This is a genomic window from Edaphobacter modestus, from assembly GCF_004217555.1.
GTDB lineage: Bacteria > Acidobacteriota > Terriglobia > Terriglobales > Acidobacteriaceae > Edaphobacter > Edaphobacter modestus.
In genome coordinates, this window is record NZ_SHKW01000002.1 from 115,344 (window position 1) to 346,029 (window position 230,686).

Consider the following 230,686-nt stretch of genomic DNA (forward strand, 5'->3'; position numbering starts at 1 on the left):
ACAAGAGCAAAAGGGCCCAACTCTGGGCGGGCATATCGGCTTCCTCCTCCCGCTGGTGACACACTCCGGAGGCCAGACCATCAACAATCTGACAGATCAGCTTGCGGTTGGATTTCCGACTGGAATTACCGTCAAGGGAAGCGGTCGCATGGCCTTCGACTTCGAATTTGTCCCACAGATAAATACGACGGGGACCCGGCTAACTACTCTCACCCTTCATCCCGGTCTTATATATAGTCTGGGACACGGCTGGGCAGCGGGAGGACGATTGGCCTTCGTCGTAGATAACGCGACATGGGGATTCACGCCCCTGGTTAACAAAAGCTGGCCCATCAAGCATAAGAACGGCCTGTTCAAGGCTTACTTCGTCGAGGCGGACTTGCCAGTCCGTTTCAGTCGGCCGGTAGGCGCGCCTGCGACGAACGCCGTCACATTCGCTATGCACACCGGAGTGTCTTTCTGAGGGCGCCGGGGTGCGCTTCCCCGAGTGCACCCCGGTGTGGTGCAAATAACTCCTTTTTGCAACGAATGCGAAGCAGGTGGAACGCAGTTCAGGCGCCCTGGATGAAGAGCCCGGCTCGGGGCAGGCAAGAGGATGGGAAGATGGGACCTGGTGAGCGACCCATGATTGAGAGAGGCTTTTAGGGTTTTGCACTCAGGAGCAAGGTCGCCGGGTAAGAAACGATTGAGGTAACCCACAGCGCCCGGATGCTGAAGATGGGGAGCAGTAGTGGATGCAAATAACGTGAGGCAAGGGGTGCTAATGCTGAGAATCGACCCGGGTATTTTCCAAGTAGCAGACGAGTTCTTATCAAATCCGATCGCAGCTCGAAAGCGTAAGGCCAGATCGAAGAGACTAGCGGCAGACAAACCGACGGTACTTGTAGTCGATGATCAGGAGATCATCGCGGATACGACAGCAGAGATTCTGAACAGATTTGGCTTCCGAGCCGTTCGCACCTACAACGCGCAAACGGCGCTGCAGATTGCCGCAAAGCTAACGCCGGATTTTTGCTCACTGATGTATCGATGCCAATTATGAATGGGGTGGAACTCGCCATCGAAATCACCAGGCTATTGCCCGCAACAAAAGATCCTGCTTATTTTCCGCTCAGGCGGGCACTTCAGATATTTTGCGCGAGGGAGAAGAAAAAGGGTTATGTATTCTCGTTGCCAAACCCATTTATCCCGAGAAACTGATGGAACATCTAAAAAGGAAAAAATAATTGCAACCATACACTCACCGAAGAGCAGCGAGTGATATGCCGGTGCTTTTGCCTCCAGCCAGTTCTCTGCCGCTTCCACCTCCAGCGACGAGGTCTCTGTCGTCCGCAACACCGCCCTCCCAATTCCCCCTGACGATTCCAACGCCTGCGGCATCGCTGCTAAGCCATCGCAAAAACATAATAAAGGACAATCCACATGAAGCTCATCGTTCGTACTGCCGTAGCCGCCCTCGTTATCACCGGTGCTTTCGCCTCCCGCCAGATCTCTGCCGCTTCTACCTCCAGCGCCAAGGTCGCCCGGAGCAGCGCCCTCCCAATTCCCATGTGCGCTCCTGACGATCCCAACGCCTGCGGCATCGCTGTCATAAGACGGTAGAAATCCAACCGGCGGCGGGCAAGCTTGGAGAGTGTTCCATTTCTATTGGTGCAGGAGCTACTTCGAACCCTGATCCTTTCATCAATCTCTAAGCTGCCGAATCCGGCTCCTATCGCAGTGCTTTGTGATCGAGAAGGCAGCTGTTTTTGATCATTGCTTGGTACCGGCCAAGAACAGTCTCTTCTCGACGGATGAAGGGAGATACCCCCATGGCCGTGTTAACACACGTTAGACAGGAACAATCTGTGGCAATACGGCCGAATCGTGTGGACATTTGCCTAATCGACACAAGCTCAGCCGTTCGCCATCTATGCTTCGACATGTTCTCGGAAATTGGATATGAAATATGCGTCTTTCACTCCTCAGAAACATTCATCCGTTCAGGCTCAGCCGCATCAGTCGACAGCTTAATACTCGGACATACGCGTATGTGTCTAGAAGAGAACGAGCCTCTTCGTTGGGTCGGAACGTACCGCCCCGAGATCAAACGATCGTGCTGGGGGATGGTCCAGTTCTCGTCCATCGACTCCCCGACCTATTCCATACGTCCTCAATCGCCGCTGTGTACGAAAAGTCCCTAGATCGTATCTTGAGACTCCCGCAAGCATTACGCATATTCTGCGATTCATGCACGAAAGTAAGATTTCTACCGAACGATCAGGTATAGAGCGTTCGCGGAGACCTGTGCCGATAGATCAACGTATATCGGTCAAAACTTTCTAGGTGTTTAGTCCCAGCATTTGATGGATGGGATCGAGAGTAAATCGACCCTCAGATTGTGGCCTCAGGGCAATTTGGCAATGAGCGATTGCAAAATCTCCGGCTCCGGCCAGGCCTCGGCCAAAGCGCGCATATAGCGGAGGTTTCGGGGACTGAAGCCTTCGACACCCGGGAACTCAGCCTGCAGGTCCCTCGCTGGCTCAGATCCCGGCCGATCGACCAATAGAGGAGAACCAACTCCCGGCTGACAGCAAGGCCTGTCACTTTCAGAATTATTTGGCGTAGTTTTTCAGAGCTATTTGTCGTAGTTTTCGGAGGTTCGTTGTGACAGTTGCCTGGGAGCTGTAAAGCCATGTGACTGCAAATGGCATGACGAGTCAAACACTTAGCTGCGCGTATAGCGTCTCTGGCCTGTGCTAACGAGCGTTCGTGCTGCCCAATGTTGTTAGTCGAGCCCAGCAGAAGCGCCATATAACGCTCAAACATTACGACAAATAGCGATCAAAGCTACAGCACGGGATAAGAAAAGTTTCCGCGGCCGTGGCGCGATTCTTTCTGGTCTTCGCATTAATGAGTAAGGCAGATGGAGTCGCAGCCACTGTCGCAAAGGAGAACGATCATGAACTTCCTATCACGTAAGTCCATCCTCACCCCCTCAGTCCTTGCCTTTGCCTTCGCTTTCAGTGCGTTCGCACCAGGCTCCCGCGCCATCGCTCAGAATTCCTCTGAGCATGTCGTAGCCATCGTCCCATTTGACTTCCGAACTGGCTCTGAGATCATGCCGGCCGGGAAGTACGACATTCGGACGCTGTCCGACCACGTTCTGCTTCTTCGCGGAGTTACTCAGAACCGATCGCAGATCCTGATGGCGATAGGATCTACAACGATGAAGCCGACCGACAAAGGCAGATTAGTATTTCACCGTTACGGAAACAAGTACTTCCTGCACCAGATTTGGTCTCCCGGTACAACGAACGGTTTCGAGCTTCCTAAGAGTCATGCGGAGAAAGAAACCATTCGGGCCGCAAATAGCCCGGTACCTACGAACACAGAACTTGCACTTAACATGCCTCACTGACACTGACGGCCGGCCGTAGATTTCTTCCATCGGCCGGCTGCCGTTTTCTTCTGGAGAACTGGCTCCCCTAACCTTCGACATCCCGGGAGGTGCGTGATGCTATACCCAAACCAACATCTCGACCAATCCTGCTCGCGGACCGAGTCGCTTCTGCATCGCATCATGGCTGAATGCGAAGGATTCGGCGCCCGTTACCAGTACTCCCCCCGAATGATGTTCGCCGGCGCGGTGTTCACCGCGATCCGACTGTCCAGATCCTCCTCTAATCGGTGATGGGATCCCTCCAACTTCTATAGCTCAGCGAATAGAGACCGTTTTTATCTTCTGCAGACAGTTCGGCCTTGTAGCCAACTGCACTGACCAAATACAGAAGCATCGCAAATTGCAGAAGTACATCTCTCCTACCCGATCCTTCAGGACGAAGGAAGGGTCAGGGACAGCGAGCATATCGTAGGAGCAGACTCGACGCTTCATTATCCGGCGTTCCTTCCACCAGGCCGCATCTTTGCAGAATCAATTCAAGTGCTTCAGGCCGCACCTACACAAATAGAGTCGCTCACCCATGAAAGCCTACAGTCCCAGGTTGTCGTTTACTGCGATTTCTATATCCTGCTCCGACCCCAGATAGCGTTCGGTTGTCTGGATGGAAGAGTGGCCGAGCAGGAACTTAATCTGTTCGAGATCTCCGCCGCTCTTGCGGCAGAGCTTGGCACAGGTTCGGCGCAAGTCGTGGGCGCCGAAGTGCTCAATCCCAATTTGCTTGGATGACTGTTCAACTACGGACCAGATCGCCCAATCGCCAAGTTCATCGCCTACAATTTTGCCGGACTTAGATAGCGGACGGAGTAGCCGGCCCTTATCAATCTTCGCCGCCTCTAGCCACGCTTCAATTCCCCGCTTCACCCAGATCGGGACTGCCACCGTGCGAATACGGCCACCCTTGCCGCAGAGATCGATGATGACCCACCTTCCTTCTCGGAGCTGAATATCTTCGATCTTCAATGAAGCGAGTTCCTGCCGGCGCAAAGCGCAGCCGACCAGAAGGGCAATGATGACATAATCTCGCTTCCCTTTGAGCTTCGAGCGGTCGGGGACCGATAGCAGGTCTTTTGCTTGCTCCCGAGTGAGCCAGTTTCCCTGTCGAGTTCCCTTTTGCCGTACATTCGGCACGTCGGTGAGACTCGCTGCCTCTTCGAGCCCGATCATTCCGTTGCCCCGCGCTTCGCCCACTAGCTTCCGTATCGCAGACAACCGTACGTTAATTGTTGACGGAGAGAGATGATCGATCGTCGCGCGGTATTCCATCAGCAGCGCGCGGGAGAGAGGTCGGCTGGCACAGAAGGCAAACAGATCGTCGAGAGCTTTCGCGTAGTTGCGCTTCGAGTGAATCGATTGCACAGAGTCCAAGACCATCTTGCGGAGGATCGTTTGAGCCTGGGTGAGCGCAAAGGGTGATTTTTCAGGCGGGAGGCTGACGGGAACGAGAGAGGTACTCATTGCCAATTAGCCTCTCTATGCGGCGAGCGGGGCCAATTGTGCAGCAAGCCGCTGCACAATTGGCGTGACAGCGTCACGACAATCCGATCTTGCGTAATCGGCGACACGACATTACTCATCCTGACGCTCCTGCCGCAGGAGATCCATCTCCGATCGGAGCTTTGTAACCACCTCTTGGAGATCTTCCACGCTCGGAAGCTCTTCGCGGATCGGAGCGGGCAGCTCTCGCGTCACACGATAGGTCGAAACACCGATGGGCTTCGCGATATTCTGGAGCGCATACTCAACGACTGCGGTGCTATGCGTTTCGCAGAGCAGAAGACCGATGGTAGGGGCATCCGGCCCGGAACGAAAGAGTCCGTCAACGGCTGAGAGATAGAAGTTGAGCTTGCCCGCCCACTCGGGTTTGAAGTTCCCTGTCTTCAACTCAAGAAATGCACGAAAGGGGCATGCCACCCGACAGCTCGTTTCAGCGGTTCAAGTTCCCGATAAGCCGCTTTCCGGGAACAATGGGATTACTTCCTATCAGCCGGTAAAGACATTGCGGCAAGTTTCACCTTTACGTAACCTCGCCTCAGAGGTGTTCTGATCTGGCTTGGAGGTCTGTAGCCTGGCAAAACTCGTCTATGCATTGAACCAGTCGCTGGACGGCTATGTCGACCACGACCACGAGAAATTTGTACCTCGCCCCGCGCTCTTTCGTCACTTCATCGAGGATGTGCGCGGACTTTCGGGCATGGTGTACGGTCGCCGCATGTACCAGATCATGCGTTATTGGGATGAAGAACATGCGAACTGGGGCGCGGAAGAACATGAATACGCGGCTGCATGGCGCAGTCAACCAAAGTGGGTTGTGTCGCGCTCGTTGAAGTCGGTCGGGCCCAATGCAACTCTTGTCGCCGATCACATTGACGTGCTGATACGAGGACTGAAGGCACAGCTCGTCGGGCAAATTGAAGTGGGAGGCCCGGACCTGGCTGGAGCACTCACCGATCTTGGTCTCATTGATGAATATCGACTCTACCTGCACCCCGTCGTACTTGGTAATGGCAAGTCGTTCTTTTCGGGCCCTCTCCCGTCGCTCCGCTTAGTTGCGAACGAACTGATCGCCGAAGACGTGATTCGGTTGACCTACGCTCCTGCTGCGCAAGTGCCCGACGGATACAGCAACGCTAAATAGGTCTTCATAAACGCGCGTCTGTTGCCTACGTCAGTCCAGCGTCTGGCTGAGTTCTCGAAAAGTCCGCTTTTGGGAAACTACGGCCTTATCGCTTCCCAAGCCCACTTTCAGGGAACGGCTGGTTCAGCTTCCTTTCAGCAACTCTTCCAAGATATTCAAACCGAGTTTCGGTTCCCCAATGCATTCGACTCTCGTTCTGTTTGTTTGTGACATAGCTTATGGAGCGATTCAGAGGAACTCATAAACCGTCGTTTTCGATGCGTTACCTAAACCAAGCAGCAGTCGAAGACATCGTGAAGAAAAACGCTGTTTATCCCCGGACATGGCGGAGCTAGGGACCTGTCATCCGTGCGGCGTATAACCAGCCAACGCACGTCGATTTTCGCGTAAAGACACATGAAACAAAGATCTAGTGCACGAGCGTGATGCAGCGGCGTGTGACTATCGTTCCCGAGGGTCTACAGACCTCCGTAACTACCGATTTACCGCCTGTTACAAGCGCAAGAACTATGATCGCTGTGCGGAAGGTTTGGTTCCTCTCCGCTTTCCCCAGCGTGTCCGTTCCTAGACACGGTACGACCACAACCTTCACCCCGAAAGGATCAGAGGCAATGGCATTTCCAACCGCTGTGAATGACGCCAAGTCTAAGTTCAATAGCACTCCCATTAGCGAGAGTGAGATCAACGAAGCTTTTAAAGCTTTGCAATCGAAAGATGCAGGCGGGAATGCAATAACTGTAGACGTTCTAGGAGCGTTCGTCCAATACACAGCACTTCAATTTGCCGGTCAAAAGATGTTCGATGTGAACAAAGTTGACGCGATGGCCAATCAAATACTTAGTTATCTACAGTCCTACGATGGAAACAACAAGAGGATTGTCATTCAATTGTTCGGCGGTGGCGAATTTATTGCGGACAACGTAGGAGCAGGACAAGGTGTTAGCGTCGGCTACGATATAGGCGCCCTTCCGGGGATAGGTAAGAATTGGGCAATCGTATGCTTCGCACTTTGGGACTGAACTGATTTGTCATAATCATGCCATGTCTATCGCCCATAGAAACTCGTCGTAAAAAAGAACGGGAGCCTCTCGGCTCCCGTCTTCGTTCCGTTGCCCCGGCCATGTGCCTTTCGGCAGGGATGGTTCCGGCAGCGTTCTCATAAAGAATATCGAACCAGAACAAAGGGCAAAGTTCGAAGATAAGCGATGGGGCATTCAAACCTGCGTAGGGCTGCTTCGGTGGCTTCCCTTCTTTCGGCCACTCATAGAACAAACTGGCCGGGACCAGGCAGCGACGTTTCTTCAACGGCTCGCGCCACCTCGGAGCCTTCGTGATTGTCTCCGCTCTAGCATTGATCGTCGAAAGCCCTTTGACGTCGTTCAGGTCTTTCGTGAAGAACGGCACAAGACCCCAACGTGCCAGGATCATTTCTCGCTCGCCGGTCCCACGACTTTGCCGGATGATGGGCTGATAGGTCGTCGGCGCGATGTTGTAATCCGCGTCAGGCATCGGCAGCTCGGCCGGTTCCGGCTTCGCGCGAAAGTGTTCTGCGATCTTCTGTTTGTCACTCCGTCGACAGTACCGACCGCACATGCGCTACTCCAAGGAGCTTTCTCACCCCACCATATTCACTAATCCTTGATCTGCGATATCTCGCCGCTAAACCAGTCCGAATCCGATGCTCCGTTTTGATACGAGCGGATACATCCGGCAATTTGACCGTTATTGTCGGGGTTGTTGAGTAAGTCAGCAATCGTTGAAAGGGCGCTCTGTATTCCAGACGGTAGCCCATCGAATAGAACGCCACTGCCACCTCCGTCACCGCTGATTGCGCCGGACGTGGTTAGAGGGTCGGTCTGCTTAGCATTGTTGAGAGTTGTACTCACGAACGAATCTCCTTTGTTGTGCTGACATGTCTGAATGTTGCTTTTAGATGGTGGAAAGTTTTTTGATAACGAAAACCGCCAAAATTTTGGGTTGGCGACGGTACTTGCGACATTGGTTCCGCCAATGCCGCAAGCCCTTGATGCTCAGAAGCTCTCGTTTATTTCATGCCTCACGATGTTGGAGAGGACCCAATCACCGTCAAGCTAATAGGTGATGCCCCTATGTATGCACATCAGCAGCTCTTTGGTACCCAGAGGATCCTGATACGCCGCCACAGCAGGCGAGTAAGAGGTTTTCGCATCTTCTTGGGTTACCTGGTCTGTACTCCAAGAATTCCCGTCGAACGTTGAGTAGTAAATGTACGTGTTTTCAGTGTCTCTTCCTTTGTGCACACAATAGAGCTTGTTTTGAAAAACAGCTAACGCTGGGGCGCTGTTGGAAAGAGCACCGTTACCCAATTGCAGGTCTGGACCCCAAGTACTCCCGTCGAACGCTGTGTAGTAAAGGTTCAGGTTGGCGCTGTCCCTTCCTTTGTGCACACAATAAAGCTTGTCTTGAAAAACGGCTAGCCCTGGACCCAAGTCGGAAAGAGCGCCGTTGCCCAATTGCAGGTCCGGACCCCAAGTATTCCCGTCGAACGCTGTGTAGTAAAGGTACAGGTTGGCGCCGTCCCTGCCTTTGTGCACACAATAGAGCTTGTTTTGAAAAACGGCTAGCCCCGGACCCATGTTGGAAAGAGCACCGTTGCCCAATTGCAGGTCTGGACCCCAAGTATTCCCGTCGAATGCTGTGTAGTAAAGGTACCGGTTGGCGCTGTTCATGCCTTTGTGCACACAATAAAGCTTGTCTTGAAAAACGGCTAGCCCTGGATAGGTGTCAGAACTAATACCGTTGCCTAATGGCAGGTCTTGACTCCAAGTTTTGTCGAAGGACGTGAACCAGAGTTTCGTGTCGCTGCCTGATCCTCGGTGCACACAATAAAACTTGTTTTGAAAAACGGCCACGGAGGGAGCGGATTCGGAAAAATCTGTAGCCATCTTCTGCTCCGCTACCCAGCCGTTCTGGCCGTCGGTGGTCGTCCAGCGTAATTGCGAGTCATCTACGTGTATAGAATCGTCCGATTCCGGCCACAGCAGGGTGGGCATACACCAGGGGGAAACAAGTTTCACTCCCGTTCCCTTATCTTTCGATTGGATGAATTCAACGTATAGCTCGATAACAGTAGCGATTGCAGCGGCAATCTTGGCACCTTGGTCATGGTCGCCGCCTTCGTCTCCGTTGTTAGATGCTGCGTCGGCATAGGCATCGGTTATCTTTTCGGCCCATTGGCTGACTTCACCCAGCAATTGCACAGCGGGTTCGTTGAGATGGAATTCAAACCCCCACCAATGAAAAGAAAAGTTGGTAATGATGTCATCGAACGTCCACTTTTCGGACTGCTGCTTAGCAGTTGTGAGAGATGTACTCATGAACGGATCTCCTTTTGTTGTGGTGACTTCTCTGGATGTCGTAAAGGCTTGCGTAGGGCAGATGCAGAGCGGCGAACTGAACCAGTATCAGTAGTTCCGCGCAATGATCATAGTGCTCGCGCTTGTGACAGGTAATAATTCAGACAGTTACGAAGGTTTGTAGACCTTGGGAACGCAGCATTCATCGCGACGGCCTTGTGGGCGTTAAAGAGGTGCCGTGAAACATTGCTATTTGCGACCAGCTGCATTAGCGATGTTACTGACATCCTAAAGTTCGTTTTTGAATTCGCTTTTTAGGGGCGCTCTTTTCGGCTCTGTTGCATTAACTCTGTTGGTCGCAGTTCGTCCGTTGCGCGGTTTGCATCAGGCAGCGATAACGAAGATGTCGAACAGCTTGTTTACGAAGCGCACCTCGTCTTTGACATGCGGCTTACACGTGAGGCAATGTCCTCGGCGGATCATCCGCATCACCTCGAACCCCTTCATCGTAGCGGCGGCCGTCTTCATTGTCTGAAAGCCTCGCGTGGGGCGAATGACTCGCTTCAATGCGCCGTGGTCCGCTTCAATGATGTTGTTCAGATACTTGCACGTGCGATGCTTGGTATTGCTTGATAGCTTGCCTTCTCGTTGCAGCCGGCTAATGGCTTTTGGATAAGAGCCGAGTTGGTCCGTGGTGATGGAGGACGGCGGCCAGTGGCGCATTGTCGTCAGCGCTTTTCCCAGGAAACGATGAGCCGCACGGGGGTTTCGCCGATCCATCAACATGAAATCGATCAACCGGCCATGCTTGTCGACGGCCCGGAACAGGTACTTCCAGTGGCCACCGACCTTCACATACGTCTCGTCCACTCGCCACGAGGTCGCACGGTACCCCTGGTACCAGCGGACCCGCTTCTCAAGCTCAGGCGCGTAGCGATGAACCCAGTGCATGATCGTGGTCGGATCCACGTCTACGCCGCGTTCCTGCATCATCTCCGCCAGATCCCGGTAGCTTATCCCATACTTGCAGTACCAGCGAACGCACACCAGGATGATATCCACAGGGAAACGACGGCGCTTGAACATGAACAAGGCTCCTCGGCGAACCACTCCAGACTACGACACCCCCGTTAATGCAACAGAGCCTTGGCTGCGGAATCCAGCAGGATCGCAAACCGGGTGTAATTGGGTTTACGGCATCGGTGTGTATATGCGAATCTCCGCAAACTGGGAATCATGCTCTATGTTGCCGTGAGGAAGCCTGCGTTCAGGCCAGCAAAGCGTGCTACAAGCAATAGTGGTTGAAGCCGTTTTTTCGATTTTCACCGCCGGGCTCGTCGGTGGGTTGCCGACGAAAAACGTGACTTGTCGAATTCCACTGAGGAGAAGCCCGTCCACGCTCCGCTGACTGTCTTGATTCGGCCAATTCGTCATAGTGGTCGGCATCCCACTGTTGGAACACCGAAATCCCGCCTTCGCTTCCGATGGCGTAGATCCGGCGACGCCGCTCATCGTAGAAGACATCGTCACAATCGCCGATGGTGGGCAGAGTCGCTAACCGGCCTACCGATTCTGGTGCGCTGTCTTGCAGCTGAAGGCGCCTGGTGCCGTGTCTCAGTCAACATGAAAACGGTCATATAGTGTGTGTGGAACAGCGAAGACAAAATCCAACACTATGCGCGGTAGACTACGAACGTCGTGCACGAGTGATGTGCTATCCGAGCCGCCAAGCAAAGCCCCATGCCGCATCGCGTACCAACTGCACGCCGAGGAGACCATGAGGGCAGGTAATCCCAAACCCACAACGGCTGCAGTCTCCCAAACCGGCTGTGAAGCCCGTAAGCGCTGGGAGACTGACTTTCCGTGGGCGAAAGCATGAAGTTCTGTCCGAGAGCCGGATGCGTTAGCAGCGCATGTCCGGTTCGATGAGCGGGATGTGAAAACGGAGCATGGTCCGGATAATGAGGCACCGGCTGACGAAAGGGCTGGATATAGATTGGCCGAACCTAAACCACCGCGTCACATCTTGACTCTACAGGTTTGGGGTAGTGACCCCCATTAGCGATTTAATGAGGGCTCGCCGGAATAATTGAGCCGGTTGAGGCCGTTCAGCGCGGCGACCTTGTAGCACTCGGCCAATGTAGGGTAGTTAAAAACCGTGTTTACAAAGGAGTCGATCGAGCCCTCGAAAGCTATGACGGTCTGTCCGATGTGAATGAGTTCGGTTGCGCCTTCGCCAACGATATGAACACCCAGCAGCTGGCGCGTTTCCCTGTGAAACAATATCTTCAGGAGCCCGGTAGTGTCGCTTAGGATCTGGCCTCGCGCTATTTCGCGGTAATGTGCGATGCCAATCTCGTATGAGACACCCGCTTCGGTCAGCTGTTCTTCTGTTTTGCCAACGAACGAAATCTCCGGAATTGAGTAGATGCCGTAGGGAAACAATTCGGGGACCGACACGACCGGTATACCGAAAGCGTGGCATACGGCCACGCGCCCCTGCTCCATCGCAACGGAGGATAGACTCGGGTAACCGATTACGTCGCCCGCGGCGTAGATGTGCGGTTGCGAAGTCTGGAAGTTGGTATTTACCTGAATCCGGCCGCGCGCATCGGCAGCGAGGCCACATGCCGCAAGATTCAACGAATCAGTGTTGGCCTGCCTTCCTACAGCATAAAGCAGAGCATCCGACCAGATCTGTTTTCCGCTCTTCAGCTTCGCGCCGACTTTGCCCTCAGAAGATTTCGTAACCTCCTCGACCTCCTCACCCAGACGAAAAGTGACGCCCTGGCTGCGCATGTGATAACTCAGCGCTTCAGCAATCTGCTGGTCGACGAAATCGAGTATGCGAGGGCGGCGTTCGATCACAGTCACGGGAATATCCAGAGCGGCGGCAATACAGGCATACTCAATACCGATCACGCCACCCCCAACAATGGTCAACACATGGTGCTCCGTTCGTAACCTGCGAATCGCGTCCGTATCGATAATGGAGACATCGTCCACGGGAATCGCGTCGTTGTGAGCCGGCCGCGAGCCAGCAGCGATCAACACGTGGTCCGCGTGGCAGAGGTGCTCTCCTTCTTGATTCGCAACCCGAATCGTGTGAGGTCCTGAAAAGGAAGCAGTGCCGATCAATACATCGATATCATTGCGGCGAAACTGATTCTCAAACACCCGAACTTCGTTGGACGCGACTTCCTCGATTCTCAGTGCCAAGTTTGAGGCCGAGATCCGGCGATCCGTGGACCCCGATCGGGTAGAACGCAGGACAGCCTCCCGAAGTGTCTTACTCGGAATCGTGCCGGTGTTGATACTGGCCCCACCAAGAGCTTTAGAGCGTTCAACCACCGCAACCTTCTTACCGAGTTTGGCGGCCTGAATTGCCCCGTGATGTCCGGCAGCGCCCGAGCCGATCACCACCATGTCGTAATGTTTTGCCGATCGATTAGTTTCGTTCATCCAACTTATTCTCCTGCACAAAATTGCTAACTGTTGCTATCCCTGCGTTCGTGCCAGTTCTGCTAGCGCGTCCGCTTCTTTCAAAGCCTCGCTTAAGATTCTTGCTTGTATCTGGTTGTCGGTAATGCAGGCCAACTCTCTACTTGTTGGCATCAGAAGTTCGATCTCACAGTAGCGGCCCCGATCTTTTTCATGATGCGCCTTGCGTTTCCAAAAGCTGACACAAGCGAGAAGCAATGAGATACCCGGGCAGAATGTCGACGACGCCGCATTCGAGCGCGTCCCACCAGAGTTCCGCCGTACTGAAAGAAGTCGTGAGTACAATCGGCACACAGATATCAATACCCCTCATCCGTTCGACGAGATCTCTCCAATTACCATCAGCCAGGGCGAGTTCCGTTACGATCACGGTCTTCTCGCGCGCCGAGTTGAGCAAATCAACTGCCGCTCTGATGCTGCGCGCCCACTGCACGGCCAGTCCGCGCGCTTTGATGTCCTGCGCGACGGTGGCGTCCGGGCTTCTGTTGGACACGAAAATTACTGTTCCTGCTCGTCTGTCGGTCTGCATCGATCCTCTAACACTGCTGGATTCCACTTTATGCCGGGTGGCCTCCGACTGGCCGTAAGCTGCCGTAAGCCGGCCGTAACACGACGAAGCTTCGGGAGCCTAAAATGATGTGGGGGTAACCAAATGTCAACTCTGCCCTCATCATCCGAAAAATCTCTCGCCAACTCTGCAGCCGACCCTGTGCCGGCGACGGCGGTTCGCGACCAATTGGCGCGCGTGGTGAATAGCCCCGGGTTCGTTTCGTCGGCCCGGCTATGCCGGTTTCTGACGCATATCGTGAATCGGACAATCGATGGAGATATCGATAGCCTCAAGGAGTTCTCGATTGCAATGGAGGTGTTCGACCGCACCTCTGAGTACGATCCGAACATCGACGCAATTGTTCGGGTCGAGGCTCGCCGCCTCAGAGCGAAATTGAAGGCCTATTACGAGGAAGGACAGGGCGCCGCCGCTGATCCGGTTCTGATTGGATTACGGCCGGGCAGTTATGTCCCGGTCTTCCGATGGCTTGACACTCAGCCGGCAAAGCATCGCGAAGAAAGTGGAGCTACTGGCCCCGGCCGTACATGCATTGCCGTGTTGCCGTTCGTGAATATGAGTCCGGAGCCGGAGCAGGATTACTTTTGCGATGGGATCAGTGAAGAGATCACGAGCTCGCTTACGCATCTATCAGGATTGAGCGTGATTGCGCGAACATCGGCCTTCCACTTCAAAGGCGCCAGCATCGATATCCGGGAAGTGGGCCAGCGCCTTGGCGCCGATCTCGTCATCGAAGGAAGCGTCAGGAAAGCCGGCGAACAGCTGAGGATCACTGCCCAGATGATTGAGACCGAATCTGGACATCACTTATGGTCGGAGACGTTCCGCCGTGAACTCAAAGATGTGTTTGCAATTCAGGAAGAGATCGCACAATCGGTTGCGGGCTTACTCCGACTCCGTGTGCCGGGAGTGCAGGGGTTAGTTCAGTCTTCCGCTCCTAACCTTGACGCTTATACGGCGTTCTTACAAGCTCGCTTCCTGATTCATCAGCAGTCGCCTGAAGCACTACAAGCTGCACTGAGGCAGCTACGAAAGCTGGTTGAGGTTTATCCCGACTACGCTCTCGCTTACAGTGACATGGCTGCAGCGAACGGTCTTCTTGCCCTTTTCGGGGCCGTGTCGGGCCGTGAGGTTTATTCCGAAGTGAAGGCAAACGCGGAGCGCGGCTATGCACTCGACCCTGAATCCGGAGAGACGTGCACGGTGCTGGCCGGAGTTCGTGCCTGGTTTGAAGGACTCCTGCACTTCCAGCAGCAAAATTACGATGCGGTCATACAGTCTCTCTCGCCGTCTGTTTCACCATTGGATACCTTCATACAATCGCGCTTCAGGATAGTCGCGATCCAGTTCGAAAGACTGCCGTAGATCATCTGCGGCTGAATCGTAATCCCCCTTTACATAATGAACATAAGCCATGCGCGCGCAATCGCTGGCAGAAAGCGGGTCCAGTTCAGCAGAGCGGCGGAGGCCTGCTTCTGCTGCCTCGATGTTTCCCTGGCACAACAACGCCATGGCACGAAACCTGTGAGCCCGCGCGTGGCTGGGTTGTAGTTTTAGAGCGCGGTCGTAGAGCCCGTTCGCTTCGTCCCAATCATATTTGGCCTGCTTGCCGCAGCCCATGCCAAGGAAGGCAGTTTTTCGCGAACCGAAGAGTGTATCGAAAGGCTTCATCAACTCGCATCCCGGCAATACGTCACTCCGTTGGCAGAAGGTTTCGCTGCAATCGGGATGGGAGATTTCGATCTGGCGTTCAAGTGCCTGGACGAAGCCATCAACCACAAGACAATCTTTATAAATCTATTAGCTGTCGAGCCGTTCTTTCAGCCTCTCCTTACCGACCGCACGTTTTCCAGGCTTCTGAAAAAGCTCAACTTGTCGCACTGAGCAGCCGTAAGTCGGCCGTAAGCTTACGACCGACTTACGGGTCATTACTCCCCCACGCCCAGCGTTCGAAGGCACCATCACTTCATGCAACGAAGCACTCGAACAGCTTGCTTGGCCTTAATATTCGGGAGGCTGGCTCTGGCTCTCTCTAAGAGATTGCCCCGAAAACAACCAAATTCTCCGGCTCAGAAGAGGCTGCTATTCGCCTCCCAAGAGTTTGCGATTTGCCTCGTCCTGGGGCTGTCCCCAAACGGAACTCATCGGACAATCCAAGAAGTCGCTGACAAGTTGGCAATCAAAGTGGGAGCTGCCAAATCGCTTCTGCTGCGGGCGCGACTGAAAATTCGGTCCGCCTTTGGAACAGAAACGCATTGCCATCGACGACGAGTTACTGATCTAAGCAGGACGCCGGGTGCTCCGATGAAGTGGAGGCTCCGTTGCCAACCCTGCCGGAATACTGGAGGACTCGACTATGAGCACTAAAGCCGCAGCAAAACGCCAGACATTACCGCATGCTGCAAAGCTCATCAGAACTCAATACGGAGTAGAGCCTCTTAGGGTTTTGTTCTTCGTAGGTCTATGCGGTCCAGTGCAGTTCGCGGGAACGGACGAAGGACTGTATGAACGGCACCTTCTGTTTGACAACGGCGTAGATCCGGCCGTAGCGACGGCACGCGACCGGTTTGAAGCGCTTGCTCGGTCAGCACGCGACATTCTATCTCAGCGCTGGCTATTAACACGGAAGTTCCTCATCGACCGCTCACTCGCAAACAAGGTTATGAATCTTCTGCTCCTTCCACTGGCGAACCGTTCAAGGCAGCATCGTTTTATGCAACGAAGCACTCGAACAGCCTGCCTGGCCTTCATATTGGGAATGCTCGGACTGCTGGCCCAAGGCCAGAATCTCGCACCTCTATCCCCTGCGCTCACGGATGAAGGGGCCGCAGGGTCAAGCTCTCCTGAATTGACGCTCGAAGAGGCAGTTGAACAAGCTGTTGCGAACAACAGCAGTCTGAAGACCGCCAGCCTCGAGATACTCCGGGCCGCCGACGATCTGGCTGCGAATAAGACAAGACGTTTTGCGAATACGCAGGTCACTGTGCTCGGCGCCCAACTGGTTACGAAGCCATCGGTTACTTACCCGGCGGGCTCGCTTGGGGTATACAGCGCGACCGGGCCGATTCCGGCGACGAATCAAAAGGTCGAGATTCCGCGAAAACCCGTAGGCATAGTGAATGTCCTGGTTGCCCAGCCGCTTTCGACGCAGTACCAGCTGCGTTTGCAATTGAAGGCTCTTGCGCTGGGCCTGGAAGGTACGCGCCAGGACCAGGTGAAAACGCGTCTGGAGGTGGTCGACCAGGTTCGACGTGCTTACTACGCGGTTGTCGAGGCACAGAGCGCTTTGGATAGCCTTCAGGCGTCACTCCCTTATTACCGGGAATCGCATCGTCTGGCATTCGTGAACCGCGGTAAAGAGACGATTCTCGAATCGGATTTGCTGAACGCCGATGCGCAGCTTTTGAAGACACAGAATGCCATCAGCGATGCGAGCGAAAGGGTCGCGTCGGCGAGCGAAAGATTGAACGATCTGATGGGCCGGGACGTACACACGCAGTTTCGGGTTGCGGCGATCGGCGATGCAGATACCGATCTCGCCACACTCGGAGCCATGGAAGCCCGCGCTCTTCAAAACCGGCCAGATGTGAAGAAGGCGAAGCTTCAGGTGGAGCAAGCCAATTACGACGCGCGGGCGAAGAAGGCGGAATATATCCCCGACGTGAGTCTGGCCTTCAGTTACTACACAACAGCGAATTTCCAGAATGTTTTTCCAAGCAACGTCGGGACAGTGGGCCTGTCGCTTCGGTGGGAACCGTGGGACTGGGGACGCAAGCACCATGAATACGACGAAAAGCGAACCAAGGAAGAGCAAGCCAAGGTTGGTGTCGGCGCTACGGAACGAGCCGTTCTTCTGGAGGTGAGAAATGCGTGCCGGCAGTTGGAGAACACCCGCCGACAACTGACCCTCAGCGATGCAAGCGAACGAGCGGCCCGGCAGAAGCTCAAAGAGTTGCAGGAGCAGGTAAAGCGCGAAGCGGCATTAGGCAGAGATTTGTTTCAAGCACAGTCGAATCTGGCTTCCGCCGACAGCCAGCAGCAACAGGCTCTGACTGCGTTTTGGAAGGCCAGGGCCGATTTGAAAAAGGCGATAGGAGAAGAATGATGCGTGTATATTTCGGAATTTTGAGTTTAGCTGTGCTTTCCGCTCTCACCGGCTGCGGGACAAAAAAGCAGAAGGCGGGGCCAGAGCCGGTTCCCGTTGTGGCGGAGATTGTGGCTACGCAGCAGGTCCAGCCCAGTTGGACTTACGCCGGCGAGATTCGTCCGGACACTGAGGTTCAACTGGCCTTCAAGGAACCCGGTTATATCGCCGCTCTGTATCGAGTGAAGGGCGTCGATGGTCGGATGCGTGATGTGCAGGTAGGCGACGAAATACCTGCCCGCGCCACACTGGCCCGACTGCGCAGCTCCGATTATGAAGCCTCGCTCAACTCCGCGGTCGGCCAGCAGCGCTCAGCGCAGGGTACGCTTGATGTTTCGCAAGCGGAACTCAACCGAGCAAAGGCCGATCAGGCAAAGGCAGATCTTGATTTTGAACGTGCACAAGCGCTCTATGCCGCCAAAGCAATGACTCGCCCGGATTACGATGCGGCGGTGAATCAGCACACCTCGGCGACCGCCAGTGTGGAAGCCGCCGTGCGTCAGATCGAGGCGCGGCACGGGCAGTTGAGCGCTGCATCGGCGCAGGCTGTCTACGCGCGGATCAATCTTGGCGATACGAGCCTGAACGCTCCCATGCCTGGAGTCATCGTCGAAAAGAGTGTGGAACCGGGCAGCCTGGTTGCTGCGGGGACAAGAGCGTTCACGCTCGACGATACGCGCGTGGTGAAGGTGAACTTCGGAGCTCCCGACAGCATGCTGGCACACCTCAAGCTAGGAGCACCGGTGCCTGTGCAACTTGATGCCTTGCAGGGCCGGACCTTCACAGGGCAAATTACGGGAATCTCCGCCTCCGCCAACCGTGAATCACGGGTTTTCAACATCGAGGTCACTCTCCCGAACCGGGATCGCTTGTTCAAGGTGGGCATGATCGCACGCATCCGTATAGAGCAAGCGAATACGCAAACTGTGCCTGTGGTACCACTGACTGCTTTGATGACCGCGGAATCCGGTTCGAATAACTATTCGGTCTTCACTGTAACGGAGCACGATGGAAAACAGTTTGCGCAATTGAAGAGTGTGAGGATTGGTGAAACCTTCGGCAAGTCGGTTGTCATCGACGAAGGCCTTACGCCCGGTGAACGAATCGTCGTCAACCGTACTAACCAGCTAAGCAACGGAAGCCTGATCCGGATGGTCAACTAGGAGACGCAGCAATGACACACGCACAGAATGAGCAGTCCACGAACAAGAAACAGAATCTCGCCCGCTTCTTCCTCGAACAGCGACACATCGCCTGGGTCTCGCTCGCGGTTGCGCTCCTCTGGGGAATCTACGGACTATTGAAGATGCCGCAACGGAAAGACCCGGACATTCCGGTACGCCAAGCGATGATTATCGTGCCTTGGCAGGGAACATCGTCCGAACAGGTAGAGCAACTGGTGACCAGGAAGATCGAGCAGGCTATTGCTTTGAATCAATGGGTGACGGAGATCAAGAGCGCCTCCAGAACCGGCTCGGCGATGGTCCAATTCGAACTGGCAGAAAAGGGAAAGTACGACAGGGACAAAGAACTTGACGACGTCAAGATCAGGCTGGACGCCATCCACGACCTTCCGCAGGGCGCCGGTCCGATTTTGTACATCAAGGACTTCGGGGATACGTCTGCATTGATGCTTACAGTAGCGAGCCCGCCGGCCGATCCAGCTCAGGTCAACTGGGTGAGCAAGCTGGTTGAGGCACAGATCCGGCAGGTTCGGAGTGGTTTGGATACGCATACTCAGCCGCGACGTTCCATTGTTGTGGTTTTTCCAAAGTCTATCGACAGCGACGAAGTCGAGCGCAAGTTGTCTTGGGTGACCCGAGACATGGCAACCCAACATCTTTGTTCCGATGTGCGCGCGTTTTCGGGAGCAGGGTTTACCGGGGTGGACCTGGCGACGAACCTCAGCACTCCTGATCTGAAATCGGCCTTGAGTAAGTTCGCAAATCAGAGCCTGCAAACCGACGAACTTCATCCCGATGCATGGGAACCTGCGATCATCGACGAGCCGGCAAACACCACCGCGGCGCTTCAGGCCGTGGCCGGTGACAAGTACACTTATCGCGACCTGGACGACTTTACCGATACCCTTCAGCGAAGCCTCAAAACGCTGTCGATCGTGGCGAAGGCAGAACGTTCCGGGGTACTGGACGAGAACGTATTTCTGAATTTCTCGCAGCAGCGCCTGGCGCAATACAAGCTAAGGCCGGCGGATCTTTCCAGCATCCTCGCGGCCCGGAATCTACCGGAGAGCGGCCAAACGCTCAATGCACGCGGACGGACGGTCAGCGTCAACACCACAGGCGAGTTCAAGAGCATCGACGATCTGCGGAATGTAGTGATAGGCACGTCACCGAACGGAACGCCGCTTTACCTGCGGGATCTCGTGGACATCGACAGGGGATATGAGAATCCCCCTTCGTTCCTGAACCGGTACACTCGTCGCGACGAAAACGGTAGATGGATCACGACACGCGCGATTACGCTCTCGGTCCAGATGAAGAAGGGAGAACAGATCGGTTCTTTTGGAAAACAGGTGGACGCCAATCTGGCGAGCGTCAGAAAAACATTGCCGGCCGATTTGGTCCTGGCCAGGACGTCAGACCAGCCATTGCAGGTACACGACAGCATCGAGCTCTTCAGCCACAGCTTGATCGAGGCGCTGGTGCTGGTGGTAGTTGTGGCTTTGATTGGCTTCTGGAGCTGGCGGACGGCCATTCTGATTGCGGTGTCCATGCCGATTACGCTCGCGATCACGTTTGGGGTCATCAGCACGCTCGGGATCGACCTGCAACAGGTCTCAATCGCTTCGCTGATCATCGCGCTGGGACTATTGGTCGATGTACCGGTGGTGTCCGGCGACGCGATTGTGCGCGAACTGGGTGCCGGGCAGCCACGGTCCGTCGCCGCGTGGCTGGGACCGACAAAGCTATTCAAAACGATGGCATATGCAACCGTCACGAATATCGTCTCCTATCTTCCATTTCTGCTGTTGCCCGGAGATACGGGGAAATTCCTGTACAGTCTGCCTATCGTCATTAGTTGTTCTTTGCTGGCGGCCCTGCTCGTCTCGATGACCTTTGTGCCGCTCATCAGTTCGTTTCTATTGGAAAGCAGGAGCGAAACTCCTATCGAGGAGAGGCGGCAGCGCGGGTTCACGGGTTGGTATTTTCGAACGGCAAAGAAGGCCATTGAACACAGGAAAGTCTGCCTGGCAGCATCGCTTGGCCTGCTGGTAGCGGGCGGCGTCGTGTTCTCCACGCTCAAGCCGCAGTTCTTTCCAAAAGACCTTCAATACTTTTCTTACATCGACGTGTGGCTGCCTGAAGACACTCCCGCGAGCGCGACCAGCGCGGTTACTCAGCAGGTGGAATCCATTACCCGCCGGGTAGCGGAAGAGTATGGTAGAAGCCATCCGGAGCACGGACATCCGAAGGATGTTCTGCAATCGATGACGACTTTTGTGGGCGGCGGCGGTCCTCGCTTCTGGAGCAGCGCCACACCCGAGGACAGGCAAACCAACTATGCTCAGGTGATTCTGCGAACGAAAGACAATCATGATACGACCCCACTGCTTGCCCTTTTGCAGGCAGAACTGGACAGGCAAATTCCTGGAGCAATCATCGATACGCGGACTCTCGAAACGGGCAAGCCGGTTGGAATTCCGATTCAGGTCAGAATTTCCGGCGAAGATCTGCCACGTCTCAGAGCGGAAGCCGAGCAGCTGAAGCAAATCTTTCGAGACATCCCCATCGCCGCCAGGGTTCGAGACGATTGGGGTGAGCCGAGTGCGAGAGCAGTGGTGCACGTCGATGCGGACCGGGCAAACCTGGCGCACGTCACAAACGCAGATGTTTCCGATTCCGTCGGTGCGGCTCTTCATGGCATTACGGCTGGAGTTTTGAGAGATGGCAACAAGCAGGTTCCGATTGTTGGACGCATGCAGATGGAGGAGCGGTCCCAACTCTCCGATCTGCGCAGTCTATACGTCTTCTCGCGGCAAGACACCCCTCCAGTGCCTCTCGATCAGGTGGCGACGACTGTCCTGAGTCCGGTAACGCCTAAAATCCGACGCTTCGATCAGTACCGGACCATTACCGTGCAGTGCTGGCCTACGCAGGGGCATTTACCTTCGGAGGTAATCGCAGCGGCTATGCCAAAGCTGGAGGCATTCCAGAAGCAGCTTCCCGACGGGTTTATATTCCGCTTCGCAGGCGAGCAAAAAGAGCAGGTCAGCGGCTTTGGTGAACTTACAACAGTGCTGCTCATTTGCGTATGCGCCATTTATCTGGCTCTGCTTGCGCAGTTCAAGCATGCGTTCAAGCCACTGATCGTCTTTGCCGCCATTCCGTACGGCGTTGTCGGTGCAATCTTTTCACTCGCCATTATGGGCCAGCCCTTTGGATTCATGGCATTCCTTGGGATCATCAGCCTCATCGGTGTCATTGTGAGCCACATCATTGTGCTGTTTGAATTTATCGAGGAGCGACGAGAAGAGGGTGAGGAATTGGAGTTGGCGCTGATCGATGCCGGCATCCTTCGTTTGCGGCCAGTGATGATCACGGTTGCGGCCACAGTGATTGCGCTATTTCCGTTGGCTGCACACGGCGGCCCGCTTTGGGAGCCTCTTTGCTATGCGCAGATTGGGGGACTGACGATCGCCACTTTCGTGACGCTTGGGCTCGTTCCCGTCCTCTATTCCTTCGTCGTGCTGGATCTGAAATTGATCCGTTGGGAACAAGAAGAGCAGCCTGGTTCTGCTGCTCCGGAGAAACCCTCAGCGATGCCTCTAACATCCGGGATACCTGGGTGACCACTATGAACTTTGGACACGCCATCCAATACGCGACATTGTTATCACTTCTGATGGGAGGTCTCGGTGTGGTTGTCGGGGTCTTAAATCACCGTGTGCAGGTGAAGACGCAGATCTTCCTGGCAATGTCTGCCCAGTATGACGAACTGTTGAAGAACTCTTCGGCGGCATTCTGGCTGAGTGTGCCAGTTGGCACGGAGCTTCCTGAGCGGAGGGACGATTTAACCATCTCGATGTTACGATTCTGCACTCTGGTTTCCTTGACCTATCTTCTATTTTGCGAACGCCGCATACCAAAACGAATGTGGGAGTTGATGCTCCGTTCCGCTGAGCGGAGGTTCCGCAGTCCCTTATTTGTGCGTGAGTGGGAGCATTTGAGGACTGAATTCGAATCATTCCCGGAGTTCGTCTCACTCGTTACCTCAGTGCATCGTATGTCGCCCCCAATTCCCTTGGCGCCTAGGTAACGCAGGACTGGAAGATTCGGCTCAGTGTCACATTTGCAAATGACTGGATACTGCCAGAGTCCTGTTGCCTGACTGCGAATTCAGAGTTGATGAATGGAGAATTGCTAGCCCGATGAATGGCGTAATACAGAAGGAGATACGATGAAAATCACGAAACAGTTGATATTGCCACTAGTCTTGTTGTTCATGCTCGCTTACGCCAGGGGACAGGACATTCACTACAACTATGACCGAGGCGCGAACTTTCAATCCTATCGGACCTACCAATGGGTCGACGTCCAGAGGGGTCCGGGTGGTCCGTCAGAAGCCGATGTCCCGACCGGTTTGCCAAATTTGCCGGTCGGCCCACCACCTATGAGCGCTAGCAATGTCCAAGATGATCAATTGCTCGATCAGGACATTAGACGTGCAGTCGATGCACAGCTAGCAGAGAAAGGTCTCACCAAGGTGGACAAAGGTGGGAACCTTTTTGTGGGCTACCAGGCCAACGTTCATGAGGAAAAGAGCATAAACCTGTCGGGCTCGGGAGGCTATGGCTGGTCGGGCGGAGGTCCATGGGGCGGCTTGAGCTCGTTTCAGGGCCAGACTTCTACCGTTCCCATTGGGACGCTGGTAGTGGGCCTATATGACCCCGCAAGAAAGCAGTTGATCTGGCGCGGAGATGCTAGCAAGACCGTCAACCTCAAGAAAGATCCGAATAAAAACTACGCGAACCTGCAAAAGGCGATGGTCAAGCTTTTCAAGAACTATCCGCCCCAGCCCGGTAAATAGGTGCGAGGGGCGAAAGAACAACGTCGCGCTATGCCAACTGGACCCGTCCGCCAAGACAGCCGGCGGTCCCTCAACGAAGAGGAGCAGAGCAATGGACTCACATTTTTGGGATATTTATCGAGATATTCGATCCCTCATCCAAAAACCAGACGAGGCAGTCTACATCCTTTACACATCGATTGGAGCGATTACTGTTCGCAAATTCGTCTACCGAGCCGAAGCAGGTTATGTCTTTTTGCAGGGTATCGACGAGAGCGGGAGGGATCGTATCGTAGGCTTTTCGGAACAACAGCTTTCCACATTTGCATTTGAGGTCCGGATGAAGTCAGCCGACAAGAGCGGCCAGATTAGATTCAATCAGAATCTAGCTGAGAATCTCTCTTGAGCTTAGAGCGAGAACCTGAGGAACTCACCGTCAGACGAGGACGCGATCTTGCCTTTAGCTGGACCGTCCTGCCCGTATAGAAAGAAGGACACTAGTCGCCATGCTGACATCCTCGGAATTGAAGAAGATACCAATCTTTTCGTGCTTGAACGACGCAAACCTTCTGTGGCTCTCGCAGCAGGCTGCCGATCTTCATCTGGAACCGGGTGAGTATCTCATTCACGAAGGGGAGCCCACGCCTTTTTTTGTAGTGATGGACGGAAGCACGGAAGTGTTCAAAGATGTGATGGGGCGTCGAACTGAAGTCTCAGAGCACAAGCCGGGCGATTTCTTTGGCGAATTGGCCATTCTCATGGCAACGTCAGCTCCCGCCTCCGTCCGCGCGAAGACAGCTTGCCACTTGGCACGGCTCGATCCTCAACACCTCCAGGAGTTGATTCGACGCTCGCCTGAGTTCAGCGCGTTGATCTTACAGACCCTTAACGAGCGGGTACAAGTCGTGCAGAAGTACATGCTGAATCTTCCCTCCAGCCGCGTACAGATCGTCGGATCGAAATTTGATGACGACTGCCGGGAGATTCGCACCTTCCTGAGCATGAATCGAATCCCTTATGAGTGGGCCGACCGCGATCGTAGCGCACATCTGGCTCCGACTGACCAGGCTTGCGAGGTTGCTGGCCTATCCGTCGTCGTGGATGGTTCGTTCTGCGTCAGCCATCCTCCTACGGTTCGTAAGGTAGCTGAAGCGCTCGGATTCCAAACAGCTCCCCATCGCCAAAGCTATGACGTGGTGATTATTGGCGGCGGCCCAGCGGGACTGGCGGCTGCCGTCTACGGAGCCTCGGAAGGGCTCAGCGTCTTGTTGGTCGAGCGCAAGGCTCCCGGCGGTCAGGCTGGCACATCTTCTCGCATCGAGAATTACCTCGGCTTCCCCAATGGCATCTCAGGAGATGACCTCAGTCAACGCGCGTTCCGGCAGGCAGTTAAGTTCGGAGCCGAAGTGGTTCTCACCCGAGAAGTCCAAGAGATCATTCCGCATCCCGATGGCGCATACACGATTGGACTCGATGGCAGCGATAGGGTTGCCACAAAGACGGTGATCTTGGCGACCGGAGTTGCTTGGCGCAGACTTGAGGCGGACGGCGTCGATCGCTTCATCGGACGTGGAGTCTTGTATGGGGCCGCACGTACGGAGGCCCCCACGGTGGCAGGAAAGCGCGTCTTTATCATCGGCGGCGGCAACTCTGCCGGCCAGGCTGCCCTGTTCTTCGCAGATTACGCTAGTTCCGTGACCATGCTGGTCCGCGGCGAAGATCTGAGGCGCAGCATGTCGCAATACTTGATCGATCAGATTGCTCTCGTGCCGGGCATTCGGGTGGAAACCGAGACTCAGGTGGTCTCTGCAGACGGCACGGAGTGTTTGAACGCAATAGACACACGGAAAAAGGGGGAGGCTGTCATCCGCCGGGCTGCAGATGCACTGTTTGTCATGATCGGCGCCGATGCAGTGACCAATTGGTTGCCACCTCAACTCCAACGGGAAAACGGCTATGTCCGAACGGGACGCGAGGTGAGCGACAAGCCAGGTTGGGCGGCAGATCGTGCCCCATTTCTGCTGGAAACAAATCTTCCGGGCTTCTTCTGTGTAGGTGACGTTCGATACAACTCGATCAAGCGCGTATCCAGCAGCGTAGGAGAAGGCAGCATGGCCATTGCTTTCGTGCATCAATATCTCTCGTTACCTTTTCAAATAGTTGCGGACGCCGGTTACTCCACTGCGAAGCGGAAGGCATGATCCCGCATATTCCTGTCATGCGCACGGTTAATAATCAAGACGATGGCAAACTATTCGGGCGCGAGGACTTCCGCTATGAACCTGATACTGATACGTAGGTCTGCCCTGGCAACAAGAGGCTGCTGCGCAAGAGCACCATCACAAAGATCGTTACACCATGTATAAAGCTTCGGCTGCCGACTGCGGCGCATGTTCACTGAAGCCACGCTGTACGCCGGCTCCGAGACGCGGCTTGGCTCAACACTTGTATGAAGAAGCGTTAAACCGGATGCAAAAGAGGATGACCCCAGAAGCGATGAGGCTACGGCGATCCACTGTCGAGCATCCGTTCGCAACGATCAAGTACAGGATCTTCGGACATCCACGTCTGTTGATGCGCGGACTGGCCGGTGCAAGGATTGAAATCGGCCTCGCGACGATGGCATACAACCTCAAGCGCATTACAAACGTGCTCGGCGCGGTCAAACTGACGCAAGCGCTCCATCACGCCTGATAGGCCCGGCGACGGAACGCACAATCCCAAAATCCTGAGTGTGTTGCCGAGAGCAATAGTGCCCTTCGACAATCTCCTGAACTGAGTTTTGTAACAACCTCGGAACGAGACTGTTACGAAACTCTTTGCTCGTACTGGCTTGCCCGATGTTTTGTACCAGTGAGGAGTTAGTGTAGCGCGTTTATTGAAGGGCCTAGTTTTCCTGTACCAAGAGCAGTGTTAGTCCCGGCCGGTTTAGGTTGCAGCCAGATCGCGGCTAGCCGCGATCTGGCTGGCGAACTCGCTTGGTGTCCTGTCATCGAGAGATGCGTGAGGACGGCTCTCATTATATTCCCGCCTCCAGGCTTCGATGAGCTTCCTTGCCTCTTTCAGATCCAGGAACCAGTGGGTGTCGAGGCACTCTGAGCGGAAGGTCCCATTGAAGCTCTCCACGAACGCGTTGTCAGTCGGTTTGCCCGGTCGGGAGAAGTCAATCTTCACACCATTCCGATAGGCCCATAGGTCCATCGCCTGGCTGGTGAACTCACTGCCGTTGTCACAGAACAGCACCTTTGGAACGGCGCGTTCGAGCTTCACTCGATTCAACACTCGTACCACATCGTCTCCTTTCAAGCTTTGTCCAGCTTCGATTGCCACCGCCTCTCTGGTATAGACATCGACGATGGTCAACGAGCGGAACTTTGTGCCATCCTGCAGCTGGTCGGCTACGAAGTCCATACTCCAGGCCTGATCCGGGCCGGTTGCCTTCAACCGTTCTTCGCGATGTCGCGCTGCTTTGCGCTTGCCGGCTGGCTTCATCCGCTTCAGAGTCAGGCCTTCTTCCACGTACAACCGATACACCACATACTTACCCACTTCCCAGCCTTCGCGGTTCAACAGTACGCGGATCTTACGGTATCCATAGCGCACTCTTGCCTGAGCGATCTCGCGGATACGCATCCGCAGCTCAGTTCGTGGATCGAGGCAGCTTCGATAGCGGTAGGTCGCTCTTGGAACGCACAGAACACGGTAGGCATGCCGCTCGCTCACCAGATAGCTTTCCACCAGACGCTCCACCATCGGTCCACGCCGCGAAGGCTTCACCATTTTTTTGAGAGAACATCCTGCAGCATCGTCTTATCCAGCGTCAGTTCCGCCACCAGCTGCTTCAGCCGCAGGTTCTCTTCCTGCAGCTGAGCCATTTGACGGACCTGGTCCACTTCCAGACCGGCATACTTCGCCTTCCAGCGGTAGAACGTCTGCTCGCTGATCCCTGCCTTGCGGATCACCTCCGCTACAGGCACTCCAACCTCCGCCTGCTTCAATACTCCGATCATCTGCTCCACACTGAATCGCTTCTTCCGCATCCAAATCCCTCCGCCTTCTCAGGCTAAATTTGAGCGGAAACTAACACCTGCTTTGGCTCAGAAATACCGGGGCCCATCAGACCGCCGAGGCTTCATGTGGTTTGCCACCCGGGACGGCCTTAATCGCTATGACGGCAACGCCTTCGTCGTATACAAAAACAGTCCCAACGACTCCGGCAGCTTGAGCTCCAACTTTTTGCAGGACCTGATGCAAGACGATCACGGCTATCTGTGGATTGCCACCAACACAGGGGCGAACAAATTCGACCCTGAAACCGAACGCTGTACCCGCTACGTCCATGATCCCGACAATCCCAATACTCTCGGTGGCGCCTCGGTCAAGAGCATCGCCCAGGACAATCGCGGTTCTTTTTGGTTTGGTACCGAAGACAGCGGCCTCGACAAAGTCGATCCAAGGACCGGAACATTTACTCATTATCGAAATGACAGCGATGGCCAGTTTGTCGGGAGGATCATTGAGTTGATCGAGGATACTCATCGCGAGATCTGGTTTGTTGGCGAGCGCGGTCTGTTTCATCTGAATCAACAGACGGGTCACTTCCCCTCCTGCAACCAGGATTGGCATCAGCGCAGACAGTGTGTATGAAGACGAAACCGGCAGCTTGTGGATGCTGGTCGATTCTCCGATCGTCGGGCTCGCGAAATACGATCGGGAGGCGGAGCGCCTCACGACATACCCGCTTGGCGGCCCGTGATGTCGGCGTTTTGGCATCGACGAGCAGCGGGGGGTCACTGAACGGCACTCTTTTGGCTGACGGCCAAAATGGATTATGGGTGCCATCCGGCAAGGTCTCTACTACTTCGACCGGCCGACAGAACGTTTCACGTATCGGTTTCAGCACGACGAAAGCAACCCGGATAGCCTTGACAGCAACGCCGTTTTCTCTGTCTATAGGGATTGGGGCGGCGTGCTGTGGGTAGGAACTGAGAATGCGGGACTCAACATACTCAATTTTCGGCAACAGCAATTCAACCCTTATAGGCATCGCCCCACCGACCCCAATAGCCTCTCACTCGGCAGAGTCAAGGCGATTTATCAGGATTTCGATGGCGTTGTGTGAATAGGTTTGTTTCCGCGCGCCCTCGATCGATTGGATCGAAAGACGGGAAAAGTCACCCACTATGTTCCCACCCCGGGCGACGAGAAGGGGTTCGGTGAAGGCACGAACATTGACTGCCATTTACAAAGATACAGCGGGTTATCTCTGGCTCGGTGACGGAGGCGCCGGTCTTGTGCGATTCGATCAACGCACGGGGCGTTTCAAGCATTACCGGCACAAACCCGATGATCCCAGCGGCTTGATTTCTGATAATGTCTACACCATCTTCGCAGACCGGAACGGTCACATGTGGGTAGGCCAAGAGGGCGGCCTAAGCCGCTTCGATCCAGCGAAGGACGGATTTACCAATTACCGGCCTGTTCCGGACCATCCGGCCAGTCTGGGAAATACCGTCTGGGTCATCGATCAGGATCGTTCCGGCACTTTCGGTAGACTGTGAGCGCAATGATCTGGAGAAGATGGAATGCGTTGCTGTGCGTCGTGCTTCAGGCAGCATTCATCATTCCCGCTCGCGGACAGGCGCACAGTATCGCTCCTCCGCCGCCGCCTGGAGCCAAAACACTCACCTGCAAAGGAAGGGTGATTCCGCAACTTGTGGATGTTACGAGCAAGTCGCGGATTCGATTCACACATCTCGCGGCCACCGAGAAAAAATACATTGTAGAGTCCATGGGCGGCGGCGTACTTATTCTGGACTACGATCGGGATGGCTGGCCGGATATCTATTTTACGAATGCCCCAACCGTCCAGATGACGCTACAAGGTCAAAAAGCATCGGGAGCCCTCTTTCACAACAATGACGATGGCACGTTTTCAGATATAACGGCCAAGGCCGGCATTGCGAATCCCGGCTTTGCCATGGGTGGAGCCTTAGGTGATTACAACAACGACGGATGGCCGGACATCTACGTGACGGCACTGGGAGGAAATGTACTTTACCGGAACAATGGAGATGGCACCTTTACCAACGTGACATCTAAGGCGGGGGTTGCGGACGGCCGCTGGTCGACGGGAGCGGCTTTCGGCGACTACGATGGCGACGGCTACGCCGATCTGATGGTGACTAACTACGTGGATTTCAAGCTCGGCGATCTGCCCGGCTTCGGCAGCAGCCCTACGTGCAAGTACCGCGGCATCGATGTTCAATGCGGACCTCGCGGCCTGAAAGGAGCGGGAGATGCTCTCTTTCATAACAATGGCAACGGAACATTCACGGATGTCAGTAAGCGTGCGGGAGTTGACGACCCCGGCGGCTACTATGGTCTGGGCGTAGTATGGAGCGACTTCGACAACGATGGGCTGCCGGACATCTACGTCGCCAACGACTCCACTCCAAACTTCCTCTATCACAACGAAGGAGAGGGCAAGTTTGCAGAAATCGGTCTGGAATCGGGAACAGCAGTCAGCGCAGATGGTTCCGAACAAGGCTCTATGGGACTGGCAATCGGCGACTATAACCACACGGGTCGTTTTTCCATCTATGTCACAAACTTTGCCGACGAATACAACACGCTTTATCGAAACGACGGCAAGCTCAATTTTCAGGATGTCTCCTACGACGCCGGCGTCGCACTTGCCTCCTTGCCGTGGCTCAAATGGGGAGATGCATTTTTCGACCTCGACAATGATGGGTGGCCCGATTTGATTGCAGTCAACGGTCAGGTCTATCCGCAGGTGGACTCACTGCCGTCAGGGGCGAGGTATCGGCAGCCCAAAAACCTCTTCATGAACGAGAGAAATGGGACCTTCTGCGATGCGAGTGCGCAGGCCGGAGCCGCGCTGGTCGAACCACGCGTCAGCCGCGGACTCGCAGTCTCGGATCTGGACAATGATGGCAATCTGGATGTTGTTGTCGAAGACCTGGACGGTTCACCCATGGTCCTGCATAACAACGGCAGCGCCGATGCTCATTGGGTAAGCTTCGAGTTGGCGGGCACCAAAAGCAATCGATTGGCGCTGGGAGTGCGCGTCACAGTGGTCGCCGGCGGCATGACGCAAACTGATGAAGTACGCAGCGGAGGCAGTTATCTTTCCCAAAGCGATTTGCGTGTGCACTTTGGACTTGCGAAGACAACAAAAATTGATTCAGTCGAGTTCCTCTGGCCATCAGGAAAGACAGAGAAGATAACAAACCTTGCAGTCGATCGCTTTTATTCCGTTCTGGAAGGATCCGGTCTGGTGGCGGCAAAGCGCATTCGGCCCCTCGCGCATAAATAACTGCTGGCTGCATCCATTCAGTGGTCAACCGGTGCGACGGTGGACTCGCGAACAATGAGTTCCGGTTGGAGCGTCAGGGCATTTGAATTCGGTCGAGCAGTACTTCTGCTCCCATCATTTCCAATTTGAGGAAGCGGTTCGGCTCGTCCCGTTTTAAACATTTCCCCTGATTAGCGAACAATGACCATCTTTACCCGTGATCCAGGAAAAGCATCTTGCAGGAAGCTCATCTGCAGCCAAAACCTCGGTAAATGATTTCCTCTAGGGTCGTATCCCCTTCAAAAAGGATGACTTAGATTTCCTACTTGACAGTTGCCCAGGAGGTGATGATTAATGCCTCGCTGTATTCCGACAGAAGCGCTTCTGCAGCGCTTTAATCAACGTCCAGCCGGGGCCTTCGGTGGAATGATCCCGAGCATGGATTGCAAGGAATTGTAACGTTTTGAGTAAGTCGGATCTGGGTACGGCATTTCAAAGCCACTACCAGTGTGGCGCTATGCAGAACACTGGAGGCAATGACAATGAAGAGGCGAGGTAATTGGTTCTTATTTCTGACAATGGTAATAACCATTCTTCTTACGGATCAAAGCTATGGCCAGGTAACTACAGGATCGATCAGCGGAACGGTCACAGATTCGTCTGGGGCGTCCGTGGCGAACGCAACGATTATCGTGAGGAGCCCCACTACTGGACTGAGCCGCACGGTATCCGCCAATAATGAGGGACAGTACTCAGTAGAAGAGTTGCCCCCTGGCGGTTACGAGGTGACCGTCAAGGTTCCAAACTACAAAGAAGCGATCGTAAAGGGGGTCAACGTTCAGGTAGCGACAAACGCCACTGTGAATGCTGAGCTTCAAATCGGGAGTGTATCCGAGACGGTCACGGTGGAGGCAGATGCGGTCCAGGTGCAGACCGAAAGCGGAGCGCTTGGAAATGTGATTGACGGTGGGCAGGTCAAACAACTTCCCCTTAATGGCCGCAGCTTCGTGCAACTGACCCAGTTGCAGCCCGGCGTCTCTGCTGCCAACAACTTTGACACAAAGAACAAGGGATTGCAGGGAGGCGTGGACATGTCCGTTAACGGCAACCCTACAACCAACAATCTATTCTTGATCGATGGCGTCAACAACAACGATACCGGCTCCAATCGCACCATTCTTATCTATCCGTCAAACGAAGCAATCGCAGAGTTCAAGTTCGCCACAAACTCGTATGGTGCGGAATACGGGCAGGCCTCTGGCGGTATTATCAGCATCGTTACTCGTAACGGAACGAATCAGTTTCATGGCAGCGTTTTTTACGGTGGCCGCAACGATGCCCTCTCCGCCTACACCTATTTCGCGCGTCAAAACGTTGGCAAGGGTCTTCCGCTGGATGGCAAAGATAAACTCCGCCGCAATGACTGGGGCTACTCGATCGGTGGACCGGTCTTGAGAGATAAGCTCTTCTTCTTCTGGAGCCAGGAGTGGAATCGCGAAATTCGCGGACGTACAGTGGGCGCCTGTGTTCCCAGTGCCGCCGAGCGTGCAGGTGACTTCACAAATCTTTCCTGCAGCGGCGCAGCGGCACCCAATATACCGGTCCAGTTTCAGGCAGCCGGAAACCCGCGTGCTTTAAACGCCGTCGATCCGTCTGCCGCCACCGTCCTCCAAGTGATGCCCTTACCCAATTTGAGCACGCTCAACAGTCAGGGGAGGAACTGGCAGGTATCGCTGCCCACGGCGCTCTCCTGGCGTGAGGAAAATGTCCGCGTCGACTATAACCTGACGCCTCGCAATGCGATCATGGGCCGCTACACACAGGACACCTGGAACAACCCTTCCTATAACGCGGGTTACTGGGGCGACGATCCATACCCGGCATTGGACAGCAGCTGGGCACAACCTTCAAAGTCGATCGTAGGACGCTGGACAGCCACCATCAGCAATACCTTTGTGAACGCGGTCTCCTTCCAGTATTCAAACAACCGTATCAGTATCACTCCTGGTGGTACCAATCCTGAGCTCCTGCCGCAGATATCTGCCGCTATTCAGCCCCTGTACTCGAACTCGATCAAGCGCTCGTCTGTTGGCGTCCCGCAGGTGAACCTCGGGGTCTATAGCGGCAGTGGTGGTGACACCATCCAGATGATCGCCCCCTGGCAGAACCAGCTAAACCTCTATACCCTCCAGGACAACGCGTCGAAGGTCTGGAAGCGTCATACCCTGAAATTCGGCATCTTGTTCGACTGGAACGGCAAAGATGAAGACACGGGGCCTGCCAGCTCAGAGCGTCCGATCGTGAACACCGCAGACACGAATGTCGCATCAACCGCGGGAGGATTCGCCACCGGAAACAACCTAGCCAATTTCCTTATTCCAAGGAACGTATTCAACATCAATGAGACCTCCACGAACGTACGTGCAGAGTTGCGCTGGCGTGACTACGAGTTTTATGTCATGGATAGCATCAAGCTCACACCACGCTTGACGCTGGAGGCCGGTGTCCGCTACTCCTACATGACGCCAACCTTCCAGCCGAATAATCAACTAACTAATTTCCAACCCTCGCTTTATGATCCGTCTAAGCCTGCCACTGATGCCTGCAACGGTCTTTGGATCGTGAAGGGCTCAGACCCCTGCGGAACGGCGAACTCGCAGTTTGGTACTGCGTTCAGCTCAGGCGTTGTTGGACCCAACAAGTATCTGGTCGACGTCAACAATCACCTTTTTGCGCCTCGCGTAGGCGTCGCTTGGGACGTATTTGGTGACGCACGCACAGCGGTAAGGTTCGGGGCAGGTCAGTTCTTCCAGCGCGAGCGCGTATCTCGCTATACGTTGGTGTCAAACGCTCCCTTCGCGCTGAACGCCAGCGCCATTCCGCGTACTCTCGACGGTGCTACCCCAGCGACTGTACAGGGCACAGCAAGTCCAGCCGGTGGCTTCGACCCTAGAGCTCTGATGCCAAATTCCTGGCAGTGGAACGCCACAGTTGAGCAGACACTGGCGAAGAACAGTGTCCTCTCCATCAGCTACGTCGGTAATCGCGGAATCCATCTCACATCAAGCTACGACATCAATCAGGTTCCACAACAAAACTGGCTGGCCGCGTCGTTCGCGAGTGGGAGTGACGTGAACGCATTCCGCCCCTACTCAAAGTACGGCACGCTGACATGGTGGGCACACGACGGCAACTCCAACTACAACGGCCTCCAGGTGATGCTCAGATCTCGGGTCAAAGACCTGCAATTATCGGCCGCTTATACCTGGTCGCACTCCATCGCCGATATCGTCTTGGATGACTCAAGCGGCGGACTCGGAGTTCAGACTCGCACCTACTTTCCCAATCCGCGGCTAGATCGCGGCAATGGAAATACCAATCGGCCGAACGTCTTTGTTGCCAATGCCATTTATTACCTGCCGCAGTTGAAAGGATCAAGCCGCCTGGTCCGAAACACCCTCGGCGGATGGGAACTGACTGGCATTACCACTGCCGCAAGTGGCAATTCATTTACGGTCTACCAGAGCACATCTCTATCTGAAAACACCGCAAATCTTGCCTTCCAGCCACTACCTGGACAGTCGCTCAGCTCAGTGACCCAAACCGGCTTTATCAATCCGTTGCGTCCGCTTACCACCGGGGAAAGCTGCACTGCCAATCAGAACGGCAGCCAGATCATTAACCCAAATGCTTTCACCATGGTTGGATATGTCATCGGGACCATACCGGCCAATACAGAGTCTCGCGGCTTCTGCGGTGGACCCAAGTTCGTGAACACAGACTTCTCCGTGAACAAGAACTGGAAGATCTTCAAGGAGCGGGCGACAATTCAATTCCGCATGGACTTTTTCGATATCTTCAACCATGCCAACTTCAACGCCAGCAACGGCAGTTTCTCTCCGTTCTCTCAGGTCAACTGCGGCGGGCGACTTGCAGGAGGATACGCCCCATGCAGCCCGACGAACAACGTAGTGACTTCCGCCCCCATACAAGCTGGCTTCGGGAACTCCAGCGCAACGATAGGCAACGCAGCACGCCAGCTGCAGTATGGGCTTCGCATCGACTTTTAACCTTTAACCGCTAGAACATTTCAAGCCGGCAGGGACTGCAAGATAGCAGCCCTGCCGTTTCCGTTCTTGTTCTCTAGAATAGAAACGCATCATGTATGGCCTGCATCTCTCTTCCATTCCGCTGTGAACATGCACGTCGCCACTTCTACCGCCCCACGTTGATGGCATCGGCAATAGCTGTCACACTTTGCCTTAATCCAGATTGGCATTTGGCAATAGCCCAAACACCGTCTGGTACCTCACAGAACCATCGATCAAGCGTAGCCGAGCATGACACTGCACAACTCGAACAACGGCAGGCAGCGCAACGGGCTGCGGTGCAATCTGGCGATCACCAGGCAATTGAAGATACGACCCGCGCTCTATCGGCATTCGCGCTGCATGCAATGGCCGACCTGCGTGCATCGGAGCACATGCTTCCCGAAGCCGTCGAACTCTACCACCGGGCGTTAGCCCTGCAGGATTCTCCCGAAACCCGCAGCCACCTGGCCGATGCGGAGCTCCTTCAAAAGAAAGCTACCTTTAAAAATGGCGCATCTCAGAGCAAAGCTGTATCTCCGGCACGCAGACGTATTGACCCAACCTCCAAGCCGACAACTTCTCAGCTCGCACATTTGAGCCCATCCAAGGCACACATGTTCACTGCCCTTGACACACAACTGCGTCAGATTCTCAGCAGTAGTTTCAACGACTGGGGAACACTCGAAGCCCGCCGGCAGCGATACCCGGAGGCTTTGATCTATTTTCATGAGGCCGAGGATTGGGAGGCCTCTACACCCGGCCTGCGGCGCAACATCGGGATTGCGGCGTTCCTCGACGGGCAGTATGAAGAAGCAGTGCGCGCTTTGCAATTAGCCGCCTTGCGCGAACCGCAAGACCAGCACACTTGCTTGATGCTGGCGATGTCCCAGTTTTCGCTGGACCGTTTTTCGGATGCAGCTCGCACCTTTGCGATGGTCGCTGACCTGGCGATGCGGGATCCTCGCGCAGCCTACGCCTGGGCACTCTCCCTCGCCCGCACGGACCAGCAGGCGAAGGCCAACGAGATCGTGGATAAGTTGAGCACCCAGACGCTTCCTTTGGACCAGCTCGCACTGGTCTGCAAAGTCTACGACGTAACGGCTAACTATGAACAAGCCGTCAAATGCTTCCGGCGAATATCCCAGCAGGACCCCACTTTCAAAGGCTCTCACCTGGAAACTGGAGCAGCACTCATCCGGCTGGACCGTCCAACAGAAGCCATTCCTGAACTACAGGCAGAGTCAAAGCTCAGTCCCGACAATCTCGACGCGCAATACTATCTCGCCTACGCATTTCTGCAGGTCTCACGCAAGGAGGAAGCTGCCACGCTGCTGAAGTCCATCATCACCGCAGACCCTGCATACGTGCAAGCGCAGTATCAGTTGGGAAGACTCCTGCTGGACGACGGGCAAACGGAACAGGCAATCCAGCACCTGGAAAGTGCCGCAAATGCTGATACAACGCATGACTACCTGCATTACCAGCTTCATGTGGCGTATCGACGGGCGGGCCGTACAGCCGATGCAAATCGGGAACTAAAGCTATATAAGGAAATTAAAGCCAGTCATCGCACAATAACATTCCCGCAGGATCATGAGAAGAACTAACGCCGACGATCGTCGCCCTTGGACCAAAAAAGGCCAACAGCCGATCCAGTATGTCTGTCATATGCGTGTCGCGCCGATTCCACGAGCTCTCGCCGCCTTCCAACATCGCGCGGTAGTATCGCTCGGCGTCCCGGACAAGCATGGCGTTCTGTTCCGCAGAAAATGCCTCGCGGCGGGCGTGAGGACCATCCCATGATTCCAGTTCGGCACTCCTGCGCTGCAGTTTCGTCACCTGCTCGATGACGGCAGTCTCGCAGCTTGCCGTCATACCGAAGTTGGCTGCGTACCCATCCGCCCGCTGACTACAAGACCACACAAAACATGGGTGGCACTCTGTATTTGCTGTTTGCGGCGCTTGCGATGCTCCTGATGATCGGCTGCAGCAATGTCTCGAGCTTGTTATTGGCTAGAGGCACGCCGCGGAGTGATTACGTGCTGCCGGTATGTGGGCAGCATGCGCTGACACTCGGTGGCAGCGTGGCATGGAGCGAGAGCGCTTACGGAGTGAGGTCAAAGCGTTAATTCTGAGATGTTTTCAGCGTCGCAGGCCAGTTAAGTATCACGGAGTATGATTCCAGATAGCCCTTTCGTGGCTGCAGTACCAGAAACTTGAGTCCGTCTGGCGTGACAGCATACTGATTGACCGTTGCATCTGGTACAAGTCCGGTATCGAATAGTTTTCGTGGAGCGCCTATCTTCACAAGCGAGCCGCGCTCCAACGTGACGGATATCATTTCTCCGTCGTTACTGATGTAGAAGAGTTCCCTGCCGTCCCCGCGCCATCGCGGCTGTGCGCCACCGGCCGGCGACACCTGCTTGATGTCTTCAAACGCAGGAAAGGATGCAACAAACACGTCCCATCTGCCGTCGCGCAGCTCATCATAGGCGATCAATCGTCCATCTGGAGACAGATGAAACTCATCTTTGAGGGAACTCGATGAATATACAGGTTGAGGTCTCCTGTCGCCCGTCAGGGGTAGTACCGAAAGTGTCCTGGTGTCGTGCGTCAGGAGAAATTTACCGTCCGGGGACCAGTCCTCCACCCAGTGCGTTCCGTTATCGCCATAAATCGGCTCCAGCTGCTGCTTGCCCACTTCGATCTTTGCTACCAGGAACGGCGGATCACTCCCGCCGTTCGGCATGAGATTGAAAGCAACGTAGCGAGAGTCTGGTGACCACACTGGATCGGACTGCGCGTGGGGATCAACCGTTAAGGGTGTGGTTGTATTTGTCCCAATATCAATCAGCCACAAACTGCCTGTAGCATGCTGTTGGAACGAGTTCAGTGCCAGGTGCTTACCATCGGGAGAAAGCGTGAACTGCTGATAATCGACCACCGGATCCACGCCGCCGACCGTTGCGCCATCTCGTGCATACCACCTGAGTTGATAGACCGGAAATCCCTCTGCGGTGCCGTAGATCAGCACTCCATTTTGCGACGCGGCGAATTCGGAACTGCCAAGGTACGCTGGCGACGCAGCGACGTTGCGAGCCACCAACAGAGGTTCCCCTATCCTTCGCAATGAGTTCCATTCCATCCGTTGTGCATAGAGATTCTGTTGCTGGATGAACAGCAAGTACTCATCGGCGACTACTGGCCTGTGCGGCGTGGTTACGATTTCAGTGGGAGCGTCGCCATCTAGTCGCTGAGCATACACCTTCGCGTGTGGATCATCCGCCGTCAGACTTGTCCGAGCTAGGTAGATAAACTGTTTGCCATCCGGCAGGAACTGAACCCACATTTGGCTGACTTGTCCCGGAAGCAACGACGTCACCGGAGTCGCTTTTGCGCCGTCACGAGAGACACGGAAGATTGGACTGTTTACGGTTCTGGCGAAGAGAATTGTTCCGTCGGGGCCCCATGTTCCTTGCGCGACCTCTGCAACGCTGAAGATCACTTCGGGAGTTCCACCCGATCGTCCTATTTTCTGCAGCTTGCCACTCGCCCAGAAGCCAATGAACCGTGAGTCTGGGGACCAGAACGGAAACAGCGCGCCCTCAGTCTGCTCCATTTTTCGCGGTTCTGAAGAACTCAACTCGCGGAACCACAACGAGCTTTGACCAGACGCATCACTCGCCGCAAAGGCCAGCATCTCGCCATCGGGAGAAAGGGCCATATATTCGAACGGGTGCCAGTTTCTGTGTAGCGTTATGCCGGGCGGCAGGCCCAGTGACAACCGTACCGCATTGGACTCGCGAGGCGGGTGACGTCGTGATGAAATCACGACAGAAACAGCGACAACCGCGATTGCCGCAAGGACCACAATCACTGATTTACGCCGCCGCTGGGACGGCGAGAGAGCTGCAGTCGAGGGCACCTCGTTGCGAACTGCGCCCACATCTTCGGGGGGCAGCCTGCCCGTTTTGTCGAATTGATGCCCTGTCGGCATGCGCCATATTACCCCTTAAATGGCAAGTAAGGGCACCGTTCCTTAAGCACTGAGGCTAGGCGCAACCGCGCCGGGATTAGGCGCGATATGGGGGGTTACAGCTCGATGATTCCTCGCTTCACGCCGATCGTTGCGGCGTGTGTTCGATCGTTAGCACCCAGCTTGGAAAGGATGGATTTAACTCGACTTTTGACGGTTTCTTCGGTGATCGAGAGTTGGTCGGCGATTTGCTTATTAGTGTTGCCAGCCGCGATCAAGCGAAGAACGTTGATTTCTGCCGGTGTCAGTGCATCGTCCGTCGCGTGCTCAGCCAACTCGTAAGAGGCTTCAGGAGAGAGCGCCTTCCTGCCGGCATGAACGGCTCGGATTGTCTCTACGAGCTCCTTGTGAAACGTGCTTTTGAGCAGGTATCCCTTTGCTCCCGCTTTGAGAGCGCGAAGAATCTGAACGTCACCCTTGTAGGTCGTCAGTACGACAATCTTCGCCTCGGGAAATTCCCCGCGGATCGCGACGATCGCATCGAAGCCGCTCATCTCCGGCATTTGCAGGTCCATCAGCGTGATGTCGGGGCGGTGGGTACGAAACTGTTGTATCGCCTCGGAGCCATTCGAGGCTTCGGCCACCAGGTTCATATCCGGCTGAGTGCCGACGAGGACCGCTATGCCCTCCCTTATCAGAGCATGATCGTCCGCAATAAGAATGCGAATTGGTTGCGACCCCTCACTGACGCTCGATGGTTTCATTCACATCACTTTCTGTTGCCGAGCGCTTCCCGAAGTACCAGAAACGCCGCGTTGGTTTCGTGTACGCTCGCGAGCCCGGAATGATCAGCTCGATTTCCGTTCCGCCATCGGCTTCACTCCAGATCGTTAGCTTCCCGCTCACGAGCGCGGCTCGTTCCTTCATGCCTCGTAAGCCGTAGTGCCCCTCACGTCCGTCTTGGCTGAGAACGTCCGAATCGATGCCCTTTCCGTCATCCCGAACGCGGAGCCGGAAGTACTTCTCGTCGTATCGAATCTCAACTTCTAAAGTTTGCGCCGCCGCATGCCGGAAGGCATTGCGCAGGGCCTCGGCAGTAAGTCGGTACACTTCATCTCGCAGAATCGGATGCAAATTGCGAGATGTCCCTTCCACGACCACGTCGAATCGGGGAGAGGATTGATTCGTCTCAGCAGAAGCCAACGCTTCCCCGAGTGTCCGAATGGCCTGTGCAAGGTCGTTCTGTTCCACGGCGGACACCCTCAAAGCTTGCACGGCATCCCTGCCCTCAGTAATCGCGTCCGAGGCCCGATCGACAGCTACTTCCAGTGTTTTGCGAGCGTCGACTGCGCCCTCCGGCAACTTGTAAATGACAGCTTGAAACAGTGGCAAAACTGCTTGAAAACTCTGAAGCAGGGTGTCGTGCAGGTCGCGGGCAATACGTGTGCGCTCGCTTACACGCTCTTCCAGGCCCAGGTTGAACTGGTACGCCAGTTGCCGGACACGCATCTGGTAAGCCGCCCACACCAGTGCCACGAATAAGGCCGCGCAGAGCGCACGAAACCAGTTCGTCTGGTACCACGTTGGCGGGATCACGAACCCCAGCGACGCGCCCTCATCGTTCCACACGCCGCTGTTATTGCACGCTTTCACGCGGAATTGGTACGCCCCGGGACCGAAGTTCGAATACTGCACCTCCCGATCATTCACCACCTCGCGCCAATCCGCGTCCACTCCCTCAAGTTTGTAACGGAAGCGCACCTTCTCCGGGATCACCAGGCTCAGCGCCGTGTAATGAATCGTTAGATAACGAATGCGCGCCGGCAGCCGCATCCCATTCCGCGCGTCGTACGGCTTCTCATCGGTGATCACCTGCTCGATGCGCACCGGTGGCGGCAGCTTGTTTTCTGCAAGATGATGCGGGTCGATGACACTAACCCCGTCGTACGCGGCAAACCATATTCTACCGTCGGAAGATTTGGTGACACCATGTACTTCTGAAGGATAGGAATGGCTCGGTACACCGTCAGAAATGTCGAACAGCGTAGTCTGGACTGATCTGGAACGATCGGCAATCCAAGCGTCCAATTCCGGCCGAAGAATTCGCACGAGGCCGCATGCCATGTAGAGCCAAAAGGAGCGATCGTTGTCCTCCATCGTCCAATGCACACTTTCACACGGCAACCCGTTCTTGCTCGTGAGAGTCGCGATGCGGCCATCCTTGATGCGGCTCAGCCCAGTTTCCGTTGCCGCCCAGAGCCCGCCGTTGGGTCCGAATCTAAGCTGGTTCACCCTGCCGCGTCCAAGCCCATCGGCGGCAGAGTAAGATTTATGGATTCGACCGTCAGCGAAGTAGGAGACTCCACCCTGGTTGAATCCTAGCCAGAGTCCGCGCTGCGAGCGGTCGGCCAGCAAAACACGGGCATGGTCCGTATGTCCTAGCGCAGCCCAGGATAGCTTTTGGACCACCCTGTCACCAACTAAATGAAACAGTCCCTTACTGTCATTCGCAACCCACAGATGCCCTTTCGGGAGTTCCGCCACCGAAACTGCCAATCCGCCGCCGAGATCGAGCACGGGAACAAATCGATCGCTGTCGAGATATCCGTATGCCGCGAGCGTCGACACCCAGATGCGTCCGCTGCTGTCCTGAAATACGGAATGAGTCGTTCCATCGCCACGGAGTACCACTGAGATCTGGCCGTTTTTCCACTTGTTCAGACCACTGTGGGTTCCGATCCAGACTTTGCCGTCGCTTGATGCCAAAATCGACAAGGTGTTGGTGTTAGAGAGACCCTGTTTGATACCGATGTTCGGAACGGCATACTCACGGAACCTGTCGATGCCGTTCGTAGTGACCACCCAAATATCGCCTTCTTGGTCCTGCAAAAGTCGGTTCACGGTGTCGCCGGAAAGGCCATCAGCCTCGGAAAAATTATCTGTCTTGCCCTGATGGAAGTGAATCAGGCCGCGGTCTGATGTCGCGACCCACACCGCTCCGTCACGATCGCGGAGCATCTGCGACGGCCTGAACCGCTGCGACGAGCGGACTGAGGCACCTCGCTGCACTTGCCGGGGAATGAGTGCTCGGCCTCCTTTATGACTGTCATTCACAAACGCGAAGTCTTCGTGCTCTAGAAGCGCCTGTTGCGCATGCTGGGGGTCCGATACTTCGCTTGATTGCGGTCGCCCCGACTTCCACTTCCGAGAGTCCTTATCAAAACCTACCCAAAAGTTTCCCTCGGCATCGGCATCGATCGCGCCGACGTTCTCCCCAAAAATGCGAGGTTCGCGGGTACCGACCCATACTGTGCCCTCGCCGTCCTCAAGTAATGCAGAGATCCGGCTGCCATTCAGCTCGGAATACGTGATGAATTTGCCTTCCTTCCAACTGGCGAGTCCATTGTAGGTGCCAATCCACAAAGCGCCGTCGCGCGTAACCAGCAGAGTTCCGATATCTTTGCCGGGCAGTTCCTGACCAGATGGCGGCTGCCAAGGCACGGCGCGCACGCCATCGAAGCGAAGCAAGCCGAATTCCGTGCCCAGCCAGATGTATCCGTCTGGTGTTTGTGCGATCGAGTATAGGAAGCCTTTAGCGAAGCCATCGCGCACCTTCCAAGCGGTATGCGCGTACTGGCTGATGTCGAGCGACGGGTCCAATGCCAACGCGCAAGCGCAGCATGCCAACATCAGGGCCAGGCAGATGATCACCTCTGCGCGCGCTTTTCTCATAACACCGACATCTTAGCCCAATCATGCAACTCTGTTGGCGGTTTTGCCATTAGCGGAACTCCGCCGCAGATTTACGTATCGAAACGTTCGCGAAGCCATCAGCTGATCAAATTGCAACGCTGGATGGCTGCTCTTCTTCGTGATCTGCAGACGAAAACGAGCAGGCACAATTCTTGTCCAGCGGCCAATGACTTGGTCTTCAGAACGCCGTCGGGGCAGCCAATCAACCCCGATTAACTCAGTTGACGATAACGCATTCGGCGCAGAAACCCGTTTCAATGAGGGATTTGCCCCGTTCTCAACACTTGACCGCCGTGTGCGATCTTGCAAATCTAAGGTTGTTTTCATTGAAGGATACCTAGCCGATGACAGACTGGTTCGCTCGCCCCGTCCTGCACGTGACCAACGTTGTGGCTTCGCTCCGCTTCTACTCAAATCCCGGACCGAAACTGATGCAAGGAAAGAGGATAGTGTCATCTTTGTACTTATCTCCCGGACAAGCTTCAGCAGAAACTTCGTCCGGGTTTTATGTGCAACAGTCCGGGATTATTTCAGTGCAGCGACAATGCACCTAAATCCCGGAACAGGATTGAAAACAAACAAGCGTGATTCCGGGATTTGAGTGCAGCGTGACACCCGATCAGTGGCGCTAATAAACAGAAAGAGATGCGAATGAAAATCACGAAACGGCTGATATTGCCATTAGCCTTGTTGTTCATGCTCGCTTGCGCCAGAGGGGCAGGACATTTACTACAACTATGACCGGGCCTCTAACTTTCAATCGTATCGGACCTATCAATGGGTCGACCCCAGAGGGGGTCCGGGCGGTCCGTCAAAGGCCGATGTCTCGACCGGTTTGCCAAATTTGCCGATCGGCCCACCACCTATGAGCGGTAGCGGTATCGAAGATGATCAGTTGCTCGATCAGGACATTAAACGGGCAGTCGATGCTTCCTGGTTGTCACGAAAGCTTGCCGGAAAAGTGAAGGTTTGCTTACCTCCAATCAGTGTGGCGCGTTCCCACAGACCAGGCAAGCCATAGCTTCAGGAGAGGTCATGAACGCCAGCATCTCGCCCGTTCGAATTCTCGCGGTCGATGACCATCCGATCGTCCGACAGGGGATTGCCGGTCTGATAAGCATTCAGCCGGATATGATCCTTGTGGGTGAAGCGTCCGACGGTCGCGAGGCTATCCAGCTATTCCGGATGCACCGTCCCGACGTTATGCTGATGGACCTGCAAATGCCAGGACTGAATGGCGTTGATGCACTCATTGCCATTCGAAATGAATTTCCTGACGCAAAAATTGTTGTGCTGACGACGTACGCCGGCGATGCGCAAATTATCCTTGCTATCAAGGCTGGCGCTCAAGCGTATCTATTAAAGAATGCGTTGCACAAGGAACTATTGGAGACGATTCGTGGGGTACACGCCGGGAAGAAGGCCTTTTCCCCGGAGGTCTCGTATGAAATCGCCACGCATGCCACCGATGACCCATTGACGCCGGCAGAAGTCAGCGTGCTGCGGTTGATCGCAGCCGTCTATGCAAACAAACAAATTGCGCACCAGCTCTCCATCACAGAGGAAACCGTTAAGAGTCGAGTCAAGTGCATTCTTTCAAAATTGGGTGCCGATGATCGAACGCAAGCCGCAATGATTGGGTTTAAACGAGGAATCATCGACCTCTAGGTTCCCTCCGGCTGATTCCTCGCCGTCAACCGAACTCTAAAGAGTGACTGATAATGACTCTCTTTAGGGTTTCGCTCCGTCTCTGCAAGGCACGAAACTAGTGGAGTGTAGAAGGGTGGGTTTTTGCGGCGTCTATATTCCACATTCGCTGGCGGTTGGCCTGGAATCGGTTTGCTTCTCATGCGTGTCGTTCTCGGCGCTTCACTGCTTCTGCGTGCGAACTCGGCGCTGTGGAGCAACCCTGATGTCAGTACAACGATAATTTCCGCATTTCTGACGGTATTCGGACTCCTTCTCATTCCCGGCCTATGGACGCCCCTCGTGGGAGCCTTGGTTGCGTTGCTGGAAATCTTGCAGATCATGACGATAGGCGGAGATCGATGGGTAACGGTTTTGCTCGGAACCATTGGCTGCGCTCTCGCCATGTTGGGACCGGGCCTATGGTCAGTCGATGCTCGCCTGTTTGGGTGGAAGCGCGTGCAACCTCCACCGCGCAAAATCAGAGCCAACTCCTGAAGGACTCCTTCATCAATCACCGAAATTTCTGGCTTGACGGAGGCTATTAATTTCCCTCCCCAGAGTTTGCGATTTGCCCCGTCGTGGGGCTGTTTGCAAACGGGATTCGATAGACAATTCACACATCGGAACTAGGAGGACGAACACATGACACGCACTGACCTTGAAATCAATCAGGAAGGCATGTGGAGAACATTGGTCTTCGAACAGAAAACTACCCTCACGCTCGCGGTTGAGATGCTTTTGCGTTGCCATCTATCTCCCGAAGAGATCCTGACCAAGACAGCGATGGCATTGAAAGGCTCACACCACGATTCGTGAGGTTTGCGAGGGCATGAAACCTTGATGGACGAAATTCGTTTTCAGCAAGGTTATATGCGCAAGAAATCTTTACGCCGGTCAAAGCACAAAAAGGAAATCAGCATGAAGCACAAACTTGCGAGTACAGCAGTCGCTATCGGGTTGCTTGCAGCGTGTGTCTCTACGCGGTTCATATGAATGCCACCTGAGGTCGAAGTCGCTATGTTTCATTTAGATTACCTCTCTTGCTTTCTCACCATACTGGCGACTGTCCTCCTCGGTCGGAAATCGTGGACGGGACTTCTAATATCAATTGTCAACAGCATGATCGTTTGCGTAATCGGCTTTCGCACGTCTCAGTTTGGCTTTATTCCAGCAAATCTGATTTGCATCTGTGTATACGCATTCAGCATCCGGTCTTGGGTCAAACAGACTCACACGCATCGGATCCACCAGAGACGGGGGTTGGGACCACGGAGACGACGATGGTCAACACTCCCTACTCTCCGATCATCTCGAAGCGAGGGTTTCTTGTGAAAAGAAGTTATCACATCATTGCGGCTACAAGTGAGGAACTATGAATCGTAATTCCATACCGTCCAGGCGGACACCCATGACTTCCTTTCAGGTTGGGCATGGATTAGCTTGCCTAACTATCCTGCTCTCATTAAGCGCAGCATCAATAGGCCAGAATCCGAGCGAAGCGCAGAGTCCGGTCCCAGGGTCGGCCATCCATGTCACGCAAGTCCTGGGATTTGAAGGTGCGAAGCATAACGCCACCGGAGAGTTGAAAATCCAGGGTGGCGTCATGCAATTTCAGCACGATGGAAGTACAGCCGCACAGGTGAGCATAAGCTCCATTCAAGACATCTTTGTCGAGAAAGGAGACAAGCAGGTAGGTGGCACGGCTATGACGCTGGGCAAAGCTGCAGCTCCATATGGTGGAGGCCGGGTGGTGAGCCTCTTCGCACATAAGAAATACGACTTCCTCACAGTTGAATATCTCGATAACAGCGGTGGTTTTCACGGTGCCATATTTCAATTGGAAAAAGGCCAAGGAGAAACTTTCAAGAAGGCCCTGGTAGCTAACGGCGCGCACATCACGCCGCCTGTAGGGCAAACCCCCACCCAAAGCACTCTCGAGGTCAAGAATGAAAACAAATAGAAAAACTTCCCTTGCCGCAATTAAGACCACGCTGGGCCTGTCCGGCTTCCACCGGCCAAACAAGCACTACGGACCACTTGCGGCTGTTATCCTGCTGCTCGGTGCGTTGCAGCTTCAGGTATTTGTCCCAACTGTGCTTGCGGAATCCTCCACAGATGGAAGAAGCGGAGGCGCCCGGCCATGGAGCATGCAGGTAGATAGAGTCGACCCCGGAGACGTCGACCTTGATCCATCCTTCGGAGCCGCCATCTACGAGAATCTGCTCGAAGAGCTAACCAAAACGGAGCAGTTCAAACAGGTGTTCCGTAACGGGGATCGTAACGCGAACGATGTTCCCGGCCTGCTCATTCTGAAGACAACGGTCCAAAAATATACGCCGGGTAGCGAGACTCGGCGGGCCGTCACTACCGTGAGTGGGGCGACCAAGTTGAACGTTCGCGTTCAGTTGGTCACACGAGAGGGCCAGGTAGTCCAGGAGCATCTTGTCGATGGCAATGTCCGGTTCATCGGTGGCAACCTGCGAGCGACCCACAACTTGGCACACAATGTGGCAGCTACTTTGAAAAAGTCACCCCTACCGGAGCAGGCCGCCGTGCTCCCCGAAAAGGAGACCGGAAATATGTCTAAGTAACCATTGCGTACACCAGGAGCAGTAAACACGAACGCTGCAGAGGTGAAATCATCATAAAGCTCAAGCTCAACTCCCGCTTGGTCATTGCCTTATGGCTGGGGGCGTCCCTTGCGGGGCCGATTCCTTGGAACTGAAGAATGGCAGCCTGATTAAGGGCAAGTTCATGGGTGGCACGGAGAGTGGGATCAGCTTCCAGGTCGGCTCCTCGGTGCAGAAGTACAACCTCGCTGACATCGTTTCGCTCAAGTTTGATTCCGAAAGGGCAGCAAGTAACCAACCGAATGTCGACGAGTTCGCTTCCCAGCGAACCGCAACGGGCAGAGCATGCCGTCATGAAGACACCGGCGTATGTCACGACCCCGGCAAGAACAGTATCTCCGTGCGTACCATCTATGCAATCGATTCCACGCAGAATCAGGTGGGCGATCCATTCCAGGCCCCCCTCGAAGAACCGCTGCGCGTGGACGGCAAGGAGATAGTCTCCAGGGATGCCGCTGTCGATGGTCGGCTGGCGGAGTCGAAATACTCCGGAACGTTCACCGGTAGATCGCAGCTACGGCTGGACCTAACGGCGCCGAACTTCGTTGGACGCGACTTCCTCGATTCTCTGTGCCATGTTTGAAGCCGGGATCCGATGATCCGTGCGCCCTGATCGGGTAGAAGGCAGGACAGCCTCCCGACGTGTCTTACTCGGAATCGTGCAGGTGTTAACACTGGCTCCGCCCTGTCGGACCGCGACTTCCGGGTTTTTGTTTGACACGAAAATTACACTTTGTGCTCATCTGAGGTTTGCATCGGTTCGCAAATTCTGCCTGATTTCAGACTAAGCCCCTCAGGCCTTCGATTGGCCGTAAGCCGTCGTAAGCTCGCCGTAACCTGGCTAGCTCGTGGAGCATAATTAATTGGGGGAGAGAAGGAAGTGTCAACGCCGCCCTTGTCATCCGGAGATCTCGCGACAACTCTGCACCTGACCGCATGCCGGCAACGAGTAAGTAGCTTATCGCACGGGCCATTCACGAGCGAAGCCCGCGCAATTCGTAAGTTAATTGTGCTGCGCAGAGAAGATCAAGGATGCTGATTGGAGGAACCTGACGGTGTAGAGTGAAGTGCATCAGGAACAGAGGTGAAACTGTGCGTTTCCTGGCGTCATCGGTTACACAACAGTTCGGAGAGATCCTGGTCGCATGACTTTGTGGGCAAGGCATGAACATGATTCTCCGAAATACGGCGCGGTGCTTGCGGGGAGCGAGTCGTATCTTGTTCTTTTGCATCATTCACGCGATATATGCCGCAGCAGCTCAACCCCACCCAGTTCAAAGCGACTCTGTCGTGGTAAGGGATCTCAGATTCACCCACCTCAATACGAACGATGGTCTCTCTCAAAGCTATGTCGTTGCCATTTTGCAAGATCGTCGGGGCTTCATGTGGTTTGCCACCAGGGACGGTCTTAATCGATACGACGGCAACTCCTTTGTCGTATACAAAAATAATCCCAACGACTTCGGCAGCTTGAGCTCCAATTTCTTGCAGGACCTGATGCAAGATGATCACGGCTATCTGTGGATTGCCACCAACACAGGGGTGAACAAATTCGATCCTGAAACCGAACGCTGTACCCGCTACCTCCACGATCCCGGCAATCCCAATAGTCTCGGTGGCGCCTCAGTCAAGAGCATCGCGCAGGACAGTCGCGGTTCTTTTTGGTTTGGCACCGAGGACAGCGGTCTCGACAAGCTCGATCCAAGGACCGGAAGATTTACGCATTATCGAAATGACGGCGATGGGCAGTTTGTTGGGAGGATTAGCCAGGTGATCGAGGATGCTCATCGTGACATCTGGTTTGTTGGCGAACGCGGTCTGTTTCACCTGAATCAACAGACGGGACAGATCACTCGCCCTTCTGCAGCCAGGAACGGCCTCAGCGCAGACAGTGTGTATGAAGACGAGATGGGCAGTTTTTGGATGCTGGTCGATTCCCCGGTCGTCGGGCTCGCGAAATACGATCCAAAGGCAGAGCGCCTCTCAACATTCCCGCTTGGCGCCCGTCACGTCGGTGTTATGGCGTCGACGAGCAGCGGGGGATCGCTGAATGGCACTCTTAGGGCCGACGGCCAAAATGGACTATGGGTGCCGTCCAGCCGAGGTCTTTACTATTTCGACCGGCCGACGGAACGTTTCACGTATCGGTTTCAGCACAACGAGAGCAACCCGGATAGCCTCGACAGCGACGCCGTTTTTTGTGCCTATCGGGATTGGGGCGGGGTGCTGTGGGTAGGAACTGAGAATGGCGGACTCAACATTCTCAATTTTCGGCAACAGCAATTCAACCTTTACAAGCACCGCTTCTCCGACTCCAATAGTCTCTCACCCGGCAGGGTCAAGGCGATTTATCAGAATCCCGATGGCATTGTGTGGGTAGGCTTGTTTCCGCGCGCCCTTGATCGATTGGACCGAAAGACGGGGAAGATCACCCACTATCTTCCCGCCCGGGGCGACGAGAAGGGGTTTGGCGAAGGCACGAACGTTAATTGCATTTACAAAGATACAGCGGGTTATCTATGGCTTGGTGGCGGAGGCTCTGGTCTTGTGCGATTCGATCAACGCACCGGGCGGTTCAAGCATTACCGCCACAACCCTGATGATCCCAACAGCTTGATTTCTGATAATGTCTACACCATCTTCGGAGACCGGAGCGGTCAAATGTGGGTGGGCCAGGAGGGAGGGTTCAGCCGCTTCGATTCAGCGAAGGACGGGTTTACCAATTACCGTCCTGTTCCAGACCATCCGGCTAGTCTCGAAAATACCGTCTGGGTCATCGATCAGGATCGTTCCGGCACCCTGTGGTTGGGGACATGGGGCGGCACACTGGTCCGTTTCGATGACAAGGCGAAGACCTTTATGAATTACACGCCCGGCCCGTATGACCCTCAAAAACTGAGCGGAGGCGGCGTCAACACCATCCACGAAGACCGGACTGGAACACTCTGGATAGGAGCGATGGACGGCCTATACCGGTACCAGCGGCAAAGTGGATTGTTCACCCGTTACACGGAAAGCCAGGGCCTTCCGAGCAGCACGACCCGGTGCATTCTGGAAGATGAAGCTGGCAGGCTTTGGCTCAGTACTCAGAAGGGCATATCTCGATTCGATCCTCAGAAGGAAACGTTTAGAAACTACGATGTGTCCGACGGCTTGCAGAGCAATGAGTTCAGTACGGGGTGTTATCACGGCCTGAATGGGGAGATGTTCTTTGGCGGAACCAATGGATTCAATGCATTTTTCCCTGAAAATACCCACGACAATCCCTACGTGCCGCCTGTAGTGATCACTAGCTTCAGAATCTTTAACAAACCTGCACCCATCGGCACTGAGTCCGTGCTGAAGAAAGCCATCCCATACGTCGATTCTCTAACTCTCCCCTACCGCGACAACGTTTTCTCCCTTGAATTCGCCGCGTTGAGTTATGCAAATTCGCAAAAGAACCATTATCGCTATATGCTCGAGAACTTTGAAAGTGTCTGGAACGACGTAGGTAGCAGGCAGCGAATGGCTACCTATACCAATCTCGATCCTGGGAAATATGTCTTTCGCGTGCAGGGATCGAACAGCGATGGTGTATGGAATGAAGAAGGGGCGTCGCTAACCATTGTGATCACGCCCCCCTGGTGGAATACACGGTGGTTCCGTGCGGTCTCAACTGCCGTCTTCTTAGGGTTACTGTGGGCGGCCTATCAGTTGCGCGTCCGGCAGTTGCATCATGAATTCGCCGTGACTCTGGAGGCCCGCGTAGCAGAACGGATGCGCATCGCCCGCGACCTGCACGACACCCTGCTACAGAGTTTTCAGGCACTCTTGCCACGGCTTCAGGCTGCGATTTATAAGCTGCCGGAGGGTGCTGCTGATGCCCGCAAGACACTGGAAGAAACTGTGGATCAGGCGTCAGAGGCGATCACGGAGGGCAGGGATGCTGTGCAAGGCCTCCGCATGTCCACGGTCGAAAAGAACGACCTTGCGCTAGCCATTCGGACCGTTGGCGAAGAACTCGCTTCTGTTGAAACCCAGTCCACCCCCAAGTTTGAAGTGATCGTGGAAGGAACATCCCGAAATTTGCATCCGATTGTCCGAGACGAAGTTTACCGGCTCGCGGTGGAGGCGTTACGCAATGCCTTCCGGCATGCGGAAGCGCAAACCCTAGAAGTTGAGATCCGCTACGACGAAAGGTACTTCCGGCTTCGCGTTCGGGACGATGGAAAAGGGATTGGCCCCGAGGTTCTTCGCGGAGACGGACGTGAGGGGCACTACGGCTTGCACGGTATGAAGGAACGAGCCAAGCTTGTGGGCGGTAAGCTAGCGACCTGGAGTGAAGTGAATAACGGTACGGAAATCGAGCTGATCATTCCAGCATCGAGAGCGTATGGGAAATCGACGCGGCGTTTCTCCGCGACGGATATCGATGTGAAAGGAAACGATCGAGCGTGAGTGTTGGGTCAGCTCAAATTCGAATTCTGGCGGTTGACGATCACGCCCTTATAAGGCAGGGCATAGCCGTACTCGTCGGCACCCAGCCGGATATGACTCTGGTCGCCGAAGCCTCGAACGGCCGGGAAGCGATCCAACAGTTCCGTACGAATCATCCAGACGTCACGCTAATGGATTTGCAAATGCCGGAGATGAACGGCTTCGATGCGATTGTCGCGATCCGGGGACAATTTCCTGATGCGAAAATCATTGTACTGACGACCTACAAAGGCGACATTCAGATTCTTCGCGCACTCAAGGCAGGAGCACAAGGGTACCTGCTAAAAAATACATTTCACAAGGAACTCGTGGAAACGATCCGAGCCGTTTACACCGGAAGAAAGGCGCTTTCTCTCGAAGCCTCGTACGAAATCGCTGAGCATGCGACCGATGACGCGCTGACGCCGGCAGAGATCAGCGTGCTGCGCTTGATCGCCACTGGGAATGCCAACAAGCAGATCGCGAATCAGCTCAAGATCACGGACGAAACCGTAAAGAGCCGAGTCAAGTGCATTCTTTCAAAATTGGGTGCCAATGATCGAACGCAAGCCGCAATGATTGGGTTGAAACGAGGAATCATCGACCTCTAAGAGCTTGTTGAAATAGGTTCTGGCTTCGTCTGATCTGGGTGTTGGTCCGTCTCTGTTGTATGCGTGGCGACGAGCGGGTTCAGGGTGAGATGTTCAGTTGTGTGACGTTGGAGCAGCGGGTTCCACAGGATCATCCTTTGCGCGAGATTCGCAAGTTGACGGATGCAGTTCTGGTGTCGCTGAACGAGGATTTCGATGCGCTATATTCGGCATCAGGCCGTCCTTCGATTGCGCCCGAGTATGTGCTGCGGGCGCTGTTGTTGCAGGCGTTTTATTCGGTGCGTTCGGAGCGCCAGTTAGTCGAGCAGCTGAACTACAACCTGCTGTTCCGCTGGTTCGTCGGCCTGGGCATGGACGACGCGGTGTGGAACCATGCCGTGTTTTCCAAGAACCGCGACCGGCTGCTGACGTCGGACGTGGCGCAGCGGTTCTTCGCCGAGGTGAACGTGCTGGCGAAGCGCTTCATGAGTGACGAGCACTTCACCGTGGACGGCACGCTGATCCAGGCCTGGGCATCGCAGAAGAGCTTCCGGCCGAAGGATGGCTCCGATGATGGCGACGGCACTAACTTCCGTGGGCAGAAGAGGTCGAACGAGACCCATCAATCGACTACCGATCCGGAGGCGCGGCTCTACAAGAAGAGCTATGGCAAGGAGTCGAAGCTCGCGTACCTGGGCCATGCGCTGGTGGAGAACCGCAACGGCCTGATCGCCGCCGCGATGGCGACCCAGGCCGACGGCCATGCCGAGCGCGACGCCGCCCTGCTGATGCTCGACGAGCGGCAGAAGAACAGCTCGCGGCGCATCACGGTTGGTGCCGACAAGGCCTACGACGCGAAGGACTTCATCGCCGGAGCCCGCGCCCTCAACGTCACCGCACATGTGCAGAAGAACGACAAGGGACGCCGCTCGAACCTCGATGGCAGGACCACCCGGCACGCCGGCTATGCGCTCAGCCTCAGCCGCCGCTGGCTCGTGGAGAAGACATTTGGCTGGTTGAAGCAGACCGGTCCGCTCGACCAGCTGAAGGTGCGAGGACTCGCCAAGGTCGACTGGATCTTCGTCTTCAGCTGCGCCGCACATAACCTGCTGCGTCTGCCAAGGCTCATCCAAAGCCATACTCAGCAGGACCCACAGCAGCAGTGCGCCTGAAGGCCGGTTGAGTCTTCAACCCGGCAAGAAAACATGCCGCAGAATCCGCCAGCCAGCCGTCATAAACAACCCAACTCCCCTGCATCAACCCAAAACCTCATCAGTAAAGGAGTCAGCTCTAGCTATTTCAACAAGCTCCTAAGTCTCCTTGGCTGATTTCTCGCCCCAAAAACAGAACTCTAAAGAGTGACCGATAACGACTCTCTCTTTAGGATTTCGTCCGTTTCTGCAAGGCAGGAAACTGGTGGAGTGTAGAAGGGTGGGTTTTTGCGACGTCTATATTCCACATTCGCTGCCGGTTGGCCTGGAATCGGTTTGCTTCTCATGCGTGTCGTTCTCGGCGCTTCACTGCTTCTGGGTGCGAACTCGGCGCTGTGGAGCAACCCTCATGTCAGTACAACGATAATTTCCGCATTTCTGACGGCATTCGGGCTCCTTCTCATTCCCGGCCTATGGACGCCCCTCGTGGGAGCCTTGGTTGCGTTGCTGGAAATCTTGCAGATCATGACGATAGGCGGAGATCGATGGGTCACGGTTTTGCTCGGAACCATTGGCTGCGCTCTCGCCATGTTGGGACCGGGTCTATGGTCAGTCGATGCTCGCCTGTTTGGGTGGAAGCGCGTGCAACCTCCACCGCGCAAAATCAGCGCCAACTCCTGAAGGACTCCTTCATCAATCACCGAAATTTCTGGCTTGACGGAGGCTATTAATTTCCCTCCCTAGAGTTTGCGATTTGCCCCGTCGTGGGGCTGTTTGCAAACGGGATTCGATAGACAATTCACACATCGGAACTAGGAGGACAAACACATGACACGCACTGACCTTGAAATCAATCAGGAAGGCATGTGGAGAACATTGGTCTTCGAACAGAAAACTACCCTCACGCTCGCGGTTGAGATGCTTTTGCGTTGCCATCTATCTCCCGAAGAGATCCTGACCAAGACAGCGATGGCATTGAAAGGCTCACACCACGATTCGTGAGGTTTGCGAGGGCATGAAACCTTGGTGGACGAAATTCGTTTTCAGCAAGGTTTATATGCGCAAGAAATCTTTACGCCCATCAAAGCACAAAAAGGAAATCAGCATGAAGCACAAACTTGCGAGTACAGCAATCGCTATCGGGTTGCTTGCAGCGTGTGTCTCTGCTCAGAGCCCTGAGCAGGCCACCGGCACTGTTGACGGGATCGTGTTCACGGTGGACGGAAGCGGTGGGCATGCTGTCATACCCACTGCAAGAATTTCGCTTGACGGTCCAACCCACATCGAGGCTGAGGGTGATGGCGCGGGCAAGTTCGCATTCAATGCAGTTCCTCCTGGGGCGTACACGATCCATGCACAAGCACCCGGCTTGGACGCAAATCGGACCATCGAGGTTACGGCGGGCTCTGCTTCAGAAATAGACTTGGAAATGAAAGTCCAAGCCGTTGTGGAGTCGACCACGGTCACGGCTAGTACAGATCAGGTCGACACCAAAGAGTCTTCTGGAACCAGCACGATCGGCGAGTCGGTTCTCAGGAACATGCCGAATATCGATGAGCGTTTCAGCAGCTTGTTGCCCTTGATTCCGGGCGTAGTTCGCGGTCCGAGTGGGCTGATCAACATGAAAGGCGCTCAGGCATCCCAGAACGGATCGCTTCTCAACAGCTCTGATGTGACTGATCCAGCTACGGGTACATCGGCGCTCAGTATTCCCATCGATATGGTTTCGTCGGTGCAGGTTCTTTCAACGCCCTACGCTCCCGAGTACGGGAAATTCATCGGCGCGGTCTCGAATGTGGAGACGCGGCCCGGAAGTTTCAACAAGTTTCGGATCTCCGCCCAGAACCTGCTCCCGCGAGTGCGGAGAGTCAATGGGTCAATCATGGGCATCGCCGCAGCGACTCCTCGAGTCACGGTCTCTGCTCCCATCGTGAAAGACCGCATTGCCTTTACGCAGTCGCTTGAATATCGCTATGAACGTAATCAAGTGACCAGCTTGCCGCCGCTCGAACAATGGACGCGTTCTGAAAACGTCAACTCGTATACGCAAATAGATGCCAACATTACGAATAAGCAAACCGCAACCGCATCGTTTGCGATCTTCCCGCAGAAGCTTGATTACTACGGCCTGAACACCTTTACACCGCAGGAGAGTACGCCCAACTTACATCAGCGCGGATATCAGGCATATCTGCAGCACCGATACGTTACCAATTCCGGCAATCTGCTGACTTCACAGATCAGCTTCAGAAAACTTGATGCCAATCTACTGCCTAACAGCGATGCCCCCTATCGACTTCTCGTTGAAACCACCAAGGGCGGTTTCTTTAACCGTCAGGACCGCAATACAACACGCACAGAATGGGCAGAAATCTTTCGCTCCCACCCGCGTCATTATTTCGGATCACACGAACTGAGTGCCGGCACAAACTTCGTGCATAGCTCCTACGATGGCCGCCAGGAATTTCACCCGGTACAGGTTATCGGGGTTGCCAACTATCCGTTAGAGCGAATCCAGTTCGGGCCAGCTTCGACCTTCTCCATTGATCAAAATGAGACGGCCTGGTTCATTGGCGACAAGTGGACTGTCTCTAATCGCCTTACATTTGATTTGGGCCTTCGCTTCGATCGCGACTCCATCACAAATTCGATTAATATGGCTCCTCGCGTTGGGTTCGTCCTTTCACTGACGGGTGACGGCAAAACGATGATCAAGGGCGGAGCAGGGTATTTCTATGACCGTGTGCCGCTCAACATTCCTGCATTTCGCTTTTTGCCGACTCGTACAGTGACTGGACTGAATCCAGCCGGTGAGGTCGTCAGTTCCACACAATATTCGAACATCATCCCGAACGGTCTGCAAAATCCGCGCAGTGAAGTCTGGAACATTGAACTGGACCGTCAGGTTACGAGTGATTTTTTGGTTCGCGTGGGATACCAGCAACGCAATACAGTCCACGGATACTTCGTCAATCCCATTGCATCGGGATCAACCGGCAGCCTTTCGTTATCGAACCGTGGGAGGGACATCTATAAGGAATTTCAGGTTACTGCCCTTTATCGAATTCACCGTAGCACGCTGAACGCTTCGTATGTCCATTCGCGAGCGTACGGCGACCTGAACGATTTCAACCAGTTTTTCGGTAACGACCCTCTGGCCGTAATTCAACCCAATCAGCGTGGTTGCCTGAACTTTGATTCGCCGAATCGAGTCCTGGTCTGGGGAGAAATTGCCGCACCGTGGAAATTGACCGTCGCCCCCGTGCTCGATATCCGCAGTGGTTTCCCGTACTCAACAGTCAACGAGTACCGCGAGTTCGTGGGGCCGAGAAATGAATTGCGATTCCCGCGTTTCGTTTCGACCGACATACAGGTCTGGCGCCAGGTTCGTCTCCCGATAAAGGAAAAGCATGCGCGGATCGGCTTTGGCGTCTACAACATCTTCAATCGCGACAACTACCGCGACGTTCAGAACAATCTCGGCAGCCCCCGCTTTGGCGAGTTCTTCAACGGACCCAGCCGCACCTTCCACGGCAAATTCAAACTGGAGTTTTAAACCCATGAAACTGACCATCAAGACCGCCCTTTCCACTCTGGCAATCGTGCTTTCCGCAGTGACGAGTGCTTCATCCCAGACCGGCGTTTCGCTTCCGTCTGCAGATGACGTGGTCACAAAGATGTTGCGGGCCGACATCGAGCGCAGATCTGAACTGGCGGGGTACACGGCCTTGCGTCGCTATGTCGCTGTCAACCAGGATCGCCGGGCGGAGATGATGGTGCGCGTCGACTGCTCTCCCGACGGCGCGAAGCAGTTCACGATTATTTCCGAAGCGGGATCGGGGTCGATTCGCAAGCACGCTTTTTCCAAAATGCTGAGCGAAGAGACTATGGCATCACATCGGGAGTCGCGCGACGGCAGCCGTATCACCCCGGCAAATTACACATTCAACATGCTTGGGCAAGACACGCTCGATACTGGTCCCGCATACGTACTGGAAATCCTTCCCAGAACGGCGAACAGATATCTGATCGAAGGAAGAATCTGGGTCAACGCGAAGGACTTCTCTATCATTCGCGTCGAAGGCAAGCCGGCACGAGATCCATCCTTCTGGGTGCATGACGTGCATTTTGTTCATACGTACCAGCGAGTTGGTCAGTTCTGGTTTGCCTCTTCGACTCAGAGTACAAGCGAGATCCGACTCTTTGGGCGTTCGGAGTTAACGATCGAAAACTCTGCCTACGAGCTGCACCCGCCGGCGACGCACATCGCGGAAGCAGATTCTACGGCGAGGCTTGTCCGATGAAAAGAATTCAGCTAATCATCGCGTTCGCAGCACTGGCGCTATTCGCCTGGGCGATCGCTCATCTTGGCCTTGCAACGATAGTGGCGCAATTGAAGGCGATGCGGGTTGCGCTACCAATCGTGATGGCTCTGAGCGCGCTCCGCCTCTTTCTGCAGAGCACCACATGGTCAGCATCACTGAAGGGCGGGAATGTTGCTGTCAATACAAGAACTTTGATCGGAGTGCGACTGGCTTCGCAGTCGATGGGATACCTCACAGTTCTCGGTCCCGTTATCTCCGAGCCGATGAAGATCAAGCTTCTTGGGACAGCCGGCGAACCAACGATTGCGGCTACTTTTCTGGATACCGGAGTGTACTGGTTCACCTCGGCTTTGGTTGTCATTTCAGGCGTTGTTTGTCTTCCTATAATCGCTGGCCGTGGCGCAGCCTACCATTGGGCTCCAGGTGTCCTTGCGCTTGCTTTTGCTGTCTTCGCGATTACACGGCGCAGTCCCATCCTTGCCGGCGTTGCACGCGCGCTTGGCAGCCGCGCTCCTTCCTGGCTCTCGAGGGCGGAACAATTTGAACGATCGATCCGAACCTATCGCCTGCAACAGCCTGCATTGGTTAGCCGGATGTTTTGGATCGGCGCGACATGCCAACTGCTGATCGCTTCCGAAGTCTTGGTTGTGTTATGGGCCCTGCATCTCCCCATTCATTTCTTCGCAGTTATGGCCATTGAAGGAGTGACACGCTCATTGAAACTGGCGAGCGGTTGGGTTCCAGCGAGAGTCGGATTTGACGAGGGCGGTGCGATTTCGGCGTTTGCAGTGGCCGGCCTCTCACCGATGAATGGCCTGGGTCTGGCTTTGACTCGACGCGTACGCGACCTCCTGTGGGCCTTGATGGGGATTATTTGGCTCGCCTGGAACACCCGCGGTCTACGCCCTCGCCATGCAATCACATTTGAACATTCCAGCAATTCTTTTGAACGAGGTATCTAGATGCAAGCAGTCATAGCTATTCCTACATTCGCCAGTGTGATCGACAGCCAGAAAGCAGCAGAACTACTCCTGCATCCACTCGCAGGAGTTCCTCTGCTAAAGAGAATCGCTCTGACCGCGATACGCGCAGGAGCAACTGACATCATTCTGATTTGCCCTGAGTCCGTGGATCACGCATTAACGCAGAGATTCTCGCAAGAGCTCTTCTCTTATGGAAGTCGAATCAGGGTCATTCAGTTTGACACATTTCATCCACGCCACTTCTCAAGTTGGGCGAAGCTAGAGGAACACCTGCACGACGAGTTCCTTTGGATGCCCTGGAACTGGATCACAACCAAGCAGTTCCTTACAAACCTGCCGCTCATGAGTATGTCCTCCGTCGACTGGGCGAGACCTGCTCACATCTCACTGCATGACATTGTCCGCGACCAATCCGTATCTACTCCGCCCTTTTCTCAGACGGACGGCGTCAAGGTCACTTCGCTAGAGAGGATCGAGAGCGCTGAGCGCTTTCTGGTCGCACACTCTGGCAAAGTTCTGGATGGCATTCATACATCTTTCAATCGGCGCCTTTGCCGACCATTTGTAAGACTGTTGTCTCATACCTCGGTGACCCCGAACGCAGTCACCTTCGGAGGTGTCATTGTCTCGGTTGTGTCGGCCATCGCCTTCGCACACGGCGGGTACCTATATTCAGTGTTGGGTGGTTTGCTGTTCTATATTGCCGGCCTATTCGACGAGATGGATGGAATGCTGGCTCGAATCAAGTTTGCGGAGTCGCCGCGCGGAACGTGGCTTGAGGGTTTTGCCGACGGACTTAGCTACCTTCTTCTATTTGGTGGAATCACAATCGGGCTAAGTCTCCGATACGGCAGGCCCGCTGTGCTGATGGGTATCTTGCTTCTCGTCGGGGCCATTCTTGCCTTAGTCACCACTTCACTCCAGCGCCGCCGAGCAACCGCAGCAGACCGGCCAAACGAATATCTGGGCCGCATGTACCAGTTACTCGATAAGGATTCAGGAAACTGGATCTCTCGTGTCGTACGCCAGCTTCAGGCTTTTGTGAGAAGAGGGATATTGGTCTACTACATTTTCATCTTCACACTCATTGGAGCGCTGCCGCTGATCTTTGTCCTCGCAACACTCGGCGCTCATCTCACGTGGATTCTGACTCTCTATTTCAATCGAAGATTCTTTGCTCAATCGTTCTCTACCCGAGCAACACCAACAGTAAACACAATCAAGGAGGCACTATGAAGGCGGTAATATTGGCTGCAGGTCAAGGTACCAGGATTCGCTCCGTACACGGGGAACACCCAAAATGCCTGATTGAAGTTGACGAAACGACGATCCTGGACCACCAACTCGACGCACTCTCAACGGCCGGAGTCAATGAAGTGGCTATTGTGGTCGGCTACGAGAAGGAACAGATTGTCTCGCACATCGGAAACAAACGGTTGGGTGATAACCAGAGGATTTATTTCATCGAAAATGGAGCGTTCGCAATCACTAATAATATCTATTCGCTTTGGACCGCAAGTGATTGGCTCCGCGGCGATAGTTTCATCGTCCTGAATGCGGATGTCATCTTCGATCCCGACATTCTTAACTCCGCGGTGCAGCCTTTTGCACCGATCTCGATGATCGTAGACCCATTGTGGCGGGATGAAACGATGAAGGTCATGATCGAAGACGACCGTGTAACTCGCATGAGCAAAAAGATTTCACAGGAGGAGTTCAGCGGAACGTATATAGGAATTACGGTTTTCTCGAAGTCGATACAGAACAGATTTTTCGACAAGCTAAGTACTGTCATCGCCGCTGGTCGCATCAATGACTTCTTTAATGTCGTCGTGCAGGAACTCGCAGACGAAGGCGTTCACGTCGGCTACACGAGCACAGACGGATTGGCCTGGGCCGAAATCGATGATCCCCTCGATCTGACCTTCGCACAGCAGAGTGTATTTCCCAACCTCTCAGCCGCAAGGAGCGTTTGATTGTGTCACCAAAAGAAATCATCGCCGAGAACTTCTCGCCTAGCCAGTGGCTCTCTTGGCCGCGCAGTTCCATACGAGTGATCGATTGGAACATTGACCGTGGCTTGCAGCTTCGGTCGATCATAGATTTCCTGGGGGATGCGAATGCCGATATTCTCATTCTTCAGGAAGTCGACATCAATGCTCGACGAACTAACCGTCTAAACATCGCTCAGGAGATCGCCCGAAAGTTGCGCCTGAACTATGTCTTCGGGCGCGAGTTTGTGGAGCTGACCCAGGGTTCGGACACCAGCCCTGCATGGCACGGACAAGCCACACTTTCCCGATGGAAACTTTCAAACCCGAGACTCATTCGTTTCCAACAGCAGTCCAACTTCTGGAGACCACGGTGGTATCTGCCAAAGACGGAACCTTTCCAGGAAAGACTCGGGGGAAGGCTTGCCCTGGTCTCCGAGATCAACATATCTGGCGTTTCAGTTGTTTCTTACAACCTGCATCTCGAGAGCCGTGGTAATGATGAATTACGGCTTGCCCAGTTAGACGAGGTGCTGAGAGATGCACGGTCGTACGAGCCTGCACGCCTGAAGGTCATCGCAGGCGACCTGAACCTAAATGCATCACAACCATCGCCTGCCAATGCAATAACCGGTAATGGCTTCATCAATGCCGTTCCAACTGGTCGCGTGGCAACTACTCCAGGACGTCATCTCCTCGAACCCGGTCGTCATATCGATTGGGCATTCGTACGCGGCTCTGTGCAGGTCAACAAGGGACGCGTCCACAACTCAATCAAGGCTTCGGATCACTATCCAATCTCATTCGAAATCGGGCTTTCCAGTGGACGCTGAAGGCAACTGCTTTCTTCGTGCAACCTAATGGCGGTCTCCTCCTGCTTTCGAGATCGATCGTATCGTAAATCAACTGGCATTCTCGACGAGCGCCAAATCGCCAATGCGCTTATGGAGAACTAGGACCTTCTCTCTAGACAGAGTTCGATGCTCTAAGCTCCGTTACGTGGCTCAGTTGCCTACAAAACTGGAATAAAGTTGATACTGACGTGTCAACTGATTCAGTGGCCAATGCAGATTGTGCGGAGCGGTTAAGCTTTGGGACACGACCAATACGCGACCATCGTACGGTCGAAACCATCCCGAATGGTCCTAAACCATCCTAAATCGAGGGATCACGAGTATGTCTTTAACCTATTTGTTTTAGACAGAGCTTATGAGGCGATTTAGAAGGACTCATAAACGGTCGTCTTTGACGTCCTAAGCTGAAGGCGATGAGGGCATCGGCGATTTATCACTAATCGAGGTTAGAAACGCCGACCGCGGACTAACGAAGATTGTCTCGTAGTTGCCGAAATGTATGGTCCGCCGTCTGACTGCAAGGGAAAAGTCTGGTGGATGAAGAAAGTCTGCGTCAATGTATCCGGCCTGTTTGTGGAGATGTCTCTCCTGGCCATGATGAGATACGCCGCGTACCTGTCCTTCGAAACTGGTCGTCGAACGGCTCACCTGCGCTCAACTTCACTTCCGTGCAAGCCTCACCCCGTCCGAGCCAAGGAGGTGCGGCGATGACAGCTCCTGAGCGCCTCAACACTCGCCAGTCCGCTATCCATCACCTCCCATCTCGTGCGCCAGAACGCAACGTCGAAGTGCGCTCGAACTGCGACAACGACTGTCACAACGCAGGTCCAGAAATGCAGAACAAGTCTGCATTTCGCCATATAACCGGAGTCCGTGCTTTCCTAACTGTCGCTCTCCGGCCTTGCAACAGCTCGCCGGCCATCTGCCACCCATTGAAATCCCATAGGTAGATCACCGCGTCCGTCGCAAACGCCAGCTTTCGCTGGCGAGACTCCGCCCATGGCAACAAGAAGCGCGTCATGAGCCTGCCGGTAGACGAGTTCCTACGCCGCTTCCTGCTGCACCTGCTCCCACGCGGCTTCGTCCGCATTCGCAACTTCGGATTCCTCGCCAACCGCCAACGAGCCACGCTGTTGCCGCTCTGCTTCAGCCTGCTTGGCAGTTCGGCCGATCGGACCAGAGCTGAACTAACGACTCACGACCCCAAGCGATCCCCGGCCCTTCCCAAGTGCCCGCTCTGCAGTGGAACCATGTACGTGGTTGAGCGGCTCTCCTCAGCTAAACTACTTCCTCGATCTCCACCGCAACAGGCCAGGTGCGCCGTATGACCCAGCAACGCCAGCCTCGAACCCAAGCCATGCAACAGCATGCCCGCCCGGTCTGCGCCCCGGGCGACTCCAACTCACTGCAGCTTCTCCAGCACGCTCGTCAAACACTCCGCTGGAGCTTAGCAGCCTCAGACTCACCCGACCCTCAGCCTACTCAACGACTCCGCAAACCCCTACGAACAGCCTGCCGGATCACCTAAAACCCATCCAACTCCCATAGAGCAGAGGCCCCAGAGAAAGCGGCTTCCTTCAAGTCGCTGTATCTGGACCGCCCCAGCGAAGCCGCGTCACCTCTTACGCTCACAAATGGGAGGTCCAGATACAGCACTAAGACTTCTCGGTACTAATCCTAGGACCAAGCGAAACGCTTCAGCGAGTCATTAGTCGTCGTCATCGTCGCCGCCATACTTCATGGCTGCTTTGACGAGTGGGCCGGGTGCCTGGACTTTGTCTTCGCCGGGGTAGGGGCGATTCCAGCCAGTGGTGACGTACCAGGTAACGTGGTTTAGGAAATTGGGATCGACTGCGTCGGCCTTGTCGTACTTGCCCTTCATGACTTTGGCTGTTGCCTTGAGCCATTCTTTTTCGGTGGGCGTGTAGGCGACGGGCTTGCCTGCTGGTAGATCTGGTCCCTGATCGAGCGCGATGGCGGCCGGTACGACATCGTAGGGCGTTAGGTCGGCATTGTCCTGAAAGGCATCGAACATGGGCGAGGCGACGAGGTCGAACTGCGTGAGGGGTTGAGCACCAAGGATGTTTTCGATGGTGCGGTTGATGTTCTCGGCAGTGTAGGTGGTGTGGATGACCTTGCCCTGGCCGGGCATCTGCGGAGCGACGGTATAGGGGCTGATGATGTAGACGGGCTGGCGGTGGCCGTCGACGTGGTCGGTGCCTGCCTGCGAATCATCCTCTTCGACGAAGATGGCGGACTTGTCCCAGACCTTGCTGTGGCTGATGGCTTCGATCATGCGGCCGAGTGCGAGGTCGTTGTCGGCCTGGTAGTTGAGGGGGTAGGGACGCCCCTTGGATGTACCTGCAGTGTGGTCGTCGGGCAGCCAGAGGATGGTGAGGTTGGGAACCTGGTTCGCGGCGTCCATACGTTTGAATTCTTTGATCCAGTAGTCGGCGCGGTATTGGTCAGGGATGTCGAGGTTGAATGGCGGAAAGTGCGGATCCATGATCTTTGCCGCGGATGGGATAACGGATGTGACGTGGATGGCATCGTCGGGGACGATGCAGTCGGTGATGGGAGCTTTACCCTCTTTGCAGAGCGAGGTCTTGTAGAAGTCTGTCCAGGTGTAAGCGGAGCCGTCCTGTTTGCGTGCAATGGTGGTGCCGCTGCTCCATTCGCCGTAAAGGCGTGCGGTCATGCCCATGGCTGCGACTTCGGTCCAGAGAAAGCCTTTGGGCGTGTTCGTGAGCGCATCTTCTGCCTGGCCGCCGGGGTACGAGCGGATCCAATCGGGCGAGAGGATGTCGTTCGAGTAGAATGAGCCGGACATGCCGATCCATGGGTGGCCATCGGCAGATTGGCGGCTTGGTGCATAGACATTGTCGAGCAGCGGGAAGCGCTTTACGAAGGCGTGTTGGTTGGGCACGGCGGAGGCGAAGACCGCTAGCTCCTTTGCGCCGTTGCCCCAGGCTACATCCCCAAGCATCTGATCGAAGGTGCGGTTCTCTTTGATGATGAGGAAAACGTGCTTGATGAGCGATGGCTCTCCGATGTGTTTCGGTATGGCGGTCGGTTTCGCGTGCGAATCAATGAACTGTTTGCCGACTTCGATGTTGGTGGTCAGATTCCAGTGATTGTTTTCGAACACCTGCTTACTGAAGGTGGCGAGGCTGGTTGCGTTGGGCTCGGCGAAGAGATTGACGATGCCCATGTCGGCGTGGGTGTTGTAGGCGATGACGCCGCTCTTGGTTGTAGTGGTTGTGCCGCGTGAGCCGAGGCCTTTGTCGTCGGCTATGACGAGCTGTTTGCGTGCCTTGTCGTAGGCGATGGAGGTTGGGAAGTAGCCTGTCGGGATGTAGCCGATGACGGGGTTCGCATCGCGGCCCTGGAGGTCGACGACGGCAACGGCGTTTGCCTGACCGAGTGTGACGTAGGCTGTGCCGCTCTCTGTAACGGCGACTCCGTTGGGGCCGGAGCCGAAGGTGCCACCCGCGATGGGAACGCTGAGATTGATGGTCCGGGTGACCTTGTTGGTGTCGAGATCGACGATGGAGAGGCTATCGCTGTAGGCGTTGGCAACGAAGAGACGCGAACCGACGATGGTCATGCCTGCGGGGTGGAGGCCGACATTGATTGTAGTCGCCAGTTTGCCCGTGTTGAGATCGACGACAGAGATGGTGCCGGTGAGGGTGTAGGCATCGGTGCGATCGACCACGATGGGCGTGCCGTCGGAGTCGTTCGTAAAGTCACCTGAGGTGGCGGGGCGGCCACCCTCGTTGCTGATGTAGGCGAAGTTGCCGTGGACGACGACGCTGTTGGGCACGTTGCCTACGGGAATTTGTGCGGCGAGTTTTGCGGGCGAGGCTGTGAGGTCGATGACACCGAGCGTGTTGGCTGCGTTGAGTGCGACGTAGGCTCGCTTGCCGTCAGATGAGAAGGCGATGCCGCCGGGGTTGATCGATTTTGCGTTGTGGTAGGTGCGTCCGTCTGAGGGAGGCGGTGGCAGAGTGACCCGCTGTTCGTGGCTGAGGAGACCGGAGTTCGGGTCGACGTTGGCAACGGAGACATAGTTGTTGTCCTGGCTAAAGAGCAGCCTGGAGCCGTCAGGCGAGTAGGCGATGCCGGCGAAGGAGCCGGTGCTGCGGTCCTTCGCTGAGGCGTTTGGCGCACCTTCGGGAAGATAGCGCTGCAGGACCTGACCGTTCTGCGTGTCGAAGACGACGATGGGCTGCGGCGATCCCATCAGGAGGACCGCGGCGGTGTGCGCAGTCTTGCCAGGATTGAGCGCGATGGCCTTGGCACGGATCGGGGCACCGAGTTCGACGAGGCGACCGGCTGGCGTCAGCACTTGATTGTCGGAGACGACGATGGAGCCGTCGCGCTGCGGGCCCACGGTGCGATTAGGGCTATCGACTTGCGACTGAATGCCGGACGCGGTGGCGCTGCTTCTGGTTTTGTCAAGGATGTCGTCTTTTGGGGCCGCAACATTGAAATCGGAGGTGGGGCCGGATTGCGGGTTCGGAGTCTGCGCGGAGATCGACAGAGAGTAGACAAAAAAGGAGAGCACGGCTTTTTTTGCGGCTCGGCTGGAGAGCGTGGCGATTCTCATAATGTCCTCTGGAACTATAGATATACATCAAGTTTAAGAAAGGATGATGACCTCGCAGCATCGCCCCTCGAAGTCGGTACGCGATCCCATTTCCGCTTACAGAGCTAGCCCGCCGACATGCAGCTATCCGATCGCGGAGAGAACGGAGCGCGATTCGAGCAGACCGTCGTCCGATGATGTTAGTATTGAGAAACGCGCTTCTCGTCAGTTACCCATCTGAATTGATGCCAAATCGCCAATGCGCTCATCGAGCGTCGATGGTTCTAATTAATCATTTAGACCGCGAGAGCGACCCACCTGTCTCGCATCAGCGCATCCTTCTCCATAAAACTCTCAACGACCTCTTCATGCGCTTCGCGCGAAGCCACGAAACCAGGCCTTCCTAATAGGCTCAGCCTCGCGCGCGCGCGCAAGGGCTGGTAGCGGCCTCCGTGCAGCTCTAGTCCTCCCGCTTCGCGCTTCGGGCGAAGCCAGCTTCCGATAGAACCCTTCGGCTTCTCCGCTCGTGTGCATCAGTTTGTGTTCCTCGGTTGCCCCAGTCTCGGTGTCGAGCATGGCGACTTGTTGAAAGCTAGGGTGAAAATCACAACCTGCGATGATCCTTCGGACTCCTTCCTCCCGCTGACTCTGGTCTCTAAACCAACCACAGTCTACCGGGATGCGCTGGAGCCTTCGCTCTTATCTAATCAGCCTTTGTGTGGAGAGCAGAGCCTCCTGGCCATGATGAGTTGCGCTGCGTGCTCTTCCTGATAAACGGGACGGTCATGGAAGACCATTTTCGGGAGCAGGTTGCGAGCACGCGTTGGGAACTGTTCGTTCGTCTTAGCTATCCAGTGCAGACCTTGGTGAGAGCGCTAAATCGTGATCGTGGTGCGGTAAATTTAGGCAGCCAACTGCACCGACTCTTAACTCTTATATGAAATTTGAAAACTCAACACGCCATTTCATAGAAGGCTGTAGCTATGTGGTGTAAGGCTCCATTAAAAGGTAGTGGCCCTACGGCGCGGAGTATTTTCATATTCAGTTACTTAGCCAGAAATCCGTATCGCTATACCACATTGGCATTAGAAATGCAATGATGAATTGCAGTCAAGTAGTTCGCGGGCTCAGTTGTCCTCATTGATGACAGTGCGGTCAAGCTGGCTTATGGGGGCGCTCTCTGAGCGCGACGCAGTTTGTCGGGCCACCAGCATTCAGACCCCGCGCTCCGTATGAAACGCTTCGCCGCAAAGCGTTGAGGAGCTTCCATGAAACATCTAGGCAACTTGTTCAGCAATCTCACTATCCTGGTCGGTGCAGTAATAATTTTTGCTGTATCCGTTGCAAATCAATGCGCCTTTGCGCAGGAGGCCGGTCAGATCTCAGGAACGGTCACAGATCCCCACGATGCGGTCGTTCCCAATGCCACGATCACCGTCAGGAACGTGGGAACAAATGCAGTTCGCACCACAACGACCGGAAGTACCGGCACGTTTGTGGTGACGGGCCTGCAGCCTGCTACCTATGAAGTCGTCATGAAGAGTGCCGGTTTTCAGTCTTACACGCAGCGCGTCCAAGTCACGGTTGCTTCCAAGGTGACGGTGGAGGGCAAATTGTCGGTCATCGGAGAGATCGCCACCGTCGAGGTGACGGCCGAGGGCGGCGCGCAGGTCAATACGCAGACTCAGGAGCTGTCGCAGATCGTCAACCAAACCCAGGTCTCTCAGATGCCGAGTCTTACACGCAATGCCTATGACTTCGTTGCCCTCGCAGGCAATGTGTCGGCGGGCGACAGCACCAACAGCGGCGATTCCAGAGGCGTCTCCGGTGGTTCGAGCGGAAACTCGCAGAATGCAACCACCCGTGGCGTGGGATTCAACATCAACGGTCAGCGTTCAGCCGGCACTGAGATCCTTCTGGACGGTGTCGAGAACATCAGCGTCTTCACCCAAGGCATCGGAGTCTATATACCGATCGATGCAACGCAGGAGTTCCGCGTCCAGACCAGCAACTACGAGCCCCAGTACGGCCGAGCCTCTGGCGGCATCGTCAACGTAACCACCAGGAGCGGAACCAACGCCTTCCACGGCCGTGTGTGGGAGTTCAACCGTCTCTCCGCCTACACCGCGAATACGGTCTTGAACGCGCAAACGGGCCAGCCCAAGGGAAAGTACACCCGCAACCAATTCGGCTTCGCAGTTGGCGGGCCCATTCTCAAGGACAAGCTCTTCTTCTTCGGCAGCACGGAGTGGACGCGCGTCCGCAGCTCTGCGGTAACTCTCGCAGCCGTTCCCACGCCACAGTTCCTAGCCCTCTCCGCACCGAACACGCGGGACTTCTTCACCAACTATGCCGGGGGGAGGAACTTCGACTTCACCAGAACCTATACCGCCGGACAGCTTGGAATCAGCGGAATTCCTGCCGAAACCCCGGCCTTCGGCATCGTGGCGTACAACGCTCCTGTCAACACGGGGGGCAGTGTGCCGCAAAACACCTATAACATCGTCGGCCGGGTGGACTATACCCTGAGCGACCGCACCTCGATGTTCTTCCGATACGCCGACTATCAGGAGAAGGATTTCCTTGGCGCATCATTCGCGTCGCCCTACTCCCAATACAACGTCGGCGCAGCCGTCAACTCACGGGCCTATCTCCTCAGCGCATCGCACGTCTTCAACACCCGTGTGGCCTCCAGCACGAAACTGAGCTTCAGCAGATTCAATGCTCCATTAACCTACGACACGTCGCTGCAGAACACCCCGACGCTATTCGTCTCGACGAATGCACAGCTGCCGACAACCAGCATCTTCATACAACTGCCTGGCTTCTACGACTTCAACCCCGCCAACGGCGGTCTCCCCTTCGGCGGGCCGCAGAACACCGTTCAGATCAATCAGGATTTCAACATCCAGAAGGGCCGCCACTCCATGCAGTTCGGAGCGCAGCTCCTCTACATTCAGGCCAACAACTCCTATGGAGCGTACGCCCAGGCCGCCGAGCAGGCCGGGGTCGGTCGAACCCAGGGACTGGATAATCTGGTCACTGGCGACCTGTTCCAGTTCTCGGCCGCTGTCGACCCCCAAGGAGCACTGCCCTGCGTAATCAACCCCTACACAGGCGAGCTGCCCACGCCCCCGCCCGCTAGCTGCTCCATCAACCTGCCCACCGTGCCACCCGCCTTTGCCCGCAGCAACCGCTTCAAAGACTGGGCCGTATACGCCCAAGACTCCTTCAGGGTGACTCCGAGGTTTACCGCCAACTATGGCGTGCGTTATGAGTACTATGGCGTGCAGCACAACAATAACCAGAACCTCGATTCCAACTTCTACTACGGCGCCGGCACCAATCCCTTCCAGAACATTCGCAACGGCCAGGTCTATACCAGTCCAACGAGCCCCATCGGGACGCTGTGGAATCCGCAACGCGGCACAGTTTCACCCCGGATCGGCTTCGCGCTGGACATCTTCGGAACGGGCAAGACTGCGATCCGCGGAGGTTTCGGCATCAGCTATGAGCGGAACTTCGGCAACGTCACGTTCAACGTAATTCAGAATCCTCCGAACTACGCTGTCGTCGTCGTCAACAATACGCAGATCACCTCCTCGAACTCCGGTCCGTTGGCTGGAACTTCGGGCAATGTCCCGTTGCCTCCAACCAGCCTGCGGCATGTGGATCAAAACATCCGCACCTCGCAGACGCAGTTCTGGGATGCGGCACTGGAGCAACAGCTCGCACGCAACACGGTCGTGTCGCTGCAGTACGCCGGCGCCCGTGGACTGCATCTGTATGACATCAAGAACATAAATACCCAAGGCGGGGGCAATGTGCTCCTTGGCGACCCATTAACAGATGGCAGTGGAAACACCGGGCTCACCAGACTGACGAACCAATACTCCAACATCAATACCCGGGGCTCCGCTGGCGACTCGTACTACCAGGCCATGAACATCCAGTTCCAGAGCACAAATTACCGCAGCTCCGGCCTGAGCCTCGTAGCGAACTACACCTATGCGCATCAGATCGACAACCTGAGCACAACCTTCTCCGAGACCAATAACGCCTTCGGCCTCGGGTACACCCAGCCATTCAATCCCGGCTTCGACCGCGGCAATGGAGACCTCGACATCCGTCATCGTTTCGTCGTCGCGCCCATCTACCGCCCACCCTTCTTTGCCAACAGTCATGACTGGAAGGAAAAAATGTTTGGAGGATGGCAGGTTACGGGCATCTATACCGTCCGCACCGGAACCCCCTTCTCCTACTTCGACAGCACCAACAACAACAGTGGCTATCAGGTCGCACGTTATACGCCAGCAGCCGGCGTCGTCCCAAATCGCACATTCAAATCGATTCCGGCCGGCATGACGAGCGACTCCAATAGCTACGTCATCGGGAACCTTCCCCCAGCCGTCTCGTGGGCCAATCCTGCTCTACCGTCGGCGAGTCTTCCCGATGGCATCTCCGACTGGGGTCCGTTCCCCTCGACCATGGTCGCTCGTAACAGCTTCCGTGGGCCCGGCGCATGGACCTTTGACGCAGCCATCACCAAGACCTTCCCCATTCGCGAACAGATGAATTTGGAGTTCCGCGCGGAAGGCTTCAATATCCTCAACCATCACAATCTCTTTATCCAGCAGGGCCTGAACGACGTTTTCAACGTTGGCGCTGGTGTGCCTGTACCCATCACGGCCTCCAAGGGCGGCATCGGCAACAACAATGGCGCAAACGACGAACGGCGCTTCGGCCAGTTCGCCCTGAAGTTCAACTTCTGACCGGCTCGATATTCATCGACCATCAGATCCTTGAGCAAACCTCGATGGCCCTCGCAAGAGGCATCGAGGTTTGCCCCAATAGCACAAGAAAGCCCTGCAGCGCGTCATTGATCTCGCTCCGAAGAATGAAACGAGAGACCTCCAGGAGCCAAACGAATTGGCTGTTTCGTGTGAGTGGTCGGCAACCCCTCCGTTACGCGCCCGAACGGCCAACAACCGTTCACAAGGGGACGATCAGCTATTTGCGTGAAGGACTCTCGAGGAGCATCTTCGTCTCCGTCGCCTGCTTCCGCAGCCCTTCCACAATGTGCGCCGGAGCCTTCGCATTAAAAGCCTCATTGCCAAGCTGCTTCTCGGCCTCTAGCGCGAAATACGCTTGTTGCGCCTATCGAGCCATCAGAACGGTTTGGGCAAGGTGGAGTCTATTCCTCTCAACTCGGTCGTACTGCTGTTGGGCGCGGCTAATAAGCGTATCAAAATCGAATCCATGCAGACGAGAGTCCGCCCTCGAAGCCACTTGAAGTGCTTTCCATAGGCACAGTTTGCCGTGAATGCCGATTGCCAGAAGTTCGAGCGATTCGAACATCGCGAAGTCGGTTGAACCGGTATGACCGAGTTTTAGACGTGCTGCTTTTTCCACGATCCAGCCACCGACTTCTTTGATTGCGCTTGGCCCCGTGCCAATCTTCTCTGCGATAGCGCGAAGGGTGTGATCGTCGGCTTGAATCGCCAGCAACAGCACTGTGGCAAGATCTCGACAATTTTTATCATCATGTTGATCCTGCATGGCTTCAAGGAGCTCAACGGCTATACGGGCACCACCGAGATGGTCGTTTACGTAAGTGACAAGGGGGTCGGACATGTGAGTACCTTTCAACCCGGTAGACGAATGCGCCGGGAATGCTACAGTTCACTTATTGAGATGTCATCACCGCCCTCTACGCCGATGTTTGGGCAAGAGACGGTGGGTCACAAAGTTCATAAAGAAGGCGTCCTATTTGTAGGAGGTTGTCTAGACTAGGACCCCCTAGAGCGCTTAGCTCAAGACTTTGCGCTCCGTTTCACGGCCCCCGCTTCACGGTCTGGAGGAGCCTGAGAGATTTCCCCGAGCCCCATCACTTGACCCACGGTCTACCAAACTTGTAATTCGGGCATCACAGATCGCAACAGGGGTTCCTCACCCCTCTTGAGCGCTAAAACACACTCGCGTTTGCGCTCCGCCAAGTCACTTTGGCGCGCTCACAGCCTCGGAGAAGACCACCCTATTCTTCTCCGAGGCTCACTGTCGAAAAAATCAGAGACTTGCCCGATGTTCATCGAACCGATGCGCGTCGCGGGCCTACCAAGATTGCAATTTATGCGCATCCTAGAGCGCAAAAGAGGGTATCGCTATTTTTCGGTGTAGGTCACGCGCCAGACGCTGCGAGACCCGTCATCTGTAACGTAGAGAGCGCCATCGTGACCTACGGTTACTCCTACCGGTCGGCCCCAGACCTGTCCATCCGCGGTAACAAACCCGGTAAGAAAATCCTCGTACTCGCCGGTGGCTTTGCCGTTCTTCATGGGAATCCGGATAACCTCGTAGCCTCCGCGATTCGCACGGTTCCAGGACCCGTGTTCTGCGGCGAATCCATCGCCGGCGTATTGAGCTGGAAAGCTAGATTTACTGGTGGGATAAAAGGTCATTCCGAGCGAGGCCATATGGGGTTGAACCAGGACATCGGGCGTAATGACCTTGGACCTGAGTTCAGGATGGGTGCCCATAAGTCGCGGATCCTGATGACCCCCATATAGAACCAGGGCCAACCATAGAAGCCGTCTTCTTTAACTGAAGTCACATAATCTGGAACGAGATTGTTTCCCAAGCCGTCACGCTCATTCGTTGAGCACCACAGTTGACCAGTAACGGCGTTGATAGCCTCGCCGACGCAGTTACGGATACCATATGCGTAAACCTTGACGAACTTGCCCTCAGGCGTGTACTCGAGCACACCCGCCCGATGAAATTCTCTGGGATGAGTGTCAGGATCGTCGGCATTCGATCCACTTCCAACTGACACGAGCATATGCTTGTCGTCGGAAGAGAAGACGACATCCCGCGTCCAGTGGCCACCGCCACGGAGTTGGGCATAGCCGGGGAGATCGGGAACGATTGTCTCAGGAGCACGGGTAGCCTTTAAATCCCCAGACTTGTAGGCGAATCGAACGACAGTCGTGGCGTTTCCGACGTAGATCCATTGAGGATTCGCGCCAGCGGGATAAAACGCAATGCCAAAGGGATGATCGAGGCCGGCGGCGTAGATGCTGATGGTAGCTGCCTTACCCGCATCCGTAACGCCGCGCAGCACCAGTAGGGAGCCAGCCTGCGAGTCCGCTACGAAGAGATCGCCATTCGGTGCAGCATGGATGATGCGGGGCATCACGAAGGTTCCAGAGGTAGGCGGGTGTGTTTCTTTTTATTTTCGGAGCGCTGCAAAGGAGTGGCTGCATCACCCCCCGCATAGAGCTGGACCGTAAAGCCGGCTGGGGCAATGGGCCACGCGCCGTTAGGCCTTTGGACAAGAGTGGGACCGTTGTCCACAGACTCAGACGGCTTCGGCTCTGGCAGGTCTGCCACCGTGATCTTTCGCCGGATGCCCGGCTCCTGCTGCGTGTAGTCGGCGAAGGCGGCCTGACCGGTGATCGTCTGCTGAGCATGGAGCGCAGAAGGAAGAAACCCGGTAAAAGCGAGAGAGGCTAATGCGTAGAACTTTGCGAAGCGTGAACGTCTCATACTTGTCATCTCCAGATCCGTATTTCGGCGATAGCCGATCGTGAAGTGGCTTAGCAAGGAGCGACCCAAAGCTTTGACAGCGCTTTAGCCACCTAGACTTGGGGGGGAATGAGACCCAACTGGACAAAGCCCAGAGGGTAAGACTTATCGTGTCTATGATGAAAACATCATGGGCACGATAGGTCGTATGCAAAGCCACGAATGCGGATTAAAGCGTGCCTACATCAGGGCGAACTTTACCGCTGATCGGAACCTTGCATTTCGTACACTGAATCGAATAGTTTCCCTCAGAATCGATCGCGCGTGCAGGTATTTCCACCTCTGAATGACAAATGGGACACGTAGCTGTCTTGGTGCCAAATCCTGGATCGGGTTCCATGATGAGCCTCCTTCGGAGACCTTCTTTTCTTAGATTCGTCGTCGTGTGTCGAGCGCTGGCACCAACGATAGATACCTTCCCACCGGTTCTTTCTTCGGTCTCGGCCCGGGATTTCCCTGCCTGAGGATTTCAAAGTGTCCTCCTTCAACATATCCAAAGAAAAAGCTCTGCGCGGGTATGCCTTAAAGGGACATCATCTCCAGGCGTTCCGTTGCCCGGATCAGGTTTGCCGAGACCGGGGATTCTGTGCCCGAGGATGCTGATGTTTGGTAAATCAAGATCGGCGAGCAGATAGTTCCTCGTCTTGATAGACTTTCGCGGGCCTCCCCAGACAGATTTCACATCAATCGAACCGAGCAGGAACACATTCTTTACGTCCGAAGGGCCTCCGTCCAGGAAGGCCCGATAACCTTCGCGAACGTCGGACTCGTACTGCTCCATCTGGCCAAGCGGATCTAAATACCTACGTGTTTTCCATTTGCAAGTCACTCAAGTGCGCTAAAAAGGCACAAATCCCCGGTCGAAGTGTCCCTCCGAGGCCGCCGGCGCGGGTCAAGCATATCCGAACTGTCATTCAACTTGCTATTCATGAGAACCCTTGTTCACCTTCGAGCTCACCGTCCAGGCTTCCATTTTCTCTGAATCGAACGGTCGGATTCCTTGCGCAGAACACGCTGAATCACTACTAACGTGCAATCAGGAGGTCCGCCATAAAACTCTCGGTCTTCTGTGGAGTGAGTGAGCGTCGATGGCTTTTTGGCTCGCCCGGACGACGCGCTTGACTTCTTGCACACCGGTGAGCAGGAGCCTCACGGGTTCAAGGAATTCCTCGCCAGCGTGGATGTAGTCGTTATCGGCCGCAGGACTTTCGATGTCGTGTTGAAATTCGGACACTTGGCACTTTACGGCAAGAAGCGTGTGATCGTCCTGTGCGGCCGTCCACTTAATTTGTCATCGGATACGAGCGGAGTGGTCGAACAGATGTCGGGCGAACCGATCGAAATCGTTGCGCAGCTCAGGTCGCTCGGCTTCAAACATGCCTACATAGATGGCGGCATCACCATTCAAAGATTTCTTGCCTCCGGACTGATCGATCGCTTGGTGATAACGCGCGTGCCGGTGTTGATCGGAGCAGGCATCCCGTTATTCGGCCGCTTGCCGCGCGACATCAAGCTTCGCCTCATTGCAACGCGCAGCTATAACGGCGGCCTAGTCCAGAGTGAATACGAGATTGGCTCGTAGCCACTGTAATACGAGCGGGCAACCACCATTCGTACTGAGGGAAGTTGAAGTACTTATACGGAAAACAAAGAATCTGAACCTCGATCGACCAGCCTTCAGCACCACAGTGCGATTGCTCACCCGTATCCGCGCCAGCGAGGCTCCCTTCTTCTTCGTTGCAGCAGCAAAGTTTGTGCATGGACGATCACAATTCAATCAGCAAGTGTCTCAGGGAGGTTTCCCGATAGGTAGTTTGCGGCGAAGTTAGGCCGGAGAAACAACAGCCCTCGCCGGATTCGTCGCGGCGACAGAACCAGATCTATGCGGATATGTCCTACGTGTGGTGAAAATATGGGCGTGTGGAACTCCGCAAGCACGCGGCTTCAAAGCAACGAATACGAATCGAATCAGTGAATCGCTCGCCACACATCCGTAGCGGTGCGTCGCGCGGTAGCTATCGATTTATCAAGATACAACTTTGTCCAAGCCTATAATCAGGTAACGAAATATGGAGGCAGCTATGATCTCTGAGCCAGCCCTTCAGCCCTTCAGCCCTTCAGCCCTTCAGCACTTCCGCACATCGCTTCGAAGTCAGTTACTCCTGCCAGGCGAACCTGGATATGAAGATGCCCGCAAGATCCATAACGCTATGATCGACCGGCGACCGGGCGCTATTGTCCGCTGCGCCGGGGTTGCCGATGTCATCGCCTCCATCCGATTCGCGCGTGACAACGAGGTCACCGTGTCCGTCCGCGGCACAGGCCACAATGTAGCGGGCATCAGCTTGTGTGACGGTGGCATGGTAATTGACCTGTCAGCCATGAAAGGCATTCATGTCGATCCGGCTGCACGCGCCGCTCGCGCGGAGCCCGGCGTCACCTGGGCTGAGCTCAACTACGAGCTGCAGGCATTTGACCTTGCAGCTACCGGCGGTTTCGTGGGCACTACCGGCATTGGAGGCCTGACCCTCGGCGGCGGGTTGGGCGGGATGGTCCGCAAGCACGGTTGTGCTCTCGACAACTTGCTTTCGGCCGACGTCGTGACCGCTGATGGTCAACTTCTGCGCGCCAGGTCCGACCACGATCAGTCACACCATCACTTGTATGCTGATTGCCTAATTTCGAGTTAATGCAACAGTGCCGTCTACCGTCAGGTGCATGCTCTGGAAGAGCACTCTAAGACCTCGGTTAGCCGCCAGCGAGGCTCGCACCTTGGCATGCCGGATTCGGGATTGGGCTCGTGAAGAGTTCAGGGTGACCGGACGGGTTTGAGCTAACCTGATAAACAATCATCTTCAGAGATGCCCAAGGAGCTTCTTAATTCATGGCACGACTGAGCCGAATGACCGATGTCGCTGAGGTGGCGGGCGTAAGCACGATGACTGTATCGCGTGTTCTCAACGCACATCCGAGCATCTCCGACGAGGCTCGGCGGAAGGTTCTTGCCGCGATCGAAAGACTTCGCTACCAGCCGAACGAACTCGCGCGATCGCTTCGTGAGCGGCGTTCCAGGCAGATTGGTATCCTGGTTCCCTATATCTCTGATCCCTTTTTTGCGTAAAGCGGAATGTCTTACCAGGGCAATTCTTTATTGATCTCGTGGATGAAGCGGCCGCTGGGGCTATCCGATCCCAGCAGTGCAACCGTCACTGTGGTCTTTGCTCCGTCAGGTACAGACATCGGCGCCGCGTCCGAGCCAAGAACGGTCTTAACCCAGCCCGGATGTACGGAGTTCACCGTGATATTGGTGTCCTTGAGTTCCGCTGCCAGATGAATCGTGAACACGTTGACCGCGGCCTTGGAGGCGTTGTAAGCGAACTTCCGCAGTGGTGCGATGGGGCTCGGGTCCATTGCCTGAAGTGTCAGAGAGCCGAGGATGCTGGCGAGGTTGACGATCCGTCCCGCTTCGCTCTTCTTCAGCAAGGGAAGAAATTCGCGAGTCAAAGCTACCAGGGAAAACAGGTTAATGTTAAAGATGCTCTGCAACTCCTCTTCGGTCGATTCACTCGCACGCAGGCCAATGAGCCCATCTGCCGGCCCTACGCCCGCATTGTTGACCAGAATATCCAGCTTGCCATAGCGTGACTCGATGAATTTTGCCGCGACAGCGCGATCGGCTGCCTTGGTCACATCCAGTGCAAGTGCCTCTGCTTCGATGCCTTCGCTGCGCAATTTGCTCGCAGCGTCTGCGGCCGCGCGCTCCGTGCGTGCTGTGACAATAACCCTTACGCCTTGCTGGCCCAACTGCCGTGCAGTCTCAAAACCGATTCCGCGATTGGAACCAGTAACTAAAGCTACTTTCTTTTCGTTTGCCATGTTCGTGGCCTCCTGATTAGTAGATACAACAGGGCATGCGGATGATTCTAACTATTTCCGACCGGTCGGCAGTTTTTTAGAAAAAAGGACACAAGTCTCGGCTGCATAAAGACATGTTTAAAAAGACAAAATATCCGACCGGTCGGTTGAATAATGTGAATCCCTGAAGGTGTTTCTGTCGTCTACTCTTGGGAAGGCCAAATTCGAGGCCGCTCTGCCGCTAGGCAAAAAGGCTCACGGTAATCGTTATCGGCGGAAGCGGCAACGAAGCTGGGGACTTTACCCGCAAGTTGCAGGAGAAAGGCCATTGACGGATTCAGGGAGTGCGGAGCTATGACTACAAAAACGAAAGCAGCCGTCACGAAGGGTGAGCGCAGCCGTCGGAAGATCGTAGAAACCGCCGCAGTGCTGTTCAACCAGAAGGGGTTCACTGGATGCTCGATGGGGGACATCGTTGCGGCTTCAGGCCTGGAGAAAGGGACGCTCTACGGCCACTTCTCTACAAAGGAAGAACTGGCACTCCTCGCTTTCGACTATGCGTGGAAGGATACGAGTGACAAACGACTTCGGAACGTCGACACCGTTTCAAATGCGGTAGACAAACTGAAGCTGCACATAGACAACTATGTCAACACCCCGAGTTTTCCAGGGGGATGCCCTCTTTTGAACTTTGCAGTAGATGCCGATGACGGCAACCTCACCCTCCGCACAAGGGTCAGAAAGGCACTGAAGGGTTGGGAGGATCTTTTGGCGAAGATTGTTGAAGATGGCCAGTCAGCCGGAGAGATCAACCCGGAAATTGACCCACATTCGGTCGCCAACCTCGTGATCTCCATCCTCGAGGGAGCAACGGTCGTGGCACGGATCAATAAGCGGTCCGCGGCTCTCGACGACGCTCAAAGTCACCTCAGTCTGTACCTGGAGACTGCGGTCAGACTCAGAACTGACTCCTGAGATGGCAAGGGTAATAGAGGATATTGCCCACCTATGACTTTTTATGAATAGAGGAGATAGCATGTTATCGATCACTTCGGCTCTGCTTGGCATTGCGCTTATCTGGCCGCCTACAGCGAGCAATGTTTCTTCGGCTCCAGCCTGGGAAACTCTGCCAGCAGAACAACCTCTTTCAGTGGCAATGGAGGCGGGTTACGTTGATCATGACGGAGTTCGGATCTGGTATGGAACGGCCGGTAAGGGCGACCCAGTTGTCTTATTGCACGGAGGAATGGAGAGCAGCCTGAGTTGGGGGAATCAGGTTCCAGCTTTGATCAAGACTCACCATAGGGTGATCTTGATCGATAGTCGTGGCCACGGGCGGAGCACGCTAGGACCTTATCCGCTTTCCTACGAGAAAATGCAGAGCGATGTCGTGGCCGTAATGGATACGTTACACCTTAAGAAAGCGGCCTTCGTTGGCTGGAGTGATGGAGCAATCATCAGCCTCATCATGGCAATGAAGAATCCAGAACGAGTCAACAGGGTGTACGCTTTTGGGGCAAACATGAATACGGATGCCGTCGTATCGGGCGCTTTTACTTCGCCTATCCTCTCCGAAGTGGCAACAAGGTTGGCTAAGGATTACGCACGGATCTCACCCACGCCCGACGAATTCGGCTCTCTTCACAAGGCACTTGAAACGATGCAGAAGAAGGAGCCCAATTACACGACGAAGGAGCTGGCTGCTATCAAAGTGTCTAAGATTGCCATCGCCGATGGCGACCATGAAGAATTCATTACTCGAGCCCACACCGCCTATCTTGCGGCCACCATTCCTGGCGCAAAGCTGATTATCCTTCCCAACGTGAGCCATTTTGCCCCTTGGCAAGACTCCACAACATTCAACAACTCAGTCATTCGATTTCTCGACAATTAATTTACCTGACTGAAAATCAGCTGCCGCGCGCAACGAGCACACAGAGTTAAGTGTGAACGCGAATATGCGCTCGCGACGCGGAGTCAGAAAACACAAGTGTTGCACCAGATGAAAGGAAATTATGAATTCACAGAATGAGGGACCTTACTTGATCGACGACAAAGATCTACCAATCGTGCTTGTACATGGAACAATGGGGAAATCAGAGGACTGGTCGCGGGTAGTGGAAGAGCTATCCAGCTCTCGCTCGGTGACGCGCCCAAATTACATGGACCGGGTCGCTGAAAGGAACTCGACTAATGAACTGTCGATAAAAGATCTCGCGGATGAGGTTGTAGCTGCAGTCAGGGCCGAAGGTAAGCAACGCTTTGATCTAGTTGGCTCTTCCCTTGGAGCGGCAGTTGCCACATGCGTCGCAGCAGAGTATCCGGAGATGGTCCGTTCGCTTGCACTCGTATCAGGTTTCAGCCATGGAAGCGATCCGCGGATGAATCTGCAGTTCAAACTGTGGCTTCACTTGGCCAGCACAGATAAAGTAGCATTCACAAAACTGCTGCTGGTGAGTGGCCTGAGCTCCGGGATTATGTCTGCATTTGACGAACCACACTCTAAACGGAATCATCGAAAACTTTATCGCATCGACTGACTGGCGTCCGGTCGAACAGACCATCCGGGTGGACCTGAGCGTGGATGTTCGGGAGTACGCCACGAGAATCAAGACCCCGACGCTGCTGATTACTGCAAAGCACGATCAGATCGTGCCGCCGGCTTACTCGCAGAATCTGGTTCCTGACGCGAAGACCCTTGAACTCAATTCGGGCCACTTGATCTTTCTGGAGAAGCCAGTCGAGCTGGCTTCCGCCATACTTTCTTTCTGCCAACGGCAAGCAGGTGCCGTCTCTTGAAATCAGAACTTTCCCATGAAAGGTAGATACCTTGGCGAGACCGACACGCAGAGCCGGCTTGAATGGATCGCCATGCTCTGGCCCATGACGGTGAGAGCATGCAAAGTTGTGGGGTGGGATAAGCTGGCGGCATGAAATGGACGATGAAGTTGGTTGTTGAGGCAGTACCAGGTGAAGCCATCGAGCATGAGGTTGCCACAATCGAGCGCTCGGACAAGATCTCCCCTGCCACCGTGGGGTTGACGATTGATGAGGGGAAATTGATTCTGGAAAGCCTGCAGAAGCAAATTGTCACGGCGCAGGTTAAAACAGCATTGCGTCAGCATTCGATTGTGCTCCGGATGCGGGAAGGCGTTTCGAACCAAGGGCTATTATCAATCCACTCTTCGCTCCGTATACGGCAATTGACATGCGCATTCGACGATTGCATGCATCTTCTTGTTCAGAATCGCAGGCCCGTACCTTTTCTTCGCTCTTCACCAATAAGAGTCCCATCACGCCAGAGTTGCGATATCTCACCGCCAAGCTGGCTGCGTTGCTGCCGTTTGGCAAGGCTGCCGCCTTTCTCGGCGAGTTGTTGCCGATGCCTGCACAGACAACGGCCGGCACGGTGCGCCACCGGACAATGAAGGTAGGCAGACGGCTTCAGAAGACGGCAGAGGTCTTCTCGGCCTCTTCGACAACCGCACCCGGTGGATTGGTCGTTGGTATGGATGGTGGGTACGTTAGAAATCGACATCAGCGACCGGAGCGGAACTTTGAAGTCATTGCCGGTAAGGTGCTGACTAGCGAAGGGCGTACACGCTTTGCCTTCGTACGCAATGGAGGTGCCGAGGCTATGAATGCAGTCGGCCTTGCCCTGCGGAAGTGCGGAGCGAGTGAGACCATATCGATGACGGTTCTAACCGATGGTGATGCTGGGTTACGAGCCATTCACCGGCTAGTTGCGCCACACGCAGAGCACGTGCTGGATTGGTTCCACATTGCTATGAAGTTTACGAACCTACAGCAGCTCGCGAAAGGTGTAAACGCAGTTACGGATCATGAGATTCGCAGCCACGCATTGGCAGAGCTCAACCGTGCGAAGTGGCGGTTCTGGAATGGTCTTTTCGAGCAGGGACTGATCGGCTTGGTGCATCTTAGGCAGTGGGCAGCAGCTCAGTGTTTCGACCACATATCAGCGTTGAAGAAGTTGCAGCACGCCCTGTTGGACATGATCCGCTACTTGGAATTGAACGCCGATTCTATGCCCGATTACGGTAAGCGCTACCGAGCCGGACAGCGAATTTCAACCGGCTTCGTAGAGTCTGCAGTCAACGAGATCATTGCCAAGCGAATGGTGAAGAAGCAGCAGATGCGAGGGAATCGCCGCACCGTTCAGAGCTTCCTCGAGGTTCTCATTCATGTACTGAATGGCACCTTGGAAGATGCATTCCGTCACTGGCACCAAGGGTTTCGGCCCATCAAGCATCTGTCTCCGTTACCTGTCTCAGCTTGAGCACCCCACAACTTTGCATGCTCTCAAACCTAACAGCGATTTACGAGTACTATCAAAATGGTCCGCTGCCACCTGGATCGGTTGGTACCTGCAGCATATGCCGCACTGGTTTCATATCGCCACTGCTGCTGCTACGCTCATAATGGAACTGGTTCTCGTCTGGATGGCCTTTCTCTCACGCCCGTGGAAGATAGCCTGCTTCTTCATCGTTACCGCCTGGCAGATCGGAGTCATCGCCTCCGCAAACTATAGGTTCGCGACCACATAGGCTCATATCAACCAGCGGACGGACGAACGCCAGCCTTTGCCGTAAAAATCCTCGAAGAGCAGCAGGGCTGGAACGAGAGTCGCAAACTCGACCAATTTACTGACGAAAGGCCAAACCACCCGCAGTTCACCGAAGGCCATCTGGAATGGGGTTGTGTTCGTAAGCAATCGTAGGCCATATGGGCCGGCGAATAACCCGAACCAGAGCAAGACTCGCTCGCCCGATTGCCACCGGGACAGCTGGACAACAACTGCAGCTACCCCAATCGCTGCAATGATGGAGCCAAGGATCACCAGCGGAAGATCGCCGCATAGTTTGGACCGCAACTGCTCTTCAGAGACTGCCAGGAGGAGCGCGTTGATCACAATGGGACCTACCTAGACGTTCTTGCTGAACCTTACCGCACGCCTCGCGATCCTGAATCAGGGAATAACAACCAGCTCTCATTCACGCGGAGCGAGCACCTCGACACTATAGCGGGACCGCCAGGGGCAGGTTTACCGGAAACGGATCTCATTTGACGGCGTGACCTGGTCATCTGGCGGATGTGCTCAACCTATGGAAGTGCCATCATAGGCTCGTCAAGTGGAGGACATGATGATAAGCGGAATTCAGAGCTCAGCGGTTTGGAACTCGTTGTCTAAATCCATACCGGAAGCAATCGAAGCAGTCCAGGACAGCATCGTCACCATCCATGGAGGAGGCCGCTCGACCTCAAGTGGAGTTGTGTGGCGACCTGGCGTCGTCGTAACTGTGCGTAACGGTCTCCGTCGCGGTGAGGTAGTCAAAGTGGCCCGCCGCGGCGAGCCATTCAACGCTAGTGTTGCGGGAACTGATGCGGGAACGGATTTGGCGGTACTTAGAGTAGAGTCCAACAGTCTGAAACCCGCTGAGACCAGCGGTCTCGAGAGTACGCGCGTCGGAGAGCTTGTGCTGTCAGTCGGCCGTTCTGTGCTAGGCGACATCTCGGCCAGCTCAGGAATCATCGCGCGTCTTGGCAGCCCCTGGCGAACCTGGCGCGGTGGACAGATTGATCGCCTCATTCGACCGGATGTTCGACTTTACGTGGGCCAGTCCGGCAGCGCACTGGTGAACGAACAACATCGCGTCCTGGGTATCAATAGCCCGGCTCTAGCACGCAATGCCATCATCACTGTGCCGACACAGACCATAGATCGGGTTGTCGACGCAATCCTTGAACGTGGCCACGTACCCCGACCTTTTCTCGGTGTCGGGATGCAGGCCGTTCCCGTTCCCGAGGCTCTGCGGGCTCAGTTCGCTGAGGGAGCCGACCAGGTTCTCCTGGTTTTGCACGTCGAACCTAATGCGCCTGCAGCTTCGGCGGGTGTGTTGGTGGGAGATCTAATTGTGTCACTAAATGGCGATCCCGTTCATGACGTTCGTGATGCCCTGCATCGGATTGCCAGCTTGAGCGTCGGAGACTCTGTATCTCTTGTCGTGATCCGGGGAGGCGCGAGAATGGAGTTGACCTTAACTGTGGCGGATCGTGGCTGACCATCGCAAACACGAAACACAAGGTCGAGCGCAGGCAGAGGTCGTACGCCCGCTCGATCCGTTGCTTGTACTGCCATGTGTCGATTCGATGTTGCACTCGAGCTACTTCGAAGGTCTTCGAGGTGCGCGAGGCGTGGATTTGCTGCACGTCGCACTTCCGTCAACTCTGCTCTTTCGTGCGCAGAGCGACAGTCCGGATGCTATTGTGATTGTCACCGAAGAGTCATTTCCAGCGGCGTGGGGAAATAACAGCTCGCTAGATGAAGTCTTCTCGGACACTCCTACGGTCCTGCTGGCCGGAACACTAAGTGCTGCCATCACGAGAAGCGCTTCGCGCTTAAGGATACGCTCCGTGCTTCCGTTAGTCATAACGACTCATCAGCTTGTTGCCGCGATTGCAGCGACGGTGGCGGGCTTCGCTGTCACCCTGCCACGGCCCTCGTCCCCAGCAGGAGACGAGATTAATGGTATTCGTCCCAAGCTGGGCAACCCCGCACAACTATCTCCAGCGGAACATCTCACCGCACGAGAAGTCGAAGTCTTACGTCTAGTTGCTCTTGGGCGGGGAAATAAGGAGGTGGCTGCGCAGCTCAACCTCTCGGAACACACCGTGAAGTTCCACGTCAGCTCGGTTCTCGCCAAGCTCGGCGCCCGAAGCCGGACGGAAGCCGTAGCGATCGGCATTCTGCGCGGGCTGGTTGCCATTTAAAGATACGTTCAAGCGCGGTCCAGAACTGCCATAGGGGCACGTAGGATTGCTTCGCAAGCAGAGCAGTACTCTTAGACGACACCGCAGCAAGACCTTCGTGAACTGGTGCGACGAAACTCTGAAAGATCCACCTCGACCAGAAGTACGGTGCAGTCGTCCTCTTTGTGTGTCCAGAGCGATGCTGCTTCTGGCCCAGAGCGGAAGAAATCGACCCGCTCTCCCTGTGCTGGGAAGCCGCCTGGTGGTGACTGTTTCCAAGGCTGATTTTGAAAGGCGATGCCTCTCAGCATCGCGTGATGGCACTCGGCATTCGGCACGTCGAGGGGATAAGCTGCAGCGATCTTCGCGCTGATCGTCTGCCATTCGTCCGACATCTGCTGGAACGCTTCGGCGTACTCCGCGGAGTCCATATCGAGCGTTTCGGCCCGCGCACGAAACTCGTCATGAAGTTTGTCTAATGCCTCGCGTTGCTCTCGTTCGCCCGCCACATAAACCTCTCAGATAGGGATAGTCACTGCAGTGGAAAAGCCTCAAACGGTGAGGCCACCGAACTTGCCGGGAACGGGAATCACGCCGTCAATCTGGGCTTTAATTCTGCCAGTATCGTCCAGGATCGTTACGTGTTCGCCAACCAACAAGGAGTCCGGAAGGATATCGAGACAGTAGCCGTCGCTGTTGGCTCCGCTCGGGACCTTCAATGCAGAAATACCTCCACTGAAGGAACAGGCCGCTCCGAGGATTTGCGTTGGGGTCTCATCGCCGCGCGCATTCAGAATGAATCGCGAGGGAGTCAGGCTAACGAGTTCATTGCGAGTCGTCCCCAGCTCGCTGTAGAAACGATCGTCGGTCAGGTCCAAAACGCGAGCGAGCTCACACCGAAGGGAGAGGACAAGATCGGGGTCTCGCGGAGCACCCTTCAACTGACCGTCCGCCGTGGTGAAGAGAGCTTCGACCTCCAGCAAGGCAGTCATCTGGCTATCGGCGCAGTAGAGAACCGGGAAAGTATTGGGAGCGTTGTAGCGACCACCGGAACGGACGGAGCCAATCGCAGACAGCGGAGAGTCCCGGTGCCGTTCGGCGATGATCCGATAGACGAATCCCGAAAACGGCTGAACCGGGGCATTCTCTAAGGCGCGTAGGAGTCGGTCAGTAGAGTGCAATCCCGGTCTCGCTAGGCTGGCTGCCTTGTGCTCATGGCCTCGACTAGAGCTTCGAGGGGCTTGAGGTTGCCGCTCTCGATGAACTCGACAGGGGCCTGATTTTCAAGGTACCGGTTCGGGGCATTCAGAAAAATCCGAGCGCTCTTCTTGTTCCCGGCGTACAGGTCAACGATAGCCACCCAAATTCGGTACACACGGCGCAACTCCGGCTGGAGGCTGCTGGCGTCGGGATGCTTCCGCACACTCGGTGCTTTTTTGCCGATGGCGTCTGCAATCGTGGACACAGGCAGTTGAATCTCGCTCGCGATACGCGCGGCATCAAGGCGTCCCGACTGCGGGTTGAAGAGGGCAGGATCGGCGCTGACAAAGGTCGTTGTGGATGACAACATTGACGTCACCTCTACAGCTATACTAATAGCCTCTTTAGGTCTCGTCAAGGTATCGCAAAAGTCATTCTCGGTGGGTTGGAACCCAAAGGTCTTTGGGTTTTCAACCCCGATCCAACAGGCCTGAGCCGATCCCTTTCGCAAAGAAGTAAGCAGCCTCTCTTAAAGAGGTTGAATGTCGGCTGCCTGCCACCCCTTAGGCCCTTTAACTACATTGAATTGCACAGCCTGCCCCTCTTGGAGGCTCTTGAAGCCGCTCGTGTTGATCGCGGAGTAATGAGCGAAAACGTCTTCGCCGTTTTGACGGCTGATGAAGCCAAACCCCTTGGCATCGTTAAACCACTTCACTGTTCCCTGTTCCATCGTGTTTTCCTCGGTTCTCATCTGTTGCCAAGCGCAGTCAAAGTGGGTTTCGGGCTACATCTTTGCTAAAACCAAACTGTTCCCATGCCAGGTGTTCGCATATTAGCACCCTCTATGTCACGATCGCGCCAAAGGATGAGTTAGCCTCTCCGCAGTTTGGATATGGTTAAGCTGACCAGGCCGCTGGCTACGAGGTAGATCGAGGACAGCTCGGGGACCTGATTCAGTGCGGGGTCTGGGCTCAGGATTTTGAGGTTCGGCCCAAAGCTTCCTGGAGTGTTGGGGGGATAGGTGTTGGTTGCGAAGAGCGGAGTGGCTGGAGGAGCTCCGTAATAGCCGTAGACCGCGGTGTCGAGCGTCAGCCCGAATTGGGAGGTGAATCCCTCCGCCTGGGTGAAGTAGTGTTCGCCGGTGAAGAACTGGGAGACGATCTGATATTGGGTGAAGGCGGCGAGGGTTAAGGGCGAGGAGAGGTCGGTGTAGGTGAAGGTGGTGCTGGTTCCCCCTCCGCCGACGGTTGTGACACTTACCAGTGCGCCGGGTAGTGCCTGTTGGGTGGCAACGTCGAACAGCGCGACGGTGTGGGTGGCGTTGTATCCGTCGTTGATGTAGCCCAGCGCGGTGACTGTGATTGGAGCGCTTCCGGTTGTGAAGTTGTAGCCGAGCTCCGCGGTGTCATTGTCATCGATGCGGTAGAGGGACGACGTGAAGCTGAAGGCGGCGATGGAATCGGCATAGGCAGGAACTGTGGCCAGAACGGCAAAGAGGCAGACAGAGGAGATGCATAGCCGAGAGAGGGTGAGAGAGCCAAGGAATCGTTTCATTTTTCTTCTCCGTAAAGCATTTATCCTGGACCCAGAATCGCTTCAAACCACGGATACCAGGCAAAGCAACAGAAGTTCCAATGTCTAGTCATGATGCAATTCGCGCTCCATTGCAAATTAATGCGATGTGACCTATTTGCAGGTCAGGTAGGGTAAGGGCTAGCGAGTTGAAGTTGCACGATCTTGCACAGAATATGCTGGATTCATCGGGTTAAAACTGTAGGCGGACAGAGAACCTGGGATTTTGGACAGAGAAGGTGAGACAAACCAACTGATATTAGCGCCGGATAGAAATGTCCTACTCTCGCCCGATAGAAATGTCTCGAGTAACCTCCTAGGTCTGTGCCTGGGAGACCGACGGACTATGGGTTGGGTGTTAATGAGCGAACGTGACGTACGGCGCATTGAGGTTTTGACGGAAGTACTTTCGGGCCGACGGACTGTGGCTTCGGCTGCGGTCGTGTTGGCGATCACCGTCCGGCAGGTCAACCGTCTGCTGATCCGGTTTCGTGAGGACGGTGGCGGCGGGCTGATCCACAAGGGCCGAGGCAAGTCTTCGAACCACAGCCTGTGCGATGGCATTCGCGGGTACGTGCTTGACATCCAGATAGGCCGTGAGACCTTACGGACATGGATGCTGGAGGAAGGCCTCTGGCTTTCGCGCAAGCAGCGCAGGAGCTTCCACCAGCCGCGCCTCCGTCGCGAGAGCTATGGCGAGCTAGTCCAGATTGATGGAAGCGATCACCGCTGGTTCGAGCAGCGAGGCGAGCCCTGCACGTTGCTGGTCTTCATCGATGATGCAACCAGCAAGCTGATGCAGATGCGCTTCGTGCCCAGCGAGAGCACGGACTCCTATTTTGCTGCGCTCGAGGGATATGTAAACGATCATGGCTGCCCAGTTGCGTTTTACTCGGACAAGCACACCGTCTTCCGCGTCAACAAGCCGGATGCGAAGGGCGGTTCGGGGATGACGCAGTTCGGCCGTGCCCTGGCGGAGCTCAACATCGAGATCCTGTGCGCCAACTCGAGCCAGGCCAAGGGCCGCGTGGAGCGGGCGAACCGCACCTTGCAGGACCGGTTGGTGAAGGAACTGCGCCTTGCTGATATCAGTGACATGAGTGCCGGCAACGCCTTCCTGCCCGGCTTCATGAAGCACTTCAACGAGAAGTTTTCGTTACCCGCAGTCAAGGCTGAGAACCTGCATCGCAGGCTGAACGTGCCGGCTCCTCGCCTGGCCGACATCCTGTGCCACCGCGAACTGCGTCACGTTGGTCAGCAGCTCACTCTCGCCTATGACCGCAGGCAGATTATTCTTGAACGAAATGATCTGGTGGACGGGTTGGCAGGTCAGTACGTCGAGGTCTATGACTTCGCGGATCGTCCGCTCGAGGTGCGATGGAAAGGCCACTCGCTTCCCTATCGCGTCTTCAGCAAAGACCAGCGCGTCAGTCACACGGCCATCGTCGAGAACAAGCGGTTGAGACATGCACTCGCTACTGTGAAGGCGCAGCAGGACATCAAGCGATTGCCTGAGATCATGACCAACAGTGACAAGATCGGATACAAGAAGCGCCCGCGCCAAGTCTATGGGCCAGACTACAAAACAGAACTCGCCGCGACTCCAACGGTGGAAATGACGGCCTGATGGGAAGAGTGGAACGATGAAACTGTCCCACTCTTCCCACAGTCCTTGGAAATCACCAAGTGCGGTGATTTCACACATTCCCACCGCACGACGACTACGAGTCATAAGAAGGATCTATACTGACATTTCTATCCGGCGCGCATAGAGACATTTCTATCGGGCGCCAACAACAGAGCACGCTAAGAAAATTGCGTGTCAATAACATCAATAACTTACAAGAAGAAACATTGCACACCGGTACGACAAGCGACGCGTCCCACTAAGTGGTTTGTTTTCTGTATCTATTGACCGTTACCGTACTTTATCGTCCGAATTCTGAAACGACCCCCTATACCGCCGGAAAACAGGGCAGCGGAGCCCCTGGCCCTTACCCCGGCCCAGAGTTTGCTGCGCAAGCGGGTGCTGGACGCGGTCGCCTCGGCTCATTCTAAGCGCAACTACGCCCGGGCCCTCGACGACCTCTTCGCCTTCTGTGCCAGCCGGCCTCTCTCCCGGTCCTTATTAATGGAGTGGCGGGCTGCGATGGAGTCGCTCTCCCCCTCGACTATTAATGTCCGGCTCTCGGCGGTGCGCAAGATGGTCGGCGAAGCTCGGCGCGCCGGCATGATCGGGCAGGAGGAGGCGGCCAGCCTGACCGACATCCCCAACATCAGCCAGAAGGGAACTCGGTTGGGGAACTGGCTGACCCGCGAGCAGGCCAAAGAGCTGCTGGCCGTTCCCGACCGCTCCACCCTGAAGGGCAAGCGCGACTACGTGATCCTGGCGCTTCTGGTCGGCTGCGCTCTCAGGCGCAACGAGCTGGCCGAGCTCGAGGTCGAGACCATCCAGCAAAGAGAGGGGCGCTGGGTACTGGCCGACCTTGAAGGCAAAGGTCGGCGCATCCGGACGGTAGCCATCCCGATCTGGGTGAAGCATGGCATCAACGCCTGGGATGACCGCGGGCATCGAAGATGGCCGCCTGCTGCGCTCGGTCTCGAAGAGCGGGAAGGTGAATCGCGAGACCCTGAGCGACTGGGCGGTCTGGTCGGTAGTTGAACAGTCATCCAAGCAAATCGGCATCGAGCGCTTCGGCGCCCACGACCTGCGCCGTACCTGCGCCAAGCTGTGCCGCAAGAACGGCGGGGATCTGGAGCAGATCAAATTCCTGTTGGGGCACTCGTCGATCCAGACCACCGAGCGCTATCTGGGCTCCGAGCAGGATATCGAGATCGCGGTGAACGACAACCTTGGACTCTAGTGGAGACCGCGATTTCTCGCGGATTTTGGGGACGCCGCAATTTTGCGAGCGGATACGATAAGAAGGGATGGTGCGATGACAGAAGAATTGCGCAAAAGCCGTTGAAGCCGACGAAGGTGCATCCCAGCTTCTTCACAATCTTCGCGACCTCATCCAGAATGCTCGACAGAGGGCATTGCGGGCCGTCGATGCCGTTCAGGTACAGACCTGCTGGGAGATCGGCCGTCATATCGTGGAGTTCGAACAGGGCGGCGCGGCACGGGCGGAATATGGAGCTCGGCTGCTGCAGACATTGGCTTCGTCGCTCGCCGCAGAGTTCGGAAGGGGGTTCGACGCCTCCAATTTGCGTTATATGCGCCTGTTTTACCAGGCCTTTCCAATTCGTGACGCATTGCGTCATGAATTGAGCTGGACCCACTACCGCGCCCTTCTGAGGGTAGAAAGCGATTCAGCTCGGCAATGGGATATGAACGAAGCCGCGGGTCAGGGCTGGACGACGCGCTCGCTTGAGCGCCAAATCAGCACCCTTTATTACGAACGACTTCTGGCAACATCAGACCGCACTGTTGTCGAGAACGAAGCCAGAGGCAACCTGGCAAACAAACCCACAGAAACAGCAAGCGACGAAGTAGCATCGAAAGGAAAGCCGTCATGGTTGGCTAGCTCTCGAAGGGCCATTGGATTTTTGGGCGTCCGCCATCATTTGAAGTGCCGCTCGTCTGCACTTCTCGATGAGCGTCTTCGGGTCGATTCCGGTTGCTTCGACGTTTCGACCGGCGCGGTCGCGCCCAAATGCTCGGTAAACACCAGCCGAAACCTCGTCGGCGTCGAATGACCAATCTGGAAGATCTGGAAACGTGCGTGTCATAGGATTACGGGTTCAGTGGTTTGATGATTCCACGCTTCAAGAGGGTGTCCAAGTTTACGGGCGTTCTGTACTGCAGACCGCCGCCCGGCTGGTTGAACCAAGGCGCGACTTTTCCCGATTGAACCTCGAACGGCTTTGCGACCTCAAACGTCCGCAACGGTTGGCCCGCAGTTCCAGGCGGGAGCGAGCGTGCCAAGTCCGCTGTTCCTTGCGGCGAGAAGAACCTGGAGTATCCGCTTCCGCCGTACCGGTCGATTATTTGTCCCGGCATCAAGAATGTTCGTTCTGTGGCGCCTGCGAACCCGGCGTTCTCAGGATAGAACTTGGTCAGCGCGGTGACTTCTGTCTTTGCGGCCTGGCTTGCTCCGCTCCTTGCGGCCTGGCTTGCTCCGCTCTCGGCGACGCCTTGAGGCGTCGAGGAGCCGCCGCTTCGTATGAGCACACGACTTGCGCGCGCAGTTCCGACGAAGCTTCCCAGGCCCCATCCGAAGACGGCCGCGTCGAAGAGAGCGCCGGCCTTTTCCCCGGCGATGGCTGTGACTGCATGGGGCTTTGGCTCGCCCGTGATCAATTCATGTGCACCTCGGGCCGCATAGATGGCGCTGACGAATCCGCCCACCACGCAAGGCAAAAGGCCCGTCGCTCCGCAGACTGCAGCTGCACCCATTCCCGCTAAGACAACCTCCCCTGCTCCGCGAGCTCGAACCCCAGCGTCGAGGCCGTCGGGGTCGATGTAACGGACGGGGTTGTTGAGGCTGAAGGCGTAGAGGCTGGCGGCGCGGGGGGCGCCGGCGGCGGCGTCGGGGAGGACGCGGGAGAGGGGGTCGGCCTGGGTCCAGGTGAGGCTGAGGCGGTCGTAGTACCGGGCCCCGTAATAGGAGAGATGGGAGAGCTCGTCGTGCTCCTTGCCGTTGAAGCGGCGGTGGAAGTCGGTGGCGGCGGGGCCGAGCTCGTAGAGCTGCTCGCCGAAGGGGCCGTAGCCGTAGCGGGCGGCGCCGGCCGCGGGCGTGCCGATATCGGTGCGCATCGCGGTGAGGAGGTTGCCCAGGACGCCTCCGTATAGGAGCTCGAGCGTGGTGGTGCCGCCGGCGCGGTGGATCCGGGCCGCAGGACCGCCGCCGAGCGGGACGAAGACGTCCGACCGGCTCTGCACGGCGCTGCCGCCCACGGTGTACTCGATCTCGCTGGCGCCGAACCACTGACGCAGCCGCGCCGGCGCGCCAGCGGTGGCGGTCGAGTAGGCCAGCACCCGCTGGCCGGTGTGGTCGTAGTAGGCGATCTCGCTCGCCGGGTTCGGCCCTGTCCGCAGGGTCTCGCGCAGGCGGTCGTCGCCGTCGTAGACGAAGGTGTGGCTCTCGGGGCCGTAGCTGCGGCTGGTCAGGTTGCCGCGGGCGTCGTAGCCGAAGGTGCCGGTCGGCTGGCCGGCCACGACCGGAACGAGCGCACGGACCGCCGCCGGATCGGACGGGGGCGACATCGGCTGCAGGTCGTCGTCGTAGACGTGGGTCACGTCGCGGGGACGGACTTCGGGGGACCCCGTGCTCGACGCCAGGTCGGCGTGGCGGATGCGCCCGGCCGGCGTGTACTCGAAGTTCGCCGCGTACAGGGGCGGGTTCGCGGTCGCGGCGTCCGAGCTGAGCGCGCTCACGATCTGGTGCTGCGAGTCGTAAGCGTGGTCGATCGACGTCGCGCTGAACAGGTCGGTGACCCGACCCACGTTCCCGGACTCGAGCCAGGCGAGCCCCTCGCCGCCTTCGACCGTTCCGGACAAGGCGCACACGCGACCGGCGTCATCGCTGGTGACGACCGTGGCTCCGGCGCAGCGGCGGATTGCCTGGTAGGTGACTCGCCCGAGGGCGTCGTACGACCAGGTCTGCCCGTGCGCGAACCTCGAGAACCGCACGGTGGCAAGGCCCGCCTGGTTGCGGTCTACCTGGATCAGCTTGTTGCGGGCCGCGATCGACGTGCGATACGCGGCGAGTTCCCGGCCGGCCGGGTCGTAGGTGTGACGGGTGACGGTCGGCGCGCTCGGCACGCTCGGCACGTCGGCGTGAATGACCTGCGTGGGCGCTCCGAGGGCGTTGTACTGCACCGACATCGACCGGGTGCTGGCCAGGCTGACGCCGGCGGGGCGGATGTCAAAGCGGCGCCACTCGGTCGCGGGCAGGCCCTCGGCCGAGTAGGCGTAGCTCACCCGGCCGAACGGCAGGGCCACGGTGGTGAGGCGACCGATGCCGTTGGCAAAGGTAGGCTCGTCGTACACGTAGTGGGTGGCGCCGAGCGAGTAGCGCTCGGCGCTGTCCGACAGACCGCGGGGCGCCGGGCTGGAGGATGTCAGCCGATCGAGCGCATCGTAGGCCCAGGTGGAGGTGTACTCGACCGCCGGCAGGCCATCGCCCGGCGTCACCTCGGACTCGAGGTTGCCGTTCAGATCGTAGCCGTAGGTCCAGGTCCGGCCGGCACGGGTGATCCCGATTCGGTGCCCGACCCAGTCGTGGGCCATCGTGGTCGCCAGCCCGTCCGCGTCAACGATGCCGTCGAGGTTGCCGTTCGCGTCGTGGTGGTAGGTCGTCACCGCGTCGCCGCCTGCTCGCGCTTCGACCACCTGGCGCAGCCGACCGAACGGGTCGACCCGTTCGGTCACCACCATCGGCACCGAGCCATCGGCCGGCGCCGCCGAGGACAGGACCTGACGCCGCGTGGTCGCCAGGCCGTCGTAGGTGAAGCTCCAGTCGGACGTCCCGGGCGCGTCGGCCAGGAGCACCCGTCCCATCGCGTCATGCTGGTAGGCGTAGGTCGCGGTGCCGGTGCCGGTCGGGCTCGGCGTGGCGTAGGAGACCGCGTTACCGCCCGCGTCGTAGACGTAGGAGCTGGCCTGCCAGGTGCCCGCTCCGGTCTGCAGCCGCTCGACCAGCGGCCGGCCCAGGCCGTCGAAGGTGACATCGCGGCGCACCGACGTGCCCGCGGCGTGATCCAGCTTGCTGTCGGTTGTGACCCGGTTGGGGACGACCGCGTCGTCGTAGGTGACGCTCTGGACCACGCGCACGGTGAACCCCGGGTCGGTCGTGCGCTCGATCGTCTTGACCCGGCCGAGCCCGTCGTACCTGGTGAGCTCGACCGGCGTGCCCTGCGACTGGATCGGCCCCTCGCGGCGCACGAGGGCGCCGGTATGCAGGTCGTGGAGGACCCAGACGACGTGAGCCGAGCTGGTGCCCGTCACCAGCTCGTTGCGCAGCTCGGCCGGATGGACGCCGTACTCGTCGTAGCGGACCTCGGACCACAGGTCGTCCTCCGCCTGCTCCGGCTTCTGCACGTGGGTCCGATTGCCGCTCATGGTATCGAACTGCGCCCGGGTGGTCGCAGAGCGGGTCGGCGAGGACCAGACGGTCGACTCGATCGGCGTGCCGAAGTCGCTGGCATCGTACTTAACCCGGCTGCGGCCGACCAGCTTGGCGTTGGACCAGGAGGCGCCGGTGGCGCGATAGCGCCTGACGTCGGTCGACAGCAGCTGGTATCGGTCCGCGGCGTACAGGACCGTCTCCCCCAGGGCCGCCCCGCGATCGTCCGGCGCGGCCGGCGCGGCCGACTCGGTCTGCCGCTCGCCGCGGAGGACGTACATGATGGTCGAGGCGCCCGGCGCGGCTACCGCGCCGGCGGTCGGCAGGTCGCTCGTCGTCATGGTGCTGTACGCCAGGGAGGTCGCCAGCTTGGGTTGATAGCTCCGCGTCGTCCGCCGCAGGGCGCCGCGGGTGCGACAATCGTCCTCCTGCGCCCCGGCGGGCAGCGCTTGGGTGGTGGCATCACAGGTGTGCTGGCGGGTGTCGACGTCGAGGTACACCGACACCGCCATCCCCAGGAGGTGCCCCGCGCGCCAGTCGTGACTCTCCAAGGAGAGGAGATCGCCGGTCTCGTCGAAGACGAGCTGCTCGCGCAGCCGACCGCTGTGGTCCAGGTCGTAGGCGTAGCGGTCGACCGTCCGGGTGCCGTGGCCCGACGCGTTGAGCGCGCTGACCTGCTGGACCTCCTTGAAGCCACGGAAGCCGTACCGTCCGTGGGGGTCGCGGTTCACGACCGGTGACGTGTACGAGTAGCTGGTTGTCGACGCTACGGCCGCGCCGCCGCTGGCGCTCGGCCCCGGCTCCACCGTCATGCGCTTGACCACCCACATCGGGCTGCCCAGGATGCTGTCGCCGTCACGCTCGATCAGGTCGCCGTCGGCGCTGGAGCCGTACTCGAAGCGGACGTTCAACCCCCGACCGTTATTGACCGAGCGCAGGAAGCGCAGCCCCTGGCCGGCGGCGTCCCCGGGATCGTGGAGCACATCCCTGCTGGTCCCGCATAAGTCGTACGCATACTGGTCGAACCCTCCTCCTTCCTCCGTGGGCGCGCAGGCGGTCCCCAGGGCGCCGACGTTGGGGAAGCTGTCCGGCAGGCCGTCGTTGTTTAGGTCGCGTGCGTCGGACGCGTTGCGCCACTTCGCCCCGTTGGACAGCACGATGTGGGCCAGCCCGTCGTGCCAGGCGTTCGTGGCCGGGGTCGGCGCGACCGCGTGGAAGAAGTCGCCCTGGTTCACGTTCACCGCGACCGTGCGGGACGCGGTGGCCCACGGGTTGCGCTGGTTCTTGTCAGGAGAGGGCAGCCCCACGACATCCACCAGCCCGTCGGAATCGAAGTCGAAGGACCGAAGGACGCTCTTGCTCCAGCCAATCTCGAGGTTGCCGCCCAGCGGCTCGGTCTTGAGCACGACGCTTTCCTCGCGCGAGATCGTCGGGATTGCGGTCGAGAGCCGCGTGCGGGTCAGCTCGAACCCGCTCCCGGTATTGAAGTAGGCGGCGAGGATCTGTTGGTTATCGAGTCGCTCCTGCACGACATAGTCCGGGAGACTGTCGCCGTTTATGTCGACAAGCGACGCCCGGGTCTCGGTGAAGCGCCGGTGCGGGAACTGGGTGACCAGGTCCATGGTGTCTGTGCTTGAGAAGGCGACGCGCGACGGTTCGCCGTTGATCTCCTGCGGGTGCTCCACGTCCGGCATGGGCCAGGTCCACGGGCTGCCGTCGGCGCGAGCCTGAAAGCCCCCGGCGCAGTCGCCGCGCCACACCTGGAGATCGCCGCTCCATTCGGGGTCGACGTGCTCGGGCCACTGCCACAGCGCGTCGGGGCAGGAGTCTCCGTCGAGATCGAGGACGGCGTGGAACGATGACGCCGGGATCCCGGTGTAGGTGGCGGTTCCCCGGTCGCTCTCGAACGGCACTGGCGAGTAGCGATAGCTGGCGCCGGAGAAGACCGGCGACGCGCCCTTCGACAGCCGGTACATCCGCAGAAGGTAGGAGATGCCTGTCTCCGAGCCATTCTCGCAGTGCTCCGGCAGGTAGCGACAGTTCGCATTGCTCCCGGGACCCACGGCCGGCGAGGTCTCCGCGCCGACGTCGCCTGGCTGCCACTTCGGGCCGAACCGCCCGCTACTCGAAACCTCCGAGCGACAGATGGAGCAGCCGGCAAGGCTGTTGTTATTCACGTTGCAGCTGTTGACGCTGCACGGACATGACGCGTTCCACTGCTCGTCGCTACAGGGGGCGTTGGTGCAGCCGACGCAGCCCGCCTCACGGCACGTGTTCTCGCCACACGCCGGCGGGGTCACGGCGATCGGCGCGAAGAGCCACGTCGGCCAGGATCCCGTGCACGCAGCCATGTCGCCGTTCGACAACCTGCACGAGAACGGCTGCGCTGGACAGCTGGCCGGTGCCCCGCCGTACCGCGCGTGATACAGCACGGCTTTTTCCGCGTCGTCCGCCGGCCGGTAGGTCCCCGGCTTGTAGTCGGTCGACGAGAGCAGCTCGACGACCCCGTCGCCGTCGACGTCCATCAGGCGGAAGGCGCTGTAGTTCGACGCAATCGACGAGCAGGAGAACTGCGGCTCGACCGGCGTCGAACGTCGCGCCATTTGGTAGCCGAGGTTGCAGCCCTCCTTCCAGGCGAAGTCGCCGGTGCCAAGCGAGGGTCCCCCGGCGCTGTTCGTCGTGCTGCTCCGCCACGGCATCGTGGGCCAGCCGGGATCGAGCGGGGTGACCCCGGCCAGCGACGGATTGCTGGCCGCTCCCCGGAAGTACTGCGTAGCGCAGGTCTGCTGGTTGGTCGACTTGAGCAGGTCGAGGAAGCCATCGGCGTCAAGGTCCACCAGCATCGTCCGCAGGCTGGGCCACCCTCCGGCGTCGTTCGGTTCGAGCCGGCGATCGCCGCTCTCGAGCGAAGTATGCGCCGGGGCACCGGGAGTGGGATCGCGCGGCAGCTTGCCCTGAGCCACCTGCTGCAGGGTTCGCCCAGGCGTGCCGTAGTCGAACGAGATCGGCGGCAAGGTCTGGCTCACGCCGCTCGCGCTCCAGACCGTCTCGTCGATTCGGCTGAGCAGCCTCAGGGTGCCCCGCGGCTGATTGCAGTCGAGCGCGGCAGCGTCATACCGCAGCGCGATCTGCCTTCGCGTGGTGAAGCTCGTGGAGCTGGACCGGGACTGGATCGTGATTCCGCCGAGCAGGGCGGCGCCCAGGTAGGTGCGCACGCCGCTCTTGAAACTGAAGCGCGCCCCGCGCGGCACGCTGCTGCCCGGACAGGGGGCGCTCCTGCCGTACTTGAACAGGATCCGCGCGTGGCTGCGCAGGGTCGGGTTCCGGGTGTACTCGATCGACGCGATGGCGATGTCGACAGGCACGTTCGTCGTCATGCCGCCGTGAGCCGAGCCCATCATCTTCTGGTAGGTGTACAGGACCTCGTTGCCGAAGGGATCGACCGCTCGGGTGAGGAACCAGCGGGCCCCGTCGCGCGACTCGGGCGCCTCGCCGAAGTAGAAGATCCGGCCGCTGGGAGCGAGCGCGCGGAAGAACGGGGGCAGCGCGCCGACGCCGGTGGAGGCTGGGTACTCGTAGCGCACGTACGAGGCATCGTTCTCCGCGCGCAGCGCGATCCAGTTTCCGGACGCGCCCGGCTCGCTCACCGGTATCAACCGCTGTCCGCCGGCCAGGCTGCTCCTGAATCGAGCGTGGCGCCGGATGCTCGGCTCGACAGTCTCGAGGAGGTGCCCGGAGCTCGTGTCGATCTCAATCGACGGCAGCTGCAGCGACCATCCGGCGGCGACGCCGCCGCGCATCGGGTTCTGCGACGAGTAGTCGAGGCTGAGCGATGGCTCCATGCCGGCGCGCCCCGGTGGCACCACTATGGGAAATCGGTATGCGGCGGCGCCGGTCGATCCGGACACCGAGTAGCTGCCGCTCGGGATCTCGACGGCACGCTGAATGCTCGGTCCCTTGGCCGGCGCACCCGCGGTGAACACGTCGCCCACGTGCGCGTGAATCGCGAGCACGAGGCCGAACACCGCCAAAAGGATGGGTCCGGCGAGGGCCACCGATCTCCATTGTTGCTTCATGAGGGTTCTCCCGGGTCGGCGTTCGCTTCAGCGGCAACGGGCGAGCTTCGTCAGTCTCGAGGCCAAGGTGGCGCACTCGAAAATCGTGTGTCCCGCTCCAGGCACTCGGCCATGAGCAGCCCCTTTATCGAGCGGCGCAGCGCACCGCATTGCTTCTCGACCTCACCGGGCGGCAGCTGCCCCGGGCCGGAACCCACAGCCGTGCCGCTCGTGAGCAAGGCTTCGACCCACTGGCGACATCTCACGGCCAGCGATGATACACCCCAGGCTGTAGCGTGGGGAATTAGCAAAACGACACACTACGACAAAAAAATCTGAAAGCGACACGATAGACCATCTTTCGCTAGAGAGCCACTTCATGATGAGGTGTGGATTTCGGCGATCCGATGCAAGGCTGCGAAAGCCGCATCGTTCGTACTTTTCGGACCGGGTAATCCTAATCGAAGGTGCAACGCAGCGTGCGAAGGAGATTGGCCGTGTCAAGGCTTACGCCGCGTCGGGTAGTCCGTCCCGATTCCGCAATCAGATGGAGGCGTTTTTTGGCCCGAGAACAAATGACATACAGCAGCTTCGATTCCTGATCTTGCGCTACCTCTGTTGGCTTGGTGTAGATAACATTCCAGTGCGGCACATAGCCGCGTAACAGCCCGAATGCGATCACGGTATCGTATTCCTCGCCTTTGACCCCGTGGCACGAGTTGATCACGACGCCGGATGGATGATTGAACAACCGTTGAAAGCTGCCGATATCGCGAGGCAACCTTTCCTCCACGTTGGCGAAATGCTCTTCCGCTTTCCCGAAAAACCCCTCATAGGCCTGTTTCAATGCGAGGCAGGTTTCGACATCGAGTGCGATATGCCGCAAGAACTGAGCGAACACATCGGACAGAAACATCAGGCCATCTGTCTCGATCGATGAAAGGCTGTTCAGCAAGCGTAAAAGCCGTCGCGGCGTGCGAATGTTTTCTGGAGGTTCGAAGGCGACGATGTGCCGTAATTCTGTGATGGCTTCCCCCGCCCACTGCGTCCGGGTTCGGGTCCTTTTAGGCGAGGGCCGCGTGAGAACGAGCCGGGCAATCTTAAACCAGAAGTTCTCATAGGAACTGTGAAGAGGCGAAAGACCCGGCGCGTCAAAGTCGACTTCCGGCAGCAATCCCACAAGTTGCCGCGCTAAAGGCTTGATATGGTCCCACTGCGGTGCGATGACGCAGATGTCTTGTGCTGCCACGCCGGCCATCAGCGCAGCGCTGATCCGCTCTGCTATCGCTGCCGCTAGGCGATCCTTGCCTATCGTCAGATTGTCGAACGTGACATGCCCCAACTCAGCCGCGCCCGTTGAGAGTCCGGTGATAATACCCACCGTTGGACGGAACTGACGGTACAGGTCGATGATTCTTTGGGTCGATCGGTAATTGCCATGAAGTTCGAGGTGCCTGATTCCGGGCAGGTCGAATTCCTCTGCGATCAGCTGCGGCGACATGCTCATCGCGCCGAGCGATTCGTAGATCGACTGGTGCTCATCGCCAACGAAGAATAGCGCCGGTTTGTTCCTGGCGGCTTTGTAGATCGACGACAGGATGGCAAATTGCAAATCCTGGATGTCCTGCACCTCATCCACGCAGATCACCCGCGTAATGGCGCCAACGGTCGCGGCAATCTCCGGGCGGTCCTGAAGCAACCGAAAAGCCAGATAGAGCACGTCGTCAAAATCGATCACCTGCAGGCGGCGCAGTTCTGCCTTGTAGGCCTGATAGACATCTCTCGTAACAGTAGTGTCGTTGCAATCCGCGCCGTCGCGCTTTCTAGCGGTACTCACCGCGTCGAACCAATTCAGTCCCGCCGACCGTTTGAGGCTGGTCAGTAAATTCCGGGCAAAATATTCGTTCACCACCGTAAAGCCGTGGCGAAGCTCTGCACAATATGGCGCGTAAGGGCGGAGTATCCATTCGAGCGCGAAGCTGTGTATGGTTCCGGTCCACAACCCTTCAGCTTCGATATTCTGCTCATCTAGTCGCGCAAGAATTTCATCTGCTGCGCGGTTCGTGTACGTCAGGGCGATAACGCGTCCCTGCCGCGTCCCGCGTTCATCGAGCGCTCTCAACACCCGCGCCGTCAGCACGCGCGTTTTCCCGCTGCCGGGACAGGCCGTGACCACGATATTGCCCTCTGCGTTGACAGCCTCGCGCTGCTCGTCGTTCAGCTTGATCATTGTGCTTGAAAGACTTCGAGATAACCGCAAAATTCACTGAAATCGTCGTTAGGCAGCAGGAGGCTGAACGTGGTCACGTAATCGCCCGTGGGAAAGGCCTCCATCAGCGGTTCCGGAGACGCGCGCACAGGGTTGTCGCTCGCCATGATTCTTTCAATCCGAAACTCTGCCATCCGCTGCAATGCGCGCGGCTGAACGCTTTTATGGCAAGCAAACGCCACAGCTTCGAGAATGTAGCTCGGTATGATCGTCCATTCGTTCAGCTGTTCAGCCAGCAAAACGGCGAACCAACCCTTCCCCTCGCGCTCGGCCAGCCGCAAAATCTCGGTTGCGGCGACGCCGTCCTCGGCCGAGTTCAAAGCTATACGACTTCGCTCTCGCGCCGCGGCATCGACATAGATTTCAGCGAGCAATCTGGTGACAGCCGGTGCATTCGTATTGTGGATGAAATCGACTTCGAACGTACATTCGGCAAAGAATGGTTTAACCCACGGGTTACCATTGGCGCTGATCTCCAATGCCCGGCGCCGCTGCTCGCCGGCTGCCTGTGCCCGGCGCGCATGTGCCTGATCCCTGTCATCGGTCATCGGATCGGCGGGCAGATGAATAAAAGCCTCGTCGCCATCGGTAAGGATCGCGCAAGGCCGCTTTATGCGATTGTCAGCGAAGAGTAAAGAGATATGCTCGAAGAACGCCGAGCTCATCGAGATCACGCTAAACCCGAGTTCGTCCGGTGTCGAGCCCAGCACGGCTTCGAGCATGGCCGGAATCATTACCAGTTCGGCATCGCCTTCGACCAGGAGAACGCCTTTGGCGAATAGCAATGTCGAGCGCACAGCGTCGAGATAACGTTCGACGCGCTGCAACTCCCTGTCGGCAAGATTATCGGCCGGTTGATAGACCTCGGCATAATCGTTCATCTTCGCCAGCACATTGACGCTTGTAATTCTCGCCGCCGATGAAATGTGCGTCGAATGGGTGGAAACGATGACTTGGGTGTTTTCGCATGGCAGGTTAGCGAAGAGCGTTTTCTGGATGTGCGTGTGAATGTGCGCTTCGGGCTCTTCTATCAAAAAGAAATGCGCGACCCGTTCCGTCGCGCGCTTGCGCTCGTATTCCAGGAGCTTCAGCGATAGATAAATCAGATTGGCGGCGCCGAGGCTCTGTTCATGCAATTCTCCCTTGTAGCCTGACGTAGAGTCATCGCCAATCAGTAGGCCAAGCTTCTGCAGAAGCCGCTCCATCGTATCGGGCAGCGACGATGTTATATCCACGTTGGGGCCGTATGTGTGACCTACAGCCCTTTTCAAAGCGCGCTCTATGTCGCGCGCCAGTGTCTTGATCTCGTCCAGCGAGGAGATGTCGCTATTCAACTTGCGTATCTGATCGGTGATACCGGACGCTTTTTCGATCTGGATGTCAGACTCCATCCCTCGCAAAAGCGCAAGGAGGGGATTACCGCGGAATCCCCGGAGATCGCTGACGGCATCGCGAAGAGCGCGCACGAAGGTGCATGCGATTTCCGGATAGATCGGCGCTATGCGCACGCCAAGTTCATCCGCGTTTTCTGTATCGGGATCTGGGCAAGTCGCCGCTGTAAAGTCTCCTACCCAACGGGCATAGGTCGCGTCATCCAAACAATCGCCTGTAGCCCGCCCGGTGAAAATCGCTTCATAATCGTCAATCGAAAGGCCGGCCCGATACTTCGTCTGCGATTCAGCGTCGCCATTAAGCTCGAACAGCTTTTTGCGCACTTCTTTTTTGGGCCGGAATAGGTAGGTACAGGTGCCGGTCTGCGTACCGTCCATGTGGGCAGCGACGTGGCGCAACATCTGGCAACCCTCCGAAGCGTCGAGCTCGGCAAAAGTTGCAGCTATAACGATCCACTGGCCGCGCCAATCGCCGAGCGCGCGGCAAAAATCCGTGTCTTTCAGGTAGATCGCGTTGCGTTCCAGATTCTCGTCCAGCAGCAGACGGAGGGCTTGAAATACATTCGTCTTCCCCGATCCGTTTTCACCGATCATAGTGTTGACGCCGGGCTTGAAACGAAACCTCGCCTTTGTGAAGTTCCGGTAATTCCTTATGCGAAGCTCTGTGATGTGCATGGAATACCTTATCGATTTATTAGTTCCTCTAGCGCCGCCAGTGTCCTCAATATCGCCTCGAACGCCGGCGCGTCGCCGAAGATCATTGGCATCATTTGACGATAATCCTGTTTCAAAGCATCCCGGCGAGATTCCGCAGGCAAGAGCCTGAGGCTGCCGGCCTGTGCGAGATCGTAGCGCGCCCATGTCGCCGCATAGAAAACCTGCTTATGCCGCACGACATCGGCCAGCAGGCCCATATCGGACAGCGCCTCGTCGCGAATGTCTGAATTCGCCATCATCGCCAGATCGTAATAATGCCGCGAATAGCGGGGCGGCAGCGGCTTTTCCGGGCTGCGGTAAAACTCGGCGTGAAGGATTGTCGCCTTTTCCCAGAAGGTACGCTTCGCCAGCAGCGCCTCAACGCGGATATCCGGCTCGTCGACCAAGTCGGGGAATTGGTCGGCGACAAAGGAGCGGATCGTGAAACTGCCATGCGGGACGAATTCGGCATGGGTGCCGAGTTCGAGCACGACACGTCCGGCGATGTAATCGTGCGTTGCGGCCGCGGCCGGATAGCGGAAGAGCACATTATCAGGCATACCCGGTTCGACCGATAACGTCCATTCTCCCTCCGGCCCAAGCACATCGGAGCACCGTGCGCGCAGCGCATCGATGAACTCCGTGCCGATATACGCGCGGCACACGGTCAACATTTCGCCCAGGATCGCCTCGCGCTTGGTGCGGGACAGGCCTGCCTGCCTAGGATCGCTATCGCCCGTGAAGCCGAGCGCCGCAAAATCGACGGCCAGATCGATGTCTTCCGAAAATCGCCTGATGACGCCAAAGACCTTCGACAGCGATGTGCCGCCCTTGAACAGGAGCCGGTCGCGAAACGCTTCCAGCGTAAAAAGCTGCTGCAGCACCCAGCAGACCCAGAAGTCTTTTTCGGCGATCGTATCCGTGACGCCCATGCGATTGGCGGTTTCCGCGAACAGGGCCTGCCGGTCCGCGCGGCTCATGGTCGCAATCTTGTTCATGCGTCCGCTTCTTCCGCCAGGGTCTTCGCCACGTCATAAATCCAGTCTGCGCCGAACTGCGTGTCACGCAAAAGCTTCTTCTTTTCAGCTGGCGTCAGGGTCGCGCGCAGTTTCTCGATCTCCGCCGGCCCCACCCCGTCCTTGCCGAGATAACGCAGCGCCTGGACGACGAGCGAAAACTTCTCGCCCGAGCCGGTCAGCGTTTTCGGTGTGGTGTATTTGAATAGAACCTTGCGCCCGCCGATCTGCACCTCGCGCTTCGGGCCGCTGCTCAGATAGACAAGCTTTGCCGGAACCTGCTGCGACAGGCCGAGCAGATTGGCCGCCCACGCTCCTTCCGGGACGATCTTCCAGCGTTGCCGCCGCGCAATTGCCTGTGCAGCATTGTGAATGTCGGGGGATAGAACAGCGCCGAGCGCCGCATTGAATTTCGGCAACTCGTACAGGCCGCGCCCGATTCGGCGCACCGTGCCGGCTTTTGCGAGTTCCGCTAGCAGGACATCGACCGTCGTCCGGCTAGCCAGATCGAGCAAATCCTTCGCCGAGAAGACGCTACCATCCGGTAATCTCTTCAATCGCCTAAGTATTTTATGGCGCGGCATTTCCATGGATTTTTTAGCCTCTTTTACTTAAGAAAAAATATACCTTTTTTTCTTAATAATTCAAAGCGATGAGCGAAGGGTGTTGCTTGACTAATTATCTGGCACACCTTCTGTGCTAATTATTTGGCACACAAGGCTGGGCCTGCGGCTTCTCATTAGGCTTGGCCGATTACCCAGATTCTCTCGTTTCAGGAATTGATCCTTCAGAAGCCACCTTGCGTACCTGTGCTCAGATTATGGGTGGATGCTAGCTTTACATTTCACGGTCGATGCCGCCAAGCTGTCCATCGACGCCTTCCACTCCTGCAGCAAAGCACGTGTCAACGGCCGTCCAGCCGCAAAGCGAACAGATCGCTGCCGCCCGGCGTCTGGTTGCTGAAGCCAGACGGAACGGGCTGATCGGTGCCGAAGAGGCGACGAGCTGGCGACTGGGCGATTTGGTCGGTCGTCGAGCAATCTGCAAAGAAGATCGGGATCGAGCACTTCGGCGCCCACGATCTGCGCCGGACCTGCGCCAAGCCTTTGCAAGTCCAAGGCGTCGAATAGGCTGTAGCACCTATCAGCGAAACGCTACCTGTAAGCGTTTCGCATCGCTTCTCTGCCTGGAATCTATTCGACCCGGGTCAGTCGAATAGGTAAATGTCAGCCCATTCCAGCGCCTCAAAGGGAATCTGTACATTTTCGGCGATGTCGACGAAACGCTTCATGGATGAGGATCCCGATCGGCGTCCGCTCCGTCGCCCTCGCGCGATAACCAGCGGTCATAGTCTTTGGGGTGAAGGCAAGTTTGATGCTAATGATCCCGTCAGGGCTGGGCTGACGGCGGCTGAAGTCTCAGCCTAACGGAACTCCGTGTGCAGAAGGGTTGTCATACTGCAGGCAGGGGAGCGACCGGATATGCCGGCTGCTCTTCCTGTGGTGCGAGCTCCTGACTGTGGTGATCATGTCGACGGCCTTCTGAGCGGCTGCCGCTGCCTGCAGGATAAGGCGGCTATCACCTTGCAGGGTCCCGTCAGAATTCGGACAACAGAGCACGCTAAGAAAATTGCGTGTCAATAACATCAATAACTTACAAGAAGAAACATTGCACACCGGTACGACAAGCGACGCGTCCCACTAAGTGGTTTGTTTTCTGTATCTATTGACCGTTACCGTACTTTATCGTCCGAATTCTGAAACGACCCCGAGTTGTGAGACGAGAGTCTGTTCATGTCTCGCGTGTTACTGTCAGTGCGTCCTTATCGTGGCGCATGGCAATAAACTTGGTATGCCTCAACCTTTCGACTGAAGTCCATTCTAGAAACTCAATCTGAGCAACGGCTATCGGCTTCAACCATATAACCTGTGACATCTTCTCTCTGGTCAGGCCCTCTCCCCACTGACCCGCACTGCGTTCTGGAAGATTACAGAATGGCCACCCGCGTCGCAACGGCGACCCCTGGTAACGCAGGTCCCGCACCAGCCATAACCGCGAACGGATCAGTGGTGCGAGGGCTCGCATGCTCAATCGAAACGAACGCGTCGATCTGCGGGGGATGGTCTAAGCCGCTCATAGATTTAACAAAATCCAAATATGTTGAACGAACGTTTCTGCGTATTTCCTGTTCCATGCATGGAGTAAGCCGCCCGTGACTCGCGAGGTCGCGGCTGGGTGCTATCTTCATCTGTGATATGCCAACCCTCATCAGAATGTCTCTTATCGTCGCCACTGTAATGGCCGTTGCCCTATCTGCTGTCGCGCAACAGGCTGAGCCTCAGATGAAGCATCAGGATACGGAGGTCTACGCGCCGGTACCTCCAGCTGTGACACCCGGAAAGAACGACGGCGATCCACCGTCCGACGCCATCATTCTCTTCGATGGCAAAAATCAGGACGAGTGGGTAAGCGCGGAGGACCACACCCCCGCGAAATGGATTGTGATTGATGGCACGCTGAAGGTAAGCAAGGAGCACGGCGTCGGCAATATCGAAACCAAGAAGACCTTCAAGGATTACCAGCTGCACATCGATTGGAAGATCCCGACGACAATCGAAGGCTCGGACCAGGCACGCGGAAACAGCGGTGTCTTCCTCGCTTCCCTGGGGCCGGGAGACGCAGGCTATGAGCTACAGGTGCTCGACAACTACAACAACAAGACCTACGTGAACGGGCAGGTCGGCTCAATCTACAAACAGGCAATTCCGCTGGCAACGCCTTCGCGCAAGCCTGGCGAGTGGCAGACCTACGATATCGTCTGGACCGCCCCACGATTCAACGAGAATGGCTCGGTGAAGACCCCGGCCTACGCGACGGTCTTCTTCAACGGGGTACTGGTCGAGAACCACTTCGAGCTGAAGGGGCAGACGCTCTACGTCGGCAAGCCGTTCTACAAGGCGTATGACAAGGCGCCGATCAAGCTGCAGGCGCACGGCGACAAGAGCGAGCCGATCAGCTTCCGTAATATCTGGGTGCGCGAGCTGACTTTCGATCCGTCGTACATGCTGAAGTAGCCTGCACATTAAGCAAAGGAAAAGCCCGCGCATCGTTCAACTGGGCGGGCTTTTCTTATTTAGGTCAAGCTTTCGGCGGACGGTGATCGCCAACACGACCGCAGCCGAAGCCACAGTCCGTCGGCCCGAAAGTACTTCCGTCAAAACCTCAATACGCTTCAGATCGCGCTCGCTCATCGATATCCATCCCTTCCTTAGAACCTGACAGTTCTAACGGGCGGGACCATGACATTTCTAATGGGCGGCTACAAGTCGTGTTGCTGTAAAGCGTAAGTGTCGTCAGCGATGCAAAGCTGAAATGTCATCATAATCGGTCGTCGTCGTCGTGCGGTGGGAATGTGTGAAATCGTCGACACTGACGATTTCCAAGGGCTGTGGGAAGAGCGGGGAGACCGGACAGTCTTATCGTCCGGTCTCCACGCTTTCCGTCAGCCCGTCATTTCCACCGCGGGGGGCGCCACGATTTTTGCTTTGTAATCGGGCCCGTAAAGCTGTCGGCCTCGCTTCTGATATCCAAGCTTCTCGCTGTTGGTCCTTATCTTCGGTTGATGCTTCACATCCTGCTGCGCCTTGACCACAGCGAGGGCATGGCCGAGGCGTTTGTTCTCGACGACGGCTGTATGGCTTACCCGCTGGTCCTTGCTGTGGCTGTCGCGCAAGCAGCGCCGAAGCTTTCACCAGCCGCGGCTGAGACGTGAGTCCTATGGCGAGTTGATCCAGATCGACGGCAGTGATCACCGATGGTTCGAGCAGCGCGGCGAGCCCTGCACGCTGCTGGTCTTCATCGATGACGCAACCAGCAAGCTGATGCAGCTACGCTTTGTGCCCAGCGAGAGCACGGACTCCTACTTCAGTGCTTTGCAGGGCTATTTGAACGATCACGGCTGCCCTGTCGCTTTTTACTCGGACAAGCACACTGTCTTCCGCGTGAACCGACCAGACGCGATGGGAGGATCCGGGATGACGCAGTTCGGTCGTGCGCTGGCAGAGCTCAACATTGAGATCCTCTGCGCTAACTCCAGCCAGGCGAAGGGCCGGGTTGAGCGGGCTAACCGCACTCTTCAGGACCGGCTAGTCAAGGAATGCGACTAGCCGGCATTTGCGATATGGCAGCTGGCAACCTCTTCCTTCCGTCGTTCGTCGAGCACTTCAACGAACGCTTCGCCTTGCCTGCACAGAAGACTGAGAACCTTCACCGTGCACTGCATGTCAAAGCGACTCAACTCACCGATATCTTGTGCCATCGTGAGCAGCGGCACGTCAGTCAGCAGCTCACGATGGCTTACGATCGCAAGCAGATCATCCTAGAACGTAGCGAGATATCGGAGAAGCTGGCGGGGCAGTATGTCGAGATCTATGACTTCATCGACCAGCCCCTGGAGGTTCGATGGAAAGGTCACCTACTTCCCTATCGCGTCTTCAGCAAAGACCAGCGCGTAAGCCACACCGCTGTCGTAGAGAACAAACGCCTCGGCCACGCACTCGCAACGGTGAAAGCGCAGCAGGACATCAAGCATGTACCGAAGGTGATGACTAACAGCGCAAAGGGCGGATACAAGAAGAACCCTCGTCGGCTTTACGGGCCGGATTACAAACCGAAAATCGCGGCGGCGCCCGCGGTGGAAATGACGGCCTGATGGAAAGCATGGAAGACCGACGATGAAGCTGCCGGTCTCCCACCCTTCCCACAGTCCTTGGAAATCACCAAGTGCGGTGATTTCACACATTCCCACCCGCACGACGACGACTACGCATTATGATGACAATCTAGCTTTGCAGAAACGACGACGCTTTAGCTTTGCAGCAACACGCATTGTACGCGCAAAGTAGAAATGTCCGGTTTCTGCAAAGTTGAAATGTCCTACTCTCGCCCGATAGAAATGTCCCAAGTACTCTCCTAGGTCTGGCCTGGGAGACGGACGACTATGGGATGGGTGCTGATGAGCGAATGCGACGTAAGGCGCATCGAGGTCTTGACAGAAGTTGCTTTCTGGCCGGCGGACTGGACCAGATGGCTCACTCCGCTAGGTTTGGGCTTACAACCCCTACTCGCATCGCAAAGCCACCATCGGATCGACCCGCGCAGCCGAACGCGCCGGAATCAGCGTAGCCATCAGCGCAACCGCTATCAGCACCAGCGTTACCGCGACAAAGCTCAAAGGATCGCGCGACCCAACTTCATAGAGCAGGCTCCCAAGGACCCGCGACACCGTCAGCGCAGCGACCAGCCCCACACCAGTTCCCCACAGGATCAGCCGCAAACTTCGCCCACAAACTAGCCACAGGATCCCACTTCGCGTCGCCCCCAGAGCCATGCGCACACCAATCTCCTGAGTGCGCTGCGCCACCAGAAACGAGATCACCCCGTACAACCCAATCACCGCCAGCACGAGCCCGGTCATCGCAAAGAAGCCGACGAGAAGTGTTTGAAAGCGCGGCCCGTCCGCCAGCTTGCTCACTCTCTGCCGCATCGTCGCAATGTCCATTGACTGCGCGGGATCTATCGCCGCGGCCTGCGTCCGAATCCACGGCGACAGCGCTTCGGCCGGCAACGAACTGCGCAGAATCACCACCGCCGTCTGTCCCCAGTGCCCGCAACACTCCCAATCCTCCGCCTGATCGCGCCGCAATCGGTAATACTCGGGCAACTGCTCACCGGTGAGTCCTCCATTTTTCACATCCGCGGCTACGCCCACCACGGTGTACGACGCAGGATTTGCGTCACCACTGCCCATCTGCATTCGCTGTCCAAGCGCGTCCTGCCCCGGAAACAACCGCCCAGCCAGCTTGTTGCTCAGGATCACAAAGTGTTCCTTGGAACCCCGCTCCGCATCGGTGAAACTCTCACCTCGCACGATCGGAATATTCAAAGTCCGAAAGTAGTCCGGCGAAACTCGCCGGAACGTCACCAGCTCTCCGCTGGCTTCATGCGGACGTGGCCGTCCCTTCACCACAATGTCCTCAATGCGCTGTCCGCCAAGTTGAAAGTTCTCCGGCGGCACGGAATCGCTCAACGCAACGTCACTCACGCCCGGCCCAAACCGCAGCCTCTTTTCCAACTCTTGAAAGAACACCATCCTTCTTTGTGGAGTGCCGTAGTTGTATGACCCCAGCGTCACGCTGACGGTCAAAATACGATCGGCCCGAATGCCCAGCTGCTCATGCTCCAGTTTCCAAAAACTTCGCACCAGCAGCATCGCCCCCGTCAGCAACACCATGCTCGCCGCGATCTGGGCCACAACCAACCATTGCCGCAACGAAGCCCTTGTGGCATTACGACCTGACCGCCCCACCAGCATCTCCGAGCTAGGCTTCTCAAATGCAGGGGCTAATCCAAACAGCAGCCCGCAAAGCACCGAAACCAGGACCGCAAAGCCGACAATCCGCAGATCCAGATGCACCTGACTTAAATAAGGAACATTCGCCGGCGCAATCGCCACAAACAGCCGCAGCAACCCTTCCGCCAGCAGACAGCCCGCCCCCGCACCGCTCAATGCCAGCAGCATCGCCTCCGTCAACGCCTGCGCCACTAGCCGCCCACGGCTCGCGCCCAGTACCGAGCGCACCGCCAACTCCCGTCTCCTGGCCGCGCCGCGCGCCATCAGCAAACTCGCTACATTGGCGCAGGCAATCAGCAGCACCGCCAGCACCGCGCCAAACAACACCCACGCCGTCACGCGCACGTCCTGCATCTGCTTGTCCCGCAAAGACCGTACCATCAGATGCATCTGCTTGCGGATATCCGCCGGAATCTGCTTCAGCGACGCTTGAAACAGTGGCTCCATCTCCTGCTGCGCCTGCTCCACCGTCACGCCCGTTTTCAGTCGCGCAAAGATGCGCCTGGGACTGCCATAACCTCCGTTCGCCTTGCGATCCGCAACGTCATCCATCTGGAACGGATAGAGCACATCCGCATTCTCCAGGCGTGGCATCTCGAAATCCTTCGGCAGCACCCCAACCACCTGCACCGGCTGCCCATCGATGTTAATCGTTTTGTTCAGAATCCCTTGATCCAGAGCGAACCGGTTCAGCCACAATCCGTAAGAGATCAGTGCCACATTCGGCCCACCCGCCCGACTCTCTTCCGGCAGAAAATTCCGCCCCAGCACCGGCGAAACTCCCAGAGTCGGCAGCAGATTCCCCTCCACCGATTCGCAACTCAATTGCGCCGGGCTTCGCTCCGTCAGATCGCACTCCGACGGGCCGGTAGACTCTGAGGTCACAGCGTCAAAGGGCCTTTGATTAGCGCGCCAGTCGGAATAGAAATTGCCCATCACGAACTCCTGCGTCTCCAGCGAATGTACAATCCCCAGTGATACCAGCCGGTCCGCATGTGCATACGGCAGCGAGCGAAACAAGATGCGGTCCACCACGCTGAAGACCGCAGTCGTCGCCCCAATTCCCAGCATCAGCGTCAAGATCACCGTCACTGTAAACACTGGGCTCCGACGGAACCCACGCAGCGCATAACGCACATCCTGCCCCAGCATCTCCAGCCGATACCCAGGCCGCGCGGCGTAAGCCTGTTCGCGCGCCGGTTCCACGCCGCCAAACGCAATCCGAGCCTGCCGTCGCGCTTCCCTAGCATCCATGCCGGCAGCCACATTCGCACGCGCCTGCTCCTCCAGATGAAAGGCCAGCTCCGCATCCAGATCACTCGGCGCTTTGCGAAGAATCAAAAAGCGCAACCGCGTCAGCCATTCCCTCAACATAAGTCGCTCCTACGCCCCCTTCAGGACCAGCGCAATCGCACCCGCAATGCGATCCCAGTTCTCGAGTTCCGCATCCAACTGTTTCTTCCCCGTCCGCGTCAGCGAGTAGTACTTGGCTTTGCGATTGTTATCCGAAGCGCCCCACTCCGCCTTGATCAATCCCTTGTACTCCAGCCGATGGAGCGCCGGATAAAGCGATCCCTGCCCAATCTGAAGCGCTTCTTTCGAAACCTGCTGGATGCGTAGTGCAATCCCCCACCCATGCATCGGCTCCAAATCCAGCGTCTTCAAAATCAACAAATCCAGTGTTCCTTGCAACAAATCAGTAGACGTAGCCATGTTCCCTCGAATCTTGACAGGACCGATTCAACAAAAGCATGAGCCTTACTCCTGTCGAATGTCAAGGGGGAAGCATACCCGTTGCTCCTCAGCGCACCCGGGCGGAAGAGAGGCGGCCAATACACGATGACCTCCGCCAAATTGCGCCTAGCCATGACCGCGATGGGCCAACAACAGACGGTGGGCAGCGAGCTTTGCATAGAGTTAGGCGTCACTCGCCAGACCCTTTACCTTCATATTGGACCAGATGGCTCACTCCGCGAGGATGGAAAAAGCGTGCAAGAGGATTTTGCGGAAGTGACGAAGTGGTCGGTAGTTTGCAAGGAAACCCACAAATTTCTACATCGTGGAAGGATGAACCAAGGTAGGACTACTCGTAGCGTAGGGCTTCCATAGGGCTAACCTTGGAGGCTCGGCGGGCTGGGAGGTAACCGGCGGTGAGAGCAACGACAAGGAGTACGGCGATGGCGATGGCGAGGTTATTGGGTTCGGTGGGTTTGAGACCATAGAGCATGGTGGCGACAAGCCGTCCCGCGGCGAGGGAGATGACGGTGCCGATACCGATGCCGAGGACGACAAGCCGAACGATCTCGCGCATGACCATCCAGCGCACACTCGACCGTGCGGCGCCGAGAGCCATGCGGATGCCGATCTCGTTGGTGCGACGGCTAACAATGTAGCTCATCAGGCCATAGATACCGATGGCGGAGAGAAAGACGGCGAGCAGGCCGAAGAACGCAGAAAGCTCGGCGACGAGGCGCTGATTGGTGATAGTGCGATCGACGACGGCGTCGAGCGTGGTGATGCGGCTGATGGGAAGTGTGCGGTTGATGGAGTGGATGGCCTGCTGCACGGCGGTGGAGACGGCATTGAAGTCGCCCGTATAGCGCACTCCGAGGCCATCGTAGATCGAGGGGTGCTGCGGATTGGGGATGTAGTCGATGTACTGCTGCGGCTCGTCGAGGCCGCTGAACTTGACATCCTTGACGACCCCGATGACCTCGACATCTTCCTCAGGGTTAGGATCTTTTCTGACGAAGTAGTGGCGGCCGATGGGGTTGACGCCTGCGGGAAAGAGGTCGCGCGCAACACTCTCGCTGATGATGGCTACCTTGTGCGAGGCGGCGGTATCCTCCGTGCCGAAGGTGCGACCGGCGAGAAGCGGGATCTGCATCGTGCGAAAAAAATCGTTGCCGATGATGTTGTGTTTGACGAAGATGTGGTCGTTGTAGGGGGCGCCGGGAACGTTGATGTTTTCGCTCCACGTACCCTGCGCGAAGAAGAAGGAAGCGAAGCTGGCGGACTGTACGCCGGGGACCGCTGCGACCTTCTGCTCGATCTGCTGGAACATGGCGATCAGGCGTGGGTCTTCGCCTTTGTGGCCGGTGACGGTGGGGTCGATGTCGAGGCGAAGCACACCCTGGCGGTTGAAGCCGGTATCGACCTTCGTAAGGTTGACGAGACTGCGCAAGAACACCACGGCGGCGACCGTGAGAACCAGCGAGATAGCGACCTGGGTGACGACGAGGGTCTTGCCGAGCGGGCTGCGGGTGGCGGCGTTGGAGGAGACGCGCCCGTCCTTGAGGGCCTCGGTGACCTCGATGCGCGAGGCCCGGAGCGCGGGGAGGATGCCGAAGAGAACCGCGGTGCTGATGGTGGCGGCAAGAGTAAAGAGAAGCAGGCGAAGATCGAGCGAGACGTCGAGCCGTATGAGATCCGCGTTGGGCCCGCCCGAGATCATACGCAGCAGAAAACGGTCGGCGACGACGGCGACGACGATGCCGAGGAGGCCTCCGGTAAGGGCAAGCAGCAGGCTTTCGGTAAGAAGCTGACGGATGAGGCGCAGGCGTTGAGCGCCGAGGGCCTGGCGAACGGCAAACTCGCGCGCTCGGGTCGTGGAGCGGGCGAGCAGAAGGTTCGCGATGTTTGCGCAGGCGATCAGCAGCACCAGCGCGGTAACGCCCATCAGGATCTTGAGTGGGTCGGAGAACCTGTGGCGCAGGGCGGAGAGGCCGGTCTTCAGTGAGGTAAGCTTCACGTGTGCGGCCTCCAGATGCCGAAGATTGTAGGCATCAAGCTTAGCGTCGGAGAAGCCGCGGATGATCTGCTGGTAGAGGACGTTGGTGTTAGCCTCGGCCTGCTCGCGTGAGACGCCGGGCTTCAGTCGCGCGAGGATCAGGTTCGACTGGCTGAAGTTGTCCTTGTAGCCCGTAAAATGCAAGGGCATGGCGTTCATCATCGACATGGGAGCCCATAGGTCGGGCGTATGACCGACGAAGATTCCAAAGAAGCCGGGCGGAGCCACCCCCACAATGTCGAAGGTAGTGTCGCCGATCTTGACCGTGTGTTTGAGGATATCGGGGTCGCCGGAGAAGACCGTCTGCCACCAGTTGTGACTGATGACGACGACCGGATGATCGCCTTCGCTGTTGTCGTCGGCATCTGTAAACAGGCGGCCGATCGCCGGCTCGACGCCCAGTGTGCTGAAAAAAGTTCCGGAGACCAGATCGGCCGCGATCGGCTGCATCTGGTCGCGGCGGTCGATGGTTCCGTGAACATCGGGGTTGTAGCTGAAGAGGGTGGCAACCTCAGAGAAGACCTGCTGCTTCTGCTGAAACTGCCGGTAAAAGGGGTAGGAATAGAGGTCGGTGGAACCATAGCGACTGGTCTGCCCCAGTTGTCCTCCTTCTCCAAGCACCACGAGTTGCGATGAGTTTCTGACGGGCAGCGAGCGCAGCAGCACGGCGTTGAGAAAACTGAAGATCGCGGTGTTGGCGCCGATACCGAGAGCGAGCGAGAGCAACGCGACCGCGGTCAGGCCGGGGGAGCGCAGCATGGAGCGCACGCCGTAGGTGACGTCCTGCGCGAAGCCTTCGAGCCAGCCCCAGCCCCAGGTGTTATGGCTGTTCTCGCGGAGCACGGTCGCGTTGCCGAAACTGCGATGCGCCTCGCGATGCGCTGCATCGGCCGCAAGACCCGCATCGACATTCTTCTGTTCACGCAGCTCAATGTGAAGACGCATCTCCTCTTCGAGCTCGGCGTTGAAGCGGCCACGATGGAGAAGCATGCGAATGCGGCGAAGAAGCTGGTTCATGGTGTCCCCCCCCGTTGCTCTGCTGCGTATTGCGATCAGCCAACCTCGACGACGCGGGCGATGGCGCCATAGATGCGATCGAAGTGTGAAAGCTCCTGCGTGAGCTGTTTGCGGCCGGCGGCGGTGAGGCGGTAATAGCGAGCGCGGCGATTGCCGGCAGTAACCCCCCACTCGTCGGAGACCCAGCCTTTGAGAAGCATGCGCTGGAGCGCGGGGTAGAGGGAGCCTTCTTCGACGCTGATGACGTCATCGGATGCATGGAGGATGGACTCTGCCACCTCGTAGCCGTGCATCTCGCCATGACGGGCGAGGGTCTTGAGGATGAGGAGATCGAGGGTGCCGGGTGGAATCTCGTTTGGCTTCAACCGTGACCTTTCGCAGTTATGGCACAGACAACCTTTGCCAGCAAGTATTACTAGCATAGACAGACTATGTCAATAAATCTTCAACAACGATGAACTGCAATAGGGGACATCTACTACCTGCGTCGGTAATGTTATGGCGGCTTCTCGGTAGCAAAGCCCACAGCGAATGAAAACTTTCCGCGTTCTGGGCGGATGGAAATGTGGAAATCGCCAAAGAACGGCGATTCCGCACATTTCCACCGCACGACGACTACGGGTGTTTATACTGACATTTCTAATGAGTCAGATATCCTGACATTTCTATCGGGCGCCAACATCCTGTATTAGCGCCGGATAGAAATGTCCTACTCTCGCCCGATAGAAATGTCCGATTACCCTTTCAAGGCTAGGGCCTTGGGGGCGGACGACTATGGGTTGGGTGCGGATGAGCGAACGTGACGTACGACGCATTGAGGTTTTGACGGAAGTACTTTCGGGCCGACGGACTGTGGCTTCGGCTGCGGTCGTGTTGGCGATCACCGTCCGGCAGGTCAACCGTCTGCTGATCCGGTTTCGTGAGGACGGTGGCGGTGGGCTGATCCACAAGGGCCGAGGCAAGTCTTCGAACCACCGCCTGTGCGATGGCATTCGCGGGTACGCGCTTTTGTTTTAGGAAGCAGAGTCGTTGGACAACAGCAATGTTGGTCAGCGCGATTGTTCATCGTGGAGTGATCGATGCATTTACGGTTTGAATCTCTAATTGCTCATCTTCGTCCGCCGAGGTTATGGTTTCAAATGTCACCAACCCGTGATCCAATTTCGGTTGAATAAGAACACCATTCTGCCGAAATACTAGCCGCCCCGATTTGTGAACGTGGAGTAGATGTTCTATGCCTGCGAGATCAAGCGTCAAACGACCGACACCCGCCGAACGTGATCGCATCCACAAAGTGACACTGGTCTGCTGAAGTTTGATTCGGAGGCTCCCGTCGGCACGAAGGAATGTTGCGGTGAAGCCATCATTCGAGGAGACTTTTAATTCCTCAGCCACCAAGTGCGCAGTCCATGACCGGTCAATGTATGGAAATCTTAGGGCCACATTCTTCAGCGTGGGTGGTCGATTGTTGGAGAACCCAATCGATCCATCTCTACCCAACTCCAGTCCGAAAATTCCACGAAGGACCGTTTCAACACCCGCAACGCCAGCGATGATATTCGCACGGCCAGCAGTGATTCGCCCCCCGAACGGAGCGGCGGCTGGAACCCGGAAGGTGTAACTGTCATTAGCAATTCCCTGGGGATAAACGGCCATGTGATCCGGCCACCAAAATATCTTTTCAAGTGTGTGCCATCCCTCTGGTATGAATCCTGCCATGAAAAGATCCGCACTCAACTGGGGTCCATCGCCGGCATAACTCATCGCTCCGGCCCAATCATGATCGTTGTAATCGAAGAGACGATCTCTAACGGACATCGATCGTATACCCCACGGAGCTACAAATTCATCGACGTTCAAATGTGCAATGAGTCTCTTAGCTCGATCCGCAGGAACCAGTCCAGGAACACGGAGTAAATCAAAGATCTGGATTGAATAGACTGGCACAATCGATCCATCTCGCTGTCTCGTGCCGTACCAACCCACATCTTCAAGCCACAAAATATTATTCAGGGCCTCGGTAACCTTCTTTGCCATCGCGCGAAAGTGGATAATTTTCTCCCGATATAGTCGCGGATCTGCCTGTTCCATGAGGTCGGCAACCGTTTGATAGGCATAGACACGCTCACCGTTTGGACTAGGAACTTCGTTGCAGTAACCCGGTCCGTTCCCTGTCTTCTTTAGTTCAAGCAGGTTGTGATCATCTCCATAGTCCAAAAGACCGTTGCCATCCGGATCTTTTTCTTTCTCGCCCCATTCGGCGAGCGCGATCATCCACTCCAACACGGTCTTTCCTCGGACCTGTTCCTGAAGAAGAGTACGATCTCCGGTGATAGACAAATACTGATCCACGGCGTTGATATATGCGTAGGAGTTATATGCATAGTACGTTCCTATGCCTCTCCCGTGAATGGGTTCGATCGAAAAGTGCTCTGTCAATGGAGCTGCAGGCAGGGCAGTAAGAAGATTCCTGAACGAATGCGGGTCCAAGAGCGAAAATGCCAGCGCCCCGTACTGAATGTCCCAGGCGTAAGTATTCATTGCTCCCGAATCAAGACCCGAGGTCGGATACCAAGGATCAAGAAGAAATGTGTTCCCAACCTTCCATCGGTCGTAAAGTAATTGCGCGGCTGCGTGACGGTAGAATTTAACAAGCTGAGGCGACGATGAGCTGATGGCAGGTAATTTTTTGAACCATTGTTCGAGAGATAACTGAGCATCCTCGTGGGCTTGTGAAATCGTAGCGATTGGATCACCAGCCAGATCATTCGCTTCGCGAAGAGCTTTCTGCTTTTCAGTTGCAACTACGACAACGATCGATATGCTTTCCTCACGGTTGGAGGCTACAGTGATACGAGTGGATAGAAGGGTCGCATGTTTCGCCACGCCGGGTTGATCCAGGTTACTGCCCGCTCCCGATATAAAAGCCGTTGTCGCATGCGAGAGAGAATTAAAACTTTGTATGGACGCGCCTCTCACTGCGATTGCGACCGTGCCGCTGCTATTGCCGTAAACGACAGCATCTTTTGCTTGCATCACTACAGGTGTATCGATATCTCTTTTGAAAGCAGCGTTCCAATTCCATTCCAGAGGCGCCGTAATACTCGGCTCCTGAACACTAACGATATCGAAGTGGCCATTTTTTTTGGATCGATTTCTAATAGCCACCTTGATTACGTAACCCTGATGTCGCGAAAGTGCGACGATCTTCGTTCGAAGCGAAAAGGGCCGTCCTTGTGTTTCCGTTGCCCACGACCCGGGCTCCCATACACTCTTCTCTTTGGCTGTTTTCCGGAATCCATTGAACGGTTCACCGTCAAAGAGAGTAGCACCTGTACTTGCATCCCTCACTCCGATCTTTTGGTGCATAACAACGGTTAAAGGAGGAGCGGTGAAACGGTCGACTCCCGATTCCGTAGGAATGGCGGAAATTGACCCGCTAAAGATAAGCGTATTGCTACTGTCGATCTCCGGAATGATCTGATCGCCATCCAGTCGGAAATCAGATAATTTAGGGCGATAGCGTTCTATATTTCCAGTCTCGTTTACATCTCCGTAAGCGCCAGGCGTCGAGGCAAATACGAAGTGAACGCATATCAAAGCAAGAACTAAGCGTATTCGACTGAGCACAAAAAGCGTTCTCCGAGTCCTTTTTACTGGCTGTCCATTCGATAACCGCCATAGCTGCGCTAGAACGCCAACTTGAGGGCCAGTTGAACTCTCCGCGGACCGCCCCGAAGCGAAGTGATCGTAGCGAAGGTTGATGTATTTAGAAAATTATTTGCGGCGGGTTGTCCGAGTTGAGCGTTGTTCGTTACGTTGAACGATTCGGCGCGGAATTGCAGTCGAAGCTCTCTGGGTAAGATAAAGTCCTTGAAAAAAGACGCGTCCATATCGAAGTAACCTGGTCCAATCGCCTGATTGGGTTTCGCTCCTAGAGGCGAGTAGTCACTCTGTCCAATTGCGGTCGCTAGAGGTGGGTTCATGAACGCGCTTGCGTTCAGCCAATGACTCTGTGTCCGTCCGCCTGCGTAAATATCGGCTCCAGGTTTGACTAAGGCAAAACAACCAAAGCATGTATCGAAGATCCGGGCGCAGTTTCCGGAGAGTGTGCGCGCTGAACTGGAACATTATGAGAACGCTAATAAGACAGACGATCCTGCATATCAGAAACTGCTCTTCGAGAAACTGTATAAGGTCTTCATCTGCCGACTCGATCCCTGGCCTGATCCGCTGCAGCGCTGTTTGGATGGATGGAATCAACATGTCTATAACGTGCTGCAGGGACGAAGTGAATTCGAAGCCACTGGCCGCATGAAAGGTTGGGATCGTTGGGCCGATCTGCCGAAGATCAAGGTTCGAACCCTGACCATGGGTGCACGCTACGACGAGATGGATCCGGAAGACATGCGAAAGATGGCAACACTGGTAGCGCATGGACAATCGTGGATCTCCGAGACCGGTAGCCACTTCGCAATGTATGACGATCAGCAGAACTACTTCCGTGCGTTGCTTACTTTCTTACTAGGCTAAATCCGGATTGTGAAAGATCCGCAACCACTTGCAATGTGCACGGCTCCGGGCAAAATCAAGTTCAAGACGCGTCGACAAGATATCGCAACCGTAGGTTTAGAGCACGTTTTGTGTCACAGAACTCCCACTATCTGTGGCGCAACATGCCCTCTACTCCTTTGCTGTCAAGGGTTGATATCGGGTTATGTGTCAGCCTACGTCGTCGAGATCCAGCTCCCACCTGTGGCTGTTATTTTTGGGATTGTCTGCGACCTCGCAAATCGCCTTGGGTGATCCTTGTAATGTACTTCTGACTCCTGCGTCGTTTTGCTATCTTGATCACATGGACTTATCCAACATCCTCAATGAGATAGACAAGCAGATTGCTCAGCTTCAGCAGGCAAAGGCACTCCTCACCGACTCCTCCGCACCCCGGAAGGTAGGACGCCCCGGGAAGGCCGTCACAGTGAAAGCCGCGGCCTCGGGCAGGAAGCCTCTCAGCGCCGAAGCCAAGGCGAGGATCGCAGCCGCGCAGAAAAAGCGTTGGGCAAAGGTAAAGAAGGCCGCTCCGGTCGTCGCTAAGAAGACCGCTCCATCGAAGAAGACACCTGCGAAAAAGGCGGCCGCGCCAGCGAAGGGCGTGGCGGTTAAGACTGCGTAGTCCCGTTCCTGTTACGCCACTGAGCTACACCGCCGTGATGAGAGCTTACGTGAAGTTAGCAGGATTCCGCAGCCCCCTTCCTTAGATAGGAAGACGTGATTAGCCTTGCAATTTGGCTATCCTAACGCAGAGTAGTCGCCGAAAGATCCGTATCGGCGAAGGCACTCGACTGCTTTAGAAGAAGAGTTATTAAAGCTGGGCGCTGACGTGAATGCGCGGAATCACAACGGAGAGACGCCGATCTTCCCGATTATGGATGACAGAGTCATACCACTTTTTCTACAGCACGGTGCAGATCTTACTATTCGCAATAACCGAGGTGAGACGGTGATGGACGCGATAACGGGGCGAGGGCCTCGTTGGGACGAGGCTCTTCGCAAAGCGACTGCTGAGATAAAGCACCCACAGTAGCTTCTTTTTGAGGCTTGGTCTCGGAAACTTCTGACCTAGTCATTCCTGAATGTCTGCTTTTCGACGAACAGTTGGCGATAACAGGCGCTAATGCACTCATCGAACTCCGAGTGGTATGTAGCGTTCAGGATTACTCCTCATAAATGCGCTTGTGTTGACCGATCATTCCGGGGAGACGCGCCTGTGTCCAACCGCCTCAGGATAGAACTAGGGCACTTCTCCAGAACCTAAAGCGAGTGCACGAATCCGAATCGTTAACTGATATTGAGGTACACGAAAAACGGGGTCATCAGCAACTTCGTCCTACGAGTGCTGGATCCTCGCAGTTGCCGAAAAATGGGATGAGCAGGTCTCTTAGATCGGAGAGACTATTGCCATGAAAAGCCATCGCAACACCTCATCATCGCCGAAGTTCTATGCAGCATCACCAAGGTTGGGATGACGATCGGGATCGATCTTGGGGATGTGTGGGAGCCATTACTGCACGCTCAACGAGGATGGAGAAGTAGTTGACCGGGGGCGGTTTCGAACGACACCCTCGGGAGTCGAGAAGTGGTTTACCGATCTACCCAGGGCGCGAGTCGCGATGGAGACGGGAACGCACACGATATGGATCAGCGAACAGCTCCGGGAGCTGGGCCACGAAGTAATCGTGGCGAACGTGCGCGAGCTGCGGGCCATCTCGCGCAGTGATCGGAAAAGCGACAAGGTGGACGCCGAGAAGATCGCTCGCTAAGCACGGCTCGATCCGAAGATCCTGCGACCGATCTCCCATCGCACGGTTGCCCAACAGGAAGCCCTGACGTTGATCCGTGCCCGCAATCTGATCGTTCGTCTGCGGACGGCGGCGGTGAACTCGGTGCGCGGACTTGCCAAGCCCTGCGGCTACCGGCTTCCGACCTCATCGACACTGTGCTTCGCCAAGCGGTGCATGGCCGTGCTGCCGCCAGGTCTGGCTCTCGCACTCGGCCCAGTGCTCGAACAGATCGCCACCATGACGGTAAAGATCAAGCACTATGACCGTCTGATCCAGCAGCTGACGGAGACGGAGTACCCGGAGACGCAGGCGCTGATCAACGTCTATGGCGTCGGCCAACTCACGGCACTGACGTATGTTCTGACACTGGGCAGCAGGGAACGCTTCGAGCGAAGTTGCGATGTGGGCTGTTATCTCGGCCTGCGGCCGAGACGCAGCCAGTCCGGGGACCACGACCCACAACTCGGCATCACCGAGGCTGGCAATATCTACCTCAGGTCTCTGTTGGTCGAGTGCGTCAATCATGTCCTCGGCCCGCATAGAAGAGACTCGACCTTACGTCAATGGGGCCTGCATTCTCGCTTCGCGCGGAGGCAAACAGTCCCGTAATCGGGCCATCGTCGCCGTAGCCCGCAAGTTGGCAGTACTGCTTCATCGCATCTGGGTCACGCAAGAGCCATACATCCCGTTCTATGCAATAGCTGCCTGAGGATCCACATTATGCTCACCGTTGCTCAACCCCGCGTCCCGATGACTGCGTGTCGCGTTGGGCCTTCACAAGGCCGGCCGAAAACTGGCAGCATCGACTTCTCCTACTGACCCCAACCCGACACAGAGCCACGAACGGCTCACTCAAAGTGCGAATAGAAACACGGTGGAGAACAACAACGCGGAACAACCACAACAAACAACAGCAAAGGCCAAGACGCTATGAAGAAAAAAACAAAAAACACTTGACGCTAGTGACCTGCTCATAGAAACCAGACTTTTCGGGAGGTTCGAGGTCAACTTCCGCGAACCACTGTGCGGGATGCCGAATCAAGCAGCATCCTCGGGAGGGTTTGTTTCTGCAGCAGCCGCCGGTAGGATAAAGTGGAACGTCGCGCCACGCCCGCCGTCGCCGTTAGCCCACAACCGGCCGCCATGGGACTCTACGATGGAACGGCAGATGGCTAAACCCATCCCGCTACCCTGGGTCTTGGTGGTGAAGAAAGCAGAAAAGATCTGATCACCCTTGTCCGTTGGCAGTCCCACGCCTGTGTCACTGACCGAGAACAGCAGGTCAGAATTCTGGAGGTGCGACCTCACCGTAAGCTCTCCGCCCGAGTCCTTCATGGCCTCGATCCCATTAAGCATGAGGTTCATGAACACCTGCTGCAGCTGCACGCGGTCTGCCATGATTTTGGGCAGTTGAGCAGCAAGCTCCATGCGCACGGCAATCGAGTATCCCTTTGCCTCACCTTTCAGCAGCGTGAGCATTTCGCGAATGATTCCGTTCACGTCGACCAACTCACGTTGTGGGGGAGACTTCTTGTACAACGATCGCAGACGGTTGATGATTTCCGAGGCATGGGTGCCCGCCTCGATAATTCTTTCCGTCCCTTTGCGAACTTGCGTCAGATCGGGCGGATCGCGCTGAAGCCATCGCAAAGATGCCCTGGCATTATTGGTTGTGGCCGTGATGGGCTGTGCGAGATCGTGCGAGATAGAGGCGACCAGTTCTCCCAACCTGCTCACCCGATTGATATGTGCCAGATCGGCCTCGAGTTGGCGCAATTTCTCGCGCTCTTGTTCTGCACACTTGCGATCCTCAATGTCCGTGAGGGTTCCGTACCATTTAACAATGTGTCCATGCTGATCCCGAAGTGGTACACCACGCACCAGAAACCACCGATATTCCCCGTCTGCGGCGCGACGGAACCGGCCCTCGTCTTCGAAGACCTGTCCGGTTGCAATAGAGATGCGCCACTTCTCGGAATGGCGCACAATATCCTCGGGATGGATCGCACGCTGCCAACCTGCGCCTGAGGTCTCCTCGACAGAAAGCCCGGTGTATTCGGTCCAGCGTTTATTTACAAATGTGTTGGAGCCGTCAGACAAGGCAGTGAAAGTCATCGCCGGAATTGTTTCCACAACGTCCCGCAGTTTTTTCTCTTGACCCTTGAGATGATGGACGCGCCATCGATATATACCGGCCACCAGCAAGCCGATCGCAGCGAGGGCGCTCACTCGAAACCAGGTTGTTTCGTAAAAGTAAGGCTTCTGTGTGACGTCATAGACAATGCCGGCCTGATCCCATACTCCGTCGCTATTGGAAGCTCGCACATGGAAATGATGATTGCCGGGGGGAATACCGCTATAAACGGCGGTAGCACTTGAATCCGCGTCCAGCCATTCGCGGTCTACGCCATCCAGTCGGTATTGCAGTCGAACCGCTTCTGGCGATGCCAATTCGATAGTGTCGAAATGCAATTCCACGTGGTTTGTGCCGGCCGGCAAGATCAGTTCGCGGCCAGGTGCCTGGACGGTCTTGCCGATCACAATTCTCTCGATGAAGATGGCAGGTTTACGGTCAGTATGACGGAGCCGGGAGAATTCAAGCATTGCGACACCTTGCTCCGTTGCTACCCAAAGCCGGCCGTCTTTGGTGACGGCCATGTTCCGAAACCCGCCGCTGCATTGCGTGGAGTTCATCCCGTCCGCGCGGTTGAAGAGAGTGTACTCCGGAGGCGCGTCTCGTTCGTGCTCCCACTTCTGAAGGCTGTCCGGCATGGCCCGGTAGATGCCGTCTCCGCAAAACCACAGATTTTCCGGGGATTGGGCCATCCCTGTAATCCTGGGGGCGCCATTGAGCCGGACGACCCGATTTTCCTGAATGTGGAACGATGCCGCGGCGGGTCCAAATGCAAAGAGGTTTCCAAATCGATCCTCTCCAAACCCAAATCGTCCCGCCTCGGTGGGGAAGCTGTCGGCCGTCAAGACGGAGACGAAGCGGTCGTTCGTCAAGCGATCAATTCCCTTTGTCGTCACGACCCAGAGCACGCCCTGGCGATCCTCATAGGCAGACAGTACGTTGTTGCTCGAGAGCCCGTCGGCGGTAGTAAATCTGCGAACCTGCCCGTCCGCGACGCGGTCGAGCCCATCACTATAGGCAATCCACAGTGGACCCTTCCTGGCGGGCACAATGGCCGTGACAACGTGGTTCGTCAGCCTGTCCGGTGCTGTGACCTTAATGAAGTGTCCATTCCGGAAACGGGAGACGCCACCGCCGTGGATGCCCAGCAAAATATCATGGTTGCGATCTTCTGCAAGGGAAAATACACAGGAGTCGAAAGCATCTTTGTCCACGTATGTTTCGAAGCGGCGTCCATCGAACCGGGACAGACCGCCGCAATAGTTGGCGACCCACAGATTGCCGTCGCTGGCTGCTAACACTGCCATGGGCTTACCGGGCGGCAGACCGTCAGCAGCAGTGAACATTTTCACGGCTTGACTCTTTAGGCGAAAAAGTCCCCGGGTCCTCGTGCCTATCCACAAATCGCCGTCGCGGTCAGAAGTCAGATACTGGGCATTGGCATCAGACACGATCAGTTGCCGGCCGGTGGCGGTAGCCTGATACAAGTCGCCAGATTGAGCGAACCGGACATTGCCCTGCGGGTCTTCATACAGGTGGAAGACGACATTTGGGTCGCCATACCCGCCGTACGGCTTCAGTCGCTCAATCGAGTCGTCTCTCTCCCGCGCCACGCCCGCCGTCGTACCGTACCAAATCGTGCCTGTGTGATCTTCAATAACTTGAAAGATCCCATGCGGGACCACGCCCAATCGGGCCGGCAAGTCCGGATGCCGAATGATCTGCTTGCCATCCCATTCTACGAATCCTTTGGAAGTAATTACCAGAAGGTTACCGTTGGAGGCTTCCTCGATGCGGGAAGTCCACAACTCCGGAATGATCGTTGAAAACCTGCCGTGGTCGAAGCGGTAGAGCCCGGTGAGCGTACCCACCCAGAGATCGCCGTTCCGGCTGAAGTGAAGGCTTTGGACTGAATCGCCATCGCCGGAACCAGGATGATAAAGAGTGGCGACAGTGTGGCCCAGTTCACCGGAACCGCCACTCGAAATTCTTGCCAGGCCGCCTGGGGTGCCCACCCAAAGAGCGCCATCCGGCGCTTCCGCAAGCGCTCTTACAAGAATAGGCGAATCTTGTGGCAGAAACTTGATAGGCGTGAAGTGCCGCCCGTCAAAGCGGAGGAGCCCCTCCGCTGTGCCGATCCATAGAAAGCCATCTCGCGTTTGCAATATAACGTTCACCTCATTCGATAAAAGCCCATCTTCAACGGTGAAGTTTTTGCTAACGTAGCCGCTGGCAGGTTCTGGCAGGTCAAGCGCCCACGCCCGGTTGCCGATGCTAACGAGCAGCGCGACAAATACGCAGACTACCCTTACTGAGACGTGCAAAGGAAGCTTAGAGTGGGGCAGCTGTCGAACTTCGGCTACCATCGTACTTCCTCCAGTTCAGTCGTCTTCCCCCTGCACATCGCCGGCCAACACACAATGCGCGAAGCGTTGGCAGGAAGCCCGTCTTCAATGGTGAAATTCTTGCGGAGATAGCTGCTGACCGGCTGGCTCGGGTCAAGTGCAAGCCCACGGCACGTGGCGATCATGATGACGCCAGCACAAACCGCAGTTGACTGAAACTTGAGTTTTCGTTGCATACGGCGGTGATGGCCGACTTCTGGGATGCAGGGAAGCGGAACTCCGTGTTTCAATTCAGGCTTTGCAAGATCGTTCATATTACTAGGCCTCGCCCATCTCCTAGCTATGCTTGGACCGAAATCTTACCGCACTGAGACCCGGTGTGCACCTGCAACGAGGTTCGACCGCTGGCTTTCGAAGTGATCTAGTTGTGAAAAGGGTGCCAGACTTCACGTAACAACCTTAGGTGGCCCAGCAAGGAAATTCGGCGTAGATATTTGGTGCCGCATGTCAGCCCCGGGCCTGTGGTCAAGTATCGAGACAAAATCGGCGGTGAAATATTACATAAAGATGTGATGGAATAAACGGATTTCCAGGCGTTGTGCCGTGTGCATCATAGGAGCCTACCTGTCACAGCGAGCCAGTCCAATGCTCATTCTTGTAGCAGACGATAACGCCCTAAGCCGTGAACTTGTCAAAGCTGCTGGAAGGATCAGCCAGGTGGCGAAAAGTTCGGATTCCTGCAGATCTTTTGGTATCGCACACAGTCACTGACTTACACGCTCAGCGCCATCCAACTTTGGAATAAACCATAATGTGGCGCTAACGCTAATTTAGGAATTTGTACCGGCAAACGCTGTTGTCGTCACTCGGCCGAAAGTCTACAACTTGGACACTTGCCGGTTATACAGACATCTCTAACACCGTCTGCGGTGTCAAGGCGTTTTTCGAGCGCAGGACGGCATGAACTCCGAGGAGTTGCTTCGATAGCGCTTTGGTTGAAGAACTCATCATCGATGACGAAGGCTCGCATGTAATCTGTCGGTCCGACCCAAACATCTCTCCGATCGCACGTTCGACCATGATTACTTCTTCGAACTCCCTGGTGAGGGAGCGGGATGCCCAATCAAGTGGGCGGTGATTTACTTCACACCATGTCTGTAACCAGGCTCTACCGCGTGCGAACCGAACTTCAAACTCTGCTGATAGTCATATCCCTTCCTCCACATCCAGTAGAGGCTGATGGCTAGCCTGCGGGCCATCGCCACCTTGGCGATGCGCCGGTCGCGCTGCATGCTCAGATGGGCGTAGCGACGTCGCCAGTCGGAGTTCCAACGTACGGCAGCCTGGGCTGACTCAGCCAGCAGGTAACGTACCAGCGAACTGCCTTGCTTGGTGATGTGCCCCAGTCGCTGACGATTGGCGCTGGAGTCTTCACACGGAATGAGACCGAGATAGCTCCCGATCTGCTTGCCGCAGGCGAAGCGATCGGGAGACCCGATGACCAGCACGAAGGCCAGTGCTGTAATCGGTCCGACACCGGGATGGGTCATCAGCCGCAGTACCTCGGGCCGTTTGTGTGCCTCCTGCTCGATGGCGGTGGTGAGCTCAGCAATGGTCCCGCTTAATCGATCCACCAGTTCCAGCAGGTCCTGGCGGCGGCGGGTGGCCCATGGAGCCAGCAGCAATGACTCCAGTTGCTGACGTCCGGACTTGCTCCACAGCGCCTTCTTGCGTCGTACACCCTCGTTCATGGCCGTGGCCTGGATCTGGCTCATGGCCCGCGTGCGCATCTGCACCAGGCGATGCCGATGCCAGATCAACTGGCGTAGATCACGGTTCTCCGGACTCGGGACCCAGAGGCGCGGAAAGCGATCCTCCACCAGCAGCATAAGCAACAACAGGGCGTCATGCCGATCCGTCTTCTGCTTGCGTACCCGGGCCGCCTTGATCTCGGCCGCGTTTCCAATCCATAGCTCGAACTTCAACTCCGCCAGTAACCGTTCAAACCAGCGTGCATGTCCGGTAGCCTCGATCCCTACCCGCACGCTGACCTGTCTTCGTTCAAGAGCGCGATAGAAATGCTCTGCCTCTCCATCGCTGTGTTCAATCGCCGTTCACAAGTCTCGCCTGTCTCGGTATCGACATACGCTATCTGCTGAACGCTTGGGTGATAATCCACTCCTATGATGATCATGTTCGGCTCCTTCTCCCGAACCTTCGGTCGTCGATGCTCCAGAGTCTAACCGGCCCTGGAGCAGACAGTGTTATGAAATCAAGTAGTTCGGGTCAAGAAGATGCAACGACCAGCGAGCTCAATGAGTGAGTTACCCTGCTCTGCAGCCGCTGGGAACGCCATGCCACCAACTTTCTCGGAATTGTTCAACTCGGATGCACGTTGATTCTCTGAGACATCTATGAGACTACTTCTAGACCTTTTCTGCGTTTCTTGCGCAAGGCAACCGCGACGCTATCAGCAACGCGAGGCTGCAAAGTGACGACAGGACGACGGAAAAAGCGAGAGCCATGAAGACGGAGTGTCTTAGGGTTATCGAGCCTAACGCTGCACCAACAAACATCGCCACCACCGCTGCAATTCGCCGCTGCAAACGGGGATTGGTTCCGCGCGCCAGGGACGAATCCGCAGCAAGACCCGTAATGGTCAACGTCAGCACTGTCGTTGTCAGGTCTGGAATGGCTAACTTTCGTACGGCGGCATTTCTCATCCCCATCGCTATGGCAGTGAAAGCGATTATCGCGTAAAGCCGTAGGAAATGCGGAGATGAAACGACACTATAGCCAAGTGCGGCCAGAGTTGCCCCGACTAAGAAAACAACCTCCAATGCAAAAACCGAACTCGCCGCACGAAGCTGCACCACTGCGCTTGCGCCAGCCATGATGCGGCCGCCAACCGCGGCGCCTGCAAGAAACCCCAAGAGAGCAGTGGTTGAACGAGCCAGGGACACCTGAGGTACACCCGTACTCGCAAATGCAAGAAGAACGATGTTTCCAGTCATGTTTGCTGTGAATACGTGCCCGAGAGAAAGGAAGCTCACTGCATCGACAAGACCGGTAACGGCGGTCATCCCAAGCAGCGCATATGGGAGGATCGAGTCCGCAGTCAGCGCTTTCCACATAAATCAACACCTCTTCTCGTCAGACTAAAACTTGTAGCCGACCCATAGAGCCCAGGAATTGAGGTTCCGCCCTGGATGTGTCTCCTTCAAGAAGTTACCCGCATAGAAAATTCCGTAATCGGCCTGTGCCCAGATGTACGATCGACTTGCCATCGTGCCTCTATACCTGGCCGTTGGCTCACAAATCGAGCATTACTGTTTCCAGAAGCCCTAATCAGAGTCCCGGGTACGGAATAGACGCGGTCCTGAAGACTCTGTCGTCAATAGAAAATCCAATCGGTCGAGACAGTCACCCCATGCCCCCAATCCGTTAGCATGCGCGGATGAATGTCTCTGAAGTTAACCGGACCGGGGCCGGTGTCAGCAATCACCCCAAAGTAGTTCCCGATCGGAAATCGCTTCTAGTCTTCGTTTGGAATGTCCATGGTCCTCGCCACGATTGCGCCTGCGAGCACAACTGCAGTGACCCGGCGATCCTAGCAACGCTGGGGAGCGAGATAAATTACATGTTCCTGTAAGACGTCCTGGGGATTTATCACCCTCGGACACAGGTCCATTGGCGACAGCGCATTCATGCAGGTTGCAGCTCATAGTCCGCTGAACGACCTGCAACTTTTCCATTTAGGTCGGAGTGTGATGTTCGAAACAGAAGAAGACCATCGTTAGCCCACGGGCGTGCAGCTCGAGACTACAAGGAAGATGTAATTGTTTTGCTACGGCGGTGGTTGCTAGCATCGCGCTATTGGATGGCTAAATGGACCGAGCACTCCGTCAGACTCTCAAATCGACATCGAGATTAAACGATGAGGATTACCGAGGAGATCCGTGGCGAATGCGGCGAGACGTGCAGAATGATATCGGGAAAAGGCGCGCCAATTTGTTGTACGTGCGCCGGTGAGGTTTATCCGTGACTCAGCCGGGCATTGCAGTTGTCGGCGTGAGCTTACTTCTCTCTAGCTTCTGACATGGCGACTAAGGCAAGGCTACGCGTCGCGCTACATGACGAGGCGAGCCCTCCCGGTGAGAGTCCGCCGCGTGGGCGGCAGCTGGAGTGATTATTCCGAAGACGGGAATTCCAAGGATGACCAGTTTGCTTTCAATACGCTGCAAATGGCAGGGCTGCCTTCATAGATAGCCGCCAGAGCATGCACTAGGAGGACAAACACATGACACGCACTGACCTTGAAATCAATCAGGAAGGCATGTGGAGAACATTGGTCTTCGAACAGCAAACCACTCTCACACTCGCCGTTGAGATGCTTTTGCGTTGCCATCTATCTCCCGAACAGATCTTGACCAAGACAGCGATGGCACTGGAAGGCTCACACCACGATTCGTGAGGTTTGCGAGGGCATGAAACCTTGATGGACGAAATTCGTCTCCAGCAAGGTCGGGACAGGTTGTTTGTATGCGCAAGAAACCTTACGCCGGTCAAAGCGCAAAAGGGTAATCAGCATGAAGCAGAAACTTGCGGGTACAGCGGTCGCGATCGGGTTGCTTGCAGCGTGTGTCTCTGCTCAGAGCACCGGGCAGGCTACCGGCACCGTTGACGGTGTCGTGTTTACGGTGGATGCAAACGGGGGACATGCTGTCATACCCACTGCAAGAATTTCGCTGGACGGTCCAACCCACATCGAGGCTGAGAGTGATGGCGCGGGCAAGTTCGCATTCAATGCAGTTCCTCCTGGGGCGTACACGATCAACGCACAAGCACCAGGCTTGGCCTCAAATCGGACCATCGCAGTTACGGCGGAATCCGCATCAGAAATAGCCTTGGAAATGAAGGTCCAAGCCGTTGTGGAGTCGACCACGGTCACGGCTAGTACAAATCAGATCGACACGAAAGAGTCTTCTGGAAGCAGCACGATCGGCGAATCAGCGGTCAGGAACATGCCGAATCTCAATGAACGTTTCGACAGCTTGCTGCCTCTCATTCCGGGCGTGGTTCGCGGCCCGAATGGCCTGATCAATATGAAAGGCGCTCAGGCCTCACAGAATGGATCGCTGCTCAACAGCGCTGACGTGACCGATCCAGCTACGGGTACATCCGCGCTCAATGTCCCCATTGATGTGGTTTCGTCAGTGCATGTTCTCTCTACGCCCTACAATCCCGAGTACGGGAAATTCACCGGCGCGGTCTCGAATGTCGAGACGCGACCCGGAAGCTTCAACAAATTTCGGATCTCTGCGCAGAACCTACTTCCGCGTGTGCGGAGAGTTGATGGGTCAATCATGGGCATCGCCGCGGCGACCCCCCGCGTAACAGTTTCCGGCCCGCTTGTGAAGGATCGTATTGCCTTTACCCAGTCATTTGAATATCGCTACGAACGTAATCAGGTGTATAGTTTGCCGCCGCTCGAAGCGTGGACCCGCTCCGAAAACTTCAACTCTTATACACAGATGGATGCCAACATTACGAAGAAGCAAACGGCGACCGCATCGTTTGCAATCTTTCCGCAAAAGTTTGATTTCTACGGGCTGAACACCTTTACACCGCAGGAAAGCACGCCTAACTTACATCAGCGTGGATATCAGGCATATCTGCAACACCGATACGTTACCGATTCGGGCAACCTACTGACTTCACAGGTGAGTTTCAGAAAACTTGATGCTGATTTATTGCCAAACAGCAACGCGCCCTATCAACTTCTCGTTGAAACCACCAAGGGCGGTTTCTTTAACCACCAAGACCGAGATACAACCCGCACAGAATGGGCAGAAATCTTCCGCTCCCACCCGCGTCATTACTTCGGATTGCACGAACTCAGTGCTGGCGCAAACTTCGTGCATAGCTCCTACGATGGCCGTCAGGAATTTCTCCCGGTACAGATTATCGGGGTTGCCAACTATCCTTTAAAGCAAATTCAGTTCGGGCCAACTTCGACCTTCTCCATTCATCAAAATGAGACTGCCTGGTTCATTGGCGACAAGTGGACTGTTTCTGATCGCCTGACGTTTGATTTGGGCCTTCGCTTCGATCGGGACTCAGTCACAGATTCGGTTAACACGGCTCCTCGCGTCGGGTTCGTTCTTTCACTCACAGGTGACGGCAAAACGATGCTCAAGGGCGGAGCCGGGTATTTCTATGACCGTGTGCCACTCAACGTTCCAGCATTTCGTTATCTACCGACGCGTACAGTGACTGAACTGAATCCAGCCGGTGAGGTCGTCGGTTCCACAAAATATTCAAACGTCATCTCTAACGGTCTGCAAAATCCACGCAGTGAAGTCTGGAACCTCGAACTGAATCGTGAGGTTGCGAGTAATTTTCTGGTCCGAGTGGGGTACCAGCAACGCAATACAGTCTACGGATACTTCGTCAATCCCATTGTGTCGGGATCAACTGGCAGCCTTTCGTTATCGAACCACGGAAGGGACATCTATAAGGAATTTCAGGTTACTGCCCTCTATCGAATTCACCGTAGCACCTTGAACACTTCGTATGTCCATTCGCGAGCGCACGGCGACCTGAACGATTTCAACCAGTTTTTTGGTAACGATCCTCTGGCCGTTATTCAACCAAATCAGCGCGGTCGCCTAACCTTTGATGCGCCGAATCGATTCCTGGCCTGGGGAGAAATTGCCGCACCGTGGAAATTAACCATCGCGCCCGTGCTCGATATCCGCAGTGGTTTCCCGTACTCAACGGTCAACCAGTACCGCGAGTTCGTGGGGCCGAGAAATGAATTGCGATTCCCGCGTTTTGTTTCGACTGACTTACAGGTCTGGCGCCGGGTTCGCCTTCCCATAAAGGAGACCCATGCGCGGATTGGATTTGGAGTCTTTAACGTCTTCAATCGCGACAACTACCGCGATGTTCAGAACGATCTCGACAGCTCGAGGTTCGGGCAGTTCTTCAACGGACCAAGCCGCACCTTCCACGGCAAATTCGTACTGGAGTTTTAAACCATGAAACTGACCATCAAGATCGCCCTTTCCACTTTGGCAATCGTGCTTTCCTCCGCGACGGGTGCTTCATCTCAAACCGGCAATTTGCTTCCATCTGCGGATGACGTGATCGCCAAGATGTTGCGGGGTGATGTCGAGCGCAGATCTGAACTGATGGGGTACACGGCTCTGCGCCGATATGTCGCTGTCAACAAGGATCGCCGAGCCGAGATGGAGGTACGCGTGGAGTGCTCTCCTGAGGGCACGAGGCAGTTCACGGTTATCTCCGAAAAGGGATCGACTTCGATTCGCAAGCACGTTTTTTACAAAATGCTGAGCGAAGAGAGTGATGCGTCACGTCGCGAGACTCGCGACGGCAACCGTATCACACCAGCAAACTACAAATTCAACATGGTCGGGCAAGACACTCTCGACACCGGTCCCGCATACGTGCTGGCGATTATTCCAAAAACAGAGAACAAGTACCTGATTGATGGAAAAATCTGGGTCAATGCGAAGGACTACTCTATCGTTCGCATCGAGGGCCAGCCTGCACGAAACCCGTCCTTCTGGGTGCATAACGTGCATTTCGTTCACACATATCAGAGAGTTGGTCAGTTCTGGTTCGCTTCTTCAACCCACAGCACGAGCGAGGTCCGAATCTTTGGGCGCTCGGAACTAACGATTGAAAACTCTGATTACGCGCTGAATCCGTCGAAGAAACGCACAGCGGAAGCAGATTCTGTAGCGAGCCTGGTCCGATGAGAAAAATTCACCTAATGATCGCGCTCGCTGCACTAGGCCCATTCGCGTGGGTGATCGCCCATGTTGGCCTTTCAACGATGGTGGCGCAATTGAAGGCCATGCGTATTGCATTACCGATTGTGATGGCTCTGAGCGTGCTCCGCTTATTCCTACAGAGCACCACCTGGTCGGCATCCCTAAAGGGGGAGAATGTTGCTGTCAATACAACAAAATTGATCGGAGTGCGACTGGCTTCGCAGTCGATGGGATATCTCACAGTTCTCGGTCCGGTTATTTCCGAGCCGATGAAGATCAAGCTTCTTGGGACCTCCAGCGTACCAACCATTACGGCAACTTGTCTGGATACCGGAGTTTACTGGTTCACCTCGGCTTTGGGTGCAATTTCAGGTATCGTTTGTCTTCCTTTAATCGCCGCTCATGGCGCAACCTACCATTGGACACCAGTTATTCTTGCGCTTGCTTTTGCTGTGTTCGCCATTACACGTCGCAAACCCATCCTTGCTGGCGTGGTGCGCGCGCTTGGCAGGCGCGCTCCTTCCTGGCTCGCGCGCGCAGAACAATGTGAAACATCTATCCGAACCTATCGCCTCGAACAGCCTGCATTAGTTAGCAGGATGTTTTGGATCGGGGTGGCATGCCAGCTACTGGTCGCTTCCGAAGTCGTGGTTGTCTTGTGGTCGCTGCATCTGCCCATTCATCTTTCCGCGGTTATGACCATTGAAGCAGTGACGAGGGCATTGAAACTGGTGAGCGGTTGGGTTCCAGCACGGGTCGGATTTGACGAGGGCGGTGCGGTGTCGGCGTTTGCGGTCGTCGGGTTTTCACCCATGCTTGGCCTGGATCTGGCATTGACTCGCCGTGTGCGCGACCTCCTGTGGGCCTTGATGGGGATTCTTTGGCTTGTCTGGAACACCCGCAGGTTAAGTCATCGGCACGCAATCACACGTAGGCATCCCAGCAATGTTTCCGGACGAGGTATCTAAATGCAAGCAGTCATCGCTATCCCGCCATTCGCTGCTCTGATCGGCAAACAGAAAACGACAGAACTACTGATGCATCCAGTCGCCGGAGTTCCTCTGCTGAAGAGAATTGTTCTTACCGCAAGCCGCGCTGCAGCAAGTGAGATTCTCCTGGTTTGTCCCGCGGCCCTGAGTGACGCATTTCCGCGTGACTTCCTGCAAGAGGTCTTCCGATATCGAAGTGGAATCAGAGTCATCCAATTTGACAAATTTAATCCGCTAGATACCTCAAGCTGGGCGAAGCTGGAGGTGCACCTCAACGACCAGTTCCTTTGGATCCCCTGGAACTGGGTCACAACCAAGCAATTCCTAAAAAGCCTGCCGCTCGTGACTATGACCTCGGTGGACTGGGCGAAGCCTGCTCATATCTCCTTACATGAGGTCAGCAACGATTCCACACGCCTTCTCCCCTCTCCTGATACTGAGGGTGTCCGAGTTACCTCACCAGAGACCATCGCGAGAGCTGAACGCTTTCTAGTCGCACACTCTGGCAAAGTTCTGGATGGCATTCACACGACTTTTAATCGCCGACTTTGCCGCCCATTTGTACGGCTGCTTTCTCACACTTCGATCACTCCTAATGCCGTTACATTCGGCGGTGTCCTTATCTCTGTTCTATCAGCCATCGCTTTTGCACACGGAGGCTACTTGTATACAGTGCTGGCTGCTTTGCTGTTCTACATTGCAGGCCTCTTCGACGAGATGGATGGAATGCTGGCACGAATCAAGTTTGCGGAGTCGCCGCGGGGGACTTGGCTTGAGGGGTTTGCCGACGGGCTCAGCTACCTTCTGCTATTTGGCGGAATCACAATAGGTCTCACTCACCGATACGGCAGGCCCGCCGCCCTAATGGGCATCTTGCTCTTAGTCGGGACCATTCTTGCCTTAGTAGCCACTTCGCTGCAACGCCGCCGCGCCACCACAGCAGACCGGCCAAATGAATATCTGGGCCGCATGTACCAGCTACTCGATATGGATTCAGGAAACTGGATCTCTCGTGTCGTACGCCAGCTTCAGGCCTTTGTGAGAAGAGGCATATTGGTCCACTACGTTTTCATCTTCACACTCATTGGAGCGCTCCCACTGATCTTCTTCCTCGCAACGCTCGGTGCTCATATCACCTGGATTGTGACGCTCTATTTCAACCGTAGATTCTTTGCCCAATCGTTCTATGCCCGAGCAACACCGACTGTAAACACAATCAAGGAGACGTTATGAAGGCAGTAATATTGGCTGCAGGTCAAGGTACTAGGATTCGCTCGGTGCACGGGGAACATCCGAAATGCCTGATTGAAGTTGACGAAGCTACGATCCTGGACCACCAATTAGAAGCACTCTCGATGGCCGGAATCAATGAGATCGCCATTGTGGTTGGCTACGAGAAGGAACAGATTGTCGCTCACCTGAGAAGCAAAGAGCTGAGTTTCAACCAAAGGATTTATTTCATTGAGAATCCGGCGTTCGCAATCACTAACAATATCTATTCGCTTTGGCTCGCAAGCGATTGGCTACGTGGCGACAGTTTTATCGTCCTCAATGCTGACGTCATCTTCGATCCCGAAATTCTCTGCTCCGCCGTGCAATCCTATGCGCCGATCTCGATGATCGTGGACCCATTGTGGCGGGATGAGACGATGAAGGTAATTATCGAAGGCGACCGCGTGATTCGAATGAGCAAGAAAATTACACAGGAGGAGTTCAGCGGCACGTATATAGGAATTACAGTGTTTTCAAAGTTGCTGCAAAACAGATTTCTCAGCAAACTGGGCGGTTTCATCGCGGCTGGTCGCGAGAATGAATTCTTCAATATCGCTGTGCAGGAACTCGCAGACGAAGGCGTTCACGTTGGTTCTACGAGCACAGACGGATTGGCCTGGGCCGAAATCGATGATCCGCTAGACCTGACCTTCGCACAGCAGAGTGTATTTCCAAACCTCGCCGCAAGGATCGTCTGATTGTGCCCGCAAAAGAGATCATTGCCGAGAATTTCGCGCCGAGCCAGTGGCTCTCCTGGCCGCGCAGTTCCATACGAGTGGTGGATTGGAATATTGACCGTGGCTTGGAGCTTCGGTCGATCATAGATTTCCTGGGCGATGCGAATGCGGATATTCTCATTCTTCAGGAAGTCGACCTCAATGCTCGACGAACTCACCGTCTGAACGTTGCTCAGGAGATCGCCCGAAAGTTGCGCCTGAATTATGTCTTCGGTCGTGAGTTTGTGGAACTGACGCAAGGTTCCAACGCCAGCCCTGCCTACCATGGACAAGCCACACTATCCCGATGGGAAATCTCAAACTCGCGACTAATCCGTTTCCGGGAGCAGTCCAACTTCTGGAAACCACGTTGGTACGTACCAAAGCTGGAACCGTTCCAGGAGAGGCTCGGGGGAAGAATTGCGCTAGTTTCCGAAATCAACATGTCGGGTGCTTCAATTGTGTCTTACAACCTGCACCTGGAGAGCCGCGCAAATGATCAATTACGCCTTGCCCAGTTGGATGAGGTGCTGAAAGATGCGAGGGCATACAAACCTGCACACCTGATGGTCATCGCGGGCGACCTGAACCTAAATGCATCAGATACCGCGCCCGCCGAAGCGATATCCCGGGCGGGCTTCACCCATGCTGTACCAATCAGTCGCCTAGCAACCACTCCTGCACGCCATCTCCTCGAACCCGGCCGCCATATCGACTGGGCATTCGTACGCGGTCCTGTGCAGATCGATAGGGGACGCGTCCATAACTCAATCAAAGCTTCTGATCATTATCCAATTTCATTCGAAATCGGTCTTTCCAGTGGACACTGAAATGTACCTGCTCCCTTCGCTGAGAAAAGCAAAGGGCAACTACGAAAATATCCACACAGACTTCGCAGCGTTGACACGGTCACTCCATATCAGGGCAATACACTCAATGAGTGCTAAGGTGAGGCCAAAGCGCTCATTGAGCTATTCAACTCGATCAGTGTTCTCGGCAAGTGGCCGGAAAACCGTCAAGTGTCCAAGTTGTCGTTCTTGTTCGACTTCACGAACGGCTTCACGAACTGGGCCGGGAGGAGCTTCACGTCATGACCCTGTTCACGCAAAGCACGGCCAAGAAAATGCGCTCCGGAACAGGCCTCCAAGCCGATCAGCGAGCTCTGCAGGTTCGCCGTGAACGTGATCAGCTGCTTCTGGGGGAACTTCCTCTTTAGCAGCACCTTCCCGTTGTCTCCAAGGGCCACCAGGTGAAAGGTCGTCTTGCCAAGATCAATGCCTACCGAATGAATCTGCATATCGAGAATCTCCTTGAACTTGCCTACAAGATCCTCCACACTACGGTGAAGTTCAAGCGGTAGAGTCGAGATGTGACGCGGTGGTTTAGGTTCGGCCTATCTGTATCCGGCCCTTTCGTCTGCCGGTGCCTCATTATCCAGACCGTGCTCCGTTTTCACATCCCGCTCATCGAACCGGACAGGCGGATCTCCCGCATCCGGCTCTCGGAGAAGACTCACGCTTTCGCCCACGGAAAGTTGCGTGTCCGTCTGTCCAGACGAACAAGACCCAAGGCTCCATAGAGATGTGTGTCCGGGAACATCCCGTTTGCACGTCCTGAGAGCTTATGTTTCGTTCGCAACCACAGACGCAGCCTCATCGCCGCGTAACCGTCTACAGCGCGATAGGCCGTACTGACGGGTCCAAGACAAAAGTAGTTCGCCCATCCGCACATTGTGCGGTTGAGCTTCGTCACTATTGTTAATGGATCCAACGAGGTTGTACTCCGTCCGGTCATTTCGCGTATTTCCCCACGGATGCTTCGCACCCGTTTTCGCGCTGGAACGGTGCCAAGATAGGCTCGTCCAGTTTTGGGGCTGTAGCATTGACCGAACGTGTATCCAAGAAAATCAAACTTCTCTTCCGGCACAGAGCAGACCCGCGTCTTCGAGTCGTTCACCGTCAACTTCAGCTTCGACATCATCTTCTGCATCGTGTCTAGAGCTTGTTTCGCTCCAGTCCGACAGCAGATGACAAGATCATCGGCGTAGTTCACGATGTACGCTTCCCAACGTGCCTCGTACCCGAGTTCCTTCCACCCGAGTACAAATCGGCGCATATACAGATTGCTGAGCAGTGGGCTGATCGGAGCTCCTTGTGGAGTACCCCGACCTTCGTCCCGATTGCGCACGCTCCGACGTTGATTTCCATGCTCATCGGTTTCCTCAACCGGAGCTTCCAGCCACATCTTGATCAGATGCAGCATCGCTCCGTCGACGACCCTTCGAGCCACCGATCTCATAAGCTCGGCGTGTGGAACACTATCGAAGTAGCTGCTGAGATCCGCATCTACAATCTTCCTATGGCCAGTGTTGATCAGCTTATGGACATGTCGCACTGCGTCCAACGCGCTGCGGTCTGCCCGATAGGCATACTGCTCAGGCTGCAAGTCGGCTTCGAATATAGGTTCGAGCACCGACATTGCCGCCGTCTGCACAACCCGATCTCGGATTGTGGGTATACCTAACGGCCTCTGCTTCCCATCCGGCTTGGGTATGTATACCCGCCGCACAGGTTGCGGTTGATAGGTTCGACTTTTCAGTTCCTGCGCCAGTTCGTCCAACCACCGCTCCACACCGTACTGCTCGATGTCCTCGAATGTCTGATTGTCCATTCCCGCTGCTCCGCGATTGGCTTTGCAACGTTGGTAGGCATACACCAGAACATCCGTGCGGTACACCTTGTCGTACAGCGCGTAGAAACGAAAGTCGGGCGATTCCTTCGCTTTTGCGTGTAACGCCATCTGCAACTTCTGAACGCTTGTTAGGGTTGTTAGGCTCATCACCAATCCCGTTGTCCTTTGTCGCTTATTACGTTCGCCTTCAACTGAGGCCCCTTCCCTCCACCGGCATTACCCGGCTTCATCGGTACTACAAGCCTCTCCGCCACCCCAAACGGCCCGGCCTGTCTCTCGCGAGCTGCCAGTTGATCCAACCGCAATCACCGCTGGGGCTTCCCGTGTTGCCTTCAGTCCCCTTTGCTTACATGCCGTCGCCACTACCCCGGCAGGTTGATGGAAGCTGTTCGCTCATACTCTTCCCCCTCATCGGCCTTCCCCAAGTCCGCGGCGGGTCGGCTCCTGCATCATGAATTTCGAGGCTTGCTCAGCGTTCACTCACGTTACGGCCTGCACGCTTGCAGAGTCGCCTTTACGACCCTCTTCCACCGGAGGCTTCAGCAGTTTTGTTACCTCCACCGCTGCTCCGATTGCTACCGGGCGGAACGAACCAGTTCCCGGGTGGGACTTGCACCCACTGTGGACTAAACGCCTTTCACGGCGCACGCGGACCATCTCAGTAACCCCGTTTTCAGCGAACAACGACAGCGTTGGGAGTGTTGGTGGCATGATTACTTCTGACTTGCCGACCCAAACGAAACAGCATCGCGTCGACCCTTCAACCAGAAACGCTTGCGGGAATATGAGCGGGAGGGAGGCTCGCCACAACCGAAAGTCCAGCGCCTGCCACGCCAGCAACAATTCATCCCGAAACGCGTATCCTTACCAGTATCACTAATGAAAATCAGGCACCCGCATGGGCACCACAGAAGAGGATCGGCTCCACACCACCGAAGCCTCACCGTGGATGCGTGCCGCCTCGCTTCCTGCGCAGCGGCCATCTGCAGACCATCGTTGGCAAGGTCCTGGCCCTGACGGGATCCCATCGTTGAATCATTAACAAGCGCCGACCGACAATTTGAAACCAATTTGATCCGGTGCAAAACCGATGGGAAGTAGTTCTGCTCCGTCCCCAGGGTCTATGATGTCTTGACTAAGGACATGCATACCACTCGTCGAAACATGATTGCCGGGCTGGGTTCGAGTCTTCTTGACTGCTGTTTGGGCTGCCATCGTGCAAAGCCGGAACCCGTGACCATTATGTTTATTGATCCGGAGTCGTTGGATGACCGGCTGCAACGACAACACTTATCCGAAAAAGCTCTGCGGCAGTTCGAGAGTGAAACGGGGATCAGGGTGAAACACCTGCCCGCACCCGAAACCTCTCAGGGACAATTGAGGCTCATCCGGGAGCTCCTTGGGGAAAGGGACACACCAGATGTGTTCGGCGTAGACGTCGTTTGGACTGGACTTCTGGATGACGAACTCCTTGATTTGAAGCCCTTTTTCAGTTCGGAGCTCTCTGCCGCCGAGCCTGATCTAGTTTCAAGCTATACGGTAAAGAGCAGAGTTATTGCTGTTCCTTATCACCCTCATGTCGGTGTGCTTTATTACCGCACTGACTTGTTGACAAAGTACGGGTATCAAATCCCACCTCAAACCTGGTCCGAACTGGAGAAGATGGCTTTCCGCATTCAGGAAGGCGAGCGCGCCACTGGCGATGAGACTTTTTGGGGATTTGTGTGGCCAGGGGCAGCAGATGAATGCCTGACTTGTCTGGCTTTGGAGTGGCAAGCGTCGGAAGGCGGCGGAAGGATTATCGAAGCTAACCGAACCGTGAGCGTTAACAATGTGAATGCGATACGCGCCTGGGAACGTGCGGCGCGCTGGATCGGTTGGATATCGCCTCCAAACGTAACTGCATACGAAGAACTGGACTCCGTCAATCATTTCGAAAACTCCGGCAAGGCAGCATTCTCGCTCGGCTGGATTTCTGACTACTTCCTCACCAACCTTGCGAAACCAATGATTTACGGGAAAATGGGTCTGACCAGCGTTCCGTCAGGGAAGATGGGCGTAGGAACGTTAGGCGGGTTTGGCCTTGGAATATCAGGAAGGTCGAAGCACCAACGAGAAGCTATCGCGCTAGTGAAATTCCTCTTGCACAAGGAGGCGGAGCTAGAGGCTGCCAGCAGAAGTGCTGAGTTGCCCACGGGAACTGTGTTCTACCGCCTGCCAACCATTCTCAAGGCATACTCGCGATCGATACCGGCCGGCCAGGCTCCAGGTGATGGCATCGTGAGCCGTCCTTCTACGGTGGCAGGTAGGAATTATGAGGACGTCTCACGTGCGTATGCCGCGGCAGTGCATTCCGTACTGACGGGAAGGAATAGCGCTCCCGAAGCTGCGGCTGAGTTGGAGACGGAACTCGAGCATATCACCGGTTTCCCCAAAGGCCCCCCTGAAGCAACCGAAACCAGGATACCCCGCGTAAATAGCACCAGATCATAGCTGTGGGGTGCGGGCTCTCTTATCGTTGAGATGTTGTCGGAACGGACATTCCAGCAAGGCTCAGCTATGGACGACGTAAAAAAGCCAAAAGGTGGCGCATCACCGTCGGTCAAAGTAGCACGGATGATCACGCTCATCTCGAATGTTGACATCAAAACCCGCTTGACGTTCTGTTTTGTCTTGATCATCGCGTTGATGTCGGTGGGGACTGGCATTCTGCTTTGGCAGTCGCACGTGATGCGCACTCAAGCAAACCGTCTGAAGGAAATGGACGAGCAGTTCATGGAGGTCCAGCGCGTCCGCTCGCTTGTTCTGTCGTTCCGCAACGAATCACAACAGGTAGTCAGGGCCCGGAATCTTGCACGCCTGCAGCAAGAAGCGCCTGCCCTGCGCAACCAACTGAACGATAGCCTAAGACAGACCCAAACAGTGTTCCGAGGAATCGAACCGAATAACATTCTCGATCCCAGCGTCTTACCCACGCTGGAGACGATTCAAGGTGTACTGCCTTCGCAACTCGATTCGCTTACTACCCTCGCGTCAGTAGGAGATTGGGAGGCCCTGCGTCAGCGAGTAGATCAACCGCTCGATGTTCTAAGTGGCCTGAGTGCTGAACTAGTGGACGCCGCCAGCGGTGATTTACAAAACAAACGTTCGGAAGCCGCTCGCCAGATTGAGCGTGCGCAGATTCGAACGCTTTTCATCCTGACTGCCGTGGGTGTCCTTACAATAGTCGTTGCGGCTCTTCTAGGATTCGGTATCACTCAGACCATCACTCGTCCTCTGCGATCGCTGGTTGACGCAGCCTCTGCTCTCGCAAGCGGTGAATTTAGTCACCATGTACCTGTGCAAGGCCGAGACGAACTCGCTCATCTCTCCCGAGTCTTCAACCAGACAACAATTGAGCTTCAGCAGCTCTATGAGAACCTCCAGCGGAGTGAACAAGAGCTTCGTAACGTCATCAACGCAATGCCGGCGATGATTTGGCGAGCAACTCCTCGAGGTGACATCGATCTGTGGAATCGCACGATGATTGAATCGATTGGCGAGCCACGGGAGACCCCTGGAAGCCTTAATCTCATCTGCCGGGTCGATCCTGAACACGTGACATCTGTGCAAGAGCGCTGGAGCCAGTCCGTTCAATTGGGTATTCCGTACGAAGATACGTATCGAATGCTAGCCAATGACGGCAAATATCACTGGTATTTGGTGCGAGCAGAGCCGTTCCGAGATGAAAGTGAAAACATCCTTAACTGGTACGGCATGGCAGTGGACATCGATGAGCAGAAACGGGCTGAGGACCACCTTCGCGAGACACGCATCAAGCTCAGCAGAGCTTCGAGAATCGCAACTGTGGCTGAACTGTCGGCTTCGATCGCTCATGAACTCAACCAGCCACTGATGTCCGTGCTTGCAAATGCTCAAGCCGGTAAACGCTGGCTCGCACGCAATCCGCCGAATGTGATGGAAACAAACGCATCTATTGATCGAATATTGAGAGATACTCGCGGTGCTGATGAGACTATGCAGCGCATTCGAGCACTCTTCAAACGCGAGGCTTTCGAGAAGAAGGAAGCAAATATTCGAGACATAGTGGGTGAGGCTGTTCGACTGGTGCAAGAGGATCCAAACAAGCGAGAAATCCCGATTGACAGGCGCTTCGATGAATCTCTCCCCCCAGTTTCTGTGGACCCCATACAGATTCAAGAGGTATTCATCAACCTGATTTCAAACGCGACCGAAGCAATGGAAGATACTGGAATCCCTCCCCTGGTTAAGGTCCGGGCAGCAGTAACAGACCAGAGCGAGATGCTGGTACAAGTGATCGACAACGGTCCGGGAGTCAGTGATGTGGAAAAGATTTTCGACGCGTTTGTGACTACTAAGGAAAGCGGGATGGGAATCGGACTCGCCGTGTCACGCTCAATCGTCGAAGCCCATGGTGGCCGCATATGGGCTGAGAATAACCAAGACGGCGGTACGACGTTCAGTATAGCTTTACCTTTATCCTCCCTGAGTCACGCGTCCTGACCTCTGTGAAGTGGCGCGGCGCGCCATAGGATTTTACGGTTTGGCGGAGATGAGGCCAGCCATGCGCACTGGCAGGCGTCTGGAATAGGCGGAAGGTTCGCGAAACAGCGACGTAGCTGCTGACCTCATACTGATACAACGCTGATCCGGTTCTGGAACATTTAGCGACACTGCCGGCTTCTTGCACCATGCGCTGTCTAATACGCCTGAAAATGTATGGTCCGCCGTCTGACCGCAAGGGAAAGTTTATGGATGAAGAAAGTCTGCGTCAATGTATCCGGCCTTTAGTTGGAGAGGATCTCCTGGCCGTGATTAGATACGCGCGTGCCTGTCCTGATAAGTCCGTCGGTCGTTGAAGACCATTCTCGGGCGCAGGGTTTAGGCACGCCGTTATGACTGTTCTTCCATCCTGACTATTCCTGTGCAGACCTCGGTGGGAAACTGCAAAGCGTTCGATTAGCGCCGTAGTGCTAGCTCACGCTGCTGTGCCGACGCTATCGGTCGATACTCTTCTCCACTCGAGAACACAGCCCATGCGCTGCGTGCCCGCTTGTTGGCGGTGGAGGTGATGACGACGTTGCGAGGCGCTCTCTGCTCCAGTTCGTTTAGCCAGCCTCCGAATGGCGCATGTTCTCGTTTGATGCGTTACACAGCAGCTCGTGGCGCATGGATCAGAATCTTGCGTAGATAGACGTTCCCACGTTTGCTAATGCTGAGAAGCTTCGCCTTGCGTCCCGTCAAGTGCTGCCGTAGCACCAGGCCAAGCCACGCAGCAAAGTCTCGTCCCTTGCGAAAGGCAGCTCCGTTGCCGAAGCCGCGACGATGGCGGTGGTCACGATCGGGCCAGTCCCAGGCATCTGACGGATGCGGGTGCATCCTGCATCTGTGGCAGAGATCCGTTCCAGTTCAAGGCTGAGCACTTCAATCTGTTCTTCCACCATCGTCCACTCACGCCAGAGAAGATCGATGAGGTTCCGCACCTGCGGGGTCAGATCAGCATCTGTGTTCTCAAGGATCTCGGGCATCGCAGCCCGGAGCCTCGATGGTGTCTTCGCGAACACCATGCCTCGCCCAAGAAGGAAGGCACGCAGTTGGTTGATGACGCGGTGCGTCTGGAGATTAAACGGTCTCGCACGCGATGGATGGCCTGCAGATCCAGCTGATCACCCGTCTTTATCCATTATCCAGCAAGTTCATTAATCTGATCGTGAATGCTATCGAGGCCTTGGAAGGACGACAAGTGGCTCCGCTGGTAACACTCCGAGCGGCTGTTACAGATTCAGACAGGATGCTAGTCCAAGTGATCGATAACGGGCCGGGAGTCGACGATCCGGAACGAATCTTTGACGCCTTTATGACGACAAAAGAGAAAGGCATGGGTATAGGTTTGGCCGTGTCACGCTCGATTGTTGAGTGCCACGGGGGTCGGCTTTGGGCGGAGAATAACAAAGCTGGCGGCGCAACCTTCAACGTAGCTTTACCACTGTCTCATGCGAGCCTCACGACGGATTAGATCCAGGAGTACGCATGAATCAGATCTGCTAGCAGGCTACTGAAAAACGGTGTTGCAGTAATCCCTGCAATTCTTAGTAACCTTCGATTGGCGAGAAGCCGATACCAACGGAAAGCGGGTTCGCCGCAAAGTAGTTCTAGGGACGGTGCAGGTTCGACCTAGAGTCTGGATATGGGTGCTGCGGAGTGCGATAGATCGTGCCTTCCCAGATTCTGTGCAAGTCTGTTGCGTGCGGGTCTGCTTGACCCAAGATCGGATGCTGAATGCGTATACACAGATGCAAATCAGATTTGCTGGAATAAAGCCAAACTGAGACGTGCGAAAGCCGATTACGCAAACGATCATGCTGTTGACAATTGATATCAGAAGCCCCGTCCACGATTTCCGAGCGACGAGGGCAGTCGCCAACATGGTGAGAAAGCAAGAGAGATAGTCCAAATGAAACATAGCGACTTCGACCTCAGGTGGCATTCATATGAATCGCACCGATTGTTTACTCAATTGCCATTGCGAATCTCTCTTCTCGTCTTGCGGCGGGCTCAGTAATCAGCCCCGCAAATCTCACGAATCGTGGTGTGAGCCTTCCAGTGCCACCGCCGTCTTGGCCAGGATCTGTTGGGGAGATAATTGGCAACGCAACATCATCTCAACCGCGAGTGTGAGGGTGGTTCGCTGTTCGAAGACTAATATGCTCCACATGGCTTGCTGATTGATTTCAAGCTCGGGGCGTGTCATGAGTTTGTCCTCCTAGTGCATAGGTCTGGAAGGTGTAGATGAAGGGCAGCCTACCATTTGCAAAAACAAACCAATGATTCTTGGGATTACCGCCGTCGGAGTAATCATTCCAGCTCCTACCGATGGAGCGGATCCTTCACCGGTAGGGGCCGCCGGGTTATATAGCATTACGCATATCTCAGCCTTGGTAGCCATGCCAAAAGCCAGCCAAGTAAGTTCCCGCGAACGACAGTAATATCCGGCTGAGTCACGGATAAAATTTCACAGGCGCACGCGTAACAAATCGGCGCGCCTTATCCCGATGTCCTTTTGCACGTCTCGTCGCAATCCCCACGAATTGCTTCGTGATCCTTATCGTTTAAGAGTCCGAGGATTGCTCGATCCATTTAGCCATCCAATAGCGCGATGCTAGCAATCACCACCGCGGAAAACAATTACATCTTCCTTGTAGGCGTCAGCGATTGTCTTCTTCTGTTGCATTTTCGACTTCATTTAAATCGATCTATACCTTTTCCGCACGTCATACTCCGACCTTCATGGAAAAGTTGCAGGTGTAGTTCAACGCACTATGAGCTGCATCTGCACGAATGCACCGTTTGCAATGGACATGGGTGTGCGGGTGATAGATCCCCAGGATGCCTTACAGGAATATGTAATTTATTTCGCTTCCCAGCGTTGCTAGTATCGCCGCGTCGCTGCAGTTTTGGTCGGTGGCGCAATCGTTGCGAAGAGCATGGACATTACAAACGACTACACACACCACAGGCAAACAAGATTTGAAAGTGCTATGGGTCAAAATAACGGAACATCGAAGCGTAGCGAAAAAGGACTTCTCACACCAGACAACTGCGTCGTGGCGCTGATCGATCACCAACCGCAAATGCTGTTCGGAACGAGATTCATTTCTCCATTGGTTTGGTACTTGACTTCGTTGCGGCAATCGAGAAGACAGGGCGCAAGAAGATTGTGCTGGCCGGGCTATGGACGGAGACGACCGGCAGTGCGGCGCTCGTGAGAGATTGCAAAATGCTCCGCTAGGGTCGAAGAAATTAGTGGTTGAAGAAATGAAATCGATACGAATCGTTCGAGTTTTGGTGGCGGCGTTCTTCCTGACCGTGCTTCCCGTCTATGCCCAGTCGGATAAGGCAGCAGGTCCCCCTGTACCGGATCGCAGTTACACGCTGCTGCGTGAGGACGAGAACTGGACCTTCCTGCGCGATCGGGCTCTCCGGCAGGACTTCTGGGATCCGATCAAGTACATCCCTTTGCGAAACCCTGCGGACGACTGGTATCTCACCATCGGAGGTGAGGCTCGAGAGGTCTGGGAGCAGATCGGCAATGACAATTGGGGACAGCAGCCCTACATGAACGGGTATCTGAACGAACGATACATGCTTTCGCTTGACGCTCACTATGGAAAACATGTGCGTTCATTCGTTGAGTTAAAGAGTGGATTGAATTCATACCGGATAGGTGGCCCGCGACCCATCGACGAAAAGAAGCTCGACTTCCAGGCCGGATTTCTGGAACTTGGCACTTCCAAAGGTGCGAACTCCATCGCACTCCGTGTTGGCAGGCAGGAACTCGAGTACGGCTCCGGGCGCTTGATTGATGTGCGGGAAGGTCCGAATGTTCGGCTGAGCTTTGACGGCTTCATGGTCAAAAGCAAGATGGACTCTTGGCAAATCGACGGATTCGCTGTTCGTCCCGACTTGGACAATCCCGGGTTCTTTGACAACGCACCGAATCACGCCGTTGGCTTCTGGGGCGTGTACGCCACCCGGGCCTTACCACGCAAAATATCCCTGGAGGCCTACTACTTGGGCCTGGACCGCAGGCAGGCGACTTTCGAACGAGGCACGGCTCGAGAGTTGCGCCACACCTTGGGTGCGAGGATTTCGCGCCCCGTTGCAACGGAATCGTCCGGACTGGATTTTGATTACGAAGGCCTCTGGCAGTTCGGCACGTTCGGCTCCGGGAACATTCGGGCATGGACGGTTGCGTCCGAAACGGGCTATCGATTTCCGAGGGTTCGGCTAAAACCGCGGTTCAGCGTAAAGGCAGACATCTCGAGCGGAGATAATCCCAGTTCAAAAACCTTGGGGACCTTCAATCCCCTTTTTCCGAAGGGGAACTACTTCGGAGTCCTGGCCACAACGGGGCCCGGTCCGATTAACTTCATCGATGTTCATCCGCATGTCGAAACAACATTTCCGCACAACGTGACCGCATCGGTCGACTGGATTTTTCAGTGGCGGGAAAATGTCCGGGACGGAGTCTACTCGGTCCCCGGATTTCTGATCCGGCCCGCAGGCAATAGCCAAGCGCGATTTGTCGGACACAGGCCGGGCACGGAGTTGCGATGGCAGGTTGACCGACATCTCTGGTTTCAGGCTGACTATGGAATCTTCTACGCTGGCAGGTTCTTGAAGGAGACGCAACCCGGCCGCAACCTGAACTATTGGGCCCTGTGGGCCGGCTATAAGTTTTAGGGACGCATGAGATGCAGCGTCTCGGCGCGAGGTTTTTTGTAAATAAAAGAAGTGATCACATCATTGCGGCTACAAGTGAGGAATTATGAATCGTAATCCTATACCGTCCAGGTGGACACCCATGACTTCCTTTCAAGTTGGGCATGGATTAGCTTTCCTAACGGTCCTGCTCTCATTAAGCGCAGCATCGATAGGCCAGAATCAGAGCGAAGTACAGAGTCCGGTCCCAGGGACGGCTATCCATGTCACGCAAGTCCTGGGGTTTGAAGGTGCGAAGCATAACGCCACCGGAGAGTTGAAAATCCAGGGTGGCGTCATGCAATTTCAGCACGATGCAAGTACAGCCGCACAGGTGAGCATAAGCTCCATTCAAGACATCTTTGTCGAGGAAGGAGACAAGCAGGTAGGCGGCACGGCTATGACGCTGGGCAAAACTGCAGCTCCATATGGTGGCGGGCGGGTGGTGAGTCTCTTCGCACATAAGAAATACGACTTCCTCACAGTTGAATATCTTGATAACAGCGGTGGTTTTCACGGTGCCATATTCCTATTGGAAAAAGGGCAAGGAGAAACTTTCAAGAAGGCCCTGGTAGCCAACGGCGCGCACATCACGTCGCCTATAGAGCGAACCCCTACCCAAAGCACTCTCGAGGTCAAGAATGAAAACAAATAAAAAAACTGCCCTTGCCGTAACTAAGACCACGCTGGGCCTGCCCGGCTTCCACCGGCCAAACAAGCACTGGGGACCACTTGCGGCGGTTATCCTACTGCTCGGTGCGTTGCAGCTTCAGGTATTCGTCCCAACTGTGCTTGCGGAATCCTCCACAGATGGAAAAAGCGGAGGCGCCCGACCATGGAGCGTGCAGGTAGATAGAGTCGACCCCGGAGACGTCGGCCTTGATCCGTCCTTCGGAGCCGCCATCTACGAGAATCTTCTCGAAGAGCTAACCAAAACGGAGCAGTTCAAACAGGTGTTCCGTAGCGGAGATCGTAATGCGAACGATGTTCCCGGCCTGCTCATTCTGAAGACAACGGTTCAAAAATATACGCCGGGCAGCGAGACTCGGCGGGCCGTCACTACTGTGAGTGGGGCGACCAAGTTGAACGTTCGCGTTCAGTTGGCCACACGAGAGGGCCAAGTAGTCCAGGAGCATATTGTCGATGGCAATGTCCGGTTCATTGGTGGCAACCTGCGAGCAACCCACAATTTGGCACACAATGTGGTAGCTACTTTGAAAAAGTCATCCCTACCGGAGCAGGCCGCCGTTCTCCCCGAAAAGGAGACCGGAAATATGTCTAGGTAACCATTGCGTACCGGCCACAACGGGACCCGGTCCGATTAACTTCATCGATGTTCATCCGCATGTGGAAACAACATTTCCGCACGACGTGACCGCATCGATCGACTGGATTTGGAGGGATTCAAGTAATAGGAGCCACGATGGCAGTTAATGAGCAGGCACACTTCGATGATCTCCTTCTCAATGGGTCGCTACCGCAAAGTTAACTCCGGTTCGTAGCGGATTCTCCGGCCGCTCGCTCTCTTGTCTCGTTACACCTCGGCTGCGTCAATGAACAAAGCGTTTTGGGCATGATTGGATGCGACCGATGGAGAGCGCCGGCCTGTCCGGACGATGCGTATCGCCTTGCGAACAGCTGGGAGCTCGAGATGAAGGCGTTCAATTACCCAGGGTGCGAACTTTATGAACTGTTTTGCCGGCAGGACCTTCTGTGCGATGAGTCGGCGCACAACCATACTGCTGACTTGGAGTGCATCAGCGGCTTGTTGCATGGTGATCCAGAGGCGCTGCTCCGGTGGGGGACATACCGGGAACCCTTTGGTGTGACGAACATGCTGCACACGTTTTTCGTTCCAGGTATTGCCGTTACCGGTGCGATAGCCCATCCGGTTCAGGATTGAGACGATTGAGCTGTCTTCACAGACCAGTGCGAGTTCACGGATCAGCTCCGTTACCTCCTCCGAGTTGATGTGGTTGTGGTAGCCAGTCTTGTTCTTGCGTACCGTGAGTTCAGTGTGGGAGCCACCAGCCCAGTGGAGCTTTAGGTGAACAGAAGGAGGATCGTCCGCGGTGTCGACGACGATCTCCTTCAAGACCGTGCGGAGGATACGCTTTTTGAGCGTGACCGGTGAGCGAGGATGATCCCAGAGACGTTCGAGATCCTCGCCCAGGGCAAGCAGATGTTCGCGCTGACCGGGTGTGAGCAGCGGAACTGCGGCACTGACGTCCTCAAGTCGTCTCTCCATCTCCACCACATGGGAAAGCGAGTTGTTCCACCGCTTCTCAAGCTCGGCGGCGACGAGACGGTTCTCGGGTTCAGTCGCCTGATACTGCCGTTCGAAACGGTCGGCTTCGTAGCGTGCCTTCTGGAGTGCCAGTTCAAGCACGCGTCGTTTTTCATCGGTCTGGTTTTGGCTATGATCGAGAGCATCGAATGTTGCCTGGACTCCGAGTGGCTGCAGCGCTTCGAGGACCTCGACGGCGAAGGCACCCACACCGATCAAGGCCACTCAAAAGAACGCAGCGAAGAAGAAGACGGCTAAGAAACAAGTTGCAGCCTAACCCGCAGCGGGAGTAGCTCACCGGCTCCCGCACTTTTCCAAAAGGAGGAGATCATGTTTCAGTTCAGCTACAAACTCAAGGTCGCCGAGCGGGTGAAGGCGAAGTGCGAACGGCATCCACGTTACAACCCGGAGCGAGAAGGACGTGGCGGAATCAAGGGTGGATGCTCCATTTGCTTCTCTCTCTCTTCGACCTGCATCAGGCGAGGCTATCGCTGGAAGCCGCTCACAGGGAGTTTCTGAGAAGAGCATTGCCCTGGACTCGGGTTCGACGATCCCGTACTAACCCGCAGTTCCCCAAGCAGGATGAACCACCCATGCAAATACCACCCTCTGAGTCGGGTTGCGTTTGCAGCCCCTTCTTTTCGCAAAAAAATGGGCGATGGTGTCAAAAAGTGCCTCTCTCATCCCGCTTAGATAGTAGATGCCAAGACTCGCCCACTCGAAGGCGGGCGGCGGGGGCCTTTCCCTCCCCCGCACCCCTCCCAAGCCAAAAGGCATCTGGAAGGAGACATCGATGAACAAGACCGAATCCACTGTTCGCATCATGCTCACTGCTATCGAGGCACCGCTCTACGATGTCGGTGTCCTCAGCGAGCGTGGAATGCTTCCGGGACTCGACGGCATCTCGGCCGCGGCGGTCCTCGACAGGCTTTCTCTGCTCAAGTACCGCAATGCCCACAGCTCGCACATCTACATCCGTCCATCGGGCGAGCATCGCTTCACCACGCTCGACGATCTCAGCGAGACCTCGCTCGCCAGGCTCTCGGCCGACGGCTTCAATCCGTGCGCTGTTGTCGAGACCAGCGCCGGCAACTTTCAAGCCTGGCTCAAGCATCCGAGAACGTTTCCGAAGCTCCTCGGAACCTTCGCCGCGCAGACATTGGCCGAGCGGTACGACGCTGACCCCAGCGCGGCGGACTGGAGGAGGTTTGGACGGCTTCCCGGCTTCACGAACTGCAAACCCAAATACAGAAAGTCTGACGGCCTCTTCCCTTTCGTTCGCCTCCACAGCCACAGTGGACAACAGTACCCCATGGCGGAGGCCTTCGAGCAAGAGATAACGATGCTCTACGAGGCCCGCGAGCAGCAACACGAGGCGAGGCGTCTCGAAAGTTCTCTTTCTCCCCGAAGGGGACCGAGGTTATCGAACCTATCTCTTGAGCGATTCCGAAGCTCAACCAAGTACCAGGACCGTCCCGCCGCCGCCGACATCGCTTTCTGTGTCGCCGCTTTTGCCAATGGTATGACCGAGGACCGGATCGGATGTGCCCTTGAAGACGATTACCTCTCCCGCGATCCCAGCCCTTCCAAGCGAGCTGCCTACATCCGGAGAACCATGGAGAAGGCGAGGAGATGGGCCGAGCGATGAGCATCGATGTCGCGATTCTCCCTTATGTTCTTCCTTCCTGCGCGTCAGTGACGGCTCTTTGGACTCTGAGCTGGCTTTTGCTACTCGCGTCATGAGGGAAAGCCGTCGAACAGGGAGGCTCCCTTCTGGTTTGCCTTCTATCTGCGTTCAGCGTGCCGCGCTCAAGACACCCCCGCCCTTCGGACGCACGCTCTCCTTCCCAGAATCCGCTGCGCGCCTCTCAAGAGGTGCGGACTCCTGCCCCCAGGCAAGCTGTGGTCCCCTTCCGCAGATCCCGTCCATTCGCCTAGGGAGTGGGTCGCGACGGCACACCCGTTGGGCAAGCATGTACCGCAGACAGCGGACAAACCAAAAGAAACGGAGCTAAACACCATGTTCAACAAAGTCATCCTCATCGGCCGCCTCGGACAGAACGCAGAAGCCAAAACCGCTCAAAACAACAATGAGTACGTCATCCTCAACATCGCAACCCAGGAAAGCTGGAAGAACGACAAAGGCGACTACGAGAACCGCACCGAGTGGCACCGCGTCTATGCCTGGAGGAATCTCTCGAAGTTCGCCAAGACTCTCCAGAAGGGGCAGCTCGTCACCCTGGAAGGCATTCTCAGATATCGCGAAGTAGAGGATGAGGTCAAGGGCGCTACCTTCAAGCACCGGATCGCAGAGATCCACGCCATCAGCATGAAGCGGCTCTCAAAAGTTGAAGCCGCCGATGATCCTTCGGACGGAGCCGACAACGAATAATCGTCGCTCGCCAGTGGTGGATGAGATCAAAGATGATCTCATCCACCTGTTTTAATCAACTCATTCTTGCCCTCGTCATTGCTCCACAAAAGGCTGCGACAAATAACATTTAAAGATCTACGCCAGAAAAGAGATCAAGGGAAGACTCTTTAGTCGCATACTTTCTTCTCCTCGTCCCCAGACGCAAAGCGACCGCCGCGGAACCTTATCGTCACTGGAAATGTTTTGACTGACATAAGCAGAGTGGCCGGATGATCAGCGTAATTAGGCTCTGATTCATCGCGAAATCCATAGACTGGATGCAACAGGTGTTTATTCACCTTTCATTGTGGCTACCTAAACAATTTTTCCAGTAGACTTCGTTCCGCGAAGCAACGAACATCCCCGCCGTCGGGGGATCAAAGGAGACACATCTCATGAGCATGAAAATAAAGACTCGCCACGTAGACAGCATCACCATCTTGGATCTAAGCGGCCGCATCACACTTGGCGAAGGAAGTGTTACGATCCGCGACGAAGTACGTAAAGTCTTAGCCACAGGCTCGAACAAAATCCTGCTTAACCTTGGCGAAATCACCTATATCGACAGTTCCGGCATCGGCGAACTGGTTAGCGCCTTCACCACGGTCAAGAACGGTGGTGGCGAGCTCAAGCTCCTCAACCTGACCAAGAAGGTCCACGACCTCCTCCAGATCACCAAACTCTACACTGTCTTCGACGTCAAGAACGACGAAGACTCGGCGATCGCAGCCTTCACCAGCTAGTCTCCTTGCAAGTGGGGATAAGAAAGCGATAGATCCTGGTTCACTAAATTGCGGCTGGTGGCGCCTTCCCGGCGCTGCTTCGAGTCACTACGGAAGTGCTAGTTGCATTGATTACACCAACGTCTAGTTCGGTCGGCCCAGCCATGAATATTGCTAGGCGATAGATACGTTTTGGTAGTTCCCGCGGAACGGATGTAGGTGCCATGGCTATTTCTAGGCAAAGGCCGTTGAATGGCGCGGTGAAGGTTGAAGGGATCCTGCTCGTCGCGAATCGCCCTTCCGTGCAGTTGCAGACGCTATCTTCCTACAGCAAGTTCCATTCTAGGACGAGCCGTCCTCGCAACGTCGTCAAGACATCCCTTCGCACCACTAAAAGCCAACAAATAAAAAGGAGTTCCTATGCCCCTCGTTCGCGTAACTCTTCATAAAGGAAAGAACCAAGACTACCTAAACGCCGTCTCGGCTGCTCGGGGCTTGTGAACGGGGTGGAGGTTCAGGCTAGCGGCTTACGGTCTACGAACGTGAGCGTGTCGGCCTTCACACGGAACCATTCGAGATTGGTTCCTGGCACATGGAGGTTCACCACGGTGCCCTCTTTGCTAACGTAGGTAATCTCTAGGATGGACTCGGATCGCGGTTTGGTGACCTTGTCGCCGACCTGGGGCATCAGCGGAATATCCGAAGCCGCGGCATTCTTTCGGGACTTGGCCATGATTCAGCCAGCGTAGCACTCTAATCACTGCCTATGGCGAGACCGCCGAACTGTTGCATACCGGACAGGTTCTTTTATGGTTCGACCAAATAGTGTGCGCTGCTGCCAGACGATTGCGCGGTCTCTCCAGTAAATCCATGGAAGATGTTGAAAGGTGTTCCAGCACTCTTTCTGCTATTTCCATCTGCTGTCGAATGGCCGCCTCAACCTTGCATTTTTCCATGGTGCTTGTCGTCCCACCAGAGTGACATGAGTCATGGCTTAGCGAATAGGGAATGCGAAAGAGTAACACATCTCAGAGAAAGTGATCGCGGTATCATGCGAGCCTGTTTCACAATGTTGAACCACGTGAACAAGATCTCTTTGGTGCGGAGTTCTTTGACTTGGTCCCTGAGTCTGGCGGCTTTTCCAAGTTCGAATGTTTTGGCGGCTTTGCGGGTATCGGATTCCGGCTTGGTGATGTAGGTGTCCTGTTCGGCTTGGGTGTTGAAGTCGGTGAGGCCGGATTCCGCTTCTTCGGTTAGGGGCCGCGGAGTCGGCGTTGAGGATGGTGGCCAGCGAGTCGTTGATGCTGGGATGACGGGTTGGCGGGTGATCTTTGACCATGGCTTGGTGAGGGTATCGACGAGAGCGCGATGGTCGTTGGAGGCTCGGCCGCCACCAATGCTCTGCTCCCTCGACTGCTTCAGCCTTTCTTACGAAAGGCGTCGAACATCGTTATTGCATCAGCTTCGAAGTCATCGAACCGATCCAATGGGTAGATGTGTGTCGTTTTGCTAATTATTTGGCACACATTTTCTAATTATCTGGCACACTTACTGTTGTGGAAGAGCTTTCAGCGATCCCGCTGGCATCTCGTGAAATCGCGCTGCAGCGATTCGAATTGCTTCGACCATACCTTCAAGGGGCTCGCCCGCTACGCAAGGTAGCTTCTGAAGGGTCAATTCCCTATCGAACAGCACTGAGATGGGTAGTCGGATATCGCAACAATGGGCTGGTAGGTTTGACCCGTAAGGGTCGAACCGATCAGGGAGGAAGGAGGCTGGTCTCGACAACGCTGATACAGGCGATTGAAGGGCTGGCGCTTGAACGGCCCCCCTTGCCAATGAGTTCCATACATCGGCAAGCGAGTGTCATGGCGGAAACTCTTCACGAACGCAAGCCCAGCTACGCAGTTGTTCGGCGGATCGTACGTAGCCTTCCCGCTAGCATTCTGATGCTCGCTCATCGCGGCAACAGAGCGTATAGCGAAGGCTTTGATCTGGTCCACCGGCGCGAAGCTCTCAAGCCGAACTCCATATGGCAGGTCGATCACGCACAACTCGACATTAAGCTGCTGCGCGACGATGGGTCCGTCGGCAAGCCTTGGCTGACGATCGTCATCGACGATTACAGCCGCGCTGTGGCGGGGTATTATCTCGGATTTGAACCTCCCTCCTCCTTGCGCACGACTTTGGCTTTGCGTCAGGGAATCTGGCGCAAGGGAGATCCCCACTGGGAAATCTGCGGTATTCCAGACGTGCTTTACACCGACAACGGATCGGACTTTCGATCCAAACATCTGGAGCAGGTAGCAGCGGACTTGAAGATCCGACTTATGTTCTCCACGCCTGGGCAGCCGCAGGGTCGAGGCCGCATCGAGCGTTTCTTCCGCACTGCGAACGAGATGTTTTTGTGCGACCTCGATGGCTACACCACGAGGAACGGGCGAATGCCTACTCTCACAGTCGATACTCTCGAGAAGGAGTTCCATACTTTCCTGTTGGAGGTCTACCATCGTCGTCCAAGTTCGGAGGGCAAGATGTCCCCTAAAGAGCGGTGGGAACAAGGTGGATTCTTGCCGCGCATGCCCGACAGCGTAGAACAATTGGACCTCTTGTTGATCCACGAGGTCCGTACACGCAAGGTACGAACCGATGGCATTCACTTCCACAACTTCCGCTACTTGTCATTAACCCTCGCGCCTTACGTTGGTGAAGACGTCACGATTCGCTTCGACCCGAGGGACATGGGCGAGATTCGCGTGTTTTATCGTGATCGGTTTCTTTGCCGGGCCATCTCTGCCGATCTGGCCGGCCAGACGGTACCACTTCGCGAGATTGTGAACGCCCGTAAACGCCGCCGGGAACAGCTTCGCACCATTTTGAAGGATCGGCTGAAAACAGTTGACACGTTGCTTGAATTCAAAAGAGGCATGCAAAGAGAGGACATTCATGCAAGCACGGTCACACCGGTCGAATCCAAGCGCCCCAAGCTCAAACGCTACTTCAACGAGTAGCGAACTCCCGGTATTTGTAGAGACGCTTGAGTACAAACGGTTCGTGGAGTTCAGCGAAGCCTGCCGACGAGACCGCTATTGGTTTATGCTACGGGCCTCCCGGAGTAGGCAAGACGCTATCTGCTATTCACTACAGTCGAATCCAGAAGATTGTTCCTCTGGATCGCTGGAACGCCGAAGCCTCAGACGAGAAGCCAATCGACACGGTGCTCTTTACTCCGGAAGTGGTCAACACGCCCGCTCGAATAGAAATTTGCGTCAGGCAGGCTCGCTCTCTTGTCTGCAGCGTCGCTAAGCGAGCGACTCGCGCGGAACAAAGGGCAACGCTCGATTTTCTCCGTGGAAGAGACGAAGCTTGGCGCGTCGAGCATCGCAATGACCGGGATTACCGACCCAACCATCCCCTGCCCCTCAAGCCAACCTACTATGACACACTTCACGAATACGAGGCCAGGCTCGAAGCGATCCCGGATCCGACTACTCTCATCATTGTGGATGAAGCAGATCGCCTGGCGATGAACAGTCTCGAGCAATTGCGCTCCATCTTCGATCAAAGCGGCTTGGGCATGGTACTGATCGGCATGCCTGGAATAGAGAAGCGGCTCGCGCGGTACCCACAGTTCTTTTCCCGCATCGGTTTCGTCCACGAGTTCAGGTCGTTGAGCGATGCCGATCTTCAGGTCCTATTGGAGCAACGATGGACGCCTCCAGGCATACATCTACCTTGTGCACCTTCTGAACCTGAGGTCATTGCGGCTGTCATTCGACTTACCCGAGGCAATTTCCGACTGCTCGTCCGTTTGTTGACTCAAATGGAACGCGTACTGACGATTAACCGCCTCGAGACTCTATCGGTAGAGGTCGTCGAAACGGCGCGAGAGAATCTGGTGATCGGCCAAGCCTAACGAGAGCGCTCGATCACAGCCTTGCGTGCCAAATAATTAGCACAACTGTGTGCCAGATAATTAGTCAAGCAACAAGTATCGGCGTCTTCCAAAAGGCTGTGGGAAGAGTGGGACCGCCCTCCGTTCCACGCTTTCCATAGTCACCCCATTTCCACGGTCCAGCAATACACTTAGAACGCAAACACACCTTTGAGGAGGGCTCATTGGCCATTGATGAAATCGGAACCGTAGCCGATCAATGCGACATTTCCCGTGGCTGCGTCATCATCTGGGAAAAGGAAGGGCACAAGGTTTGCGCCGTATGCGGTGGACCTGTGATTCGAGCAGCCTATAACCAACCGACGCACGTCGATTTTCGCGTGAAGACGCATGAAGCAAAACTCAATGACTAACCTTCCGTCTAAGTCTGCCTACAGAGTGCGTCCGTTATCTTTTCCAAATGAGATTGAATGGTGCTCCGCATAGTGATCGATTTGATCCGGTTGCGTTCTATATTCAGGGTGCCATTATGGCCTTCTCTAGTTTCCCGACTTCGACGTAGTCAATGCATCCGTAGTCCGATACGTCTGCAGTGCACCGCGCCTGCTTCAAAGCCGTAACTTGCTGGTCAAGGATCGCTCCCCTCAGTGCTTGATCGTATTGAGTCTTTAGATTAGAGAGTTCTGCGTCGTCAATGTTGATAGCCGTCTGCAGATTTGAGTATGCAGGATTCGTGCATTGTGAGAGGGCTTGGAATCCACTACCGCCGCCGCTTGGGTTGCATACTACACGTTGCTGTGTCGCCGCGAGCTGATTCGATAAACCTGACCGGTGCTCCTCGGTATCTAGCCGAGCTTTGTCGTTGTGAAATGAGCCATGCCGCACAGGGATGTGTATTCTAAAATCATAGTCTTGCAAATGATGCTCTTTACATTCCGCGGCGTTTTCAAGGCAATGGCGGCACTCATCAGGTATCTCCCGCAGGCGTTCATCAATCTGGTCAACAGTTTTCTGGAGAGCCGGCTCATTCATCTGAGGGCCAAATGTATATGCGCCGACATTTCGTAAAGCGGTTGTAGCATCCTGCTCAGCGACAGACAGCCTGCTGTATTCTTCGCCATAGTGGTTAAGAATTTGTAGTCCCCAAGTAGAATCTACCGAGCCTCCCAAATATTCATATCTCGTAATCTCCATCTGAATCGGCTTAGCGCCGCGTCCCATGGCAGTTGCACGAAGATTCGTCGCGGCCTTCTGCAATTCATCTAACGATAGTGCTACTGCTTGCCCTTCACCGCCAAACTGATAAACCTCGACCTTATATTTAGAGGAGTCCGATTTCTCTCGCAGACTAGTGGCCATGCTGACCGCCGCTTCTGCGCCCTTCCACGAGCCATCGATGCTAGCGATGACTGAATCTTGTTTATCTGAACTCACATCCGACGCAGTGATGATGCCATATAGCTCGGCTCCTGAATGAATATTCGACACGAATGTATCTCCACATTCCTTTCGAAACTCCTCGGGGTCTTTTTTCAGCATTTTTTTGAAGTTATTTTTCAGTTGCAAAACGCCGAATTTCTTCTGGGCAACGACATATTTGACGCCGTTTTCAACCTTGGCCTCAACAGTGAAGTGGAGACTATCGCTGGATAAATGAATCTTCTGAACATAATTTGCTTTTGCGTTTAGTGACGATCCGATACCACCGACATGGAGGCTCGCATCTAAATTCAATGCTTTGTCCAGAGCTGCACGATCCCGGAGATAATCGACCTGAGCATAGGAGCTCTGCCCGGTAATCTCGGCCTCCTCAAAGTCGACACAGATAGCAGGTGCCGCTGACGATCGGACGCTATCCCAACCATTACCTAGCAGCACCCCGCCATTGGGAAAACTTACATCACTCTTGAACATTCTGGGATTTGGAGGTTTTTTATGGCTGCGCTCATAACTCTTCCGGAAGGCCGGGAAAACAATGAGTGACACGGCCACCAAAGCGATGAATGCTAAACCCCACGCTATTTGGTTGCGGGCAGGCATGGATACCTCATTGACTGGACGTTAGAGCGGCATTCTGTGTCCTATGTTTGTTAGTCGGGTCGCTCTCAGTTCTATTGATTTTGGCAATACCGATAGCGGGACTGTCGAGAGTTTGTAGATATTGGCTACTCCATTCCTGAAGGACGCGAGCAAAATTACCCAATCTGCCCACTTCCCAGACAAGTACTGCAGAGGCCTGAACCATTACAGGCAGTGCAATCTGCCCCATTGACTCTACCTGTTCCACGACAGCTGAAGCATTTACCGGTCGCATTGCAAGCTGTGCACTTCGTTGACATAATATGTCTCCTTTACCGAATGATTTGAGTCCCGGTTGGATCGACGCATCTGCAGCGAGAGAACCAACGCTCACGGTTTCGTACCGGACCGGACTCGCCACATAAGGCGAATCGCGTTGGTTTATCAAATTACATGGTGGGCCGAGGGCTGAAGCATCCCACAATAATAAGCAACGCCTGGTCAATATCCTTCGCGCAGCCCCCGCTTTACTCCTGCAGAAGTGCCGACCGCGCGAGTTTAGCTTTAGCTTTCTAAGTCATTGATTCTAGGTATGATAATGTAACTTACGTATAGTGACGGTGTAGGAGCAAAGCGATAATGTCGTAGCTCTGCAAAGCCAAAGTGTCGCTGCCCCATCCTGAGTTCAGGGTTCGGAGGCGACAGATTGGGCTGGCTAAGTGTGAGCAAACGGGACTTGCAACGCTCGTTCTCCTTTCTAGAACAATCTAATCTCGGTCACAAACTTCATAACTGGATAATTTGTGTTTTACTCCATTGGTAAATAGGCGTAGCATCTCCGCTCGAGACAGCTAACGTCAAAATCGAGAAGGTAAAAATTGGCGATCGTAAATGAAACGTTGTCCCGCGATCCTGAAGTTACCAAGCGTATGATTGCTGCCGGGAATGATGCAATGGATCGTATATATCGTGAAAATGTATTTCAACAAGCCGAACAAAGGCATCGCCGTATAGAAGAATCGTCAAAGGCCGCTGATGTTCTATTTCGTGCGGTAAGTCCTGATGGCTTAAAAGAAGATATTCCACTACAAGCCACGCTTCTCGACAGATATAAATCCAGGGACCAAACTGGATTTTCACCAAGAGATTCGGAAGTAGCCAAAGCACTGACGATACGTCCGTTCCCGTCGATTCAGGAAGTTCGGGACGCCATCATCATCGGCTTTGTTCCGTTTCATGACGATACCACCTTAACCCTCCTCGGTCCGCCATACATGGATAAGTGGACATCGGTGCGAGCGGACGCAGCAACATCAAACGCCTTCGCGAATCATCAGGACGGTTCTTTCGGTTTTGTTCAAGGTACATCGGGTGGTTGGGTAACAAGTGCAGCCGGAATATGGGTACAATTTGCGCCCAAGCCCCCTCTGCCGCGTCTGATCCAGTTACGCGCTTATTGTCCCTATCAGTATCAGTGGAATAATGCATCCTCTCAAGGCTACACTGCACATACAAAGGGAGGCTTTGGTCTAAATGTATTCAGTTTTGACTCGCAAGGGCACAATCCGACTGAAGTCCAGAAGCCTAAGTATCCGATATGGAATGACGGTACAGGTTGGTTTGAAGACCACTCTAATCCAAATTTTGACGATTTCGATGAAGACTGCGCATTCCAATTTTCAAATATGGCACCATATTTCCAAGCTTTCCCGAACCGACTTTACACCGCATGTTTTTGGTGTTTTGGCTCCAATGATGCTGGCAGCGGATTGTTCGGAAATGCAATCTCAGCGTCTGACATCTTTGCTAAGCTGGGCTTTGTTGTAGTCGGTCAGCAATAAGGTATTCACGGGCCATTGTTCATTGCATTTAGGACACTGATTCATAGGACGATAGAATGCCTCAGCATATTGGCCACTGGCGTCGTCAGGGTAGCATCCGCTCCAGCGTCGGATCGTGAACCGACCAACGGTAGAGAAGGATCAGGTCGGTTTTAAAGGCTGGTGGATCGAAGTCCTGACCAGGTTTCGCTGTCAACCATTGCTCATTAAATTCGGCAGGTTTCGTACCGTCTGGGTCTGCTTACGAACTCTTCAAGGTATCCAACAAAGCTCGAAGATATTTCTCCGGTCCCAACTCGCCGATGAGTCTAACACCTGCCTGAATCCACCGCTCTTCGCTAATGATATGTGGCTGTACCAATACTGCAAGCGCTCGGAGGAATTGATATGCCGCACGAGAAGGACGTTCAGGAAAGGAAACATTGGTGGTGCCCGAAGTGGTACTGGCCTTTAGCCGTATGCTCAGGCATCAGAACGGTGCACAAGTGGTGCTACGATTTTGCCTGGGTGAAAGAGACTCAGTATCTTTTCGTTAGTCATTTCGAAGGATGTGAAAATGGCCGACTATACACTTGGACTGGCCCGACCTTAGGAATTGGGTCCACAACCTATCCAGCCGGTGAGATGTGCTTCAACAGCTCTCGTGGGGGTGACGAGGGTAGATGTGATTCGAGTCGAACCGGATTGCTGGCGTCCGGGCTTTCCGCCAGCGCCCCGTATGCTTCTGACATAGACGACGATGTGCTCCGGCTGAAGCAGAGTGTAGTGGAGACAGGTTCATTTGAGTTCGCCGGGCAAAACGAGCGGCTCTGTCAGAAGGGACGGTGGCCCTGGAAGAGAACGCTGCATGAGGAGGAAATAATCGCCTCTGTCTCAACCAGATTTGGCACGATTCAGTGGTATATAGGCGGCATACCGGTGACGGGCACCACGGGCAGTAGCACCTTTAGTGCGCTATGTAAATGGCCGTTTCCGCTTCCAAAGGGTCGTAGTGAGAATCGAGCGGTGAAAGTAAGGTTTGAAATCGCCACGGAATCGAACAAAAGTACTCTGAAGATATTCAATGCCCCCCTTGATGGCTCGTATTCCTTTGCCATCTCGATGAGGGGTGTCGAGAATGGAAAAGAGTACGCGTCTGACGATACAATCGCAAGTTTTCGGGGCGAAACATGTGACTTCGAACCAGAGCAGGTTGACGAACTGAGGCGATGTCTGAAGCGATTCAGCGACTTAAGCAAAGAAAAAGCCAAGTCTCGGACTCCGTCTCCCGGTGAACCTGTCATCGTTTTCTCTGACGAGATTTCGAGATTTATACGCGAAGAGAACAGAGAATCGGTTAATTCGCTCATAGACATTGTGAAAAATACGCTTCACGAAGATCCCCAACTGTTCACACAAGCCGTCGAGCTACTCGAAGAGCAGATTGGGTTCGCAGGTGTTTCCAGATTGATATCGGTGAGGGGAGCCCACGAGCAAATCCCTTCGCACGGAATTGATTCAGGACGCCGTCAGCCTATAGTCACTGCCTTGGTAGCCCTGGGACTCGGGTTGGCGGTGGGCCTAAGCTTAAACCGAATAGCCCGAAAAAGGAGCGGTTCAGTCTGACCTCATAATCTGATCTCAATTGTACGCACGATATACATCACCCTGCCAATCATGAGTTTGGAAAATCGATCTGCTCCACCTTGCCGACGCGCCGGATCCGCGAGTACGTGATCGAACTTGTGCGGTTGCGCTACACGGACTTGGTTCGAGCCTGGCGGCGGAAATGCTTCTCACGAAGGATGGCGCCAAGGTATGGCGCGAGCCTGATACCAGCGCCGCGTCGACAAATAGCCCGGGAGCTGAACCAACTGATTGCACTTGCCTGTCCGTTCTGTAACCTCCCGGAACGCGGCGCCGGACAATGGGGAGAGGGACTCACAAAAGAGAAGATCACGAAAGTGGTGTGGGTGCGGCCGACTGCGGTGGCTCAGATCGACTTCCTCGAGTGGACCAACGCTAACCGGCTCCGACATACCTCGTTTGTATCCATGCGATACGATAAGGACGCACAGAAAGTGATCCGAGAAACTTAAGCTCTCCGGTCAAAGGAGCATTGAAGCACTTATGCGACGAACCACGGCCCTCCTGTTGGTCTTTTCTTCTTTAGTGTGCAGTACTGGCTGCCGATCAAAACCAACCATTGGAGAGCAGCAGAAGTGTTCTGCTTTGGCCGATTCCTATCTTAGGAGTCATGGATACTCCAACGAAGTTCTCTTTCGTATCGTTGCTAAAGTTCAGACGCACTTCAATCCCAGAACTCAACTTTGCGCGTTCAAGTTCCTAGTAGGTCATGCAGACGCCAGCACTCAGGAACTATTTATTGTCGACGCTGCCGAGGGATCGCAGCTTGGCCATATCATGACGCCTACAGGTCAGTGGGAGAAGCCGACTCTCTGTGAAGTAAAAGAGACGAAAGGCGTGGAAGACTGCAAAGGACTATCTGACTTCGACAACAAAGCTTTGATCTACATTCCGGAGAAGTGAACGACACCAAGGACGCTCAGAAAGTGATCCTGGAAACAAGAAGTATTACGGAGTGAGGTGTCCAGCGGACATACAGCCGCAGCATTGAACAATGCTGAATTGGTATAGTAGCGTGGCCAGCCGTCTTGTAGGTCCAGGCACGCATTCGGGGATCGCCATCAAAGGCCAAATAACACGACATACGCTCCTGAATACAGAACGCGCGATCGTGGTCATTCTCATACTTAGAGGAATCTCACGTGAAAGACGAGGCAGCGGATCCTGGGCTCGGTTCGCCAACGTGAGTGCTAGTGAGTGTCCCAACACTCGAAAGAATCCCATCGTTCCCTCTCGTTTGATATCAGGGGACACTTCACGAAACGGAACGCAACGTACGCTAAGGCGAATTCAGTTCACTTAAACCTTTCGTAATCAGCAGGATCTAAGTAGAGAAGGCGCCGTTCTTGGACAGGGCGCAATTCGTTGTGGCTGTCCGGCTAAACGATTGAGAACATTACATCGACTCTCTGCAAACGCATATAAATTTCCGTTTCGTGAGGTGTCCCCTTATGGCTGCCGGAATTAGTATCAGAAGTTCTAATCTGGCTATACCTCTTCTATCTGTATATTGCAGACGAAGGTCCGATCCAATTTCCCCATCCATAACAAATCAGCACTTGAGTTTTTAAGCTACGCACCGCTGGCCAGAGCCGTGGAGAGAATCACTAGAACGTGATGAGCAACAGAAGACGGGCAAGTCGAAATAATCGGGTTACCGCGCGGATGAACCGGACCTCGCTAGGGTTGAACTGAGGGAGTAAAACAAGATGAAAAGACGAAAACTCGGAACATTAGAAGTCTCAGAAATGGTGGCTTGCCCGATGTTTTGTACCAATGAGGAGTTAGTGTAGCGCGTTTATCTCTGAGTTCAGATAGCCGCCGTCTGGGGTGTGGAGAAGTGGGAAGCGCGTAGCGGTTTCCACTTCTCCATGCCCCTTGCTTGTTGCGATCATCCGGGCCGCCGGAGCTGGTGGTGTATATCCCAGCGAAGAGTGTGGTCTGACGGTGTTGTAGTGGACGCGCCAGCGTTCTGCCAGCACGCGAAGCTCTTTGATGGAGTAGAAGATCTCTCCGTTGAGGAACTCATCCCGCAGCTTCGAGTTGAAGCTCTCACAGTAGCCGTTCTCCCAGGGAGAGCCGGGTTCGATATACAGTGTCTTTGCTCCTGTGTTCGCCAGCCATTTGCGCAGGTCTTTGGCCACGAACTCGGGCCCATTGTCAGAACGTATGTGCTCGGGAACTCCTTTCCAGACCATGACGTCAGCCAGAGCGCTGATGACCTTGGCCGAACTCCAGCGCCGTTCGGCCCGTATCAGCAGGCACTCCCGGCTGTGCTCGTCGATCAGGTTGAGGATGCGCACACTGCGGCCATCGTGCGTTCGCGCACTCACGAAGTCGTAGCTCCAGACATGGTTCGAGTGTGTCGGCCTGAGCCGCACACACGAGCCATCGTTGAGCCATAACCGCCCTCTCGCCTTCTGCTTCTTTGGTACCTTCAGCCCTTCACGACGCCAGATGCGTTCGACTCGGTCCTTGCCGACCTGCCAGCCGGCTCGCTGGAGTAGCGCCGTGATCCGGCGATACCCATAGCGGCCATACTGGCTGGTAAGGGTAACAATGGCCCGAGTCAGAGCATCCTCGTCTTCACGCTGTGTCGGCCGGTAGCGCTGCGTGCCCCTGGGTTGCCCCAACAGAAGGCACGCATGCCGCTCACTGACTCCATGCTCGCAGGCACGGTTGACCGCATTGCGCCGTCGTTCAGGGCTTAGAAGTTTCCCGAGGCGATGTCCTTCAACACAAGCTTGTCCAGGCTCAACTCAGCGACCAACCGTTTCAGCTTCGCGTTCTCCTGCTCAAGCTCCTTCAACCGCTTCGCCTGATCCACCTGCAGACCGCCATACTCCTTGCGCCAACGGAAGTACGTCTGCTCCACGATTTCCGCTTCCTTGCACGCCTGCGCTGTCGTCTTCCCGTTCGCCACTGCCACTTCAATCTGACGGAGCAGGTTCACCACCTGCTCTGGCTGATACCTCTTACCTCGTGCCATATGCTCTCCTCGTTCCAGTGTGTCTCTTAGTCACTGGTACAAAGCAAGCCGGGCACTCCAATGGGATTCGGCTGCATGAATGCCAGCGGCAACTACGCGAACAGATCCGGCGTTTGCGTGCGGGCTGCGTCATTAGTCGTTGTTATAGTCCCAAATTGTCGTTCACAGCGATGACAATTTCCTGCTCAGAGCCCAGATAACGTTCCGTTGTTTGGATCGAGGAGTGACCGAGGAGAAATTTAATTTGCTCCAGGTCGCCGCCATTCTTTCGGCACAGCTTCGCGCAGGTCCTCCGTAGATCGTGCGCCCCGAAGTGCTCGATCCCGATCTCTTTCGCGGAGGACTCGACCACACTCCAGATCGCCCAATCGCCCAACTCTTCTCCCAGGATGCGCCCGCTTTTCGAGAGCGGACGCAAGAGACGGCCGTCTTCGATTTTCGCCGCCGTCTGCCAGGAGTTGATTGCGTTTTTCACCCACACCGGAATTGCCACCGTCCGCACCCGACCGCCTTTGCCAACCAAGTCCACGATGACCCACCGGCCCTCTCGGAGCTGAATGTCTTCGAGCGTTAGTGTGGACAGCTCCCTCCGTCGCAGAGCACAGCCAACCAAAAGAGCAAGGATGCAGTAATCGCGCTTGCCCTTGATGGTCGATCGATCAGGTACAGCAAGTAATTCTTTCGCTTGGTCACGCGTCAACCAGTTCCCCAACCGCGTCCCCTGCTGACGCATGTTTGGTACATCGGTCATCTTCGCGGCTTGCTCCGCATCAAGAATACCGTTCCGCTGTGCTTCACCGACCAGCTTCCGAATCGCAGAAAGACGGACGTTCACCGTCGAGGCGCTCAATTTCTTTTCCAGCATGGCTGCACGATATTCCATCAGAAGAGCGCGAGAGAGGGGCTGTTGTCTCATCTCGCAAAGCGCAAAAACCTCATCGAGTGCTTTTGCGTAGTTTCGTTTCGAGTGTTCCGAAGCAACGCTCAGCAGCACCCTGCGCCGCATCTCTGCAACGCCGGCAACGGGTACGGCCCAGTTCCCTGCCGGTTGTTCGCGCAAAACCAGTGCGGTACTCATAACCCTGTAGGCGATTCGCTTACAGGTAGCGATTCGCCCTTAGACAAAGACCTGTGTCTCATCGTGGCTCCTCCGTATCAATTTCTTGGGCCTGGCGGGTCTCGTTCAGTTCCTTGCGTAACTTTTCAACCACCTCTTGCAGGTCTTCGATGGATGGAACCTCAGATTGAAGTGGTTCGGGAAGTTCGCGGGTAGCTCGGTAGGTCGAAACGCCGATCGGGCGATTGATGTTCTGCAACGTGTACTCCACGGTGGGACCACTGCGGCTTTCGCAAATCAGGACTCCGATGCTTGGACCATCGACCGACGTCCGCATCGTCGCATCCACCGCTGAGAGGTAAAAACTCAGTTTGCCCGCGTATTCCGGCTTAAAGGCCCCGTTTTTTAGCTCGATCACAAAATAGCAATGCAGCCGGAGATGGTAAAAGAGCAGATCGATGAAATAGGCCTGCCCATCGACTTCTAACTGCACCTGGCTTCCCACGAAGGCGAAGCCGCGGCCCAACTCCAACAGAAGGTCGCGGAGATGCTTGAGCAGCCCACGCTCCAGCTCCCGTTCTTTGGCGCTGGAGCTCAGGGTCAGAAACTCGAACGAATAGGGGTCCTTGAGAATCTGTTGCGTCAGATCCGAATCCTCTGCCGGCAGCGTTCGGGAGAAATTGGTGAGAGCCTTCCCTTCCCGTTCCTGTAGTCCGGTCGAGATGTGATGGGTAAGAACGTTGCGGCTCCATCCGTGTTCGATGGACGCCCGCAGATACCATTCCCGGCTCTGACCGTCTTTGAGCCGGTCGAGCAGGACCATGTGATGTCCCCAGGGCAATTTTGCAGCTTGCTGCAAAATTTGGGGGTCAGGCCAGGCCTCGGCGAAGGAACGCATGTAGCGCAGATTCCGGAGGCTGAAGCCCTCCACGCCGGGAAATTCCGTCCCGAGATCCTTGGCCAGGCGGTCCACCACCTTCGTTCCCCACCCCTCAGCCGCAAAGCGGGAGGAGAGATCCTGTCCGATGGACCAGTAGAGCCGGATGGTTTCCTGGTTGAGCGTCAGGGCGGCGCGCAGTTGGGCGGCGCGAATCCGGGTTTTTAGCTCTTCGAGCAGCGCTGGGTAGCCCGAAGGAAGCGGAATTAGTTCAGCCACGGCGCCCTCCGTCCTCGACAGAGGCGCTTCCCTGCCCTTCTTGTAGGCCCAAACGGTCTTGGCCGGTGCTTGTACCCCAACATCCTCGATCTCCTCACCACCAATAAGGTAGCAGCGCCCAATTTTGCAGCAACTGCTGCAAAATTGACGATAGCACGGAATTGCCAACGACAATTGACATTGTCGTTGGTAATATCATGATCTATTGAAGATAATTATGAGCAAGTCGGCTCATAATCCCCGATCATAATCAGAGGAGCTTTATGGCGCGAAAGCTGAAATGGAGGCATGACCTTCACAACATCATGAAGCACGTGGAGAACTCAAAGACTGAAACCTGGCGAAGAGTTGATCTCGAAATCGCCTTCAATGTCAGCCGCCCTGCAGCTCAGAGAATCATGCGCGCTATCGGAAACATCGATAACATCGGTGGAACCCATGCCATATCGCGAGATTCGGTGATTACCTATTTGGAACACCTAATCGAAGCAGAAGACCCTACTGAGGCCCACCTTCGGCGATTGCAGAATCTCGAGCCCGCACCGCGTCACCGTAAAATCCAGGGGACCGTCCCGAACGATCTTCACTCCGTTATGGTCAGTTCCCTTCCCCCTAACATCGTACTTAAACCGGGCGGAATCGAGGTCACCGGCAGCGACTTCAAGCATGTCATGGAGAACCTCCTGATCTTGGCCCGCGTTCTCCAAAACGACACCGAGACTGCGGCTCAACTAATCGATCCCCCCAAAAACCGCACGCCCTCAATCGATTATGAACTTAAGACCATGTTCAATGATCTGCGAGTTCGAGAAGCGGCATACCAAGCAGCTCAAACTGAAAAGCAGAAGGCTTGACACTCTGGTTTGGGAATAGCGAGCCTCATCAAGTACTGCAACTGGTGATACCGGCTACCTATCAGATACCCGGTATCGTTTATGCGGAGATGCTAGGCGCTTCGACTTGACACTTTGCTTTCGACTGAAGGCGAGTGTTGAAGATAGAACCTGAAGGCATTCATCACGAATTCTGCGACGGTTAGCCTTACGCCCCGGTTCCTTTCATATTCTTTCCATTGCAGCATCACAAGCGCATGCTCTTCTGGGGCTACCTTAAGGTTAAGCTGAGTAACCTCTTTTTTTCGAAGTGTCCGTCCGTCGATCTTCTTTATCGGAGCCACAATAGGTGCCGACTGGGAAGCGCTCTTCGTAAATCCCATTTCCTGAGCGACAGCAATGGAACCTGCGGTGGCTGATGGGCCTCCCCTGTCTTTCCTCGCCCTAAGCTCCGAATCGTCGATCGAAAAATCCAATTTCGTTCCCGTTCGTACAGTCATTTCCCAGCCGCCTCCATCTCCGCGAATTCTTCCTTGACTTCCTCTTCCGCTTCAACGTCCTTCAGAGGCCAGTCTCCCTTAATGAAAGCCGTAACTTCCTTCATAAATTCTTCTGCGTTTTTGATGGCAGCGCTTGGGCTGGAAGCGTCGGCAGCTGTCAACTGGTAAATAGTTCCACCGATGTTAAACGTCACCTTGAACGCCGCTCGTTGGAACATGTTCACTCGCAGAATAGGAATATCATTTTCTCTTAGTTGATCTAAAATGCGCTTCATGGCCCTGTCTCTAATGACGGGCGAAGTCATTGATAGAAATACACAAAAGGGAATTTTTCTCTTGAAGATGCTCTCTTGCTTCCGTATTACTTTGATTACACTTACCGCTTCATCGGCATCGAGTTGATTTCCCTGCATGGGAATGAGAACGAGATCGGCCCTTCCAATCGCAACGGACACCTCCTCGTTTTTGCTACCTTCTAGATCCACAAGAACGTAAGGATCCGGTGCATTATCAATATGATCAGCAACGTCCGTTCGATGAACAGGCACGATCGATAAATTCTTTGGCACTAGTTCAGGGAATCGCTCTGCCCATCGATTAATTGGCGAATTCGGATCTGCGTCGATAATTCTTGTTGCAGCACCGTGATGGGTGAGCACACTTGCCATTGTTAAGGTTGCAGTGGTCTTCCCTACCCCACCTTTGCTAGAAGCGAGAACAATTACGGGCACGAATCCTCCGTAGATACCGGCTACCTACCGGATACCCGGTAGGTACCTGCTGTCCATTCTTAAAAAGATTATGTATCACGGGTAGGACACATTGATTACTTTTACATATCCGGTACCTAATGAGTACTGGATACCCATCCGGTATCCGATAGCTAACAGGTAACCAATAAGTAGCATTATGATACCGGGTAGCTAATTGGTATCCGGTACTTGGCTTTCCGCACTGATATTAGGCTCCCGTCGTCCCCGGCAATTCACGAATAATAGACACGTTACCTCGAACTATCCTCGAAACCCGTACCAGGTTCAGCTGGCTAATCTACACCGGTACCCGATTGATATCGGGTAGCTACCCGATACTTTTTCGCTATCGGCTATTTTTAAATTGCCCACTGGTAGCTTTCAGATACTGGATTATCTATACGCCACCTCACGAGTTTACCTAGACGAGCTCGGCAGAAAGGATTTCTAGTAACGATCTGTCACTATTCCGAACTAGCTACCAGGTATCTTATTGGTAGCGGGTAACCCGGGACGGCCGGAAACTCGTAGACTCGTACAGAAACAGGGAAGCGGACTCATTACCAGCCAAGTCCGCAGCTTCCGAACTAGCTACCAGGTATCTTATTGGTAGCGGGTAACCCGGGACGGCCGGAACTCGTAGACTCGTACAGAAACAGGAAAGCGGAACTCATTACCAGCCAAGTCCGCAGCATCATAAGGGTCCGATCGTCAGAAAATGCGGACTTGGCTGGCAACGAAAGCCTTTTCCCTTTTAGATTCAATGTTTAGGGGTTATTCCCGAAGAAAACTTGCCAGCAGGGTCCGCTAATCGACCTTGAGGAACGCGGACTTGGCTGGCAGAGTTTGTGGTGCGGACTTGGCTGGCACAAATACACACATCTTCTTGCTTTTCAGTTATGTATCGTCTTTATAGAGTCTACTTGTCCACGAGACATAAGTAGCAGCACGGCGGAGCCGTTCACCTTAGCGGACTCGGCTGGCAGCAGTATTGCGGACTTGGCTGGCAATTTATGCTATGCCTATTGTTATCCTTAGTTTACGGGGAAGGGCTTCGTCACATCCATCATTTGATCCCGCGGACTTGGCTGGCAATATGCCGTCCATAGACAGGAAAGAATGGAGAGTCCCGCGGACTTCGCTGGCAGGAAAGGGGATAGATAGATCGAAAACCGCAATTCTCGATGCTATTTGGTCACGCAGGATGCTCGTTTGTCATTCAATACCACTCTTAGCGGACTTGGCTGGCAGCGAAACAATTGTGAAACATCAATGGCTGGCGCGCGGACTCAGCTGGCAATTATGCGAACTTGGTTGGCAGCCAGCGCGAAGTTGGTTGGCAAAAGTGCGCGGACTTGGCTGGAAAAGATGCGGACTTGGCTGGAAAACTCGCGGACTTGGCTGGCAATTTTTGCCATCTAACTTATTTGTTTTCTGTAGAGTCCATGACACTATAGCAATTCTTTTTGCTTCACAGTATTTGCTTTCTACAGGATATTAACAACAGCATCATTCGTATTCAGGGGGAGGTTGAATGGCGGCAAACAATCACGTAAAGATCACGGCTCTTTTGCCGCTGCCCGTTGATGTTGATTTTGATTTGATTAGATTTGAAAAGAACCTTTTGAATATCGGCTTCTTTTCCAGTCATGACCCCCGCACCAAAAATCAAAATCGATCCTCCCGTCGCATGGAACAGACCGTTAACCAAGACGGCAAGAGAATCCGTGTCAGTGTTGAGTTTCAGTCATCTGAAGTCCTTGGCCTACCCTCTACAGCTGACCGAGACAAGTTTCTCGCTTTCATGAAAATTGTCAATGAAGAAAGGGCACGGGAAGGATTTATTGGAAACAAAATTCGTTTCCGTGGCAGCCGTCTTCTGAAAGAACTCGGAATTTCTAGATCGGGAAGAAATTACGATGACATATACGAGTGGGGAAGAAGGCTCGCTCAGACGACCATTACTTCAGAAAAGGTGATATATCTTCCTTCTCGTAAGAGATACTCAGATCGTACGGTTCACGTCTTCCGTTCCTTCCAGCGCGTTGGAGAAAGCAACAATGATGGCTCGGATCGTGTCGATCTTTTCGAGATTGAGCTAGAGGACTGGCTACTCGAGAATCTCAACCACGGCTATGTGGTTCCTGAAGACTTCAACGCATACAAGCTTCTATCGAGGCCCACTGCTAAAGGGATCTTTGGAAATCTCCATTTATGGTTCCACGCAAGCCAGGGAAAATCGGTAGAGAAAGACTATGTGGAGCTGTGCAATTATCTCAATGTCACACCTTACCAGCACCTATCGAAGATAAAGTCAACGATGGGAGCTTCTCTCGATGAACTCACAAAAATCAAATATCTCTCTAGCTGGCAGGTTCAACCAATGGCGACGAAGAGGGGATACAAAATCGTCATGCTGCCCGGAGAAGTTCTATTGCGGGTTATCCAGCACTCACAAAAGAAGCAAATTACGGACAAGGCTCCAACGTCGTACGGACTAAACCAGATTCAGCAGAAAGCATTCGACGTTCTTGTTGATCACGGGGTGCTTCCACAAAAAGCAAGAATGCTCGTTATGCAGTACGACCCCGAATTGATTCTTGACCAAGTAGAGGTCTGTCTGAGTCAGCTCTTCGATCCAACCAACGGTCGTCAGAAGATTGCTAATCCGCCCGGCTTCATCGTTTATCAGATTGAGAACGGTCTTCCCGTTCCTACGACGTTCATCACGGAGCGGAAGCGGAAGGAATTCGAGGCGCAAAAGAAACAGAAGCAACAGGCAGACGAAATCGAATGGACCCTCCGTACGAAGTACGGTGAATGGAAAGATGAGCTATTGAACGCCGAGGTCGCCGCCCGATATCCTTCGGAACAACTCCCCAATGTTCTGGAGGGAATTATCAAAAACCGCATCCGCAAGGATCCAAAGTTCAAGGCATCCACATGGACACGCTCTGCACTCGAGCAAGCTGCTTTGGCCTTACTTCGCAAGGAATTATTGGAAGAACTCGCTTTGCCGGAATTTGAAGATTGGAAGGCAGAACGCCCACAGGCAGAGCTTTTCCATTAACAATGGTTCAATTCGCTAATCGGCGCCGTTTTGTTGGACGCCAAAAAACGCTAACAATTCACATACCCTCAAAAGTGTGTAGTGTTCACTAAGATGAGTCCATGTCACTAGCCAGTTGGGTGTTACATCCGAGGTTTTGGACGCCACTTATCTATACTTTATTTCGCCTCATCACAGTTCCGCTCCTCCGAGTCCGCTGTCGGAGTGCTGGACAGAGCCGATACGCTGGCGTGGGGGAATCGTTGGACAGACGTCCAGCCGTTTCCTAAAAGCCGAGTAGCTTTTTACTCAACAACACAACCCCTATGCCAGAGTCAGTCAAATTACGCCCGATGAGTCAGGCAGCATACCGGCAAAAATCCTTGGACTGACGCAAGACCTCGAGAAACCCGAAGCTCAAGATCCCGAAACAAGGCTCCGCATCCTCACGATCAGAGGAAGCTTGAGACAAATTACGACGGCGCGCAAGAGCGATCTACTTGGGGGAAGGGTCTAACTAAACAATGGCTCGGAGGCTCCTGGAGCTGGAAATGACGACCATTCCATAAACCCCACACTTGTGGGGCTACTCAGAAAGCGGTATATCGGGCGAGAATAAGGAATGGCTTCAACGACCAAGAGGAGTTTCGTCGTATTTGGAGCCACCGTAGTAAGTCTAGCGGTGGCATACGGAATATCGATCATGCCCCATCACTCCTTTGCACCGCCCCAGTCAGCTCAGGGTTTACTTGATAAAGCGGATTCGCTCTCCTGGGAGAATCGATGGGCCGAGGCAAGGCCACACTACGGAGAAGCAGCAAAACTCTTTCGCAAAGAAGGTCAGCCAGCGAAGGCGCTTTATGCCGAGGTCAGCGAGATCCCTGCCGATGAGTCTACAAGTAGCCTCGTAAACATCCTGCACCTAAACCAGGCGCTTAGCAGACGGCACCGTCATCAGTGAAATAAGCGGACACCAGCTTGAAGCTATCCGGGTTGCGCATTGCTTCGCGGAGGCTTCTCGCTGCCACTACCGCCAGTTGCCAGTGAAGTTCCTCTACTGCCTTCTTCTTTTTCTCTGCCTCGGCCGCCGCCTCTACTTGTTTTTGCTCCAGGCCTTTCGGGATTGGCGTGCTCGCTGACTTGTCGGTTGCCGCGGCAGCAGCATCAATAAAATCGTTGTGGTATGAAATGTTCTTGGTGCAAGGCATGCGAGTATGCAACTCGTTGACTTCCAGGACATCATCTCCCTTCTGTGGAAATGCGCTGAAGAGCATCCATTGAGTTGAATCCAGACCCCTGTAAAACCAAAGTTCGGTCTTGAATTTGCTGTAGATAAGAGCGCGGCCTTCCGATCCGGCACCGGCATTTAGCTCCTTTGGTCGGTTGCTGGCTGGCTTCCCGCAAACCTTGATTACAGCTGCCATTTCATCGAACGTTGCGGGCCGCATTTGACCTTCGGGCTTGGACGTGTGCCCCGGCATGGGAGGCGGTGCTGTAACCCGAATCGAGCTATCGAAAATGGCGGCGGTGCAGATGATGGCAATCAAAACGCCGATGCCGCAGGCTGTCCATTTGAAAAAGTTACGAATGCGACGGGTCCCGCATTCATGACAATAACGATTCGTAGCAGCGTGGAGCTCCTTCCCGCACTTTCTGCATAAAGGAAGGGCTTTGCGAGGATGCGGGCAGACGCACCACTTTGCTCCGCAGGCGTAGTGGCGCTCTTCAACACAGGCGTTGCAAATGCGAGGGATGTCCATGGCGTGCCTCACGAATCGTCAGATCAATTCGCGACTTTCAAGTACATCTGGCGATCATGTTTCCGTCACGCCAATGGACAGTATGTCAGACCGATTAGACGTCATACTCCCGAAGCCTATACGTCCCACACACTCGCGGTATCCCACAAGAGGGTGACGCGCCAAAATGATGTGTGCGCCTCATCGCGCAATGACACATGGCGAGACCTGAAGTTTAGCTTCGATCGCTAAGTGGCGCAAATCTTCCAGCCAAGTAATTCTGAAAACGACAGGCCTGAAGTATCTTGGATTAATTCTACAAAGCAGAAGCGGCAAGCTGGAAGGAACGTCCGAAGATGAAGCGTCGAGTCTGCTCCTACGATATGTTTGCCGTCCCGGACCCTTCCTTCGTCCTGAAGGATAGGGTCGGAGAGATGTACTTCTGCAATTTGCGATGCTTCTGTGTCCGATCGGTGCAGTTGGCTACAAGGCCAAACCTTTTCTGTACAAAATAAGAACGGTGCCTATTCGCTGACCACTTCATCGGGTGAAGAACATCAGTTCGCTGGGATTCTTGACGTGGCCCGGTGGGCGACGGCCAATGCTTTTGGATGAAGAGGTTTAGGGAGCTGTATGGGGTCAGCTCCGGTTATCGCCTTCCCACTGAATATCAACCGGCTCACGATGATGGTCTACAGCTTTCTGAGATCCTTCTGGGTTTATCGATGGTATGTGGGCACAGGAGTGGCCGTGCTAATCGGCATCATTGTTTGCTGCCGGCGGAAAGGCCTCGCTTTAGTCCCGGTTGCACTCTTTGCCGCCTTCATAGTTCTTTACGCTCTGCATATTCGTAGCTTTTATGAAATGCGTTCTCCGAGCATAGATCCTCAGTGCTCCTCCATCCACGTTATGACTCCAATGTGGGCGAGGCCCAACGCGCCGCCGCCCTCAAGAACAAGTCCGAGTTTTGGATGCACCTTCTCGTGCTTGAAGAGTTCCTGGGAATGCACACTGCTAGCGGCTGCTATGACGCAAAGTGTGAGCCATGCTCGCGCGCCTCGACTTTTCATGATTGCCTTTCCAATTTACGTCGTGTTGGAAAACGCGCTCACTGCTGCCTTCGGGCCCTTAGACAGAGATTTTTCGGTACGTTTCAGACAGGAACTTAAGGACTTGTGCCCTAACCCAGGGTGTCAGAAAGGGGGGACGACGAGCAACGAGGAAAATATAGAACCTCTCATCTTCATATAGTTTCCTCGCGAAAGCGTTTTAGTTTGATGCTCAATTTGACCAATGAGTGTATATGGCCATTTTTCCCCAATCAGAAGAGGTAAAGCGCAATGGGTACTCTCGTCCCCACGTAGGCCTAATCGTCGAGTAGTTGTCGGTATCTTGCAGAATAGTGTGATTTCTGGCACTTGAGACACCTCAACCTAGACGCTCATGTACCCTTGTACCTCAAAGAGCATCCGATAGGAGGTTGCGATACAAATGAAATCTTTGAGTGTCGATAAGACCTAGTTACTGAGTCGCAGATGCAAAGGTAAAAAACGAGAGATGCTTAGATGATCGATAGCAAGACACTCGAGCTTCCACCTGCACCCGCTAAGAGATCGAAGTTTCTCTTAAGAGCTTGTAAAGCGCTCGCCGTTGGGATTATGTGGTTCGGACTTCTGTTGCTTAATCTTTGGGCTGTTGCCGCTATTTACGTCGATTCTCGAATTGCATCAATGCGCATTGTGTTCGTTGTTATCTATCTTGTTGTAGAGATCTTGCTCCTAGTCACGACTAGGCGACGAAGGGGTTTCTATTCGCTCATCTGTCCTTGCGTGGTCCTGGTATGGTGGCTAAGCCTGAAGCCGGTAGATGATGCAAATTGGCGACAGGACGTAGCCCGAAGAGCGTGGGCCGAGATTGACGGAGACAAGGTTACGATACATAACCTTCGTAACTGCGACTACCGCTCCGAAGTTGAATACACGAATTGCTGGACTGACCGTACATTCAGCCTTTCGGAGCTTCGGGGTACGGATTTTTTCTTCATCAATTGGGGAGTGCGTTGGATCGGTCACCCAATTGTGAGCTTTGATTTTGGCAATAACCAACATCTTGCGTTTTCAATTGAAGCTCGCTACCGGCCGGGGCAGGCCTATTCGGCGATACTCGGTTTCTTCAGGCAATATGAATTGATCTTTATTGCGGCTGACGAACGCGATGTTATTCGGCTACGGACCAACTATCGCAAGAATGAGGAAGTCTATATGTACCGCACAAGCGCCCCCGCGGATATTGCTCGGAAGTTTTTCCTGACTTACCTGGCCGCTACGGCGGGGATGAGTTCGCAATTTTGCTGCCCGAAACAAGTCTGGATGAAGCCTCGAAACTGGCTGATCGGATTCGAGACGAAGTGGGGATCCCAGCGGCTGAGGTGGGAGAACAAGGGATACGGGTCACTCTCAGCGTAGGTCTTACGGTATACATGCCCGACGATCCTGCTGATCCCCGAGAATTGCTGGAGCAGGCAGATCAAGCCCTCTATTCTGCCAAATCCGATGGGCGCAACCGCGTCCGGGTGTGGAGGGGCCTCTCTGCCCTTTCGAACATGCCACGGTGAAACCGCCGGCTCTGCTCTTTCCCACAACTACGCTGATCGCACCGGTCAAAGAGCCGAACCTGACTCTTTCTACTGGCGTCGATGAGAGTAGCAAAACACAAACCTCTAACCCCAATATACCGATTGATGTACTCAGGGCCGCAAATAACCGTGCGGCCCTTTTCATTTTTTGCGGCTGATCATGTCGCGGATCACCTCCAGGACAAATACACGAATGAAACTTAGCGAAGCAAGAATCAAAGCCAAAGAAATCTACGGTGAATCTGGTTACGCGGTCTTACGCGGGGCTAACAAGAAACTTTGCGTCATTGGTTTCGTCGACAGAACCGGAAGCAGGCTAGGTGTCAACGTCGATTTAGCGGGTGCGGCGAGTTCTGATGTAGCGACCATTGAGCCGAAGATTCGGTGCAAACTAAAAACTTCTCGCCTTCGTGGCATTGAGAAAGGTTCCTGCCACATGGCGAAATCAAAAGACTCGTGTCGGCGTTCACGTAGGACTGAGTTCTTCGTTTGTCCATCCCGTTTACCGGCAAAGAACGAGACACAGAATCAGGATTGGATAACTTCGGTGCGCGGTACTACAGCAGTGCGATGGGTAGGTAGCACTTGAGTCCAGCCAGTACATCACCGATGACGATATTCCGTTCTAAGGGCCCCTAACGAAGGAGCATTTCCTTCGAGGAGCTCCCCTGCTCGGAAGTAATCACCGCCGTTCCAGGAGACGATCTCTTTCCCGCAGGTGCACTCAATGGAGTCATTGTCTCGCATGGTCGTCTTGATTCTGCGTATCGCCCACCTACGGCCGCAGTCACATACATGTACGTATTCGGTTGGCATGTGGTGATCGTCTACGCATTCTCCGAGATTCGCTATAGTGCAATAGATGTATGGTCACATGCTGATTGGGTTAGGTAGATCTTCTGGATTGCGCACGCGAGAATAAGAAAAGCCAACTTTGATTTCGCCTGTATCCGACGCGGAAATCAAATAAACCCCTGAATTTATTGTCAATCAAATCAGCGATTTACACGCGATCAAATCGGGCATAAATCAAAGCGCATCAATCCCCAGCCCCATCAGCGCTCAGTGGCCTTGTGAGACCTTGCAATTCGTCTACAGGGGGTCGTGACCCCATATAGCTTCCGGGGAGCTTCGTTCCATCGTCACGGAGTCCCAGGATCGTGGACTTGGAACGCGGCTTCGCGGTAGGCACGGCGGGTATTGGGATTGCGGATATGCGAGCGGAAGAAGTCGCGCATCCGTGTCCTCGCAGCAGGGCGCGCGAGAAAGAGCGAGGGCAGGGAAGTGCCTGCCCTTTCGATCTCCATCGATGCGTTATTCAATGGCTCTACTCCTTCCAGCCGTGTCAGTTGTGGAGAAATCGAGCGTGCATCGACCCAGGCTCGTGAGGTATTCAGGTGCAGAGCGGTCAATCATGGCCGAACGCCTCCTGTACGCATGACCTCCACCCCGATGCAGGCCAGGCCTGCTGCCATGAGCACAAAAGTCAGCAAGAATCCCGTGACGATGCGGCGGCGAACGGGGCTTGTTGGATAAGCAACGCGATGCACTTTCAAGGCCGGTATCCACCAAAACCAATTGAAGCGGGTTTCAGTTCGAAGCTGCCGGCTTTCTGTCACAAGCTGCCGAATCGTCAGAATGAGCCTTGCGTAGGAGCCGAAGGCAAAAAGGAACAAGATGTAGCCGGCGATCTTCAAAGTCCCGCACCTCTAATCTTCACGCATGATAAAGGACATTATTATGCTCTAAAAGATGGCTGCTCAAAGCTGGGAAAATAAATCCTGAGGCACATGAGAAATTATTTCCCACTGTGTTGCAGGAAAACAGCAAGGTAAAGGTATATGTAGGACTGAATTGGTTTCCTCGGGCCGTACAAAACAACAGTAGTTTGTGCTTCAGCGACTGAAAGCGGTCAGAGCAGCAGAACGGTGGCCAAGCCCGTTTGATGCGGACTGTTCGGAACGCCGATACTTGTTCTGCTGCTAGAAGCAAGCTTGATGAGCGTTCCTGACTGCTCCTGTTAGGCCAGACGAATTATCCTAAGCTTAGGCGAACTACGGGCCTAGATCTATTTTGAGGAAGCGACTCTGTGAACCTTCTACGCGCGATATCGCTGCTGCTCGTGTCTATTTTCTTTGGTCGCCAAATATGCTCAGCACAGACCCTTCCTTCAAATGCTTGGCATGATCCCTCATCTCACCATGGCGAGATGATTACTGTAGCCGAAGGTATTCAACTCGAAGTGTTGGACTGGGGAGGTACAGGGAGTCCCCTTATCTTTCTCTCCGGTCTCGGAAATACCGCGCATATTTGGGACCACTTCGCTCCGAAGTTCACCGACAGGCATCATGTCTATGCCGTCACGCGGCGCGGATTCGGGAAGTCGACCCATGCCCCCGCTGGTTACGCTCCGGAGAGACTTGCCGACGACATACTGGCCGTGATGGATCAACTCAAGATCGAAAAGCCTGTGCTGATTGGCCACTCGCTTGCGGGCGAGGAACTGAGTTCCATTGGAACGCGTCACCCCGAACGAGTTTCTGCGCTCATCTATCTCGACGCTGCCTATACGTATGCCTTTTATGACGCAGCCGGCGATTATGAATCAAGCCTCGCAGATCTGCGGCAGAAGATCGATGCCCTGGCAGTCAAGCCCGAAGATACGACGCTTATGGATCAGGTTAAGGCTGCGCTACCTCAGTTTGAAGAAAATCTAAACCGCAAAGTGAGCAGCATGGAGAACCCGCTTCCGGCGCCATATGGCCCCCCGAGCGCAGCGGACAAGGCCAGCTTTGCGGCCATGATGAAAAGGATGACCGGTGCAGTTGGCGGAGCTCCACCCGAAGCCGAATTACATGAGAGTTTCCTGCCGGGACCGGATGGGAGTGTCGGCGCTCGCAATGCATCGCCTGAAGCGGGCAGCGCCGTATTCAAAGACTATCAGCGCTTCACTACACCCATCCCCTTGCCGATTCTCGCGATCATGGGCTACCCGCAAAACAAAGGGCCTAACTTTCATGCGGATACACCTAAGAACATCGCGGCTGCGGCTGCGGCTGATGCAAACCAAGCACGTCAGATTGACGTATTTGAAAGAGGCCAGCCAACTGCGCATGTCGTCCGCATCGCAGAGGCCAACCACTACATCTTCATTTCAAATGAAACCCAGGTCTTGATTGAAATGTACAAATTCCTGGCTACGCTTTCATGAATGAATGCGTATTCGGAAGGAAGCTGCAGCGAGAAGATCGGTACCGAAAGATCAGCCAGTGTTCGAAAATCCGACCGTTTTGGCTCGTCAGTTGACGAGAACAGGCAAAACACCTCATTGATGGCGGGTGAATTGGAGATTAGTCCTCATAAATGCGCTTGTATGGACTAACTTTTTGTAGTGCACGTAAAACGGGGCGGTCTCAACCGGTCGATGCAACACCATCTGATATGAATTCATTTTCTAAAGGTGGTGTTTATGGCACAAGGAAAACGGGACAGGCTTTCCGCGGAGCAGCGGATCGACATGTGGCGCCGTTGGAAGTCGGGCGAGTCGTTGCATGAGATTGGCCGCGCCTTCAAGATCCTCCGATCGCGATCCTGAGAAACGCTTCTCGCTGGAATCATTCTCGGGTCACCACACCAAAAGTAAAAATCGTACGATTTGTGACGTTTGGTGTAGTGACCCCAAATAGCTCCTGTTTTGGTGCCCTGATACAGCCGTGCTTCTTGGCTTCTCCGTAAACGTCCTGGGGAGCCAGGAGAGGGAATAGAGGCGGAGCTTGTTGTCTTCGGGGAGTAGGTCGCGGTGTAGGTCATGGGGGGATCCTTTGCTTTGAAACGGTTCGGCTGTGGCTGCTCTCACAGACACGCCTTGGCCCTGGCCCACGCCAGAGGAGGTAGCCAAGTGCAACGGTTGGTTGGGGTGGCCAGGGGCCATCCGAAGGACCGGAGGAAACGAAGCCCGCAGCTCGAAGCTCGAGGACTAGAGCTGCACGGAGGCCGCGACCGGTCTTGCGCACGCGAGCACCAGCGCCTCTTAGGAAGGCTTCGTGACAGGAACATCATAAGCTGGCCAAAACAACAGTTTGACGCAATATGCTGGCCAAGACCTCGGCGGGCGCCTTCCTTGTAACGCGGTCCTGCTCCTATGGTTCGCTAGTGGTACAACCGTCCAATCCAAACCGCATCGCTGGCCTAACCCCGCCCTAAGCAGGGTGTTTACGCCAGCGATGGAGCGGGCGAGCCATACCTAGTATTCTGATCAAGCGGCTATGCTTTATCCCACAAATAACCTCAGGATCAAATCCAGCAAACTCGTTCTTCCTCCAATTTTCCTTGAGGAGGAGATGCCTGTCACAGAGAACGCTTCGAGCACTGTCTTCGAAGCACGTCGTCAGATCATCGACATCCTCAACGCGTCAGACGACCGCCTGGTCGTCGTTGTCGGACCCTGCTCCATCCACGATCCGATTGCTGCCAGGGAATATGCGGGATTGCTGAGGGAGGCGGCTGCGGAGCTTTGCAGCGATCTTCTGATCGTGATGCGTGTGTATTTCGAGAAACCGCGTACCACGATTGGCTGGAAGGGATTGATCAACGATCCTTACTTCGACGAATCTTTCCGCATCAGTGACGGTTTGCGCATTGCACGCCGCCTGCTTCTCGATCTGGCGGAGATGGGCGTTCCCTGCGGTACCGAGTATCTCGACATGATCTCGCCGCAATACGTCTCCGACCTTGTAAGCTGGGGAGCCATCGGCGCGCGAACGACCGAGAGCCAGGTCCACCGCCAGCTTGCGTCAGGACTCTCCTGTCCGGTCGGCTTCAAGAACGGCACCTCCGGCAACGTACAGATTGCGATTGAAGCCATTCTCTCGGCAAGCTATCCGCATACCTTCCTGGGGACTTCGGAGACCGGGCAATCGGCCATCCTTCTCACATCAGGTAATCCAGACTGCCACGTCATCCTGCGCGGTGGCCGGCAGGTGACCAACTACGACGCAGCCTCGGTCGCTTCAACCGCCGAGCAGATGGAAAAGACGGGCGTCAAACCACGCATCATGATCGACTGCAGCCACTCAAACAGCGGAAAAGACCATCGCAAGCAGGGTGCAGTATGTCGCGCTGTATCAGCGCAGATCGCGGGTGGGGAACGTCGCATCACGGGTGCCATGATCGAAAGCAATCTCGTTGCAGGATGCCAGACTCTCGTAAACGGCAAGACCCTTACCTATGGACAAAGCATCACCGACGCCTGCATCGACTGGTCTGAGACACACACACTCCTCCGTGAACTCGCCACAGCCGTCCAAAAACGGCGCACTCATCGGGTGCCTACGTGCTATTAAGCGGCAGCTGCAAATTATGCGTTTCGAGCAGCTCGATTTTCATCTCATCGGCCGGCAGTATGCGAAGCAAATGCACGGGCGGTCTATCAGAGGTCGATAGCCATTCCGCATAGTCCCTCGGCTCAAGAATGACAGGCTGCCTGTCATGAACATCTGACATCCTCTCGTTGGGCTCTGAAGTGATAACTGAGACGGTGGGCAAGGAATCGCCCTCTTTGTTCTTCCACATGCTCCAGATACCTGCCAGTGCGAACGGATGACGGCCAGGAACCGTTATCTCATATTTCGGATTGTTCTTCTTATGCAGACGCTTCCACTCGAAGAAGCTGTCTGCCGGAACAATGCAGCGCCGGGCCTCAAAGGAATTCTTCCAAAGTCAGAGCGAGTATTGAAAGTGAGTCGTTTAGGAAAGTTGAAGCCCCAATACATCAGCTCGATGTCGCGCTCTCCTTCGTCGTTTGAGAAGACGACAGGCTGCATGGTTCCCGGCGTGATGTCGTCATTAGGCATGAAGTCGATATCATCGAGATTGGTCTTCACGTGAAAGGCCTCAGCGATCTTCTGCTTGTCAGAGCGTCTTCCGTAGCGGCCACACATTACTCGTTGGTCTCGTCGATCTTGGTTGTGGCGCTCCGGTCAAGGTCAGCTCGGCGCTTGGCGATGTATTCCTCGGAAAAATCCCGCTTCCGGAACATGTCCGCGACCTGGCTCCAGTCCTTGAAGTTGCCAATGATGTCGCCAAAATTATCCGTCACTTCGAAGCCATGTCCGGTCTTCGTAATGATTGCTGTTTCCAGTTCGTCCATATTAAGTTCCTCACATCAGTTGATGGACAGGCGCGTCAACTTCGTTGCACTTCGGACATTCCGACCGATGAGCGGTAAGTTCCTTGTGCGCGCGTATCAGGGCATTGCGCGTTGCAATCACATCAGTCTGGTCGAGCTTATCGACCGCTTCACCGGCGCGTAGCAGGAAACGGCGCGCGAGCCCCATACCTTCATCGCAGGCGGGAAGATCGTCGAGTTTCCAGAGCGAGAGGAATGCCTCTTTGTCGATAGCCCCGTCGTTCATCTTATCTTCTTCAACTTTCGGTATTGATCCTCGGTAAGGTTCAGCCACACACTTCCTCGGCCCATCTGAATCCCGTATTCGATCGCCTGTAAGTCTTCCAACTTCATCTCTGCGCCGCCGCGACGTGCGAGTTCGATTATCTTCTCTGGTGCTGCCAGCGTCAGTGGCTTGCCCGCAGACGTCTTTGGATCCTGCTCCAAGAACTGACAGTGCCAACTGTCCCTCAACATGAAATGCATATAGACCTTCCGCTTCGGGGAACACTTGGCACAGTAGGTTTCGCGGCCGGTATGCGGAGCGGGAAGGAAGACTTTGCAGTTGCAGCATATTTGCCCTGCAATGCGCATCCTCGCCGTCGATCCCCGCTCACCGCCCATAGGAGATACTATAGGAGAATAAAAAGCGAATATGGTTGTGGAAGAATCAATTCCTTCGGGTCAGGTCTCGAGTATGACTTTTTTCGGGTCTTCGTCGTCACGTAGCGCCACAAATTTGGTATGCCTCAGGTGGTCGGCGCCGGTCACTCAAGAAACTCGACCTCAGCCACCGCCTTGGCTTCAGCCACAATGTCGAATGCCGGACTATGCCGCATGGCCTCTGCCGGAGTCGGCATGATTAGTCTGAGTTTTCCTGCACAGGAACACCGATTGCCATTCCACTGGTGAGGGCAAATCAGCTATCAGCGGACCGAGCTCAGGTGTCCATCACGGCGTGAATATCGGTGAGATGGGCGTACGCGTCACTTGACTGCGCCGGGCCGGAATGTTGTGCCCAACTTCCGGTTGGCCTGTGACTCGGGAGCAACGCGGAAGTGTTGGGCTTGTACGAACCTCAATGAGCGCATGGCGATTACGTTCTAGCTAAGAACCCTGTGCCCCGCTCTCAGCTCTTCCACGGATCCAGTTTCCTGAATTGGAGATGAGGTGTGACCAGATTTAGACAGCTCGCGTTTGGTGATTCGATAGACCGCTGCTGGTGGAATGTTGACAAGCGCACGACCTAGACACGACGCGCGGAGACCGAGTCGATCAAGAAACGTTCTCGGCACTGGACAACGGGGAACATAAGTGAACTGATAGAACGCTCCACAGGGGCGCATGTAGCGAAATGCCCCGCTAAGAATGCGGACGATTTTCCTGGACGGCATATTGAGAAGAGGAAGCCCGCTGACAATAGCCCCAACTGGTGCATTATGAAATAAATCCTGCTTATGGAGACTTCCAGCGTCCATTCGAAGGACGCGTGCGTCGGGAAATCGTTCTTGCAGGAGCTTTGCGAAATCGGAACGGTACTCGACTAGCGTCAGATCTTCTTCTCTTACACCCTGAGCAAGGAGCGCTTGGGTAAATACACCTGTTCCTGGGCCAAATTCAACAATGGGCCCGGAGTCGTGTCCTATTTCGCTGGTTATCAATTTGGCCAAAGCAGCACCAGATGGTGCAATCGCGCCCACAAGGCCTGGACCGGAACTCAGCGCTCGCAAGAAGGTCAGTGTCTCTCTCAACTTCATCCGTGGGATCTGCAGCAGAAATCCTGGGATACCTCTACGTGACTAGAGATAACGTGTGAATCGTGGCGCCGCAACATCTCGCAATGTTGCAATATCAATGGTAACGCATGTCGACCGATCTCCTTAACTTGACCGAAATATCTAAAGGAACGGATACAACTGATTTCTATCAGAAGAACCTTAATTTTGCCTGAGCGGACCGATGGAAACCTCGCGTGGGCCGAATCATTCGTTTGAGGCCACCGTGGTCTGCTTCAATAATGTTGTTCAGATACGTTTCGGCATGGACATCCAAACCCAAAAATCGTAGCTTTTCCTTCATGACCGGCTCCCTTCCGCTTGTGGCTCTGAGCTGTGCGTCCTTCTGAACTCACAGCCTAACCCACGGTCAGCGCATCGGCGCCGGTCACTCCATACTGACTGTTATCGACAATTGAGGATTACTTCCGGTTTGCCCGTTATTTGGGGAATGACTGTAGCCGGCAATGCGCAAAGAAACTTATTCTTCGTCACCTGGAAATATCAGTCGATTGCCTACGCTAAATAGACTGTACTCCGGCCTTACCATCTTCGACGACGAAAGAGGCCCGCGTCGAGATTGAACCGCCATGGCGGTCGACGAAATCAAGGACGCGGAAGTCGGAGCGCCACATCTTATTGGTGAGCTCGCATGTGACGTAGCCGCGTTGCTCGTTGTAAAAGCGAACGTGAGGATTGAACGTACGCCACTTCTTCGCCTCATCCGATACATCGGTGCCATTTCCCCCGGAGGTGATGGAGGTCCCGGCAAACTCGGTGGCGAGGGTGGGCGAGCTTTCTTCGAGGCTCGACATCTTGAGGTCATTCGCAAAGTTGAGATGAATATCGCCGGAGATGACGATGGGATTGCGAAGCTTCCGGTCGATGATGTTTCGATAAAGACGCGTACGTGCCGCATGATAGCCGTCCCACTTGTCCATGCTCTCTAAGATGGGATGCCCTGTCGGATTCCAGTTGACCTCGGCCATCAGGATCTGCTGCGCAAGGACATTCCATTGCGCGGTGCTCCGCGAGAACGATTGAAACAACCATTGCTCCTGTCGAGAACCCATCATGGTCTGCGTAGGAGCGAGCGCACCTTCGCACACGGGCTTGATCCGATCGTCGCAGGGCTGGTCGGAGCGGTACTGGCGAGTGTCGAGCACATAAAAATTTGCGAGCTGTCCATAAGGAATTGTGCGATACAGCTGCATCGAGGGTCCGTTCGGAATCGCGGATCGACGCAGCGGCATGTGCTCGTAATAAGCCTTATAGGCGGCTGCGCGCTGCACCAGAAACTTCTCCCGCGGCGTGTTGTACTCATCCACATCCCCGGCATAGTTGTTGCTGACCTCATGATCGTCGGGAGTAACGATCCACGGAGCGACGTGGTGTGCCTTCTGGAGCTGCGGGTCCGTCTTGTAGAGGGCGTAGCGCAGGCGATATTGATCGAGCGTAACGCAGGTGTCTTTAGGGTGGGGACGATCCGGCAGGTGCAGTGCATCGGGCGCGTGAAAGCCCTTCTCGTAGATATAGTCGCCCAGATGGACGATCAGATCCGGTGATTCCTGAGCCATGCAATCGAAGCCGGTATAGTAGCCGTTCTCATACTTCTGGCAGGAGACGAAGGTGAAGCGAAGCTTCTCCGGCGTGGCGTGGAGTGGAGGTGCCGTGCGAGTGCGTGCGACCGGGCTGGTGGCATCGCCTGCGTGAAAGCGATACCAGTACCAGCGGTCAGGTGACAGGCCCTGCACTTCGACATGGACAGAGTGGGCAAACTCGGGCGTGGCCTGGACGGTGCCGTGTTGCACGATCTGCAGCATCTGTTCGTCGTGAGCGATCTCCCAGGTGACAGGCACAATCTCCGTTGTGAGGCCGTAAGCAAATTCCGCGGGGTAAGGCGCAAGCCGGGTCCAAAGAACGACGCTGCTCTCGTCAGGCTCTCCGGATGCGACGCCGAGTGAGAACGGATAAGCGCTCCAGGAGCTTGGAGCGCTGGCCCATGCACGGCCCAGCAGTATGGCCGAGGTAGCCATGCTGCCGGAGAGAAGAAAGCTTCTGCGGTTCATAATGGATTCTCCTAAAACTGCAACTTGCCCGAGAACTGCACGACACGAGCACCCGCGCTGCTGGTGATCTGTCCGAAGCTGGAAGAGGTGACGTCGGAGGTGATTCCGACATAGTTGGTATGGTTGAAGGCGTTGAGCATCTCTGCCTGAAATCGAAAGCCATACCGTTCATGGACGGTGAGACTGCGAGCAAGCGAGAGATCGACGTTGAACAGTCCCGGACCGTAGACGCCATTGCGGGACTCGTTACCAAAATCAGCGGGAAGCCCGGAGACGGAGTTGAGTGGCACCTTCGTAAACGCCGAAGCATTCAGATACCGGCGGGTGTTGCGGTAGTCCGTAAGCACCGGCTGAACACTGGTCGCATCGGGACGGCTGGAGGCAAGTCCTGAGGCTTGCAGGATGTTGATTGGATTGCCGCTCTGTGCCGTCACCACACCTGCGATCTGCCAGCCGTCACAGAGCCACGGTTTGCAGTTCTGTCCGAGAATCTCCGAGAAGAGAGGTTGGTAGACGAAGTTGCTGGTGAGGCGGTTGCGGATATCGGAGCTGGCCGGACCGTAGTCGGCGCCGAGGTTGAAGGGATTCTGCAGCGCGACGGGAGAGATGATGTCTGCCTCGTCCGTATGCGACAGGGCTTTGGCCCATGTGTAGTAGAGGTTCCAGGAGAGGTGATTCGCGAACCGGCGCGTAAGGCTGGCCTGCAGCGCGTGATAGTTCGACGATTCAGTGGCATCGTAGAAGTTGAATGTGCCGAGGTTGGAGGATGGACGGTTCCCGGTCAAGCGATCGGGTTGATTGATCTGACGTGTGGTTGTGAGATGAATGCCGTGGTTGCCAACGTAGGACAGATCGAGCGCCCAGTTGCGTGAGAGCTGCTGCTCGACCGAGAGCAGCCACTGCAGGCTGTAAGGATTCGGATAATTGGTGTCGATCACAGACGTCGAATCCGTAGTCACGGCCAATGGCAGCGTAGCTGCGTTGACGACGGGGAACTGCAGAAGGGAACCGTACTTCAACACGTCATTTCGTGAGAAGTTCGCACGAGTGGGCGCGGTCAGCGAATCGCGCACCTGTCCGATCGGTCCGCCAAACAGGACGTGCGGACTATAGAAGGCTCCAAAACCGGAACGGATGACGGTATTGCCACTTTTGTCCGCACGATAGGTAAAGCCGAAGCGAGGCGATGCGCTGGACCATTGGCTGTTCCAGCTTGTGCCAGCGGGCAAATAGGGGCCCAGGCCAAACGGTCCGCTGCGGTTGTAGAAGCGGTCGTCATCCGCGTAGGCAGGAGCGAAGTAGTCCCAACGGACACCAGCATTGATGGTGAGCCGGTCCGAGAGCTTCCAGTCATCCTGGAAAAAGCTGCCAACTTCGTAGGTGCGGAGATTGTAGAGGCTGACGCCGTAGGTTACCTGGATGGCATTGGGAATGTTTTGGAAGAAGTCGGACTGATTGGCGTATTGAAGCTCAGGGACCTGCACATCGGCGCGCTGTGCAAGACGGCGAAGATAGTTGCCGCCAAACTTGAAGATGTGATGATCGAAGGTCTTGGTGATCTTCTCTTCGATCGTCATCGTACGTCCACCCTGGAAGAGGTTTTCACCGCTGCCCGCGTCGATACCGCTGAACTTGCGGATCGAGTTGACGCCGAGCGTCCAGAGGCCGTTGACACGCTTCTCGTCGTTATAGTTGAAGCCGAAGCGGCTCTCGGAAAGAAAATCATTTCGTGTGTAGAGAACGCTGGCGGAGCCGCCTTCCGTGTAACCGAGACGGGTCTGCGGATTGAGCGGAGCGATGTTGGGAGTCAGCTGATCGGGACGTGCGCGAGTGTAGCGAAAGATCGTCTGCCAGGCCTTCGCGGGATAATAATCGACGCGCAGATCGCCATAGTTGTCCTGTCCGGTCTGCGACCCCGAACCCTGAAAGAGGGCGGCGGTGTCCGTGGGTTTATAGGGAGTGTTTGGGTCGGGAAAGATATCGAACCACGATTTGTAGACTGGCTGCGCCGCCAGAGCGGCGGCACGAAACTGGGGCGTCGGCACGGTGCCGCTCACGCTGGACTGCGAGCTGAGGTGGTACCCCTCATAGGCACCAAAGTAAAAGAGCTTGTGCGGAATTATGGGGCCGCCGAGTGAGGCTGCGTACTGGTTATAGATGATAGGTTGACGTGTGTTGACGAACTGATTGCGTGCGTTGAAGACCGTGATGTTGTTCAGCCAGAAGACGTCACCGTGCATTTGGTCGGTGCCGCTCTTGGTGATGACATTCACGTTGCCCGACATCGTTCCGCCAACATCCGCCGATGCGATGCCGCGGGTAATGCTCACCTCCTGGATAGCCTCTTTGCTGACGCCCTTGATGAGGTTGTAATTCTGATATTGAGAGAACGATGGCAGCGAAGGCTGACCTTCGGCATCGACACCATCCACCGTAAAGCGGAAGCCTCCGGAGGGAAGACCGTTCATGATGAGCGTGCCGCGCGAGTTGTTCATCGCGAGGCCGTTGCCTTGCGTAACGAGACTGGTCCAATCACGGCTGGCGGTGGGCAAAAGATCGATTTGGTGTGAACCGAGAGTGGTGATCTGCTCTGGATTATCCGTGTTGATCAAGTCGGAGGTGACGACATCGACCACCTGGTTGGTTGCGCCGACCTCCATCTTCACCTGCAGATCGCGAACTTCACCAGCCCTCAGGGTAATGTTCTCAAGCTGTGCCGCGGCAAAGCCGGTCTTGAGGATTTGCACGGTATAGTTGCCCGGAATAAGCGCGGGAATTACAAAACGTCCAGAGGTATTGGTCTTCGCGCCGCGCTGCACGCCGGTGGAGATGTTCGTCATCTGAACGGCCGCGCCGACAATCGCCGCGTTGGTGCGGTCGCCGACGAAACCGGTGACATCGGCAGTGTTAAGCTGTGCCCACGATGGCCGGCAAAAAAGCAACAATGTCAGGGTAAGGAGAAGCTGGTAAGAGCGGGAGATACGCATACGCACACCTTCTTGGGCTGCTGGCAGCCTTAGGTTTGGGAGTCATTTTTTGAACTTCGTTCTTTACTCAGCGAGGATTACGAACGAAAGAGCTTGCAAGATTGAGTTGCTGATGCAAGACATGTGTCTGCGTCAGAATTTGTTGCCAATGCGGCGTCGCGTCCTGCTCCGCGTTGAGCCCTGCGGCGCTGAAGTGCTGCAACGAAAGCTGAAGGGTGACGGCGAGACTGTGCAGGCGGCGGATCTCAGCAAGACCATCGCTTCCATTGAGATCCTGCGTATTTGGTTGCGTAACAGAGACGCCGGCAAGCATGCTGAGGTCAGCCATCTTCCCTTCGAGCGCGGCCAGGCTGCTTTCTATGCGCTTGCTCTGTGTCGAAAGCAACCGCAGCCAAAGCTGCCGATCGTTGACTCCGAGTGAGGCAAGCTCCGCACGCGAGCAGCAACCGGCGCTCTGCTCGAGAGCGTCCGTATCGCGCAAAAGACGAGCGGCCAAGCTGGTGAGCTCCATCGCCTGCGCAGCAGAACGTTCACGAATCTGTGGAGTGTCCAACCCCAGGCGCAACAGAGCCGGACGAAACAGGTTCTCTGCGTCTGACGCGCCGACGGCGACATCGGAGGTCTGCAACGTCGTGGGGCGAAGATGGCCCACGCGCAGATTTGAGCGATGGTGTCGAGGGGTCTGTAAATACAGCTCACAGGACGGACAGACTGTGAGCATGGAATCGGCAAGATGCTGCTTGCGTTGCTCCGTCATCACCACGCCGGAGATTCGAAGGCTCTGACCGTGCCGGTTGACCGCGATCTGTTCCTCAGGCTCAACGTCTGCCTGCTGAAGTTGCCACAGCGCTTTGATTTGTTGCGATACCAGCTCGCTTCGCGACTGCGTCGACGCGGGCCTGGGAAGACGCTGTTCTCCGCTCGATGGAGAGGCGTCGGTTGATGGCGGTGAGAAGATCTCAGGGCCAAAGTGACCCTGTGAAGTGACTTCATATTGCGTCTCGACAAGGTGGACATGATAGTCACCATCGATTCTGCGGATCACGAACCGTTGTTCCACAACGCGGTTACTCTTGCGGTCAAGCACAATGTCCGCCTCGACGATCCCGCGCACGGGATGCGATTCGCTGTGAGCCTCGATGCGATAGGTGTTCGCTTCCTTCTTCACCGTTTCGAGTGCAGCCTCACGGAAGATCTGCTCGGCAAACGAGGTCTCGAAACCCGCGCGCCACACTTCTTCAGGTTGGGGATCGTTGGATGCCTCAAAGGGCTTGAGAGTGAACGCCTGCTCGCGTCCATCGGCTCCGTACAACCGCATTGCCCGATGCGAAGAAAGGTTCGACTGCCAGACCTCGACTCGCCGCTGGCGAGGCTTCCCGTCTGGCCCTTCCACCTCGAAGGTGCCAACGCGATGGACGTCATGTCGGGAGATTGTGGCCTTTTCGGAGTGGTTCGCTTCGACAAGAATTCCAAGCGCCTGCTGGCGAAGGTAGCGATGATGGGCCTGAGTTGTGAAGGTGAAGAGGCAGAGCGCCAGAGCGGCGGTTCCTGCGATTGCCGAAGGCCAGTAGAAATCCATAAAGGCCCGACTAATGCGGTCCTTGATGCGTGCAGCTATGCCGATTGGACGCGGCTGGACGTGCATGTTTGCAAGAGCGTTTGGAAGAGTCGAGGGCTCTTCATCGTCCTGTTCGACGACAGGGTCAATATAAGTAACGCGCACCTGCAGCGAACCCGCGCGCGAAGAAGCCTCCATGTGCAGCGATCGTCCGTCGCTGAGGGGTGTGCTCGCCCGTACATCGTCCGGCAGATTGAGATCTTCGTCGAGTAATAGGCTAAGCATGCGGATTCCTTGCTCGCCGGCGATCTCAATAAAGACAGGCATCTCCTCGAATGAGAGTGATGCACTAAGTTCACTGCACAGAGAAGTGATGCGTTGCGAAGCCTCAGTCTTCCCGGCAATTGAAAGATGCAGATATGCCGGGCGATGCTCGAAGTTCTCCTGATAACGACGGTATAGCTCGTCGAGGCTCGCGCGGCGGGTGCGGCGAACCACAGAGAGCCCAGAACTGCTTCTCGTGCCTACGGCGCCCCGGTCGGAAAGAGTTGCGTACTGTCCCGAATCTTTGTCGAGGTGATGCAGGCAAGCCGTACGACAAGGCTCGCAGGAGACCAGGTGCGCGAGCACGGTGGTTTCGACTGGAACACCTGCGGAGTAAAGAAAGCGAATTTCGTCCGGCGTAAGGCATGAGCCATGACAGAAGGTGTGGATGAACCGTGAGAGCTGCTGAAAGAGATCACCCTCACGCTCATCAAGCTTCGCGTCTTCTGCGGGTCGGCGCGTGACAAGCGGCGACCCAGGATGTTGCATATGCGAGCACACTTCCCCACGCATGAGCTGAATGTTCTTGTCGAACGCAGCTCGATTGGTGCAGGCGAGAGCCATAATCTCGCTGGGACAGTACTCCAGAAAGAAGCGCAGGATGAAGTAGCTGGCAGCGCGAAGGCTGGCTTTGCGTTCGCAGGCATAATGGCAGATGCTCCACAGATCCTCTCGGACCGAGAGCAGGGAACCACGATCGATAGCAGAGATGCCGATGCGGAAGTTGTCGTAGTCGTAGATTGAGAGTTGATGGTGCTGAGCAACGGTGTTGCGAGCGACGCTGGAGAGGAACAGATTGCGAAGCGAGCGATAGAGGTAGGCTTTTGCCTCTTCGTCCGTGGTGAGGTCGGGTGACGTGCGCTGGAACTGAATAAAGAGCTCGTGGACGAGATCTTCGGCCTGCTCCTGCCGACCGCGCACCAAATACGCCGCCCACTTCAACAACCAGTCGTAGTGGCGTGCGAAGACACCTTCGGGCGACACCTCTCGGATTGGAATATGCATCCGCCTCATTTTTGTGTTCTACCTCTAACAAGAGGTTCGGAGGCATAATCTGAAGTCCATACGCGCCTAATTAACGGATACTTAATGTTGCGGAGCTACCTGCTCATCCTAGTTATGGGTACTAATCGGGTCGGTACAGGACTTTGCTAGGAAATTTGACTGGATGAGTGCCTTGCCCTGGTGTCGCCAAATGAATTGACGCCAAATCAGTGATGGAACTTTGTCGTGGGATCAGTGCACCGGCTACTTGCTCAGTGACACCGTTATGTACGGTCCGAACATGCCGATTGTTGTGTCGCTTTCTTCTAAGTTAGTGGTTATGGCTACCTCAAAAGTATGTCCGCCCGGAGGAACACGTACTACGACGTGACCATTACCGCTCTGAATCTCTTTCAATCGTTTTGTGGCGATGATGTTCTCCCGTTTAAGGGCGGTCGAGTAGATATCACGTGGACCGGCATAAAGGTCTTGGCTCAACATGTTGTCCAGCGAAGGAATTGTCGGGTGAGCTGAGTCCCACGCACTCACGATGAATGCTCTGGGGTGCAGAGATCTGACCCACTTCGGTCCACATGCATTCACATAGCCATGATGGTTTGCGATGGCTACATCCACAGGGCCTGCCGCCCTCGCTACCGCCGCCTCAATATCTCCCCACGGTAGCCGTGCAAAGGAGGTATCGTGATCCATGTCGCCGGCTGAGAAATATCGGAATCCTCCGAAAGTAAGCCTCAATGCAACCGAGCACTTATTTTCGGTCGGATAGTCGCTTACTGCCAGAGTCTTCAGTGGAGGGAACGTCTCGATCGCGTCGTCTTCTCTTCCAGTCCAGACCTTTCCGTTAGCGGCCAAGTTCTGCACTGTAAATGTCGGGTAGGCCTCCGGACTCGAGTGGCGAAGTTTTATCTGTCTCGAGGAGCCGGGCACAAAACGTTCTACTGTTCCGCCGTTATGGACGAAAGAGGAGATGAACTTCCGAAAGTTGAGTTGATGAGGATCGTTCAGCTCGACGGGATAGTTGTAATCGGGATAAGCCCGGTCGAGAATGGTCTTGATGGGGACCTGTTCATGAACATCCATGACTCCAGTCAGTTCATAGGGTCCTAGACGGGACGTGACCTTCTTGGGCGACAGCAGATCAATCCCACCCATGTGATCGGGGTGGAGGTGGGTCAAAACGAAGTAGTCGATCTCGGGCTGTCGGCCAGCTGGCATGTGACGGGAGATGTAGCGAGCAATCCATTCTCCTGGCCTGCGGGAGGCGTTTGGAAGAGGTGAGATTCGATACTTTTCATCGCTATTCCAATCGGGCGCGGTCTGCAGTGCACCAGCGTCGATCAAGATCGTCGTCCCATCGGGGCAGACAGCAAACGCGACGTTACCCCGGCCGGTCGAGATGTGATGAATGTCCAAAGCGCCAGGCGTCCAAGGATGGAGCTTTGCACCTGCGACTGTAGAGACCTGCGATGGGGTCGCTACATTCTCGGCGGTACTGCCGGAGGGTAGCAGGGAAACAATACCGGATACAGCGAAGGTCTGCAGGGCTGCGCGGCGCGTGATCGTTGGTAGTTTGTCTGGCACAGTGGTCATCTTTCCAGTGATATCTGTTTGTCAAAGCGTACAGAGTTTGCTAAGAGCACTATTTGAGATCGGCAACAAGAGTCTCAGTGCGGTGGCTCGTCAGATCGCGAACTATTACGATGACCGCTCTCGGTCCGAGTTCTTGAACGTGATGGATGAGATATCGGTCATGGGCCAGGACGACCTCTTCTGGAGATACCTCCTGACCGTCGATCTGCATGGATACGAGTTCGCTTTGCTGTTCTTGCAGAACCGCTTTGTTGGGGCTATCACCCAACCCGAAGCGCAATCGCACGCGGATGCTTAGCCCCTCCTTCGGAGCGCCAACCTCGAATGGCATGTCCGGCCGAAGAGCCGTCAGGATGGCTAACGGCCGATTGGAGCGGCTCTCGCCCCACCATGACCAGTTCTGCTGCTTATCGGCTATGACCTGACGGACCTCAGGCAATGCACCACTCCATTCGATCTGGTGGTTTGTGGATGCATCTCGCCGAACAGATAGGACCCATTTGTTGTCGATTGCCTTGACGAAGCTGTCCCAGGAGGGGTCTTCCGCAAGATAAAGCGTTCGGAAGCCTTCCAGTTGATCTGCCCACCACCAGCTTTCGCCACCGTGGGAATCTTGAAGCCCGATCATGCCGATCCGCCCCTCCCACTCCATCAGAAAGGGTTCGAAATCGAGAAAATCATCGAGCCCGAAATGAAAGCTGCTGATTGCGCCATAGTCGCCTGTACGGCAGGCCTCGTCCAGCAGAACGCGTGTCAATTCCTCATTCTCATTGAATTGCCAGACCATACGTCCCTTGCCTTCACGGATGGCCTTGATGCGGGTATTGCGAAACTCCGTCCAGGGCAATGCAACATCCTTCTGAGGAGGATATGGCCCGAGCTGCGCCTCCCCTGGAGCGACCAGGTCGTCCAGATGGCTATATGTTCCGAAGCCGCGGATGCTTGTGTAGGTCCCGTATTCCTCATCGCCGCGGGCGAATTGAACACTGACGCGATGTAAGCTGGCGATCCTCTGTGCTTCGGCGATCCATTCGCGCGAAGCGTTCTTTGCGTTCCAAAGTTGGATATTCAACTTTTTGGCCAGCACGACGGCTTCGCTGGGACTTCCGTTGCCCGGGGCCTCAATCTGTGCGCTATAGACCTTGAGGGTGGAAGGTAACGATTGGCTCTTGCGAGCAGGCTGTCGACGACTCGTAAGGGATGGTGAAGTGCCAAGCATCCGTAACGCGTCAAGCGCGTAGTAGGTTGCCGTGAGATTTGGGTTGGCTTCCGGCGAGCTTCGGAAGCCGCCTTCGGTAGTGAACTGTTCGTTGATCCAGCGAACACAGCCGTCCGAGTCCATCGGCTTTGCGCCGGCCTGAGAGAGCAAAGAAACTGCGGCCCACGTGTAGATTATGTTCTCGCACCGTCCGAGCTGAGCAGACGGACTCCAGGTAAACCCGCCGGTGGCGAGCTGACAATTCTTTATCCAATCGATTCCGTTGACTGGCATCTCTACCTGTTGTTGAAGGTCCTGCAGTGCCCCCAAACCCCAAAGCGTATTGACGATGTGACCATCGGAGCGGTCAGCCGCAACAGAATTGTTGAATGTGCCGTTTGGCCTTCTGCGCAGTTTGAAGTAGCGCTCCCACACTGTTGAAGAGTGGTCCTTGTCGGCGCCGATTATCTTTCTCAGGCGGATCGCCATAGCCTGATGCTGAAGTGTTGGATACGCGTTCTGTTCAAAATAGGTGTTATAGACAAATGGCTCCTGCAACATCGCACGCTTGTCTGAATCGATGGCCTTGCCAAGCCAGCTCAATATCTGAGCCTGTTCATAGTCGATCCTCCATAGCGGCTGTTGTGACAGCCCTTCAGGTACCGGGTAGTGCGAACGTACAAACTCAGCCAGAACTTCAGTCTCGGGAATCGGCGACTGCAGCAGGCGGTAGCATCCAACAGCAGCAAAGCTCGGCGTGACATGCGCTTTGGTTCTCGAAAGCCATCCGTAGCCGCCGCTGGACTTCCGATGACGGGCTATAAAGGCAACGATCATATCGCGGTTGGGCAGCGCCGAACCTGTGGTTCCAAACGACGGCAGGCATGCCGCAAGTGGTAGCGAAGAGATTGCACGAGTGAATGCTCGTCTCGATATCGTTCTGTTATTGATCAACGGATTGGTTCCTAGTCATAAATTTCGAACGTCTGGTCCGCAAATGGTGCGGAGCCAGCCAATGCAGTTCCAGAAGCCATCACGAGAAAAGTGGTGCCGACGATGTTGCATAGCCGGCACCCGCGATTGCTTCCAGCAAACAGAAGAGGTTAGAAATTCAGCTTGCCCGTGAATCGAATGACCCTCGAATCCGCGGCATTTCCGAACGTCGAAGTGATCTGACCGAAGTTGCTGTTCGAGGCATTATTGGCTGGTACGGCGAAGTTGGGAGTATTCGTAGCGTTGAAAGCCTCGGCACGTAGCTCAAAGTGGAACCGATCCGTAATTGGAAACAGCCTCGATATACCTAGATCCAAATCAGCAGCACCGGGTCCTCGCAACGAGTTTCGGCTTGCGGTACCAAAGCTCGCGGTGGTGACCGGAGCGAATGCTGAGGTATCAAACCAAGTCGCGAATCTGCCTATTCCTTTCGGATAGGCGAAAGACGACTTAACCTGATTCGCTACCTGCGTGTTGAAAGGAGCATTGAGAGAGGTGGCTGAGGCGATCGGTGTGAACGGAAGGCCCGTGTATTTCGACACAACCCCGTTGATCTTCCATCCTCCGGCAATCGCACTCACCACACCCGGAGAATTTAGGAAGACATGATCCTTACCGAAGGGTAACTCCGCTGTGAACCCGGCCTCGAAGACGTGAGTTCGGTTGAAATCGCTGACGGCGCGGTTGCGAGAGAGATATGGAATTGCATTGAACAAAGGCACACTGTCGTCGTCCGTGGCTAGGTCGATCGACTTGCTGTATGTGTACGACGCGGTTAGCAAGACGCCGTGTTTGAACGGGTGCTTGAGGTTGAGTTGCAGCCCGTTGTAGTTCGCAGTACCGAACGGAAGGATCGTTTGAGTTTCAGCTTTCCTCCCAAAGGCCGTGTATAGGGGCTGACCTGCCGCACCCAAGCCTGGAGTTTGTCCGGCATTTGCTTCGAAGTAAACTGTCTGCCGGGTCGTCTGCGTGAGCACATAGCTTGCCGTCAAATCAAATCCTGCAGGCAAAGTGCGCTCAATAGTGGCATTAGCGGATTCCACGTACCCGCGTCGAAATGTTCCCGCAGGCAAGGTTTTGGTGTAGGCCGTGAGAGGCAGCACTGCCGTTCCGTTCGAATTGATGACCGGAGCCACGGCTGAATAACCCGGAATGCCCGTCGTAAAGTTGCCAGCGGCTACGTAGGAATTATTTGCATTGACCGTTTGGGCGATGGTGACTGGATATGGGTCTCGCATGGCACGCGTGAAGGGATATGGGTCATTGCTAATGCCGAATCCTGCGCGCAGAACTGTCTTGTCGTTCAACCGATAGGAGATTCCTACACGCGGAGCAAAACCAAGTTTGCCGGAATCTGTACCTGCCCCATTTGGCTGTCCGTCGATACCGCCGAGTATGACAGTATTGCTTGAGTAGTCGTAACGCTGCATACCCGCGCCATCCCGGCTAAAGATGGGGAAGAACTCCCATCGAAGCCCATAATTTAGGGTCAGCTTCGGCGAGACCTGCCATTGGTCCTGAGCGTAGGTTCCGTACTGCCACTCATTACCAGTCATTGGATTTTCGTATTGATAGCTCTTGCCCAATGAGTCAGGTAGACCTAGGAGGAATTGGGCAAATGAGTTGGTCGAATTCGAAGACGCTCCTCCGTTCAGAGCTGTTACACCACCCGTGAAGGTGAAACCGCCACGAGGTCCGAAGCCTCTCTGCGGTTGATACTCATTCATGCGGTTATTCAGCATTTGAACGCCGAACCGAAGAGTGTGCGAACCGATTGCCCAGCTGAGGTTTGCAACGTAAGTAAAGATAAAGTCGTTTTTCAGTTCGGGAGTGTAAGCGTCCGGATTACCGAACGTCTCAAATCCTGTCACAGCGAACGAAGGGAGACCGGCTTGGTTGGGATCAGTACCATATGTGCCGTTACCGTCGCTGTTGGTGCCTGGAATTCCTAACGTTGGTCCAAGATTGCGCGCAAAGTCCGACTCGTACCACTTCAGATTATTGCGGCCAATGCCGAAGTTCGCATCAAAGAGCAGTCTCGGAGTCAGCGTCCGCGTATACCCCACACCCCCAATGGTTACGCGAGTCTGACTGAAACCCGAGCCTGCATTGGCGCCACCTGGGCTGAGGCCTGTGCCTCCGCCGATACCCAATGTACTTGGCGACAATACATCCGCAGACATGTAGCTGAGTTTGGCGAACATTGAGGACTTGGGATTGATCTGCCAGTTGACCTTTTCGTCGTAAGACATGCGATCAAGGCTGTAGGTCCCAGCCACGGAGTAGTTGCTTGCAGTACCGGGAAGATTCGGCAATGGGATCAGGGCCAGCAGCTTGGTCGCGGCTGGAGAGATTCCAGTCTCGATCGCGTTGCGTCCGTCCGCATTCTGACTCGCAAAGGTTCGACGCCCCGTTCCATCTGCGTTGCCGGTAGTGGGATCGTAGATCGTGGAGAGGCCTGTAAAATCTCCAGTCCTCATCGCTGCGGTGGGCAGCGAGATGATCGTCGGGTAAAGTTGCCGCTGGGACAGGCCCTCGAAGCCGGAGAAGAAAAATAGCTTGACATGAAGAATCGGCCCACCGATGTTCGCGCCAAACTGATTGAGGATGTTCTTCGGGGCGGAGTTTCCGGCCTGCGAGAAGTATGTCTTGTTGTAGAAGTAGTTTCTCGCAGCCAAGGCGGAGTTAGTATTTTCCTCCCAGAGAGTACCGTGAAACGCATTTGTCCCGGACTTGGTTAGAACCGAGACGACGGCGCCTCCTGCGAGGCCCTGTTCAGCAGTAAAGGCGTTTGTCACAACATCGACGGATTGAATGTCTTCCGTTGGTGGGTTATAGAGCGTGTGATGCGGCAAATACACCTGCTGAATTGCCGCTCCGTCCACTGAAGTGACGTTGCCGTTGCGGGAGGAGCCATTGATATTCGTAGTCAGGGATCGAGACGGTGTGTCCATCACGGAGTTTTGGAATCGTGAAGGTGTTGCGCCAGGCAGGAGGCTCAGAAGGCTCTGATAGTTGTTGAATCCTCCGATCGGGATGTTGCTAAGTTCTTTGCTAGTGAGCTCACCATGAATCGTTCCGCTGTCGGTTTGTAGCTCGGTGTTCGCTGCATTGACCTCAACTGTCTGCGAGGATCCTGCGACGCTAAGTTTCTCATCGACGCGCACAATGAGGTTTGCTCGAACATTGAGGTCGGCCTGCTCGGCCAGCGAGAATCCACTGGCCGTTACTTGAACTTTGTAAACACCAGGTAAAAGGCCGCTAAGATCATACCCACCTTCATTGTTTGTCGTTTGCCGGTGCTCTGTCCCGGTTTGGATCTCGGTTGCAATGACGGTTGCACCAGGGACTGATCTTCCGTTTGGGTCGGTCACTGTTCCGACAATCGTGCCGTACAGAACCTGGGCACGCGCGAGGCAACTGAATTCTATCGGCGCGAGTATGAGTACCGCGACTCCGATCATTCGAAAAATGGATTTCTTTTGCATCATCTCCTCAAGTATTGCGTCTGTTTGGCAAAATTTCGTGAAGCTCGGAATCCCTTACTCGCACGCAGGCAGGCTCTTTGCGAAGAATCACCATGCCGGTTCGGAGAAGGGTACAGAGCGAATCTCTGCCGACCGTCGATGCGCGAACAAGTGGGTATGGGGGTGGGAATCCGCTACTCGACAGCTCATCAAAGGAGTGGGAAAGTTGTTCCCACTCTGCCGTATGTGACTAATACGCAGTGGCTTGCCGCCACCGCAACTGAGTGAGCGGCGCTTTGTTAATTTACTGTTACCCCGTTCGTTGCAAGGCTTCGGCCGAGCCGTCACGCCGCCCGATTCATCATCCCGGTAGTTTTCCGAATGTAAGATTTCAGGTGGACTGCATCGTCCATCGATCCATGGATATTTTCCACGACAAAGTACGCAAGCAACTCGAGCGTCTTGCCGTCAGCGCCGAATTTGGGCGAACTGATCGCATGGTACGTTTTTTGCGTTTTGTTGTGGAACGGTCCTTGCACGATGATACAGACGCGCTGAGGGAGAGGCAGATAGGCATCGAGGTGTTCGACCGTCCCTCTGATTGGGACCCGAAACTCGACAACGTAGTTCGGAGCGAAGCGAGGCGACTCAGAGCAAAGCTCGATGCATACGCCGCCAGTGAAGATCCGGACGAGACAATTCGGATTACGATTCCCAAAGGAGGATACGTTGCAGAGTTCGTCGAGCTCCCCTCCAGCCTCCCCACCCATAAGGTCTTCCCTCAGTCCCCCCATCCGGTCACTTCTGCTGAAGGATTTTGGCGTCACGTTCGATGGCCAGCAACGATTGCAGTAGGAATTCTTGTACTTCTGACCGCGGCAGGTGTTTCGTCTCTCATCTCTCTACGCAGGTACGTCCAGGCGAAGGCCGACAGCTTCGATGTCGTGCCTTTCTCGAACGAACTCGGACAGCAGTTCAGCCCCTCGATTGCCCCTGATGGAACCCGGGTGGCTTATGTTTGGGATGGGAACGCGGACAACTACGACATCTATGTAAAGGACCTGAGGACGAGCGGTGTTGTCCGTTTGACGGACAACAGACAGCCTGACATTCATCCCGCCTGGTCGCCCAATGGGACGGAGATCGCATTTCTTAGGCCATCCCAGTCCGGCACCGAAGTGTTTGTGAAGCCCACGAGTGGTGGCTCTGAACGAGCGGTCGGCGCCATCCGGGGCACAAGTGGTCTCTGGGCCTCCGAGAACCCTTTTTCCGGTTGCCAAAGCCCTACCTGGACACCGGACGGACGACAATTGCTACTCACTGACGGTCTTGGCAAGGACTACGGAGCCGGTCTCGTTCTCATGTCTGCCGATTCGGGTGCAGAAAAACCGCTCACCTCGCCTCGTCCGCAGGATGAGGATTGTTATCCACGGTTCTCCCCAGACGGTAAACAAATCGCATTCGTACGCTATATCAGCCACGGCTCCGGAGAGATCTTCACCATGGCTTCCGACGGCACAGACCTCAAGCAGCTGACGACGGATCACAGGAACGTTCGGGGGGTCGATTGGGCTTCGGATGGCCGTCATCTCGTCTTCGCGTCTAATCGGCGAGGGTCATACGAACTCCGCGAGATAGACATGAACGGAGGCGGATCGCAACCGCTCCCGTCGGATACAGCTTCGGCATCGGATCCTGCGATTTCACGCACCAGTGATTGGATGGCGTTCGTCGAGAGCGACGAAAACTGGAATATATGGCGAGTGCCCATCCAGAACGGTCACATTGGAACTCCTGGCCGCTTTCTGTCTTCCCAGGGCCACAACCACTCTCCGAGTTTCTCGCCCGACGGTCAGACGGTTGGCTTTGTATCGGATCGGTCCGGAACTCCCGAGGTCTGGTTTGCCAACGCCGACGGGACAAGTATCAGGCAGATGACCCACTTTGGGGGGCCGTGGCTTGGAACAATTCGCTGGTCTCCTGATAGTAAGACGATCGTCTTCGACGCAAGGCCAAACGGTAACTCCGAGATTTATACGATGCCGGCCTCGGGCGGGAAACCAACCCTTTTCGAGCACGAGCAATTTGAGGTACGCAGGCCCGGGTGGTCACGCGATGGAAAATCGGTGTACTTCGACACCATCCAGGGCGGTATGCCGCAAATCTGGAGACGGACCTTATCTACCGGCGCAGCTCGGCCAATCGCTCCGCAGGATACGTTGTATCCGTCCGAATCCATGGACGGTCAGATGTTGTTTTTCTTCAGTGGAAATGGACGAGGAGAGCACAACATCTGGTCCGAGAGAACCGATGGGAGTGAACTGAAGCAACTCGTAGGAGTTCATCCTGACCCGGACTTGGATTGGGCAGTGAGCAAAGATGGGATCTACTTCGCAGTAGGCGACGCAGCGTCGGCGAGGCTTGATTTTTACTCTTTCCGGGACGGCCGAATTATGGCGGCTGGAAAGCTCACGCAGGCCCTGTCATTAGGTACACCAAGCTTGGTCGTATCCCCTGACGGCAAGTGGCTCTTATATGCCTGTATCGACAGTACAAAAAGTACCATCAAGATTCGTCATGAATCTGCTTTGTCGAGGAACCGGTAAAAGCGAGTTTGTGTCTTTGATGTTTGTGTCGATTAGTCCTGAGATACGATAGGACCCTATCAGGGCTGCCCCGTGCAGGCAGCAGATCTTCCCGAATCAGCTTCAGGGCAGTTTTGATAGGGCCGTTTGAAGGAAGCCGCTGGCGTTTGCGGCGGATGCGGTCAGGCTATGGGAATTGAATCGACTTTCGCCTGTAATAGATTGAATGCTATTGGCTTAGCAGAAAAAGGGCGAAAGTGGATTCAGGACGTCGTGCTGCCCATAATTTTCGGAGTATCGCACGCGCAGCGTCCGCCGCGCCAGCGGCTTAGTTCATACGCGCTTCTCAGAAGTATGAGCAGTATCCCGTCCGTTGGGTCAATAAGTGGCATCGGCCTGTTGGCGACAACTGAACAGTGAGGGGAGCCGATTGGTATAGACCGGTCGACTTGGGGCAGCTGATTTTGAGCGCTAGTAATGAGGCTGCATCTGATGAATCGCTTACGGGCCGTCCGTGTGTCCGGGATGCTCCTTAAAGTACTGCAGGCAGGCCAAGAGAGAGGTGCTCTCACCATCGATATTGTTGACGGCAATCCGGGGTAATTTTACTTTGCCACCTGGGGCCACGATGACCTCGTAGATTCCCTGATTGCCGGAGCTGCTTGCGACCTCTGCTGGAACTCCGTAAGCCTTTGCAATCGCTTGATCCGGGTCAGCAAGCAAAGTAAACGTAAGTTCGTTTTTCTCTGCCCAGACCTTGTTGCTTTCGGGCGTTGTGCGGCCTATACCGATGACCGAGGCGTTGAACGCGTTGAACTTTGCAAGGTCCCGTTGCAAATTGCGGGCCGCCAAGCCCATCTCGTCGCTCGAATGGTCTCCAAAGAAGAACAGAATGATCCATTCCCCTTTATAGTCCTGAGCGAAACTTTGGAGCCGGTTTGCGACTGAAGTTGGAAATCGGGCGCTGCATCTCCAGGTTCAGGCAGGCCGGATGCGAAGGGACTCACGGCCACCAAGAGCGAGCAGCGAACCACTCGGCGTATGAGAGTTGAGTATGTCATAGCAGGCCTCCGGCTCACTTCTTCATTTCCTTGTAATCGCGGCCCCCCTGATGCAGGACCAGGTAGTCTACGCTGCCTTTATCGTCGGTATGAAATTCGATCTCGGCATCGTCCACCTTCATAAAGAAGGTGGACGCTGATTCTGGAAAGATGGGGAACTTTTTCTGACCTGTAGCCTGTGCAAAAAGCTGGTCCCCTTCGAGCGTGTAGACAACGCTAAAGGTGGGAGTCGCCATATAGGTTCCCACGTACCGTTCCAGCATGCTTCGGTCCACCTTCGCCAAGGTGCGGGTGACGGGCTGTAAGTCTGGCCATTTGTACTCAACGGCTAATACTTCGCATCAGTTCATTCGCGATTTCTGCTCCGCCAACTGCATTGGTCATCACGATCGCCCCGTCACCGCTCTTCTCGTAAGCAACGAGCAAGCTCTGGAATCCTTTGTTCACGCCCCCGTGAGTGAAGTATGGGTTCGCGTCGTTGCCACCAAGTTCTATACCGAGGCCCCAGTGATTCTTGCCGGGCGTCAGCATCGCCGTTGTCATGGCAGAGTCGAGAACGTGGTTCGCTTTTCCCGTGAGGGACCCCTGAACTTCGAGGATGTATTTCGCTAGATCGGACGGCGTGGTCCACAAGCCGGCAGCGGGGCATCGTCAACTTAACGGTGAGCGGCGGGGCATTAGTGCAGGAAAGCAGAGAGTGGCCTACCTGACGAGCTAGGGAAGGAGATTCGCGAGGGCGGTCTTGTTCCAGAGGTGAAACGCTTGCTTGAGCAGCCGCCGATGGCGGGCTGCGGAGAGGAGATGCCGGCGCAAGCGAAAGGGAGCGTTGATCGACTCGAACACACAGAGAAAACGTTGAGCGTGCTCTGGAGAGTGAAAGCGCTTCATCTGCCTTTCTCGCATACGGGTTGGCTGATGCGAGTTCTCAGCTCGGTTGTTCAGACAACGGCTTTGCCGGTGTTCCACGTCAGGCAAAATCAGCTTCTTTGCTGCAGCATAGCTCCGCAGCTTGCGAAAGAAACGCAAAGCGGCCCAACGGTCCCGGCGTGGCTGTACCAGAATATCGATGACCGCTCCGTTCTGGTCCACGGCCCGCCACAAGTAATGCTGGACTCCATTCATCTTGAGGAAGACTTCGTCCAGGTGCCACTTCCCTCCGAACCGAGCTCGCTTCTTTCTCAGCCGGGCAGCGTAGACGGAGCCGAACTTGCGGCACCATTCCCGGACTGTTTCATATGTCACCGGGACGCCTCGCTTCGCCATCATCTCCTCGATGTTCCGATAGCTCAAGGCAAAGCGAAAGTACAGCCATACACATTGCTCCACCACTTCGACTGGAAAACGGTGCCGACGATATCTGCTCTCAGACGTACTCACCTCGTCAGCTTCTCACACATCCTTAAGTTGACAATGCCGGTAAGAAGATACATTTCGCAGGTATCACCATCTTGCGGCTCAGCGGAGGCAAATCGTTGAAGAGTCTGGACTCGATGATGGAGTAACCGCACTGCGGCAACTTAGCCTCCTGTGCGAGGCCGACGCTGCGGAATCTATCTGTGCTCAATATTGCTAACGGCCCCAAAGATGAGGGGGCGGTAGTTCTTTGCTACCCCTCATTGTTGTCCAAAACGCGGCAGGAAAAACCCAGGCTGGTTTCTCCCTGCACCCTCATTCCGCTTTATCTCGACCGGAAGCGGGATTTGAGAGCAAGATTCGGAGTGCCAAGCCCATCTCATCTCGTTACCTTCGCCAAGTAGCGAAGATTGTTTCAGATTCGTTGAGCAACCAAAGAGAGGATGTGCAGATGAGCCGAATATTGGATCGCAGAAATGCTCTAAAGATGGGACTGCTTGCCACCGCAGGGGTGGGAGCACTGTCTCGTCGCGCCGAGGCAAGCACTGGCTTGCAATCGCAAAATGAGGCCGTGGTAGGACGGTGGTTTACAGAATTTTGGGGCAAGACCTACAATCCTGCCGTCGTAGACGAGCTTGCAGCGCCTGACATGCTGCTCAAGTATTCTCTGCACAAGCCTCGACATGGCCGCGAAGACATCAAGGCATTCATGCACGGTTTTCGCGCGGCGTTTCCAGACCTAAATTTCTGGGGAACGGCACCTCTGTTAGCCGACGGTGACTATGTGATTGGACAGTGGGAGGGCAGTGGCACGCATACAGGCCCGGCATTCAGTGATTTTCTGGTGGGCTCTCTGCCTGCAAATAGCGGTCGGAAGATGCACTTCACCGGAGTCACCATACTGAAGCTCAAGGGCGGGAAGATCGTTCAAGAGATTGGGCTCGATGACGGTGTAACCGCGCTGACCCAGCTCGGCCTGCTCGTCAAGCCTTCCTGATCGGAGAATCTTTGCTTTAGGTTCCGGCAAATGAAGGCACGCCTTCCATCGCTGGATGAGGTCTGCACCTTCGGGTGCGGGCCTCATTTTTTCTATGCTTCGACGACCTAAACGATGCCCGACAGTTTTGATTTGATAGCAAAAGCCGGAGCGCCGATTACCCGGTATGTCGATATTTTCCCCCCAGTGCTCCTATGGGGATCAGCAAGCGCAAAGCGCAGACGATTCCATATAGTCGCAACTAGTGCAAGACAGAGCACGGGCACGAGAAGCCATGCGCCTTCCGGAAGCTTGCCGTACACAACCGTCACCCACCCGATGAGGGCGAGAACGATTGACCGGTCGCTCTTTCCGAGTGGGCCTTCCAGGCGGCGATCACTGCCCAGCAGAGGGCCGATAATTCCAGCAACCTCACTCAGGACGATGAGGGCGATAAGGAAGACAATCCGCACAACTGAAAATGGCGGAACGAAAGCCAGCGGAAAAAACAGTGCGATGTCCGAAATGATGTCTCCTGCTTCGTTCAGGAAACCGCCCGGTCGACTCTTCTGGCCGAACTCGATTGCCAGCGTGCCGTCGATCGTCGCGCATATCGTGCGCATCACTAACCAAATACGCAGTGCCGTGAATGACGCCGGATGGGTTGGAAAGCAGCAAAGCATCGTACCAACCATGATCGATCCGATAAGGGAGATTATCGTCACCTGATTGGCGGTGACTCCGGCCCCGGCAAGTCGAGCCGTGATCGGCCGGAAAATCCTCCTCAACCTCGGCTTTATGAATGTCAGAGTGGTAGCCCCGAGGAATGGCGCATGCGGTCGTGACACGAAGGCCGAGCGCTTTCCTCGAACACACTCCGGTTGTTGCTTTCAAATTGGGCGACCCATGATCCTGCCGAATGCTACTGCCGTTTAGGGCGACGCGCGTGATGCTTTCGATATAGGAGAGGCCCTTCAGTGCCTTATCGGTTCGGGATGACATTCCTGAATCGATAACAAGAGCGCATCGAGAATGCACCCATTCTCATTTCGCGCTCGTCGTGTCCGCGCGGCGTGTGGATTCGGAATTTCCGCGCAAGAAACGGAGTGTGCTGAATCGGATGCGGCAGTAAGTTTTGGACAGCAGTATGAAACACCTCTTGGAGGACACGCCATCATGATCCGAATCGGCTACGCGCCTGGCGCCTATGATCTCTTTCACGTCGGGCACCTCAACCTCCTGCGACAGGCCAAGGAGCACTGCGACTTCCTCATTGCCGGCGTCGTGGCCGATGACGTTCTCACCCGGCACAAAGAGGTCACGCCCGTCGTTCCGCTCGCCGAACGTCTTGAGATTATCCGCAGCGTCCGCTTCGTCGATGCGGCGTTGCCCGCCATGACCAACGACAAGGTCGAGATATGGAAGGATCTTCGGTTCAATGTCCTGTTCAAGGGCAACGACTGGCAGGGTACGGAGAAGGGTAACAAGCTTGAGCGTGATTTCGCAGCGCTCGGGGTCGAAGTCGTTTATTCCCCTACGCACTCTCCACTTCGAGCACTGCACGCCGCCGCGTCCTGCGAAACATCGAGCAGCTCGCCTCAGTCCCTCGCGACCGGCCCGTCGCCTGACTGCGCCGAGTGAGAGAAACTCGCGATGAGCTACATACGTGAAAGCATTCTCGAACCGCATCGCTGCGAAGGTCTCAGCGATGCGGCCTCGCGCCCTCATTTCCCCTCCGCTCGACTCGGAACTCGAATTTGAAAGCAAGATTCGGAGTGCCCAGCTCAGCTCGTCCGGTTAGCTTTCAACCAGAACGGCGAAGTTGTCCAGATTCGCTGACACAGGCCCAAAGGATATGCGAATGAGTCGGATGTTAGATCGGAGAAATGCTTTAAAGATGGGGGTGCTTACCGTTATTGGGTTAGGGGCTCTCTCTGGTCACCTTGAGGCGAGCGCTGGCTTGCAATCACAAAACAAGATCGCTCGAACAACTGTGACGGGTACCGGGCGGACAACTCCGCAGGCTGGAAAGACTACATCCAATGAGCTGCATCAGGCAGTGGCCTACATGCTCGATCCTGACGCGATGTCGAGGTCGATGGTGTCTTTCGTGGAAGAGAAGCGCCAAGAGGTGTTTGCTACCTCGCAGGATGCAGCGGAAGATATGAAGATGTATCCGGGCTTCGAAGACCGTGTGCGCCGTCGAGTAGCGCAGGAAGTGCGAAACACGGTTCTACAGAGGATTCCGGATCTCCAACGCCAATATGACGGTCTCCTGCGCCCGCGCCTTACTCCGGACGACATCAAGAGGTTGCTCGCCTTCGAAAGCGACCCGATCTCGGCGCAATTGCGCGGCCCCGCATATGTCCAGGCGCTCGAAGCGGACGATCCAAGCGGGGCCGATATATCCGAACGCATTGTAGCCAAGATGACGCCGCAGCAACGCGCGTTCTCGGCACGTTTCCTGCGAAGCCCAGCCGGCAGGAAGGTCGTCGCGCTGGGGCCGCAGCTAGAAGCGCTCAGAAACGACTGGATACGACGCGCCGTAGACGAGGTCGCACGGCGCATGCCGGCCATCGCAGATTCGATCATCCAGCAGTACCAGCGATAGGCGAAGCTCACAATCGCCCGAGAGTATGTCGCGCGCGGGTGACTAGACGCTGTACTTCCCCAAGGTTGACTGGCAGATCACTTCTGAATTCGCACTATCGGTCTAGCCGTATCCGAAGCGGGATTCTGAAATTCGAGAGCAAGGAATGGAGTGTGGTTTCGAGTCAACATCGCTAGCTTTGAATCGGCTGCATTTCTTGCTAAAGAGGATAAAGCGATGCGTCATATCAGAATGTTGAAGTCGAAGACGAAGGGGGCCAGCGTGCTCTGCGACGCGAGCTGTCAAGCCTATCCAATCCTGGGCCTCCACACCAGCAGTCAGGCGAGTGATGCAGGGCAACAAGTCGAGAGACACGAAGCCCGAGGTCGCTGTGAGATGCGCGATCCATGCGATGGGCATGCGTTATCGCGTCGCGTCGCGGCCAATCGCGGAAGTCAGGCGCACCGCCGATCTCGTTTTCCGTCGAGCAAAAGTCGCCGTGTTCGTGGATGGATGCTTTTGGCATGGATGCCCCTTGCACCACGCACCGCCGAAGACGAATGCGGGCTATTGGGTACAGAAAATAGAGGGCAATAAGGCTCGCGATCAGCACACGACGGCTTTGCTTAAGGCCGCAGGTTGGAGAGTGTTGCGATTTTGGTCGCATGAGGAACCGACCGCGGTCGCAACTCGGATAGCGGAAGTGATCCAGAACGAAAGCAAGAATGCGGCGGACAGGTACGCCGATGAAAGGAGTGTTGTATGTCAGGAAATGAGCATTTTTTGATGGAGTGGCAGCTAGGCACTTTGACACTGGTGAACACGGATGGCGTTTTGAGCGGTCCTATATGCCTGAACATTTGCGAGGTCCGCAAGTCGAGTCGCTAGGACCCAGGGTGTTGTCGGGTTTTGAGCTAGTCCGCTCAGAACTTGCCGAATACTTCGATGGGAAGTGTAGAGAGTTTACGTTTCCCATCGCTCCGAAGGGCACGCCATTTCAACAACGGGTCTGGAGGATGCTTCGCGATACTCCCTACGGGGAGACACGCTCATACGGCCAGCTCGCAGATGCCCTCGGAAACCGCGAGGCAATTCGCGCTGTTGGGCTGGCGAACGGGAAGAATCCCATTAGCATCGTCATCCCATGCCACCGGGTGCTGGGAAGCGATGGCAGCCTAACTGGCTATGCGGGCGGACTTGACCGCAAGAGATTCCTCCTGGAGATGGAAGGGGCCAGGGGCTTCCAACCAGATCAGGCTTTTGTAGGAACGCCGTTCGGTACTCGTCAGAGATACGCTGCGATGGTTCTGTACGGACTCCACAGTTCTCCCAAGGAGCCCCGCCTGCTTTCGCGGGATTTGAAAGCAAGAAACGGAGTTCGCATAGTCGGGAGCGTCGTTACGGTTGTTATGAGTAACGATATGTCTCGTAGAGGAGCGACCGATGGCGACCACAACTAAATGCGTTCAGACACCTGTCCGCGGTATCAATTATGTCCCTGTTATTTCCGGGTTTGGCCAACGTCTCAAACGAATGTTGCCCATTTCATCCTGGAGAACACTGGCAGTAAACGTAAAGAATTATGCTCGTCAGTCGAAACCTCCAGCCGTCCCAATGGACATCGAGGAGGGCCGTAAGGCAGAGCTGAGACTCGCTGATACCCGTCGTTCAGAAGCACTCAGTGATGCTGCCTTTGCCATCGTCATCACTTTGTTGGTCATTGAAATTCACCGTCCAAGCGCGGCGCCTGGACGATTGGCCGTGGAACTTCTGAAGGAATGGCCTTCCTATCTTACTTACGGAATCGCGTTCCTCAATGTGGGAGTGATTTGGAGCAACCACCATTACCTTCTCGAACGCATTCGGAAAGTTGATTTGACGTTGAATTGGCTCAATCTCGGAATACTGGGAACGGCATCTCTGATTCCGTTTCCGGCCGGCGTGCTGGCAAGCGCGTTTGTAGGCGGTGACTTCGTGGATCAGAAGGCGGCGGTGGTCCTGTATGCGATTATTGCTGGATTAATGTCGGCAGCATGGGTGCCGACATACTGGCATCTGCACCGTCACCCTGAATTGGTAAAACCCGATGTGCCGGCGGGAACCTTCGCATCGCAGACGATGCGCCCAATCTTTGGCGTCCTGCTGTACATCTTGGCTGGTCTATTGGGATGGTTCGTGCATCCCGTTGCAGCAGTGGCAATCTTTACATTTATGGCGGCGTACTATGCTGCGACAAGCCAATGCATTCACCGCGGCACCGTGATGAAAAATATAGAGGCGTAGCATCAGGACAGAAAGCCTTGTCCGGGGAACGAAGGCTAAGGCGCTCTATGTTGCTTGCTAAATGAGATGATGGCGGCCGCCGCGTTGAGATAGCAGCCGCCGTCATCGTTACGCGTAGGTTTGCGCTTTTTGAATGAGACCAAGTTGAGTGAGCGCAGTGACGCCATCGTCCAGCCCGATCTCTTCCGCGATCTTGCCATCCTGGATGCGCAGGACCGTCGTTCCGGTGAAGTGCATCTTGCGGCCAGTATTGGCGGGCAGAGATCCCATCAGGAAATCGCTGAAGGCGGGACCTGTATGGGCGCCGCCACCTTCCCAACGACCAACAACATAGTCGCCTTCGGCAATGAGGTCTGCCGCGCCCCAGAAGTTGAGGTCCGGGAATGCCTCGCGGAACCCAGTCATGAATGCCTTGATATCCTCGTGACCGCGGCGCGGCTCGTGTAGAGAATACTGAAGCAGCATGTCAGGGGCGGCGAGTTCATCGACGATGTTGAGGTCCACTTTGGACCCCCAAAAAGCGGTGAACCAACGACCTACGAGAGCCTTGTTCTGTTCTTCCTTCGACATGTTTTTTATCCTTATGAGCGAAATTGCAGACAGACTATGCTGCTCTGCAAATCGACCCTAAAGACAAGACCTGTGGAAGGGCACTCCGAATCTTGCTTTCAAATTCAGAAGGCAGCGTCGGTCCGCGCGGGAGCCCCCAAGAGCTTGTTCGACTACTTCAATCGCCAAAGATACCAAGCTGCCAATGTACGGTATGGACTCCATCGATGTCCGAACTTCTCCATCTCCTTCTTCGTGGGTGCCACAGGGATGGATTTGAGACGGCGATATCCCTCGCGCACGCCGAAGTCATCGGCGGGTAGCACATCCATGCGCTCCAACGTATAGATCAAGAGCATCTCTACAGTCCATCGGCCAATGCCTTTCAGACTCGTGAGTCTTGCGATCAATTCGTCGTCGGTCATGTGCTCAGCGTCGTCACGGAGTGGCACAAGACCGGTGAGACTGCCTTCTGCGATGGCGCGAAGCGTCTCGACCTTTCGCGCCGAGAATCCGCAGGCGCGGAGTTCCGAAACGTCTGCGGCGAGAAGTTGTGCGGCACCCGGAAATCTGTTTGAACCGAATAATGCCAGTAGCTTTCCGAGAATCGCATCTCCGGCCTTAGCGTGGAGCTGTTGATAGGCAACGGCGCGAATCAATGCCTCGTATGGCTCACGGTCCGGCCTTGGCTTGTGCGTGCATTCACCGATATCTGAGACCAATCGCGCCCAATCCTGGTCGATTGAAGCAAGAAATGCCGCTCCTTCTTTGTATAGAGACTCACTTTGCATGAGACAAGCATAAGGCTTGCAGCCACCGCGCAGGAGGACTGGAATTCAAAAGCAAGGTGCGTCATGGTTGCCATAACAGAGGGCGAATGAGACTTGCGGAGGAATGTGGATTTGAAAGCAAGAAGCGGAGTGTTCTCTATCTTCAGCGTCGATAAAGTTGTTCCAGAAAGAGAGGAACGCAGCTATGACAAGGTCTTCAAAGATCGAGGAACTGGCGAAGGCAACATTGAGCGATCCGCGATGGTCTTCGATTGTGGCTCGCGATGGCTCTGCGGATGGGAAGTTTTACTACGCAGTGGCGACGACGGGGGTCTATTGCAGGCCCGCCTGTGCAGCCCGACTGGCTCGCCCGGAAAACGTGAAGTATTTCGAGAGTTGCGAGGCAGCCGAGAAAGCGGGATTTCGCCCCTGCAAGCGATGCAAGCCGAATCAGGCCAGCATTGCCGAAGAGAACGCAAAGCGAATTGCCAAAGCTTGTCGCCTGATCGAGAGGTCGGAGGAAGTGCCCTCGCTCGCCGGGCTAGCGAAGCACGCTGGCATGAGCGTGTATCACTTCCATCGCACATTCAAGGCCATCACTGGCCTCACACCGAATAACTACGCCACAGCCCACCGCGGCCAACGCGTGAGGAACTCACTGGAAAGGAGCAACACCGTGACTAACGCAATTTATGAAGCTGGCTTCAATTCGAGTGGCCGGTTCTACGAAAACACTAACAACGTCCTTGGCATGACGCCTTCGCAGTTTCGCGACGGCGGAGCCGATACCGACATCTTCTTCGCCATCGCTCAGTGCTCACTGGGATCGATCCTGGTGGCGCAGAGCAAGAAGGGTGTGTGCTCCATCCTCATCGGAGATGATCCGATCTTGCTGGTACGAGACCTGCAAGACCAGTTCCCGAAGGCCAACCTGATCGGAGACGAACCTGGCTACGAGGATGTCGTCGCGAAGGTTGTCGGAATGATCGAGCATCCTGGAATCGGCCTTGACCTACCGCTCGACATTCGAGGAACGGCCTTCCAACAGCGAGTCTGGAAGGCTCTTCAGCAGATTCCGCCCGGCTCGACTGCGACGTACACCGACATCGCGAAGAAGATCGGAAAGCCGAAGGCCGTTCGCGCAGTGGCTCAGGCATGTGCCTCGAATGTCCTCGCGGTGGCGATCCCTTGCCACCGGGTCATCAGAACGGACGGTGCGCTTTCCGGTTATCGCTGGGGCGTCGAGCGCAAGAGCGCGCTGCTCGAAAGAGAGGCGCACGCATGAAAGCGTTATTCGATAACGAAAGGCTGGCCTCGAAGGGGGCCAGCCTGCCACTCCCCGACGCAGCGCAGGCCGTCTCACAAGTCGAGTCGCTTGATTGGCAGAGCATCACAGACAGCCTGAACGACTCGGGCAATGCGCTGCTGAAGAACGTTCTCACATCGCAGGATTGCGCTGCTCTGGCGAGCATGTACGGGGATGACGGGCACTTTCGGAGCCGCGTGGTCATGTCACGACATGGTTTCGGTCGTGGTGAATACAAATACTTCAGTTATCCGCTGCCGGACATCCTGCAAGGCTTGCGTAGCTCGCTCTACGAGAGACTGGCTCCCGTCGCGAATCTCTGGAATCAGCAAATGGGTATCGAGACCCGATATCCCGCGAAGCACGCGGACTTTATCGAACGCTGCCACGACGCAGGACAACTACGGCCAACGCCTCTGCTGCTGCAGTATGGCGTCGGCGACTACAACTGCTTGCACCAAGACCTCTATGGCGAGCACGTCTTTCCGATCCAGGTAGCCTTTCTTCTCTCCGAGCCGGAGAGGGACTTCACGGGCGGCGAGTTCGTTCTTACCGAACAGCGTCCTAGGATGCAAACCCGACCGGAAATTGTGCCACTACGTCAGGGAGATGCTGTGGCCTTTGCCGTGCATCATCGCCCAGTGCAGGGGACTCGGGGAACATATAGGGTCAACCTTCGGCATGGCGTGAGTCGTTTGCGGTCGGGACAGCGTTACACGGTCGGCGTCATCTTCCACGACGCCAATTAACGGAGAACCATGAACACGTCATTGTTTGAGATTGAATCCTCGAAGCCTCTCCCGAAAGATGTCTTCGGCGTGGGCACGGCAGTCTTATCTGGCTTTGCGTTGAGCGTTGAGAGCGAATTGCTCTCTTCGCTCAAGGGCATCGCCGAGAGATCGCCCTTTCGCAACATGGTCACGCCAGGCGGATTCCGCATGTCCGTGGCCATGACGAACTGCGGTAGGTATGGTTGGGTGACGGATAGAACTGGCTATCGGTATGACCATATCGACCCAGAGACGCGGCAGCCCTGGCCGGATATGCCCGCGTCGTTTCTCCAACTCGCTGTGGCCTCTGCGGAAGCAGCAGGCTTCCCAGCCTTCTCCCCCGATGCTTGTTTGATTAACCGATACGAGCCGGGTGCGCGACTGTCGTTGCATCAGGACCGCAACGAGCGCGACTTTAGCCAACCTATTGTCTCTGTTTCGCTCGGATTGCCCGCCATGTTTCTCTTCGGAGGGCTGGAGCGGGTGGACAAAACACAGCGCATCCGCATCGTCCACGGAGACGTGCTTGTGTGGGGAGGCCCCGCGCGGCTCCGATATCACGGCATTGCTCCCTTGCGTCATGGAGAGCACGACTTGGTCGGCTCCATTCGCTACAACCTTACATTTCGCAATGCGGGCTAAAAGAAACCACAAGCACGAACCGCATGGCAACCGGAAAGGAATGACTATGTGCCGCTACATCAGCAAGCCTGATAAAGTTCAGACGCGTAACTCGAATGGTGAGCGTTCAGTATCGGACCGCACCATCGTTCTTGACCTACTTGCGAGCTGCTCCCAAATGGGGCTCGGGGTTCTCGAAGAGATCCCAAACCTCGGTTCGCAATTCTTTAGTTTGCGGTCCGGCGAAGTTTTTTGGTTGGGAGAGGACAAGATCACCCGAATCAAATAAGGGACAATCGAATTCGAGAACACCGTCGCATTTCAATGTGCCCTCGCATCCGAGTGTTGTGCCCTCGGGGAATTTTGGCTCTGTTGCATTAACTCAAAATTAGCTTCCCGGCAATAACGCCTACAGCAAAGAGGCAAAGGCAGCTGCAGCAGAGTTCTTAAAAATGGAAGGCGTGAGTACCATCATCGCCCATCAGGAGATTTCTAACCGCGCTGAGATGGTTCGCGCTTACTCAGACGGAAAGACCGTCTTCGAGTATGGCCGTCGCCGTGGCGTATCTTGCAACGAATTCACTAACCTGACTGAGGAGGTAGCCGCATGTCTGCACGCGGTAACGGCATGATGGCCGTAATTGGTAAGCCTGGACCTGGCAATCTAAATGATGCGCTGGAAAAGATAATGCTCTCGAGTGACCCTGCGAGCCCGGTTCCTGAGGGCCCGGCTGAGGTCGAAGCCGCCGCACCCATCCCGGAGGCCCCCATCGAAAAACTGGCAGTAGCCCCTCGCGTGAAAGCAGGGAAGGGAAGTGCACTATCCGGCGGAATCCTGGGAGAGCTCACTGCACAACAGAAGCGGCCTCGCGTCAAAGTCACGCTCAACACCAGAATCGATGATTTCATAGACGAAGCCATCAATAAGACTCTTCGCGACCTTGCCGAGAGGGGTTATTCGGACATTACGAAGGAGTCTATTGTTAACCTGAGTCTGGTTCGTGGTCTCAATCTGACACCTCCGGAGGGCTGCGAGTTACTCTAAAGGGGTGAGCACTAGTGCGCGGCATCCCGTTCGCCAGTGGCGCGGCGGGATGCTCTCTATTTAGAGTAATTTGCCATCCGTAGACATACAACACAGCCGACCTTAAATTCGGCGTGAAAGAGCCGATCTTGGTTGAACGTAGGTGCTACCTTTGCACCATCCTCAGTCTAGCACAATTTTGCGTGTTACACGCAGAAATGCGTGATATACTCAAGATTGTGGAGGGTTCCCATGGAAACCGTAGCTCACAGACAAGAGTTAACTGTTTGGGCTGACGCCAGCGTCCTGGCTGAAGCCAAAGATCTCTTCTCGCATTTCGAAGCGGCAATACGCCCCATCCCGAAGACTTGCCATTCCGAGGATGTGCCGAAAAGCAAGGTGTCGGTCGTCTATCTGAAACATTCCGAACCGAGGAAAGACCATATCTCTTTTCTGGAGTGCTTCAAGAGTCCGAAAGTTGAATTCCTTTTGTTCTACATGCCTCACGACTCCTCGAGTTTGGCCTTTCGATGGGGACAAATGGTTGGTAAGGAGTGCGTCGCTAAAACAGACTGGGCGTTCAACTTCCAACATCTGAAACAAATCTTGCGATTGCGAAATGTAATCGCACACCCTGTGAAGGATGCCCAGGGCGAGGTTGATTTGGCCGTCGCCCGAAAACGATGGGGGCTTACCCAAGAACAAATGGCGAAGGCTCTGAATGTCGCTCCCCGAACGATTCAAAATTGGGAGAGTGGGATAGGGACAAGCCAGATGGCCAAGAAGACCCAAGATCTCAAGGAACTTCTGCAATTGATGGACGAGTTTGTGATCGCGCCGAAAGAACAGGAGTGGCTGCAGACACCCCTGCCGGCAATCCGGAACCAAACGCCTGCTCAAGCAATCGTGGACGGGAAGATGCGAGACATCATCGTTGAATTCCTGCGACTCGGAGAAGGGCAGCCTGTTTGACGTTGAGACAAAGCGGAGCTCGATCTGATTGCGGCTTGGACCGACAAGGCCAAGCCGCACAGGGGTGTTTACTTTCGGAGCGTCAGCTATACCTTCATGAGACCCGAGACAGTCCTTGACGGGGCAGGAGCCGCGGCCCACGGTGGCCGCTTTGCTTCGCCGGGCACCGCTGCCGTCTACTTGTCCGAGTCCGATGCTGTCGCCACCAGCGAGGTCACTGGCCGAAAGAAGCGGTTGGGAGGCGCCGCTCTCATCAATGTCGACAAGTACCCTCGCGTCGTATTCGCTGTTGGATTTGATCTCACGCGGGTGCTCGATCTGACCCAACATCCTCTGCCCAGAGGGATGGGAGCCATCCGGGACAAATGTCTCGGTGAAGATCTTCTCCCGTCGCAGCAATTCGGCGACGTATTGGTGGCGCAAGGCATCGAAGGCTTGCGATTTCCCAGCCAAGCTGGTCTTGGAGTGAACCTCGTTGTCTACAAGAAATGCTGTTATCCCAACGCACTCAAGATCGAGAACGAAGCAGCCTTGCGAGCCACTATCGCCGCGATCGCGAGATCGATCAAGTAGAGTGCTCGGACAGAGCACCTCCAGAATGCACCGTTTCCAGCCCTCAGATGTTTATGAGACTGGTAGGTGGATGAGCCGATGGGCTCATCCACCCTGGCCGACGCTACTCGTCGTCGGCTCCGTCAGAAGGGTCATCGGCGGCTTCAACTTTCGAGAGCCGCTTCATGCCGATGGCGTGGATCTCGGCGATCCGGTGTTTGAAGGTGGTCCCATTGACCTCATCCTCTACCTCGCGATACCTGAGAATGCCTTCCAGGGTGACGAGCTGCCCCTTCTGGAGAGTCTTGGCGAACTTCGAGAGATTCCTCCAGGCATAGACGCGGTGCCACTCGGTGCGGGTCTCGTATTCGCCTTTGTCGTTCTTCCAGCTTTCCTGGGTTGCGATGTTGAGGATGACGTACTCTTTGTTGTTCTGAGCGGTTTTGGCTTCTGCGTTCTGTCCGAGGCGGCCGATGAGGATGACTTTGTTTGAACATGGTGTTTAGCTCCGTTTCTTTTGGTTTGTCCGCTGTCTGCGGTACATGCTTGCCCAACGGGTGTGCCGTCGCGACCCACTCCCTCGGCGACTGGATAGAATCTGCGGAAGGGGACCACAGCTTGCCTGGGGGCAGGAGTCCGCACCTCTTGAGAGGCGCGCAGCGGATTCTGGGAAGGAGAGCGTGCGTCCGAAGGGCGGGGGTGTCTTGAGCGCGGCACGCTGAACGCAGATAGAAAGGCAAACCAAAGGGAGCCTCCCTGTTCGACGGCTTTCCCTCATGACGCGAGTAGCAAAAGCCAGCTCAGAGTCCAAAGAGCCGTCACTGACGCGCAGGAAGGAAGAACCATAAGGGAGAATCGCGACATCGAGGCTCATCGTCCGGTCCATCTCCTCGCCTTCTCCATGGTTCTCCGGGTGTAGGCAGCTCGTTTTGTAGGGCTGGGATCGCGGGAGAGGTAATCGTCTTCAAGGGCACATCCGATCCGGTCCTCGGTCATGCCATTGGCAAAAGCGGCGACACAGAACGCGATGTCGGCGGCGGCGGGGCGGTCCTGGTACTTGGTTGAGCTTCGGAATCGCTCAAGAGATAGGTTCGATAACCTCGGTCCCCTTCGGGGAGAAAGAGAACTTTCGAGACGCCTCGCCTCGTGTTGCTGCTCGCGGGCCTCGTAGAGCGCCGTTATCTCTTGTTCGAAGGCCTCCGCCATCGGGTACTGCTGTCCACTGTGGCTGCGCAGGCGCACGAAAGAGAAGAGGCCGTCAGGCTTGCGGTATTTGGGTTTGCAGTTCGTGAAGCCGGGAAGCCGTCCAAACCTCCTCCAGTCCGCCGCGCTGGGGTCAGCGTCGTACCGCTCGGCCAATGTCTGCGCGGCAACGGTTCCGAGGAGCTTCGGAAATATTCTGGGGTGCTTCAACCAGGCTTGAAAGCTGCCGGCGCTGGTCTCGACAACAGCGCACGGATTGAAGCCGTCGGCCGAGAGCCTGGCGAGCGAGGTCTCGCTGAGATCGTCGAGCGTGGTGAAGCGATGCTCGCCCGATGGACGGATGTAGATGTGCGAGCCGTGGGCATTGCGGTACCTGAGCAGAGAAAGCCTTTCGAGGACCGCCGCGGCCGAGATGCCGTCGAGCCGAGGAAGCATTCCACGCTCACTGAGGACACCCATATCGTAGAGCGGTGCCTCGATAGCAGTGAGCATACTGCGAACAGTGGATTCGGTCTTGTCCATCGACGTCCTCTTCCAGATGCCTTTTGGTTGGGAGGAGTGCGGGGGAGGGAAAGGCCCCCGCCTCCCGCCTTTGAGTGGGTGAGTTTGGCATCTACCATCTAAGCGAGGTGAGAGAGGCACTTTTTGACACCATTGCCCACTTTTTCCAAAGAGAAGGGGCTGCAAACGCAACTCCGAGGGTTAGGCGCGTGGGGTCTGCTGCCGCTCGAAGGATTCGGCAAAGCCCTGCGAACGCAAGTTGTTGTCCCACTGCTTGGCGAATAGTAAGCCTCGTCGCCGTCTATGCGAACTACCACCCCACTGTTAGCAAGAATGATGTCTGCGGAACCTAGGCGGCTCCGCGGTGCTTCCTCAATTGTCAGCTTGGTGTATGGCTCTGGTCCTTCGACCTGCTAGGCATGAAACACGGCGAAATGCCGCATGAGCCGAAATATTTCACTTGACAAACAAGTGCTCGAAGGTTCAGCCTCATCCAGAGGTATCACTTGGATGCCAAGTAAAGAGAACGAATCAATTCAACTTCTTCAGGGGACTTTGGACTTGATTGTCCTTCGTACGCTTGTCAGCATGGGATCACAGCACGCCTATCAAATAGCCAGCCGGTTGGAGCACGTATCCGGCAATCTTCTCAACCTCAACCAGGGCACGCTCTATCCAGCGCTGGTACGTCTCGAACAGTACGGATGGATCAAAGGAACCTGGGGGAAAACGGAAAACAACCGGGAAGCGAAGTACTACGCAATTACCCGAACTGGCCAGAAGGCGCTTGGGGAAGAGACGCAGCGGTGGAGAAGAATGGCCGGTCTGGTCGAAAAGCTTCTTGTCGAGGAGCTCTAAAGATGAAAGACCTAAGGCGAATTTTTCTCAGGTTCCTTAGCCTTTTCACCAATTCCAGGGCAGAGGCCGAGCTGGACCGGGAGATCGCGGCTCATCTCCAGTTGCTAGAAGACGACTTTCTGTGTCAGGGGATGACTCCGAAGGAGGCCCGCAGCGCTGCCCGGCGCGCCTATGGAGGAGTGGAGCAGGCGAAGCAACTGCACCGCGACGAACGAGCCTTCCAAGGGCTGGCCACCATCGTGATGGACATTCGGTACACCCTGCGCCAGCTGCGGAAGTCCCCGGGCTTCACGCTCACGGCGATCCTGATGCTGGCATTCGGAATTGGCGCGACGACAGCCGTCTTTTCGATCGTCGAGGGAGTTCTGCTGCGTCCGCTTCCGTTCGCCGATCCCGATCGCCTCGTCATCCTTGGCGATGACCTCGTCGGATCGCATTGGACCCGGCCTACTGTCACCCCGCCGGACGTCCGCAACTACATGCGGGACACGCACAGCTTTCTCCACCTCGGCGGCTATCAGCGAATCGGTCGCGAATTGTCCGGCGTCGGCGACCCCGTGCACATCGATGCGACGAGAATGAGTGGAGAGATCTTTTCGGCGCTGGCTACGGCCCCGCTGATGGGCCGCTGGTTCACCCAGCAGGAAGACGAGCAGCATCAACCGGTCGTCGTCTTGAGTTATGCCATGTGGCGCAAACGCTTTCATGGCGATGAGAAGATTCTTGGCACGAAGATCCTTCTGGATCGCCAACCCTATCTCGTGATCGGCATCATGCCTCGCGATTTTGAATTTCCCCTGGTGCCGGGGCATTTAAACAGCAGTGAACTTTGGATTCCGCTGAGCCTGCGCCCGGAAGAGTTCACCGCGGGCTACGCGGCATCATGGAACTTTCGTATGGTGGGCCGTCTCAAACCCGGCGTTGCGCCGGCACAGGCCCAGAGAGATGCCCAGCTCGTCGCCGAAGAGACGATGAGGAACTACCTGGGATTTATGCGGAGCCTGCGCATTCAATCGCAGGTGAGACTCCTGCATGAAGACACCGTGACGCAGGCCCGTCCGCTGGTGCACACGTTGCTGATCGCGGTCGCGACGGTTTTGCTGATCGCATGCGCGAATCTGGCCGGTCTTCTTCTGGTGCGCTCGATCCGGAGAAGAAGAGAGATCGCCGTCCGCCTTGCCCTGGGGGCGAGTACCGGGATGCTGTTGCGGCAGGCGCTGGTGGAAAGCCTGGTGCTGAGCATTGCGGGAGGCCTCATTGGATTGGTCTTCGCTGCCGCCTGCATTCGGATCGGCATCAGCCTCCTGCCGGAGACCTTGCCGAGGATCCGCGAGATCGCGCTGGATTGGCCCGTGGTGGGCTTTGCTCTAGCGCTGGCCATTTTGACCGGTCTGATCTGTGGCCTGGCGCCTGCATTCGCGGCTATACGGACAAGCGTCAACGACACACTGAAGGAGGGTGGAAGAACCGGCACCGCGGGAAGTGGACACGGAAGACTCCGTTCCGCGCTCGTCATCGCGGAGATCGCAGTGGCCCTGGTCTTGTTGACGGCCTCCGGGCTTCTCCTGCGCAGCTTCGAAAAGATGCGTCAGATCGATCCCGGCTTTCGGGTGGATCACACGCTCACCGCATACTATGTCCTCCCAAAGGAGCGATATGCGATACAGTCCGGAATCGACAATGTGACGAACGACCTGCTGCGCAGTCTGCGGCAACTGCCCGGAGTCAAAGCCGCAGGCATAACCTCCTCACGGCCCGGCTCAGGGAATAACGGAGGAATCGCAATCACCGTGGAGGGCGTTGCCCCTCGCAAAGACGCGGAACTGAACATGGCAACGGTATCGCTGGTGCAAGGCGATTCCTTCCAGGCGCTCGGCATCCGTTTGCTGCGCGGACGAGTGTTTACGGAGTCGGACCGGGCAGATTCGCAACTCGTCGCGATCGTGAACCGGAAGCTGGCTGAGCACTATTGGCCCGGCGATAACCCTCTCGGAAAAAGGCTGCGCCGCGGGATGCCGGAGACTCCGACTCCCTGGTTGATCGTCGTGGGAGTCGTGGATGACGTCAAGCTTGGATCGGCTGATGGCGAGACAGCAGAACAGTTCTATCAGCCCGTAACCCAGCAGGCCATCTCAGAAGGAGCGTTTGCGCCGGCCGGTGAGCTGACCGGAACCTACGGCTGTATTGTCCTGCATACAGAGACTCCTTCGGAACAGTTGGAGAACCCGTTTCTGGCCGCCGTCCGAAAGATCGATCCTCAGCTCCCCCTGGTCGACATGCAGACGATGGAGAGTGTGATCTCGGAGAACGAAGCTCCACGACTGTTCAACACCGTGTTGATTTCATCCTTCGCGATAATTGCGTTGCTGCTGGCCGTGCTGGGGATTTACAGCGTCATCGCATTCTCGGTGGCCTTGCGAGAGCAGGAGTTGGCGATACGCATGGCGCTCGGCTGCCAGCGCAAGGGAATACTCCACCTTGTTCTTACCTCGGCAGTGAAGCTCGGTGCCGTTGGATGTCTCCTGGGTCTGCTTACCTCAACCGCTGTATCCCACCTGCTGCGTGCGTTTCTCTTTGGAGTCAGCCCTTTCGATCCACTTGTGCTGACGCTCTCTGCCGTCGCCATGTTGTCGTTTGCGCTCGCTGCATCCACTCTCCCCGCAATGCGCGCAGCGAAGATCAACCCCATCATCGCCTTGCGTGGGGACTAGCAGCATCACACAGAAAACGTAGTGCGAACGGCTTACTGTGAAGAGGAGGAAATCTTGGTGCACCATGAAGACCAGCCACCGAGATTGGCGATTACAGATTGCAGGCTCGATCGCCAGGGCTTCGTTCCCCTATATCGGCAGATCAAAGACCTCGTATGGATCGCATTGAACATGGTGACCTTGCCACAGGTGATCGGATTCCATCGGAGACGCGGCTGGGGGCCGCATTTAAAGTCAGCCGCCTGACGGTGAGGCAGGCTCTTTACGAGCTTCGTATGGAGGGTTACATCATTCGCGAGAGGGGTCGCGGCACATTCGTTGGAGGGGTTGCTGTCTAGCTGCATGTTGTCTGAGGATGCAAGCTCGCCCTCCCTTAATCAAACTGACGGTTGTGGGATGTGTAGTCAACTGCCACTTGCCTCCATGGACTGTGCACTTTTAGCTAAATCACTGATAAATCGTAAAATATTGCAAAAGAGAAATATAGTGGCTGCCTTGAGCTTCTGCTTGTTGAAAGAGGTGCCGGTGCTGGCAGAATGGGTGTAGCGCGTGAAATGCTGTTCTGGCCCAAGGGTTTGGCTCACTAGGGTGCACTCTGCAGGCTTCACCTCTTATCGATCTCGGCCGTCATTTGGGAATCAATATGCCAGCTCTTTTTCAGTCGTTTGCATATTCGCCTAGCAGGACGTTCACGGTAGCATCCCGGCTAGCGGTTCGGCTGAAGTGCTGCTCGTAAACAGTACGAATGTACTTCACGGCAAACGTATGGAAGCGGTCAAGGGCGACTTCCGGCTGATCCTTATCGATGGCTTCGCCAACCTCCCTAGCCAGTGCATCGAAGTTCCGCTCAGGGTAGCTTGTCGGCAACGGCACCTTCACACGCCACGAAGATCAGCCGGGTTCCTAATCGTGACTAAGCGAAGCGTGGAATTCTTTCGGCGGAACAACAACTTTTGAGGTAGGGCGATGGGACGGTCGAACAGGCTATTAGTCAATATAGCTATAGCTGCTCTTTGATCGGTACCGTACTCTCTACGAGCGCAGTTTAGCATTCACTTTTGTTCTTCTCGCCACACGGGATTAGAAAACGCCCCGCCTCCCGCTATGTCCCAAACAGCGACACGAGCCCACCTCCATGCAGGGGCGTTTACATTCCACTGAAATGCACGTTTCTCGAATTCATGCGTCGTGTCGAGTTCAAACTGTTCTGTGTGAGTGCTTTTGCCGTCCCCCCAAACCACCTCAGCTATTCGAAGAGGAAAAGTTGAGGTGGTTTCAATCTCTACATGTATAGAGTCACCGCCTGCTGAAGAGATTTTTGATTGCGGCATTAAGACCTCTCCCGTCGAAATAAAACTATCTCCGCGTGCAACCGCGTCAAGAAGAACCTTGTAGTGGTCGAAATCCGGTAGTTTGGGGATCCGAACATAGTTCACGTTCATGTGGCCGTAAAGTTCGTCGGTTTTTGAAATCTGGAACATATCAACCTCTCCGAGCATGACCTTATGAAGACCAAGATTGTTGACGTCATCCACGGTTCTAAAACCTCTCTCGCCTAACCGCGGCGAAGATAAATCCGATGGCATCGCCTTCCATCCAGTCCCGAAGTACTGAGGGTCACGAAAGTATGCCGTGTTTAGAATCTTGTCGGGATACCCTGTTGAACCCTTCGTGCGCGGGTGCGTTTGGTAAGCGTAACCATGTTCGACCTGTACCAATTTCCACATGTCTTCCGGGGTGTGAACACGGTACACCGTCCCGTACTTTGGATCTGGCGTGGCGAAAGATTCATTGGCTTTCCTATCCATCAACCAATAGACGGGTTTAGGAAAAGTAAGCGACCAATGTCCTCCGAGAATTACATCCGCTTCCTCTGCTGGGATAAGCAGGAATTTATTGTCAGACTGTTGTCGACATGCTTTGTAATAGTCATCGAGTTCTCGCATCCGCAGGCCCGTCAGGTCTGCGGGGTGACCGTCAATATGGAAGTCCATGATCATCGCGGAATCGACGCCGATGCTCTCCAACCCCGGCTTGAACGGCGGTACCCATGTTGTACCGGTACCTACAGCCTGCTCCGTGAAAGCGAAATGCCAGTGCGGAGCAAAGGTGACGTAGCCGTCAATATGTGGGAAGAAATCTTTATTCGTGTAGGAGAGCGCTTTATCGAGTGTTTGATTGGCGGACCCGCTTCCGAGCAGGAAGAATATTCCCATCTCCTGTTTGGTGCCGGGAGGAGCGTTCATCCATGGGTAAATGCTTGTGTTGTCATCAAGAGGTTGCTGGATGCCGAGCCCCACCTTCCCGCGCCATGAGCTATACCATGCGTAACCCATGTTCGTGCTGTAGTCGCGAGCGAACAGGTATCGGTGAGGTGAGGGTAGTGCAACGATGCTTCCAACTCCCATCTTCGCCGCCACAGCCCTGTAGTGCACCTGGAGCGTATGTCGCTCTGAACCGTACGGTGACGTGATCGATTGCAACTTACCTTCAGCATCGTAGTAGACGATAGTGGACGCCATGTTGATACCCGGCCTTCGGTCTGCTTCAGACGCCATTTGCAGCCCCGCATCATAGGTGTATGCAATGCTGGGCTCGTTCGTTTCAAGGACCGCAACCTGCTGGATCAGTGCGCTGCCGGGATAGAAAATGTAGCGCATCGTTCCAGAGAAGATCCCCATCTCCATTCCGTTGAAAGACACCTCTACCCGGTCGCCTACCGTGCGCACTGTAGCAGCCGTCGGATGAAAACTCTGAATGAAGTTCCGTGTCCCCTGTGGTCTGGCAGGTGGGAAGTCGAAGAACGCGTCCCAGCCGCCTGTACGTGTTCCTGTGCTGCAGCGATAAACCGGTGTCGCCTTCTCCACAACATTGCTCCCACCAACAGCAATCGACGTGATGAGAGGAAGCTTGTCATCTAACGCAAAGACAGCTGACCACTGCTGGCTGGACGCATCGGTCCATCGAATCGTCAGAGCCGATTTTGTAGCGGAAACTTCAATTGGGCCTTGCTTAACAGCGGAAATGTCTGCCGCTATGGGATCTGCACGGAGCACGGTAGCGCGAGTGCAAGTAAAGAGAAAAAACAAGCTTGCAAGCGCTGTGGATGCGCGGCGGCAGGTTCGCATTAATTAGCTCCTAGAAGTCGAATAATATGCTGTTGGAACTTTCTAAATAGGTCAAGGAAGAGCCGCTCAGGACGGCTCTTCCTGATCTTGGCGCAGCTAGAAACGGATGCGCGCGGTGAGTTGCGAGTTCCGTGCCGTAGTGAGCGTTGTGGTTGGAACTCCGAAGAGGTTGTCGGTTGGGGTCACCGAAGGAACTCCGAAGGCATGCCGGTTGAATGCGTTGAGCATCTCAAACTTCAGCTGAAGATCCATCTTTTCAGTGATTCGCGTGTTTTTGATAATGCTGATGTCCTCGTTCTTAAATCCATTCATGCGGAACGCCGATGTAACCCGGGCAATACTACCAAGCTGATACGCTCCGCCGTTGCGGGATGCATTTGGATCTACAAACGCTCCATTCGTCGCATCACGGGAAACGTTCAGATTGAAGAGACTGTTGACAGCGGGATCGGCTCCCTTGCTCGTAACGACAAAAGGATTCACTGAATTGTTACGTGAAGCCGCACTACGGAAGGAGCTGCCAGGACGCTGGTTGAAGCGCACGCAGTTATCCCATCCCGGTATAGATGATGCACAGCCAAACGAGATTGGAGTGCCTGATTGGTAGCGCAAAACTGCTCCAACCTGCCAACCACCTGCGAGGTAGCTCGTAATTCCATGATTGAAATAACGGCGGTTCCTACCAAACGGAAGTTCCTGAATAAAGCTCGTAACGAAAACGTTTGGCAGATCCTGCGTACTAAGGGACTTCTCACCCTTGAGATTGGTCGGGTCTTGAATCGAGCTTAGGTTATTTGTGTTTAGTACGATCGTGTCCGAATTCGTGATGTTTTTGGACCACGTGTATGAGACCTGGAGGTTGGTACCACTCCGGAAACGTCGCTGCAGAGATGCGAGCAGCGCGTGATACGTTGATTGACCGTCGTTCTGAAGGCAGCAATTTGTCTGAATCTGCTGGTACTGCGGAAACGGACGCAACGCCTGGGATGTTTGCACGTTATTTCCATACAGCGAATAGAACGAAGAAAATGGAGCTGTGACGCCTGCGGTATTTGAAGCAAGGGTGCGAGCTAAGTTGTCTCCGAGCTGAAACGCACTTTTGGGAATATTGTTGATGTTTTCCAGGTTGGAACGCAGCCGATTGCCTCGCTGGCCCAGGTAACCTAATGTAAAGATAAGATCAGGTGCAAACTCCTGTTGGACCTCCAGGTTCCATTGCTGCGTCATGGCAGGCTTGTTCATATTCGGCCTGATGTAGTTAGAGGCTACGATCTGACCTTCGAAATAGCTGGGATTTAGAAGTGGAGGAGCCGTATACGCTGGAAAGCCTCCCGCGAGATCGAAGGCAGGTGAAAACGCATTCACACTATTGAATGCAGCGTTTGCTTTGTACCCGGTGTTCATCTGGCTTCCGCCATCTGCGTAGAACATTGGCGCATACAGAATGGAGTAGCTGCCACGCATGACTGACTTGCCATTGCCTGCACCAGGAGAATAGGCGAAACCGAGGCGAGGCGAAATGTCCTTGTAGTAGGCGTCAATCCATTTCGCATTGCAATTGCAAGTCGTCCCAAAGATCAGGGCGCCAGGCTTGCCCGAGGCAGGATCAATCGCCGTCGCGCTGAAGTTAGACGTTCGGTTGCGTGATTCGCTACGCGGAAGATCGACGTCGTAACGCAGCCCCAGATTTAACGTCAGGTTTGGCAGGACCTTGTAATCATCTTGCAAAAAGACCGCCCAATAAGCAGAAAGCCAACGCGGCTGGCTGGAATACATGTTAATAGATCCAGAATTTGGCAGGCCAAGGAGGAGGCTCGCAAATCCGTTTCCACTGTTTGTCGTCGCAATGGTTGCTGCGGTTCCGGCGGTCTGGGCCCGAGCAAATGTAAGCCGTGGGATAGGCCCATTGAAAGTTAAGAATTGTTGATAGCGATAGTCTCCGCCGATTTTGAAATAGTGATGCCCATGTTCGATGGAAACGGTGTCGGCGAAGCGCAATCCATTATCGACGGGATCGCCATTATTACCACTGTTTAACACTGGGATCGATTCCCCTACCGTGGTTAATGGGAAGGCGACTGCATCGATATTGCTGATGCCGAGTTGCTTTGCGTAGTTAATGTTGCCTTGAGCCGAGACGCTGAAGTTCTTAGCGTTTGTCCGGTTAAACCCCACCAGTAACTGATTCACGACATGCGCATTCACAGATGTCGTCAGTCCAAACCGGAAGAGGTGAGTTACGAAGTTCTGATTCCATTGGTTCGGGTCAACCGGATCGGGAAGAGTTCGGGGGTTCTTCTGGCTCGTGTTCTGGCGTGCCGTCCAGGAGCCAAATATCTTATTGCGGGCGGTAAGGTCGTTATCGATGCGAACCGTATAGGTCGTATTGGTAATCGGATACGGCTGATTGATGGTGTAATTGTTGAATGTGCCCGCAACCTGAGGCAGCGGATAGTAGTTGAGGTAGTTCTTCGCAATCGATGTAATCCGTCCAGCCGGAATGATATTACCCGGAAACGTTGTTCGGCACTGGACGCCATTAACCGTTCTCGTCGTAGCCGGATCAAAGATTTGACCGTTATACACAGGCGTGCCATCACACGGATTTGTGGTAATGACGGATGTCGTAAGAAGGGCGGAAAAATCACCGTTCCGCATCGCATTCGTTGGAACAGTTGATGTGACCGGCCCTCCTGTGCTCTGCCTGAACTGCTCCCATGAGAAAAAGAAGAAGGTTCGTTCATGGCCGTTATACAGACGAGGGATGGATACCGGGCCGCCTAGACTTACGCCGTAGTCGTTCTGTTTATTGGAAGGCCTACGATAGAGATTGTTGCAGTTCGCGATTGAAGACGTGTTTGTGGCGGCCACCAGACAAAGAGACTTACGGCCATTGTTGAAGTAAGTATTCGCGTCCAAAGCTTCGTTGCGAAATATATCGTATACAGATCCGTGAAACGCATTTGTACCCGACTTTGTGGCGAAGCTCTCGACTGCTCCTGTTGTGCGTCCAAATTCGGCAGAGGGGTTCGAGATTGTAAGCTTGAATTCTTGAATAGCCTCAACTGAGGGAGACTCCTCGTCGAAAAACGACGCGTTTTCAGAGCGAAGCTGATCGAGACCATCCACCAGGATGGACATTCCTTGGTTTTGAGCCCCGCCGATCTTTATCTGGCGGATGCCGTTCGAGGTGTTCTGTGTTCCAGGTCCAATCGTTCCCGGCTGAAGGAAAACGAACGCCTCGGGTGACCGAAGCGCGCCTACGCCTCCCAGTGCCAGGGGCAACTCAATGACCTGTTTTGTTGTCACAACGCCACCTAACTCCGACGATTCTGACTGCACAGATGGCGCCGATGCTTCGACCGTAACCTGCTCAGAAGAACTACCGACCTCTAATGTAATGTCCAGAGTCGACACGGTATTGACCTGAACCAATACTCCCGAATAATTCGCCGCCTTGAAGCCCTGCATTTTTACGGATATATCGTAGGAACCGAGCGGAACGGTGGGAAACCGATAGGATCCGGCTCCTGAAGATTCCGCGGTCGATGTAAACCCCGTCTCACGATTCTTGGCTACGATGGCGGCATGTGGGACAGCGGCGCCCGTACTATCAAGCACATTGCCCGCAATAGTACCTTGGTTGGACTGAGCAAGCAGTGACCCGGACGCCAAAAGCACCAAGACTGAGCAAGACAGGATTGCTTTACCGATTTGCATCTTCATTACTGCCTCCAAAAACAAACTGAGTTTCTCTGGGACCCAGGAAGAGGGCCACTGAAGATAGTCGGTCTAATGCCAGGCGCTTCGCAGACCGCTCTTGTGATTTGCACCGGGAACCAAGTTCAGTGTGATGTTTACAGATGCTGCCCGATTTGCTAGTAGCACAATTCCGTTTTGCAGATATCC

At 55.4% G+C, this 230,686-nt stretch carries 190 protein-coding genes and 5 pseudogenes (2 of these 195 only partly in view); 109 read left to right on the forward strand and 86 right to left on the reverse strand.

What is annotated here, in order from left to right; all coding sequences use genetic code 11:
- From BDD14_RS26360 to BDD14_RS26370, 3 genes are all read left to right on the forward strand, one after another.
- Positions 1-463, forward strand: partial view of a hypothetical protein gene (locus BDD14_RS26360; RefSeq protein WP_130423793.1) — the 3' portion only. It extends 71 nt beyond the left edge of the window; only the last 463 of its 534 coding nucleotides appear in the window; its start codon lies beyond the left edge, outside the window; it ends in the stop codon at positions 461-463.
- Positions 464-730: 267 nt separating this feature from the next.
- A complete protein-coding gene (locus BDD14_RS26365; RefSeq protein ID WP_130423795.1) occupies positions 731-1,042 on the forward strand; it encodes a response regulator in 312 nt (103 codons plus the stop codon).
- 380 nt (positions 1,043-1,422) lie between these two features.
- Entirely contained in the window at positions 1,423-1,602 is a 180-nt protein-coding gene (locus BDD14_RS26370) for a hypothetical protein (RefSeq protein ID WP_130423797.1), read from the forward strand.
- A 784-nt stretch (positions 1,603-2,386) separates the two neighbouring features.
- On the opposite strand, the gene BDD14_RS34765 is transcribed toward BDD14_RS26370, so the two are convergent.
- Positions 2,387-2,545, reverse strand: a complete 159-nt coding sequence (locus BDD14_RS34765) for a DUF1016 N-terminal domain-containing protein (protein ID WP_207231901.1) — start codon at positions 2,543-2,545, stop codon at positions 2,387-2,389.
- Positions 2,546-2,941: 396 nt separating this feature from the next.
- Here BDD14_RS34765 and BDD14_RS26380 point away from each other — a divergent pair, with 396 nt between their 5' ends.
- Complete coding sequence (locus tag BDD14_RS26380; protein WP_130423799.1) at positions 2,942-3,400, forward strand: hypothetical protein; 459 nt, start codon at positions 2,942-2,944, stop codon at positions 3,398-3,400.
- Positions 3,401-3,970: 570 nt separating this feature from the next.
- Here BDD14_RS26380 and BDD14_RS26385 read toward each other — a convergent pair.
- Together BDD14_RS26385 and BDD14_RS26390 are read right to left on the reverse strand one after the other, a co-directional pair.
- Positions 3,971-4,897: a tyrosine-type recombinase/integrase gene (locus tag BDD14_RS26385; protein WP_242618300.1), complete on the reverse strand. Its 927-nt coding sequence runs from the start codon at positions 4,895-4,897 to the stop codon at positions 3,971-3,973.
- A 111-nt stretch (positions 4,898-5,008) separates the two neighbouring features.
- Entirely contained in the window at positions 5,009-5,353 is a 345-nt protein-coding gene (locus BDD14_RS26390; protein WP_130423803.1) for a PDDEXK nuclease domain-containing protein, read from the reverse strand.
- 139 nt (positions 5,354-5,492) lie between these two features.
- Between BDD14_RS26390 and BDD14_RS26395 the strand changes: the two genes are divergently transcribed.
- Complete coding sequence (locus BDD14_RS26395) at positions 5,493-6,077, forward strand: dihydrofolate reductase family protein (protein ID WP_423201817.1); 585 nt, start codon at positions 5,493-5,495, stop codon at positions 6,075-6,077.
- A gap of 611 nt (positions 6,078-6,688) precedes the next feature.
- Positions 6,689-7,096 carry a hypothetical protein gene (locus tag BDD14_RS26400; protein WP_130423805.1) on the forward strand — a complete coding sequence of 136 codons (408 nt, stop codon included), beginning with the start codon at positions 6,689-6,691 and terminating at the stop codon, positions 7,094-7,096.
- On the opposite strand, the gene BDD14_RS34770 is transcribed toward BDD14_RS26400, so the two are convergent.
- The 6 genes from BDD14_RS34770 to BDD14_RS26435 all read right to left on the reverse strand — a co-directional run bounded on the left by BDD14_RS34770 (position 7,017) and on the right by BDD14_RS26435 (position 13,442).
- On the reverse strand, positions 7,017-7,670 hold the full coding sequence (locus BDD14_RS34770; protein ID WP_130423807.1) for an SOS response-associated peptidase: 654 nt from the start codon (positions 7,668-7,670) through the stop codon (positions 7,017-7,019). The genes BDD14_RS26400 and BDD14_RS34770 overlap by 80 nt on opposite strands.
- Before the next feature lie 38 nt (positions 7,671-7,708).
- Positions 7,709-7,963 (reverse strand): hypothetical protein, encoded by a 255-nt coding sequence (locus tag BDD14_RS26410; RefSeq protein WP_130423809.1) that lies wholly within the window; start codon positions 7,961-7,963, stop codon positions 7,709-7,711.
- Positions 7,964-8,167: 204 nt separating this feature from the next.
- Complete coding sequence (locus BDD14_RS26415) at positions 8,168-9,433, reverse strand: hypothetical protein (RefSeq protein WP_130423811.1); 1,266 nt, start codon at positions 9,431-9,433, stop codon at positions 8,168-8,170.
- A 363-nt stretch (positions 9,434-9,796) separates the two neighbouring features.
- Positions 9,797-10,498 (reverse strand): IS6 family transposase, encoded by a 702-nt coding sequence (locus tag BDD14_RS26420; RefSeq protein ID WP_130423813.1) that lies wholly within the window; start codon positions 10,496-10,498, stop codon positions 9,797-9,799.
- 972 nt (positions 10,499-11,470) lie between these two features.
- On the reverse strand, positions 11,471-12,874 hold the full coding sequence (gene sthA / locus BDD14_RS26430) for a Si-specific NAD(P)(+) transhydrogenase (RefSeq protein WP_130423815.1): 1,404 nt from the start codon (positions 12,872-12,874) through the stop codon (positions 11,471-11,473).
- 190 nt (positions 12,875-13,064) lie between these two features.
- Entirely contained in the window at positions 13,065-13,442 is a 378-nt protein-coding gene (locus BDD14_RS26435) for a response regulator (protein ID WP_130423817.1), read from the reverse strand.
- Positions 13,443-13,565: 123 nt separating this feature from the next.
- Between BDD14_RS26435 and BDD14_RS26440 the strand changes: the two genes are divergently transcribed.
- Positions 13,566-14,846 carry a hypothetical protein gene (locus BDD14_RS26440; protein ID WP_242618302.1) on the forward strand — a complete coding sequence of 427 codons (1,281 nt, stop codon included), beginning with the start codon at positions 13,566-13,568 and terminating at the stop codon, positions 14,844-14,846.
- Here BDD14_RS26440 and BDD14_RS33355 read toward each other — a convergent pair.
- Complete coding sequence (locus BDD14_RS33355; protein WP_242618303.1) at positions 14,778-15,260, reverse strand: tetratricopeptide repeat protein; 483 nt, start codon at positions 15,258-15,260, stop codon at positions 14,778-14,780. The two genes, BDD14_RS26440 and BDD14_RS33355, sit on opposite strands and share 69 nt — an antisense overlap.
- A 577-nt stretch (positions 15,261-15,837) precedes the next feature.
- On the opposite strand from BDD14_RS33355, the gene BDD14_RS26455 reads away from it, so the two are divergent.
- From BDD14_RS26455 to BDD14_RS26465, 3 genes are read left to right on the forward strand one after another with little or no spacing between them, the layout of a single operon-like run.
- Positions 15,838-17,586 (forward strand): TolC family protein, encoded by a 1,749-nt coding sequence (locus tag BDD14_RS26455; protein WP_242618304.1) that lies wholly within the window; start codon positions 15,838-15,840, stop codon positions 17,584-17,586.
- The gene (locus BDD14_RS26460) at positions 17,583-18,788 is read left to right on the forward strand and encodes an efflux RND transporter periplasmic adaptor subunit (protein ID WP_242617831.1); all 1,206 of its coding nucleotides are present in this window, start codon (positions 17,583-17,585) and stop codon (positions 18,786-18,788) included. Before BDD14_RS26455 ends, BDD14_RS26460 begins: the two co-directional genes overlap by 4 nt.
- Before the next feature lie 11 nt (positions 18,789-18,799).
- Entirely contained in the window at positions 18,800-22,438 is a 3,639-nt protein-coding gene (locus BDD14_RS26465) for an efflux RND transporter permease subunit (protein ID WP_130423819.1), read from the forward strand.
- Between the two features lie 88 nt (positions 22,439-22,526).
- On the opposite strand, the gene BDD14_RS32075 is transcribed toward BDD14_RS26465, so the two are convergent.
- Positions 22,527-22,688, reverse strand: a complete 162-nt coding sequence (locus tag BDD14_RS32075) for a hypothetical protein (RefSeq protein WP_165420308.1) — start codon at positions 22,686-22,688, stop codon at positions 22,527-22,529.
- 358 nt (positions 22,689-23,046) lie between these two features.
- On the opposite strand from BDD14_RS32075, the gene BDD14_RS26475 reads away from it, so the two are divergent.
- From BDD14_RS26475 to BDD14_RS26490, 4 genes are all read left to right on the forward strand, one after another.
- A complete protein-coding gene (locus tag BDD14_RS26475; protein WP_130423821.1) occupies positions 23,047-23,676 on the forward strand; it encodes a DUF4136 domain-containing protein in 630 nt (209 codons plus the stop codon).
- 91 nt (positions 23,677-23,767) lie between these two features.
- Positions 23,768-24,061 carry a hypothetical protein gene (locus BDD14_RS26480; RefSeq protein ID WP_130423823.1) on the forward strand — a complete coding sequence of 98 codons (294 nt, stop codon included), beginning with the start codon at positions 23,768-23,770 and terminating at the stop codon, positions 24,059-24,061.
- 100 nt (positions 24,062-24,161) lie between these two features.
- Complete coding sequence (locus BDD14_RS26485) at positions 24,162-25,856, forward strand: FAD-dependent oxidoreductase (RefSeq protein WP_130423825.1); 1,695 nt, start codon at positions 24,162-24,164, stop codon at positions 25,854-25,856.
- A gap of 100 nt (positions 25,857-25,956) precedes the next feature.
- The gene (locus BDD14_RS26490; protein ID WP_278045549.1) at positions 25,957-26,349 is read left to right on the forward strand and encodes a transposase; all 393 of its coding nucleotides are present in this window, start codon (positions 25,957-25,959) and stop codon (positions 26,347-26,349) included.
- A gap of 234 nt (positions 26,350-26,583) precedes the next feature.
- Here BDD14_RS26490 and BDD14_RS26495 read toward each other — a convergent pair.
- Positions 26,584-27,695, reverse strand: a protein-coding gene (locus BDD14_RS26495; protein WP_423201759.1) for an IS3 family transposase whose coding sequence is annotated in 2 segments (ribosomal slippage) — positions 26,584-27,434 and positions 27,434-27,695 — 1,113 coding nt in all. Because the reading frame shifts where the segments join, the coding sequence is not laid out codon by codon here.
- Positions 27,696-27,903: 208 nt separating this feature from the next.
- Here BDD14_RS26495 and BDD14_RS34775 point away from each other — a divergent pair.
- From BDD14_RS34775 to BDD14_RS26525, 6 genes are all read left to right on the forward strand, one after another.
- Positions 27,904-28,302, forward strand: coding sequence for a ligand-binding sensor domain-containing protein (locus tag BDD14_RS34775; RefSeq protein WP_423201819.1), 399 nt, complete (start codon positions 27,904-27,906; stop codon positions 28,300-28,302).
- Between the two features lie 184 nt (positions 28,303-28,486).
- Positions 28,487-28,777 (forward strand): hypothetical protein, encoded by a 291-nt coding sequence (locus BDD14_RS26505; protein ID WP_130423831.1) that lies wholly within the window; start codon positions 28,487-28,489, stop codon positions 28,775-28,777.
- 94 nt (positions 28,778-28,871) lie between these two features.
- Positions 28,872-29,216, forward strand: a complete 345-nt coding sequence (locus BDD14_RS26510) for a ligand-binding sensor domain-containing protein (protein ID WP_165420309.1) — start codon at positions 28,872-28,874, stop codon at positions 29,214-29,216.
- A gap of 5 nt (positions 29,217-29,221) precedes the next feature.
- On the forward strand, positions 29,222-30,994 hold the full coding sequence (locus tag BDD14_RS26515; protein WP_130423835.1) for a CRTAC1 family protein: 1,773 nt from the start codon (positions 29,222-29,224) through the stop codon (positions 30,992-30,994).
- Positions 30,995-31,515: 521 nt separating this feature from the next.
- Positions 31,516-35,043 (forward strand): TonB-dependent receptor, encoded by a 3,528-nt coding sequence (locus BDD14_RS26520; RefSeq protein WP_165420310.1) that lies wholly within the window; start codon positions 31,516-31,518, stop codon positions 35,041-35,043.
- A 209-nt stretch (positions 35,044-35,252) separates the two neighbouring features.
- Entirely contained in the window at positions 35,253-36,671 is a 1,419-nt protein-coding gene (locus tag BDD14_RS26525; RefSeq protein ID WP_165420311.1) for a tetratricopeptide repeat protein, read from the forward strand.
- Here the strand turns inward: BDD14_RS26525 and BDD14_RS34780 are convergent.
- The 4 genes from BDD14_RS34780 to BDD14_RS26545 all read right to left on the reverse strand — a co-directional run bounded on the left by BDD14_RS34780 (position 36,619) and on the right by BDD14_RS26545 (position 42,772).
- The gene (locus BDD14_RS34780; protein ID WP_130423841.1) at positions 36,619-36,939 is read right to left on the reverse strand and encodes an erythromycin esterase family protein; all 321 of its coding nucleotides are present in this window, start codon (positions 36,937-36,939) and stop codon (positions 36,619-36,621) included. The two genes, BDD14_RS26525 and BDD14_RS34780, sit on opposite strands and share 53 nt — an antisense overlap.
- Before the next feature lie 250 nt (positions 36,940-37,189).
- On the reverse strand, positions 37,190-39,061 hold the full coding sequence (locus BDD14_RS26535) for a TolB family protein (protein WP_130423843.1): 1,872 nt from the start codon (positions 39,059-39,061) through the stop codon (positions 37,190-37,192).
- Positions 39,062-39,156: 95 nt separating this feature from the next.
- Positions 39,157-39,804, reverse strand: coding sequence for a response regulator (locus BDD14_RS26540; protein WP_130423845.1), 648 nt, complete (start codon positions 39,802-39,804; stop codon positions 39,157-39,159).
- Positions 39,782-42,772: a sensor histidine kinase gene (locus BDD14_RS26545; protein ID WP_130423847.1), complete on the reverse strand. Its 2,991-nt coding sequence runs from the start codon at positions 42,770-42,772 to the stop codon at positions 39,782-39,784. The genes BDD14_RS26540 and BDD14_RS26545 overlap by 23 nt, the downstream gene beginning before the upstream one ends.
- A 1,056-nt stretch (positions 42,773-43,828) precedes the next feature.
- Between BDD14_RS26545 and BDD14_RS26555 the strand changes: the two genes are divergently transcribed.
- The 19 genes and pseudogenes from BDD14_RS26555 to BDD14_RS26630 form a co-directional block, all read left to right on the forward strand.
- Positions 43,829-44,461: a response regulator gene (locus BDD14_RS26555; RefSeq protein ID WP_130423849.1), complete on the forward strand. Its 633-nt coding sequence runs from the start codon at positions 43,829-43,831 to the stop codon at positions 44,459-44,461.
- 180 nt (positions 44,462-44,641) lie between these two features.
- A complete protein-coding gene (locus BDD14_RS26560) occupies positions 44,642-44,977 on the forward strand; it encodes a hypothetical protein (RefSeq protein WP_130423851.1) in 336 nt (111 codons plus the stop codon).
- Positions 44,978-45,124: 147 nt separating this feature from the next.
- Complete coding sequence (locus tag BDD14_RS32080) at positions 45,125-45,298, forward strand: hypothetical protein (protein WP_165420312.1); 174 nt, start codon at positions 45,125-45,127, stop codon at positions 45,296-45,298.
- Between the two features lie 766 nt (positions 45,299-46,064).
- The gene (locus tag BDD14_RS26565; protein ID WP_165420313.1) at positions 46,065-46,442 is read left to right on the forward strand and encodes a hypothetical protein; all 378 of its coding nucleotides are present in this window, start codon (positions 46,065-46,067) and stop codon (positions 46,440-46,442) included.
- The gene (locus BDD14_RS26570; RefSeq protein ID WP_130423855.1) at positions 46,429-47,073 is read left to right on the forward strand and encodes a DUF4410 domain-containing protein; all 645 of its coding nucleotides are present in this window, start codon (positions 46,429-46,431) and stop codon (positions 47,071-47,073) included. The genes BDD14_RS26565 and BDD14_RS26570 overlap by 14 nt, the downstream gene beginning before the upstream one ends.
- A 124-nt stretch (positions 47,074-47,197) precedes the next feature.
- A complete protein-coding gene (locus BDD14_RS26575) occupies positions 47,198-47,695 on the forward strand; it encodes a hypothetical protein (RefSeq protein WP_130423857.1) in 498 nt (165 codons plus the stop codon).
- Positions 47,696-48,282: 587 nt separating this feature from the next.
- A pseudogene (locus BDD14_RS34785) lies at positions 48,283-48,483 on the forward strand (hypothetical protein); the annotation flags it as partial.
- A gap of 126 nt (positions 48,484-48,609) precedes the next feature.
- Positions 48,610-51,552 (forward strand): sensor histidine kinase, encoded by a 2,943-nt coding sequence (locus BDD14_RS26580; RefSeq protein ID WP_242618307.1) that lies wholly within the window; start codon positions 48,610-48,612, stop codon positions 51,550-51,552.
- The gene (locus tag BDD14_RS26585; RefSeq protein ID WP_130423861.1) at positions 51,549-52,181 is read left to right on the forward strand and encodes a response regulator; all 633 of its coding nucleotides are present in this window, start codon (positions 51,549-51,551) and stop codon (positions 52,179-52,181) included. Before BDD14_RS26580 ends, BDD14_RS26585 begins: the two co-directional genes overlap by 4 nt.
- A gap of 59 nt (positions 52,182-52,240) precedes the next feature.
- Positions 52,241-53,332: an IS5 family transposase gene (locus tag BDD14_RS26590; RefSeq protein WP_130417184.1), complete on the forward strand. Its 1,092-nt coding sequence runs from the start codon at positions 52,241-52,243 to the stop codon at positions 53,330-53,332.
- A 267-nt stretch (positions 53,333-53,599) separates the two neighbouring features.
- The gene (locus BDD14_RS26595; protein WP_165420315.1) at positions 53,600-53,992 is read left to right on the forward strand and encodes a hypothetical protein; all 393 of its coding nucleotides are present in this window, start codon (positions 53,600-53,602) and stop codon (positions 53,990-53,992) included.
- A 147-nt stretch (positions 53,993-54,139) separates the two neighbouring features.
- Positions 54,140-54,313 (forward strand): hypothetical protein, encoded by a 174-nt coding sequence (locus BDD14_RS32085; protein WP_165420312.1) that lies wholly within the window; start codon positions 54,140-54,142, stop codon positions 54,311-54,313.
- 103 nt (positions 54,314-54,416) lie between these two features.
- A complete protein-coding gene (locus BDD14_RS26600) occupies positions 54,417-56,867 on the forward strand; it encodes an outer membrane beta-barrel protein (RefSeq protein ID WP_165420316.1) in 2,451 nt (816 codons plus the stop codon).
- A gap of 4 nt (positions 56,868-56,871) precedes the next feature.
- Positions 56,872-57,615 carry a hypothetical protein gene (locus tag BDD14_RS26605; RefSeq protein ID WP_130423867.1) on the forward strand — a complete coding sequence of 248 codons (744 nt, stop codon included), beginning with the start codon at positions 56,872-56,874 and terminating at the stop codon, positions 57,613-57,615.
- Positions 57,612-58,598, forward strand: coding sequence for a lysylphosphatidylglycerol synthase domain-containing protein (locus BDD14_RS26610; protein WP_130423869.1), 987 nt, complete (start codon positions 57,612-57,614; stop codon positions 58,596-58,598). The genes BDD14_RS26605 and BDD14_RS26610 overlap by 4 nt, the downstream gene beginning before the upstream one ends.
- Positions 58,599-59,855, forward strand: a complete 1,257-nt coding sequence (locus BDD14_RS26615; protein ID WP_130423871.1) for a CDP-alcohol phosphatidyltransferase family protein — start codon at positions 58,599-58,601, stop codon at positions 59,853-59,855.
- On the forward strand, positions 59,852-60,595 hold the full coding sequence (locus BDD14_RS26620; protein ID WP_130423873.1) for a phosphocholine cytidylyltransferase family protein: 744 nt from the start codon (positions 59,852-59,854) through the stop codon (positions 60,593-60,595). The genes BDD14_RS26615 and BDD14_RS26620 overlap by 4 nt, the downstream gene beginning before the upstream one ends.
- A 2-nt stretch (positions 60,596-60,597) precedes the next feature.
- Positions 60,598-61,443, forward strand: coding sequence for an endonuclease/exonuclease/phosphatase family protein (locus tag BDD14_RS26625; protein ID WP_165420317.1), 846 nt, complete (start codon positions 60,598-60,600; stop codon positions 61,441-61,443).
- 989 nt (positions 61,444-62,432) lie between these two features.
- Positions 62,433-62,792 (forward strand): annotated as a pseudogene (locus tag BDD14_RS26630) (transposase); the annotation flags it as partial.
- Positions 62,793-63,172: 380 nt separating this feature from the next.
- Here the strand turns inward: BDD14_RS26630 and BDD14_RS26635 are convergent.
- Positions 63,173-66,073, reverse strand: coding sequence for a bifunctional YncE family protein/alkaline phosphatase family protein (locus BDD14_RS26635; RefSeq protein ID WP_130423879.1), 2,901 nt, complete (start codon positions 66,071-66,073; stop codon positions 63,173-63,175).
- Between the two features lie 1,247 nt (positions 66,074-67,320).
- Between BDD14_RS26635 and BDD14_RS26640 the strand changes: the two genes are divergently transcribed.
- The gene (locus tag BDD14_RS26640; protein ID WP_130423881.1) at positions 67,321-70,824 is read left to right on the forward strand and encodes a TonB-dependent receptor; all 3,504 of its coding nucleotides are present in this window, start codon (positions 67,321-67,323) and stop codon (positions 70,822-70,824) included.
- A gap of 385 nt (positions 70,825-71,209) precedes the next feature.
- Here BDD14_RS26640 and BDD14_RS26645 read toward each other — a convergent pair whose 3' ends face one another.
- From BDD14_RS26645 to BDD14_RS33380, 4 genes are all read right to left on the reverse strand, one after another.
- Entirely contained in the window at positions 71,210-71,686 is a 477-nt protein-coding gene (locus tag BDD14_RS26645; protein ID WP_130423883.1) for a hypothetical protein, read from the reverse strand.
- A gap of 527 nt (positions 71,687-72,213) precedes the next feature.
- A complete protein-coding gene (locus tag BDD14_RS33370; protein ID WP_242618309.1) occupies positions 72,214-72,525 on the reverse strand; it encodes a PQQ-dependent sugar dehydrogenase in 312 nt (103 codons plus the stop codon).
- Positions 72,507-73,244 (reverse strand): PQQ-dependent sugar dehydrogenase, encoded by a 738-nt coding sequence (locus tag BDD14_RS33375; RefSeq protein WP_242618310.1) that lies wholly within the window; start codon positions 73,242-73,244, stop codon positions 72,507-72,509. Before BDD14_RS33375 ends, BDD14_RS33370 begins: the two co-directional genes overlap by 19 nt.
- Entirely contained in the window at positions 73,244-73,597 is a 354-nt protein-coding gene (locus BDD14_RS33380; RefSeq protein WP_242618311.1) for a hypothetical protein, read from the reverse strand. Before BDD14_RS33380 ends, BDD14_RS33375 begins: the two co-directional genes overlap by 1 nt.
- 1,117 nt (positions 73,598-74,714) lie before the next feature.
- On the opposite strand from BDD14_RS33380, the gene BDD14_RS26655 reads away from it, so the two are divergent.
- From BDD14_RS26655 to BDD14_RS26665, 3 genes are all read left to right on the forward strand, one after another.
- Entirely contained in the window at positions 74,715-75,218 is a 504-nt protein-coding gene (locus BDD14_RS26655; protein WP_130423885.1) for a dihydrofolate reductase family protein, read from the forward strand.
- 499 nt (positions 75,219-75,717) lie between these two features.
- Positions 75,718-76,326, forward strand: coding sequence for an FAD-binding oxidoreductase (locus BDD14_RS26660; RefSeq protein ID WP_207231902.1), 609 nt, complete (start codon positions 75,718-75,720; stop codon positions 76,324-76,326).
- Between the two features lie 194 nt (positions 76,327-76,520).
- Positions 76,521-76,757 carry a LacI family DNA-binding transcriptional regulator gene (locus BDD14_RS26665; RefSeq protein ID WP_130423890.1) on the forward strand — a complete coding sequence of 79 codons (237 nt, stop codon included), beginning with the start codon at positions 76,521-76,523 and terminating at the stop codon, positions 76,755-76,757.
- Positions 76,758-76,768: 11 nt separating this feature from the next.
- Here the strand turns inward: BDD14_RS26665 and BDD14_RS26670 are convergent, their stop codons facing one another.
- On the reverse strand, positions 76,769-77,512 hold the full coding sequence (locus tag BDD14_RS26670) for an SDR family oxidoreductase (protein WP_130423892.1): 744 nt from the start codon (positions 77,510-77,512) through the stop codon (positions 76,769-76,771).
- A 333-nt stretch (positions 77,513-77,845) separates the two neighbouring features.
- On the opposite strand from BDD14_RS26670, the gene BDD14_RS26675 reads away from it, so the two are divergent.
- The 6 genes from BDD14_RS26675 (at position 77,846) to BDD14_RS32090 (ending at position 82,056) form a co-directional block, all read left to right on the forward strand.
- On the forward strand, positions 77,846-78,466 hold the full coding sequence (locus BDD14_RS26675) for a TetR/AcrR family transcriptional regulator (protein WP_130423894.1): 621 nt from the start codon (positions 77,846-77,848) through the stop codon (positions 78,464-78,466).
- A gap of 61 nt (positions 78,467-78,527) precedes the next feature.
- Positions 78,528-79,385: an alpha/beta fold hydrolase gene (locus tag BDD14_RS26680; RefSeq protein ID WP_165420318.1), complete on the forward strand. Its 858-nt coding sequence runs from the start codon at positions 78,528-78,530 to the stop codon at positions 79,383-79,385.
- A gap of 121 nt (positions 79,386-79,506) precedes the next feature.
- Positions 79,507-80,031 (forward strand): alpha/beta fold hydrolase, encoded by a 525-nt coding sequence (locus BDD14_RS26685; RefSeq protein ID WP_130423898.1) that lies wholly within the window; start codon positions 79,507-79,509, stop codon positions 80,029-80,031.
- Entirely contained in the window at positions 79,979-80,290 is a 312-nt protein-coding gene (locus BDD14_RS26690; protein ID WP_130423901.1) for an alpha/beta fold hydrolase, read from the forward strand. Before BDD14_RS26685 ends, BDD14_RS26690 begins: the two co-directional genes overlap by 53 nt.
- 409 nt (positions 80,291-80,699) lie before the next feature.
- Entirely contained in the window at positions 80,700-81,788 is a 1,089-nt protein-coding gene (locus BDD14_RS26695) for a hypothetical protein (protein ID WP_130423903.1), read from the forward strand.
- 97 nt (positions 81,789-81,885) lie between these two features.
- Positions 81,886-82,056: a lipase maturation factor family protein gene (locus BDD14_RS32090; RefSeq protein ID WP_165420319.1), complete on the forward strand. Its 171-nt coding sequence runs from the start codon at positions 81,886-81,888 to the stop codon at positions 82,054-82,056.
- Positions 82,057-82,058: 2 nt separating this feature from the next.
- On the opposite strand, the gene BDD14_RS26705 is transcribed toward BDD14_RS32090, so the two are convergent.
- On the reverse strand, positions 82,059-82,421 hold the full coding sequence (locus BDD14_RS26705; protein WP_130423907.1) for a hypothetical protein: 363 nt from the start codon (positions 82,419-82,421) through the stop codon (positions 82,059-82,061).
- A 229-nt stretch (positions 82,422-82,650) separates the two neighbouring features.
- Between BDD14_RS26705 and BDD14_RS26710 the strand changes: the two genes are divergently transcribed.
- Positions 82,651-83,571: a S1C family serine protease gene (locus BDD14_RS26710; RefSeq protein ID WP_130423909.1), complete on the forward strand. Its 921-nt coding sequence runs from the start codon at positions 82,651-82,653 to the stop codon at positions 83,569-83,571.
- Positions 83,564-84,280 (forward strand): helix-turn-helix transcriptional regulator, encoded by a 717-nt coding sequence (locus BDD14_RS26715; protein ID WP_242618312.1) that lies wholly within the window; start codon positions 83,564-83,566, stop codon positions 84,278-84,280. The genes BDD14_RS26710 and BDD14_RS26715 overlap by 8 nt, the downstream gene beginning before the upstream one ends.
- Positions 84,281-84,351: 71 nt before the next feature.
- Here BDD14_RS26715 and BDD14_RS26720 read toward each other — a convergent pair whose 3' ends face one another.
- The 5 genes from BDD14_RS26720 to BDD14_RS26740 all read right to left on the reverse strand — a co-directional run bounded on the left by BDD14_RS26720 (position 84,352) and on the right by BDD14_RS26740 (position 87,013).
- The gene (locus BDD14_RS26720) at positions 84,352-84,768 is read right to left on the reverse strand and encodes a hypothetical protein (RefSeq protein WP_130423911.1); all 417 of its coding nucleotides are present in this window, start codon (positions 84,766-84,768) and stop codon (positions 84,352-84,354) included.
- Between the two features lie 42 nt (positions 84,769-84,810).
- Positions 84,811-85,440: an RES family NAD+ phosphorylase gene (locus tag BDD14_RS26725; RefSeq protein ID WP_130423913.1), complete on the reverse strand. Its 630-nt coding sequence runs from the start codon at positions 85,438-85,440 to the stop codon at positions 84,811-84,813.
- An 11-nt stretch (positions 85,441-85,451) separates the two neighbouring features.
- Positions 85,452-85,829 (reverse strand): hypothetical protein, encoded by a 378-nt coding sequence (locus tag BDD14_RS26730; protein WP_130423915.1) that lies wholly within the window; start codon positions 85,827-85,829, stop codon positions 85,452-85,454.
- A 159-nt stretch (positions 85,830-85,988) separates the two neighbouring features.
- Positions 85,989-86,189: a cold-shock protein gene (locus BDD14_RS26735; protein WP_130423917.1), complete on the reverse strand. Its 201-nt coding sequence runs from the start codon at positions 86,187-86,189 to the stop codon at positions 85,989-85,991.
- Positions 86,190-86,329: 140 nt separating this feature from the next.
- Positions 86,330-87,013 carry a DUF4082 domain-containing protein gene (locus BDD14_RS26740; protein ID WP_130423919.1) on the reverse strand — a complete coding sequence of 228 codons (684 nt, stop codon included), beginning with the start codon at positions 87,011-87,013 and terminating at the stop codon, positions 86,330-86,332.
- Between the two features lie 364 nt (positions 87,014-87,377).
- Between BDD14_RS26740 and BDD14_RS26745 the strand changes: the two genes are divergently transcribed.
- The 4 genes from BDD14_RS26745 to BDD14_RS26755 all read left to right on the forward strand — a co-directional run bounded on the left by BDD14_RS26745 (position 87,378) and on the right by BDD14_RS26755 (position 90,730).
- Positions 87,378-88,658: an ISNCY family transposase gene (locus tag BDD14_RS26745; RefSeq protein WP_341273332.1), complete on the forward strand. Its 1,281-nt coding sequence runs from the start codon at positions 87,378-87,380 to the stop codon at positions 88,656-88,658.
- A 399-nt stretch (positions 88,659-89,057) separates the two neighbouring features.
- Positions 89,058-89,693, forward strand: coding sequence for a tyrosine-type recombinase/integrase (locus BDD14_RS33875; RefSeq protein WP_341273335.1), 636 nt, complete (start codon positions 89,058-89,060; stop codon positions 89,691-89,693).
- A complete protein-coding gene (locus BDD14_RS33880; protein WP_278045541.1) occupies positions 89,647-89,895 on the forward strand; it encodes a site-specific integrase in 249 nt (82 codons plus the stop codon). The genes BDD14_RS33875 and BDD14_RS33880 overlap by 47 nt, the downstream gene beginning before the upstream one ends.
- Before the next feature lie 151 nt (positions 89,896-90,046).
- The gene (locus BDD14_RS26755; RefSeq protein ID WP_130423923.1) at positions 90,047-90,730 is read left to right on the forward strand and encodes a DUF1016 N-terminal domain-containing protein; all 684 of its coding nucleotides are present in this window, start codon (positions 90,047-90,049) and stop codon (positions 90,728-90,730) included.
- A gap of 37 nt (positions 90,731-90,767) precedes the next feature.
- Here the strand turns inward: BDD14_RS26755 and BDD14_RS26760 are convergent, their stop codons facing one another.
- The 6 genes from BDD14_RS26760 to BDD14_RS34790 all read right to left on the reverse strand — a co-directional run bounded on the left by BDD14_RS26760 (position 90,768) and on the right by BDD14_RS34790 (position 105,613).
- Positions 90,768-98,177, reverse strand: a complete 7,410-nt coding sequence (locus tag BDD14_RS26760; RefSeq protein ID WP_130423925.1) for a glycohydrolase toxin TNT-related protein — start codon at positions 98,175-98,177, stop codon at positions 90,768-90,770.
- 436 nt (positions 98,178-98,613) lie between these two features.
- Positions 98,614-100,386 (reverse strand): UvrD-helicase domain-containing protein, encoded by a 1,773-nt coding sequence (locus BDD14_RS26770; protein WP_130423929.1) that lies wholly within the window; start codon positions 100,384-100,386, stop codon positions 98,614-98,616.
- A complete protein-coding gene (locus BDD14_RS26775; RefSeq protein WP_130423931.1) occupies positions 100,383-102,491 on the reverse strand; it encodes an ATP-dependent nuclease in 2,109 nt (702 codons plus the stop codon). The genes BDD14_RS26770 and BDD14_RS26775 overlap by 4 nt, the downstream gene beginning before the upstream one ends.
- Positions 102,492-102,499: 8 nt before the next feature.
- Positions 102,500-103,510, reverse strand: coding sequence for a nucleotidyl transferase AbiEii/AbiGii toxin family protein (locus BDD14_RS26780; RefSeq protein WP_130423933.1), 1,011 nt, complete (start codon positions 103,508-103,510; stop codon positions 102,500-102,502).
- Positions 103,507-104,118 (reverse strand): DUF6088 family protein, encoded by a 612-nt coding sequence (locus BDD14_RS26785; protein ID WP_130423935.1) that lies wholly within the window; start codon positions 104,116-104,118, stop codon positions 103,507-103,509. Before BDD14_RS26785 ends, BDD14_RS26780 begins: the two co-directional genes overlap by 4 nt.
- Positions 104,119-105,319: 1,201 nt before the next feature.
- On the reverse strand, positions 105,320-105,613 hold the full coding sequence (locus tag BDD14_RS34790; protein ID WP_130423937.1) for an ATP dependent DNA ligase: 294 nt from the start codon (positions 105,611-105,613) through the stop codon (positions 105,320-105,322).
- A gap of 257 nt (positions 105,614-105,870) precedes the next feature.
- Between BDD14_RS34790 and BDD14_RS26795 the strand changes: the two genes are divergently transcribed.
- Positions 105,871-106,602 carry a 3-keto-disaccharide hydrolase gene (locus BDD14_RS26795; RefSeq protein ID WP_242618314.1) on the forward strand — a complete coding sequence of 244 codons (732 nt, stop codon included), beginning with the start codon at positions 105,871-105,873 and terminating at the stop codon, positions 106,600-106,602.
- A gap of 642 nt (positions 106,603-107,244) precedes the next feature.
- Positions 107,245-108,176 (forward strand): annotated as a pseudogene (locus BDD14_RS26805) (ISNCY family transposase); the annotation flags it as partial.
- 471 nt (positions 108,177-108,647) lie between these two features.
- Here BDD14_RS26805 and BDD14_RS26810 read toward each other — a convergent pair.
- The 4 genes from BDD14_RS26810 to BDD14_RS26830 all read right to left on the reverse strand — a co-directional run bounded on the left by BDD14_RS26810 (position 108,648) and on the right by BDD14_RS26830 (position 115,112).
- Positions 108,648-111,314, reverse strand: coding sequence for an ABC transporter permease (locus BDD14_RS26810; protein WP_130423941.1), 2,667 nt, complete (start codon positions 111,312-111,314; stop codon positions 108,648-108,650).
- A gap of 9 nt (positions 111,315-111,323) precedes the next feature.
- On the reverse strand, positions 111,324-111,653 hold the full coding sequence (locus BDD14_RS26815) for a PadR family transcriptional regulator (protein WP_130423943.1): 330 nt from the start codon (positions 111,651-111,653) through the stop codon (positions 111,324-111,326).
- A 370-nt stretch (positions 111,654-112,023) separates the two neighbouring features.
- Positions 112,024-114,747: an ABC transporter permease gene (locus BDD14_RS26825; RefSeq protein ID WP_130423945.1), complete on the reverse strand. Its 2,724-nt coding sequence runs from the start codon at positions 114,745-114,747 to the stop codon at positions 112,024-112,026.
- 35 nt (positions 114,748-114,782) lie between these two features.
- Complete coding sequence (locus BDD14_RS26830) at positions 114,783-115,112, reverse strand: PadR family transcriptional regulator (protein ID WP_242618315.1); 330 nt, start codon at positions 115,110-115,112, stop codon at positions 114,783-114,785.
- A 424-nt stretch (positions 115,113-115,536) separates the two neighbouring features.
- Between BDD14_RS26830 and BDD14_RS26835 the strand changes: the two genes are divergently transcribed.
- A complete protein-coding gene (locus BDD14_RS26835; RefSeq protein ID WP_165420321.1) occupies positions 115,537-115,764 on the forward strand; it encodes a helix-turn-helix domain-containing protein in 228 nt (75 codons plus the stop codon).
- 45 nt (positions 115,765-115,809) lie between these two features.
- Here the strand turns inward: BDD14_RS26835 and BDD14_RS26840 are convergent, their stop codons facing one another.
- Entirely contained in the window at positions 115,810-118,377 is a 2,568-nt protein-coding gene (locus BDD14_RS26840; RefSeq protein WP_130423951.1) for a glucosidase family protein, read from the reverse strand.
- Between the two features lie 59 nt (positions 118,378-118,436).
- The gene (locus BDD14_RS26845; RefSeq protein WP_479724026.1) at positions 118,437-118,835 is read right to left on the reverse strand and encodes an outer membrane beta-barrel protein; all 399 of its coding nucleotides are present in this window, start codon (positions 118,833-118,835) and stop codon (positions 118,437-118,439) included.
- Here BDD14_RS26845 and BDD14_RS26850 point away from each other — a divergent pair.
- From BDD14_RS26850 to BDD14_RS26865, 4 genes are all read left to right on the forward strand, one after another.
- Positions 118,798-119,280 carry an alpha/beta hydrolase family protein gene (locus tag BDD14_RS26850; RefSeq protein WP_207231903.1) on the forward strand — a complete coding sequence of 161 codons (483 nt, stop codon included), beginning with the start codon at positions 118,798-118,800 and terminating at the stop codon, positions 119,278-119,280. The genes BDD14_RS26845 and BDD14_RS26850 overlap by 38 nt on opposite strands.
- A gap of 322 nt (positions 119,281-119,602) precedes the next feature.
- Positions 119,603-119,920, forward strand: coding sequence for a hypothetical protein (locus tag BDD14_RS26855; protein ID WP_130423955.1), 318 nt, complete (start codon positions 119,603-119,605; stop codon positions 119,918-119,920).
- Positions 119,921-120,794: 874 nt separating this feature from the next.
- On the forward strand, positions 120,795-121,067 hold the full coding sequence (locus tag BDD14_RS26860) for an IS110 family transposase (RefSeq protein ID WP_130423957.1): 273 nt from the start codon (positions 120,795-120,797) through the stop codon (positions 121,065-121,067).
- Positions 121,068-121,136: 69 nt separating this feature from the next.
- Positions 121,137-121,697 (forward strand): transposase, encoded by a 561-nt coding sequence (locus BDD14_RS26865; protein WP_130423959.1) that lies wholly within the window; start codon positions 121,137-121,139, stop codon positions 121,695-121,697.
- A 429-nt stretch (positions 121,698-122,126) separates the two neighbouring features.
- Here BDD14_RS26865 and BDD14_RS26870 read toward each other — a convergent pair whose 3' ends face one another.
- From BDD14_RS26870 to BDD14_RS33885, 5 genes are all read right to left on the reverse strand, one after another.
- Positions 122,127-125,588 carry a two-component regulator propeller domain-containing protein gene (locus BDD14_RS26870; RefSeq protein ID WP_130423961.1) on the reverse strand — a complete coding sequence of 1,154 codons (3,462 nt, stop codon included), beginning with the start codon at positions 125,586-125,588 and terminating at the stop codon, positions 122,127-122,129.
- Positions 125,582-125,881, reverse strand: a complete 300-nt coding sequence (locus BDD14_RS26875) for a hypothetical protein (RefSeq protein WP_130423963.1) — start codon at positions 125,879-125,881, stop codon at positions 125,582-125,584. Before BDD14_RS26875 ends, BDD14_RS26870 begins: the two co-directional genes overlap by 7 nt.
- A gap of 825 nt (positions 125,882-126,706) precedes the next feature.
- A complete protein-coding gene (locus BDD14_RS26880; RefSeq protein WP_130423965.1) occupies positions 126,707-127,675 on the reverse strand; it encodes an IS110 family RNA-guided transposase in 969 nt (322 codons plus the stop codon).
- A 318-nt stretch (positions 127,676-127,993) separates the two neighbouring features.
- Positions 127,994-128,701: a YoaK family protein gene (locus tag BDD14_RS26885; RefSeq protein ID WP_130423967.1), complete on the reverse strand. Its 708-nt coding sequence runs from the start codon at positions 128,699-128,701 to the stop codon at positions 127,994-127,996.
- 24 nt (positions 128,702-128,725) lie between these two features.
- Positions 128,726-128,854, reverse strand: a complete 129-nt coding sequence (locus BDD14_RS33885; protein WP_278045542.1) for a hypothetical protein — start codon at positions 128,852-128,854, stop codon at positions 128,726-128,728.
- 1,013 nt (positions 128,855-129,867) lie between these two features.
- Between BDD14_RS33885 and BDD14_RS32100 the strand changes: the two genes are divergently transcribed.
- The 7 genes from BDD14_RS32100 (at position 129,868) to BDD14_RS26915 (ending at position 137,176) form a co-directional block, all read left to right on the forward strand.
- A complete protein-coding gene (locus BDD14_RS32100; protein ID WP_165420323.1) occupies positions 129,868-130,041 on the forward strand; it encodes a hypothetical protein in 174 nt (57 codons plus the stop codon).
- Between the two features lie 115 nt (positions 130,042-130,156).
- On the forward strand, positions 130,157-132,607 hold the full coding sequence (locus BDD14_RS26890) for a TonB-dependent receptor (protein ID WP_130423969.1): 2,451 nt from the start codon (positions 130,157-130,159) through the stop codon (positions 132,605-132,607).
- 3 nt (positions 132,608-132,610) lie between these two features.
- Positions 132,611-133,354 (forward strand): hypothetical protein, encoded by a 744-nt coding sequence (locus BDD14_RS26895; RefSeq protein WP_130423971.1) that lies wholly within the window; start codon positions 132,611-132,613, stop codon positions 133,352-133,354.
- The gene (locus BDD14_RS26900; RefSeq protein ID WP_130423973.1) at positions 133,351-134,337 is read left to right on the forward strand and encodes a lysylphosphatidylglycerol synthase domain-containing protein; all 987 of its coding nucleotides are present in this window, start codon (positions 133,351-133,353) and stop codon (positions 134,335-134,337) included. Before BDD14_RS26895 ends, BDD14_RS26900 begins: the two co-directional genes overlap by 4 nt.
- Entirely contained in the window at positions 134,338-135,591 is a 1,254-nt protein-coding gene (locus tag BDD14_RS26905; protein WP_130423975.1) for a CDP-alcohol phosphatidyltransferase family protein, read from the forward strand.
- Positions 135,588-136,328 carry a phosphocholine cytidylyltransferase family protein gene (locus tag BDD14_RS26910; RefSeq protein WP_130423977.1) on the forward strand — a complete coding sequence of 247 codons (741 nt, stop codon included), beginning with the start codon at positions 135,588-135,590 and terminating at the stop codon, positions 136,326-136,328. Before BDD14_RS26905 ends, BDD14_RS26910 begins: the two co-directional genes overlap by 4 nt.
- Before the next feature lie 2 nt (positions 136,329-136,330).
- Entirely contained in the window at positions 136,331-137,176 is an 846-nt protein-coding gene (locus BDD14_RS26915) for an endonuclease/exonuclease/phosphatase family protein (protein ID WP_165420324.1), read from the forward strand.
- A gap of 191 nt (positions 137,177-137,367) precedes the next feature.
- On the opposite strand, the pseudogene BDD14_RS26920 reads toward BDD14_RS26915, so the two are convergent.
- A pseudogene (locus BDD14_RS26920) lies at positions 137,368-137,643 on the reverse strand (IS110 family transposase); the annotation flags it as partial.
- A gap of 215 nt (positions 137,644-137,858) precedes the next feature.
- Entirely contained in the window at positions 137,859-139,145 is a 1,287-nt protein-coding gene (gene ltrA, locus BDD14_RS26925; RefSeq protein WP_165420325.1) for a group II intron reverse transcriptase/maturase, read from the reverse strand.
- A gap of 1,035 nt (positions 139,146-140,180) precedes the next feature.
- On the opposite strand from ltrA, the gene BDD14_RS26935 reads away from it, so the two are divergent.
- Together BDD14_RS26935 and BDD14_RS26940 are read left to right on the forward strand one after the other, a co-directional pair.
- A complete protein-coding gene (locus BDD14_RS26935; protein ID WP_130423983.1) occupies positions 140,181-141,530 on the forward strand; it encodes an extracellular solute-binding protein in 1,350 nt (449 codons plus the stop codon).
- A 66-nt stretch (positions 141,531-141,596) separates the two neighbouring features.
- Positions 141,597-143,561, forward strand: coding sequence for a sensor histidine kinase (locus BDD14_RS26940; protein ID WP_165420326.1), 1,965 nt, complete (start codon positions 141,597-141,599; stop codon positions 143,559-143,561).
- A 645-nt stretch (positions 143,562-144,206) separates the two neighbouring features.
- On the opposite strand, the gene BDD14_RS33385 is transcribed toward BDD14_RS26940, so the two are convergent.
- Positions 144,207-144,317 (reverse strand): IS110 family transposase, encoded by a 111-nt coding sequence (locus BDD14_RS33385; RefSeq protein WP_242618317.1) that lies wholly within the window; start codon positions 144,315-144,317, stop codon positions 144,207-144,209.
- On the reverse strand, positions 144,299-144,586 hold the full coding sequence (locus BDD14_RS33390) for a hypothetical protein (RefSeq protein WP_242618318.1): 288 nt from the start codon (positions 144,584-144,586) through the stop codon (positions 144,299-144,301). The genes BDD14_RS33385 and BDD14_RS33390 overlap by 19 nt, the downstream gene beginning before the upstream one ends.
- Before the next feature lie 113 nt (positions 144,587-144,699).
- On the opposite strand from BDD14_RS33390, the gene BDD14_RS26950 reads away from it, so the two are divergent.
- On the forward strand, positions 144,700-145,074 hold the full coding sequence (locus tag BDD14_RS26950) for an ATP-binding protein (protein ID WP_242618319.1): 375 nt from the start codon (positions 144,700-144,702) through the stop codon (positions 145,072-145,074).
- A 561-nt stretch (positions 145,075-145,635) separates the two neighbouring features.
- Here BDD14_RS26950 and BDD14_RS32105 read toward each other — a convergent pair.
- Positions 145,636-145,809, reverse strand: coding sequence for a hypothetical protein (locus BDD14_RS32105; RefSeq protein ID WP_165420327.1), 174 nt, complete (start codon positions 145,807-145,809; stop codon positions 145,636-145,638).
- 1,064 nt (positions 145,810-146,873) lie between these two features.
- On the opposite strand from BDD14_RS32105, the gene BDD14_RS26960 reads away from it, so the two are divergent.
- The 3 genes from BDD14_RS26960 (at position 146,874) to BDD14_RS26970 (ending at position 149,605) form a co-directional block, all read left to right on the forward strand.
- Entirely contained in the window at positions 146,874-148,301 is a 1,428-nt protein-coding gene (locus BDD14_RS26960) for an alginate export family protein (protein WP_130423987.1), read from the forward strand.
- Positions 148,302-148,422: 121 nt separating this feature from the next.
- A complete protein-coding gene (locus tag BDD14_RS26965; RefSeq protein WP_130423989.1) occupies positions 148,423-148,974 on the forward strand; it encodes a hypothetical protein in 552 nt (183 codons plus the stop codon).
- Positions 148,961-149,605 carry a hypothetical protein gene (locus tag BDD14_RS26970; protein ID WP_130423990.1) on the forward strand — a complete coding sequence of 215 codons (645 nt, stop codon included), beginning with the start codon at positions 148,961-148,963 and terminating at the stop codon, positions 149,603-149,605. The genes BDD14_RS26965 and BDD14_RS26970 overlap by 14 nt, the downstream gene beginning before the upstream one ends.
- Before the next feature lie 248 nt (positions 149,606-149,853).
- Here the strand turns inward: BDD14_RS26970 and BDD14_RS26975 are convergent, their stop codons facing one another.
- Entirely contained in the window at positions 149,854-150,831 is a 978-nt protein-coding gene (locus BDD14_RS26975) for a hypothetical protein (protein ID WP_130423992.1), read from the reverse strand.
- Between the two features lie 105 nt (positions 150,832-150,936).
- On the opposite strand from BDD14_RS26975, the gene BDD14_RS26980 reads away from it, so the two are divergent.
- The 4 genes from BDD14_RS26980 (at position 150,937) to BDD14_RS26995 (ending at position 153,762) form a co-directional block, all read left to right on the forward strand.
- Positions 150,937-151,125, forward strand: a complete 189-nt coding sequence (locus BDD14_RS26980; RefSeq protein ID WP_130423994.1) for a hypothetical protein — start codon at positions 150,937-150,939, stop codon at positions 151,123-151,125.
- 274 nt (positions 151,126-151,399) lie between these two features.
- On the forward strand, positions 151,400-152,254 hold the full coding sequence (locus BDD14_RS26985) for a RepB family DNA primase (RefSeq protein ID WP_130423996.1): 855 nt from the start codon (positions 151,400-151,402) through the stop codon (positions 152,252-152,254).
- A 372-nt stretch (positions 152,255-152,626) separates the two neighbouring features.
- Complete coding sequence (locus BDD14_RS26990) at positions 152,627-152,998, forward strand: single-stranded DNA-binding protein (protein WP_130423998.1); 372 nt, start codon at positions 152,627-152,629, stop codon at positions 152,996-152,998.
- A gap of 416 nt (positions 152,999-153,414) precedes the next feature.
- Positions 153,415-153,762, forward strand: a complete 348-nt coding sequence (locus BDD14_RS26995; RefSeq protein WP_130424000.1) for an STAS domain-containing protein — start codon at positions 153,415-153,417, stop codon at positions 153,760-153,762.
- Positions 153,763-154,255: 493 nt separating this feature from the next.
- Here BDD14_RS26995 and BDD14_RS27000 read toward each other — a convergent pair whose 3' ends face one another.
- Entirely contained in the window at positions 154,256-154,474 is a 219-nt protein-coding gene (locus BDD14_RS27000; protein ID WP_130424002.1) for a hypothetical protein, read from the reverse strand.
- 1,135 nt (positions 154,475-155,609) lie between these two features.
- Here BDD14_RS27000 and BDD14_RS27005 point away from each other — a divergent pair.
- The 3 genes from BDD14_RS27005 to BDD14_RS27015 all read left to right on the forward strand — a co-directional run bounded on the left by BDD14_RS27005 (position 155,610) and on the right by BDD14_RS27015 (position 158,049).
- Positions 155,610-156,752: a Mu transposase C-terminal domain-containing protein gene (locus BDD14_RS27005; RefSeq protein ID WP_165420328.1), complete on the forward strand. Its 1,143-nt coding sequence runs from the start codon at positions 155,610-155,612 to the stop codon at positions 156,750-156,752.
- Positions 156,753-156,778: 26 nt separating this feature from the next.
- On the forward strand, positions 156,779-157,657 hold the full coding sequence (locus BDD14_RS27010; RefSeq protein ID WP_130424006.1) for an AAA family ATPase: 879 nt from the start codon (positions 156,779-156,781) through the stop codon (positions 157,655-157,657).
- Positions 157,658-157,860: 203 nt separating this feature from the next.
- Complete coding sequence (locus tag BDD14_RS27015; protein WP_130424008.1) at positions 157,861-158,049, forward strand: hypothetical protein; 189 nt, start codon at positions 157,861-157,863, stop codon at positions 158,047-158,049.
- Positions 158,050-158,152: 103 nt separating this feature from the next.
- Here BDD14_RS27015 and BDD14_RS27020 read toward each other — a convergent pair whose 3' ends face one another.
- Entirely contained in the window at positions 158,153-159,676 is a 1,524-nt protein-coding gene (locus BDD14_RS27020; protein ID WP_130424010.1) for a hypothetical protein, read from the reverse strand.
- A gap of 857 nt (positions 159,677-160,533) precedes the next feature.
- On the opposite strand from BDD14_RS27020, the gene BDD14_RS27025 reads away from it, so the two are divergent.
- The 4 genes from BDD14_RS27025 (at position 160,534) to BDD14_RS27040 (ending at position 164,025) form a co-directional block, all read left to right on the forward strand.
- On the forward strand, positions 160,534-161,496 hold the full coding sequence (locus BDD14_RS27025) for a hypothetical protein (protein WP_130424012.1): 963 nt from the start codon (positions 160,534-160,536) through the stop codon (positions 161,494-161,496).
- 765 nt (positions 161,497-162,261) lie between these two features.
- Positions 162,262-163,101, forward strand: a complete 840-nt coding sequence (locus tag BDD14_RS27030; protein ID WP_130424014.1) for a hypothetical protein — start codon at positions 162,262-162,264, stop codon at positions 163,099-163,101.
- A 179-nt stretch (positions 163,102-163,280) separates the two neighbouring features.
- Entirely contained in the window at positions 163,281-163,574 is a 294-nt protein-coding gene (locus BDD14_RS34795; RefSeq protein WP_130424016.1) for an ATP dependent DNA ligase, read from the forward strand.
- Between the two features lie 31 nt (positions 163,575-163,605).
- Positions 163,606-164,025, forward strand: coding sequence for a hypothetical protein (locus BDD14_RS27040; RefSeq protein ID WP_130424018.1), 420 nt, complete (start codon positions 163,606-163,608; stop codon positions 164,023-164,025).
- A gap of 881 nt (positions 164,026-164,906) precedes the next feature.
- Here BDD14_RS27040 and BDD14_RS27045 read toward each other — a convergent pair.
- From BDD14_RS27045 to BDD14_RS27055, 3 genes are all read right to left on the reverse strand, one after another.
- Positions 164,907-166,111 (reverse strand): IS3 family transposase gene (locus BDD14_RS27045; RefSeq protein WP_130420958.1). Its coding sequence is split into 2 segments (ribosomal slippage): positions 164,907-165,844 and positions 165,844-166,111, totalling 1,206 coding nucleotides; the frame shifts between segments, so codons are not numbered across the junction.
- Between the two features lie 142 nt (positions 166,112-166,253).
- Positions 166,254-167,189 (reverse strand): tyrosine-type recombinase/integrase, encoded by a 936-nt coding sequence (locus tag BDD14_RS27050; protein WP_130424020.1) that lies wholly within the window; start codon positions 167,187-167,189, stop codon positions 166,254-166,256.
- Positions 167,190-167,247: 58 nt separating this feature from the next.
- A complete protein-coding gene (locus tag BDD14_RS27055) occupies positions 167,248-168,324 on the reverse strand; it encodes a PDDEXK nuclease domain-containing protein (RefSeq protein ID WP_207231904.1) in 1,077 nt (358 codons plus the stop codon).
- A 263-nt stretch (positions 168,325-168,587) separates the two neighbouring features.
- Here BDD14_RS27055 and BDD14_RS27060 point away from each other — a divergent pair, with 263 nt between their 5' ends.
- Complete coding sequence (locus tag BDD14_RS27060; protein ID WP_130424021.1) at positions 168,588-169,178, forward strand: hypothetical protein; 591 nt, start codon at positions 168,588-168,590, stop codon at positions 169,176-169,178.
- A gap of 475 nt (positions 169,179-169,653) precedes the next feature.
- Here the strand turns inward: BDD14_RS27060 and BDD14_RS27065 are convergent, their stop codons facing one another.
- The gene (locus tag BDD14_RS27065; protein WP_084080505.1) at positions 169,654-170,388 is read right to left on the reverse strand and encodes a ParA family protein; all 735 of its coding nucleotides are present in this window, start codon (positions 170,386-170,388) and stop codon (positions 169,654-169,656) included.
- Between the two features lie 1,555 nt (positions 170,389-171,943).
- On the opposite strand from BDD14_RS27065, the gene BDD14_RS27070 reads away from it, so the two are divergent.
- Positions 171,944-173,479, forward strand: coding sequence for a replication initiator protein A (locus tag BDD14_RS27070; RefSeq protein ID WP_130424023.1), 1,536 nt, complete (start codon positions 171,944-171,946; stop codon positions 173,477-173,479).
- A gap of 914 nt (positions 173,480-174,393) precedes the next feature.
- Here the strand turns inward: BDD14_RS27070 and BDD14_RS27075 are convergent.
- Together BDD14_RS27075 and BDD14_RS27080 are read right to left on the reverse strand one after the other, a co-directional pair.
- Positions 174,394-175,218: a hypothetical protein gene (locus BDD14_RS27075; protein ID WP_130424025.1), complete on the reverse strand. Its 825-nt coding sequence runs from the start codon at positions 175,216-175,218 to the stop codon at positions 174,394-174,396.
- A gap of 866 nt (positions 175,219-176,084) precedes the next feature.
- Positions 176,085-176,267, reverse strand: a complete 183-nt coding sequence (locus BDD14_RS27080) for a hypothetical protein (RefSeq protein ID WP_207231905.1) — start codon at positions 176,265-176,267, stop codon at positions 176,085-176,087.
- A 660-nt stretch (positions 176,268-176,927) separates the two neighbouring features.
- Here BDD14_RS27080 and BDD14_RS27085 point away from each other — a divergent pair.
- Entirely contained in the window at positions 176,928-177,662 is a 735-nt protein-coding gene (locus BDD14_RS27085) for a lipoprotein N-acyltransferase Lnb domain-containing protein (protein ID WP_242618320.1), read from the forward strand.
- Positions 177,545-177,811, forward strand: coding sequence for a GGDEF domain-containing protein (locus tag BDD14_RS34800; RefSeq protein ID WP_165420330.1), 267 nt, complete (start codon positions 177,545-177,547; stop codon positions 177,809-177,811). Before BDD14_RS27085 ends, BDD14_RS34800 begins: the two co-directional genes overlap by 118 nt.
- A gap of 1,163 nt (positions 177,812-178,974) precedes the next feature.
- Here the strand turns inward: BDD14_RS34800 and BDD14_RS27095 are convergent.
- Both BDD14_RS27095 and BDD14_RS27100 read right to left on the reverse strand, forming a co-directional pair.
- Complete coding sequence (locus tag BDD14_RS27095) at positions 178,975-179,244, reverse strand: hypothetical protein (RefSeq protein WP_130424029.1); 270 nt, start codon at positions 179,242-179,244, stop codon at positions 178,975-178,977.
- Positions 179,245-179,529 carry a hypothetical protein gene (locus BDD14_RS27100; protein WP_130424031.1) on the reverse strand — a complete coding sequence of 95 codons (285 nt, stop codon included), beginning with the start codon at positions 179,527-179,529 and terminating at the stop codon, positions 179,245-179,247.
- A 512-nt stretch (positions 179,530-180,041) separates the two neighbouring features.
- Here BDD14_RS27100 and BDD14_RS27105 point away from each other — a divergent pair.
- From BDD14_RS27105 to BDD14_RS27110, 3 genes are all read left to right on the forward strand, one after another.
- The gene (locus BDD14_RS27105) at positions 180,042-181,043 is read left to right on the forward strand and encodes an alpha/beta fold hydrolase (protein WP_130424033.1); all 1,002 of its coding nucleotides are present in this window, start codon (positions 180,042-180,044) and stop codon (positions 181,041-181,043) included.
- Positions 181,044-181,301: 258 nt separating this feature from the next.
- Positions 181,302-181,427: a hypothetical protein gene (locus BDD14_RS33890; protein ID WP_278045543.1), complete on the forward strand. Its 126-nt coding sequence runs from the start codon at positions 181,302-181,304 to the stop codon at positions 181,425-181,427.
- Between the two features lie 670 nt (positions 181,428-182,097).
- A complete protein-coding gene (locus BDD14_RS27110; protein WP_130424035.1) occupies positions 182,098-183,174 on the forward strand; it encodes a 3-deoxy-7-phosphoheptulonate synthase in 1,077 nt (358 codons plus the stop codon).
- On the opposite strand, the gene BDD14_RS33395 is transcribed toward BDD14_RS27110, so the two are convergent.
- The 12 genes from BDD14_RS33395 to BDD14_RS27165 form a co-directional block, all read right to left on the reverse strand.
- Positions 183,161-183,517, reverse strand: coding sequence for an SOS response-associated peptidase (locus BDD14_RS33395; RefSeq protein WP_242618342.1), 357 nt, complete (start codon positions 183,515-183,517; stop codon positions 183,161-183,163). The two genes, BDD14_RS27110 and BDD14_RS33395, sit on opposite strands and share 14 nt — an antisense overlap.
- Positions 183,448-183,771, reverse strand: a complete 324-nt coding sequence (locus tag BDD14_RS33400) for an SOS response-associated peptidase (protein WP_242618321.1) — start codon at positions 183,769-183,771, stop codon at positions 183,448-183,450. The genes BDD14_RS33395 and BDD14_RS33400 overlap by 70 nt, the downstream gene beginning before the upstream one ends.
- Entirely contained in the window at positions 183,771-183,980 is a 210-nt protein-coding gene (locus BDD14_RS27120) for a hypothetical protein (RefSeq protein WP_130424037.1), read from the reverse strand. Before BDD14_RS27120 ends, BDD14_RS33400 begins: the two co-directional genes overlap by 1 nt.
- A gap of 10 nt (positions 183,981-183,990) precedes the next feature.
- The gene (locus BDD14_RS27125) at positions 183,991-184,245 is read right to left on the reverse strand and encodes a hypothetical protein (RefSeq protein ID WP_130424039.1); all 255 of its coding nucleotides are present in this window, start codon (positions 184,243-184,245) and stop codon (positions 183,991-183,993) included.
- Positions 184,242-184,484 carry a hypothetical protein gene (locus BDD14_RS33405; RefSeq protein WP_242618322.1) on the reverse strand — a complete coding sequence of 81 codons (243 nt, stop codon included), beginning with the start codon at positions 184,482-184,484 and terminating at the stop codon, positions 184,242-184,244. Before BDD14_RS33405 ends, BDD14_RS27125 begins: the two co-directional genes overlap by 4 nt.
- Positions 184,485-185,101: 617 nt before the next feature.
- A complete protein-coding gene (locus BDD14_RS34805) occupies positions 185,102-185,755 on the reverse strand; it encodes a class I SAM-dependent methyltransferase (RefSeq protein ID WP_130424043.1) in 654 nt (217 codons plus the stop codon).
- 539 nt (positions 185,756-186,294) lie between these two features.
- Complete coding sequence (locus BDD14_RS27140; RefSeq protein ID WP_130424044.1) at positions 186,295-187,842, reverse strand: alkaline phosphatase D family protein; 1,548 nt, start codon at positions 187,840-187,842, stop codon at positions 186,295-186,297.
- 11 nt (positions 187,843-187,853) lie between these two features.
- Positions 187,854-190,829, reverse strand: coding sequence for a TonB-dependent receptor (locus BDD14_RS27145; RefSeq protein WP_130424045.1), 2,976 nt, complete (start codon positions 190,827-190,829; stop codon positions 187,854-187,856).
- Positions 190,830-190,896: 67 nt separating this feature from the next.
- Positions 190,897-193,716 carry an RNA polymerase sigma factor gene (locus tag BDD14_RS27150; protein ID WP_165420331.1) on the reverse strand — a complete coding sequence of 940 codons (2,820 nt, stop codon included), beginning with the start codon at positions 193,714-193,716 and terminating at the stop codon, positions 190,897-190,899.
- Between the two features lie 243 nt (positions 193,717-193,959).
- Positions 193,960-195,306 carry a ComEC/Rec2 family competence protein gene (locus BDD14_RS27155; RefSeq protein ID WP_130424049.1) on the reverse strand — a complete coding sequence of 449 codons (1,347 nt, stop codon included), beginning with the start codon at positions 195,304-195,306 and terminating at the stop codon, positions 193,960-193,962.
- Positions 195,307-195,355: 49 nt separating this feature from the next.
- A complete protein-coding gene (locus tag BDD14_RS27160; RefSeq protein WP_130424051.1) occupies positions 195,356-197,458 on the reverse strand; it encodes a prenyltransferase/squalene oxidase repeat-containing protein in 2,103 nt (700 codons plus the stop codon).
- A 149-nt stretch (positions 197,459-197,607) separates the two neighbouring features.
- Positions 197,608-200,988 carry a TonB-dependent receptor gene (locus BDD14_RS27165; RefSeq protein ID WP_130424053.1) on the reverse strand — a complete coding sequence of 1,127 codons (3,381 nt, stop codon included), beginning with the start codon at positions 200,986-200,988 and terminating at the stop codon, positions 197,608-197,610.
- A gap of 509 nt (positions 200,989-201,497) precedes the next feature.
- Between BDD14_RS27165 and BDD14_RS27170 the strand changes: the two genes are divergently transcribed.
- On the forward strand, positions 201,498-203,570 hold the full coding sequence (locus BDD14_RS27170; protein ID WP_165420332.1) for a PD40 domain-containing protein: 2,073 nt from the start codon (positions 201,498-201,500) through the stop codon (positions 203,568-203,570).
- 480 nt (positions 203,571-204,050) lie between these two features.
- Here BDD14_RS27170 and BDD14_RS27175 read toward each other — a convergent pair.
- The 4 genes and pseudogenes from BDD14_RS27175 to BDD14_RS27190 form a co-directional block, all read right to left on the reverse strand.
- A pseudogene (locus BDD14_RS27175) lies at positions 204,051-204,455 on the reverse strand (peroxiredoxin family protein); the annotation flags it as partial.
- Positions 204,456-204,624: 169 nt separating this feature from the next.
- Positions 204,625-204,885 carry a DUF3471 domain-containing protein gene (locus BDD14_RS27180; RefSeq protein WP_278045544.1) on the reverse strand — a complete coding sequence of 87 codons (261 nt, stop codon included), beginning with the start codon at positions 204,883-204,885 and terminating at the stop codon, positions 204,625-204,627.
- Positions 204,886-204,931: 46 nt separating this feature from the next.
- Positions 204,932-205,243, reverse strand: coding sequence for a serine hydrolase domain-containing protein (locus tag BDD14_RS27185; protein WP_130424061.1), 312 nt, complete (start codon positions 205,241-205,243; stop codon positions 204,932-204,934).
- 81 nt (positions 205,244-205,324) lie between these two features.
- Positions 205,325-205,987: an IS6 family transposase gene (locus BDD14_RS27190; RefSeq protein ID WP_130424063.1), complete on the reverse strand. Its 663-nt coding sequence runs from the start codon at positions 205,985-205,987 to the stop codon at positions 205,325-205,327.
- A 427-nt stretch (positions 205,988-206,414) separates the two neighbouring features.
- Between BDD14_RS27190 and BDD14_RS27195 the strand changes: the two genes are divergently transcribed.
- On the forward strand, positions 206,415-206,960 hold the full coding sequence (locus BDD14_RS27195; RefSeq protein WP_242618324.1) for an ester cyclase: 546 nt from the start codon (positions 206,415-206,417) through the stop codon (positions 206,958-206,960).
- A 107-nt stretch (positions 206,961-207,067) separates the two neighbouring features.
- On the opposite strand, the gene BDD14_RS27200 is transcribed toward BDD14_RS27195, so the two are convergent.
- Positions 207,068-207,562: a CDP-alcohol phosphatidyltransferase family protein gene (locus BDD14_RS27200; RefSeq protein WP_165420333.1), complete on the reverse strand. Its 495-nt coding sequence runs from the start codon at positions 207,560-207,562 to the stop codon at positions 207,068-207,070.
- 553 nt (positions 207,563-208,115) lie between these two features.
- On the opposite strand from BDD14_RS27200, the gene BDD14_RS27205 reads away from it, so the two are divergent.
- The 5 genes from BDD14_RS27205 to BDD14_RS27225 all read left to right on the forward strand — a co-directional run bounded on the left by BDD14_RS27205 (position 208,116) and on the right by BDD14_RS27225 (position 211,812).
- Complete coding sequence (locus BDD14_RS27205) at positions 208,116-208,580, forward strand: FAD synthase family protein (protein ID WP_130424067.1); 465 nt, start codon at positions 208,116-208,118, stop codon at positions 208,578-208,580.
- Between the two features lie 220 nt (positions 208,581-208,800).
- Positions 208,801-209,550, forward strand: a complete 750-nt coding sequence (locus BDD14_RS27210) for a hypothetical protein (protein WP_130424069.1) — start codon at positions 208,801-208,803, stop codon at positions 209,548-209,550.
- A 289-nt stretch (positions 209,551-209,839) separates the two neighbouring features.
- A complete protein-coding gene (locus BDD14_RS27215) occupies positions 209,840-210,316 on the forward strand; it encodes a very short patch repair endonuclease (protein WP_423201820.1) in 477 nt (158 codons plus the stop codon).
- 229 nt (positions 210,317-210,545) lie between these two features.
- The gene (locus BDD14_RS33895) at positions 210,546-210,989 is read left to right on the forward strand and encodes a methylated-DNA--[protein]-cysteine S-methyltransferase (RefSeq protein WP_278045546.1); all 444 of its coding nucleotides are present in this window, start codon (positions 210,546-210,548) and stop codon (positions 210,987-210,989) included.
- Positions 210,973-211,812, forward strand: a complete 840-nt coding sequence (locus BDD14_RS27225) for a TMEM175 family protein (RefSeq protein ID WP_130424071.1) — start codon at positions 210,973-210,975, stop codon at positions 211,810-211,812. Before BDD14_RS33895 ends, BDD14_RS27225 begins: the two co-directional genes overlap by 17 nt.
- Before the next feature lie 108 nt (positions 211,813-211,920).
- On the opposite strand, the gene BDD14_RS27230 is transcribed toward BDD14_RS27225, so the two are convergent.
- Positions 211,921-212,382, reverse strand: a complete 462-nt coding sequence (locus BDD14_RS27230) for an ester cyclase (RefSeq protein WP_130424073.1) — start codon at positions 212,380-212,382, stop codon at positions 211,921-211,923.
- Between the two features lie 152 nt (positions 212,383-212,534).
- A complete protein-coding gene (locus tag BDD14_RS27235; RefSeq protein ID WP_242618325.1) occupies positions 212,535-213,083 on the reverse strand; it encodes a DNA-3-methyladenine glycosylase family protein in 549 nt (182 codons plus the stop codon).
- A 253-nt stretch (positions 213,084-213,336) separates the two neighbouring features.
- On the opposite strand from BDD14_RS27235, the gene ada reads away from it, so the two are divergent.
- The 6 genes from ada to BDD14_RS27265 all read left to right on the forward strand — a co-directional run bounded on the left by ada (position 213,337) and on the right by BDD14_RS27265 (position 218,397).
- The gene (ada, locus tag BDD14_RS27240; protein ID WP_130424077.1) at positions 213,337-214,416 is read left to right on the forward strand and encodes a bifunctional DNA-binding transcriptional regulator/O6-methylguanine-DNA methyltransferase Ada; all 1,080 of its coding nucleotides are present in this window, start codon (positions 213,337-213,339) and stop codon (positions 214,414-214,416) included.
- Positions 214,413-215,186, forward strand: coding sequence for a 2OG-Fe(II) oxygenase (locus BDD14_RS27245; RefSeq protein ID WP_130424079.1), 774 nt, complete (start codon positions 214,413-214,415; stop codon positions 215,184-215,186). The genes ada and BDD14_RS27245 overlap by 4 nt, the downstream gene beginning before the upstream one ends.
- A gap of 9 nt (positions 215,187-215,195) precedes the next feature.
- Positions 215,196-215,849, forward strand: coding sequence for a DNA oxidative demethylase AlkB (alkB, locus tag BDD14_RS27250; RefSeq protein ID WP_130424081.1), 654 nt, complete (start codon positions 215,196-215,198; stop codon positions 215,847-215,849).
- 586 nt (positions 215,850-216,435) lie between these two features.
- The gene (locus BDD14_RS27255) at positions 216,436-216,873 is read left to right on the forward strand and encodes a hypothetical protein (protein ID WP_130424083.1); all 438 of its coding nucleotides are present in this window, start codon (positions 216,436-216,438) and stop codon (positions 216,871-216,873) included.
- A 585-nt stretch (positions 216,874-217,458) separates the two neighbouring features.
- Positions 217,459-217,824 carry a helix-turn-helix transcriptional regulator gene (locus BDD14_RS32635; RefSeq protein WP_207231906.1) on the forward strand — a complete coding sequence of 122 codons (366 nt, stop codon included), beginning with the start codon at positions 217,459-217,461 and terminating at the stop codon, positions 217,822-217,824.
- Positions 217,825-217,920: 96 nt separating this feature from the next.
- On the forward strand, positions 217,921-218,397 hold the full coding sequence (locus BDD14_RS27265) for an RES family NAD+ phosphorylase (protein ID WP_130424087.1): 477 nt from the start codon (positions 217,921-217,923) through the stop codon (positions 218,395-218,397).
- 103 nt (positions 218,398-218,500) lie between these two features.
- Here the strand turns inward: BDD14_RS27265 and BDD14_RS27270 are convergent, their stop codons facing one another.
- Both BDD14_RS27270 and BDD14_RS27275 read right to left on the reverse strand, forming a co-directional pair.
- Positions 218,501-218,857, reverse strand: a complete 357-nt coding sequence (locus tag BDD14_RS27270) for a single-stranded DNA-binding protein (RefSeq protein WP_130424337.1) — start codon at positions 218,855-218,857, stop codon at positions 218,501-218,503.
- Positions 218,858-219,246: 389 nt separating this feature from the next.
- Positions 219,247-220,101 (reverse strand): RepB family DNA primase, encoded by an 855-nt coding sequence (locus BDD14_RS27275; protein ID WP_130424089.1) that lies wholly within the window; start codon positions 220,099-220,101, stop codon positions 219,247-219,249.
- A gap of 489 nt (positions 220,102-220,590) precedes the next feature.
- Between BDD14_RS27275 and BDD14_RS27280 the strand changes: the two genes are divergently transcribed.
- The 3 genes from BDD14_RS27280 to BDD14_RS27290 all read left to right on the forward strand — a co-directional run bounded on the left by BDD14_RS27280 (position 220,591) and on the right by BDD14_RS27290 (position 223,987).
- The gene (locus BDD14_RS27280; protein ID WP_130424091.1) at positions 220,591-220,938 is read left to right on the forward strand and encodes a PadR family transcriptional regulator; all 348 of its coding nucleotides are present in this window, start codon (positions 220,591-220,593) and stop codon (positions 220,936-220,938) included.
- 2 nt (positions 220,939-220,940) lie between these two features.
- On the forward strand, positions 220,941-223,649 hold the full coding sequence (locus BDD14_RS27285; protein ID WP_242618327.1) for an ABC transporter permease: 2,709 nt from the start codon (positions 220,941-220,943) through the stop codon (positions 223,647-223,649).
- 155 nt (positions 223,650-223,804) lie between these two features.
- Positions 223,805-223,987, forward strand: a complete 183-nt coding sequence (locus BDD14_RS27290; RefSeq protein WP_130424093.1) for a GntR family transcriptional regulator — start codon at positions 223,805-223,807, stop codon at positions 223,985-223,987.
- Between the two features lie 319 nt (positions 223,988-224,306).
- Here BDD14_RS27290 and BDD14_RS27295 read toward each other — a convergent pair whose 3' ends face one another.
- From BDD14_RS27295 to BDD14_RS34810, 4 genes are all read right to left on the reverse strand, one after another.
- A complete protein-coding gene (locus tag BDD14_RS27295; protein ID WP_130424095.1) occupies positions 224,307-224,516 on the reverse strand; it encodes a hypothetical protein in 210 nt (69 codons plus the stop codon).
- 185 nt (positions 224,517-224,701) lie between these two features.
- Entirely contained in the window at positions 224,702-226,336 is a 1,635-nt protein-coding gene (locus BDD14_RS27300; protein WP_165420335.1) for a CehA/McbA family metallohydrolase domain-containing protein, read from the reverse strand.
- Positions 226,337-226,873: 537 nt separating this feature from the next.
- Positions 226,874-230,503, reverse strand: coding sequence for a TonB-dependent receptor (locus tag BDD14_RS27305; protein ID WP_130424098.1), 3,630 nt, complete (start codon positions 230,501-230,503; stop codon positions 226,874-226,876).
- A 66-nt stretch (positions 230,504-230,569) separates the two neighbouring features.
- Positions 230,570-230,686 carry the end of a carboxypeptidase-like regulatory domain-containing protein gene (locus tag BDD14_RS34810; protein WP_130424100.1) on the reverse strand. Its footprint extends 291 nt past the window's final position, so only the last 117 of its 408 coding nucleotides appear in the window; its start codon lies beyond the right edge, outside the window — the gene reads right to left on this strand; its stop codon occupies positions 230,570-230,572.

Bases quoted from the DNA above. Each gene is read 5' to 3' on its own strand.
- BDD14_RS26675 (WP_130423894.1), top strand. From the start codon at position 77,846: ATGACTACAAAAACGAAAGCAGCCGTCACGAAGGGTGAGCGCAGCCGT.
- BDD14_RS34795 (WP_130424016.1), top strand. From the start codon at position 163,281: ATGGCGCCAAGGTATGGCGCGAGCCTGATACCAGCGCCGCGTCGACAA.
- BDD14_RS26885 (WP_130423967.1), bottom strand. From the start codon at position 128,701: ATGTGGAAAGCGCTGACTGCGGACTCGATCCTCCCATATGCGCTGCTT.
- BDD14_RS26640 (WP_130423881.1), top strand. From the start codon at position 67,321: ATGAAACATCTAGGCAACTTGTTCAGCAATCTCACTATCCTGGTCGGT.
- BDD14_RS26600 (WP_165420316.1), top strand. From the start codon at position 54,417: ATGAAGCACAAACTTGCGAGTACAGCAATCGCTATCGGGTTGCTTGCA.
- BDD14_RS34770 (WP_130423807.1), bottom strand. From the start codon at position 7,670: ATGTGCGGTCGGTACTGTCGACGGAGTGACAAACAGAAGATCGCAGAA.
- BDD14_RS26435 (WP_130423817.1), bottom strand. From the start codon at position 13,442: ATGCAGACCGACAGACGAGCAGGAACAGTAATTTTCGTGTCCAACAGA.
- BDD14_RS26910 (WP_130423977.1), top strand. From the start codon at position 135,588: ATGAAGGCAGTAATATTGGCTGCAGGTCAAGGTACTAGGATTCGCTCG.
- BDD14_RS26760 (WP_130423925.1), bottom strand. From the start codon at position 98,177: ATGAAGCAACAATGGAGATCGGTGGCCCTCGCCGGACCCATCCTTTTG.
- BDD14_RS26935 (WP_130423983.1), top strand. From the start codon at position 140,181: ATGCATACCACTCGTCGAAACATGATTGCCGGGCTGGGTTCGAGTCTT.
- BDD14_RS27060 (WP_130424021.1), top strand. From the start codon at position 168,588: ATGGCGCGAAAGCTGAAATGGAGGCATGACCTTCACAACATCATGAAG.
- BDD14_RS27305 (WP_130424098.1), bottom strand. From the start codon at position 230,503: ATGAAGATGCAAATCGGTAAAGCAATCCTGTCTTGCTCAGTCTTGGTG.
- BDD14_RS27150 (WP_165420331.1), bottom strand. From the start codon at position 193,716: ATGCATATTCCAATCCGAGAGGTGTCGCCCGAAGGTGTCTTCGCACGC.
- BDD14_RS26780 (WP_130423933.1), bottom strand. From the start codon at position 103,510: ATGAACAAGATTGCGACCATGAGCCGCGCGGACCGGCAGGCCCTGTTC.
- BDD14_RS33890 (WP_278045543.1), top strand. From the start codon at position 181,302: ATGGCACAAGGAAAACGGGACAGGCTTTCCGCGGAGCAGCGGATCGAC.
- BDD14_RS26605 (WP_130423867.1), top strand. From the start codon at position 56,872: ATGAAACTGACCATCAAGACCGCCCTTTCCACTCTGGCAATCGTGCTT.
- BDD14_RS27040 (WP_130424018.1), top strand. From the start codon at position 163,606: ATGCGACGAACCACGGCCCTCCTGTTGGTCTTTTCTTCTTTAGTGTGC.
- BDD14_RS27070 (WP_130424023.1), top strand. From the start codon at position 171,944: ATGGCGGCAAACAATCACGTAAAGATCACGGCTCTTTTGCCGCTGCCC.
- BDD14_RS26480 (WP_130423823.1), top strand. From the start codon at position 23,768: ATGGACTCACATTTTTGGGATATTTATCGAGATATTCGATCCCTCATC.
- BDD14_RS26740 (WP_130423919.1), bottom strand. From the start codon at position 87,013: ATGAAACGATTCCTTGGCTCTCTCACCCTCTCTCGGCTATGCATCTCC.
- BDD14_RS33400 (WP_242618321.1), bottom strand. From the start codon at position 183,771: ATGTGTGGCCGCTACGGAAGACGCTCTGACAAGCAGAAGATCGCTGAG.
- BDD14_RS26995 (WP_130424000.1), top strand. From the start codon at position 153,415: ATGAGCATGAAAATAAAGACTCGCCACGTAGACAGCATCACCATCTTG.
- BDD14_RS26570 (WP_130423855.1), top strand. From the start codon at position 46,429: ATGAAAACAAATAGAAAAACTTCCCTTGCCGCAATTAAGACCACGCTG.
- BDD14_RS26890 (WP_130423969.1), top strand. From the start codon at position 130,157: ATGAAGCAGAAACTTGCGGGTACAGCGGTCGCGATCGGGTTGCTTGCA.
- BDD14_RS26580 (WP_242618307.1), top strand. From the start codon at position 48,610: ATGCAAGATGATCACGGCTATCTGTGGATTGCCACCAACACAGGGGTG.
- BDD14_RS27205 (WP_130424067.1), top strand. From the start codon at position 208,116: ATGATCCGAATCGGCTACGCGCCTGGCGCCTATGATCTCTTTCACGTC.
- BDD14_RS34780 (WP_130423841.1), bottom strand. From the start codon at position 36,939: ATGACGGCAAGCTGCGAGACTGCCGTCATCGAGCAGGTGACGAAACTG.
- BDD14_RS27300 (WP_165420335.1), bottom strand. From the start codon at position 226,336: ATGGAGATGGGGATCTTCTCTGGAACGATGCGCTACATTTTCTATCCC.
- BDD14_RS27145 (WP_130424045.1), bottom strand. From the start codon at position 190,829: ATGCGTATCTCCCGCTCTTACCAGCTTCTCCTTACCCTGACATTGTTG.
- BDD14_RS26950 (WP_242618319.1), top strand. From the start codon at position 144,700: ATGGATGGCCTGCAGATCCAGCTGATCACCCGTCTTTATCCATTATCC.
- BDD14_RS27195 (WP_242618324.1), top strand. From the start codon at position 206,415: ATGAGCCGAATATTGGATCGCAGAAATGCTCTAAAGATGGGACTGCTT.
- BDD14_RS27275 (WP_130424089.1), bottom strand. From the start codon at position 220,101: ATGGACAAGACCGAATCCACTGTTCGCAGTATGCTCACTGCTATCGAG.
- BDD14_RS26545 (WP_130423847.1), bottom strand. From the start codon at position 42,772: ATGAGAAAAGCGCGCGCAGAGGTGATCATCTGCCTGGCCCTGATGTTG.
- sthA (WP_130423815.1), bottom strand. From the start codon at position 12,874: ATGAACGAAACTAATCGATCGGCAAAACATTACGACATGGTGGTGATC.
- BDD14_RS27110 (WP_130424035.1), top strand. From the start codon at position 182,098: ATGCTTTATCCCACAAATAACCTCAGGATCAAATCCAGCAAACTCGTT.
- BDD14_RS32100 (WP_165420323.1), top strand. From the start codon at position 129,868: ATGACACGCACTGACCTTGAAATCAATCAGGAAGGCATGTGGAGAACA.
- BDD14_RS26895 (WP_130423971.1), top strand. From the start codon at position 132,611: ATGAAACTGACCATCAAGATCGCCCTTTCCACTTTGGCAATCGTGCTT.
- BDD14_RS27105 (WP_130424033.1), top strand. From the start codon at position 180,042: ATGATTACTGTAGCCGAAGGTATTCAACTCGAAGTGTTGGACTGGGGA.
- BDD14_RS27165 (WP_130424053.1), bottom strand. From the start codon at position 200,988: ATGATGCAAAAGAAATCCATTTTTCGAATGATCGGAGTCGCGGTACTC.
- BDD14_RS26540 (WP_130423845.1), bottom strand. From the start codon at position 39,804: ATGAAACCATCGAGCGTCAGTGAGGGGTCGCAACCAATTCGCATTCTT.
- BDD14_RS26420 (WP_130423813.1), bottom strand. From the start codon at position 10,498: ATGTTCAAGCGCCGTCGTTTCCCTGTGGATATCATCCTGGTGTGCGTT.
- BDD14_RS34805 (WP_130424043.1), bottom strand. From the start codon at position 185,755: ATGAAGTTGAGAGAGACACTGACCTTCTTGCGAGCGCTGAGTTCCGGT.
- BDD14_RS26815 (WP_130423943.1), bottom strand. From the start codon at position 111,653: ATGGCTACGTCTACTGATTTGTTGCAAGGAACACTGGATTTGTTGATT.
- BDD14_RS26520 (WP_165420310.1), top strand. From the start codon at position 31,516: ATGAAGAGGCGAGGTAATTGGTTCTTATTTCTGACAATGGTAATAACC.
- BDD14_RS27085 (WP_242618320.1), top strand. From the start codon at position 176,928: ATGCGCATTGTGTTCGTTGTTATCTATCTTGTTGTAGAGATCTTGCTC.
- BDD14_RS27005 (WP_165420328.1), top strand. From the start codon at position 155,610: ATGGCGGAAACTCTTCACGAACGCAAGCCCAGCTACGCAGTTGTTCGG.
- BDD14_RS26985 (WP_130423996.1), top strand. From the start codon at position 151,400: ATGAACAAGACCGAATCCACTGTTCGCATCATGCTCACTGCTATCGAG.
- BDD14_RS26775 (WP_130423931.1), bottom strand. From the start codon at position 102,491: ATGCACATCACAGAGCTTCGCATAAGGAATTACCGGAACTTCACAAAG.
- BDD14_RS27140 (WP_130424044.1), bottom strand. From the start codon at position 187,842: ATGAACCGCAGAAGCTTTCTTCTCTCCGGCAGCATGGCTACCTCGGCC.
- BDD14_RS26535 (WP_130423843.1), bottom strand. From the start codon at position 39,061: ATGCCGACAGGGCATCAATTCGACAAAACGGGCAGGCTGCCCCCCGAA.
- BDD14_RS26770 (WP_130423929.1), bottom strand. From the start codon at position 100,386: ATGATCAAGCTGAACGACGAGCAGCGCGAGGCTGTCAACGCAGAGGGC.
- BDD14_RS27125 (WP_130424039.1), bottom strand. From the start codon at position 184,245: ATGAACGACGGGGCTATCGACAAAGAGGCATTCCTCTCGCTCTGGAAA.
- BDD14_RS26745 (WP_341273332.1), top strand. From the start codon at position 87,378: ATGGGTTGGGTGTTAATGAGCGAACGTGACGTACGGCGCATTGAGGTT.
- BDD14_RS26980 (WP_130423994.1), top strand. From the start codon at position 150,937: ATGTTTCAGTTCAGCTACAAACTCAAGGTCGCCGAGCGGGTGAAGGCG.
- BDD14_RS32080 (WP_165420312.1), top strand. From the start codon at position 45,125: ATGACACGCACTGACCTTGAAATCAATCAGGAAGGCATGTGGAGAACA.
- BDD14_RS26695 (WP_130423903.1), top strand. From the start codon at position 80,700: ATGCGCATTCGACGATTGCATGCATCTTCTTGTTCAGAATCGCAGGCC.
- BDD14_RS27290 (WP_130424093.1), top strand. From the start codon at position 223,805: ATGGATCGCATTGAACATGGTGACCTTGCCACAGGTGATCGGATTCCA.
- BDD14_RS33895 (WP_278045546.1), top strand. From the start codon at position 210,546: ATGCTTCGCGATACTCCCTACGGGGAGACACGCTCATACGGCCAGCTC.
- BDD14_RS27230 (WP_130424073.1), bottom strand. From the start codon at position 212,382: ATGTCGAAGGAAGAACAGAACAAGGCTCTCGTAGGTCGTTGGTTCACC.
- BDD14_RS26855 (WP_130423955.1), top strand. From the start codon at position 119,603: ATGGACTTATCCAACATCCTCAATGAGATAGACAAGCAGATTGCTCAG.
- BDD14_RS26710 (WP_130423909.1), top strand. From the start codon at position 82,651: ATGATGATAAGCGGAATTCAGAGCTCAGCGGTTTGGAACTCGTTGTCT.
- BDD14_RS26960 (WP_130423987.1), top strand. From the start codon at position 146,874: ATGAAATCGATACGAATCGTTCGAGTTTTGGTGGCGGCGTTCTTCCTG.
- BDD14_RS27285 (WP_242618327.1), top strand. From the start codon at position 220,941: ATGAAAGACCTAAGGCGAATTTTTCTCAGGTTCCTTAGCCTTTTCACC.
- BDD14_RS26670 (WP_130423892.1), bottom strand. From the start codon at position 77,512: ATGGCAAACGAAAAGAAAGTAGCTTTAGTTACTGGTTCCAATCGCGGA.
- BDD14_RS26835 (WP_165420321.1), top strand. From the start codon at position 115,537: ATGAGCGAACGTGACGTACGACGCATTGAGGTTTTGACGGAAGTACTT.
- BDD14_RS27000 (WP_130424002.1), bottom strand. From the start codon at position 154,474: ATGGCCAAGTCCCGAAAGAATGCCGCGGCTTCGGATATTCCGCTGATG.
- BDD14_RS27255 (WP_130424083.1), top strand. From the start codon at position 216,436: ATGTCTGCACGCGGTAACGGCATGATGGCCGTAATTGGTAAGCCTGGA.
- BDD14_RS27120 (WP_130424037.1), bottom strand. From the start codon at position 183,980: ATGGACGAACTGGAAACAGCAATCATTACGAAGACCGGACATGGCTTC.
- BDD14_RS27280 (WP_130424091.1), top strand. From the start codon at position 220,591: ATGCCAAGTAAAGAGAACGAATCAATTCAACTTCTTCAGGGGACTTTG.
- BDD14_RS26870 (WP_130423961.1), bottom strand. From the start codon at position 125,588: ATGGTAGCCGAAGTTCGACAGCTGCCCCACTCTAAGCTTCCTTTGCAC.
- BDD14_RS26875 (WP_130423963.1), bottom strand. From the start codon at position 125,881: ATGAACGATCTTGCAAAGCCTGAATTGAAACACGGAGTTCCGCTTCCC.
- BDD14_RS26990 (WP_130423998.1), top strand. From the start codon at position 152,627: ATGTTCAACAAAGTCATCCTCATCGGCCGCCTCGGACAGAACGCAGAA.
- ada (WP_130424077.1), top strand. From the start codon at position 213,337: ATGACAAGGTCTTCAAAGATCGAGGAACTGGCGAAGGCAACATTGAGC.
- BDD14_RS26620 (WP_130423873.1), top strand. From the start codon at position 59,852: ATGAAGGCGGTAATATTGGCTGCAGGTCAAGGTACCAGGATTCGCTCC.
- BDD14_RS27245 (WP_130424079.1), top strand. From the start codon at position 214,413: ATGAAAGCGTTATTCGATAACGAAAGGCTGGCCTCGAAGGGGGCCAGC.
- BDD14_RS27050 (WP_130424020.1), bottom strand. From the start codon at position 167,189: ATGAGTACCGCACTGGTTTTGCGCGAACAACCGGCAGGGAACTGGGCC.
- BDD14_RS26515 (WP_130423835.1), top strand. From the start codon at position 29,222: ATGATCTGGAGAAGATGGAATGCGTTGCTGTGCGTCGTGCTTCAGGCA.
- BDD14_RS26385 (WP_242618300.1), bottom strand. From the start codon at position 4,897: ATGAGTACCTCTCTCGTTCCCGTCAGCCTCCCGCCTGAAAAATCACCC.
- BDD14_RS26665 (WP_130423890.1), top strand. From the start codon at position 76,521: ATGGCACGACTGAGCCGAATGACCGATGTCGCTGAGGTGGCGGGCGTA.
- BDD14_RS26860 (WP_130423957.1), top strand. From the start codon at position 120,795: ATGTGTGGGAGCCATTACTGCACGCTCAACGAGGATGGAGAAGTAGTT.
- BDD14_RS26370 (WP_130423797.1), top strand. From the start codon at position 1,423: ATGAAGCTCATCGTTCGTACTGCCGTAGCCGCCCTCGTTATCACCGGT.
- BDD14_RS26505 (WP_130423831.1), top strand. From the start codon at position 28,487: ATGGGTGCCATCCGGCAAGGTCTCTACTACTTCGACCGGCCGACAGAA.
- BDD14_RS26685 (WP_130423898.1), top strand. From the start codon at position 79,507: ATGAATTCACAGAATGAGGGACCTTACTTGATCGACGACAAAGATCTA.
- BDD14_RS27210 (WP_130424069.1), top strand. From the start codon at position 208,801: ATGAGTCGGATGTTAGATCGGAGAAATGCTTTAAAGATGGGGGTGCTT.
- BDD14_RS26795 (WP_242618314.1), top strand. From the start codon at position 105,871: ATGAAGCATCAGGATACGGAGGTCTACGCGCCGGTACCTCCAGCTGTG.
- BDD14_RS26465 (WP_130423819.1), top strand. From the start codon at position 18,800: ATGACACACGCACAGAATGAGCAGTCCACGAACAAGAAACAGAATCTC.
- BDD14_RS26440 (WP_242618302.1), top strand. From the start codon at position 13,566: ATGTCAACTCTGCCCTCATCATCCGAAAAATCTCTCGCCAACTCTGCA.
- BDD14_RS27200 (WP_165420333.1), bottom strand. From the start codon at position 207,562: ATGCGCACGATATGCGCGACGATCGACGGCACGCTGGCAATCGAGTTC.
- BDD14_RS26610 (WP_130423869.1), top strand. From the start codon at position 57,612: ATGAAAAGAATTCAGCTAATCATCGCGTTCGCAGCACTGGCGCTATTC.
- BDD14_RS26615 (WP_130423871.1), top strand. From the start codon at position 58,599: ATGCAAGCAGTCATAGCTATTCCTACATTCGCCAGTGTGATCGACAGC.
- BDD14_RS27155 (WP_130424049.1), bottom strand. From the start codon at position 195,306: ATGACCACTGTGCCAGACAAACTACCAACGATCACGCGCCGCGCAGCC.
- BDD14_RS26730 (WP_130423915.1), bottom strand. From the start codon at position 85,829: ATGTTGTCATCCACAACGACCTTTGTCAGCGCCGATCCTGCCCTCTTC.
- BDD14_RS26645 (WP_130423883.1), bottom strand. From the start codon at position 71,686: ATGTCCGACCCCCTTGTCACTTACGTAAACGACCATCTCGGTGGTGCC.
- BDD14_RS26635 (WP_130423879.1), bottom strand. From the start codon at position 66,073: ATGAGAATCGCCACGCTCTCCAGCCGAGCCGCAAAAAAAGCCGTGCTC.
- BDD14_RS32085 (WP_165420312.1), top strand. From the start codon at position 54,140: ATGACACGCACTGACCTTGAAATCAATCAGGAAGGCATGTGGAGAACA.
- BDD14_RS26785 (WP_130423935.1), bottom strand. From the start codon at position 104,118: ATGGAAATGCCGCGCCATAAAATACTTAGGCGATTGAAGAGATTACCG.
- BDD14_RS26400 (WP_130423805.1), top strand. From the start codon at position 6,689: ATGGCATTTCCAACCGCTGTGAATGACGCCAAGTCTAAGTTCAATAGC.
- BDD14_RS26905 (WP_130423975.1), top strand. From the start codon at position 134,338: ATGCAAGCAGTCATCGCTATCCCGCCATTCGCTGCTCTGATCGGCAAA.
- alkB (WP_130424081.1), top strand. From the start codon at position 215,196: ATGAACACGTCATTGTTTGAGATTGAATCCTCGAAGCCTCTCCCGAAA.
- BDD14_RS26415 (WP_130423811.1), bottom strand. From the start codon at position 9,433: ATGAGTACATCTCTCACAACTGCTAAGCAGCAGTCCGAAAAGTGGACG.
- ltrA (WP_165420325.1), bottom strand. From the start codon at position 139,145: ATGGCGTTACACGCAAAAGCGAAGGAATCGCCCGACTTTCGTTTCTAC.
- BDD14_RS26940 (WP_165420326.1), top strand. From the start codon at position 141,597: ATGGACGACGTAAAAAAGCCAAAAGGTGGCGCATCACCGTCGGTCAAA.
- BDD14_RS27080 (WP_207231905.1), bottom strand. From the start codon at position 176,267: ATGAAAAGTCGAGGCGCGCGAGCATGGCTCACACTTTGCGTCATAGCA.
- BDD14_RS26965 (WP_130423989.1), top strand. From the start codon at position 148,423: ATGACTTCCTTTCAAGTTGGGCATGGATTAGCTTTCCTAACGGTCCTG.
- BDD14_RS26825 (WP_130423945.1), bottom strand. From the start codon at position 114,747: ATGAACCAGCTTCTTCGCCGCATTCGCATGCTTCTCCATCGTGGCCGC.
- BDD14_RS26560 (WP_130423851.1), top strand. From the start codon at position 44,642: ATGCGTGTCGTTCTCGGCGCTTCACTGCTTCTGCGTGCGAACTCGGCG.
- BDD14_RS26900 (WP_130423973.1), top strand. From the start codon at position 133,351: ATGAGAAAAATTCACCTAATGATCGCGCTCGCTGCACTAGGCCCATTC.
- BDD14_RS26460 (WP_242617831.1), top strand. From the start codon at position 17,583: ATGATGCGTGTATATTTCGGAATTTTGAGTTTAGCTGTGCTTTCCGCT.
- BDD14_RS26680 (WP_165420318.1), top strand. From the start codon at position 78,528: ATGTTATCGATCACTTCGGCTCTGCTTGGCATTGCGCTTATCTGGCCG.
- BDD14_RS33375 (WP_242618310.1), bottom strand. From the start codon at position 73,244: ATGCCCCGCATCATCCATGCTGCACCGAATGGCGATCTCTTCGTAGCG.
- BDD14_RS33370 (WP_242618309.1), bottom strand. From the start codon at position 72,525: ATGGCCTCGCTCGGAATGACCTTTTATCCCACCAGTAAATCTAGCTTT.
- BDD14_RS34790 (WP_130423937.1), bottom strand. From the start codon at position 105,613: ATGCGAGCCCTCGCACCACTGATCCGTTCGCGGTTATGGCTGGTGCGG.
- BDD14_RS27265 (WP_130424087.1), top strand. From the start codon at position 217,921: ATGAGACCCGAGACAGTCCTTGACGGGGCAGGAGCCGCGGCCCACGGT.
- BDD14_RS26455 (WP_242618304.1), top strand. From the start codon at position 15,838: ATGAGCACTAAAGCCGCAGCAAAACGCCAGACATTACCGCATGCTGCA.
- BDD14_RS26660 (WP_207231902.1), top strand. From the start codon at position 75,718: ATGATCTCTGAGCCAGCCCTTCAGCCCTTCAGCCCTTCAGCCCTTCAG.
- BDD14_RS33390 (WP_242618318.1), bottom strand. From the start codon at position 144,586: ATGCCCGAGATCCTTGAGAACACAGATGCTGATCTGACCCCGCAGGTG.
- BDD14_RS32105 (WP_165420327.1), bottom strand. From the start codon at position 145,809: ATGACACGCCCCGAGCTTGAAATCAATCAGCAAGCCATGTGGAGCATA.
- BDD14_RS33885 (WP_278045542.1), bottom strand. From the start codon at position 128,854: ATGGCAAGTCGATCGTACATCTGGGCACAGGCCGATTACGGAATTTTC.
- BDD14_RS27020 (WP_130424010.1), bottom strand. From the start codon at position 159,676: ATGCCTGCCCGCAACCAAATAGCGTGGGGTTTAGCATTCATCGCTTTG.
- BDD14_RS27075 (WP_130424025.1), bottom strand. From the start codon at position 175,218: ATGGACATCCCTCGCATTTGCAACGCCTGTGTTGAAGAGCGCCACTAC.
- BDD14_RS27225 (WP_130424071.1), top strand. From the start codon at position 210,973: ATGGCGACCACAACTAAATGCGTTCAGACACCTGTCCGCGGTATCAAT.
- BDD14_RS26970 (WP_130423990.1), top strand. From the start codon at position 148,961: ATGAAAACAAATAAAAAAACTGCCCTTGCCGTAACTAAGACCACGCTG.
- BDD14_RS26590 (WP_130417184.1), top strand. From the start codon at position 52,241: ATGCGTGGCGACGAGCGGGTTCAGGGTGAGATGTTCAGTTGTGTGACG.
- BDD14_RS33380 (WP_242618311.1), bottom strand. From the start codon at position 73,597: ATGAGACGTTCACGCTTCGCAAAGTTCTACGCATTAGCCTCTCTCGCT.
- BDD14_RS34775 (WP_423201819.1), top strand. From the start codon at position 27,904: ATGCAAGACGATCACGGCTATCTGTGGATTGCCACCAACACAGGGGCG.
- BDD14_RS26485 (WP_130423825.1), top strand. From the start codon at position 24,162: ATGCTGACATCCTCGGAATTGAAGAAGATACCAATCTTTTCGTGCTTG.
- BDD14_RS26475 (WP_130423821.1), top strand. From the start codon at position 23,047: ATGAAAATCACGAAACAGTTGATATTGCCACTAGTCTTGTTGTTCATG.
- BDD14_RS26380 (WP_130423799.1), top strand. From the start codon at position 2,942: ATGAACTTCCTATCACGTAAGTCCATCCTCACCCCCTCAGTCCTTGCC.
- BDD14_RS26810 (WP_130423941.1), bottom strand. From the start codon at position 111,314: ATGTTGAGGGAATGGCTGACGCGGTTGCGCTTTTTGATTCTTCGCAAA.
- BDD14_RS32090 (WP_165420319.1), top strand. From the start codon at position 81,886: ATGCCGCACTGGTTTCATATCGCCACTGCTGCTGCTACGCTCATAATG.
- BDD14_RS26735 (WP_130423917.1), bottom strand. From the start codon at position 86,189: ATGGAACAGGGAACAGTGAAGTGGTTTAACGATGCCAAGGGGTTTGGC.
- BDD14_RS33405 (WP_242618322.1), bottom strand. From the start codon at position 184,484: ATGCATTTCATGTTGAGGGACAGTTGGCACTGTCAGTTCTTGGAGCAG.
- BDD14_RS26555 (WP_130423849.1), top strand. From the start codon at position 43,829: ATGAACGCCAGCATCTCGCCCGTTCGAATTCTCGCGGTCGATGACCAT.